This is a genomic window from Mesorhizobium sp. Pch-S (assembly GCF_004136315.1).
Lineage (GTDB): Bacteria > Pseudomonadota > Alphaproteobacteria > Rhizobiales > Rhizobiaceae > Mesorhizobium.
On record NZ_CP029562.1, the window covers coordinates 5009499 to 5235866 of the forward strand.

Sequence of the window (226368 nt, forward strand, 5' to 3'; positions counted from 1 at the left end):
TGATGGCGGCGATGTGATTGTCGTAGCCGTTCCAGGCCATGGCGCCGGCCCAGGCGATCGATCCGGTCGAGAAAACGGCACCGCCATTCTGCGTCTCGAAAAACACCATGTCGGCGCGGATGAGGTCGCACTGGGTTCCCGACCATGTCGGGGTCGGGTCGAGCAAGTCCTCCGGTGTCATCAGGTAGATGTCGGTATGCAGCCGGGACGACGCCAACACCAGCGCGTGCGGTGGCGTGCCGAGGCTGAAATCGGCACGGTCGATCTCGTTGCCGGCGGCGCCACCGCCATTCAGGCCGAAATCGCCGAGGATATCGCCCTTGATGCCGTCAAAGATGAAGGCGGCGCGCGGATCGTGGCTCGACGTGTTGCGCAGATAGGGCGATGACAGATCGAACCCCTGTGCCGTCATGCCGACGCCGAAGACCTGCTGCGGCGCGCGGCCGATGCGACGCCACAGGCCGCCGAGTTCATCGGTGAACTGGTGCCAGTAGTTGCCTGTGCCCGGCTCCCAGCCGCGAATGCCGGATTCCGCGCGCCGGCACTCGATCACGCCCGGCAACGTCTCGCTGTAGGCGATGCGCCAGTAGAAACCATTGCCGCCGAGATAGGCGACGCGCCCGCCCTTGGCCAGGAACCCCTGATAGGCATCCAGCATGCGGGTGCTTGTGTATTCGGGATGGCTGCCGGTGAGCACGGCACGATAGCCGTCGAAAGCCGCGACGCCCTCGCGGTCAAGATCCTCGTCGGTCAGCACGTCGTAAGCGATGCCGCGATCCTCGAGGAAGCCGAGGATGTGTGTGTCCGCGTTGAATTGCCAGATGTTCGAGCCGGAGCCGCCGATGAAACCCTGCACCTTGGGCTGGAAGTCGAGGATGGGGCGCAGCCTCGACGAATAGAAGACGCCAGATCCGTCATTGTGCACTTCATACAGCGACAGGCCGTATTCGGGATGTTGCTGCAGGTGCAGATGATGCCGGTCGAGCTGCAGCAATTGTCCGGCGCCGATCTCGGTCTCCGAGACATCGATGCCGAGGCGATGGTTCGCATAAGCCATGTAGCTGGCGGTCGGCAGCACGAAGACGACATCGTTCCTGTGGTGCCTTGCCCGAACGGCGAGCACGACGAAATATTCGGCCTGTCTGTCCTCGTGCGAAAACAGCCGTACGGCATAGACGCCGCTTTTGAGATCGTGCGGCAAGGTCACCGTGAAGTCGGTCTGCCAGCCGGCGTCGTAGAGATCGTCGTCGTGGAAGTGGACCGCGGCATAGCTGGCGGGGTCTTCTGTCCAGCGATGCAGGCCGCTGTTCCATCGACAGCCTGAAACGGCCCGGTGCGGCAGGTTGAGGAAACGGCCGTCCAGCCGGTGCGGGCCGCGATCCGAGAAACGATCGCCGCGCATGCCGGCGGCGAAATCCCAGTCTGCTGCCGGCGCCGGCGTGGCCGTCCTGCCAAGCATCGCCTCGACGATCGTTTCGTGCTGGTGCGCGCCATCATAGATGCGCGGATTCTCGATCTTGCCATTGAAGAAACAGCCGGGGAAACTTTCTTCCGTGTCGACTGCACCGAAACGGAAGGGCGCCTGCGGCGGCGCGTCATAGTCGCGGGCCGTTACGCTGGACGAGCCGTGATCGTCGACATTCGGAAAGCTCTTTACCGGCGTCTGGCTGACGGCCAGCCGCCCGCTCTGCACATCGTAGCTCGCAACGACGACGTACCAGGTGCGTTCCCGGCAAGGCACCCCGGAAGCGGTCGTGGTTGCGCGGTCGTCGGTTGTCAGCGCCACCGAGGCCATGGCCTTGTCATCAAGGAACAGGCTGCAGCCATTCTGCGCCGTGCCGGTTGCGATGATCGCCTGCCGGCCTCGTCCCGGCAATGTTGGCCATATCAGCGCTGCAAGAGTGAAGGAGCCGGACGGGCAGAGCCTGGTCGTCTTGTCCACCAGGCCATAGGAGCCGGTGCGAATTGCCTGCTTGCGTGCCACAAACGGCCCGCCGAGATCGACTTCGATCAGCTCGTCGCGGTAGCCCGGCCCGTCAGGATTGATGTCGCCCTGGATGATCCGTCTCAACTCGGCATCGTATGCACGCAGGCCGGTCGCGCTGACCTTGATATCGACCGTTTCACCGGGAAAGCAGCTGATCCTGTCCGCATAGGCGGTGATCTTGAGCATGGCTGGGTCCTCAGAAGGGGAGTTCTTTTCCGGTCAACTCGTGCCAGCGGCGGCGAAAGACATCCCGCTCCGCGTCGAGCTGACTGGTGTATTCGACGCCGGAGACGACGCTGACAGGAGCGCCGCGGCGTCCCGGCAGCTGCGCCAGCGCCCAGCGGCGGCAGGGCTCGATCGTGACCAGTACATATTTGCCGTCGAGCGCGCCGCCGCGCATCAGGTTGAGAACACGCTGGAGACCGGGGCTGTGATAGCCGATCGGGCTTTCCATGAATTCGGCGGCATGGGGCAGGTCGTCGTGTCCAAGCGTGTATCGTGTCATCTCAAGTGCCTTATTTCATTGAAAAGTTCATTTTAGATGCGAATCCAGGGCAATGTAGATGCGAAGAGATTCTGGAGTTTTCCTTACGAAATTATTCTTCAAGTGCGTTGGCCTGCTTCGTTTGGCTAGATCCAAAATGCATTATTTGTTGACAAAGCACATTTTGGCTGTTTTGGTCAATCATCGGATTTCGGAGGAGACGAAAAGATGACCGCAGCCAGCCAGTCATGGGAGCAACGCGAGAGCGGGAGCTTCTTCCACACCTTCAGCGACCTGCCTTCCTTGAGCGAGGACGGGCCGGTGGTGGTCGAGAGGGGGGAGGGCGCCTACATCGTCGATACCGGCGGCCGCCGCTATTTCGAGGGCAATTCCGGCCTGTGGAACATGACGCTGGGTTTTTCCGAACGGCGCCTGGCGGACGTTGCAGCCCGCCAGTATGCCGAATTGCCTGGCTACCACACCTTCTTCGGCCGCAACTCCAAGCCGTCGATCGCACTTGCCGAAAGGATGCTGGCGCTGGCGCCGGTGCCGATGAGCCGGGCGTTCTTCACCAATTCAGGCTCGGAAGCCAATGAATCGGTGGTCAAGCTGCTGTGGATGATGTGGGCGTTCGAAGGCCATCCGCGACGCCGCAAGTTCCTGACCCGCAAGAACGCCTATCATGGCGCGACAGTGATGGCCGCGTCGCTGACGGCCAAGGACTACAACAGGGCGTTCGGCTTGCCGCTGCCCGAAATCGTGGTGCTCGATTGCCCGCACGCCTACCGCTACGCCGCGCCTGACGAGAGCGACGACGAGTTCTGCGCGCGCCTGGCGGCCAGTCTTGAAGCCACCATCCAGGCCGAGGATCCGGAAACCATTGCCGGCATGTTTGCCGAGCCGGTGATGGGGGCAGGGGGCGTCATCGTACCGCCGAAGAACTATTTCCGGCACATCCAGCCGGTCCTGCGGCGGCACGGCATTCCGCTGGTTGCGGACGAGGTCATCTGCGGGTTTGGCCGCACCGGCAGCCTGTGGGGAACCCAGGCCGTGGGCATGCAGCCGGACATCATGGTGGCATCGAAGAGCATGTCGGCCGGATATTTTCCGATGGGTGCTGTCATGCTGTCCGAAGACATCGACCGGCGCGCGAAAGCTGCAGCCGAGGCGCTCGAGGAATTTCCGCACGGTTTCACCACCGGAGGGCATCCGGTCGGCTGTGCCGTTTCGCTGGAGGCCATCCGCATCATCACCGAGGAAGGTCTCGTCGACCACGTTCGGGATGTCGGCGCGATTCTTCAGAGCGGCCTGGAGCAGCTTGCCGAACATCCGATGGTCGGCGAGGCGAGGGGTGTCGGGCTGATGGGCGCTCTCGAAATGGTTGCCGACAAGCGAAGCAAGACGCCATTCGCCGGCCATTTGCGCATCGGCGAACGGATCGCCAAGGCGGCGCGCGAGCGTGGTTTCATCATTCGACCGCTCGGCTCTTCCGTTGTGCTGGCGCCGCCCTTCATTTCGACCGCAGCCGAGATCGTGTCGCTGGTGGCTGTGATCGGAGAAATCCTCGATCTGGTTCACGCCTCGGCCCGCAAAGAGGCGGCCTGAGCCACTTCCGTCCAGACCACAGCCCAGTCTGGACGAAGTCCAACGGTGCGCCGCGTCGATCCCTTACGGGGCGGCGCGCCGTTGGAACATAAGGACGACTGACGCAGGGAACGCGTCCAACACAAGACCAGGCCCCGCAAAACGGGCGGGAACAAGCCGAAAACGGCTGAAAACAATGGGAACAAGCCAATGACAGATACAAAACCGACGCTGGAGCGGCGCCTCAGCGCTACATCGGCCGCGATGTTCGGCCTTTCCTACATGTCCCCCATGGTGGTGATTGCGACATTGGGGGCGATCGCGGTCAAAACCGGCGGCGCAGTCGCGCTGGCTTATGTGATCGCCACCGCCGCCATGCTGCTCACGGCCGCCAGCTATGGCTACATGGCGGCGCGCAATCCCAAGGCCGGATCGGCGTACACCTACGCGTCCGGCGTGTTCGGCCCGATGGCCGGCTTTGCTGTCGGCTGGGTGCTTCTGCTCGACTATTTCTTTATCCCGATGGTGATCTGCCTGCTGACGGCCACCGGCCTGTCGACCTTGGCGCCCGGCGTGCCGTTCTGGATCTGGGTGGTTGCGGTCGCGGCGCTGTCGACGCTCGTCAACACGCTGGGCATCAGGCTGACCGATCGCATCAATCTGGCGATCATGGCCGTGCAACTGCTGATGGTCTTGGCGCTGATCTATCTCTGCATCCGCTTCGCCCTCGGCACGCCGCAGATCGGCACACTCGTCTCGACGCGGCCGTTCTTCAACGAGGACACCACCTTGCCTCTGGTGATGGCGGGTGCGGCAGTGGCCTGCTATTCCTTCCTTGGTTTCGACGCAATCTCCACGCTTTCGGAAGAAACCGTCGACCCGCGACGCAACATCCCGCGCGCCATCATGCTGGCCACATTGCTTGGCGGGGCGATCTTCCTGGTCGCCGCCTACCTCATGATGCTGGTGCATCCTTCCCTCGACTATGCGAGCATCGATACAGCGGCGTATGAGATCGTCGGGCAGATCGGCGGCGAGACGTTCAAGACCGTCTTCACCGTCATTGTCACCATCGCCTTCTTCGCTGCCGGTCTGTGCGCCCATGCCAGCGCCTCGCGACTGCTGTATGTGATGGGGCGCGACGCGATCCTGCCGCCCATCGGTTTCGGTTACATCCATCCGTCCTTCAAGACGCCGGTGGTCAACATCGTGCTGGTTGGCGTGGTCATGCTGGGCGCCGCCAGATTCGACATCGCGACATCGACCTCGTTCATCAACTTCGGTGCCTTCACCGCCTTTTTCGCCGTCAATCTCTGCGTCGTGGCCAGCGTGATGCGCTCGGGCGACCAGCCCCGCAACGTCCTCGCCATGCTCCTTGGCCTGGCTGGAGCCGTGTTCTGCGGCTCGCTGTTCTTCAGCCTCGACGGATTGGCTGTCGAACTCGGTCTCGGCTGGCTGGCAGTCGGCTGCCTCTATCTGCTGTTCCGGACACGGGTACTCACCCGCCCGTTGCCACGCATGGTCGTCGACGTCTGAGGGGCGGCTTCACCTTCACCATCCAGAGCGCCCGTCCGCCGAGGGCTGGCACGCCTCGATCCATCCAGGGAGTCTTCGATGACAGACCATACGGAAAGTGTATCGCCAGGCCTTCAATCCGGCGCGATCCGCATCTGGGAGAGCGTCCTTATCTCCATCGCCTCGTCGGCGCCGGGGCAGGCAACCGCGGTGTCGCTCGGCTTGCTCATTCCGGCCACCGCCTATGCGGGCGGGCTGTCGATCATTGCCACCACCACGGCCATGCTGGCAATCGCCTGGTCCTATCACCGTCTCAACATGTGGCAGCAGAACGCCGGCGGCGCCTATGTCTGGGTCGGCCGCGCCGTCAGTCCTTATCTCGGCTACCTGGTCGGCTGCCTGATGCTGGCCGGATACCTGCTCGGCACGGTCAGCGACATCCTGCCGATCGGCCCGGCGATCCTGACGCTGCTCGGTTTTGCCGACGTCTCCAATGCCTGGGGTGAAGTGATCTCAGCGACGGTGCTCGGCGGCATCACGGTCATCTACGCGATCGTCGGCATCCACATGACGGCGCGCTTCCAGACATTCATCTCGCTGGTCGAGCATCTGATCCTGGTAAGCTTCTGCATCATCGGCGTCTATGTCGTGTTCATCATGAAGCGCGCCGGCACGGTGACGCCGACGTGGGAATGGCTGTCGCCGAAGGGAGTGGGCGGCGCCGGCAGCCTGATCGCCGGCATGATCGTCGCCGTCTATCTCTTCACTGGCTGGGACACGTCGATCTACCTCAACGAAGAGACCGAGAGGCCGGAGGTCAATCCAGGCAAGGCCGCCTTGTGGTCGGTGGCGATCCTCGGCGTCTATTACACGGTGCTGGTGGTGACGCTGCAGGGGGCGGCTTCGCTTGCCGACATCAGCGCGCATCAGGACTCGGCGCTGATCTTCATCGCCCACCAGTTGGTCGGCTCGCCGTGGGACAAGGCGATGGCACTCGCCATCGTGCTGTCGATCCTCGGCACCACCCAGGCCTTCCTGGTCGGCGCGGCCCGCATCTCCTTTGCCATGGCCCGCGACCGGCTGCTGCCTGAAGTACTCGGCGAGATCAGCCCGAAATACCGCACGCCGGCCAAGGCAACGATCATCTTCGGTGTTTCGATGATCGTGGTGACCTGGCTCTACGTCTTCCTGTCGTCGGTGGCCGGTGCCTTCGACACTGTCGTCAGCGTCGTCGGCATCATGTTCGCGCTGTTCTACGCAGTGACCGGCTTTACGGTGACCTGGGCGTTCCGTGCCACCGTGACGGCTAGTCCGCGCAACCTGATAAGCCTCGGCCTGATCCCGGTGCTTGGCGGTGGGGTCCTGCTGGCCATCGCGCTGGCCTCCATTCGCCAGCTCGAGCCGCCGGCATTCTGGTCGCTGATCGCGATCGCGCTTGTCAGCTGCGTAATGATGACGGTCGCCCGGTTTGGCAGAGGCGCGGCATTCTTCCAAACCCGGGCAACCGAAGCCGGCCCGCAGACAATCTGACACACCAACTCATCCGCCCTGGAGTCTCGCATATGAACTACGATCTTGCGTCACGCCTCGATCCATCGCCATTCCCCGATCACCCTCGGTCTGAAGGGCATTCGCACTCGCCAGTGGCCGGGCGGCTGACGTTGAAGCAACTCGGCCAGGCGATCAGCGAAGGCGCGATCGACACGGTCATCGTCGCGATGACCGATATGCAGGGCAGGCTGATCGGCAAGCGCCTGACCGGCCGGTTCTTTATGGAGACGGGCGCCGGCAGGCAGCTGTTCTGCGACTACTTCCTGGCCACCGACATGGAGATGACGCTGGTGCCCGGTTATGACAGCGCCTCCTGGCAGAAGGGTTATGGCGATTTTGCCCTTGTGCCGGACCTGGCCACGACACGCGCCATTCCGTGGCTCGAAAAGACGGCGATCGTCCTGGCCGATGTCACAAGCCGCGACGGCGTTACGCTGCATCACTCGCCGCGGCAGATGTTGCGTCGCCAGTTGCAGCGACTGGCCGACATCGGGCTTGCCGCCGATATGGCCGCCGAACTCGAATTCTACCTGTTCAACCAGACCTTCGACGAGGCACGGGCCGGAAAATACCAGGATCTCAAATTCTCCAGCTGGTACCCGGAGGATGGCCATATTTTCCAGACCAGCAAGGACGAGCCCTATATCCGTGCGATCCGCACCCTGATGGAGCAGGCGGATATTCCCGTCGAGGGTTCCAAGGCCGAATGCAGTCCCGGCCAGCAGGAAATCAACCTGCAATATGCCGGGGCGCTGGAAACATGCGACCGCCTCGTCCTCTACAAGAATGGCTGCAAGGAGATCGCCCACCGGATGGGCAAGGCCGTCAGCTTCATGCCGAAGCTGGACGAGAAGCTGTCCGGCAGCTCATGCCATGTCCATATCTCGCTGTGCGACATCGCAAGCGGTGCCTCGGCCTTCCATGATCCGTCCGCTGCCAACGGCATGTCCGCCACGTTCCGGCATTTCCTCGCGGGTGCCATTGCCCATGCGCCGGCAGCGACCTTCTTCTATGCGCCCAACATCAATTCCTACAAACGCTTCACCGAGGGCACGTTCGCGCCGACGCGACTGGCCTGGTCGGTCGACAACCGCACGACCGCTTTCCGCGTGCTCGGGCATGGCGCATCGCTGCGCTTCGAATGCCGGGTCCCGGGCGCCGACGCCAATCCCTATCTTGCTTTCGCGGCGCTGATCGCCAGCGGGCTGGCAGGCATCGAGAACAGGTTGGAACCAGACGTTGAACATGTCGGCGATGCCTATGGTGCGACCGCGGTGCCACGCGTTCCCAGGACCATGGCGGACGCGCTGCGGCATCTGGAAACATCGCAGGCGATGCGCGCCGGTCTGGGCGACGGCGTCGTCGACCACTACCTGCATTCCGGCCGCTGGGAACTCGGCGCGTTCGAGACAACCGTTACCGATTGGGAGCGGATCCGTCTCTTCGAGAGGTGCTGATCGTACAGGCGGGAACGGGCCGTCCGCGCTGTCTAAACCTTGCGAAAGGGCGGCCCAACGACATTTCCGGCGAAAAGCGCGAGCCAGACGATGACCGGTTGAAGCGGCAGGCGCATGGCGTGATAGACCCATTGCCAGAGCGAAGGGTCACCACTCAGCGTATCGTAGGCGTGCTTTATGTTGGCCGGAAAAACGCAGATGGCATAAAGCGACAGGCCTGCACCAGCGTAACGCCTTGCGCGCGGCGCAAGCAGGCCAATCGCACCGGCGATCTCGCAAAGTCCGGTGAGGAATATAACGCGTTCGGGTTCCGGAACCCAGCCGGGCGTTATGCGCAGGAACGGTTGCGGTAAGGCGATGTGAAGCACGCCGGCCGCGCCGAAGAAGATCGCCAGCGCAATGGCGCATCCAAACCGTCGACGCTCAATCCTTGCCGTCATCTGCTATTCGCTCTTCCACCGATCGCGCGATGGCTTGCAGATCCCGCTTGCGGCCGGCAACCCGCTCGATGGCGGCGACGACGAGATCGCCGGCGACGTAGTCCGGCTTGTGGCCGAGATTGCGGACGACGATCAGTTGCGAGCCGCGTATGTCGCGGGCGAGGTGACGCGAGTGGATTTCGGGGGAGACTATTCTGTCGGCATCGCCCGTTATGATGACTGTCGGCGCCTTGATGTCGGGATAATCGCGGCTGGCGGTCTTGGCCCAGTCGCTGAGTGCGGCGATCTCCTGCGCGTTGTGCCGGAAACGGCCCGGGCTGATCGCCTGCAATGCGCGGGTTTTCCTGACATAATCATCGGGACGTGGATTGGGAGCGAACACCGCATCCGCTGCTCCTTCGATCGCGGCGAAACCGAGCGGCGGGACCACCAGTGCGCTGAACACATGGCCGATGACCGGGGTCCGGGCAACATCGTAGTACCAGTCGATGCCCGTCGACCAAGGATAGACGGCCGGCGACAGAAAAACGAGACCGATCACCTTTTCAGGGTGACGAACGGCAAAAGCGGCGGCAATCGCTCCACCGAACGAATGCCCGACGATGATGGCCCTGTCGATTCCGCGTTTTTCCATCAATGTCGAGATCGCGTCGGCCTGGCCATCGGGAAGGATGTTCCGTGCACCACCGGCGTCGGAGGCGCCATGGCCCGGGCGGTCTACGAACAGCAGGGCGGCTCTTCCCTCCAGTCTCTCCCGAAAGGACAGCAGTTGGTCATAAAGGCTGCTGCTGGCGCCATGAATGAATACGATCGGCGGCAGATCCGCCTTCGCACCAGGCTTAAGCAGAACACTGTTCAGCTTGTAGCCGCCGACATCGATCCGCACCGCCTCGACCTCGCTGGCCACCCCGCGATGTGCGGGCATGGCCAGGGACACAGCCAGTCCCATCACCAGCAGCGGTTGCATGAAAGAACGAAAAGCCATTCGTGAGATCCGGTGGGCTTGGCATGGCGGCGGCACAGACAGTGGGCGTTTGGTGACTATACGCCGGAAATGCCCGATCGGATCAAAGCGGCAAGCTGGAGCGGGTAGCGGGAATCGAACCCGCGCGTTCAGCTTGGGAAGCTGACAGGCTACCATTACATCATACCCGCGCGCCGCCTCGTTAGCATGGCCCCGGTACGTCCGGCAATGACAAAGCCGCAACTTGAAGCGGGCGCCGCGAGCGCGTATCTCAACGGGGGAGTTCGAAGGAGAAGAGCCTTTGTCCGCATTGACCCGCTTCCTTGGCGATTCGCCGTTCAAGGTGTTTCTGAAGCTGCTCGTGGTGTCGTTCCTCGTCGGCATCGTCATGAGCGCGTTCGGCTGGTCGCCGTTCGACGTGCTCTATGGTATCCGTGATTTCTTCATCGATCTGTGGAATCTCGGCTTCCGCGCCGTCGACCGTTTCGTCGGCTACATCCTGCTCGGCGCAGCCATCGTCATTCCGGCCTTCATCCTGCTGAGGCTGGCGAGCTATCGCAAATAGCGCACCACGCTGAGACGTCAGAGCATCTGGTAGTCAGGTGGAACACTTGGCGTTACAAAATGCAGCGAAAACAAAAAGTTGGAGCGTTTCCTTGAAAAACGGAAACGCTCCAGGTCAGGCCGTGGCGGTAGCCTCCTCGAACAGGATGGCGTGGCGTTCGACCAGCGTCGGCACGTCGGTCGAATAGCCGCCACCGATGACCCCGCACAGCGGCATGCCGCGAGTACGGACGGTTTCGATCACCAGCCGGTCGCGGGCGCGGATGCCGGCATCGCTCAGCGAAAGCCGGCCGAGCCGGTCCTCGGCATGCACGTCGACGCCGGCATTGTAGAAGACGAGGTCCCAGTGCCGCAGGCTGCATAACCTTGGCAGAATATCGGCCAGCCGTTCCAGATAGGCACCATCCTCCATGCCGTCCGGCAGGCCTATGTCGAGGTCGGAGGCGATCTTGCGCACCGGATAGTTGCGCTCGCCATGCATGGAGAAGGTGAAGACCCGTTCCTCGTCGCGCAGGATATCGGCGGTACCGTCGCCCTGATGTACGTCGAGATCGACCACCAGCACATTGCCGACCAGGCCTTCCTCGAGCAGCGCAAGTGCGGCGACGGCAACGTCGTTGAAGGTGCAGAAGCCGGCGCCCTGCGTTCGTCTGGCGTGATGGCTGCCACCGGCCGCGTTGCAGGCGATGCCGTGTTCGAGCGCCAACCTGGCTGCCAATACCGTTCCAGCCGCCGCGAGCTGCGCGCGCAGCGACACCCGCGGACCGACCGGAAAGCCGATCTCGCGCTCGATGCCGGCTGGCACGGTGCAGTCGATGACCTGGTCGACATAGGTCGTGTCATGCGCAAGCTTCAGCCATCGCGGCGCTGCCGGTTCCGGCTGGTGCAGAGCGTCTGTCAGTCCGCGCGCGATCAACGCCTGCATCAGCAGCGGATACTTGCGCATCGGGAAACGATGGTTGACGGCGAAGCCGGCGTCATAGTCGGGATGATGGGCGATTTGCAGGGGCAAGCGGTCGTACTCGGGGATGACGCCAGGGAGGCAATTCGATTGCCCAGGCTGATTGTCAGTTGCATGGCAGGGTGAAATTGGGCCACATCGGTGCCACGTTCAAGACATCTCCGGGAGAGCAAGCTGGATCAGGCGTCGTCAGCGGTCGCGAGCCGGCCGTTTTCGGTCACCAACCGTTCGGTGCTTGCCATCGCGGTGCCGATGACTCTTGCCTATCTCACCACGCCGTTGCTCGGCCTGGTCGATACGGCGGTCGTCGGCCAGTTCGGCGATGCCGCGCTGCTCGGCGGGCTTGCGGCCGGCGCGCTGGCGTTCGACGTCGTCTTCACGACGTTCAATTTCCTGCGTTCCGGAACCACCGGGCTGGTCGCTCAGGCCTTCGGCCGCGGCGACGCTGCCGAAGAACAGGCCGTTTTCTGGCGCGCGGTGCTGATCGCCATCGTCGCCGGCGTCATCCTGGCGGCGCTCGCGCCGATGGTATCACTGCTCGGCCAGAAGTTCATGGGCGCCGAGGCGCGTGTCAGCGAGGCGATGGACACCTATGTCCGCATCCGCCTGCTGGCGGCCCCCTTTTCGCTCGTCAACTACGCCATCCTCGGCTACGTGCTCGGGCGGGGCGAGGGCAATCTCGGCCTGTTTCTGCAGATCGTGCTCAACGGCATCAACATCGCCTTGTGCATCGTGCTCGGGCTCGAACTCAACTGGGGCGTATCGGGCGTCGCCTGGGCAACGGTGATCGGCGAGTTTTGCGCCATGCTGCTCGGACTGGCGATCGTGCTGAGGCGCTTCGCGCGCAGCGGGCGGCTGCCGGTCAGCCGCATCCTCGACTGGACGGCCTACAGGCACATGATGTCGCTTAACCGCGATATCATGATCCGCTCGTTCTCGCTGCTTGCCGCCTTTGCCTTGTTCACCCGCCAGGGTGCCCAGTTCGGCACGGTGACGCTGGCCGCCAATGCCGTGCTGATGAACTTCTTCCTGATCGCCGGCTATTTCCTGGACGGCTTCGCCACCGCGGCTGAACAACTCGCCGGCCGCGCCATCGGTGCCCGTGCCGAAAGCTCGTTCCGTCGCGCGGTTCGGCTCACATTGTGGTGGGGCTACGGGCTGGCCGGCACGGCGACCCTGGTGCTGCTGTTCGGCGGCGCCGCACTCGTCGGCGTCGTCACCACCTCGGATGCTGTGCGCGACGTTGCCGACATCTATCTGCCCTGGGCCGCCTTCACGGCGATCAGCGGCGTGCTCGCCTTCCAGATGGACGGCGTCTTCATCGGCGCCACCTGGTCACGCGACATGCGCAACATGATGTTATTGTCGTTCGTCGTCTTCCTGGCCGCATTGCTGACGCTGGCGCCGGCCTTCGGCAATCACGGCCTATGGGCTTCGCTGCACGTCTTCCTGCTGGTGCGCGGCTTCAGCCTGTTCGCCATCATGCGGCGGCGGGTGCGGGAAGCGTTCTAGGAGGCAGTAGGCAGTGGCGGTGTCTTCGTCGCAGTGCTGGACTCTGGTGTTCCAGACAGCGTCTCGTCGTGCTCCTCTCGACTGCCGGCTGCCTATTCCCCCAATCCCTTCTTCAGCCACTCATCCAACCGGCTGTCGCGCAGATCGCGAATGGATTTCAGCCCATCCTTTTCCACGGCGCGCAGCATGCCGCTGACGATGCGTCCCGGCAGTGACGGGCCAGCATAGATCATGCCGGTGTAGAGCTGGACGAGGTCGGCGCCGGCGCGGATCTTTTCCAGCGCGGTTTCCGTGGAATCGACACCGCCGACGCCGATGATAGCGCGGTCCGGGCCGAGCAGCCTGCGCATCCGCGCCAGCACCGCCGTCGAGCGTTCGAACAGCGGCTTGCCGGAAAGCCCACCGGTCTCGCCGGCATGGGCAGCACTTTTCAGTGATGGACGTGAAATCGTGGTGTTGGAGACGATGACGCCGTCGACCGCCTTTTCAGTGACCTCGGCGGCGATGTCCTCGAGCTCCACCTCGACCAGGTCGGGTGCGATCTTCAGGAACACCGGTGGCTGTTTCGTAGCTTTGGCGCGCGCCGCCATGACGCGCGACAGCAATTCTCCCAGTTGCTCACGCGCCTGCATGTTGCGCAGGCCAGGCGTGTTGGGCGAGGAGATGTTGACGGTGAGGTAGGAAGCCAGCGGCGCGAAACGCGCGACACCTTTTTCATAGTCGCCGCTACGGTCGCTGCTATCCTTGTTGGCGCCGATGTTGACGCCGACGATGCCGCTCCGGCCCTTGCGCGCCAGCAGGCGTTTCTCGGCGGCGTCATGGCCTTCATTGTTGAAGCCCAGCCGGTTGATCACCGCCTCGTCGCGGGTGAGGCGGAAGATGCGGGGTTTCGGATTGCCTGCCTGCGGCAGCGGCGTCACCGTGCCGACCTCGGCAAAGCCGAAGCCTAGGCCAAGCAGCGCGTCCGGTACCTCGGCATTCTTGTCGTAGCCCGCCGCCATGCCGAGCGGGTTCGGGAAATCGAGGCCGCACAGGCTGACCTCGAGACGGGAATCACGTGGAGCGCGCGCAGCCACCGGCATGCCGCAACGCAGGGCGGTGATCGACAATCCGTGCGCCGTCTCGGGATCGAAGCTGAACAGGACCTGCTGGCCGATGCGGTCGATCAGGCTCATTCGGCCTCCAACGGCGGGAAGACATGGCTGCCGTCAGCACCGAGCGGCAGCGGCTTGACCCAGGCAACCGCATCGAGCGTGAATTCGGCATAGAGATGCGGGAACAACTCGCCGCCGCGCGAAACTTCGTATTTCAGCGCCGATCCTAGCTTCGCCTCGTCGAGCGCCACCAGCACGAGGTCGTCCAGGCCGGCAAAATAGCGGGCCGCGGTTTCCTTGACCTGGGTGCCGGTCGAGAAATGAATATAGCCGTCGGCAAGGTCGACGGGAGCTCCGGTGAAACGGCCGAGGGCTTCGGCTTCCTGCCACAGCGACTGCGGCGCGATCTTGTAGACAAATCGTGACATGGCAGCGCTATAGTCCGATTGTGGCAGCCGGGAAAGAGTGCGAACCGCGCGGTTTCCGCAATTCTGGCGCAAAGCGCGGCCACACTGCGCAAAACGGCTGAAGGAGAACACCATGCGTTTCGAAAGGCTGATCATTCCTGCCGCATTGGCAGGACTGCTGGCGACTCCTGCGCTCGCCGAGGATGCCAGCCGCTACAAGCTGGAAAAGACCAATGACGGTTATGTGCGCATGGACACGCAGACCGGCGCGATGTCGATCTGCAACGAACGCGACGGCCAGCTGGTTTGCCGTGTCGCCGCCGACGAACGCACCGCTTTCCAGGACGACATCGACCGGCTGCAGGGTACGGTCAAGTCGCTGGAGGAGCGAGTGACCAAACTTGAGAATTCGCTGACGGCGCGGCTGGAATCCAAACTGCCGTCCGAAGAGGAATTCAACAAGACGATGGGCTACATGGAGCGTTTCGTGCGTGGCTTCATGGGCATCGTCAAGGACATGGACAAGGAAACCGATCCTGCCAAGCCGAACCTGCAGAAGACGTGATCCGGATCATCCGGACCGGGTCCGTTCATAGAGATGCACCTCCGCGTCGCCACCGTGGTGGCGCTCGCGGAGGCGGAAGCCGTGTTTCTCCAGCAGCCGGATGGATTTCGTGTTGGCTTGGTCGACCGTTGCCAGGACGGTCGCGACGCCGCGTTCATCGGCAAAGCCGACCAGCGCCTGGACGATTTCATCGCCGAATCCACGTCCCCAGTTCGCGGCAGTCAGCCCGTAGATGATCTGCTCGGGGCCGTCTTGCGGACGCGCGTATCCGGCCCAGCCGATCAGCTGTCCGCTCGAACGGGCGATCACCGCACCCGTTCCGTAGCCATGGCGCTTCAGGTTTTCGCCGGACCTGGTCACCCAGAGTTCCGCATCCTCGCGCGACAGCGCTTCGCCGTCGCCGACATAGCGGGCAACATCCGGATCGGAGAAGACAGAAACCAGGGAGGCCGCGTCCGAGGGGACGAAGGGGCGGATCGTCAACCGCGGGGTTTCAACCATTCCGTCCAGGATCATGCTGTTCCTCGGCGTCCAGTCCCGGCCAGCCAGGACTGGCGGCGGCGAGTGGACTATTACGCCGTTTGCGGCAGCGATGTCTGTTGGAAAACTGCCGCCATGGTCTTTGTCGCTTGAAAACGCCGGCCGCGACCGCATAATCCGGTCCGCTTGATCCTGCGGGAGGAGGATCGGAGCTTCATCCTGAATCGAAGTCGGCACTGCAGAATGTGGATGTGCGGAGAGGATGACGCGACGAAGCAAGCAGATGGGACGGAATGCCGGTCGTCTGATCGTATTTCCGTTTCGGGAGCGTGGAGGACCATTTGCCGTCAGGCTACAGCTTCGTCATCGCTGACGATCACCCACTGTTTCGCGGTGCCCTCAAGGCAGCGCTTGCCGGCGTTGGCGACGTCGGCGCCATTCACGAGGCGGGTGACTTCGAAAGCGTCAAGGCGCTGGTCACCGCCAATGAGGATATCGATCTCCTGCTGCTCGACCTGTCGATGCCGGGTGCCAGCGGTCTTTCGGGGCTGGTGGCGTTGCGCGGCATCCATCCGTCGGTGCCGATGGTCGTGGTCTCCGCGCATGACGACCCGGTCACAATCCGCCGTGCATTGGAGCTTGGCGCTTCCGGTTTCATCTCCAAGTCGGCAAGCATGGAGGAAATCCGCGAAGCGGTGAAAGCCGTGCTTGCCGGTGATATCTCTGCACCTGCCGGCATTGATCTCGGCGTCGAACGCGATCCGGAAATCTCAGATCTCATCAAGCGCCTGCAGACGCTGACCCCGCAGCAGACGCGGGTGCTCGGCATGCTGGGCGCGGGTCTTCTCAACAAGCAGATCGCCTATGAGCTCGGTGTCTCCGAAGCCACGATCAAGGCCCATGTCTCGGCGATCCTGCAGAAGCTCGATGTCGACAGCCGCACGCAGGCCGTGATCCAGTTGTCAAAGATCGGCACCGACCCGCTGCAGGGCGGCGGCTGACCGGTCGATCATTCCGCTGCCGGTGCCAATGGCTTCACGCGCGCCATCATGGTGCGCAGCGCTGCCGGTTTGACCGGCTTGTTGATGACTGGAACATCGAGTTCGGCTGCCGCCGTGCGCACTTCGCTGGTGCGGTCCGCCGTCACCAGCACCGCCGGTATGGCGTCGCGATAGTGGCGGCGCAGCCGGACGATGACCTCCAGCCCGGTTTCTCCATCGAGATGGTAGTCGGCGAGGATAAGGTCCGGCTGCGGTGCGCTTTCCGCTCTCGCCTGGAAATCAGTGGAGCCGGAGAAGGTCGTGACCGCACAGCCCCAGCCTTCGATCAACAGCCGCATGCCTTCCAGGATGCGGGCGTCGTTGTCGATGCAGGCGACCGTCAAGCCGGCAAGCGTCGAGCCGGTGCGGGAGATCGTGCGTGGCTTGATCTCCGGCGCTGCCGCCGCAGCTTCCGCCACCGGCAGCACGATCGAGAAACGCGTGCCCTTGCCCTGGTTCGAGAACAGCCTGATCTCGAGGCGCAACACGCGGGCGATACGGTCGACGATGGAAAGGCCGAGGCCGAGGCCCTGCGCCTCGCGCGCGCCTTCGTCCAGCCGGGTGAATTCGCGGAACACCGTGTTCAGCTTGTCGCCGGCGATGCCGATGCCGGTGTCGATCACCTGCACTTCGGCCAGGTCCCCGCGCCGTCGCACGCCGACGAGGATCTGGCCCTTGCGGGTGTATTTGATGGCGTTGGAGACCAGGTTCTGGATCAGCCGGCGCAGCAGGTTGCGGTCGGTGGTCACCGACAGCGACGACGGCACGATGGTCAGCTTCAGCTGCTTTTCGGCTGCGAGCGGCTTGAAGTCGGTGCCGATCTGGCGAAGCAGGCCATCGAGGCGAAACGTCGTCTCTTCCGGCTTCATCGCGCCGGCATCGAGCCGCGAGATGTCGAGCACGGCACCGAGGATGGTTTCGACCGATTCCAGCGAGGATTCGATATTCATCGCCGCTTGCCCCGCGACACCCTTGCCGGCCTTTTCGATCAGCGAGGCGCAATAGAGCCGGGCGGCGTTGAGCGGCTGCAGGATGTCGTGGCCGGCGGCGGCCAGGAAGCGTGTCTTGCCGAGATTGGCTTCCTCGGCGAGCATCTGCGCCTGCGCCAGTTCCTCGTTGACGCGGGTGAGCTCGGCGGTGCGGCTTTTGACACGCTGTTCCAGCGATTCATTGGCGCGCTTCAGCGCAAGGTCGGATTCCACGCGTGCCGAGATGTCGGCATAGGTGGCAACAAGTCCGCCATCCGGCATCGGATTGGAGCGGAGTTCCAGGATGCGGCCGCTGTTCTTCAGCTCCAGTTGCCACGGGCCGGCGAAACCGGCCAGCCGATCGAGTACGGTCAGCCGCGTCTCCTGCGGGATGTCACCGCGATCGGCTAGATGGCGCAGAATCTGGTCGAGCGACACGCCGACCTGGCCCATATCGTCGGGCAGATCGAACAGAGCGCGGTATTGCCGGTTCCAGCAGATCAACCGGAAATCCGGGTCGAACACGGTGATGCCTTGCTCCATCTGGTCGAGCGCGATCTGCAGCAGGTCTCTGTTGTGCTGCAGCGCCTCGGTGGCGTCATCGAGCAGTCGGAAAGCATCCCTGGATTCGCGGTCGTTGCGACGGAACAGAAGCGACAGCACCAGCCGTGCCGAGGACGAGCCGACGGCGCTCGCCAGCAACTGCTCGGAAAAGCGGATGACCTCCATGCTGGCCTGCTCGTTGCCGTGCAGCGAGATGCTGTTGTCGCGTTCGAAACTCTGGAACGACCGCTCGGTGCGTTCGACGCCGAGATAGCGGCCGATCGTGTCCTTGAGGTCGTTTACTGTCGTGGCGGTTCGGAAGCGGCGCAGGCTGGGCATCGGGCTGGCGTCGCGTGGTACGAAAATCGCCGCCTGGATGCGCTCCAGCGGCACCGAGACCCGCGACAGCGAGCCCAGCAGGAAGAACAGTGCGTTGATCGACAGGCTCCACATGACGCCGTGGTTGAGCGGTTCGGCAACCGTGCCGAACAGCGCCTGCGGACGGAGCGCCTCGATACCGAGCAGGCCGTTGACGACGATGAAATTGTCGGGGGCGGCGAGCGAGGGAAACAGCAGCGTGTAAGCCCAGATCGCGATGCCTGCCACCATGCCGAGCGCTGCGCCACGCCCATTGGCGCGACGCCAGATCAGCCCGCCGATCAGCGCCGGCGCGAACTGCGCGATCGCCGCGAACGACATCAGGCCGATCGAGGAGAGGCGGGCGCTGTCGGTCGAGGCGCGGTAGTAGAGGAAGGCGATGAACAGCACGATGAAGATCGAGCCGCGCCGCACATTGAGGATCAGCGTTGACCAGTCCTCGTTTTCCGATGCGCTGTTCTTCAGCACACGGCGCACGAACAGCGGGATGACGAGATCGTTGGAGATCATGATGGCGAGCGCGACGCTCTCCACGATGACCATTGCCGTGGCCGCGGAAAGACCGCCGATGAAGGCGGCCATCGCCAGGCCATCATGGCCGCCGAGCAGCGGCAGCGACAGGACATAGAGATCGCTCGAGGTGCGGTCGCCGACGACGGTCAATCCGGCAAGAGCGATCGGCAGCACGAACAGGTTGATGGCGATGAGGTAGAGCGGGAATACCCAGGTTGCGGTGCGCAGTTCACGCAGGCTGCGGTTCTCCACGATCATCACGTAGAACTGCCGCGGCAGCATCACGATGGCGAAGGCGCTCAGCCCCGTCAGCACCAGCCAGGTGGCAAGCGAGGTGCGGTAGCTCATTGCCTGCTGCACCTGGGCATTGGCGCCGAGCCTGTCGAGCATGTCGCCCGGGCCGCCGAACACCAGGAAGGTGACGAGCAACCCGATGGCCACGAAGGCCGCGAGCTTCACCACCGATTCCACCGCGACCGCAAGCACCAGCCCGTCCTGGTGTTCGGTGGCGTCGGCATGGCGCGTGCCGAACAGCACCGCGAACACCGCCAGCAGCATCGCCACGATGAGCGAGATGTCGGACACGAAGGGATCAAAGGAGGGCGGTGAGCCGGAATAATGCTCGACCATCAGGCTGACCGAGCCGGAGATCGCCTTGAGCTGCAGCGCGATGTAGGGCACGGCGCCGATGGTGGCGATCAGCGTGGCGATCGCCGCCACGGTGAAGCTCTTGCCGTAGCGAGCGCCGAGGAAGTCGGCCACCGAGGTGATCTTCTCGGCCTTGGCCAGCCGCACGATGCGTGACAGCAGCGGGTAGCCGAACATGAACAGGAGCACCGGGCCGATATAGATGCCGAGGAACTCCCAGCCGCGTTCGGACGACAGCCCGACCGAGCCGAAGAAGGTCCACGACGTGCAGTAGATGGCGAGGCTCAGCGCAAAGATCAGCGGCCGTGGCCGGCCGGGGCCGCTCACGGCGGCGCGCCGGTCGCCAATGCTGGCAACCGCGAACAGCAACGTCACATAGGCGAGCGCTATGATGACGATGAACCAGCCCTGCACGCCGTCTCCTTGTATCGTTGTGTCGATGGCGCTTCGAGGCAACCACAGCTTCGCCGGTGTGTCCATTACGACCTTGGGTGCGGACCGTCACGGAGGCGCCTCAACCCTGCGTTTCGTTTTTGCTCGTGCTGCGGTGTGTTTTTGTTATTGTTTCTGCGAATCGGCAGAGAGGCCGGTTGCCGAGGGTCGTGGCGCGGCGCCACGAAAAATGGAGGACAAAATGCTGAAAGAATTTCAGGAGTTCATCTCCAAAGGCAATGTCATGGATCTGGCGGTCGGTGTCATCATCGGCGCCGCCTTCAGCAAGATCGTCGACTCGCTGGTCAACGACATCATCATGCCGATCGTCGGCGCGATCTTCGGCGGCCTCGACTTCAACGACTACTTCTTCGGTCTGTCGTCGTCGGTAACGGCCACGACGCTCGCTGAAGCCAAGAAGCAGGGTGCCGTCTTCGCTTATGGCTCCTTCATTACCGTTGTGCTCAACTTCCTGATCCTCGCCTGGATCATCTTCCTGATGGTCAAGACAGTGAACAACATGCGTCGCCGTCTCGAGAGCGAAAAGCCGGCCCCGGCGCCTGCAGCGCCGCCCGCCGACGTCGCGCTGCTCACCGAGATTCGCGACCTGCTCGCCAAAAAGTAATTTTTCCGTCCTTCTGGACCAAGAACCCGGTCGCTTGCGGCCGGGTTTTGCTGTTTTCGGACCTGGGCAAAAGCGATAGCACTTCAGGCTTAAAGATATGGAACCTGGTATGCATTTGTTCGAGACCTTGCGCGCGGAAGCGCGCGCCGCGCCTGAAAGCGGCATTGTCGCCGTCATGAACCATGGTCGCGCCCGTGACGGCATGATCCCGCTGTGGGCAGGCGAGGGCGATCAGCCGACACCTGCCTTCATCGCCGATGCCGCCAGCCGCGCGCTTGCAGGGGGCGAGACCTTCTACACCTGGCAGAAGGGTATCCCGGAAGTGCGGCAGGCACTCAGCCACTATTATGAGCGTCATTTCGGTAGGAGTTTCGCGCCGGAGGAATTCATCCTCACCGGTTCCGGCATGCATGCCATCCAGCTTGCGCTCGATGCCGTTGCTGGCAAGGGCGACGAGGCGATCTATCTGTCGCCGGCCTGGCCGAACTTCGCTGCCGCCGCCGGTATCAGCGGCGCCGTGCCGGTGCCGGTGGTGCTCGACCTCACCGATAATGGCTGGACCTGCGACGTCGAGAAGATCGCGGCGGCCATCACGCCGCGCACGCGGGCGATCTTCGTCAACACGCCATCGAACCCGACCGGCTGGACCGCCGACCACGACACCCTGCGGGCGATCCTGGAACTGGCGCGGGCGAGGGGCCTCTGGATCATCGCCGACGAGATCTATGCGCTGTTCCACTATGATGGCGGCCGGGCCCCGTCGTTCGTCGACGTCATGCGCGATGACGATCGCATCCTCTTCGTCAACAGCTTCTCGAAGAACTGGTGCATGACCGGCTGGCGCGTCGGCTGGATCAAGACGCATCCCTCGCTGCAGCAGGTATTCGAGAACCTGATCCAGTACTCGACCTCGGGGGTAGCGCAGTTCATGCAGCGCGGCGCGGTCGCGGCCCTCGACCAGGGTGACGCCTTCGTCGTCGGCCAGGTTGCGCATGCACGCCAGGCGCGCGACCTTGTCTGCGATATTCTCGGCCGGACCGGCAAGATACGCTTCGCAGTGCCGCCCGGCGCTTTCTACCTGTTCTTTTCGATCGACGGGCTGAACGATTCCCGCGCCGCCGCCTTCGACATCGTCGACCATGCCAATGTCGGCCTGGCGCCGGGCACGGCCTTCGGAGCCGGCGGCGAGAAATTCCTCAGATTGTGCTTCCTGCGTCGACTGGACCAGCTTGAAGAAGCCGCGACGCGCATCGCGGACTGGACGCAGCGCTTGTAATTTCGCGCAAGATTGTTACGAGCAATATTATTACGTGCCTCTCAGCAGGCGACATTTGCCGCTCCCGACGGAAGGCTTGAGGAAAGTACGCCAGATGACTGCCCAGACGACAGCAAAGCCGCGCATTGAACTGATACCGCATGCCTCGCCGACTTCGCCGGAAGCGCGCGCCGCGCTGATGGCAAATCCCGGCTTTGGCAAGGTGTTCTCCGACCACATGGTCACGATCACCTGGAGCGTCGATCGCGGCTGGCACGATGCACAGGTCCGCGCACGCGCACCATTCGCCATCGACCCGGCGGCGGCTGTGCTGCACTACGCCCAGGAAATCTTCGAAGGCATGAAGGCCTATCGCACTCCGGACGGGCTGGCACTTTTCCGTCCGGAAGAGAATGCGCGCCGCCTCAACCTGTCGGCCGAACGCATGGCGATGCCGTCCATCCCGGAAGACCTGTTCATCGAAGCAGTCGAGACGCTGGTTCGCACCGACGCCGCCTGGGTTCCGGAAGGCGATGGCAGCCTGTATCTGCGCCCCTTCATGTTCGCCAGCGAAGCCTTCCTCGGCGTGCGCCCGGCCACCGAATACATCTTCTGCGTCATCGCTTCGCCGGTCGGCGCCTATTTCAAGGGCGGCTACAAGGCGGTCAGCGTCTGGGTGTCGGATGACTACACACGCGCGGCACCCGGTGGCACCGGTGCCGCAAAATGCGGTGGCAATTATGCCGGCAGCCTGATCGCCCAGGCTGAAGCCACCCGCAACGGCTGCGACCAGGTCGTCTTCCTCGACGCGGCGGAGCGCCGCTGGATCGAGGAGCTTGGCGGCATGAACGTGTTCTTCGTCATGGACGACAAGCGCATCGTGACCCCGCCGCTCGGCACCATCCTGCCCGGCATCACGCGGGCTTCGATCATGAAGCTCGCTGCCGAGGCCGGCTACACGGTCGAGGAGCGCCTCTACGGCTTCGACGAGTGGCAGGCCGATGCCAAGAGCGGCAAGCTGCGCGAGGCGTTCGCCTGCGGCACAGCTGCCGTCATCGCCGGCATCGGCACGGTGAAGTTCCGTGAAGGCTCGTTCTCGATCGGCAACAGCGGCGACGGCGAGGTCACCTCGCAGCTGCGCGCCAAGCTGGTCGGCGTGCAGCGCGGCACCGTCAAGGACGACCACGGCTGGATGCGCAGCATCTGACACCGCTCGACCGCTGCATTGCGGTCCTGTTTCCGGAATTGCCTGAAAAACCAAGTGCCGGGGGGCTGCTGTCAAGCGGAACCACCCCGGGGGGCGTTGCATGCCTTGCTGAAGTGTTGGAACTAACAAGATGTCGTTCATCCCAAGAATCATCGTGGCCCTGGTGGTCGCGCTCATCGTCGGTTTCGGCTTCATGTATTACGACAAGAAGACTGGCGCCGAATGGGTGGTCTCGCCTGAGCAGATCGCTGCCGGCAATGGCTCGGTCGAAACCCGCCCCGGCACGGTCGCGGTGCGTGCGATCCGCAGTGAGATCGCCGACGTGCTGCCCTACAAATGGGCCATCAGCGGTATCCTCGTGGGTGGGCTGGCCTTCTTCATGCTGCGCCGCAGGAACGCCTGATCCGAACCGGGCGACGCGGTCAGGAGCGACGGTTTCTGAAGGAGGAGCAGCGCTCTAGCGCATGACCCCGAAAATCGATTCCGATTTTCGGAAAGGAGGGGTGGCATGCGCCACCCGTCATGCGCCAAATCAATGTGTTAGAGCGACCTTTGCGCGTCCGAAAGGACGCGCGGCGCTCTAGGGCGCCAGCCGCACGGTGATCGCTGCGTTCGGGGCGGACAGCTTCTCCGCGAGACTTCGGGCAGTTGTCGTATCGAAGCCGCTGACCGTGATCTCGCCTTGCAGGATAGGCTCACGAACAACTGGTTCCAGGATCACGGTCTCGCCGACCAGAAGCTGTGTCTTGCGTCCGATCGCTGCGCTGGTGAAATCGCCGAAAGCCTTGGCGCCGTCCGGTGTCAGGACGATGCTCACGACGGTTTCCCCATAGAACGGGTCCTTGGTGGTTTCGGCCTTCGCGATCCTGAGTGAGATCGGGGCAATGGTTTTTGCCGGTTCTGCCGCAGCTTCTTGCTGTGTCGGTGCGCCTGATTTGCCGCTGAACCCTTCCAGGTTCAAGGGCTGCGTTGTGGTCTGTCCCAGTGGGCTGACGCTCTGAGCCGAGACGGTCTTCGCCTCCCATGCCGGTGGCTGAGGCAAGGTCGGCAACTGATCGTCGCGCCAGATATGGGTGACGATTGTGAGCTTCGTGCCGGCACTGTCCACGGTAACGCTGTCCAGGGCTTCCACGGTCGAGCCGTCCTGCAGCGACACGACCAGCGTCAGGTCGCGGGACTTCTGCGGGCTTCGGACCCGCGTCATCTGCTCTTCCGTCAGTTGTTTCGCGCGTTCGCCGAAGCCCGCGATGATCTTTTCGGTCGGCGCCTTCGTCGCCGCCTGGAGGGCCGCCGGATCGAAACTCTGCAGCATGTTGAAGGTGGCAATGCGCCGGGCGCTGTCGGTCGACACCAGCTTCCATGCCGCTGTCGCGGGAACGATCCCGTCTCCGATGCTTTCGTCGCTGTTTGCGCTCCATGCACTGCCGACTTCGAGGGTGGCATCCTGCGACGCCTGACCCAGGCTGAGAGTGATCACTTCCGGGACAAGGACGTCGACGACCTTGAGCGGATTGTCCTTGACCGCTTGGACCATCCGGCTGGCGACGCTGTCGGCTGGTACCGTGGCGCCGCTTGGCCCCGGCGCGGCGACGAGGCTTTCCATCTGGGCGACGATCTGGTCGGCTCCCACCAGTGCCGTTGGATAGCCTGTAAGGTTCGTCTCGAACTCCAGCTGCTGCAGGCCGTAGGCGGCAAGCGAATTCGCATACTGGGGGTTCATCGCATAGGAATCCGCAGCGCTTTGCGCTGCCGGCGGCAGCGCCGCCGAGAGCGCCCAGCGCATCCGCATCCCCTTGTCATCGCGCGAGATCACAGCGGTCTGCTGACGGAAATCCCCACGCATCACCATCGAAGCCGCTTCCGGTTTGTCGAACCACAGCGACATGTCGGTCTCGGTCGTCTTCTCGATGCGATAGGTTGCGACCTTGCCGATTTCCGGCTGGTAGCGGGGAATGGCGATGGTTTCTCCGGCCTGCGCCATGTCGGTGACGATCATGAATGCCAGAGCAAGCGGTATCAGCGGCCACGGGCGTCTGTAGCGGTCGTCAATAGTAAGAACTGTCATCGCGCATTCCATTCAACGCCCCGCTCGCAACCTAGGATATCGATCCCTGGCAAGGAAGGGGCCGATATGGATTAGAGCGTTTCCGTTTCTCACGGAGACGCGGAAACGCTCCAAGTCTTGATTTACGCAATTCCGGACGGAAAACCGCTACACATTTTTCCTGGATTGCTCGGATCTCCGTCGCTGTCATTCCGTTTCCAGTGTGCTGATGCGCACCCTGCCGATGCGACGCTTGTCGAGTGAGATGACTTCGAAGCGCCAGCCGTCCGCCTCGAGCACCTCACCCTCCTTCGGCAGGTAGCCGAGTTCGGTGAGGATGTAGCCGGCGAGCGTGGCGTAGCGGTCTGCATCATCGACCATGTCGTGATCGATGGCGTTGCTGAGCTGGCGGATGTCGATGAAACCGTCTGCCAGCCATGATCCGTCGTCCTGGCGTTGCAGCACGGCTGCCTCCTCGTCCATGTCGGGAAATTCGCCGGCGATGGCTTCCAGGATATCGGTCGGGGTGGCGATGCCTTCGAGCGATCCGTGCTCGTCGACGACCATGGCCATCTGCACTGGCGAGCGCCGCAACTGCTCCATGACGGTGAGCACGTCGGTGGTTTCGTGCACGACCAGCGGTTGCCGGGCCATGCGCGTCCAGTCGATCCGTTCGCCATCGAGCAGGGCGCTGGAAAGGTCCTTGGCCACAGCCACGCCGACAAAATCCTCGACGTTGTCGCGGGCGAGGATGACGCGGCCGTGCGTGAGCCTGCGGATGGTTGCGCGCAAGGTCTCGACATCTTCGTTCAGGTTCAGCCATTCCAGTTCGTTGCGGGGCGACATGATCGAGGAGACCGGGCGCTTGCCAAGGTCGAGCACGCCGCGGATCATCTCCGTCTCTTCGGGCTTGAACAGTTCGTCGCGCCTGGTCTGCTCGGCGATCACGTCGACAATCGTGCCCAGCGGCTGTTCGCCGACACGGCCGCCAAGCAGCCGGAGCACGGCCTCGGAGGTCCGCTCGCGCAGGTCGCCGGTGCTGATGACCTTCTCGCGGTTGCGGCGGCCGAGCTGGTTGGCCGCCTCGATCAGCACCGAAAAGCCGATCGCGGCATAGAGATAGCCCTTCGGAATGTGGAAGCCGAAGCCTTCGACCACCAGGCTGAAGCCGATCATCAGAAGGAAGCCGAGACAGAGGATGACCACGGTCGGGTGCCGCGACACGAACGCCATCAGTGGCCTGGAGGCGGCGATCATGACGGCCATGGCCACGCAGACGGCTGTGATCATCACCCACAGTTCGTCAACCATGCCGACGGCAGTGATGACGCTGTCCAGCGAAAACACCGCGTCGAGCACGACGATCTGGACGATGACTTGCCAGAAGACGGCCTGGACGATCCTGCCTTGTTTTGGCCTGTGGTCACCCTCCAGGCGCTCGTGCAGTTCCAGCGTGCCCTTGGCGATCAGGAAGACGCCGCCGAGAATGAGGATGATGTCACGACCCGAGAAGGAGAACGTCGCGATCGAGAACAGCGGCTGCGTGAGCGTGACGATCCAGGAGATCGAGAACAGCAATGCGATGCGCATCAACAATGCCAGCGTGAGGCCGATCACGCGCGCTTTGTTGCGCTGATGCGCGGGCAGCTTGTCGGCCAGGATTGCGATGAAGATGAGGTTGTCGATGCCGAGCACGATTTCGAGGACGATAAGGGTGATGAGGCCGGTCCAGATGGCTGGATCCGCGAGGAGTTCCATTGTTGGTCCTAAGGGTTGTTGGGTGAACGCAGAAAGCCCCCGGTGGGATCACCGGAGGTCGAAACGAAGCAAAGTGGATGAAGGGATGGACAGAGGCAGCTGATTCCGCATCGCGGAACCAGCTGCCTTCGGTGTCGACCGTCGCTTGTACTGTCGCCGTCGTCGGGCAAGAGTGTGTAACTTCCTGTTACGAATTTCTACGACGCTATCCTAGCAGCAACATATTGACTTCGAAAGCCCGGTCACCCGACGGTGCTGCCGCCCAGGAAACGTGGCGCGCCTGACGGAGATATCAGAAAGAGAAACGTATCTGCAATGAGCAACACCACCCCCATCGCCTCAACGAATCCCGGTTTTACGATGGCGGATTTTCTGAGCACTTACCGCTATTGGGCACTCTTTTTCGCTTCGCTTTTCGTGGCCTTTGGGGCGGAAGGGTTGAACTTCTTCCTGCCCCTGGTTTCGAATCTGGCCGGAGTAAGCTCCGAAAATGTAGGGATATTCTTTCTCGGCACCATCCTCGGTTTGGTCGTCGGCTCCTTCGCGGCATTTATCGTGGCGCTAGGCCACGCGAGGGCGGCGATGATTTTGCCCATCCTCGTCAGCAGCCTTGTCACGGCGGGGGTTCTGGCGATGCCGGCCGTCCTGGGATCGATGGTGCTGCTGTTTCTGTTTGGAGTGGCCGTGGGAACGGTGCGGGCCGTTCTCCCTCTCGCGAGCGCGATCATTATTGTCGGCGGACGACCGGGCAAGCTCGATTTCGCCAGCGTTCTCGTTCTGATGTTGACGACCATACTGGTGTCACACTTTGCCCCACTGGGTTCGGGGATCTTGTCCGTCTTCGATAAGAGCGGGTTGTCGATCGTCTGGGTCTACCTGGGCTGCCTTGTCCTTACAATATTGGTTCTGCTGCCGGCTCGACGCCTCGATTTCGATGGCGCCCCACGCCATCGTCACCAGCCGCTGCCGCCACGCCGGCGATCGCCTGCCATGGTCGCCGCCATCCTGCTGGCACCACCGATCCTGTTCCTGCTGATGGGACTTGCCGCCCGTTTCCTGCAGGTGCCGACATTCGGCAATGCTGGCCCGCTCGCCCTGGTCCTTTCGTTTCTGCTGTTCTGCGCCACGGTGGGGGCGGTCATCTACCTTGCTTACTGGGTTTATCATATCCATGGCGAACTGGCGGGGGCACAGGCTTCGCAACGGCTGCTCACGCCGCGCGCTGCCACGCTGATTGCGATCCTTGCGCCGTTTGGACTGCCAATTCTGCTGGTGACCCTTGGCGATCTTCTCAACGATCGCGCACACGACAAGGGGCAGGGGGCTTCGGTTTCATTGCCCTGGCTGGCGGTGGCGGGCTTCCTTCTGCCGCCGCTTGCCATCGCCCTCGTACAGAATGCCGCAAACAGGAGCTACGCGGGCGGTAACTGAAGCAGTTCATCCCAGCTTCTGGAACCGTTCACCGTTCCGGCGGCAGACTGCTGCGTGCGTTTCCTGGAATGCTCCGGAGCTCAGCCGCCGGACTTCGGCACCAGCAGCGGGATGATGCGCTCGCTCTCGGTGACGGCGGGGCGGCCGGTAGACCCGTAAGGTATGCCGAGCGCATCCCAGGTCTCGACAAGCGCGTCGCGCAAGCCGTCGATCAGAGTGTCGTCATGGAACGGCGTCGGCGTGATGCGCAGCCGCTCGGTGCCGCGCGGCACGGTCGGATAGTTGATCGGCTGGATGTAGATGCCGTGCACGCCGAGCAGCCGGTCGCTCGCCATCTTGCAGAGCTCGGGTTCGCCGACCAGCACCGGCACGATATGCGTGGCAGAATTCATGACCGGCAGGCCGGCGTCGGCCAGCACCCGCTTGGTGCGGTCGGCCTGGCGCTTCTGGCCGTCTCGCTCGACCTGCGAGGCCTTGAGATGACGAATCGAGGTCGTGGTCGCGGCAGCGATGGCAGGTGGCAGCGCAGTGGTGAAGATGAAGCCCGGTGCGTAGGAGCGCACCGCGTCGATGACGGCACGCGGGCCGGTGATGTAGCCGCCGAGCGTGCCAAACGCCTTGGCGAGCGTGCCCTCGATGATGTCGATGCGGTCGACCAGGCCCTCCTGCTCGGTGATGCCGCCGCCATGCGGGCCATACATGCCGACAGCATGAACCTCGTCGATATAGGTCATGGCGTTGTATTTGTCGGCGAGATCGGCGATCGCCTTGATCGGCGCAATGTCGCCGTCCATGGAATAGACGCTCTCGAACACGATCAGCTTGGCGCGTTCACGCCCGGCGCTCTGCAGCAAACTTTCCAGATGTGCCACATCGTTGTGGCGGAAGATCTTCTTCTCGGCACCCGAGCGACGGATGCCTTCTATCATCGAGGCATGGTTGAGTTCGTCGGACAGGATCAGGCAGTTCGGCAGCAGGCGCGCGATGGTCGAGATGCCTGCCTCATTGGAAACGAAGCCCGAGGTGAAGACCAGCCCGGCCTCCTTGCCATGCAGGTCGGCAAGTTCGAGTTCGAGTTCTACCAGCGGGTGGTTGGTGCCGGAAATGTTGCGGGTGCCGCCGGCACCCGTGCCCATGCCGCCTGCAGCGGCCTGCATGGCGGCGATGACATCGGGATGCTGGCCCATGCCGAGATAATCATTCGAGCACCAGACGGTGATTTCCTGGGCGCGGCCATTGGCGCGCCAGATCGCGCGCGGAAACTTGCCCGCGATGCGTTCCAGGTCGGCGAATACCCGATAGCGGCGCTCCGCATGGAGCTGGTCGATCGCTTCCTCGAAGAACCGCTGATAGTTCATCTGTGCTTCCCAATTTGCGCCCGGATCATAGTCATAGGCCCGTTCGGCGTCCATGGACCAGCTTTGGTCAAAATGCCACGCCTTGAACCAAATCTAACGAACACGGTCTGTGAACTATTCCCTTGATGTGGATCAAAGGCCGCTTCGAAAAATTGGCAATGCCGTCACATTGCTTCTTAAGGCTTTCCGGCTAGCGTCTGCAACAATCCAGCAGATGAGACAGTTTGCGGATTTTTGAGGGGAGTGGGCCGTATGGCCGTGTTGGTGACGGGTGGTGCCGGTTATATCGGCAGCCATATGGTCTGGGAACTGCTCGATGCCGGCGAGGAGGAAGTGGTCGTCCTTGACCGGCTGTCCACCGGCTTCGACTGGGCGGTAGCGCCTGAAGCCACGCTCGTGGTCGGCGATGTCGCCGACAAGGACCTCGTCGCCAGGATCATTCGCGAGCACGGGATCGATTCGATCATTCATTTCGCCGGTTCCATCATCGTTCCGGAATCCGTGGCTGATCCGCTGGCCTATTACGAGAACAACACCTCCAAGACCCGATCGTTGATCGAAGCGGCGGTCCGCGGCGGGGTGCAGAACTTCATCTTCTCCTCGACCGCGGCGGTTTATGGCGGCAGCCGGCTGGAACCGGTGACCGAAAACGCTGTCACCATGCCGGAATCGCCCTACGGCCTGTCGAAGTTGATGAGCGAATGGATGTTGCGCGACGCCGCCGCCGCATACGGCCTGCGTTATTCGGCGCTGCGCTATTTCAACGTCGCTGGCGCCGACGCCAAGGGCCGCACCGGACAGGCTTCACCGCGTGCGACGCATCTGATCAAGGTGGCCTCCGAGGTGGTGATCGGCAAGCGACCTTCGCTGGAGGTTTTCGGCAACGACTATCCTACCCCGGATGGAACCTGCCTGCGCGACTATGTCCATGTCAGCGATCTCGTCACGGCGCATCGACTGGCCCTGCAGCGGCTGCGTGCGGGGGCGGGCAATCTCGTCGCCAATTGCGGCTACGGCCACGGCTATTCGGTGCTCGAGGTTATCGAAGCCGTGCGTCGCGTCAGCGGCAAGGATTTTGCCGTCGCCATGGGAGCGCGTCGTCCCGGGGATGCGGCATCCGTCATTGCCAATGCCGACCTTGCCCGGGCTGAGCTGGGCTGGACGCCGCACCGTGACGATCTCGAGTTGATCGTGCGCGATGCGCTCGCGTGGGAGCGCATCCTGGCGACCAAGAACTCCGCCCGCGGCTAACTTCCGTAAACATCTGGACCATCAGGTCGAGGCTCGAAATGCGGGCCGATTGCCGTTATGAGGACCGCCGGCAGGTGGGTGCGTCAGGCAAGCGGTCGCTGGTCGGTTTTTGGGGAGACGGTTTTGAAGATTGTGGTACTGGGCGCCGGCGTTGTCGGCACGGCAGCAGCTTATTACCTGGCCAGGGACGGTCACGAGGTCACCGTGGTGGAGCGCCACGAGACGGCGGCGCGGGGCACCAGCTATTCCAATGCCGGCCTTGTTTCGCCCGGCGATGCGACGGCCTGGGCTTCGCCGGCGGCACTCAAGACCTTCCTGCGGGCGCTCTACAACCATGATCTCGGCATCAAGGTCCGGTTGCGCTTCGATCCTTATTTCTTTGCCTGGAGCCTGCGGTTCCTGCGGCAATGCACGCAGGAACGGCTGCGTGCCAACAGCGAGGTGAAGCTGCGGCTGGCGCTCTATTCGCGCGACTGCATCAACGCGCTGCAGCAATTCACGGGCGTCAACTATGATGAGCGCCGCCGCGGCATCCTCTATTTCTTCCGCACGCAAAAGAGCCTCGAACACGGCACGTCGAACTACGAATTCCTTGCGAAGCATGGCCTGCCGATCGAGATCGTCGACCGTGACCGGCTGGTCGAACTCGAACCGGGCCTTGCCGGTGCCAAGGACAAGATCGCCGGCGGTGTCTATTCGCCGATCGACCAGACCGGAGATTCCCGTCAGTTCGTCGAGAACCTCGCTGCTTTTGCCGCCGAGCGGCTCGGCGTGAAGTTTCTGTTTGGTGCCAATGTCGAAGGACTCGACATTGAAGGCGACACCGTTCGCAATGTGGTGACCTCGCAAGGCTCGGTCTCGGGCGACGCGGTGGTGATCTCGATGGGCCCGGAAAGTGGCCTGCTTGGCCGCCGCTACGGCATCGACCTGCCGATCTATCCGGTCAAGGGCTACACCGCGACGGTGCCATTGGAAGATGAGAGCAAGGGGCCAACCATGGGTGGCGCCGACGAAGATCAGCTGATCGCCTATTCAAGGCTAGGCAACCGGCTGCGCATCGCCTCGACGGCGGAATTCACCGGCTTCGATCGCTCCTATCGTCCGCGCGATTTCGCCGCCATGTTCAGGACCGCGAAAGATCTGTTCCCGGGTGCGTTCGACGAGAACAAGGCCGAGCTGTGGTCGGGTCTGAGGCCGATGATGCCGAACTCGGTTCCGGTCATCGGTCGCGCCAAATACAAGAACCTCTATCTCGACACGGGGCACGGCCATGTCGGCTGGACGATGGCCTGCGGCTCGGGCGCTCTGCTGGCCGATCTTGTGGCTGGCCGCAAGCCGGAGATCGACCCGCAGGGGCTGGTTTACAAGGGTTAAGCCGGGGCAGGACATGCCATCGCGGGCGATGGCGTTGAACCGCTCAACGAAACTGGTTGAGAACCCCTCAACCGCCCGACCTTCACCTCGACTTCCGGGTTTTGCCGGGAAATGATCTGCGTCCGGGCAACGCCCGGTAATGTACAGCGAGGTTGCCTTGTGACGGCGGGGGTGTGATGCGGCGTTTCTGGAAGTCTGTTCTCGCGGTACTGGTGCTGGTGCTCATCGCCGGGCTCGGATTTTTCTTTTTCGTGCTGCCGGGGCGTGTCGAGCAGGCGATGAACGGCGTGATCAATCCGCCGCCCTATGCCGCTTCGGACCGGGCAAAGGCGCTGCATGAGACGCTCACCATCGCCGATCTGCATGCCGATCCGCTGTTGTGGGGGCGCGATCTCCTGTTGCGGGGTACTCGTGGCCAGGTCGACATTCCGCGCCTGGACGAGGGCAACGTCGCCTTGCAGGTCTTTGCCGTGGTCAGCAAGTCGCCGCGCGGCCAGAACATCGAGCACAATGACGGTTCTACCGACAACATCACTTTGCTTGCGATCGGCCAGCGCTGGCCGATTTCCGCGATCTTCAGCCTCAAGCAGCGCGCGCTCTACCAGGCCGCCAGGCTGAACGACATGGCGGCGCGCTCGGACGGCCATTTCGTCGTCATCCGGTCGAAGCGCGACCTGCGCCGTTTCCTCGATCGCCGCAAGGTTGAGTCAGGGCTCGTCGCTGGCCTGCTCGCCATAGAGGGCGCGCAGGTGCTGGAAGGTGATCCGGCCAATGTCGATGCGCTCTTCGACGCCGGTTTCCGTATGATGTCGCCGGCGCATTTCTTCGACAGCGAAATGGGCGGTTCGGCGCATGGCGTCGACAAGGGCGGGCTGACCGACAAGGGGCGCGAGATGGTCCGCCGCATGGAGGAAAAGGGCATGATCCTCGATCTCGCACATGCCTCGTCGGCCACGATCGAAGACGCGCTCGCCATCTCGACGCGTCCCGTCGTCATCTCGCACACTGGCGTGAAAGGGACCTGCGACAACAACCGCAACCTGTCCGACGACCAACTGAAGGCGCTGGCGGCCAAGGGTGGGCTGATCGGCATCGGCTACTGGGAGACTGCAATCTGCGGCAAGGACGCAACCGCCGTCGCCAGGGCGATCAAGCATACCGTCGATGTTGTCGGCATCGATCATGTCGCGCTCGGCTCGGATTTCGACGGCGCCGTCACCATGCCGTTCGACACGACGGGACTTGTCCAGATCACCGACGCGCTGCTGGCAGCCGGATTCAGTGACGAGGACACCGGCAGGGCGATGGGCGGCAACGAAATCCGCTTCCTGCTCGAAAACCTGCCGAACTGAGGCTCGGACGCCCGCTCCGTTTCGTCCTCCGTCGTTCCGGAATGGATCCCCGACACTCTTCAGTCGCTTCGCTCCTTTTGAGGTCGAGGATGACGGAGTTGTGTTTGCATCTTCGCCAATCACCAGTGTGGAGCCAACGCCGACAATTGGCGCTGGCGATACATGAAGTCCGTCATCCTTGACCTCGGAGAGAGTGGAGAGTGTCGGGGATCCAGCCGGAACGCCGACGAATGCGCAGCAGTCCAGACCGGCTTCGTCCTTGCCGCTTGTTGTGCCGATTATTTCCCGCACATGGCGCCTTGCGTCGAAACGGTTTTGAGGCGAGTCATTGGTCCCGTCGTGAATCACCACTCTGGGGCGGGGGTATCTCTGGAGAATGGTCATGCAACCAATCCGCCATGTGCTGATATCCGTCAGCCTTGCTGCAGCGCTTGCCTTCGCGCCGCTTGCGCCCGCCATCGCCGCCTCGCCGGCGCCGGCCAAGGGCGAAAACGGCATGGTCGTCACCGCGCAACGCCTGGCCACCGAAGCCGGCGTCGAGGTGCTGAAGAAGGGCGGTAATGCCGTCGATGCGGCCGTCGCCGTCGGCTATGCGCTCGCCGTCACCTATCCTATCGCCGGCAACATCGGCGGCGGCGGTTTCATGACCATCCGCTTCAAGGATGGCAAGACGACCTTCCTCGATTTCCGCGAGCGGGCGCCGCTCGCCGCCACCAAGACCATGTATCTCGACAAGGACGGCAACCCGATCAAGGGCGCCAGCCTCGATGGCTACCTGGCCGTCGGTGTACCAGGCTCGGTCGCGGGGCTTGAGATGGCACGTGAGAAATACGGCACCTTGCCACGCGCCGACCTGATGGCGGCGGCGATCCGGCTCGCCGGCGATGGTTTCACGCTGGAACAGGGCGATGCGGCCGCGCTCGCTTCCGACGCGGAAAGGCTGGCCAAGGACCCAGCTGCTGCCGCCATTTTCCTGAAGCCGGACGGCAAGCCATTCGGCATTGGCGAGAAGCTGGTCCAGCCGAACCTTGCCGCCACGCTTTCGACCATCTCGGAAAAGGGAGCCGATGCCTTCTACAAGGGCGGTATCGCAGACACCATCGTCGCTGCTTCCAGCGCCAAGGGCGGCATCCTCGCCAAGGCGGATTTCGAACAATACCAGGTTCGCGAACTGGCGCCGATCACCTGCAACTATCGCGGCTACGAGATAATCTCGTCGCCGCCGCCAAGCTCCGGCGGCGTCATCATCTGCGAAATCCTCAACGTGCTCGAAGGCTACCCGATCGACTATCTCGGCGCCGGCTCGGCCGATACGGTGCACCTGATGGCCGAGGCAATGCGCTATGCCTATGTCGACCGCAACTCGGCGCTTGGCGACCCGGACTTCGTGCAGAACCCGGTCGATAAGCTGCTCGACAAAGGCTATGCGGCGGGCATCCGCGCCAAGATCGATCCGTTCCGCGCCGGCGTCTCGAAGGACCTGATGCCGCAGGGCTTCGGCGAGAGCAAGGAAACGACGCATTATTCGATCGTTGACAAGGACGGCAACGCGGTTGCGGTCACCTACACGCTGAACGGCGCTTTCGGCGCTGGCGTCGTGGCCGACGGCACCGGTATCCTGCTCAACAATGAGATGGACGACTTCACCAGAAGCCTGGCGTACCCAATCTCTACGGGCTGGTGCAGGGCGAGGCGAACGCGATACAGCCGAAGAAGACGCCACTGTCCTCGATGAGCCCGACAGTTGTTGCAAAGGACGGCAAGCCGTTCATGGTCATCGGCAGCCCGGGCGGCTCGCGCATCATCACCATTACCTTGCAGGCGATCCTCAACGTCATCGACCACGGCATGAACATCCAGGAAGCGATCGATGCCCCGCGCATCCACCATCAATGGCTGCCGGACACGCTGTATGTCGAACACAACGGCCTGTCGCCAGATACCCAGAAGCTGCTCGCCGGCATGGGCTACAAGCTCGACATCACGGAAGAGGGCAAGACCTGGGGCCAGGCGGCCGGCATCCTGATTGGCGGCCGCAGCCTCGGCGAGATCCGCAAGGGTGGCGGGGCGCGGTACAACGGCGCCATCGACAGCCGTGCGGTTGCAGGAGAAGCGCAGGGTTACTGAGGGGTGCAGCAGTCCCCTTCTCCCCTTGAGGGAGAAGGTGGCCCGGAGGGCCGGATGAGGGGTGCCGGACGGAGTGCAACTTCCCGATTTCAGAACCTATTGTTATATAGGTATAATTCTTTTCGCTCTCGTTTCTTCCAACACCCCTCATCCGTCTCGGCGCTGTGCGCCGATCCACCTTCTCCCACAAGGGGAGAAGGTGTTGGCGGCGCAACCGCAAACAAGAAAGGCGCAGGGGAGGCGATTGCCCCTGCGCCTTGGCCAAACCCAGCTGGGGGCTTATGGGCCCGGCGTCTCGGCCTGCTTTGCAGCAAGCAGTTCTCCGGCAGCACGATCGGCATCGGTTACCGAGGTCAGTGGCCGCAGCTTGCGCGCCAGCCAGCGGTTCAGGTCGTCCATGACGGTGAACATCACCGGCACGAACACCAGTGACAGCAGCGTCGAGGTGATCAGGCCGCCGATCACCGCGATCGCCATCGGTGCACGGAAGCCGGCATCGGCGCCGACACCGATAGCCGCCGGCACCATGCCGGCCACCATGGCGATGGTGGTCATGATGATCGGTCGCGCGCGGGTGGTCCCGGCCTTCATCAATGCCGCGCGCCGGTCGAGGCCCTCGCGTCTGGCTTCGATCGCGTAATCGACAAGCAGGATCGAATTCTTGCCGACGATGCCCATCAGCATCAGGATGCCGATGACCGAGGACAGGTCGAGCGCCGAGCCTGCGATGATCAGCGCCAGCGCCGCCCCGCCCAGCGACAGTGGCAGCGCGATGAGAATTGTCACCGGCTGCAGGAAGTCCTTGAACAGCAGAACCAGCACAGCGACCACCATCAGCACGCCCGCCAGCACCGCGAGCGCGAAGTTGCGGAACATCTCGGCCATGGCTTCGGTGTCGCCATACTCCTTGAGGCTGACGCCTGCCGGCAGCTGCTTGTAGGCCGGCAACTGCTTGATCGCCTCCATGGCGGTACCAAGCGTGGCCTTGTTGTCGAGGTTGGCCTCGATCGCGACCTGGCGCTTGCGGTCGAGGCGCTCGATCTGGCCTTCCTCTGCACCAAAGGTGATGTCGGCCACTGAGGTGAGCGGCACCATCTTGCCGCCGGACGTACCGACACGCAGTTTGCGCAGCGCCTCCAAATCGGCCCGGGCGGAACTGTCCAGCAGCACGCGGATTGGCACCTGGCGGGTGCCGAGGTTGAACTGCGCCGAGGCGGAATCGATTTCGCCCAATGTCGCGATGCGGGCCACGGTTCCCAATGCCATCGACGACACACCAAGGCGTGCTGCCTCGTCGGGGCGAGGTTTCACCACCAGTTCGGGTGCCAGCGGTGGTTCACTCGACAAAACGTTGGCAAGCTGGGGCAGGCCACGCATTTCCATTTCGAGCTTGCGTGCCGCATCGGACAGCACCTGAGCGTCCTCGCCGACCAGGTTGATAGTGACCTCCTTGCCACCACCGTCGGAAAGGAAGGTGAACTGGATATCCGGGGTCATGGCAAAGATCGGCCGCACCGCCATCTCGAAGCCCTTGCGGTCCTCGCTGCGTTCACTGCGCGGCGTCAACCGGATCAGGAAGTTGGCCTGGTTGACGTTTTCGGAGGTGACCAGCACCGTCTCCACTTCCGGCCGGGCCAGAAGCTGCTTGACGATGCCGTCGGTTACACTTTCGGTCTCGGTGAGCCGGGTGCCGGGCGGCAGCGTCACCTTGACCTGCGAAAGGTTGCCGTCGCTGGTCGGCAGGAAGCCTGTCGGCAACATGGTGAGCAGTCCGATCGAGCCTGCAAAGATCATCGCCACGATCGCCAGCGCGGTCTTGCGGTGATCAAGCGTCCAGGCGAGCAGTGTGGTGTAGCCGGCGGAGATCCTGGACGGTTTCACGTCATGGTCGACCTGTTTCGCCGGCTGCATCAGATAGGCGGCCATCAGCGGCGTCAGCAGGCGGGCGACCAGCAGCGAGAACAGCACCGCGATGGCTACCGTCAGGCCGAACTGCTTGAAATACTGCCCGACCGCGCCGCCGATGAAGCTCACTGGCGCGAAGATGGCAACGATGGTCAATGTCGTGGCAACCACCGCAAGGCCGATGGCGTCGGCCGCCTCGATCGAAGCGATATAGGGCCGCTTACCCATATGGATGTGGCGCTCGATGTTCTCGATCTCGACGATGGCATCATCGACGAGGATGCCGATCACCAGTGTCAGCGCAAGCAGGCTGATCGAGTTCAGCGTGAAGCCGAGCAGGTCCATCGCCGCGAAGGTGGGCAGGATGGACAGCGGCATCGCCAGCGCCGAGATCATGGTGGCACGCCAGTTGCGCAGGAACAGGAACACCACAATGACGGTCAGCACCGCGCCTTCCACCAGCGCGGTCGAGGCGGCGTCGTAGCTTTCCATCGTGTATTGCACGGTCGAGATCAGTTCCTTGATCTCGATATCCGGCGAGCGCGCCTGGATTTCGGCGATACGCGCACGGGCGGCGTCGGCAACGGTGGTGTCACTGTAGCCCTTGCCGCGCGAGACGGAGAAGCCGACGGTGGATTCGCCATCCTGTCGTGCGAAGAAGCGGGACTCTGCTGCGCCATCCGTGACGATCGCGATGTCGGCCAGCTTTACCCAGCGCTTGTCCGGCAGCGGCACGGAGAGCTGCGCGAGTTCTTCCACCGTCTTGACGCTGCCGAGTGCGCGGATGGACTGCTCGCGTCCGCCGATGGTGCCACGGCCGCCCGGAATGTTGGCATTGTTGTCACGCAGCGCAGCATTGACCTGGTCGGCGGTCACGCCGAGCGCCAGCATCTTGTCGGGGTCGAGCGAGACGCGGATCTCCCGGTTGACGCCGCCCAGCCGCTGCACCTTCTGCACGCCGCTGACGGCGAGCAATTCGCGGTTGATGGTGTCGTCGACGAACCAGGACAGTTCGACCGGCGTCATGCGCGGCGCCTTCACCGTGTAATAGAGGATGGCGCTGCCATCGACGTCGACGCGCGAGATCACCGGCTCCTGGATCGATTGCGGCAGATCAGAGCGAATCTGCTGGATTGCCTCACGCACGTCGTTGGTGGCGCGGTCTGGATCGACGCCGATCTTGAACTCGACCTCTGTGACCGAGGACCCGGTGGTGACGGTCGACTTGATGTGGTTGACGCCGGCAAGGCCCGATGCGGCACCTTCGATGCGCCTGGTGACCTGCGTTTCCAGTTCCGCCGGGGCGGCACTCGACTGCGTAACCGTCACGGTCACGATCGGGAACGTGACGTTGGGATTGGCGTTGATCGGCAGCCGCATGAAGGCGGCGAGACCCGCGAAGGTCAGCACGATGAACAGGACGATGGTGGGGACCGGCTTGCGGATCGCCCAGGCGGAGATGTTGCTGGTGTGCATGTCTCGTACTCGATGGTCCTTGCGAAGATCGTTTTGATCTTCGGGGCCTGTCACTTCTTCACACTGCCGGCCTGCACCAGGTCTACGACCGTCACGGCGTCGCCTTCGCGCAGGGCCGCGCCTGCCTTGGCGACGATGCGTTCGCCAGGTTCGAGACCGGCACGGATTTCGACCTTGCCGCTCCTGCGCAGTCCGGTCTCGACCGGTCGGCGCTGCACGCGGCCGTCATTGACGACAAAGACCGCGCAATCGTCGGTGCCGCGTCCATAGACCAGTGCGCTGTCGGCGACGACGATGGCCTCTCGCCTGGCGAAGATCACCTCGGCCTTGCCGAAGGCGCCGACAAACAGCGGCTCGCTGGTGTCGAGCGTGATCTGTGCCGATCCCAATCGGGTCTCGCGATCGATCTTCGGCGCAACGATGCGTACCTTGCCGTCGATCTCGCCGGCGCGGCCGGCGAGCCGCACCTTGACTGGCTGACCAATGGCAAGCGCCGGCAGGTCGGCCTCCGGAACTTCGGCGGCGAATTCGACCGCGCCGTCGCGGATAAGGCGGATCAGCGGTTCGGCGCCGGCCTGCGCGCCGGCACGCGCCAAGCGCTCGGAGACCACACCGTCGGCGGGTGCGCGGACGATGGCGCGCTCAAGTTGCCGCTCCGCTTCGGCACGCTGCGCCTGTGCTTCGGCATTCTCAGCCCGCTGTACGGCAACACCCTGTTTGGCCACCGCAACGGCGGACGCGCGGTCCTCATAAGTCTGCTGCGAGATGGTGCGGGTCATTTGCAGCCGCTCGGCACGATCGAGCGCCGATTGGGTCTGCGCGAGCGTTGCTTCCTGCTGCGCAAGGGAAGCCTTGCTGCGTGCCACACGGCCTTCCGATTCGCGCAGCTTGTTTTCCAGCATCGCCGTTTCCAGCCGGACTAGAACCTGGCCGGCCTTGACGTGTTCGCCGACCTCCACCTCGACCGCGGCGATGCGCTGGTCCTGCAGGGCGGTTCCGACGGCGATCTCGTCGCGCGCCACCAGCACGCCGGTGAAGGTCAGGGTCCATTCCGCGGGCTGCCGTTCTGCGATGAAGGTGGAAACGGTGCGCTGCGAAAGATCCGGTTGCGCCGACGCGGCGGCAACTTCGGCAAGCATTGGTCCGGTGCTTGCCGTCAATATGAAAATGGATGCCGCCGCTGCCCGAACGCAATTCCAGGAAAAGTGTGCAGCGGTTTTCCGTCCGGAATTGCGTAGAGAGAAATGAGGGCGTTTCCGCGTTTCCGTGGAGAACGGAAGCGCTCTGGCGAAGCGAGAAACGTAACGCATGAGTACTGTCGCCTATATCTGCGGCGTCCCCCGCCGCGCTTATTTATTAGACTAGTCGATCTAATAAATGACTTTGTAAGGTGTCAAGGCGCTTAAATGTGCTAGATTCTGCGTTGACACGGTACATGGTGCCATTTATTAGACTGAGTAGTCTAGAAATAAAGAGGCGGAATTGAGGCGGAATGCGCAAGGTCGACCCTGAAAAGCATGAAGCGAAGCGCCAGCAGATTTTGCAGGCTGCGGTTGCCTGCTTCGCGCGCAAGGGTTTCCATCGCACGTCGACCGCTGAGATCTGCGCCGAGGCCGGCATGAGCCCCGGCAACCTCTTCTATTATTTCCCGAACAAGCAGGCGATCATCGCTGCCATTGTGGAAGAAGAACGGCGCCAGACCGCCGACTATTTCGAGGGCACCATCCAGTCGGCGGACCTGTTTGCCGAGCTGCTCGACTTCATGGACATCGTGCTCGAGCTCGCTTCCGACCCGACCTATCTCAAGCTGGCGCTGGAGATCGCGGCCGAGGCGATGCGCGACGAGGAGATCGGCAAGCTCGTCACCAAGAACGACAATGAACTGCAGGTGGCGCTGAACACGCTGTTGCGCAACGCTGCTGCTCGCGGCCAGGTCGATCCGACGCTCGACCCCGCTGACAGTGCCCGCTGGATCGCAGCACTCATCGACGGCGTCTTCAGCCGTGTCGCCATCGATCCAGGCTTCAATCCGCTGGAGCAGCGGCCGATGCTGCGGCTCCTCATCACGCGCTTTCTGCGGCCAGGCGCGGTGCCGACAGGCTGAGGTCGGCGATCAAGGCGGCTTCCGGTGCGTGCCAGGGCATCTTGGCAGACATTGGAACCGCAAGTCGCTTTCGGACTTTGGAAAGATACGACGATGCAGATGCAGAAACGCTGGTGGCTGGGCTTTCTCGGCTTCATCGGTATTTACAAGCTTCCGGATGTCATGGCGGCCCTCAACGGCCAGGCCAGCGCATGGGAGTACATCTACCTCTCCTGGTTGATCTGGCTGCTCTATTTCGTGCCCGAGACGGCGCCGAAGCACGATGCCGCTGCACAGGACAAACAATAACCGTTCATCATCATGGCCGACGACCAAAAGGCACTGCGGCTGGCGCGCACCATCTGGCCTTATACCGGGCTCCAGCTTGCCAGCATCACCGTCAATCTCGCCAATGCGATCACCGCCGTGGTCTATCCTTGGCTGGTCTACGATCTCTCGGGCAATGCCAGCTGGATGGGCATCATCGCGGCGCTGACGCTGTTTCCCGCCATCTTCGGCTCGGCCTTTGGCGGCATCATCGCCGAGAAGGTCGGCATCCGCCGCATGGCGCTGGTTTCTGTGGCGATGGGGACTGCTGCTGCCGTCGCCGCGGCCGCAGCCCATGACGCCGGCATGCTCACCATCGGACTGCTGGCAAGCCTTGCCTTGCTGGGCGCTATCCTCGACGGGCCGGGCGGCATCGCTATCGAGGCGCGTGTGCCCGAGATCGCCAGGCTGGCGCGTCTGCCCCTGATCCGGGCCAACGCCATCGACGACCTCGTCGACAACGGCGCGGCGATTGCCGGGCCGGCGATCGCGGCTTTCCTGGTCGCCGTTACCAGCACGACGGTTTTGTTATGGATCATCGCCGTCATCAATCTCGTGGCCGCCGTGCTGGTTGCCCTCAGCGTGCCGCGCTTCCGGCTGCGCCGCATCGCCGGTTCGACAGTCGGCCAGATGAAGGCCGGGCTCGGCTTCATCTTCGGGCAGCCGACGCTGCGCTCCGCGCTGATCCTGGCGGGCATCGGCACCAGCGTCTTCGTTGCCGTCGAAGGCATTGCCCTGCCGGCGATCCTGCGCACGGAAGGCAGGTCGGCGGCATTGCTCGGCATGTTTCTGGCAGCGGCCTCGGCCGGCGCGATCGCTTCCAATGTCGCCCTGGCCTTCGCAAGCCAGGCACCGTCGCTGCGTGGCATCTTCTCGACTGCCTTTGCCGGGCTTGCCGCCGGCGTCGCCTTGCTGCTGTTTGGCCGGTCGGTGCCGATCATGATCGCCTCTGGTGCCATGCTTGGCGTCGCCGCCGGCCCGCTGTCGCCAGTCTTTGCAACCCTGCTGCAATCGAGTGTGCCGAAAGACCTGCGCGCCAATGTCATCGGCATCTCGATGAGCCTGGTGCTGCTCGGTGCACCAGCGGCTGCTCTCGTCACCGGAGTGGCGTTGGATAGCTTCGGTGCGACCGCCGTGCTGGTCGCCTGCTCGGCCTTGCTGTTGTCATGCGCGCTCGCGGCACTCGCCATGTCGGGATTGCGCGGGGTGACGGCCAGCCTTTCCGGCGAGGCGGCGAGGCAAGAGTAGCGCTACGCTTACGCTTGGCGGTTTCGTAAGGGCATTGCCACAAAGTACAATTTCTTTGCCCGATCAGAGCGATATCGTCATCCTCGCTCTATGCGTACGGGGATGATTCATCGTGCGGGGGCGGGCCCGTCTGCAGGCATATGCCTACAAAAGTAGCAGACGGGCTTTCCTTTGTCCGGCGTGCGGACCGGAGACTGTCACCGCTTCCCAGTTTGCCCCGTTATTCGCTAGGTTGCTTCCGTTGGGCGATGTCAGGATCGCCAAGGCGGCCTGGTTCGCGAATGACGACAGGGCTTTCCGCAACGCAGCGAGCCCATGCTGGGAGATGACATGACCATACTTCACACCGGCGGGTGTCGCTGCGGCGCTATCATCTTCGAGGCTTCGGCCGACCCATTCTACACCAGCTACTGCCACTGCACTGACTGCCGAAGGGCAAGCGGCGCGCCCGTCGCAGCCTTCGTCGGTTTCCTGGCCGAGCACGTGACTTTCCGTGGTGAAGCGTCGATCTACGGCAAGTTTCCGATCAGCCGAAGCTTTTGCGCGACTTGCGGGGCGCCCATCGCCTACCGTGATGCGCGCATCGAAGACCAGGTGTTTTTCATGCTGGGCGCGATGGATCACCCGGAACGCTATCCACCGACCGTTCACGGTTATGTCAGCGAACAGCTTCCCTTGGACTTCTGCGGCTGCAGAAGCACACTGCGCCGAGGCCGGGTGATGTGCTGTAGGATGCTCGGCCTTTTGGTTGCGGACCTGCAGCAGCCAACCGGATCCCTTCATTTCTAAGGGACTGCTCAGCCGTCGCTGTTTGATAAGAGCAAGGGGCGACAGGTCGCTACCGAACAGGTGACGCACTGTTCGCAAAACGTTGAATTGCCGGATCAGGTCATATGAACTATTCGGCGACCGCTCGGCGCCGGTCGAGGGGACAGTGCGGCCATCAGGGAAAACCTGGCGGCTTCCGGCGTTGGCGACATCTCGAACCATTCTCTCAAGGGATATTTCCATGACCAAAGTGGCCGTACTTGTCGGCAGCCTGCGCAAGGACTCCTTCAACCGCAAGATCGCCAAGGCGCTTGCTGCGTTGACGCCAGGTCTCGAGTTCGACTTCCTCGATATCGGTGCCGTTTCTCACTACAATCAGGACCTGGACACCAATCCGCCGGCGGACTGGGTTGCATTTCGCAAGCGTATCGCCGATGCCGATGCGGTGTTGTTCGCGACCGCCGAGTACAACCGGTCAGTACCGGGTGTCTTGAAGAACGCCATTGACGTTGCCTCGCGTCCTTACGGCCAGGGCGCGCTGAACGGCAAGCCGGCGGCGATCATCTCCACCTCGATCGGTGCCATCGGCGGCTTCGGCTCCAATCATCACCTGCGCCAGTCGCTGGCCTTCCTGAACATGCCGGTGATGGGTCAGCCGGAAGCCTATATTGGCGGAGCTGCCAACTTGTTCGACGAGGCCGGCAACCTGACCAATCAGGGTACCAAGGATTTCCTCACCGCTTTCGGTAAGGCGTTCGAGCAGCACATCGCCCTGCACGCCAAGAAATAAGCGGTTTCCGATCCAGGAAGGAGAAAGGCCGGGCGAAATGCCTGGCCTTTCTTTTTGGCCCGGCAGCGCTCTGTCGGGCGCGGTATTTGTCAGAACAGGACGATTGATGGTTTTGTCAGCATGAGCCAGAAAATGGCGAGGACACTGGCGAAGGCCGGCCAGCCGAAAGCGAACCAGATTCCGTAGAGTCGGAAATATCTTGCAGGGAGAGGGCTGCCTGTCGCCGCAGACTCCCGGGCGAGATCGCGCAAGCGGATTTGAATGACGACCACCGGCAGCCAGAACAGTCCGGTAACAACATAAAGTGCCAAAGAGAGCGCGATCCAGCCCTCGGAAAGCGGCCAGCCGAGCTGGTGGGCCAGAAGGGCGCCGGTGATCGGCTGCAGGATGACTGCCGTCGCCGTGAAGATCGTATCGGCTATGACGACCGTGCCGGCGACATGGGCAATCAGGTCCGGCCTGAAGCTACGGTGCGCGACGACCATGAAGAATGCGATACCGAGGCCCGTTCCAAACAGCACCGTGGCGCCAAGCACATGGACGAGCCGCAGGAGATCGACCATTGCCTAGCGTTCCTCGATAATGGCGAGCGCGACAACCGCCAGTACGATCTGCGGAATGACTTTCACCAGAACGCCGAGTGGGTCGAGCCAAAGCGAGGGCTCCAGAATGGATGCCGTCGCCAGATAGCACATCGAGAGGCCGATCATGCCAAGCAGGGCAGGCCGAACCGTGCGCCGCGCGGCGGCTGCCAGCCCCAACCCTATATCTGCAAGGCTGGTCGCGAGGGTGAGCAGTATGGCGCCAGCTGACGAAACACCTACTTCTGCCAGGTGCGCGCTGGAGGCCTTGAAAAGGGCAAGTGACATCACGCCCGAGACAATCCAGAACAGCGACAACGTGCCGATGATCAACGGCTTCAGGAGATAGAGCCGGGCGAACCATAGGTCCTGAGCCCCGGCCGGCTGGGTATCGAGGGTCTCGTCGAGTGATCTTGGCGTGAAAGGCAAGTTCACATTGCCGGCGGCGCTGGTTATGCCGCCAGATGCGGAAAGCATCGCCGTCGACCGCAAGGGCGAGCGCCAGCCAAGCCAGCCGAGCCAATCGGCCAGTCGCGACACGGCTGATGCTGCAAACATGGGAACAGGCAGAACGGATGCAGCCGGCAGACCAAGCCATGCCCGATGCCGCGCCACGATCTGTGCCAGCGTGAAGATTTGGGGTGCCGCGACATGCAGATCGCTGCCGGTGGGAATACCGTTCTCCAGTGCGTGGATCACGGCGAGAGTGACGTCGTCCAGCGCCGCCACCTCGATCGGTGAGTTTGCATTCACCAGCGGTGTCACGAGAGGAAAAGCAGCCAATGCTCGCAGCAGCGATGAACCGCCATAACAATTGCGGCCGATGACGAGCGCCGGCCGCAGGATGACGAACGGTACGCCGGACCGTGTCAACGCCTCGTCAGCCAAACGCTTGGTAGCAAGAAACTCTGTTGCTGCAGCGATCCCGTCGGTACGGGCCGAGATCTGAACCATGAGTTTGATGCCGGACGCCACCGACGCTTGATAGAGGGCAAGCATTGCGGTTTCCTGCAATGCCCTTACATCGTCCCGAGCTCCGTCCTGCAAAGCGCCTGCGCAATTGACGACGGCATCCATTTCCTGGAGCAAGGGCAGCCAGGCTTCGACATCGGTCAGGCGAGCGATGTCGACCCTGCGCCAATCGATACCCGGCATGCGTCGTGACGCAACCGCAATGTCACGTCCGATCGCCAGGAGCTCGTGGCCGCGCCGTGCCAGCGCGTGCGCCACGGCCGAGCCTATCAATCCGTTGCCACCCAGAATCAAGACACGCATGTCCGTATGATAGCGGGTCGCTTGGTACGGTACACTCAGGCGGGTTTTCCGCTGGCTGTCCGGCCGACAGGCGCGCCTCGGTCGCCTGTTTCTTCGTCAGTGCCAGATCGGTCAACAGATGCGCGTCCAATTCACGCAGCGCTGCGCGCTGCCGCAACCGCGATGATGGGGACTGGGCTAGATAATGCAGCAGTTCGAGGAAGGCGGCACAGACTGGCATGGCGATCTCGGCTGGTTTGGTTCGCCATAGTCGCCAGATAATGTCTGCAAAGGAATTCTTGCATAGCTGATACAAGGTATTAGAATTTCTTTGTATGCGAGGACTGAATCTCGACCAGTTGCAAACCTTTCTGGACGTTGTCGAGTTGGGCAGCTTCTCGGCCGCGGCTCGAAAACAGGGACTGACGCAACCCGCGATCAGCCTGCAATTGCGGGAACTGGAGAAACGGCTGGGAGTGAGGCTGATCGAGCGCATCAGTCGCAAGGCGCAGCCGACCGCAGCGGGCGTCGAGCTTTCGCTTCATGCCGAGCGTATTGGCGCCGCGGCAGATGCCGCGCTGGACGCGATGGCCGGTCATACCGGTAACCAGCCTCGCCGCGTTCGCATCGGCACCGGTGCTACGGCCAGCATTCATCTCCTGCCACCGGCGTTGAAGGCGCTGCGACAGCGTTTCCCTACAATGGAGATCACGGTCAGCACCGGCAACGCGGCGGCGATTGTCGAGGCTGTGCAGGAAAACCGTATCGACATCGGGCTCGTGACCTTGCCGGTCTCCAGCCGCTCGCTCGACATCAGGCCTCTGGTCGAGGACGAATTCGTCGCTGTTTTTGCTTCGGGTGCACCCATGCCGGTCGAAACGACGCCCGAAATCCTTTCCGCCCTGCAACTCGTGCTGTTCGAGACCGGCGGTAACGCCTACCGTCTTGTCGAAGGCTGGTTCGCGGCGGCCGGTATCCGCATGAAGCCTGCAATGTCACTGGGCAGCGTTGAGGCGATCAAGGAACTGGTAGCGGCAGGGCTCGGCTGCGCTATTCTTCCTCGGCAAGCCATGGACAACGAGCGGGATATCAGGCGCTTCAACGTCAAACAGTTGTCGCCACCGCTTTCGCGCGTGCTTGCCATGGTGCTGCGCACCGACAAGCTGCGCGACCGGGGGCTGCGCGAAACCGTGAAGGCCTTGGAGAGACTGGCAAAGTAGTCTGTGGTGGCAGCTATCTGATCGATGGGGTCTTGCCGTCGACGACAGAATCTCCTTTGTCTCGGCCATGGAACTTTCACCCCAACAGGATGAGGCGCTGAAGGCGGTTGCGCGCTGGCTGAAGGTTGGCCAGCCACAGGTGTTTCGTCTGTTCGGCTACGCGGGTACCGGCAAGACGACGCTGGCGCGTTATTTCGCCGAGCATGTCGATGGCCAGGTGCAGTTCGCCGCCTTCACGGGCAAGGCAGCCCAGGTCTTGCGTTCGAAAGGCGCTGTGAATGCCCGTACCATCCACTCGCTGATCTATCGCCCGCGCGGCGAAGAGGCCGTGGAGGATGAGACGACGGGAAAGACGTCGATCAATCCGACCTTCTCGCTCAACCGCCAGAGCCCGATCGCCAAGGCAGCGCTCGTCATCATCGACGAATGTTCGATGGTGGATGAACAGCTCGGTCGCGATCTGTTGTCCTTCGGTACGCCGGTTCTGGTGCTGGGCGATCCGGCGCAGCTGCCGCCGATATCCGGCGGCGGCTTCTTCACAGAGCATGAACCGGACTATCTGCTCACGGAGATTCATCGCCAGGCACGCGACAACCCGATCATCCGTCTGGCGCTTGATGTGCGGGAAGGACGTGAGTTCATGCGTGGCGACTACGGTGCTGCCCAGGTGATCGGCCGCGAGGAAGTCAACCAGGATCTGGTACTGAAGGCCGACCAGGTGCTGGTCGGACGCAACCAGACGAGGCGGCGCTACAATCAACGACTGCGCGAACTGAAGGGTTTTACTGCGGACTATCCGCAGGCCGGAGACAAGCTGGTCTGCTTGCGCAACGACCCGGCCAAGGGCCTGCTCAACGGCTCGTTGTGGAAGGTGATGACCTCGTCGCGCGAAACGGTGAAGCCAGGCATCAACCTGCTCGTCTCACCGGAAGAAGACGACCCCGACCGCGGCGTTGCCAAGATCAAGCTGCTCAAGGCAGCGTTCGAGAATCCGGAAGAAGAGATTTCCTGGCAGCAGAAAAAACGCTTCGACGATTTCGACTTCGGCTATGCGCTGACCGTGCACAAGGCGCAGGGTTCGCAATGGAACGAGGTCGTGCTGTTCGATGAAAGCTTTGCCTTCAAGGAAACACGCCAGCGCTGGCTCTACACCGCGATCACGCGCGCGGCCGAGCGGCTGACCGTGGTGCGGTAGGCTCTTCCCAGGTCACCAACCCGCCCAATCGCTGAATATTTTGGAGTGCGCCTCTTCTGGCGGGCGCAAAGGAACGCGCAGCGTCGCACGCGATTTGCGGGCCAATACCTAATCCGTTCATATGAAGTGCGGGCGCAGCGCGTTCGCTACAGTCGGCGAGTCTCTTTTGAGGGGAAGAGTATGCTCGACCTGTGCCGGAATGACACTTGGCTGCGAGGAGATGGGGAGGCTGTCGAAGTATCCGGCCTGATCTCGCTGTCGAACCGTCTGTCCACACTGAAGAGCTTGAAGGCGATATTGCTGGCCAGCGCGTTTGCAACAGCCTTACCCTCCTTCGCTGCGGCACAGACAGTCTGGGATGGCTCCAACTCGGCGAACTGGTTTGAGGGCGGCAATTGGAGCACCGGTGCTGTGCCGACAGCGGCTGACGACGCCATGATCGACCTGTCTTCTCCGGGAGCACGGATCTCCGGCGGTAACGCATTTGCAGACACGGTCTATGTGGGGGGATCGGGAACGGGGCACGTTGATATTGCAAGCGGCGGTCGTTTGACGAGCAGGCTGGGCTGGATCGGTATGGAACCGGGCTCTTTGGGTGTTGTCGACATTGCCGGGCAATGGAGCAATGACCAGCTTATTGTCGGCTTCGATGGAGAGGGAGCCGTAAACGTTCTCAACGGCGGTCACATGTCTTCGAAAAGTGCCTTTATCGGCAGCAACGAAGATGCTGTTGGCGTCGTCACCGTTCAGACCTCGCAATGGGCTTCCGGAAACCTCTCGGTTGGCACGGATGGTTACGGCAGTCTTCAGATCGAAAATCGCGGCGTGGTTTTAACGACGGTTGCTTCGATTGGAACGCACACTGGTGGCAAAGGGGGCGCGGTAACACTGACCGGATTGGGATCAGTCTGGGCCCTGAATGGAGAGCTGACCGTCGGCGAAGGCACGAACGGAACACTGACCATCTCCGACGGTGGATTTATCCTGGGCTCGGGTGCTTCGATCGGGCAGCTCGCGTCCGGAACAGGCATCGCAACCGTTACTGGCGCACGCTCGATATGGGACAACAGGAGTGACGACCTTTTTATTGGTGATGCTGGTCATGGCCGGCTCACTGTTTTGGACGGGGCCGGCGTGTCGGGCCGGTCAGGGTTTGTCGGACGCGCTGCCGGTTCAGTTGGATCTGTCTCGGTCAGCGGTACTGGTTCGCGATGGAATATGTCCAGCGTTACCCTTGTTGGAGAGGCTGGGGACGGGAAACTCCTCATAGAGAAGGGCGGCTTGGTAACCAGCGATGATGCCGGTGTGATTGGCTCACTTGGAGTCGGCCGCGGCTCTGTCGTGGTGACAGGTACCGGATCGCAATGGATCAATGGTGGCCCTCTGACTATCGGACGTGACGGCAACGGCAATCTCACCATCGGTGATGGCGGCAAAGTCAGCAATTCGCGAGGTACGGTTGGGGAATACGGAACGGGCGAAGTCTTGATTGCCGGCCCAGATTCGATGTGGACCAGTACGGGGCCGCTAGCTGTTGGTGAATTTGGCAAAGGCACGATCACCGTGGCAGCTGGCGGAACGCTGACCAGCGCCGACACACTCATCGGCAAGCAAAGCGGTGCATTGGGCGCAGTTTCAATCAGTGGCTCGGGCTCGACCTGGGCGGTGTCGTCCGGCGACGATATAGAAATCGGCGTGTCCGGCACCGGCACACTCTCCATCACTGACGGCGGCAAGGTCGGCTCAGGGCTTGTCGGTCGCATCGCGAAGAATGCCGGCTCCATCGGTTCGGTGCTGGTCAGCGGTGCCGGCTCGCTCTGGGGCATGACGGTAATTGCTGTCGGCGACGAAGGCACCGGCACGATGCTGGTCGAGAATGGCGGTAAGGTCACCAGCCAAATCGCTTCGATAGGCGACAGCGGGCCAGGGAAAGGCGTTGCGGTTATACGCGGCGCGGGCTCGACCTGGACGAACACCGGACCCGACCTGTTCCTCGTCGGCTACGAAGCCGATGGCGCGGTGACCGTTACCGCTGCTGGGACGCTGGTCACCGGCGATGCCAAGATCGGCAGCGAAGCCAGCGGTGTTGGCAAGGTATTCGTGACCGGAGCCGGCTCGACCTGGGCGATGACCTTGGCCGACGACGTTGACATCGGCACGTCCGGTAGCGGCTCTCTGGTTGTCGGCGATGGCGGCAAGGTTGCCGGTGGCTTTATCGGTCGCATCGCCAAGAATGCCGGCTCGACGGGTTCCGTGCTGGTGAGTGGCACCAACTCCTTGTGGAGCATGGAGTTGATCGCGGTCGGCGACGAAGGCAACGGCACGCTGATTGTCGAAAATGGCGGTACCGTCGTGAGTGGTTTCGCGTCAATCGGCGACAGCGGACCGGGCAAGGGGCTGGCAATCGTGCGCGGTGCCGGCTCGACCTGGACCAGCCGCGATGTGGCCGATTCGATCTACGTGGCCTACGAAGCCGACGGTACGCTGACAGTGGCTGAGGGCGGCAAGGTCGTTTCCGGCGAAGGTGCCGGCGAAATCAAGATTGCCGTCAAGGGGTCCGCCAGAGGTACGCTCAACATCGGTTCAGGTCTCGGCGAGACGGCCGTCGCGCCTGGAACGATCGCAGCCAAAACGGTCTCGTTCGGGGCCGGCATTGGCGCCATCAATTTCAACCACACCGGGACGGACTATGTTTTTGCGTCGGCGCTGACCGGACGCGGCAACATCGATCTTGTTTCCGGCACCACGGTCCTGACCGGGAACTCGAGCGATTTCCTCGGTACGACGTCGGTAGGCAGCGCGAAGCTTGTCGTGAACGGCCATCTCGGCGGTACGCTCGGCGTCCAGGCGAATGGCTGGCTCGCCGGTTCAGGCACAGTCGGCACTACCAGTCTCGCATCGGCAGCGACGGTCGCTCCCGGCAATTCCATCGGCACATTGTCGGTGGCGGGAGATATCAGCTTTGCCGCCGGCTCGACCTATCAGGTCGAAGTCGGCGACGGCGGGCGCAGCGATTTCATCGATGTAGCCGGTCGTGCCAGCTTGAATGGTGGCAACGTCGCGGTGATCCCGCTTGCCGGTTTTGTCAGCGATTCCCGCTACAAGATCCTGAGCGCTGACGGCGGCGTCTCCGGCATGTTCGGAGGACTGTCGCTCGGTTCGGGTCGCTCAGCTTTCCTCACGCCCTCATTGAGTTACGACGCGAACAATGTGTTCCTGGCGATCGATCAGACGGCTACCTTGGACAGCGCCGGAAGTACGCCGAACCAGATCGCGACGGCCAGGGGGCTCGATTCGCTGGCGGCAGGAAATCCGCTGCTCGAAACTGTCCTGCAACTGGATGCGCCTGGAGCGCGTGCGGCCTTCGACCAGCTTTCGGGTGAATTACATGCGTCGCTCAAGGGCGTGTTGCTGGAAGACAGCCGTCTGCTCCGCGACGCGATGGTGGCGCGGCTGAGAGAGCAGGCTATTGCGGATGATGGGACGGCAGTTCACGGCATAGGGGCGGTTCCGGGTGGCCCGACACTCGGAGGTGTGGTCTTGTGGGGCAGAGCCATGGGCTCATGGGGCAAGAGCCCGGGCGACGGCAACGCCGCAGCACTCGACCATTCGACGGGAGGTCTCCTGCTCGGCGCCGACGCGGAACTGAACGACACCTGGCGCGTCGGTGTTCTTGCAGGATATGGCCGCACGTCATTCGATGCCGATGCGCGTGGCTCGTCGGGTAACAGCGACAATGCCTACCTCGGCATCTATGGCGGCGAAGTGTTTGATCGGTTCGCGGTCCGGACCGGAGCAGCTTACAGCTGGCACGATGTCACAACCCGGCGTCACGCCGCATTTGCCGGCTTCGACCAGAAACTGACCGCCGGCTATGACGGTGGCACAGCGCAGATATTCGGCGAAATCGGCTATCAGCTGCAGGCTGGCGGCATCGCGCTCGAGCCGTTCGCCAATCTCGCCTATGTCAATCTGCACACCGATGCTTTCACGGAGGATGGCGGCACTGGCGCATTGGCCGTCTCAAGCACGACGACAGACGCGACGTCGACGACGCTCGGCGTGCGGGCAGTGACCGATTTTGCCCTTGGCGATGCCCGGGCGACGGCTCGCGGCATGGTAGGCTGGCGGCATGTCTTTGGCGATCGCACACCTGGTGGCGATTTCAGCTTTGCCAGCGGCAACGTCTTTTTCATTGCCGGTGTCCCGCTTGCCCGTGACGCCGCGGTGCTGGAAGCAGGCATTGATATCGCAATTTCTCCCAGCGCGAAATTCGGTGTTCTGTACAGCGGGCAGTTCGGCGGCGGGGCTCGCGATCATGGTATTCGCGCAGACTTCGCCCTGAAGTTCTGACCATCCATGCAAAGCACTCAGGGTTACATGGATGGACGTGTGCCGATGCGTCAGTGCGTTATCTCAAACAGCAGCGCCGTCGCGTCGTCGCTTACCTTGAAGCGCGGGAATTTCTGGCCGTCCGGATCTTCCTCGCGTTCGATCTGTCGCAACTCGGCCATGAGCGTTGTCAGACCGCGTTCGGATGCCGCGCGAATCAACCCGGTGCCCTCATAGCGCGCGTATTTATCGACCAAGGCTGAAAAGCCGTCGGTGCATAGAAGCCCGCGCGCCGGCAAGGCGGGGCTGAGCCGTCGAATTGAAAGATGGGAGGCTGCTTCGGGCGCGCTGCCCAGCGTCCACACCGAACCGCCGGGCTGATTGTGGCGCGCGCGCGATCGACGCAGGGCTTCGCGCACCACCGGCTCGTCTGCCAGCGAACGCCAGGCCGCCAGGCCACCAGCCTGCGCCACGGCTCGACGTGCACCTTCGCTTTCAGCCTTGCTGTAATTGCCATTGGTTTCGAACGCCGTGCCATCCGCGCCGGCCAGGAACAGCCTGCAGTCGCCAAGGCCGTAGACGATCAATTCCCGGCCTTCCACGCGCACCAGTTGAAAGCTCGCGGTCGGCAGAGCCCAGGCCTCCACAATCTCCCCGGAGGGGGCTTCGAGAATTCTCTGCTGGACACGCATGTTCACGTTGCGGACCACATCGGCAATTGAATTGGTCATGCCGATTTCCGCTTCGAAAGCCTGTGCCGCAAAGACAGCAAGCCATGCTGCATCGGACGTGACATCGAGCAGCGGCTTGCCGCCGAGCCCGGTGGCGCCATCGATGACGAAAGCACAAGAGGCGTTGCTGCCAGTGGTGTCCTCGTTGCGGCGGCCCGCGTTGCCGGGATCGGAGAGCGAATCGAGAATGCGCAGTGTTGGCATGGTGATCCCTGAGAGGTCGCCCATGTTGCCCATCCCTTCATGACGTGCAACTGAAAGCGGCAGGCTGGAACAGCCGAAAAGGATGTTGGTTTCGCCAGCGCTGGGCTATAGGTTCTGCCGCCCGCAACCGCCTCAAGGCCGACCATGCCCGCCAAGCTTTCCGTGAACCTCAATGCCATCGCGTTGCTGCGCAACCGTCGTGATCTGCCATGGCCAAGCGTGACGGGGCTCGGTCGCATTGCGCTCGCTGCCGGCGCGCATGGCCTGACCGTCCATCCGCGGCCTGATGAACGTCATACCCGGCATTCCGATTTGCCGGAGCTTCGCGCGCTGATCGACGACGAATTTCCCAAGGCTGAATTCAACATCGAAGGTTACCCGACCGAGGATTTTCTCGACCTTGTGGAAAAGAACCAGCCCGAGCAGGTGACTCTGGTGCCGGACGACCCTGCGCAGGCGACTTCGGATCATGGCTGGAACTTTGTCGGGCAGGCTGATTTTCTCGAACCCATCGTCAGGCGTCTGAAGAAGGGCGGTTTCCGCGTTTCCCTGTTTTCCGACCCTGACCCCGCCGGCGCAGTGGTGGCACGTGATATCGGCGCTGATCGCATCGAACTCTACACCGGCCCTTATGGCGGTTACCATTCTGATTCCGAAAAAGCGGCCAAGGAATTGGAAAGGCTTGGAAAAACGGCGGATGCGGCAATAGCTGCCGGGCTGCAGGTCAATGCCGGGCACGACCTCGTGGTGTCCAACCTGCCACCCCTGGTGAAGCGCATCCCGGCGCTGGCGGAAGTCTCTATCGGACATGGCTTGACAGCGGATGCGCTGGAGTATGGCATGGCGGGCACGATAGGGCGGTTCCTGAAGGCGTGCGGGTGGTAGCGGAAATTTGTTCGAACCCGCGAATGTCAGCGTCATGACGCCGGGGCACTTGATATTGCATTGCGGCAAGCGTAGAGCACCGCGCGCTTGAAACGGAGTGTCACCGATGGCCGCTGCCAACCATGGCGCTGAGGCTGAAGGAACCGAACTGCCCGAGCATTCAGGGGTTGAGCAGCACAGCACCAAGGTGCTGATGCTGGGCGCTCTCGGTGTCGTCTACGGCGATATCGGTACCAGCCCGATCTATGCTTTCCGCGAAGCGCTGGTCGCAGCGTCCGGCAGTGAGTTGTCCAAGCGCGAGGATGTCCTTGGCGTCCTGTCTTTGGTGATCTGGGCGCTGACCATCATCGTCACCATCAAATACATCATGTTCGTGCTGCGCGCCGACAACCGCGGTGAGGGCGGCACGCTGTCGCTGATGGCGCTGGCACGCGCCACTTTCCAGAAACGCTCGGCGATTGTGCTTGGCATCGGCATGGTCGGTGCTTCGCTGTTCTACGGCGATGCCGTCATTACGCCGGCGATCTCGGTGCTGTCGGCTGTCGAAGGCATGAAGGTGGTCACGCCGGCGTTTGATCCCTATGTCGTGCCGCTGACGCTGGTGATCCTGGCGATCCTGTTTTCGGTGCAGCGGTTCGGCACCGGCAGTGTGGCCCTGATCTTCGGTCCGATCACAGCGCTCTGGTTCCTTGCCATCGGTGTCTCGGGCATTGTCCACATCGTCGACGATCCGGAAGTCCTGCTGGCGATCAATCCGTATTACATCGTGCATTTCCTGATCAATTCGCCGGGTGTCGCTTTTGTTACCGTGGGTGCGATCTTCCTGGCCGTGACGGGTGCGGAAGCGCTCTACGCCGACCTCGGTCATTTTGGCCGCAAGCCAATCGTGCTTGCCTGGCTCTGGGTGGTCTTTCCCAGCCTGCTGCTCAACTACGCCGGGCAGGCCGCCTATGTTCTGGCCAGGGGTGGAGAAATTGGCCACCCGTTCTTCGAGATGAACGAAGGCTGGGCGCTGATACCGATGGTCGTGCTTGCGACCGCCGCAACCGTCATCGCCAGCCAGGCAGTGATTTCAGGTGCTTTTTCGCTGACTCGCCAGGCCGTGCAGCTCAACATGCTGCCGCGTCTCGAGATCCAGCATACGTCGGAAAAGCAGTCCGGCCAGATCTACATGCCACGCGTCAATTTCATCCTGGCAATCGTGGTCATGCTGCTGGTTGTCGGCTTCCAGCAGTCGAGTTCGCTGGCCTCTGCCTACGGCATTTCGGTCACCGGCAACATGCTGGTCACTACCGTGCTGCTGTTTGTGATCATGACCCGTATCTGGAAATGGCATGTCGGCCTGGCTGTGGCGCTGACGGCGCTGTTCGCGTTCATCGATGTCGGCTTCTTCGTCTCCAACATCGTCAAGGTGTTCGAAGGCGGCTGGGCTTCGCTTGCGGTCGCCTTCTCCGTGGTGCTGGTCATGTGGACGTGGGTGCGTGGCAGCCGCTACCTGTTTGAAAAGACGCGTCGCAACGAGATCCCGCTCGATTTCCTCGCCGGCAATCTGCTCAAGAAAAAGCCGCAGGTCGTTGCCGGCACCGCCGTGTTCCTGACCAGCGATCCGCTGAGCGCGCCGACGGCGCTCATGCACAGCCTCAAGCACTACAAGGTGCTGCATGAGCAGAACGTCATTCTATCGGTGGTGACGGCGCCGCAGCCGGTCGTGCCCGACAGCGAACGCGTCAAGATGGAGGCCATCAACGAGCTGTTCATGCGGGTGTCGTTGACTTTCGGCTACATGGAACAGCCCAACATCCCGAAGGCGCTGGCCATCTGCCGCAAGCAGGGCTGGAAATTCGATATCATGACGACGTCGTTCTTCCTGTCACGTCGGTCACTGAAGGCTTCGCCGAATTCCGGCATGCCGCTGTGGCAGGACAGGCTGTTCATTGGCCTGGCGCGCACCGCGGCAGATGCGACCGAATACTTCCAGATTCCGACAGGCCGTGTTGTCGAAGTCGGTACGCAGGTGACGATCTAGCGATGATCAGGGTCGCGGCCTCCGGGGCCGCTATCATGAGGCCGCACGTCACCCTTCCGAAGACATCAGGGCGACGCATCACCGCGTTGACAGTGGCTGCCTGAACGACAACTCTCGGCCGGGTTCCACGAGGGTTACCATGCACGCCTTGTTCAAACGCTGTGCGGTTCTGGTTGGCGTTGGGGTCATTACCGCCTTGCCGCCCAGCGCTATCGCCGGTGAAACCGTGGTGACATTGGAAAACGGCATTGTCGGTACGCTCAACCTGCCGGATGGCACCGGCAAGGTGCCTGCGGTGTTGATGCTGCACGGCTTTGCCGGCAGCCGCGACGAGGTTGCCTCCATATACAAGCGCGAGGCCGATACCCTTGCCGCCAAAGGCATCGGCTCGATGCGCATCGATTTCCGTGGCTTCGGCGAAAGCAACGGCAATGCCGAAGACCTGACTGTCGACAGCCAACTGCAGGATGCGCTCAGCGGTCTTGCCTTCCTCAAGGGCAATCAGCGTGTTGATGCGGCGCGGCTGGGCGTGCTCGGGTTCAGCCTCGGCGGCGGCATTGCCATCCTGGCCGCGGACCGAGAGTCTGCCACGGTCAAGTCACTGGTGACCTGGTCATCGGTCGGTGATTTCCACAAGGACATGGTGGGTGACGTCGGCCAAAAGGTTTTCGACAAGGCTGCGAGCAGGGGTGTCGCCGTCATCGATTTCGGCGATCACCAGCTCGTGTTGAAGAAGGATTTCTTCGACAGTCTCGATCGCTTCCCGCTCGCAGCGGCCATTGCCCGTTATCGTGGCGCCTATCTCGCCATCGCTGGCGCTGGCGATTTTTCCGGAGCCTATGTCGAGCCTTTCGTGGCGTCTTCAGCGGCAAATCCCAAGGAGGCCCTGATGCTGCCGGGCGAAGATCATATCTACCATGCGCTCAGCTATTTCAGCAGCGGCGTCGAGCCGGTCATCGCCAAGACCGCCGACTGGTTCTCCAAGACGTTGTAGCCGCGCATGGGTTCTCCTCTCGACATCGCGATCGCTGGTGGCGGTCCGGCAGGGCTCGCCGCGGCGCTCTATCTCCATCGCGCGGGGCACCGCGTCACGATCTTCGAGCGTTTCGAGGCGCCGTCGCCTGTCGGGTCCGGCCTGATCCTGCAGCCGACAGGGCTGACAGTGCTTGCCGATCTCGGCCTGCTCGATGCCATCCTTGCACTGGGCAGCCGCATTGAACGGTTGCATGGTGCCGATGCTGCGAGTGGCAGCACGGTGCTCGACGTGCGCTACAACGCGCGGCCGGGTGGACGCTTCGGCCTCGCCGTGCATCGCGCGGCTCTGTTCGGTGTGCTCTATCGTGCGGTGAGCGATGCCGATATCGGCATCGAGACCGGCGTCGAGCTGGAAACGCTGGAAATTGGCCAGCGGGCCCGCCTTGTCGGAGACAACGGGCGCAGCATCGGTCCTTTCGACCTGATCGTCGATGCTTCCGGTTCACGCTCGAAGTTGCGGCGCCATGCAGCGACGCCCGCGGAGCCGCGTCCGCTTGCCTATGGTGCCTTCTGGGCTTCGCTCGGCTGGCGCGGCGAAGGCTTCGACGAACATGCACTCACCCAGCGCTACGATCGCGCCGCGGTCATGATCGGCGTGTTGCCGATCGGTCGCTCAAGCCCAGGCGGCGAGAAGATGGCGGCTTTCTTCTGGAGCCTCAAGCCGGCTGACGCCGAGATTGTACAGGCGAGAGGGTTGGAGGCATGGAAGGAGCGGGTGCTTTCCCTGTGGCCGGAGTGCGCATCCTACCTCGCGCAGATCGACAATTTCGACCAGCTGACGCTTGCCCGCTATGGCCACCATACCCTGAAGCTTCCAATTGGTCCGCGGTTGGCAGTTATCGGTGACGCCGCGCATTCGACGAGTCCGCAGCTTGGCCAGGGCGCCAACATGGCGTTGCTCGATGCTGCCGCGTTGAACCATGCCCTCAAGACGAGCAGCCACCTCGAGGACGCACTCGCGTTCTATGCCAGCTCACGGCGGTGGCATGTGCGCACCTTCCAGGCGCTTTCCTTGATGTTCACGCCCTTCTACCAGTCGGATTCGGTGTTTCTGCCGTTCATGCGCGACCGGCTGGTCGCCATCGCTGCGCGCATGCCGCCCATGCCGCAATTGCTGGGTTCGATGGTGGCTGGAACGATGGTTGATCCGTTCCGAATGATCGGGCTGACCGAGCAGGATTGGACCAGATTTGGCGTCGGCGCGAGCGCTGCGGCCATCGACGACGCCTAGCATCGCGCCGTGATGGAAAATGGACAGGCTTGCTGTTGTGAAATAGAATGCTGTCAGGCAAAATATTCATGAACTGACTTCACAAAAGCATGGTCTCTTCCCGCATCGACACCAACCGCCTCGGCGAAATGGATGTGTTCGTGCGCGTGGTGGAGTTATGCGGCTTTTCGCCGGCAGCCAGGGCGCTCAGACTCTCGCCCTCCGCCGTCAGCAAGCTGATCGCGCGGCTGGAGACACGTCTCGGTGCCCGCTTGTTCAACCGATCTACCCGCAAGTTGGCGCTGACTGCCGAGGGCAACATTTTCTACGAGCGTTGCGTGCGCATCCTGGCTGACGTCGACAGTGCCGAACGCGAGGCCGCCGCAGGGGCCGCGCCGCGGGGACGCCTGAGGGTCAATTGCAACACTGCCTTCTCGCAATGGATGCTCACTCCGATCGTACCGGAGTTCCTGGCGCGGTATCCCGAGATCGTGCTCGACCTCGTCGTTTCCGACGTGGTGGTGGATCTGCTGCAGGAACACGCCGACGTGGCTATCCGCGTTGGTCCCCTGGCCAATTCCAGCCTGATTGCACGCAAGCTTGGGGAGAGCAAGGCAATCGTGGTGGCTTCGCCGACCTATCTGCAGCGTGCCGGCACGCCGCGGACGCCCGCAGAACTAGCCTATCACAACCTGCTTGGCTTCGGTTTTTCCCGATTGGTAGAAGGCTGGCCATTTCTCGATGAAAACGGGCAGGTGGTGCGCATCGCACCTCAAGGTAATGCGCTGGCCAGCGACGGCGACACCATGAGACGTCTGGCGCTTGCCGGTGTCGGCATTGCCCGTACTGCCCGCTTTCACATGGAAGAAGACCTCGCCGCTGGCCGTCTCGTGCCGTTGCTCGAAGACTATAGCCCCGGTGAAGTCGAGCCGATCCACGCCGTCTATGTCGGACAAGGTGGCGTGCTGCCGGCGCGTGTGCGTGCCTTTCTCGACTTCCTCGCCGAGAAGGTGAGGGTGCGATAGAGATGCCTATGCTTGACACTGCGTTGGCTTAGCCCAGCTTCGACGTCACAAACCGGGCGGAAGTGACCACGCTACCGGCGCTTTGGAACAGGGTCTCTCCCGGCAAGGTCGGCGATGGGGTCCAGGCAGGCACTACCGTCGCACAGCAGCAGCCGTATGTCTGTTCGCGCGCGCAATTTTGTTGGAGCGGGATTGACGGGACTGGTTCCTGTTGTTAAAGCCGAACCGTAACGTACGGTACGGCAACGGTCGGCGATGGAAACGGACACCAGTCAGAGTGGAGCGGAGGCGCAGAATGCGCAACCCGAAGCGCTGACCGATCGCCAGAAAGACGTGCTCGATACCGTTTTGCGGCTTCTCGTCGAGGAGGGCGATAACCTTTCCATGACGACGGTGGCGCGGCGCGCCTCCTGCTCCAAGGAAACGCTCTACAAATGGTTCGGCGATCGCGATGGGTTGCTCACAGCGACCGTGCGCTGGCAGGCGTCGAAAGTGCGGGTTACCCCGGTCGACCAGGGCAATCCCGATCTGATTTCCCTCGTGGAAAGCCTGGAAGGCTATGCACGCGACTGGCTGAAGGTGATCGCCAGCGACACGTCGATCGCGCTGAACCGCGTTGCGGTCAGTCATGCCGGTTCGGGCAAGGATAATCTCGGCGCCATCGTCCTCGAAAACGGCCGCTTTGCGCTCGCCAGGCGTCTGAAGCCTGTGCTCGATGCCGGCAGGCGGGCAGGGCTTCTTGTTTTCGAGGATGCCGAGACCGCTTTTCGTACTTTTTTCGGATTGGTCGCGCGCGACGTGCAGATCCGCCTGTTGCTCGGTGATTGGCCCGGTCTGACCGAAGCCACCATCGAAACCGATGCGGAGCGCGCCACCCAGCAGTTTCTCGCTCTTTACGGGCAAAACCCCGGCCGCAGGGCCACTGACTTCAACGGGAAGGAATAAAAGAAATGCGTGTCTATTACGATCGTGATGCCGATCTGAACCTGATCAAGGGCAAGAAGGTCGCCGTCATCGGCTACGGTTCGCAGGGCCGTGCCCATGCGCTGAACCTCAAGGAGTCCGGCGTCAAGGAAATCGCCATCGGTCTCAAGGCTGGTTCGCCGACCGCCAAGAAGGTCGAGGCTGACGGTCTCAAGGTGCTCACCGTTGCGGAAGCCGCCAAATGGGCAGACCTGATGATGATGGCAACGCCTGACGAGCTGCAGGCCGACATCTACAAGAACGAGATCGCTCCGAACATCCGCGATGGTGCTGCCATCGCTTTCGCACACGGCCTCAACGTGCATTTCGGCCTGATCGAGCCGAAGGCAACCGTTGACGTGCTGATGGTTGCCCCGAAGGGCCCGGGCCACACCGTGCGCGGCGAGTATCAGAAGGGCGGCGGCGTGCCGTGCCTGGTTGCCGTTCATCAGGACCCGTCGGGCAACGCGCTCGACCTCGCGCTGTCCTATGCCTGCGGCGTCGGTGGCGGCCGCTCGGGCATTATCGAGACCAATTTCCGCGAGGAATGCGAGACCGATCTGTTCGGCGAGCAGGTGGTTCTGTGCGGCGGCCTGGTCGAACTGATCCGTGCCGGTTTCGAGACGCTGGTGGAAGCCGGCTACGCGCCGGAAATGGCTTATTTCGAGTGCCTGCACGAAGTGAAGCTGATCGTCGACCTGATCTATGAAGGCGGTATCGCCAACATGAACTACTCGATCTCGAACACCGCGGAGTGGGGTGAGTATGTCTCGGGTCCGCGCATCATCACCGCGGAGACCAAGGCTGAGATGAAGCGCGTGCTGACCGACATCCAGACCGGCAAGTTCACGTCGGAATGGATGCAGGAATATCGTTCCGGTCTCGCCCGCTTCAAGGCAACCCGTCGTCTCAACGACGAGCACCCGATCGAGCAGGTCGGCGAGAAGCTGCGTGGCATGATGCCGTGGATTTCGAAGAACAAGCTGGTCGACAAGGCAAAGAACTGAGCCCCGTCGAACACTTCGGACCGTCGCGGAGCGCAGGATGCTTCGCGACGCCATCCTCAAGTAATGTTCAGTCGCAAAAATCCAGACCGGCGAATCACTTCGCCGGTCTTTTTCATGTGCCATTCCGGCACGGTTTCAACTGGCATGAAGGTCGCTTGTCGTTGGTCGGGAGGGCAACATCCAGAAATGGATGTGCCGGGGTGGCCATGCCCGCAAGTTGCGGGAAGCCAACAGTTCCGTACCGATTCGACCGGTCCCGCGGGGGGCGCCTGGCGGCGGTGCGAGAGCCGGCGCGGCGGGGGGCCGCGCCGGCTCAGTCATCTGTTAGACCTGCGTTTTAGTAGCGGTAAGGCGATACGCATTGCCGGCGTGGTCCGTAATTGGGCTGGAAGGTGTTGTCCCAGGCCCGGTACGAACGGTAACGCGAGTAACACCACTGCACGTGTCCGGATGCGCGCGGCGCACGGTACACAGGGCGCGGGCGATAATAATCGTTGTAGATAAGGCCGGAGCCAAGCAGGCCGAGGCCGAGATAGACCCCCGAATTGTCCCAGCCTCTGCGGTAGTGGCGGCGATAACGCCAACCGTCATCGCGCCAGCCGCGGTCGCCCCGCCAATGGCGGCCGCGCCAGCCATCGTCGCGCCATCCGTCACGACGCCAGCCCCGATCGCCTCGCCACCCGCGATCTCCTCGCCAACCATCGCCGCGCCATCCGCGCCGCCATTCATTGTTCCTTATTCCACCGCCGCCACCGCCACCGGCCCAGCTGTCGCGAACCTTCAGGACATCGGATTGCGTTGGGGGTGTCGGCATCGCTGGTGCCGGCATCGGAACTGAAAAGGCCGGTGCAGAGAGACCGACGAGCAGGCCGAGCGTCACGAGCCCGGTACGAAAGTTGATGAGCCGTTTCATAACACTCTCCAATGAAACACAGGCCCCGCGCCCTTGGATTCCGAGGGAGGACGCGACAATGGGCTTTGATCCATGAACGGGCGATGAATGGAAAGGTTTCATCAACTATTCCAAACAGCTTGTCGCGTCCCGTTATCGAACAGGTTCAGCCTTGTCTTTGGAGCGGCTTGCAGGCAAAGCTCGCATCATGTCGCTGCGCCTCGCCACCTTCAATGTCGAGAACCTGATGAACAGGTTCGATTTTTCGGGCTACCGCAATCAGCTCAACGAGGATCGTACGCTGGCGCTCTTTGATATCCGCAGCGAGGCCGAGTACCGGCAGCTCGAACAGGCGCGGGTGATCGCCCATTCCGACGACACCCGGCAACTCACGGCACTGGCAATCGCCGCGACACGGGCTGACATCATCTGCCTGCAGGAGGTGGACAACATCGAGGCGTTGAAAGCCTTTGAATACGGCTATCTGTTCAAGATGGTGGGTGAGGGCTATCGCCAGAAATACACCACCGACGGCAACGATTCACGCGGCATCGATGTTGCCGTGATGATGCGGACCGAGACCGCGCATGGCCAGCCGATCGATTTCGTACGCATGACTAGCCATGCCTATGTCACCTTCGAGCAATTCGGACTGTTCACGCCGGAGCTTGCAGCGCTCGGCTATGAAGCCAACGAGCGCATTTTCCGGCGTGATTGCCTGGAGATCGACGTCACGGTCGGAGGCGTGCCACTGACGCTCTATCTGGTGCATTTCAAGTCGATGGGGCCGCCGCGCAACGGGCTGGATGGCCGTGCGGCGACGATGCCGCTGCGCAACGCGGAAGCGAAAGCGGTGCGCCGTATCATCGAGCAGCGTTTCGGTGCCGAACATGCCGCTTCCAAGCGCTGGGCGATCTGCGGCGACATGAACGACTATCGCCATCGCGTGCTGATCGGTGGTGATGCCTATGGCGGCTACAATTTCCAGCCGGTGGCGGAAACTGAAACCTGCCTGAACGTTTTCCTGGCTGATGGCTTTGCCGAGAACATCGTCGAGCGACGTCCTGAAATCGATCGCTGGACGCTCTATCATACGCGTGGTCCCCAGGAGCGGCACCTGTGCCAGCTCGACTACATCCTGTTGTCGAAAGGCCTTGCCGCGCGCAATGCAGCCATCCCCGACATCATCCGCAACGGACAGCCCTGGCGTACTCCATTCCCGCCCGGCCAGGAGATCGAGCGTTTTCCACGCATCGGCTGGGACAGGCCAAAGGCTTCCGATCATTGTCCGGTGGCGGTCACGCTGGATCTCGTCTGAGAATGGCTCGCTTCGAAATTCCGCGTGGCGCCATTGTGCCCGTTACCTCGGTGGATGTGCGGCTCGACCCCGCACCGCATCCGTTCGAAATCGAGAACATGGCGCTCGTCGAAGAGAACTGGCGACAGGAGCACGCTGCCAATCCGCGTCTCTACGATGGCACCCTGACGCTTCCGTCGGAGCTGAAGCTCAGCAGTCAGGGTGAACTGGTCGGTCGCTGCCACGTGGCGCGGTTTGCAACAATGCTCTATTGGCGCAAGAACAAGGGAAGTCCCGGCATTGAACATTGTTTTGCGCAGGCCGCGCTGGTGGCAAACGACGGTGCGTTGATTGCGGTGCGCATGGGCCCCCACACCGCCAATGCCGGCCGCGTCTATTTCGCGGCCGGTTCCTTCGAACCCGAAGATTTTGTCGGCGGCCGTGCCGATACTGTGGGCAACATGCATCGTGAGGTGATGGAAGAAACCGGGCTCGACTTGACCCACACGCCGCGTGAGCCGGGCTACCATCTGCATTCGATCAACGGCTCGACCATGCTGTTTCGCCGCTATTATCTCGACGAGGCCGCCGAGGCCGTGGCTGACCGGATACGAGCCTTCGTCGCCTCCGAGATCGAACCGGAGATCGAAGGTCCGGTGATCGTCCGTTCCGCAAGTGATCTGCCCGAAGGAACGCTCAATCATCTCGCCGCCGTAGCACGCTGGCATTTCACCTGAGTTCTGCAACCCGTCAGACAATCCTTGCTACCGGGATGCCGTTGCGTCACTGGTTGGCGTCGGCGATTTTGCCCGGCTGCTTCGGAGGGAGATCATGATCATGCAGACTGTTCAAAGGTGCCTTTTGTCCAGCATGATCGCGCTGGCGGCATTGTCCTACAGTGGTGCAGCGGGCGCACTCGACAGCGGCAGCACCGGCGCCAAGGTGATCGTAAAGCCATTGGCCTCGGCCACGACCACCGCCAGCGGACAACCGATCGTGTTGCCGCAGAAAAATGTGCAGGTCCTGGTCTCGACTTACGAGATCCCGAGTGGCGCGACTTTGCCGGTGCACAAGCATCCGTCGGCCCGCTACGCCTATGTCCAGGGCGGCACCCTGCAGGTGACCAATGTCGAGACTGGCCAAAGCAAGACCTACCAAGCCGGCGATTTTATCATCGAAATGATCGATACCTGGCATCAGGCCGTCAATCTGGGTGCCGATCCGGTCAAGCTGCTGGTCATCGACCAGGTCGAGGAAGGGACCGCGAACACGCTGCTGCGGAAATAGCTTCCGCTATTCGTGCCGCAGCGCTTCGATCGGGTCCAGCCTCGCGCCCCGCAAGGCCGGGAAAAAGCCGAACACCATGCCGATCAAGGCCGAGAAGCCGACTGCGAGCAGGATGACCGCGGGGCTCGGCGAGAACGGGATCGACATCGTCACGGCTGCTAGTCCCGCCAGGGACAGGCCCAGAAGGATGCCGATGATGCCACCGAGCAGGGACAGCACCGTGGCCTCGACCAGGAACTGGATGAGGATGTGACGCTCATGCGCTCCGATGGCGAGCCGGATACCGATCTCGCGCGTGCGTTCGGTGACCGAGACCAGCATGATGTTCATGATGCCGATGCCGCCGACAAGCAGGCTCACCCCGGCGACCGCACCCAGCATGCCGGTCATGGTCGCAGTGGCGCTTGCCATCGTGTCGGCGATCTGAGTCATGTCGCGGATGTCGAAGTCGTTTTCGCCATCCGGCGGCACGCGCCTTGCGTCGCGCAGGATGCCTTCGACGCGCGGTAGAAGCACCGATGTCGGTGTCGCGTCGTCGGCGGAAACATAGATGTTGTCGACGTTGCGGTTGCCGGCGATGCGCCGCTGGAAGGCGTGAAGCGGCATCAACACGACATTGTCCTGGTCTTGGCCAAAACCCGTATAGCCCTTCGACTCGAGCAGGCCGATCACCTGGCAGCTCATCTGGTTGACGCGGATTGCCTCGCCGACCGGATCGCCGGCGCCGAAGAATTGCTGGCGCACCGTCTCACCGATCAGGCACACGCCCGTGCCCGCGCGGGTCTCGGATTCGGAAAACGACCGGCCGGTCAAGATCTTCCAGTCGCGGGCGTCGAGAAAGGCGCTGTCGGTGCCAGTAACGCTGGTAACAAGGCTTTCCGTGCCGAAGACAGCGCGCACCTGCTTCTGCGCAGCCGGCGAAATAGCACGGGCGCCGGACAATTGCCGCGACAGAGCTTCTGCGTCCTTTTCTTCGAGGGGCCGGGCAACGGAATCGGAACTTCTCGGACCATTGAAACGGCCGGAACGCACCACGAGCAGGTTCGAGCCCAGCTTGGAGATGTCGGCCTTGACCTTCTGCGTCGTGCCCGAGCCGATGGTCAGCATGGCGATGACGGCGGCGACGCCAATGACGATGCCGAGCAAGGTGAGGAAAGAGCGCAGGGCATTACGACGGACCGAGCGCAGGGCCAGGCGAATTGTTTCCCAGATCATAGGGTCGCCTCCATTGTCGTCGCGTCGGAGGCCACATGGCCATCGAGGAAACGGATGGTCCTGCCGGCATAGGCAGCGATATCGGACTCGTGCGTCACCATGACGATGGTCAGGCCGAGGTCCTGGTTCAGCCGGGTGAGCAGGTCCATGATCTCGTGGCTGCGGGCCGTGTCGAGGTTGCCGGTCGGTTCATCGGCCACCAGAAGGGTCGGGCGACTGACGATGGCGCGGGCAATCGCCACACGCTGCTGCTGGCCCCCGGACAACTCGGCCGGCGTATGGTGTTCGCGCCCGGTCAGCCCGACTTCGGCCAAGGCCTGCATGGCAAGCTGGCGGCGTTCGTTGTGAGCGACGCCGCGATAGATCAGCGGCAGCTCGACATTCTCGACGGCCGTGGTGCGCGGCAGGAGGTTGTAGCCCTGGAAGACGAAGCCGATATGCAGGTTGCGCAAGGTGGCGCGGCGAGCACGGTCGAGCCTGCCGGCGTCAACTTCCATGAAGCTGTAGGTGCCGGCGGTCGGCGTGTCGAGACAGCCGACGATGTTCATCGCCGTGGATTTTCCGGAACCGGAAGGACCCATGATGGCGACGAATTCGCCGCGCGGAATGGCGAGATCGACGCCGGCCAGGGCGTTTACCCGAGCCTCGCCTTCGCCATAGGTCTTCCAGACCTTGTCGAAGTTTATCAGGGGAGCCCCACGCATGGTCAGCCACGCTGCTGTGCAGCGGTGATGACGAGATCGCCGTCGTCAAGTCCCGACAGAACCTCGGTCAGGTCACCGTTGGTCGAGCCCACGGTGACGTCCACGGGGCGAGGGCGGCCATCCTTCAGGATGAAAAGGCGTCGCGTACCCTCCGGACCGCGATCCTGCTGGCGGTCGCGAGGTCCCGCATTGATGCGGTTGGGGCGGCCGGTGAACATCGAGAGCAGGCTGAACTCGCGGTTGCGCGCATCCGCGGACGGGCGGAAGCGGAATGCCGATGAGGGGACGGTCAGTGCCCCCTTTGACTGCTTGGTCACCACGGAGACGGTGGCCGTCATGCCGGGGCGTAGCAGCAGTTCGCCATTGTCCACCTCGAGGCGGGCCTTGTAGGTGACGACGCCGTCGGTGGTGACGGATGCGTAGGCGATTTCACGGATCTGCGCGTTGAATGGCCGCTCGGGGAAGGCGTCCACGGTGAAACGCGCATTCTGGCCTGGCTGCACGGTGCCGATGTCGGCCTCGTCGATTGCGGCCTGCACTTCCATCTTCTTCAGGTCGGCGGCAATGACGAACAGGACGGGCGCCTGCAGCGAGGAGGCGACGGTCTGGCCGGGATCCCCGAACGGGTAAGCACGATGCCGTCGATCGGTGCATAGATGGTGCTCTTGGCGAGATCGGTCTGCTGGGCCTTCAGGTCGGCGTTGGCGATGGCGAGGCTGGCTTCGGCGCTGTCAAGCGCAGCCTTGGCGCGGTCGCGCGCCGCCTGCGCGGTGTCCAGCGCCTGCTGGGTGGCCATGCCGCGCTTTGTCAGCTCGGAGGTACGGGACAGGCTCTGTTCGCTTTCACGCAGTGTGACCTGTGCCGTTTCGACAGCGGCCGCTGCCGCTTTGGCCGAGGCTGTGGCCCGTTCGATCTGGACTTCCAGCTTGGTGGTGTCGAGCGCAGCCAGCACGTCCCCCTTTTTGACCTGCTGGTTTTCCTCGACGGCAACGGTACGCACGATACCCGAAAGCTCTGAGGAAATGTCGACCTGGGTGAGGGGCTGCAAGGTGCCGGTGGCCGAGACCTGGACAGTCAGATCCGCGCGCGATGCCGCCTGCGTGGTGTAGTCGATGCGGGCAGGCGTGCCTGCATACCAGCGCCAGCCGCCAAGGGCCGCCGCGATGACAAGCAAGGCCAGAACCGCATAAATCCAGCCGCGCCGGCGCTGGCGCCTGGCACCGGCTACATCGAGGTTGAGGGACGCCCTGATGGCGGAAGCTTCCTCCGCCCCTGGCTGCTTGACAGTCTGGTCCACGTTGGACCCCTATGCTGCTCGAAATGTCCCTACTTGCGACACATCAGGTTTTGTACGGGCAATAGCAAATTAATTTTCAGTCATGTTGACTGGCAGTCGAGCGGGAATTCAGCGATGGTGGCACGTAACTATCTGATTTATGACGTTTTTACCGACGAGGGACTGGCAGGCAATCCTCTGGCTGTGGTGCTGGACTGCGAAGGGCTCGACCTTGATGCCATGCAGCGGATCGCCCGTGAGTTCAACCTGTCCGAATCGGTTTTCGTGCTGCCGCCGGAAAACCCAAGGCACCGCGCCCGTATCCGTATTTTCACACCGGACTATGAGATGCCGTTCGCCGGCCACCCTACCGTCGGCAGCGCGGTGGCGCTGACAGAGCTGGCAGGCGGCGAGGAAGACGCCATCTTCGTGCTGGAGGAGAACATCGGGCCGGTGCGCTGCGCCGTCAGCCGTGGCGAGGGTGCCACCTTCGCCGAGTTCGACCTTGCCAAACTGCCGGAACAGCTCAAGCTCACGGCCGAGCCTGAAGCGATCGGTGCGGCGCTGGGGCTGGGACCGCACGAGATCGGTTTCGAGAACCATCGCGTCGCCTTCTTCAGCGCGGGCGTGCCTTACGTCACCATCCCTGTCGCGAACCTGGCGGCCGCGGCCAAGGCGCGTCTCAACAACGACATGTGGGCACAGCTGGCGCCAAAGAAGAGCGAATGGGCATTTGCCAGTCCCTATGTCTACTGCCGGGAGACGGTGAACAAGGAGAGCGCCTTCCACGTGCGCATGATCGTGCCCGGCAATCCGTCCTATGAAGATCCGGCGACCGGCTCGGCGGCGGCGGCCTTCGCCGGTGCAATCATGCAATTCGACCAGCCGGGCGATGGCATGACTCGCTGCTGGATCGAACAGGGCCTGGAGATGGGGCGCCCGTCGCGAATCCGTCTCGAACTCGACGTCGCGGGCGGCAGGCTGGCGTCCGCCCGCATCGGCGGCAAGGCGGTGAAAGTGGGCGAAGGCAAGCTGTTCGTGTGATCCGGCAGGTAAAAACCGGGCTCCGGACAGGTGCGGCAAAAAGAACCGTATCGATTTGTCGGGAAATGAAGCGACAGGGGCTGGACAGGAGGGGGAGCGGCGGCTATATGCCCGCCCAAGCTGGTTTTCACCAGCCCCGTGGGTGATTAGCTCAGTTGGTAGAGCAGCTGACTCTTAATCAGCGGGTCGTAGGTTCGATCCCTACATCACCCACCATTTCAATCACTTAGCATCCATTCTGCCGGTACTGCTTTGCAGGCTGCCCGCAAGCTGGCGGATAACCGCGCCGGTTCTGTTCCGGCACGGATCGTCTTGACGATGTCGTTCGCTGGCTGGAGCATGATCCCGAAAAGGTGCAGACTCTTCGGGTAAGATCATGCGGTAACGCGGGAAGCTGTCGATCAGTCCCGATAGACTTCGACATTGATGAAGTCGGGGTGGACCTCGACCCGGATCATCGGCGTACCGTTCAGAATCGCCTGCCGTGACGCCTTGCTGGCCATCCCCCGGTTCAACATGTTTTCGAGCTTGGCCCGATTGCCCTTGTCGGAGAAAAACGAATCCGTCTCGTCCTCAGGGTCACCCTTTCCGTAGACATACAGATTGGCCCTGTCCTGGCGGATGATCGCGGCGACGCTGGTGAGGCGTTCGCCATTCGAGTTGAAGTGGTCGGCGGCGCTCAACCGGGCGACATAGGATTCAATCGACTGCGCGAAAGCAGCAGACGGCGATACGGCCAGCAAAAGACCAACGGACAAGCCCAGCGATTTCATGATGCCCTCTTTTTCGGAGAGACACTTACGCGGTCCGACGGCAACTGTCATCCGTGTCACGCGTGGCGTGTGGCGTGAGAGGGTGATCGGGCTCGCCTCCCTCCAGACCGACCATGTTGCCTGAGTCTGCCGTGAACTGCTGTCAGGCGACCCCGATCAGTTGGGAAACTATCCATCGCTTCAGGCGCGACAAGTGCGACGATCGTCGTAGGGGCGGCCTGGAAGGTCGATCGTTAGCTCATCGCCCTAACGCCAGGATGCAAGCCGACAATTGTCGACAAGGAGGTCATGGTTTCCAATGCTTCGACCTTCAAGCCGCGCGACTGGAATCGTCGAGACGGAAGTTGCTTCGCCAAGCGAATGTCGTGATCGTCAGGCTGTCAGGATCTTCGCTTCCTTGGCTGCGGCCAGAAACGCCTGTCTGGCGATTTCAGGCTCGCTGCCTCCGCCAAGCACCCTCATGCAGGCCATGCGAGCCATTATGCGCTGCCCCGTCTCTCCGATCGGCCAGTCGTAAAGCAACAGTTCTGCCGCTTCGCGCGTGCTCGTCACCAACCTCCGTCCTGAAGGAAGCCGCACGGTCACCGGGTTTTCAAACGTTCCTGTTTCGCCGTGGTTCATCTACAAGTCTCCAACGAGGCCCCACGACAGACCATACGGCGGAATACCCGTTTTGGTTTCTTCACTTTCGGGTGCGCACGCTCACGTTGCGTGATGGCATGGAGGGCTAAGCTCTCTAAAACCGAACCAAGGCCCTCAAGTAGCAGGGGTAATTTTCGCTACACGCGGTTACTTCCCGCAATAGCGGTCGTTGATGTCGTTGACCGCATAGGCGTCGGGGCCGACGCGGTGATAGGCGCAGGGGCCAGCGGCCGTCGTGAACATCTGTTTGTCGTAGTAGCGCGGGCCGCCGAACAGCATTTCGACAAGGGTACGCCCGGCCGGCACGTAACGCTCCTCGTGATGGACGCGCTGCTTCTTGTGGTGATGCTTCTTCTCGCCGGCGAAGGTTGGCGCGCTGAGGCCAATCGCCAGCACTGCCATCAGGGCGCAGGTTGCGAATTGCTTCATCGCCATCGAAAATCTCCATGTCGTTGGTCAGAAAGCAGCGGCCACGGCGAAAGTTCCCGTGAGCATTGGAGGTTCTCTGAAAAGCAGCGTGTTGGCAATGCCGCGCTGGCTTACAGTGACTCTTTGGAAGCTCGGCAGTCTGTCTTTGGCTATTTTTCCGAGACACCTGCTTCCGCGAAGCTTGCCATGCCTGCGTGGCAGGCCAGCGCTGAACGGACGAGGTTGACGGCGAGGCAGGCGCCGGACCCTTCGCCAAGTCGCATGCCGAGATCGAGCAGTGGTGTCAGGCCAAGCGCCTGCAGCAGGCCGCGGTGGCCGGCTTCCGCCGAGACATGGGCCGCAATGGTGTGGGCGAGGCCTGCTGGATGCAGCTTGGCCAGGGGGGCGGCTGCGGCGGTACAGACGAAGCCGTCGAGCAGCACCGGCACGTTGCGATGCCGCGCAGCAAGCGTCGCGCCGAAGATGGCCGCCAGTTCACGCCCGCCGAGCGCCGCCGCCGCCTTGAGCGGATCTGCAAGCACCGCGGCATGACGGTCAAGTCCGGCCTCGATCGCAACGACCTTGCGTTTCAGGCCGGCATCGTCGACGCCGGTACCGCGGCCGGTCCATTTTTCGGCGCCGCCGCCGAACAGCGCAGCCGAAATCGCCGCTGCCGGGGTGGTGTTGCCGATGCCCATTTCGCCGAGGCAGACCAGATCGAGATCCGTGTCCACGGCATCATAGCCGGCAGAGACGGCAGCGAGGAAAGCCGCTTCATCCATCGCAACTCCTTGGGTGAAGTCGCCGGTGGGGTGGTCGAGGTCGAGCGGGATGACATCGAGTTCCGCACCGGTGGCGCGGGCAAGCTGGTTGATGGCCGCGCCACCGTGGGCGAAGTTGGCCACCATCTGCACGGTGACTTCGGAAGGGTAGGCGGAGACGCCTTGGGCGGTGACGCCATGGTTGCCCGCGAACACCAACACTTTCACCCGGTCGAGCCGGGGCATGTCGCGGCCCTGCCAGCGTGCCAGCCAGGCGGCAATGGCTTCCAGCCGACCCAGGCTGCCCTGCGGCTTCGTCAACGTGTCCTGGCGGCGGGCGACCGCAGCGGCTGCCACCTCGCTGCCGGCTGGCAGGTCGCGGCAGGCGGCGCGCAGTTCATCGAAGGATTTGAAGGACATGACGGATTTGTCTCCGAAACAGAATCAGGTGAGCGCGACGGATGCGGCGATGAGGACGGCTATTTCACAAAGCTGCTGCAAGGCACCGGCGGCGTCGCCGGTATGACCGCCGATCTGGCCGAGGCAGAGCTTGCGGAAACACAGGAAGATCAAGGCGAGCAGGATGGCGGTGGCAAATGCGCCACCAAGGCCCAGCACCAGCAGCGTGATGGCGCCCACGGCTATGCCTGCCTGTGCAGTGCCCAGAGAAACCGTGCCGATGCGGGAAGAGAGACCCTCGGCGGTGGCCGATGGCAGCCAGTGCAGGAAGGCGCCGAGCAGGCCGCGGGAGGCGGCATGGGCGGCGACCAGCGCAAGCAAGGCGGACCAGCCACTGGAAAACTCCGCCAATGCACTCCAGCGGATGAGAATGCTCAAACCGAGCGCGGAGGCGCCATAGGCGCCGATGCGGCTGTCATGCATGATTTCCAGCTTGCGTTCCGGGGTGCGGCCGCCGCCGAAGCCGTCGGCGACATCGGAAAAGCCGTCTTCATGCAAGGAACCGGTGGTCAGCATCATCGCGGCCAGCGCCAGTGCCGCGGCCGGGCCGGAGGCGACGCCGAGGCTCGTTGCCAGCGTCAAGATCGCCGCGCCGACAACCGCCACAACCACACCGGCTATCGGCGCTGCCCAGATCGCGTCAGCCAGCCTGCGGTCGCCGAAATCCAAAACCGGCAACGGCAGGCGCGTGAAGAACACCAGTGACAGCGCGATGTCGGTGGCGATCCTGGCCGAGGCTGAGCCGGTGCTCATGGGTTCACCGCGATGGCGTGAAAAAACGTGCCGCTGACAAGACCGCGCCGCGCACCGGAAGCGCCAAGCGGATTGCCCAGCCCGTCGACAAGCTCGGCCAGCGGTTCATCCGAACCGGCATCCGTCACCTGTGCATAGTGGAATTCATGACCGCGCACGGCCGTTCCAGCTGTCCCAAGGGCGCAATCGCTGTTCAGCCGCGCTTCGCGATAGCCGAGATTCATCTTTCGCCTGGCAAAGGATGTCGAATGACCGAGCAGGCCCAGCATCGGATGGGTGACGCCGTCGGCGTCTTCGATTGCCGTCCCCAGCGTCATGAAGCCACCGCACTCGCCATGAACCGGTTTTGTCGTGGCAAATCGTAACATACCGGCGCGGAATTTTCCGGCGGCAGCGAGCGTGCCGGCATGCAGTTCCGGATAGCCTCCCGGCAGCCAGCAGACATCGCAGCTGGCATCCGGCGCCTCGTCGGCAAGCGGCGAGAAAGGCACGATCTCGGCGCCGGTGTTGCGCCAATGTGCGGCGACGTGCGGATAGACGAAGGTGAAGGCAGCATCCTCGGCCAGCGCGATGCGCTGACCGGGCGGAGGCAGTGCTGCGCTGAAATCGCCGGCAACTGGTTGCAGTGGCGAGGCCAGCGCCATGATCGCATCGAGATTGAGCGAGGTTTCGGCCATGTCGGCCAGTCGGTCGAGATGCGACATCAAACCGGCGTGCTCGCTGGCCTGGACGAGGCCGAGATGGCGTTCGGGCAGGGCCAGGGCTGAGTCGCGCTGGATGGCACCCACCACCGGCAGGCCCATTGCTTCGATGGCATCGGCGCACAGCTTGCGGTGGCGTTCGCTGCCAAGACGATTGAGCACGACACCGGCGATGCGCACATTGGGGTCGTAGCAGGAAAAACCCTTTGCAACGGCGGCTGCCGTTGTCGATTGGCCGGAGACGTCGAGCACCAGCAGCACCGGCAGCCGATAGAGCCGGGCGAGGTCCGCCGCCGAACCGGTGCGTCCATCCGGCGAGGGAATGCCGTCGAACAACCCCATGGCGCTTTCCAGCACCACCAGTTCGGCGTCGCCGGCTGCGCGTGCCGCGAGGCCATTGAGCAGGGAAGGCGGCATCGCCCAGCTGTCCAGATTGACGCCGGGAAGACCGGTGGCGGCGGCATGGAAGCCGGGATCGATATAGTCCGGGCCGGACTTCGCGCCGCGCACGCGCACGCCACGCTTTGCCAGCGCGCGCAGGATGCCGACGGTGACGCTGGTCTTGCCCGAGCCGGAACGCGGTGCACCGACGATGATGGCACTGCCATTCATGGCTTTGCCGCCAATCGCTCGCGCATGGCGACGATGCCGCCGACGACGATCAGCGCCGGCGAAACGATCGCTTCGCGTTCGGCGGCCTCCACCAGCGAGCCGAGGGTGGCGACGACAGTGCGCTCCTGCTTCAGCGTGGCATTTTCGATCAGGGCGGCTGGCGTATCCGGTGCCAGTCCGCCGGCCAGCAGATCGGCAACGGTCGCTTCGATGTGGGTCAGGCCCATATAGATGACGATGGGCTGGCCGGTGCGGGCGAGCGCCTGCCAGTCCGGGCGGTCGTCGGAGACCGCGGCAAAGCCGGTTGCCAGGATGATGGCGCCGTTGATGCCGCGCATGGTCGCTGGAATGCCGGCCGAGGTCAGCCCGCCAAAGGCTGAGGTGACGCCGGGCAGGACACGATAAGGAATGCCGTGTTCGATCAATGCCAGCGTTTCCTCGCCACCACGTCCGAAGACGTAGGGGTGGCCGCCTTTCAGGCGTACCACCTTGCGACCTTCCCTGGCGAGCTTGACCAGAAGGCTATTGATGTCGCCTTGCGGGATGGACAGCCGGCCGCCGCGCTTGCCGACATAGAATTTTTCAGCCTGCCCGGCGACGTCGATGATCTCCTGCGAGACAAGCGCGTCATGCACCAGCGCATCGGCCTGGCTGAGCGCAGAGAGCACTTCCAGCGTCAGCAGGCTGGGGTCGCCCGGGCCGGAGCCGGCCAGCCAGACATGGCCGGGCTCAAGTTGCGGCTTGTGTGCGGTGAGCTTTTCGAGCGTAGCGGAAAGCGTCATAGCCGGTTCCTGAAGCGGCGCTGGTAGTAGGCGTCGTAGAGTGAACTCTCGGTGAAGTCCTCTGCGGCCAGCGAACGCCCGACGAAGATCAGCGCGGTGCGCTCGATCGGATCGGCGGCGAGTATGGCGGCGACGGTCTCCAAAGTCGCCCGGATGACGCGCTCGTCCGGCCAGCTGGCGCGAAAGACGATGGCGACGGGGCAATCGCCGCCATAATGCGGGGTCAGTTCCTTCACCACCTGCTCGATGGCATGAATGGCGAGGTGGATCGCCAGCGTTGCGCCTGTCCGTCCGAAAGCTGACAAGGTTTCGCCGGGCGGCATCTTGGATGCGCGGCCCGAAACGCGGGTCAGCACCAGGCTTTGCGCCACTTCCGGGATGGTCAGCTCACGTTTGAGCGCGGCCGCCGCTGCGGCGAAAGAAGGCACGCCGGGGGTGAGCGTGTAGGCGATGCCGTTGCGTTCGAGCCGGCGGATCTGCTCGGCGACGGCGCTCCACACCGAGAGATCGCCGGAATGCAGCCTCGCCACGTCCTGCCCAGCCTTGTTGGCGGCGACGTATTCGGCCTCGATTTCGTCGAGCGACATCGGCGCAGTATCGACCAGCCGCGTTCCCGGCGCGCAATGCTGGAGCAGTTCCGGCGCCACGATCGAACCGGCATAGAGGCAGACCGGGCAGGACGCGAGCAGCCTTGCGCCGCGCAAGGTGATGAGATCGGCAGCGCCCGGGCCGGCGCCGATGAAATGCACGGTCATGCCGAGGCTCCACTGACAGCGATGGCGCAGGTAACGGCGCCTGTGATGAGGCGCGGACCCAGCAGGCGCGCATCCTTGCCGGCCGCCGCGAGTGCCGCGCTTTCCGAAACGGATGACGAGCCGGCAACGGCGCGGGAAATATCGGAACGGGTGAGAGTGTCGTCGCTCTCATCGGAGCCTTCGACGACGATCACCTCGAGGCCGAGCCGCTCCGCAGCGGCAAAGATCGCGGCCTCGTTCCGCTTGAAACTGGTGGTGGCGAGTGCGGAGAGCGCGGAGCGGTCGAGTTCGTGGCTGTGAAGGGCCGCGTCCAGCGCCGCCAGAACACCGGCGGTATCCACACCTTTGCGACAGCCAATGCCCGCGACGATCATGGCTTGACCCAGCTCCATTGCGTCACCGGCAGTGCGGGTCGCCAGGCCTGCATTGTGCCGACGGGTGCGGCGCGCGAAATGGCGATGCGGGTCAGCGTGCCGCCCAGTTCCGCCTGACGGGCGACCAGCAGCGCCTCCATCTCCAGCGTGACCGCATTGGCGACGCAGCGGCCGCCGGGAGGCAAGGCTTTCAGGGCGGCATCGAACACGCCCGCATCGGTGCCGCCGCCACCGATGAAGATGACATCGGGTGCCGTGAGGCCGGACAGTGCTTTCGGAGCCTCGCCTTCGATCACCGTCAATTCCGGCACGCCGAAAGCAACCGCGTTGTGCCGGATGCGCTCGGCGCGTTCGGCATTGGCCTCGATGGCGAGGGCGCGCAGCGAAGCATGCGACAGCATCCATTCGATGGCGATGGAGCCGGAGCCTGCGCCGATGTCCCACAACACCTCACCCCGGCGTGGCGCCAGCGCGGACAACGTTATGGCGCGCACTTCACGCTTGGTGATCTGACCGTCGGTCTCGAACAGTTCATCCGGGAGACCGGACGCCAAGGGAAGGATGCGCGCCTGAGTTTCCGATTCAATTTCAAGCGCCAATATGTTGAGCGGATTTATGTTTTTGAGATTGAAGGCATCGGCGCGGGAGCCGCGGACGAGTTCGTCCGGACCTCCCAGTGCTTCCAGTGCAGTCAGCCGGGACGGACCGAATCCCAGTTCGGAGAGTAGCGCTGCCAGCCTGGATGGTGCCGCCCCGTCAGAGGTCAGAGCCAGGATCCGCGCGCCGGGTTGCAGCAAAGGCCTGATGAGATCGAGCGGGCGACCATGCAGGGAAATCGTCTCGATGTCCTGCAGTGCCCAGCCAAGTCGTGACGCTGCGAGCGAGAAGGATGAGGGGGCAGGCACCACCACCATGTCGGCGGCGGCCACTTTACGCGCAAGCGTCACCCCAACGCCGTAGAAGAACGGATCCCCGGAAGCCAGCACGCAGACGCGGCGGCCGGCGCGGTCGAGAACCGCGTCCATCTCCGGATCGAAAGGTGTCGGCCACGGGTGCATCTCGCCGGTGGCCAGGGAACCCGCGAGTTCGAAATGACGCTTGCCGCCGAAGACGAACTCGGCCTCGGCGATCAGCCGCTTGGCCTCGTCGCCCAGACCCGCTACACCGTCCTCGCCGATGCCGACGATGGCGAGCCAGGCTGGCAAGGCACGCGTTTCTTTCTCAGCAGGCATGATGTCCCACCGTATTCTCATCCTGGGCGGCACGACCGAGGCGAGGCAACTGGCCAGCCATCTGGCAGCGAGGCCCGATGTCGAATTGACCCTTTCGCTGGCGGGCCGCACGGAGAATCCGCTGGCCCAGCAGGTGCCGACGCGCGTCGGCGGTTTCGGCGGCGCCGAAGGCCTGGCTGGCTATCTGCGGGACACCGGGACAGATCTGCTGATCGACGCGACGCATCCATACGCGGCGCGTATTTCGGCCAACGCCGCCGAAGCCGCGCAACTTGCCGGCGTGCCGATCCTGGCGCTGCGGCGCTCCGGCTGGGAGCGAAGAGAAGGCGACCGCTGGACTGAAGTGGACGATGCTGCCGCTGCCGCCGTCGCGTTGGGCCTGCCCGCCCGGCGTGTCTTTCTGGCGCTCGGGCGCCAGGACGTCGGCGCCTTCGAGAGCGCAGCCCAGCACCATTATCTGCTGCGCAGCGTCGACCCGGTCGAGCCGCCGCTCGGCGTTCCGCATGTCGACTATCTTCTGGCGCGTGGACCGTTTCGCGAGGCGGACGAGCATCGATTGCTGCTCGAACACGGCATCGACGTCGTCGTTTGCAAGAACAGCGGTGGTGAAGCGACCTACGGCAAGATCGCCGCGGCGCGGGCACTCGGCATCGAGGTGGTGATGATCCGCAGGCCCATCCTGCCGACGGTAGCTTCGGCGCCAGGCGTCCCGGAGCTGCTGGTCATGGTCGATCATTCTCTGCGTCCCGTCGCCGAACGCGGCGTGTAGACCAGCGCCGGCTTGCCGTTGCGCTTGATGATACGGGTTTCAGGCGATCCGATAATCACACAGGTTGCCATGTCCGCCATGTCGGCGCGGGCGAAAGCCAGCGAGGCGACTTCGATGCGCTCGTCGGGACGGCCTGCGGCGCGACCGAAGATCACCGGCGTGGTGCCTGGCAAAACAGCGGCGAGCGCCTCGAAGGCGCGCCCGAGCTGCCAGGGACGGGCCTTGCTGATCGGATTGTAGAGCGCGATCACGAAACCCGCGCCGGCCGCGGCGAGCAGCCTGAGTTCGATCAAATCCCATGGCTTCAGATTGTCGGACAGCGAGATGGCGCAGAAATCGTGGCCGAGCGGAGCGCCGGCGCGCGCAGCTACGGCGAGCATCGCGGTAACACCCGGCACGATCTGCAGGTCGATGTCACGCCATTCGGCAGGACCTTCCTCGATCGCCTCGCACACCGCCGCGGCCATAGCGAAGACGCCAGGGTCACCACCGGAGACGACGGCTACAGCATGACCTTCAGCGGCCTTGACGATCGCTTCCTTGGCGCGCGCCAGTTCCTCACGGTTGTCGGAGGCGACCGGGGTCTGATGCGGCTTCAGCTCAAGCCGGTCGACATAGGGCTTGTAGCCATAGAAGAACGTAGCCTCCGCGACCGCGTGGCTGGCTTGCGGCGTGACCTGGTCGGCGTTGCCGGGGCCGAGGCCGATGACATAGAGACGGCCGCTCACAGGCTAACCTCCGGGCGGCCAGACCAACCTGCGACCAGCACCACTGCGAAATAAGGCGCCTTGTCGTCCAGCTTGTCCTGCAATCGCATGGAGACCGAACCGGGCATGGTGCCGCGTTCGACATAAATGGCACGTGCAAGCTTGCCGGTGGTTTCCAGCGCGCGACGGATTTTCGGCAGGTTGCGGCCAACCTTCATGATGACGGCGGCATCGGTGTCGGCCAGCCGCCGGGTCAGTTCGAACTCATTCATCGTGCCGGGCAGCACGGTCAGCACATCGTCGCCCTGCACGATCGGCAGCCCATTGGCCGACCAGCAGCCCGACATCGCCGTCACGCCCGGAATGACTTCGGTCGGGTAGCGATGTGCAAGGCGCACATGCAGGTGCATATAGGAGCCATAGAACAGCGGGTCGCCCTCGGAGAGGATGGCGACGGTGCGGCCCTGGTCGAGATGTTCGGCGACCCGCGTCGCCGACTCTTCGTAAAAGCCGGTGATCGCCGCCTTGTAGTCGTCGCTGTCCTTGTCGATCTCGGTGGTGACCGGGTAGACCAGCGGCAGCTCGATCCAGTCTGGCCGACGATGTGCACCGACAATGGTACGGGCATTGCCGTTGGCGCCGCGCTTGGAAAAATGCGCCACCACATCGGCCGCGGCCAGCGCACGCACGGCCTTGAGCGTCATCAGTTCGGGATCACCGGGGCCGGTGCCGACGCCGATCAGGCGGCCTTTTGCCGACGCGCTCACAGGCCGGGCCTCGCCAGTGAATTCAGCGCGGCAGCGGTCATGGCACTGCCGCCCAGCCGGCCGCGAACGATCGCGAACGGCACGCCGTAGGAATTCTCGGCCAGCGCATCCTTGGATTCGGCCGCGCCGACAAATCCTACCGGCATGCCGATGATCGCGGCCGGCTTCGGCGCGCCGTCGCGTAGTTTCTCAAGGAGGTAGAACAGTGCGGTCGGCGCATTGCCGATCGCCACCACAGCCCCTGCTAGCCGGTCGGTCCACAGATCTATGGCCGCGGCCGAACGCGTGTTGCCGATCGCCTTGGCGATGTCGGCGGTACGGGGATCACGCAGGGTGCAGATCACGTCGTTGCCCGCCGGCAGGCGGGCGCGGGTAACGCCATGCGACACCATTTCGGCGTCGCACAGGATCGGTGCACCTGCCTTGAGCGCGTCACGCGCGGCACTGGCGAAATCGGGCGAGAAGACGAAATGATGTGCCGCCTCGACCTGGCCGCAGGCATGGATCATGCGAATGGCGATATCGGCCTCGGCCTCCGAGAAGCGCGACAGGTCGGCCTCTGCGCGGATGATGGCGAAGGAACGCTCGTAGATGGCGTTGCCGTCATGGATGTAGTCATAGGCGGCCATACTCAATCCGTACCCAATCTCGCGAAGGCGTCGGTGATCGCTGCTTCACCCAGCCGGGCGAGGCAGACGGCCACGGTTTCGTTGCCGTGCCTGGCGCTGCCGGCCAGCGCGGCGACGCGGCCAAGGCCGCGCGCGGCTTCATATCGCGGGCTGTATCGGCGCGGAAGAGCCTTTGCCGTCCCGTCCACGACAAGTCCGGCTCCGTTTTCGCCGCCGACCAGCGTAAGGGCCGCCGTCGCGGGGTGGGCGCAGCCCTTGGCGCAACCGGAAACATGCAAGGTGAAGGAGCCGTCGAGCAGAGCGGCGTGGTTTGATGCCACCGTTTCGGCGATTTCGCGCGTCGCGATCCGGCCGGAGGCGCAGGCAGGCTCGCCCGGGCAAGCCGCGATGTGCAGGCGCGGATCGCCGGCTTCGGTCACGAAGCCGAGCCCACGGGCGGCCTGCTGCAGACCGACACGGTCTTCTTCGTCCAGCCCGAGGAACAGCAGGGTGCGTCGCGGCGCAGGCCGGATTTCGACGGCGCTGCGTGCACGTGCTTCCAGGCAAAGTTTTGCGATCGTTTCGGCGGGCATCGAACCGAAGGGCAGGGCGATGCCGACGGCGTGGGCATCGTTGGTCAAGGCAAGGATTCCAGTGGGAGCAGAATCGCTTCGACGGCTTTGCCGATCTGCTAGTACAGCGCCGTCTGCGGGCAGGACTGTGGCGCTCAACTCGCGTGCGCGGCCTTCCCGCCCGATGGCGGCAATGGCTTGAAGGATCGTCAAAGTCCTATCGCACGCGTCTGTCTCATCCAGCAAAGCCAGCGGCCGTGCGGTGGCCGCAGTGCCGCCAATGGCAAGATGCCATCTTACTTGGCTGCCGTCCCTTGTCGCGACGAGCCGGATGTCGGCCAGGATCGCGTCCAGGCCGATGGCGCCGCCACCGTCGACGACAATGGAGACTTTCGGCCCGAGCCTGCCTGCCAGATCGGTTTTTTCAATCGCCCTGCGCAGGGCTTCCGCGAGTGGGCGCGGATCGGCAATCTCGTGCATGTCCAGCCCGGCCAGCGGGCCGGTTTCGACCGGAACGCCGGTTCGCACGGCGATGCCCAACGCGTTCACCTCCGCGGCCAGCTGGCCGGCCCCTGCAGTGGTCAGGCCGCGGATCTGGATCGAGCCGCGGGCGGTGACTTCCATGATGCCGTTGCCATGCCGCGTGGCGGATTCCGAGAGTCCGATCAGAGCCTTGGGAGAAAGTCCTCCAGCAACCGGATTGAGACGCACCAGAAGCCCGTCGCCGGTCTGCATCGGCGTCGACAAGGCGGGGCAGGCGCCGCGGCGCTGGAGGGCGTTCATTCGGCCGCCTCCGCTCCCTTTGGCACACGACCTTGAGCTTCTGCGATCAGGGCGGCCAGATCGTCGTCGACCGAGTTGCGCAGCGGGTGCCACAGGCCACGCTGCCTGGCCGATCGAAAACGCTCGGCAATCAATTTGGCGGCCTGAGGGTTCTCGGCAAGCAGAAACGCGCGCACCGCCTCGTCGCCGAGATAGGCATCGTGCACGGCGCCGATCAGATCGCCGGCAATGGCCTGGGTGGTCTCTGCGAAGCCGATCAAGCGATCAACCGTCTCGGCGAATTCCGAGGCACCACGCGGTCCGTGCCGCATCTGTCCCTCGATGAAACGGCGGTTGACGGCGCGGGCCCGCACCACGCGCGTGACGGCTTCCGATACCGAGCGTGGTTTCGGCCTTGCAGGATCCGTCGTGTCAAGCACGATGACGTCGGCGCTTGTGCCAAGCGCAGCGACCGCCGCGGAGAAGCCGCCGATGAAAGCGACATCGGCCGAACCTTCGAGGATGTCTCGCCCCGGATCGTCGCCGGTGTGGACAAGCAGATCGGCTTCGGCGATGCGTCCGGCAAAGGCGCCGGGCACTGCCGAGCCTTCGCCGTCGGCTCCGCCATAAGCGTGCGAGGCGGCTTCAAGATAGGCTCGGCCAAGCTCCTCGCGGCGACGCCATTCGCCGCTGGCAAGCATCGCCTCCAGGCCGGCGCCATAGGTGCCTGGCGAGGAGCCGAAGATGCGCGGTTCGACCCGGCCTGCTGCACGCGTTGCCGCCGCGAGCGGGTTCTCGCTGTCGTCCTCGTCTCGCTGGGCGACAGCGCGTGCTGCCGCATCGATCAGGGCAATCTGGGTTGGGAACATGTCGCGAAACAGGCCGGAGATGCGCCAAGTGACGTCGACACGTGGCCGTCCGAGCGTGGCCGGCGGCAACACTTCGATCCCGGTGACGCGACCGGTGGCGGCATCCCATTGCGGCCGGCATCCCATCAACGCCAGGCCCTGCGCGATCTCCTCGCCACCCGTGCGCAGGGACGCGGATCCCCACAGGTCTATGACCAGAGCACGCGGCCAGTCGCCATGGCCCTGCATGTAGCTAACCACGATCTCGTCGGCAGCTGCCTTGCCGAGATCGAAAGCGGTCGGCGTCGGCATGGTGCGCGGGTCGGCAGTGAACAGGTTCCTGCCGGTGGGCAGGACGTCGGTGCGGCCGCGGGCAGGTGCGCCCGCCGGGCCTGCGGCGACATGGCGGCCATCGAGGGCCGCGAGCAGTGCCGCCTTTTCGTTGGTCGCGCTTTGCAGGCGCAAAGGGTCGGCTTCGCCGTCCACGGAGCGGCCATAGACGTGCAGCCCGTCCTTGACCGCAAAATCCTTGAGATCGCAGAGCCAGGCGTCGATGCGGCGCAGCGCTTCATCGGGGGCGTCGGTTTTGGCCACACCGGCCTCCGATGCTAGGCCGGTTTTCGCGGCAGTTTCGACGATCAGCCTGGCCAACCGGTCGCGCCGGCGGCGGTCGAGCCCATCCGCCTGGGCGTATTCATCGACCAGTCGTTCCAGCTCCTGCTGGTGATCATCCAGGCCGGCGTCGGTCAGAGGCGGTGGCAGATGACCGAGTGTAACCGCGGCGATGCGGCGCTTGGCTTGCGCGGCTTCGCCGGGATTGGAGACAATGAACGGATAGATCACCGGCAGCGCGCCGGTGACGATTTCCGGGAAGCAGTTCGGACCGAGGGCAACGGTCTTGCCGGGCAGCCACTCCAGCGTGCCGTGCGCGCCGACATGGATGATCGCATGGACCCCAAGTGATTTCTGAAGCCAGAGTCCAAAGGCGACCAACTCGTGGCGCGGCGGCAGCGTTGGATCGTGATAGTCGGCGCGGCGGTCGGCGGAACGGCCGCGATCCGGTGCCAGAGCCACGGTGACATTGCCGAACGTCGCGGCGCGAAACGGGAAATGGGATCCGCCGGCTTCGCCCCAGGCGTCGGATACGGTCTGGCGCGCATCTGCCGGCAGGTCACTGGAAAGCGCGGCGTAGTCGTTGGCCGCCAGGCGCTGGCCGGCCTCTTCCAGAAGGTCGAGCAGCCGGCGTGGGGATTCAGGAATCTTCTCAACGAAATAGCCGGCATCGTTAAGGTCATGCAGCATGGCGAGCACGGAGGAGGGCACGTCAAGCCCGACGGCATAGCCGGTACGACCCGGAGCGCTCGGATAGTCGGGAACAAGGATGGCAAGACGCCGTTCGGCCGGGGCCGCTCGCTGAAGCCGGATATGCGCGGCGATGCGATCGGCGACACGCTCGACGCGGTCGGGCTCCGGCCTGTTGGCGAAAGCACGGAAGGCGAGCTCGGTATCTGCTCCCAGTTCGGCCTTGAAGGAGATCGCGCCGGCCAGGATGCGGCCATCCAGTTCCGGCAGTACGACATGCATGGCAAGATCGGCCGGTGCCAGGCCGCGCTGGTTGGTCTCCCAGGCGTCGCGGCGCGTCGTGGCGACAATGACCTGGAACACCGGCACGCCGGCACGGTCGAACAGGGTTTCGGCCCCAGGTTCAGCACCGGAAGCAAAGGCGGTGGCGGTGACGATGGCGGCAGGGTTCAGAGTGCTGAACGCCTTTTCGACGAACCCCAGAGCCGCCTGGTCTTTCAGACTGGGCACGAAGATGGGCACGGCCATGACGTCGCGCACTTCAAGCGCTGCGGCCAAGGCATCGATGGGGGCAGCATCGGCCGCGAGCAGCATTGAACGATAAAAGAGGACGGGGACGGCGGGTTTGCTGGTGAACGTCGGAGGAGGCGCGTCGACGACACCGACGCCCGGCTGATAAAACCCCGCCTTGGGCAGTTCGACCGGTTGGGCGACAACCCGGTCGTGGCCGCAAAGCCGAGCCAGCTGATTGACCAGCGCAGACATGTTGGCCGGTCCACCCTGGCGAAAATAGGCAAGCAAGGCGCCAAGCTCTTCGGCAGGCAGAGTGGAGGCTTCCGTGAGGCGCGGATCTTCGTCATGGGATTCGCCGGGCAGCAGCGCCAGCTTGATGCCCCTGGCGCGGGCTGTCGCGGCAAGCTGGTCGCAGCCGTAGCGCCACCAGTCGTAGCCGCCCAGGATTCGTACCAGGATCACCTTGGCGTGCCGTGCGACGCTGTCGATCCACAGATCGACGGACATCGGGTGGCGAAGGTCGCGCAGCGCCGCCAGCCGCATCGAGGGCAGGGTTTCGGCATCCGCCTGCCAGGCGGACGCCAATCCGGCCAGATCGCTGTCGGTGAAAGACAGCGCCACCATCTCCGCCGGCTGCTGGCGCAGATCGACCGGCTCGGCGATATCGTCGAGCGAGGCGGAGGTGGTGGTCAGGATGTGCAAGGTTTATCCTACCAGGATCTTCTCGATGGCCGGGCGGTCGAGACCCTTCAGCCCGATCACGACCAGCCGCGAGCGGCGGTCGTCCTCAGCCGTCCAGGCGCGATCGTAATAGTGGTTCACGCGTGGCCCCACAGCCTGCAGCAGCAGACGCATCGGCTTGGCGTCGACCTCGACGAAACCCTTTACGCGCAGCACGTTTTCCCTGTCCGCGGCCTCCGCGACACGGCGAGCGAGATCCTCCGGATTGGCAACAGCGGGGATTTCGACCACGAAGGTGTCGAAATCGTCATGCTCGTGGTCACCCATGCCATCATGATGGCTCTTGCGGTTTTCAATGTCATCCTCGACGGCGAGGCCGAGGCCGAGCAGTACTGACGGATCGACCTTGCCCTGTGCGGTCGGCACCACCTTGACCGCGCGTGCGATATGTTCGTTCAGCACGGCATTGGCCCGAGCCGCACCGGCCTCGTCCAGCAGATCGTTCTTGGAGAGAATGATCAGGTCGGCGCAGGCGACCTGATCCTCGAACACTTCCTCGACCGGATCGTCGTGGTCGAGTGAGTCGTCTGCGGCACGCTGGGCGGCGAGCGCGTCCATGTCCGAGGCTACGCGTCCTTCGGCAAGTGCCGGGCCGTCGACCACGGCGACGACACCATCCACGGTGACGCGGTTCTTGACCGTCGGCCACTGGAAGGCCTGCACCAGTGGCTTCGGCAGTGCGAGGCCGGAGGTCTCGATCAGGATGTGGTCAACCTTCGGCGTGCGTGCCAGGATCTGGTCGAGCGCCGGTACGAAGTCGTCGGCGACCGTGCAGCAGATGCAGCCATTGGCGAGTTCGACGATGTTTTCCTCAGGGCAGGTGTCGACACCGCAGCCCTTGAGGATCTCGCCGTCGACGCCGACGTCACCGAATTCGTTGACGATGAGGGCCAGCCGCTTGCCTTTGGCGTTTTCGAGGATGTTGCGGATCAGCGTTGTCTTGCCGGCGCCGAGGAAGCCGGTGACGACGGTGCAGGGGACGCGGGAAACGGAAGCGGTCATATCTGGTCCTTCAAAACAGCGAGGGGAGGGATGCGCGCGACGAGGCCGCGCTTCAGGGAGTCAGGGCGGCCTCGCCATGGAATGAGGCCGTCCTGCGATGTCGCGAAAAGTTCTGCTCCGGCGACGAGGTCGGAACCCGATCCGACTGTCAGGTCACCAAAGACATAGCTCCAGCAGTCGTTGCGCAGCAGTGCCGCCGAAAGCCGGCGCTTGCAGTTCCCGAGGCACTCGACTGTTCGCACTTCAATGGAGTGGCGGTCACGAGCTGCGGCGCGGGTGGCTTCGGCCAGCAGAGCGCCGGCACGGGGATGGGCATCAGAGCCGTTCTCATCCCGACAGGACGAGCAGACGATGACGGTAACGGGCGCGGTTTCCACATCCGCTGTCGTCGTCCCGGCCGAGAAATTATCGTCGTGATCCAAATCAGGCTCCTTGCCCGGGACACCCGCCAGGCGTTGGGATTCTGGTCAGACGGCAGGTCTCCTGGCTCGCGGGTCGGTGCCTCGGTGCCGCCTTCCCGGGAAAACCCCAGTGGCTCTCGGCCTTGGCTCGCCGCTCACAGTTGCGGGGACAGCCGCGGACTTGAGGCTTTTGCCCCGCACCGCATTCCCTCTTCGCTCCTCCCCGTGAAGGGAGGAGACCGTCTTTGCCGGATTTAGGCTTGGGCGGGTGGCGCTGTCAACGCGCCGCAACGGCGGATCGCGTCGCAAGCGTGATGGTGGCTTGGGCCACCGAGCCGACGTCAAGCCACTATACAATCCCGTTCTCGCCTTTGAATGTGCAGATTGGCTGCCAGGAAGTCGATGAAAAGACGCGTCTTGGCAAGCGGCAGGCGGGCGGCCGGCCAGACGATGTGGACCGGAACCGCCGGCTGTTCGAACTCCTCCAGAATCACCTCGACTGTGCCGCTGTCGACAAGATCCTGGATCTGCCAGAGCGGCACGCGGCCTATGCCGAGGCCAATGGCGATTGCTGCGTGGCTCGCAGCCGCGTTGTCGAGATGCAGCCGCCCACCGACCTTCACGGTCAATGGCCTGCCGCCTTCCTGGAATTGCCAGGCACCGGCATCGCGATCCGTGTTGCGGAAAACACAGTGATGTTCGGCCAGGTCTCGCGGATGGGAGGGGCGCCCGCGTTTTTCGAAATAGGACGGCGCGCCGAAAACGACCCGGCGCATGATGCCGAGCCGGCGCGCCTTCAAGTCCGAATCCGGCAGTTCGCCGATACGGATGGCGAGGTCCAGCCCTTCCTCGGCAAGGTCGACGAAGCGGTTCGAAAGATTGAGTTCGATCTCCAGCCTGGGGTGCATTTCCATGAAACGCGCGAGGATCGGGACAAGATAGCGATGTCCGAACAGTTCCGGTGCTCCGACCTTGAGCAACCCGGAAGGTTCGGCGCTGCGGTTCCCGGCTTCGATCCTGGCTTCGACAATTTCCAGAAACGCCGGTTTCACCCGGCGGTAGAAGTCATGCCCGGCTTCCGTGGGCTGCGCCTTGTGCGTGGTGCGGCGAACTAGCTCCACGCCGACACTCCTTTCAAGAGTGGCCAGCGAACGACTGACCGCCTGCAGCGAACGGCCGAGATGGCGGGCGGCGGCTGACAGGTTGCCCCGTTCGACGATCGCGAGGAACGCTTCGACGTCATCAAACCGATCCATGCTGGCTCTCCGATTTTCGGGAGACCGTATCACAGATGACCGGCCTACCAACCGGCAAACGAGAGACCGATCTTCACAGGCATATGGTTCCAAAACCTGAGGTAAACCGATGTCTGATCTGAACGGGAAAACCGTGCTCGTGGTGGGCGCTTCCGGCCGTAGCGGTGGCTATGTCGCCGCCGAGCTTGCCCGGCGTGGTTTCATTGTGCGGGCGCTGGTGCGCAACGCAGCGGCTGCACGAGCGGCACGGGGCAACGGCGCATCGGAAATCGTGCATGGCGACCTGCGCGATGCCGGAAGCCTCGACGGCGCGCTCAAGGGAATAGACGGGGTCTACCATGTCGGCCCGCCCTTCGTGGCGGACGAACCAGCACTTGGTATTGCCATGGTTGATGCGGCGAAGCGCGCGGGAGTTGGCAAGTTCGTGTTTTCGTCCGTCATCCACCCAGCCAACGGGCTGGCCAATCATGCCAGCAAACTGCCGGTGGAGGAGGCGTTGCTGCGCTCCAGGTTGGACTACACCATCCTCTACCCGGCAACGTTGTTCCAGAACATCGCCCCGGCCTGGCAGGCCGTGGTCCGCAACGGTGTCTTCGCGGAACCTTTTTCGAACACCGCGCGGCTGGCGCGCGTCGATTACCGCGACGTCGCCGAAGTTGCGGCCAAGGCATTGACTGAGGATCAGCTTGCCTATGGCTCTTTCGAGCTTGCCGCCGATGGGATGCACAATCGCATCGAGATTGCCGCCTTGATGAGTGCCTTGCTTGGGCGGGTGATCGAGCCGGTGGAACTCAGCTTCGAGGCGTGGGCGGCCGTCGCCAAACCGCCTTTCGAAGGCGATGCGCTGGCGCAACTCGCACGCGTATTTGAGTCCTACACGGAATTCGGCTCTGCCGGAAACAGCCTGACCCTGCGTGCCATTCTTGGACGCGAACCCAGTACGCTGCGGCGATATTTCGAAGAGCTCGCGGTCGTCGATCCGCAAGATTTATCGCTGTCGTGATCCGGATCGAGCCGGTGACCAATTCCACGGAAAGGAGCGGGTGGTGCTAGGCCAGCTCCAGGATACGGTCGGCGGTGCTTTCGACCGGTCCTCTGGAATCGATTTCGTGGTCGGAAGACTCCCGAAGCAGCGGCTCGACCGTGGCGATCAGTTCGGCAATCTTGCGCTGTTCCTCTTCGATGTGACCATAACCGTCAGGGGTTCGTGCCGACACCCTTTGCATGGCTGTCTCGACCGGCACGGAGAGCAGGATGACGGTATCGATCAGCGGGAAAAGCTCGTCCATATTCTCGGCACAACCGCTGATGAAGAGGGTCTCTTCGCGCGGTTGGCAAAGCAGTGTGCGAACCTTGTCCAGCTGCCACACCCAATCCTTGCCGTCTCCAGGCGTCAGCGTGTCACCAGGGACGGCATCGATCCAGTGTGACCACTCCGGCGTATCGAGGTCGTAGGCCGCATGGCCACGTCTCGCCAGCTCCAGGATGGTGGCTGACTTGCCGGTCCCGGACATGCCGGTGATCAGGACGCGTTTCATGGAGAGCTCGGATGGCGAACAGATTCACAGGTGAAGTGCGAGATGCTTGCGCATGTAGACCGTGGTGCCTTCCATGTACGGCTCGCGTTCGGTGATGACATAGCCCAGGCGCTCATAGAGCGCGATGTTGGCTTCGAACGCGGCGTTGGTCAGCAGGCGGGTTTCGTTGTGACCCGCCTGGCGAGCCAGCTGTTCTGCATGATCGAGCAGTTTTTTGCCAAGCCCCTTTCCCTGCTGAGCCGGCAACACACAGACGTTCTCGATCCAGAGATGATCGTTTTCCTGGATGGTCTCGATCAGACCAGCGATCTCGGTATCCAGATAGAGCAGGGTGAACTGGTGCTTTTGCAGCGCCTCGTCGTAGTCGGCCTTCATCGGGCTCGGTTCGCGTCCGATGACCGTGATCCACTTCGAGTAGGCCGCGCGCACGACGTCGCGGACCAAGGCCACATCTGTCGCAGTAGCAGTTCGAAATTGCGCGGCGACTTCAAGCGGCATGGGCGGTCTTTCGGTTGGCGTCATGGCAAGCCAAGGATTCGGAGAGATGACGAGAGTGCCATCGCGTGGCCGTTGGTCGCCAGCCGCCAGAAGAAAATTTTGTCTGGCCATGTCGGAATGTGAAACGCTGCTTCGTCTTACAGGCAGCGTTATCGAAAACGCATGAGACAACAAACGGAGAGCCTCATGTTCCGCGCATTGTTAGCAGCCGCAGCTTTTCTTCTCGGCACTCCGGCGTTTGCCGGGTCCGTACCCGTCGGCGATCGTGTCGAGGTCAACGGCATGAAGATGTATTACGAGGTGTCGGGCGAGGGCGAGCCGCTGGTCGTCCTGCATGGCGCCTACATGAACATTCCGTCGATGGGGGAGATCATTCCGACACTGGCCAAGACCCACAAGGTCTATGCACTGGAATTCCAGGGACACGGCCGCACTACAGACGTCGACCGGCCGATCACCTATCCCAATCTCGCCGACGATGTTGCCGGCTTCATGGACAAGGTGGGTCTGAAGAAAGCCGATGTGTTCGGCTATTCGATGGGCGCAGCAGCCGGCCTGCAGCTCGCCATCCGTCATCCTGACAAGGTCAACAAGCTGGTTGCGGCATCGGTCGCCTACGATGCCAAGGGCTGGCAACCCGAATTCACGGCCTTTATTCCTCAGATGAACGTCGAGATGTTCGTCAACATGCCTTTCGCGGCTGAGTACAAGAAGCTCGCCGCCAATCCGGATGGCTTTCCTGCGCTGGTCGGCAAGCTGATCCCGCTGGAGAAGGAGCCGATGGCCTGGGAAGCCGAGGTCAAGGCACTCAAGACCCCGGTGCTGATCATCAGCGGCGATGCCGACGTGGCCACGCTCGAGCATTCGGTTGCGCTGTTCCGGTTGCTTGGTGGCGGCGCCATGGGCGACATGGGCAAGCCGCTTGCCGCCTCGCGCCTCGCAGTCATGCCTGCGACCTCGCACACCGCCGTCATCACCCAGCCCGCACTGCTCTTCGCCTTCACCGAGCCCTTCCTGAAGGGCGAAACACCCAAGGGCATGTTCCAGTAAACGGGACAGAGCCTGACGGAGAAGGAGGCGCTAGCAGCGCCTCCTTTGCGTTTGTCGCGTTTGTCAGGCGGCTCTCGCGATGGCGGCGACAGCGGCGAGCGCTGGACCGAGATCACCAGCAGGCGTTATTTCGGTGCGTTCGAGGCCGAGCCAGGCCTGCATCAGTTTCAGCTCTTCGAACAGCTCGGTCGCGGTTTCCGGCGGCGCGCTCGCTTCAGCATAGGCGGCATGCACGCGCAGCACGCCGGCGGGCCGGTCGGCTTTGAGGTCGACGCGCGCCACGATCTTCTCGTCATAGAGGAAGGGCAGCACATAGTAGCCGTACTGCCGCTTGTCGGCAGGCGTGTAGATCTCGATGCGATAGCGGAAGTCGAACAGGTTCTCGGCGCGGCCGCGCTCGAACACCAGCGGATCGAAGGGCGCGAGCAGGGCACGCGCTTCGACCTTGCGAGGCTGGCGTGCGTCCTTGTGGAGATAAGCGGGTTTGTCCCAGCCTTCGACGCGGACCGGGATCAGTTCACCGTCTTCGACCAGTTCCTCCAGCCGCCCCTTGGTGTCATGCGGCGCGAGCCGGAAGTAGTCGCGCAGACAGGAGTAAGTCGCCACCCCATGTGCCCGCGCCGACAGGCGCAGCAATTCGCGGTGCGCGTCCTCGGGCGAGGGGACAGGCATGTCGCGGACGGCCTGTGGCAGTACCCGTTCCGGCAGATCATAGAGACGCTCGAAGCCACGGCGTGAATGGGTGGTGATGCGCCCGGCCCAGAACAACCACTCGAAGGCGTGCTTGGCGGCGCTCCAGCCCCACCAGCCGCCATTGCCCTTGTGGCCTTCGATTTCGGAAGCGGCGATGGGGCCGCGTGCTTCGACCTCGCGGTAGATCTCCTCGATCATGGACGTGTTCTGGCAGCCCCACTTGGCGAGGCCAAGATACATTTCCTCGCCGCGCCCGGCGCGTTCCATGCGCCAGCGCATCAGGGGATAGGTCTCGACCGGCAGTAGCGAGGCCTCATGCGCCCAGTATTCGAACAGCAGGCGCTTGCGGCCGGGCGCCATCGCCTCGTCGAGCATGGACATCGGGTAGGGGCCAAGACGCGAATAGAGCGGCATGTAGTGCGCCCGCACCACCGCACTGACGGAATCGATCTGCAGAAGGCCAGTGCGCGAAAGCACACGTCCGAGGTGGCGGCGGTCGGGTGTGCCAACTGGTCGCGGGTCGGCGAAGCCCTGTGCTGCAAGTGCGATACGGCGGGCCGTTTTGAGCGAGATCCTGTCTTTCATCCTGACGACATTTTGACTGTTGCGATGAGCCGAGGCTGCCGGCGATTCCACCCATGCTAGCAGGGTTTGGCCGCCGATCCTGTCAGGAGAGAAAAGTGGAGTAAAAAGTGAAGGAAATCAAATGGGAGCTGATCGGACCAGTTTTGCTGGAAGAGGCGTCCACAGTCGCATTTTGAACAAGGTTTGACTTGCTTCGCCGAATGCGCTGCGCTAACCGTCGCCGCATTGCAGCATGGGCCCGTAAATCGGTTCAGCGGTTGAACCCACGTGCTTCCGCCCTAGGGTCTTGTGCTGTATCAGGTGGATAAGCCACCAATGGAAAGTCGCAGCATGAACGCACTCCTCAGTTCGTACCTGCCCATCGTTCTCTTCATCGGTGTGGCGCTCGTCGTAGGCCTTGCCCTTATCGTGGCACCATTCCTGGTCGCGTACCGCAATCCGGACCCGGAAAAGCTGTCGGCCTACGAGTGCGGTTTCAATTCCTTCGACGACGCCCGCATGAAATTCGACATCCGTTTCTACCTGGTGTCGATCTTGTTCATCATCTTCGATCTGGAAGTGGCCTTCCTGTTCCCGTGGGCGGTCTCCTTCGGCCAGATCGGCATGCTCGGCTTCTGGTCCATGATGGTGTTCCTCGGCGTGCTGACCATCGGCTTTGCCTATGAATGGAAAAAAGGAGCGCTGGAATGGGATTGAGCGACAGTTCCGGCACGCTCGTCGCGCCGAAGCCGAAGGGCATTCTCGATCCAAACACCGGCAAGCCGATCGGTTCGGACGATCCCTTCTTTCTGGACATCAACAACGAGCTTGCCGACAAGGGCTTCCTGGTCACTTCGAGCGAGGCCCTGATCACCTGGGCGCGCACCGGCTCGCTGATGTACATGACCTTCGGTCTGGCCTGTTGCGCGGTGGAGATGATCCACAGCGCCATGCCGCGCTATGACAGCGAACGCTTCGGCATCGCTCCGCGCGCTTCACCGCGTCAGTCGGACGTGATGATCGTCGCCGGCACGCTGACCAACAAGATGGCGCCTGCGCTGCGCAAGGTTTACGACCAGATGCCGGAGCCACGCTACGTCATCTCGATGGGTTCCTGCGCCAATGGTGGCGGTTATTACCACTATTCCTATTCGGTGGTTCGCGGCTGCGATCGCGTCGTGCCGGTCGACATCTATGTGCCCGGCTGTCCGCCAACTGCTGAAGCGCTGCTCTACGGGCTGCTTCTTCTGCAGAAGAAGATACGCCGCACTGGCACGATCGAACGGTAAACGATCATGAGTGAAGCTCTCAACAGCCTTGCCGACCATATCAAGGACAAGCTCGGCGCAACGGTGATCGACAGTGTGCTCGCCTATGGCGAGCTGACGGTCCTGGTCGGCGCTGCCGACGTGGTCAAGGCGGCAACCTTCCTGCGTGATGACGCCAGGTGCCAGTTCGTTTCGATCATCGACGTGTCAGGTGCCGACTATCCGTCGCGGGCGCTGCGCTTCGACGTGGTCTATCATCTGTTGTCGCCGAAGCAGAATCTGCGCATCCGTCTCAAAACACATGCCGACGAGGAGACGGTGGTTCCGTCCGTAACCGGTGTCTGGCCGGGTGCCGACTGGTTCGAGCGCGAGACCTATGATCTGTACGGCGTGCTGTTTTCCGGCCATCCGGACCTGCGCCGCATCCTGACGGATTATGGTTTCGACGGCCACCCGCTGCGCAAGGACTTCCCGCTCACTGGCTTCGTCGAGGTGCGTTACGACGACGAAGCCAAGCGCGTGATCTACGAGCCGGTGGAGTTGAAGCAGGAATTCCGCAGTTTTGATTTTCTCTCGCCGTGGGAGGGCACGGAATACGTGCTGCCGGGCGATGAAAAGGCGAAGCAATGACCGGCGGCAAAGCGGCTGGCGGCTCGACCGTGCGCAAGGTGCTGTGGCTGGTTCTGGCCGGCGTCACTGCGTATGTCGTGGCTCAGCTCGTGAAGGCGCTCTAGGCAGCAAGGTCAGTAAATCAAATGGCTGAGACCTCAGTTCGCAACTTCAATATCAACTTCGGCCCGCAGCATCCGGCCGCGCACGGCGTTTTGCGCCTCGTGCTGGAGCTAGATGGCGAGGTGGTCGATCGTGTCGATCCGCATATCGGCCTGCTGCACCGCGGCACGGAGAAGCTGATCGAGCACAAGACCTACCTGCAGGCGGTGCCTTATCTCGACCGGCTCGACTACTGCGCGCCTATGAACCAGGAGCATGCTTTCGCGCTCGCCGCGGAAAAACTGCTCGGGATCGAGGTGCCGAAGCGCGGTCAGTTGATCCGCGTGCTTTATTCCGAGATAGGCCGCATCATGTCGCACATCCTCAATGTGACGACGCAGGCTATGGACGTTGGCGCACTGACCCCGCCGCTGTGGGGGTTCATCGAGCGCGAAAAGCTTATGGTGTTCTACGAGCGGGCTTCCGGTTCGCGCATGCATGCCGCCTATTTCCGTCCCGGTGGCGTGCATCAGGATCTGCCGAAGCAGCTGATCGAAGACATCGGCAGGTGGATCGATCCGTTCCTGAAGTCGATCGACGATCTCGACGCGCTGCTCACCCCCAACCGCATCTTCAAGCAGCGCAATGCCGACATCGGTGTCGTGTCATTGGACGATGCCTGGGCCTGGGGCTTCTCGGGCGTGATGGTGCGTGGTTCGGGCGCGGCCTGGGACCTGCGCAAGTCACAGCCCTATGAATGCTATTCGGAACTGGAATTCGACATCCCGATCGGCAAGAACGGCGACTGTTACGATCGCTATCTCATTCGTATGGAAGAGATGCGCCAATCGGCACGGATCATGCGCCAGTGCGTCGATCTGCTGCTCGGCAAGGAAAGCGCCGGCCCGGTGTCGAACATCGACGGCAAGGTGGTGCCGCCTAAGCGTGGCGAGATGAAGCGTTCGATGGAAGCGCTCATCCATCACTTCAAGCTCTACACCGAAGGTTATCGTGTTCCGCCCGGCGAGGTCTACGCAGCCGTCGAAGCGCCGAAGGGCGAGTTCGGCGTCTTCCTGGTCTCCGACGGCACCAACAAGCCTTATCGCTGCAAGCTGCGCGCGCCTGGTTTCGCGCATCTGCAGGCCATGGATTTCCTGTGCCGCGGCCACATGCTGGCCGACGTCACCGCCATCCTCGGCTCCCTCGACATCGTGTTCGGAGAGGTTGACCGCTAAATGTCAGTCCGTCGTCTCGCAGATGCAAGCGTCCAGCCAGCTTCCTTCGCTTTCAACAAGGCGAATGCGGCGTCGGCCAGGAAGTGGATCGCCAAGTACCCGAAAGGCCGCGAACAGTCGGCCATCATCCCGCTTTTGATGCTGGCGCAGGAGCAGGAAGGCTGGGTCACCAAGGCGGCGATCGAGTCGATCTGCGAAATGCTCGGCATGCCCTATATCCGCGGGCTGGAAGTCGCCACCTTCTATACGCAGTACCAGCTGAAGCCGGTCGGCACCCGCGCTCATGTCCAGGTATGCGGCACCACGCCCTGCATGCTGCGCGGCTCTGAAGAGCTGATGGATGTCTGCCGCTCCAAGATCCATCACGACCAGTTCCACACCAATGCCGACGGCACGCTGTCGTGGGAGGAGGTCGAGTGCCTCGGCGCCTGCGTGAATGCGCCGATGGTCATGATCTTCAAGGACACTTATGAGGATCTGACGCCGCAGCGGCTGGCCGAGATCATTGATGATTTCGAGGCGGGCAAGGGGCATTCCGCGCCGGTCGGTCCGCAGAACGGCCGTTATTTCTCGGCACCGGTCAGTGGTTTCACCTCGCTGGCCGATGAGAAGCAGATCCTCAAGACCACGCGCGACAAGGCGACCAAGGCTGCCGCGCGCACCACCAAGGAAGCACCTGCTGTCGCGGCAGAGCCGGTGAAAGCCGCCGCTGTGGCACCGTCCAATGCTGCCAAGCCGAAGACCGACGCCATCGAAACGAGCCCGGCGGTGAAGACCCCATCCAAGGTCAAGGTCGCGCCGGCTGCCGAAAAGGCTGCAAGCGTCAAGGCGCCGAAGGCAAAGGCTGAAGCCAGGCCGGCTGCATCAAAGGCTGAAACCGCCGCTGCGCCGAAGAAGGCGCCGGCAAAGAAGGAAGCTGCGCCCGCCAAGCCTTCGCTGGAAGACAAGAACCGTCCGAAAGGCATCTCGAAGCCGGCCGCTGTTGACGACCTTCAGTTGATCTCCGGCGTCGGCCCCAAGATCGAAGCCACGCTGCATGAACTCGGTATCTTCACTTACGCCCAGGTGGCGTCGTGGAAGAAAGCCGAGCGCGAGTGGGTGGACGGGTACCTTTCCTTCCATGGCCGCATCGAACGCGAGGACTGGGTCAAGCAGGCCAAGGCGCTCGCCAAGGGTGGCGTCGAGGAATACATCCGCGTGTTCGGCAAGAAACCGGTCTGAGGAAGCATAGACCATGGCTAGCTTTGGCAAGAGAGGGCAGGATACGCAGCGTTCGTCGAACGCCGTGCGCCCGCTTGCCGGCAGCGCGCCCCGGATCTCGCCGCAGAAACCAAGCCCACATGTGATCTATCGAGATGGTGAGACGGAACGTCCGCAGTTCCATGGTTCATTCATCGATTTGCACTGGCCGAAGCTCGGGGCGGGCGCGGCGGCACTGTTCGCATTCGGATATTCCATCTCGTCGGGCAGGACCGATCCCTTCAGCCTCGTGCTTGTAACGGCGCTCGCGGGTGGCATGGTCTATTTCGTGCTCAACAAGTTCCGCAAGTCGGTCGACGACGTCCACACCGCACGTACCGAGATTTTCAGGTCGCCGCGCTTTGCCGTCGGCGCGCTGTTGGGACTTTGTTATTTTGTCTATTCGACGTTCTTTGGTTCCAGCGAGTCGACAGGAAACCAGATCGCCGACGCGGTGGCGAAGTTCCAGGATCCGTTGACCCCTTTTCGTGATGGCTTTCAGCAGCAGGATTTGTCAGCTGTCGCCATGCTCATCCTCAAGGCTGCCGGCATGATGGTTTTCGGCGGCCTGATCGTAAGAACCGTAGCCAGGCGAGTGCTTGGCGAAGAAGAAAGCGGGAGCACCACATAATGCTTCAGGACAAGGACCGCATCTTCACCAATATCTACGGCCGCTTCGACCAGTCGCTGCAAGGCGCCATGGCGCGCGGGCAGTGGGATGGCACCAAGGCGATCATCGACAAGGGCCGTGACTGGATCATCAACGAGATGAAGGCGTCGGGGCTGCGTGGCCGTGGCGGAGCCGGCTTCCCGACAGGCCTCAAATGGTCGTTCATGCCCAAGCAGAGCGACGGCCGTCCGAGCTATCTCGTCGTCAATGCCGACGAATCCGAGCCGGGAACCTGCAAGGATCGCGATATCCTGCGTCATGATCCTCACACGCTGGTTGAGGGTTGCCTGCTGGCCGGCTTCGCCATGGGGGCGGTTGCTGCCTACATCTATGTCCGCGGCGAATTCATCCGTGAGCGTGAGGCGCTGCAGCGGGCCATCGATGAGGCTTACGAAGCCAAGCTGATCGGCAAGGGCAACAAGAACGGCTACGATTTCGACATCTACGTCCATCATGGCGCGGGTGCCTATATCTGCGGCGAAGAGACCGCGCTGCTGGAAAGCCTGGAAGGCAAGAAGGGCCAGCCGCGCCTGAAGCCGCCGTTCCCGGCCAATGTCGGCCTTTATGGCTGCCCGACCACGGTCAACAATGTCGAGTCGATCGCCGTGGCCCCTACCATCCTGCGCCGCGGCGCAGCATGGTTCTCGTCGATCGGCCGCCCGAACAATGTCGGCACCAAGCTGTTCATGCTGGTTGGCCACGTCAACACGCCCTGCACCGTCGAAGAAGCGATGGGCATCACCTTCCGCGAACTCATCGAGAAGCATGGCGGCGGCATCCGCGGTGGCTGGGACAACCTGCTCGCCGTCATCCCTGGCGGTGCGTCCTGCCCGGTCGTCAAGGCCGAGGACATCATCGACTGCCCGATGGATTTCGATGGCCTGCGCGAGAAGAAATCCTCGTTTGGCACGGCTGCCGTCATCGTCATGGACAAGTCGACCGATATCGTGAAGGCGATCGCCAGACTTGCCTATTTCTTCAAGCACGAAAGCTGTGGCCAGTGCACGCCATGCCGTGAAGGCACGGGCTGGATGTGGCGGGTGATGGAACGGCTGGTGCGCGGCGAGGCGCAGAAGCGCGAGATCGACATGCTGCTCGATGTCACGAAGCAGATCGAAGGTCACACGATCTGCGCGCTCGGCGATGCTGCGGCCTGGCCCATCCAGGGTCTGATCCGCAACTTCCGCCCGGAGATCGAGCGCCGCATCGACGAATTCACCCGCAACGCACACCGTGCCGAGCCGGTGCTTGTGGCGGCTGAGTAACATAAGGCAAGAAACGGAAGCCGGGACAAACCCGGGTTTCAAGGAAACGGCTGAAAGCAGGGCATCAGGAACGAAACGGCTTAGGAGTGAGCCAATGTCGATGTTTCCCATACCCGACACAGTGCCTGACAGGAACGAATTCGAGAAAATGACCCAGGATCTGACCAGGATGATGCCGCAGGAGATGGCCAGTGCCGTCAACCTGTTCGCGCATCCGGTTGCCGGTGCCGCCGCATTCTCGGCGCTCGGCTTCGGTCTGGCCAGCCATGCTTTCGGCGTCTGGGTCGGCGCGCTGACCGGTGCCGCCGAGATGTCGCAGCGCCTTATGCAGCCGGTTCTGGACGATTTCCCCGGCTCAGCGAGGAGCTTTGCCGACCGTGACGACGCACCGGTCGCCAAGGCTCCGGCAGTGCGGGCACGCGTTGCAACAAGAAAGCTGATCGCAGAAGCACAGTCCGTGGCCGAAAAGATCGTGGAACCGGTCGTTGAGACGACGGAAGACATTCAGCCCGTCGAGACCGCCGTGGTCGAAGTGCCCGCTGCCGTCGCCGTCACTGCCTTGATGCCGGAAGATTTCCGCAAGCCCGCCAGCATCGACAAACCCGCCGTTCCGGACGACCTCAAGGCAATCGCCGGTGTCGGTCCGAAGCTTGAAAAGGTCCTGAACGATCTCGGTGTCTGGACCTATACGCAGGTCGCTGCCTGGACGCCTGCCGAGGTTGCCTGGGTGGACGACTATCTTGGCTTCAAGGGCCGTGTCGAACGCGACGGCTGGCTGACACAAGCGGCGGCTTTGACCGCCAAGACGAAAAACTGAGCGAAGGAAAGGCGACGGCGATGCAGGTCCACGACACGCGCGATGTGCTCGCCGTTCGCAACGCATACGAAGCGGCCCAGGCCGCCAGGAGCAATTGATGGCAAAGCTCAAGGTCGACGGGAAAGAGATCGAGGTACCCGACCACTACACGCTGCTGCAGGCAGCGGAAGCGGCGGGCGCGGAAGTGCCGCGCTTCTGTTTCCATGAGCGGCTGTCGATTGCCGGCAACTGCCGCATGTGCCTGGTCGAAGTGAAGGGCGGGCCGCCCAAGCCGCAGGCCTCCTGCGCCATGGGTGTGCGCGACCTGCGCCCCGGCCCGAACGGCGAGCCGCCGGAAATGTTGACCAACTCGCCTATGGTCAAGAAGGCGCGTGAAGGCGTGATGGAGTTCCTGCTCATCAACCATCCGCTCGACTGTCCGATCTGCGACCAGGGCGGCGAGTGCGACCTGCAGGATCAGGCGATGGCCTTCGGTGTCGATTCCTCGCGCTTCCACGAGAACAAGCGTGCGGTCGAGGACAAATATATCGGCCCGCTGGTGAAGACGGTGATGAACCGCTGCATCCACTGCACGCGTTGCGTCCGTTTCACAACGGAAGTCGCCGGCATTTCCGAGCTCGGCCTGATCGGTCGCGGCGAGGACGCCGAGATCACCACCTATCTCGAGCAGGCGATGACCTCGGAACTGCAGGGCAACGTCGTTGACCTGTGCCCGGTCGGCGCGCTGACCTCGAAGCCCTTCGCCTTCACGGCGCGTCCGTGGGAATTGACCAAGACGGAATCGATCGATGTCATGGACGCGGTCGGCTCGGCGATCCGGGTCGACAGCCGCGGCCGTGAAGTCATGCGCATTCTGCCGCGCGTCAACGAAGCGGTGAATGAGGAGTGGATCTCCGACAAGACCCGCTACATCTGGGATGGCCTGCGCACGCAGCGCCTCGACCGGCCTTACGTGCGCAAGAACGGCAAGCTGACTCCGGCCACCTGGGCGGAAGCCTTCGAGACTGTGAGGGTGCAGTTGCCAAGGCAGCGCCGGAGAAGATCGGCGCCATCGCCGGCGATCTCGCTGCTGTCGAGGAAATGTATGCGTTGAAGCTTCTGGCACAGTCGCTCGGCTCGGCCAGCATCGACTGCCGCCAGGATGGTGCAGCGCTCGATCCCTCGCTCGGTCGTGCCAGCTACATCTTCAACCCGACCATCGAAGGCATCGAGCAGGCCGACGCAGTATTGATCGTTGGTGCGAATCCGCGTTTTGAGGCTTCGGTGCTCAATGCCCGCATTCGCAAACGCTGGCGCGTCGGCAATCTGCCGGTCGCCGTCGTCGGCGAGGTTGGCGACACCCGCTACGATTATGAGCCGCTCGGTGCCGGCCCTGACACGCTGAAGGACCTCGCCGAAGGCAATGGCAAGTTCTTCCAGACACTGAAGAAGGCCGAACATCCGCTGATCATTGTCGGTCAGGGTGCGCTGTCGCGTTCGGACGGCGCGGCCGTACTCGGCCAGGTCGCCAAACTTGCCCAGGCGGTCGGCGCTGTGAAGGACGGCTGGAACGGCTTCGCGGTCTTGCACACCGCCGCTGCCCGCGTCGGCGGCCTCGACATCGGTTTCGTGCCGGGTGAGGGCGGCAAGGACACTGCCGGCATCCTGAGCGACAGCGAAGTGCTGTTCCTGCTCGGTGCCGACGAACTCGACATGGCCAAGGCTTCCGGCTTCGTCGTCTATATCGGAACGCATGGCGATGCCGGTGCACACCGCGCCGATGTCATCCTGCCAGCCGCAGCCTACACCGAAAAATCAGCCACCTACGTAAACACCGAAGGCCGCGTGCAGCAGACCAACCGTGCCGGTTTCGCTCCCGGCGATGCCCGCGAGGACTGGGCGATCCTGCGGGCGCTTTCGGATGTGCTTGGCAAGAAATTGCCTTTCGATTCGCTGGCGCAGCTGCGGCAGAAGCTCTATGGCGAGCACCCGCATCTTGCCCGCATCGACCAGATCGCGGCAGGCGAGGCTGACGATATCGCCAAGGCGGCCAAGCTCGGCGGACGCCTTGCCAAGGCAGCCTTCACTTCGGCGGTTGAGGACTTCTATTTGACGAACCCGATCGCACGCGCTTCCGCGGTGATGGCCGAATGCTCGGCGCTCGCGAAGAACGGCTTCAGGCAGGCAGCGGAATAAACCATGGACAGCTTCTTTTCCTTCTACGTGCTGCCAGCGCTGATCATACTGCTGAAGTCGTTTGCGCTGATCGTGCCGCTGCTCGTCATCATCGCTTTCCTTCTCTATGCCGACCGCAAGGTCTGGGCGGCTGTCCAGTTGCGGCGCGGCCCGAACGTGGTCGGCCCCTTCGGCCTGCTGCAATCCTTCGCCGATCTCTTGAAGTTCGTGTTCAAGGAGCCGGTGATTCCGTCCGGCGCCAACAAGGGTGTGTTCCTGCTCGCCCCGCTGGTTTCGGCTGTGCTGGCGATTTCGGCCTGGGCCGTCATCCCGGTCAATGCCGGCTGGGCCATCGCCAACATCAATGTCGGCATCCTCTACGTCTTCGCCATCTCCTCGCTGGAGGTCTATGGCGTGATCATGGGCGGCTGGGCCTCGAATTCGAAATATCCATTCCTCGGTGCCCTGCGCTCGGCGGCGCAGATGGTGTCCTATGAAGTGTCGATCGGCTTCGTCATCGTCACCGTGCTGCTCTGCGTCGGTTCGCTGAACCTCAGCGATATCGTGCTGTCGCAGCAGGATGGCCTGGGTACCAAGCTCGGCATGCCCAATACCTTCCTCGACTGGCACTGGCTGAGCCTGTTCCCGATGTTCGTCATCTTCTTCATCTCGGCCCTGGCCGAGACGAACAGGCCGCCCTTCGATCTGGTCGAGGCAGAATCCGAGCTCGTCGCCGGTCACATGGTCGAATATTCGTCGACGCCGTTCCTGCTGTTCTTCCTCGGGGAATATGTTGCGATCGTGCTGATGTGCGCGCTCGCCACAATCCTGTTCCTTGGCGGGTGGCTGCCGCCGTTCGACTTCGCACCCTTCACCTGGGTGCCAGGCGTGATCTGGTTCATACTCAAGGTCTGCCTGATGTTCTTCTTCTTCTCCATAGTGAAGGCATTCGTGCCGCGTTACCGCTATGACCAGCTGATGCGGCTGGGCTGGAAGGTGTTCCTGCCGATCTCGCTGTTCATGGTCGTTGCGACCGCGGCATTCCTCAAGATTACGGGATGGGCATGATGGGTGCTCTCGCTCAAGCCGCCAAGGCGTTGCTGCTGAAAGACTTCGTTGGTGCGTTTTTCCTGTCGATGCGGCAGTTCGTGTCGCCAAAGGAAACGATCAACTACCCATACGAGAAGGGGCCGCTCAGCCCGCGCTTTCGCGGCGAGCATGCGTTGCGCCGTTATCCGAACGGAGAGGAACGCTGCATCGCCTGCAAGCTGTGCGAGGCGATCTGCCCGGCGCAGGCCATCACCATCGAAGCGGGTCCACGCCGTAACGATGGCACGCGCCGCACCGTGCGTTACGACATCGACATGGTGAAGTGCATCTATTGCGGCTTCTGCCAGGAGGCCTGCCCGGTGGACGCGATTGTAGAAGGGCCCAATTTCGAATTCGCGACGGAGACGCGCGAAGAGCTCTACTACGACAAGGAAAAGCTGCTGGCCAACGGCGACCGGTGGGAGCGCGAGATCGCGCGCAACATCTCTCTGGACGCGCCGTACCGGTGAGTTTTGAAAAGTGGACGCGCCGCAACGGCTCGTCTAAGGACAACGCGATTTTGCGGCCGGAGGCGGGGCGAAATCGTAAAGAATTCGGCAGGGCGTCAGCCAGGCCCGACAGGAACCCGGGGGAACCCCAATGTTGAACGGACTAGAGGCGGCCTTCTTCTACCTCTTCGCCTTTATCGCTGTGGCGTCGGCCTTCATGGTCATTTCGTCACGCAATCCCGTGCATTCGGTGCTGTACCTGATCCTGACGTTCTTCAATGCGGCCGGGCTGTTTCTGCTTACCGGCGCCGAATTCCTGGCGATGATCCTGCTCGTCGTCTATGTCGGCGCGGTCATGGTGCTGTTCCTGTTCGTCGTCATGATGCTGGATGTCGACTTCGCTGAACTGAAGAGCGGTGCCTTGCAATATGCGCCGATCGGCGCTCTGGTCGGATTGATCCTGGCGGCCGAGCTCATCATCGTGCTTGGTGGCTACACGTTTGCGCCGCAGCTTGCCACCACGGTTGCGCAGAAGACCCCCGACATCGCCACCCGCACCAATACGGCGGCGCTCGGCGACATCCTCTATACGGACTACCTTTATTACTTCCAGATAGCCGGCCTGGTGCTGCTGGTCGCCATGATCGGCGCCATCGTGCTGACGCTGCGCCACAAGCCGGGCGTCAAGCGGCAGTCGATTGCCGAGCAGGTCGCGCGCACGCCGGCGACGGCCATCGAAATCAAGAAAGTCGAGACGGGGAAGGGCATCTGAGATGACCGTCGGCATCGCACATTACCTCACGCTTTCGGCAATCCTGTTCACGCTCGGCGTGTTCGGCATCTTTCTGAACCGCAAGAACGTCATCGTCATCCTGATGTCGGTGGAACTGATCCTGCTTGCGGTGAACATCAATTTCGTCGCCTTCTCGGCGGCGCTGGGCGATCTCGTCGGCCAGGTCTTCGCGCTGTTCGTGCTGACCGTGGCGGCGGCTGAAGCGGCGATTGGTCTTGCCATCCTGGTCGTCTTCTTCCGCAACCGCGGCTCGATCGCGGTCGAAGACGTGAACATGATGAAGGGTTGAGCGAAGCTATCATGTATCAGGCAATCGTCTTTCTCCCTCTCATCGGCTTCCTGATCGTCGGGTTGTTCGGCAATTCGCTGGGCGCCAAGGCATCGGAATACATCACCTCGGGCTTCCTGGTGATCGCTGCGGCGCTGTCCTGGGTGGCCTTCTTCACGGTCGCGCTGGGCTCAGGTGAAGCGTTCACCGTACCGGTCTTGCGCTGGATCCAGTCGGGGGCGGTCGACGCTTCGTGGGCGCTGCGCATCGACACGCTGACTGCCGTCATGCTGGTTGTGGTCAACACCGTCTCGGCGTTGGTGCATATCTACTCGATCGGCTACATGCACCACGATCCGAACCGGCCGCGTTTCTTTGCCTATCTGTCGCTGTTCACCTTCGCCATGCTGATGCTGGTGACGTCGGACAACCTGATCCAGATGTTCTTCGGATGGGAGGGCGTCGGCCTGGCGTCCTATCTGCTGATCGGTTTCTGGTACAAGAAGCCGTCCGCAAACGCGGCCGCCATCAAGGCGTTCGTCGTCAACCGCGTCGGCGACTTCGGCTTCGCACTGGGCATCTTCGGCGTCTACATGCTGTTCGGCTCGGTCAACCTGTCGACGATCTTCGCCAACGCCGCTTCGTTCGCGCCGGCCGGCCATGACGCCGCCGCTGCAGCGACCGCGCATGGCGAGACCGTTCTGACCTTCCTCGGCTACGCGCTGGACAAGGGCGCAGCCCTGACGGTGGTCTGCCTGCTCCTGTTCATGGGCGCCATGGGCAAGTCGGCGCAGGTGCCGCTGCACACCTGGCTGCCGGACGCCATGGAAGGCCCGACGCCGGTTTCGGCCCTGATCCACGCAGCGACCATGGTCACCGCCGGCGTGTTCATGCTGGCGCGCCTGTCACCGCTGTTCGAGCTCTCGCACACGGCGCTGACCGTGGTAACCTTCATCGGCGCCATCACCGCCTTCTTCGCGGCCACCGTCGGCCTGGTGCAGAACGACATCAAGCGCGTGATCGCCTATTCGACCTGTTCGCAGCTCGGCTACATGTTCGTGGCGCTTGGCGTCGGCGCCTATGGTGCCGCGATCTTCCACCTGTTCACGCATGCCTTCTTCAAGGCTCTGCTGTTCCTGGGTTCGGGCTCGGTCATCCATGCGATGTCGGACGAGCAGGACATGCGCAACATGGGCGGCATCCGCAAACTGATCCCGACCACCTACTGGATGATGGTGATCGGTACGCTGGCGCTCACCGGCGTTGGCATCCCGGCAACGGTCATCGGTACCGCCGGCTTCTTCTCGAAGGACGCCATCATCGAAAGCGCCTTCGTCGGCCACAATTCGGTTGCGATGTTCGCCTTCACCCTGCTGGTCATCGCTGCCTGCTTCACCTCGTTCTACTCCTGGCGCCTGATCTTCATGACCTTCCATGGCAAGCCGCGTGCCAGCCATGAGGTGATGCACCATGTGCATGAATCGCCGCCCGTGATGCTGGTGCCGCTGTTCATCCTGGCGGTCGGTGCGATTGCCGCGGGCTTCCTGTTCCATGATTATTTCATCGGCGAGGCCTATGCCGAATTCTGGAAGGGCTCGCTGTTCACGCTGCCGGACAACCACATCCTGCATGACATGCATGGTGTGCCGATGTGGGTGAAGCTGTCGCCGTTCGTTGCCATGATCGTCGGCTTCCTGGTCTCGTGGAAGTTCTACATCTCGTCGCCGCAGATCCCGGTGGCGCTGGCGCAGCGGCATCGCGGCCTTTATGCCTTCCTGCTCAACAAGTGGTACTTCGATGAGCTGTACGACTTCCTGTTCGTGCGGCCGGCCAAGCGTCTCGGCTACTTCCTGTGGAAGAAGGGCGACGGTGCGGTCATCGATGGTCTGGGACCTGACGGCGTCTCGGCCCGCGTGGTCGATGTCACCAACCGCGTGGTCAAGCTGCAGACCGGCTATCTCTATCACTATGCCTTCGCCATGCTGATCGGCGTGGCGGCACTCGTCACCTGGATGATGCTCTGATGACCGACTGGCCAATTCTCTCCACGGTCACCTTCCTGCCGCTCGTCGGCGCGCTGCTGATCCTGTTCATTCGCGACGACAGCGAAGCAGGACGCCGCAACGTGCGTGCGATCGCACTATGGACGACCATCATCACTTTCCTGGTGTCGCTGCCGATCTGGATCTACTTCGACAATGCCAATCCCGGCTTCCAGTTCGTCGAGAAGACGTCCTGGCTGGACAGCGGCATTTCCTACCATATGGGCGTCGACGGCATCTCGATGCTGTTCGTCATCCTGACGACCTTCCTGATGCCGCTCTGCATCCTCGCATCGTGGAGTTCGGTGGAGAAGCGCGTCAAGGAATACATGATCGCGTTCCTGATCCTGGAAACGCTGATGATCGGCGTGTTCTGCGCGCTCGATATCGTGCTGTTCTACGTCTTCTTCGAAGCCGGCCTGATCCCGATGTTCATCATCATCGGCGTGTGGGGCGGCAAGCGGCGCGTCTACGCCTCGTTCAAGTTCTTCCTCTATACGCTGCTCGGTTCGGTGCTGATGCTGCTGGCCATCATGGCGATGTTCTGGCAGGCCGGCACCACCGACATCCCGACGCTGCTGTCACACGATTTCCCGGCCAACATGCAGACCTGGCTATGGCTGGCCTTCTTCGCATCCTTCGCGGTGAAGATGCCGATGTGGCCGGTGCACACCTGGTTGCCGGATGCGCACGTCGAAGCGCCGACGGCCGGTTCGGTCATCCTGGCCGGCATCCTGCTGAAGATGGGCGGTTATGGCTTCCTGCGTTTCTCGCTGCCGATGTTCCCGCTGGCCTCCGAATTCTTCGCGCCGATGGTGTTCACGCTGTCGGTGGTGGCCATCATCTACACCTCGCTGGTGGCGCTGATGCAGGAGGACATCAAGAAGCTGATCGCCTATTCGTCGGTCGCCCATATGGGCTTCGTCACGATGGGCATCTTCACGATCAACCAGGAAGGCGTTCAAGGCGCGATCTTCCAGATGCTGAGCCACGGCCTGGTGTCGGGCGCATTGTTCCTGTGCGTCGGCGTCATCTACGACCGCCTGCACACCCGCGAGATCGCTGCCTATGGCGGCCTGGTCAACAACATGCCGAAATACGCCACGGTGTTCCTGATCTTCACCATGGCCAATGTCGGTCTGCCGGGCACCAGCGGTTTCGTCGGCGAGTTCCTGACCATGCTCGGCGCCTTCAAGGTCAACACCTGGGTGGCTTTCTTTGCCGCCACCGGCGTCATCCTGTCAGCTGCCTATGCGCTGTGGCTCTATCGCCGCGTCATCTTCGGGGCACTGACCAAGGACAGCCTGAAGGGCATGCTGGACCTGTCGCTGCGCGAGAAGGTGGTGATCTACCCGCTGGTGGTCCTGGTCATCTTCTTCGGCGTCTATCCGGCACCGGTGTTCGACGCCACGGCTGCCTCCGTCAAGTCCCTCGTCACCAACGTCACCGCATCCATCGGCTCCGCGCAGACCGCGGCGGCGCACTGAGTAGAGCATCATGACCTCGGATCTTATCTCCAGCCTTTCGCTCACCACGCCGGAGCTGATCATCGCCATCGGCGCGCTGGTCCTCCTGATGGTTGGCGCCTATTCGCGCGAAGCTTCGAGCGGGGCCATCACCGGGCTTGCGGTGGCGATCCTGATCGTCGCCGGCGGCTGGATGCTGTTCGTCTCCGGAGAGGGCAACGCCTTTGGCAGCGCCTTCGTACAGGACCCGTTTGCCCGCTTCATGAAGCTGCTGTCGCTGATCGGCTCGGCGGTCACGCTGATCATGTCGGTGCGCTTCGCCAAGGCCGAACGTTTCGACAAGTTCGAATATCCGGTGCTGATCCTGCTCTGCACGCTCGGCATGATGCTGATGATCTCGGCCAACGGAATGATCGCGCTCTACCTTGGGCTCGAGCTGCAGTCGCTGGCGATCTATGTGCTCGCCGCCATCAACCGCGACAATGTCCGCTCGACGGAGGCCGGCCTGAAGTACTTCGTGCTCGGCGCGCTGTCGTCCGGCATGCTGCTCTACGGTATCAGCCTGGTCTACGGCTACACCGGCAATGTCTCCTTCGAAGCGATTGCCTCGGCGCTGGGGCAGGGCGAGCGTCAGCTCGGCCTGGTGTTCGGTCTGGTCTTCGTTCTGGCTGGTCTGGCCTTCAAGATTTCCGCCGTGCCGTTCCACATGTGGACGCCCGACGTCTATGAGGGCGCTCCGACACCGATCACGGCTTTCCTGGCAGCAGCGCCGAAGATGGCCGCGATGGCGCTCATCGTGCGCGTCACGATGGGAGCCTTCGAGCCGATCGCCAAGGACTGGCAGCAGATCATCGTCTTCATCTCGATCGCGTCGATGGCGCTTGGTGCTTTCGCCGCCATCGGTCAGACCAACATCAAGCGCCTGATGGCCTATTCCTCCATCGGCCATATGGGTTATGCGCTGGTCGGTCTCGCAGCCAATTCCGAGGCTGGCGTGCGTGGCGTCGTCATCTATATGCTGATCTATCTGGTGATGACGCTGGGCACCTTCGCCTTCATCCTCGCCATGCGCCGCAACAACGAGAATGTCGAAAAGATCAGCGATCTGGCCGGCCTGTCCTCGACCAACCCAGCGATGGCAACCATCCTCACCATCCTGATGTTCTCGCTGGCCGGTATTCCGCCGCTCGCGGGTTTCTGGGGGAAGTGGTACGTTTTCCTCGCGGCGATCAACGCCAATCTCTACGCACTGGCGATCATCGGCGTTCTGGCCTCCGTGGTGGGTGCATTCTATTACCTGCGCATCATCAAGATCATGTGGTTCGATGAGCCTGTCGGCGGCTTCCAGCCCATGGCCGGCGAACTGCGCCTCGTGCTCGGCGTTTCCGGTGCCTTCGTGCTGTTCTACGTGCTGATAGGCGGCCCGATCAGCACCTATGCGCAAGCCGCTGCGAAGACGTTCTTTTGATGGGCTTCACGCTGGCGCCGACTGCGGCTTCCCAAGGCTATCGCCTCGAAGCGCATGACAGCGTCGGCTCCACCAACGCGCTGGCGCTGGACCATGCCCGCGCCGGCGATCCCGGCAAGCTGTGGGTCGTTTCCAGAAAGCAGGAAAGCGGACGCGGGCGTCGAGGCCGTGCCTGGGCGACGCTTGAAGGCAATCTCGCCGCTACGCTGCTCGTGGTTGTCGAAGGTGAATTGCGCACGGCCGCAACACTCGGCTTCGTCGCCGGGTTGTCGCTGGCGGATGCGCTCGATGCGGTCGTGCCCAAAGGACGCGTCGCTGTCGGACTGGACGGTGCGAGTGCCGGTCGTAACCGTTTCGAACTGAAGTGGCCCAACGACGTGCTGGCTTCCGGCGCCAAGCTTTCCGGCATCCTGCTGGAATCGGCGTTGCTGGATGGCGGCCGGTTTGCGGTGGCGATCGGTATCGGCGTCAATGTTGCTACACATCCGGAGGGGCTGCCCTATCCCGCCACATCGCTGAAAGCCCTGGGTGCGACCTGCGATGCCGAGACTCTGTTTCTGGCGCTGTCTGACGCCTGGGCCGAAAATGCACGGCTGTGGGCTGAGGGGCGCGGGCTCGATGCCATCCGCCAGCGGTGGCTGGAGCGAGCGGCAGGGCTTGGGGGCGAGGTCGCGGTCAGAATCGATGGCGATGTCGTGCGCGGCATCTTCGAGACCATTGACGAGGACTGCCGTTTTGTGATCCGCGAAAGCGGAGGACGCATTATAACAGTTGCCGCCGGTGACGTGCATTTTGGCGCAGTGGCTTCGACTGCCGCGCAATAGCTTCCACGACGCGCGTTACGCGCACGATGGAACGAAAGGAGAGACTGGATGGCGAAAGCGGATAACGCCGAACTCGTGTTCGTGCCGCTGGGCGGTGTCGGCGAAATCGGCATGAACTTCGCCCTCTATGGCTACGGCCCCGCCAACAACCGCGAATGGATCGTCATCGATGTCGGTGTCACCTTTCCGGATCCCGCCCATCCGGGCGTCGACCTGATCCTGCCGGACACCCGTTTCATCGAGGACAAGCTTGCCAACCTGCGCGGCATCGTCATCACGCATGCGCATGAGGACCACTATGGCGCGTTGCACGATATCTGGCCGAAGCTGAAGGTGCCGGTGTGGATGACGCCATTCGGTGCGGGCCTGTTGGAAGCAAAGCGTCAAGGCGAGGCGGATGCTCCGAAGATCCCGGTGACGATCTATCGGGCAGGCGAGAAATTCACCGTGGGGCCATTCGAGATCGAGGCGATCCCGGTCGCGCATTCGATTCCGGAGCCGATGTCGCTGGCGATCACCACGCCGGTCGGCACGGTGATCCACACCGGCGACTGGAAGATCGATCCGGCGCCGTCGATCGGTCCAAAGACCGACGAAGCACGTTTCCGTGCCTATGGCGACAAGGGCGTGCTGGCACTGGTCTGCGATTCCACCAATGCGCTGCGGGACGGGGATTCGCCTTCCGAGCAGGAAGTAGGCGCGAGCCTGAAAAAGCTGATCGAGGAGGCGAAGGGCCGCGTTGCCATTTCGACCTTCTCGTCCAATGTCGGACGCGTGGTGGCGATCGCACGCGCGGCACGCGACGCGGGCCGACAGGTGCTGGTGCTTGGCCGCTCGCTGAAGCGCGTCATCGATGTGTCCGGCGAGCTGGGCTACATGGACGGGCTGCCGGAGTTCATCGGCGAGGAGGACTACGGCTTCATCCCGCGTGAGAACCTTGTCATCATCTGCACCGGCAGCCAGGGCGAGCCGCTGGCGGCTCTTGCCAAGCTGTCACGTGACGAGATGAAGTCGGTGGCGCTGACGGCCGGCGATACGGTCATCTTCTCGTCACGCACCATCCCCGGCAACGAGAAGGCGATCCTGGAGATCAAGAATCGCTTGATCGATCTCGGCATGAAGATCATCGAGGACGGCGATGCGCTGGTTCATGTGTCCGGCCATCCGCGCCGCAGCGAACTGAAGCGCATGTATGAGTGGGTGCGGCCTGAAATCGGCGTGCCGGTGCACGGCGAGGCAGCGCATCTGGTGGCGCAGGGGTCGCTGATGTCGATGTCGGGCATCCGTCAGGTCGCGCAGGTGCGCGACGGCGATATGCTGAGGCTCTATCCCGGTGCAGCGGAAGTCGTCGACCAGGTGCCGTATGGCCGCGTCTACAAGGACGGCAAGCTGGTCGGCACCGACGAGGCGATGGGCATCCGCGAGCGGCGCAAGCTGTCCTTTGCCGGCCATGTCGCGGTCAACGTCGTGCTGGACGACAAATATGAACTCGCCGGCGATCCCGACCTCGTTGCCATCGGCGTGGCCGAGGCCGACGCTGCCGGCGAGCTTCTGGAAGACATCATGCTCGACGCTGCCGTCGGTGCGGTCGACTCGATCCCTCGCCAGCGCCGAAAAGACCTCGACCTGGTCCAGGAGTCCGTACGGCGTGCCGTGCGTGCCGCCGCCAACGAGACCTGGGGCAAGAAGCCGCTGGTGACGGTGTTTGTGACAAGGTGAAAAGGGAGTAGGCAATCGGCAGTAGACGGCTGAATCCCGTTTGCTGAACCGCCTTGGGAGCTGGATGCTTGGACGATTGAACCATGTAGCGATTGCAGTGCCGGATCTGGCTGCGGCCAGTGCGGTCTATAGCGATACGCTGGGTGCCAGGGTAACCCCGCCGCAGGCGCTGCCCGAACACGGCGTGACGGTCGTTTTCATCGACCTCGGCAACACCAAGGTAGAGTTGCTCGAACCGCTCGGCGAGAACTCACCGATCGCGGCCTTCCTGGAGAAGAACCCGTCCGGTGGCATGCACCACGTCTGCTACGAGGTGGACGACATCCTTGCTGCCCGCGACCGGCTGAAGGCCGGAGGCGCGCGCGTGCTGGGTGACGGCAATCCGAAGATCGGCGCCCATGGCAAGCCGGTGTTGTTCCTGCATCCGAAGGACTTCGCCGGAACGTTGGTGGAGCTCGAACAGGCATGACCGGAGGTACCATCACCCCGTGGGACTGGATCTCGATGGTCGCAGTCTACTTCGTGGTATGGTGGATCACGCTGTTCGCCATTCTGCCGTTCAGCTTCCGCCGGCAAGATGAAGAAAACGAAGTGGTGCTGGGCACCACGGCCAGTGCGCCCAAGAAACCCCGGTTCCTTTACGTCATCATCTGGACAACGATCTGGGCCTTCATCGTCCTGGGTGCCTATTACGCCGTGACGGTCGGTCTCGGCTGGACCGTCGACGACATTCCGCAAATCCTGCCCAGGTTCGACGAACCGGTTCGGCCGCAAAACTGAATCACCATCGCGCAGCCTGTCTCAGAACAGGAGCGCTTCTCGTTCCGCCCTTGAGCCAGCCATGCCGGCGCGTGCTGCCGCAACCACCGACGCAGACGAAGTCTCGGGCAGACCTGCACCGAATGGCGGTTCAGGAGCGTATTCCAGCGAAAGCTGGATCGTTTCGGCTTCTTCCCTACCGATCAGTTCAGCAATGACCGTCAGACCGAAGTCGATGCCGGAAGTGACGCCGCCTGCCGTGATCAGTGATCCGTCCTTCACGACGCGCGCTTTGGTGGGGATTGCTCCAAAACCGGGGAGAAAGTCGACAGCGTTCCAATGGGTCGTTGCATGACGCCCTGACAGGATACCGGCTCGTCCGAGAAGGAGCGCTCCGGTGCAAACCGATGTCACGAACCGGGCAGCGGCAGCTTTCCCGCGGATGAATGCGAGCGTCTCCTCGTCGCTGAGGAGAGCGTTCACGCCAGCCCCGCCGGGAATGCAAAGAACGTCGAAATCAGGAGCGTCAGCGAAGGTCGTATCCGGTTTCAACCAGAGGCCGGTTGCGGAGCGCAGAGGCTGCAAATCCTTCCAGACGAGATGAACTTCCGCATCCCTTGCCGAAGCGAACACTTCGTAAGGGCCGGTCAGGTCGAGTTGTTGGACTTTGGGAAAGCACAATATGCCGAAGCGAAATGCCATGTGGTTCTCCTTGGAGCTGATCACCGTTCAGGGAACGGCGGTCAGCTTTATCTCGTTGCCCTGAGGCAATTCCGGGCGAAAAAACCGCTACGCTTTCTTTGGAATTGCTCTGGATTGACGATTTGATCGTAGTCCGGGAAAATTGGCGCGTGTGCCAATCATCGCTCGTTTCATGCCAAACTCATCCATCCATCGTGTCGAAATCCTGGCCTTCCCGAACGTCCAAATCCTGGATGTGACCGGACCGGCGCAGGTTTTTGCCACTGCCAATGATCTGACGGGTTCGGCTGCGCCCAAACCCTATGAGATCGTGGTTGTGGCGGAGACGCCGGAAATCACCACAAGTTCCGGTATTGCACTGCGGACCGCCCTGTTATCGGAGGAGGCGCCTTATCCAGCGACTTTGATTGTTGCAGGCGGCTACGGCGTCAATGAAGCGAGTCGTAACGCTGTTCTTGTCGATTGGGTCAAACGACGTTCCCTTGTAGCGAAGCGAACGGCCTCGGTGTGCAGTGGTGCCTTTCTGCTCGCCGAAACCGGACTTCTCGACGGGCGCCGGGCCGTAACGCATTGGCGGCGTTGTGATGAGTTTGCGGCGCGTTTCCCTGCTGTCAGGCTCGACCGCGATCCCATCTTCGTATGCGACGGTGCGGTGTGGACTTCTGCGGGGATCACGGCAGGCATCGACCTGGCTCTCGCGATGGTCGAACACGACCTCGGGCGCCGACTTGCATTGGAGGTCGCACGGCAACTGGTTGTCTTCCTGAAGCGCCCGGGCGGTCAGACCCAGTTCAGCACGGTGCTTGCGTTCCAGGCGACGGACGAAATGTTCGAAAGCCTGCATGTATGGATTGCTGCCAATCTCCATCGCGATCTGTCGCTGGCGTCACTGGCCGATCAAGCAGGCATGAGCCTTCGCTCATTCTCCCGACATTACCGGCAACGCACGGGGTATACACCGGCGCGCGCCGTTGAAACGATCCGGTTCGAGACGGCACGACGGCTCCTGGAGGATGGGCTGAGTGTTGCCCGCACCGTCAGACGGTGTGGTTTCGGCTCCCCGGAGACGATGCGACGCGCGTTCCTGCGCTATCTTGGCATCGGCCCGAACGCCTATCGCGAGCGGTTCCATGGGTAAGAGAGACACAGCGCGCAATGCAAAGGGATGTTGCGTTGCAGCATCGAATTTTGCGCTGATAGTTTTTTGACAGGCGCCTGCTGCGTCAGAAGCCGCGAAATTGACGAAAATGACACCGTGGTGACAGCCGCATGACAGTGTTTTTATTGATGTCGAAGAGAGCGCCGGCAGCCGGTTTTGCTTCGCAGTACGGCGAATGAACTTGAGTAAATCTGGAAAGAAAAGGTGAGGCGTTTTGCCATCAAAAGCACGATGCCGCGTCTGAGCCGGCTTAATGCTTCACCTTATTGGAGAACGGCAATTGATTGATTGCTCAAAAAAAATGCAAGGCACGAAGCCTTGCAATTTAAACGCGTCCGATCTGCTTTCCGTTTCCGGCGGCTGCGAGTTACCGCGCCTAGATCGCATCCTCCCAAGACTTTGACCGCGCAGGAGAACAGGTCTTTAACCCGTCCTCTCGGTTATCTGTGCACACTAGAACAGCGCGCATGAAAATGTCACGTTAAATTTTGCTTCGAAATGGGCATTCTTGTGCTGCATTGCACAATAAAACAGCTTGGCTTGCCTAACAAAGCGACATGCATTACCGGCGCGCACTTGCCACGGACGCGCGGGTTTCCATTCCGCCATGAAATGGCTATGAAGCCCTTGCATTGAAGCCTTCCAGGCGCCGATTCCGGCGCGGCCTTCCTCATTTACGGACCAGCCCATGCGTTTGTCGCGCTATTTCCTGCCCATCCTGAAAGAGAACCCCCGCGAGGCCGAGATTGTCTCGCATCGCCTGATGCTGCGCGCCGGAATGATCCGCCAGCAGGGACAGGGCTCCTTCACGATGCTGCCACTGGGCAAACGCGTGCTCGACAAGGTCTGCGCCATCATCCGGGAAGAACAGAACCGTGCCGGTGCTCTCGAAATACTGATGCCGACCATCCAGTCGGCAGAGCTTTGGCGCGAAAGCGGTCGTTATGATGCTTATGGCAAGGAGATGCTGCGCATCAAGGACCGGCAGGATCGTGAACTGCTCTACGGTCCGACCAATGAGGAGATGGTCACGGAAGTCTTCCGTTCCTACGTCAAATCCTACAAGGATCTGCCGCTCAACCTCTACCATATCCAGTGGAAGTTCCGCGACGAGGTGCGCCCGCGCTTCGGCGTCATGCGCGGCCGCGAGTTCCTGATGAAGGACGCCTACACATTCGACCTCAATTATGAGGGCGCCAAGGCTGCCTACTACCGCATGTTCGTGTCTTACCTGCGCACCTTTACCCGCATGGGCCTGAAGGCGATCCCGATGCGTGCCGATACCGGCCCGATCGGCGGTGATCTTTCACACGAATTCATCATTCTGGCGGAAACCGGCGAGAGCCAGGTGTTCTGTCACAAGGACTTCCTGTCGCTGCCTGTGCCCAGCGAAAACGTTAACTATGAAAACGACGCTGAAATCGCCGGCATCGTGCAGGAATGGACGACGCCTTATGCGGCGACGGACGAAATGCATGACGAAGCCGCCTGGGACAAGATCTCCGATGGCGAGCGTCTCTCCGCGCGCGGTATCGAGGTCGGCCACATCTTCCACTTCGGCGACAAGTACTCGAAGCCGATGGGTGCCAAGGTGCAGGGGCCGGACGGCAAGGAACATAACGTTTCCATGGGTTCATACGGCATTGGCCCGACGCGCCTGATCGCTGCCATCATCGAGGCGAGCCATGATGACGCCGGTATCATCTGGCCGGAGAGCGTAGCGCCGTTCGACATAGCCCTGATCAACATGAAGGTCGGCGATGCCGATTGCGACCGTGCCTGCGACGAGCTCTACGCCGCGCTGACGGCGGCCGGCAAGGATGTGCTCTACGACGACACCGACCAACGGCCCGGCGGCAAGTTCGCCACCGCGGACCTGATCGGCCTGCCCTGGCAGGTCATCGTCGGACCGCGTGGTGTTGCGGCTGGTGAGGTCGAGATCAAGAACCGCAAGAGCGGTGAGCGCGAGACAGTGCCGCAGGCGACCGCTCTCCAGCGCCTGGGTGCTGCTGCATGAGCCAGACGGCGGCAGCCAAGCCGGCAGGCGCCGGACCTTTTTCGGGTTTCGAGCGCATGGTGGCGTGGCGCTATCTGCGTTCGCGCCGCAAGGAAACGGTGATCTCGGTCATCGCCTCGATCTCGTTCCTCGGCATCATGCTGGGTGTCGCGACGCTGATCGTCGTGATGGCGGTGATGAATGGCTTCCGCGCCGAGCTGCTGTCGCGAATCCTCGGTATCAACGGTCATCTGATCGTGACGCCAGTCGATCTACCGCTGGAGGACTATGCCGAGCTTGCCAAGCGCATCAACGGCGTTCCCGGCGTCAAATACGCCATCCCGCTCGTCGAAGGCCAGGTCCTGGCGCAAGGCAATGTCGGCTCGGGTGGAGGCGCACTGGTGCGCGGCATCCGCGGCGAGGACCTGGGCAAGATCACGCTGGTTGCGAACAACATCAAGCAGGGCTCGATCGTCGGTTTCGACACGGCCGGCGGTGTCGCCATCGGCCGTCGCATGGCAGAGAATCTCGGTCTGGTGCTCGGCGATACCATCACGCTGATCTCGCCCGACGGCGATGTCAGCCCGCTGGGCACCACGCCGCGCCTGAAAGGCTATCCGGTGACGGCTATCTTCGAGGTCGGCATGTCAGAGTACGACACCTCGATCGTCTACATGCCGTTCTCCGAAGCGCAGATGTATTTCAATTCGGAAGGCAAGGCGCAGAGCCTCGAGGTCTATCTCGACAATCCTGACAATGTCGAAGCGATCAAGCCCAAGGTGGAAGAGGCGGCGCAGCGGCAGATCTATCTGACCGACTGGCGCCAGCGCAACCAGACCTTCTTCTCGGCGCTGCAGGTCGAGCGCAATGTCATGTTCATGATCCTGACGCTGATCGTGCTGGTGGCGGCGCTGAACATCATCTCCGGCCTCGTCATGCTGGTGAAGGACAAGGGGCACGACATCGCCATATTGCGCACCATGGGGGCGACGCGTGGTGCGGTGCTGCGCATCTTCCTGATGACCGGAGCCGCGATCGGCGTTGTCGGCACCGTCGCCGGCGTGCTGCTGGGCGTTGTCATCTGCCTTAATGTCGAGCGCATCCGCGAGTTCTTCTCGTGGCTGTCTGGCACGGTCCTGTTCAACCCCGAGCTCTATTTCCTCAGCCAGCTGCCGGCCAAAATGGACGGGGGCGAGACGTTCTCGGTCATCGTCATGGCACTTGTCCTCTCCTTCATCGCAACGCTGTTCCCGGCCTGGCGGGCGGCGCGGCTCGATCCAGTCGAAGCGTTGAGGTACGAGTGATGTCCGAGCCGGTACTGGAACTGAAAAGCGTCGAACGGCACTATGTGCAGGGACCACGCAAGCTCACCATCCTGAATGGTGCTGACTTCACCTTGCGGCGCGGCGAGATGGTGGCGATGGTGGCGCCGTCGGGTACCGGCAAGTCGACGCTTCTGCACACCGCAGGTCTGCTCGAACGGCCCGACGGCGGCGATGTCATCCTGTCCGGCCGCGCTTGCGGGCGACTGTCGGATGACGAACGCACGGCGATCCGCCGCAACGACATCGGCTTCGTTTATCAGTTCCATCACTTGCTGCCGGAATTCTCGGCGCTTGAAAACATCATGATGCCGCAGCTGATCCGCGGTCTGTCGAAGCCGGAAGCTTCCAAGCGCGCGGCTCAGTTGCTGGATTACATGCAGATCGGCAAACGCGCGCAGCATCGGCCGGCAGAGCTGTCCGGCGGCGAGCAGCAGCGCGTTGCGATCGCGCGCGCCGTTGCCAATGCACCACTGGTGCTTCTAGCCGATGAGCCGACCGGCAATCTCGACCCGACGACGGCGTCCTATGTCTTCGATGCGCTGGAGGCGTTGGTGAGGCAGTCTGGGTTGGCCGCCATGATCGCCACGCACAACCATGAACTTGCCGCTCGCATGGATCGGCGCGTGACATTGGCCGAAGGCAAGGTCGTACCATTGTAAGGAAGGAACACGTCGTTTCCATGTGCTCCTACGGCATCGATCCGATTCGCCTGATCAGTCTGCGCCTGGATGCCACCGCATGAGCCAGGCTGCGGCAGCCAAGCGGGCAGGCGCCGGACCTTTTTCAGGTTTCGAGCGCATGGTGGCGTGGCGCTATCTGCGTTCGCGCCGCAAGGAAACGGTGATCTCGGTCATCGCCTCGATCTCCTTCGTCGGCATCATGCTGGGTGTTGCCACGCTGATCGTGGTGATGGCGGTGATGAACGGGTTCCGGGCAGAGCTGCTGTCGCGCATCCTCGGCACCAACGGACATCTCATCGTCTCGCCGGTCGATCTGCCGCTGGAGGATTATGCCGAGCTTGCCAAGCGCATCAACGGCGTTCCCGGCGTCAAATACGCCATTCCGCTGGTCGAAGGCCAGGTGTTGGCGAAGGGCAATGTCGGCTCAGGCGGCGGGGCACTGGTGCGCGGCATTCGCGGCGAGGATCTCGACAAGGTCACGCTGGTTGCCAACAACATCAAGCAGGGCTCGATCGCCGGTTTCGACACCGCAGGCGGTGTCGCCATCGGCAGCCGAATGGCCGAGAACCTCGGCCTGGCGCTGGGTGATACCATCACGCTGATCTCGCCTGACGGCGATGTCAGTCCGCTTGGCACCACGCCACGCGTGAAAGGCTATCCAGTGACGGCGATCTTCGAGGTCGGCATGTCACAATACGATGCCTCGATCGTCTACATGCCGTTCTCCGAAGCACAGATGTACTTCAATTCGGAAGGCAAGGCGCAGAGCCTCGAGGTTTATCTCGACAGTCCCGATGATGTCGAAGCGATCAAGCCCAAGGTGGAGGAGGCAGCGCAGCGGCAGGTCTACCTGAGCGACTGGCGCCAGCGCAATGAGACCTTCTTCTCGGCGCTGCAGGTCCAGCGCAACGTCATGTTCATGATCGTGACGATGATCGTGCTGGTTGCGGCGCTGAACATCATCTCCGGTCTGATCATGCTGGTGCAGGACAAGGGGCAGGATATCGCCATCCTGCGCACCATGGGTGCGACGCGTGGCGCTGTCCTGCGCATTTTCCTGATGACAGGTTCCGCGATCGGCGTGGCCGGCACCATTGCCGGCGTGCTGCTCGGCGTTCTGATCTGCTTCAATGTCGAGCGCATCCGCCAGTTCTTCTCCTGGCTGTCTGGCACGGTCCTGTTCAACCCCGAGCTTTATTTCCTCAACCAGTTGCCGGCCAAGATGGAAGCAGGCGAGACGCTCTCCGTCGTCGCCATGGCGCTTGTGCTTTCGTTCCTGGCAACGCTGTTCCCGGCCTGGCGGGCGGCGCGGCTCGATCCCGTCGAGGCGCTGAGGTACGAGTGACGGCCGAGCCTGTCTGCTGGGCGCGTTTCACCACAGGCTCGCCTCCGGCATGGGCCGCCGCGTGACAATGGCCAAGGCAAGCTCGCACCGCTTCGAAGCTGGCTGACACTTCCTTCGCGTCTATCGAACCTTGCGTCCATGACCTTCTGATGAGGAGCAGGCAGGGCGAGCCCTGTGAATTCCCGGCATAAGCGGGCGCTCCTCCAATCCCATCAACCTTTCCTTAACCTTGGCTTCAGGCACCACCCGGAATCGTTCGGTGGTGCTGCTTTGTTCCGTTGACTTTAGAACAAAATTAGAACAAATTACGTACATATTAACAACAGGAGCCAGCCATGACCGACCTGATCCAGGACGTTGCCTCTCTTGTCTGCATGAGCGCTTTCCTCGTCTCGATGGCGATGTGGATCGGCGCGATGTGAGGGAATCGCCACGGCCGCGGGCCGTGGCAAACGCACAAAGGCCGACGCTACGGTTGGCCGCCAGGACAGACCATAGTCCGACCGGATACCGGTATCCGGACTAATCTTTCAGAAACAGCATCGATGAAGTTTCGGCGCGAGGTGTCGTTCGGATACTTGCGATGATCGCACGCGCCCCTTCTTCCTTATGGTTTGCGTGCCGCAATCTCCAAGGAGTGTGGGACAGGGAGGAGGCCAGAACCGGCCCCTCAGCCTGCCTTGCGACGCAACTCGACCTCGGGTGCCTCAGCGGGCCCGAATACGGTTTCGAAACCGGCTTTCAGGGCAATGTCGAGATCTGCCATCGTCACCGGCAAGCCGAGATCGACCAGTGAGGTGATACCATGATCGGTGACACCACAAGGGACGATGCCACCGAAATGCGACAAGTCTGGTTCGACATTGATGGCGATGCCGTGGAACGAGACCCACTTGCGCAGGCGGATGCCGATCGCCGCGATCTTGTCTTCGGCCGGGGCTCCGTCGCGTGATATTGGCCGGTCGGGCCGCACCACCCAGACGCCGACGCGGTCTTCCCGCCGCTCTCCCTTGATGTTGAAGGCGGCGAGAGTTGCGATGATCCACTGTTCGAGTGCAGCCACAAAAGCGCGTACGTCCTCACGCCGGCGTTTGAGATCCAGCATCACATAGGCGACCCGCTGGCCAGGCCCATGATAGGTGTATTCACCGCCTCGGCCGGCTTTGAACACCGGAAAGCGATCCGGGTCGATCAGGTCGCCTGACTGCGCGCTGGTGCCGGCAGTGTAGAGCGGGGGATGTTCGACCAGCCAGATCATCTCGCCTGCGGTGCCCGCGCGAATCGCTTCGGCGCGCGCTTCCATGACGTCGAGCGCGTGTGTGTAGTCGGTGAGACCCGACTCGATACGCCACTCCACCGGCGCGGAGCCGGCAAAGGGCAGGAACGTCGTGGCTATCTGGCTGCGTTCGGTCATGGTGCTCACGGAAAGGCTGATCATCATATGGCGTCAATCCGCGCCGACGTCCAGTTCCGGCGATTGTCCCAGCAATTTGGCTCACTTCCATCTCGGGGAAGAGGCGATCCGCATGGATTTCCAAATGAGGCGGCATTCCCATGGAGCGGCTTCGCCGACGTCACTCAGCTTTCTGGAACGATAGGATAAACCTTTCGTTGGTTCAGGAGATCGCTGCTCAGAGATCTCAGAACCAGGAGGAAGAACCATGACTAAGCTGCTTTGTGCGAGTGCAATGGTGCTTGCGGTTATGACCGGCGCAACTTTGGCCGCCGGGGAAAAGGGAACTTCTGCACTCGATAATCCCGAGAAAATGGCACCTTTCTATACCGACAAGGACATGAAGACGCTGAAATCCGATGCCGACTTCAAAGCGGCCTGGATGGCGTTGACCGATGATGACAGAGCCGGAATGAACAAGGAATGCGGCGACGAGGCTATCGCCAAGGAGCATGACAATTTCTGCAAAATGACCAAGGAGCTCGGCGGAGCCAACTAGGTTCAAACAGGTCTGGACAACGCTTCAGGCCCTTGTTGCAGAAATGCGGCTCAGCGCCGTGGTCGGCTGGTACACCTCTGATCGAGATGGCCAGTCGATCGCCGTTTCCAACGATCTCACCATAAGCCGGAGGCCGCAGAAGGGCTATATTCTCGGAGAGAGAATGGTGCGGTCGAGAAGACTCGAACTTCCACGGGTTGCCCCACAGCGACCTCAACGCTGCGCGTCTACCAATTCCGCCACGACCGCACGTGGTAGGAGCCGGAGTGGACCGGCCCGCGGCGTGTAGCAAATCGTTTCCGGCGAAACAAGGCCATCTCAAGCAATAATCGCACGTTCCGGCAAAGAGTTTTCGCGGGGCGGACCTGGCCGCTTGCAGGAGCCTGGATTGGTACACTTTTCCGGCCGTCATACGGCTTCTATCCGGCAGCGTCTTGTTCTAAACCGGCACTGACCCTTTCCCTTCAAACCGGTCGCGGGGAAATCATGAAAGGTGAGGAGCACAACGAGGCCGAACCGATCCACGCCGAAATCTACGGCGAGGATGGCGTCATTCGTGCGCCCTTCGTTGCCCATATCGGCGCGGCGATAGCCGATCGCGACATCCTCGCCCTCAAGCGGGAAGTGGGGGATCTGCACCAATCGGAAGTCGGCGACCTGCTGGAAGCGCTGCTGCCCGAGCAGCGGAGGGCACTCGTTGACCTTCTGGGTTCCGATTTCGATTTCTCGGCGCTGACCGAGGTCGACGAGGCGATCCGCCTCGACATCGTCGACAACCTGCCCAATGCACAGATCGCGCAGGCGGTGCAGGAGCTCGATTCGGACGACGCCGTCTACATCCTGGAGGATCTCGATCAGGAGGACCAGGACGAGATTCTCTCGCAGTTGCCGTTCACAGAGCGCATCCGGCTCAGGCGCGCGCTCGACTATCCGGAAGAAAGCGCCGGCCGGCGCATGCAGACCGAGTTCGTCGCCGTGCCGCCTTTCTGGACGGTAGGGCAGACCATCGACTACATGCGCGAAGACAAGGATCTGCCAGACCGCTTTTCCGAAATCTTCGTCATCGATGCGACGTTCAAGCTGCTCGGCGCTGTCGGGCTCGACCAGGTCCTGCGCGCCAAGCGCGCAGTGAAGGTCGAAGAGATCATGCACGAGACTCGCCACGCCATTCCCGCGACGATGGACCAGGAGGAGGCGGCGCGCGAGTTCGAACAATACGACCTTCTGTCTGCCGCCGTCGTCGACGAGAACGAACGGCTGGTCGGCGTGCTGACCATCGACGATGTCGTCGACGTCATCCAGCAGGAAGCCGAGGAAGATCTTCTGCGTATGGGTGGTGTCGGCGACGAAGAACTGTCCGACACGGTGGCAGCGACCTCGCGTTCGCGCGTACCATGGCTGTTGGTCAACCTCTGCACCGCTTTCCTTTCGGCATCGGTCATCAGCATGTTCGGTGCCACCATCGAGGAGATGGTGGCACTGGCTGCGCTGATGCCCATCGTCGCTTCGCTTGGCGGCAATGCCGGCACGCAGACCATGACTGTGACTGTGCGAGCGCTCGCGACACGCGATCTCGATATCTACAATGCCGGTCGCGTCATTCGTCGCGAAGTGCTGGTGGGGCTGCTCAACGGTGCCATTATCGCTACCCTGCTCGGGCTGGTCGCCGGCACATGGTTCCAGAATGTGGATCTCGGCCTCGTCATCGCGGCGGCGATGATCGTCAACATGCTGGCGGCATCGCTCGGTGGCATCCTGATCCCACTTTTCCTGGACAAGTTCGGAGCGGACCCCGCGATCTCGTCATCGATTTTCACCACTATGATCACCGACGTGATCGGTTTCCTGGCCTTCCTGAGCTTCGCCAGCTGGTGGCTGCATCTGGGCTGAACGGTACCCCCGGGCGCGGGTGAACTGGCTAGGCTCCGCTGCAAAACTACAGAAACAATTGAGAATTTTTGCCTGCAATTGACTTTTACGTAAATGCCGTGCGAAGCTTCAACGGAACCCGCATGCTGTTCGATTCTCGCATCATTCGTCTGCGAGGAGTGGCACGACGGACAACGGCGTAAGCGCCCGGAGTGACTATGCGGGAATACTACACGATCACCGAACTGACGCGCGAATTCGATATTTCGACGCGCACGCTGCGGTTTTACGAAGATGAAGGGCTGGTCGCTCCCGTGCGGCGCGGGCGCACGCGCCTGTTTCGCCCCTCCGACCGCCATCTCATCCGTCAGATCCTGCGCGGCAAGCGGCTAGGGTTCGCCATCGCCGAGATTCGCGAAATCATCCAGATGTACAAGGAGCCGCCCGGCGAAGTCGGACAGCTCAAGCTGATGATCAAGCGCATCGAGGAAAAGCGCGATTCGCTGCGCCAGAAGCGTCGAGACCTTGAAGAGACGCTGGCTGAACTTGACCAGGCCGAAGAGTCCTGCGTGGAGCGGCTTGTGGAGCTCGGCGTCAGCACCTGAGCCCAGCCGCGTCTCATCCTTTGGTACTCCTCGGAACAGACGCCAAGCTTTTCCGTTGTACTCCCATCAGCGTCTCTGCAATGATCTAAGGGTTGTGCGAGCTGGGGGGCTCGGGATTTGGATATGGACCTCAAGGGGCTCGACCTTGCCCTCGACAAGGTTGTGGAAGCAACGCTCAATCCGTCGCTTTGGCAAGAGGTAGTCGACGGTATCGCTCAGGCGACAGGCTCCCACGGAGTCAACATCATTCCGGTGGCAGAGCGAGCGCCCGGGCTGATCGTATCGACCGAAAGCCTCGGGGGAGCCTTCGAGGACTATTTCAACAATGGCTGGTACGCGAACGAGTGGCGGCTGCGCGGCGTGCCGTTCCTTTTGCGGCAAGGCACGGCCTGTGATCCGGAATACACGTCGCGTGATGATTTCGAAAATCATCCCTATTACCGCTTCCACGCCAAGCACGGTATAGGGCGCTCGTGCATGGTGGCCTTTTCGCGACCTGAGGACATGCTGGTCATGACGCTGCATCGCAAACTTACTGACGACTTCTTCAGCGATGAGGAGGTCGCGGTGCTGCGTGCGATGCGTGATCGTCTTACCATGGCATCGACACTGATGCGCAGCGCCATGCAGCATCGAATCGCCGGCATGATGGACGCTTTCGAGATGGCAGATGTGGCGGCCATCTTCTTCGACCGCTTCGGCAAGGTGACGAGTGCAAACGATACTGCCCGCCGGTTGCTGGGGGCCGAGCTCCAGGTCAGCAAAGGGGAACTGCGCTCGCGTCGTTCCGAGGAGACGAAGCGCATCCGGGAACGGATGCGCTCGGTGCTCACCGAATCGTGGTTGCGTCCCGACGGTGCTGATGGCCCGATCCTGATAGCGCGCGAGGGAAAGCGACCGCTGGCGATGCGTATCCAGCGGCTGGGCGGCAGCCTTCCGGACTTTTTCTCGCCATCCGTCGGAGTTTGCCTTCTGGAGGACCCGGAGCGGCGCAACACGGCCGAGCCGCGACTTTTGCGCCAGACCTTCGGGTTGACACGCACCGAGGCCGAAGTCGCCGCGCTGCTCGGCCAGGGCTTGCGGCTGCGGCAGATTGCCGAACAGAAGTCGATTTCCTATGAAACGGCACGCGCGCATCTGCGCTCGATCTTCGCCAAGACAGGTGCCAGCCGGCAAGCGGACCTCATCGTGCTGGCAGGCAACCTCGGAAGCGTCGGCTAGCCGTCGCCGGCTCCTCGCTGTCGATACAGGCTGAGTTCATTGGCTATTGCCGCCTATCGCGCGGGTTGTCCTGGCGCTCAGTTGAGAGCAGGAAGCAACCACTCCAGCGCCGCCGTTACCGCAGCCCCTGCCGAAAACACGATCAAAGCAAATTTGTAGAACGGTGAGGGTGACGGGTCATACCCTCGGATTTCGTGCCCTGGGTTACTCACAGTGATACTCCCCAACATCACTCAGCGTTCTCAGGTTAGCACCGATGCGTTACCAGAAGGTACAAGTGGCAATCAGCGCGAAATCCAACGCAAACGGGATGCAGCCTGCGTGCCGCCTCTCGCGGTGATCGCCTGGGTTCGCTGAAATGCAGAGCCGCATGACGTGCCATTCGCGCGTCGAAATACACGCGGATCCTCGTGCGCTGGAAAGCCAAATTATGCAGGAAAATCAAACTGGTACGCCCAAGGGGAATCGAACCCCTGTTACCGCCGTGAAAGGGCGGTGTCCTGACCGCTAGACGATGGGCGCAGCCAAGGCCGGCTTATAGTGTCGTTGTGCCCGGCGGGCAACCCGTCAAAATCGGGTTTTTGCATTTTTTTACAACCTTTTCGAAGCAGGCCTGAAAGAGCGAGATTTCCAGGGTTTCCACGGCTCGGTCTGCGTGGCTCAGCAAAGGCCGGATCGCTGGCATGGTTGGCGCGCTGCCTTGCTCGATGCCGCGAGGGGGGAGGCGATTTCCTACGCGACCGCGAATCTGTCCAGGTGGCAGCCCCTGCTGCCAGACGGATAATGCAGCCTCAGTCGCGCTCGCCAAGGCCGTGGGCCTGACGCTGTTCGGCAGATGGTGTGTGATTTCTCCAGATTGCGCAGCCTGAACGATTTGTTGCGAGCGTGTTATCTTCTCGAACGAGAGAGGATGACATGGCGTTCGCGATCAAGGCCGAGATTGCCGATCCGCAGGCGGAACATTTCGCGTTCAGCGAACAGAAGACGATGTATGGCGGCAAAGCCATCGCCGCTGGTGACACCATCTTTCTGTTCGCGAGCGAGAACGAGGGCGGAAATGGCCTCGTCGCGCGCGGCATCGTGCTTTCGGTCGAAGCGGTCGCGAGGCAGCCAGACATCGAGCGCCAGACGCCGCGCGTCAGCATAACCGTCAAGCGTACCGCGCTTGCCAGGCGGCCGCTCGGTCGCAGCGAACTCAGGCATCTGACCGACTGGCAGGATGGCCGGCCAGGAACCGAACTCAATTTCAAGTTCTACCGCCAGGCCACGAACAAGATCGTCGGCCTCTCGGAGAGCGCGGCGGCGTTTCTCAGAAAATTCTTCTAGAAGAGGCAGAGCGTTTCGGTCGAAGCGGAACCGCTTTAGGTCGGCCTAGCCGCGGCGGCGGCAGCGCCAGTTCCAGTCACGCTCGGGACCAACGTCGACATGCACGGATTCGGTGTGGCAATAGGTGCCGACACCGCCGCGTCCCGGGAGCGAGCGCACATAGGTTGCCAGATCCCATTTGCTGACGCCGGCGATCTGGATATCGGCGGCCGCGCAATACATGTGCAGCGAGTTCTTGGCGCCGCGCGCACGCACGTTGCGGGCCTGATCGCGGTAGCCGGAAGTCACGATCAGCTTCTTGCGATAATGTCCTTCGATCTGCTTCAGCACGCGTACCAGCGATGGTTTGAGACAGGCGACATCCACGCTTTCGGTCTGTTTCAGCAGGCCGTTGGGGGCAAGGCGCGCCAAGCCGGCGGCAGAAGCCACCTGATAGGAGCCGCCCTCATCGTCTTCATTCAGGTCGACGTCGCTGTCATCGTAGGTGCCCGAGCGGCGGGTGATTTCGAACAGTGCGGTCTTGCGCACGCCAGGCAGGTTGTTGAAAGCCGACGAACTGTCCACGGAGGCGAGCATCGCCTGCTTCTGACCCGCTTCGGCCGAAGCCAGCGTGATGATCGGCTTGGCTGGCTTGTCTTCCGGAATGATCGCCTGTTTGGCTTCAGCTTGTTCCGTGGGCACGATCGGTTTCGGCTTTTCAGCGACCGGCGCAGCCTTGGCTGGCGAAGAGCCGAACAGCGAGGCGAGGAAGCCTTTCTTTTCGGGTTTGGCCGGTGTTGCCGGCATTTCGCCCGCGGTCACATAGACCGGATGGTTCATTTCCGGCGTCGCCGCGCTGGCCGTTTGTGTTGCCGCGGCAGCCGGATCGATCGCGCGCTGGCTTGTCGCGATGCCTTGCTGCGGCAAGACGGTGGTGGTTCCGGCCGCAACCTGTTGCGCCGCAGCCGCCGTCTCCTGGGGGCTCTGTTCCGGCGCGACGAGCTGCTGTGGCGTGGTGCCGGCGATCGCCTGCGCATCGGCAGGAGCAGTCAGCGGGAATGCCGGCGTGCCGGGCTTTGCGGTGGGCAGGTAGGCGATCTGCTCGGGCAGGGCGGTGTCGCCTTCGGCAGTCATCAGCGTCTGCGGGGTCGTCGTGGCTGCAAGGGCGGGATCGGTGGTGTTTTGCGTGGTCGGTGCGGCGGGATTAGTTCCGGCCTGGGAAGCAGCATAATTCGGATCGGCAACGCCGAGGTCGGGCGCGCCAGTCGAGGTGCAGGAAGCCAGCAGCAACGCGCACAACGCGGCCATGACGGCGCGGCGTTCTCCTTTCGCGAAGCGCGAGCTGTTTGCCCTCAAATCCAAATTCCCCCTCGCTAGCCGATCCGAACCGTCATCTCAGGCGCCGGGGCGCCACCGAATGATCGAGTTTCCGCAATCGGAAACGAGACCTGTGACAAATCCGCAAGCTTCCTTCTGAAATCGTGCGAGCCTGCGTGATTTGCGTCAAAATGATGATTGACGTGACCATTTCGCCCGCTTTGGCGAACAGGTCAACTCACCGCATATTACAGATTGTTACACTCGCACCTTCACGTAGTCGCCGGGAGCGTCACCCAGCGTTTCCATGGTCTTGCCCGGAATTCGAGGGGGCACGCGGGTGCCGTCCTTCGCCTCGATCCAGCGTTGCCAGTGCGGCCACCAGGAGCCTGGGTTCTCGGTGGCAGCGGCGATCCAGTCCTCGAATCGTCCAATCGGCTTGCCGCCGGTCCAATGCTGGTATTTGCCGAGGGCAGGTGGATTGACGACACCGGCGATATGACCGGAGCCTGCCATCACATAATCGACCTCGCCGCCGAAATACTGGCAACCGAGGAAAACCGAACGTGCCGGCGCGATGTGATCTTCCTTGGAGGCCAAATTGTAGACGGGAATTGTGATGTCGGAGAGCGAGACCAAGCGTCCGGCAAGCTCCATCTGGCCGCGCGAAAGGTTGTTCTCGAGGTAGCAATTGCGCAGGTAGAAGGAGTGGTTGGCTGCAGCCATGCGCGTGGAATCGGCGTTCCAGTAAAGCAGGTCGAAGGGAAGGGGCTCCTTGCCGCGCATGTAGTTGTTGACGACATAGGGCCAGATCAGGTCGCCAGAGCGAAGCATGTTGAATGCAGTCGCCATCTTGGTGCCGTCGAGGAAGCCCTTGCCACGCATGGCGATTTCGAGGGCCGCGATCTGCTCTTCATCGACGAAGACCTTGAGATCGCCGGCGTAGGTGAAGTCGACCTGCGTGGTGAAGAAGGTGACAGATTTGACGCGATCGTCGCCTTCCTGCGCCAGGAGAGCAAGCGCCGCAGCCAGCAGAGTGCCGCCGACGCAGTAGCCGATGGCATTGACGCCGCGTTCGCCTGTTGCCTGCTCGACGACGTCCAGGCCGTATTGCAGGCCCTCACGGATGTAGGCTTCCCAGTTCTTGGTGCCGTGGCGTTCATCCGGATTGATCCAGGAGATGACGAAGACGGTGTGGCCCTGTTCCACTGCCCAGCGGATGAAAGATTTCTCCGGATTGAGATCGAGGATATAGAACTTGTTGATCCATGGCGGGCAGATGAGCAATGGCCGTTTCAGCACGGTTTCGGTTGTCGGGCTGTACTGGATGATCTCGGCGACGTCGGAGCGACCCACGACCTTGCCCGGCGTAACCGCGATGTTGCGGCCGATCTCGAATTTTGAATAATCCGCCTGACGCAGTTTCAGGTCGCCTTTGCCGGCGGCGATATCTTCGGCGAACATCTTCATCCCGCGCACCAGGTTTTCGCCGTGCGATGAGACGGTTTCGCGAAACAATTCCGGGTTGGTTAGAATGAAGTTGGACGGCGAGATCGCGTTCGAAACCTGCTTCACATAGAAACCGGCCTTGTGACGCGTATGCTCGTCCAGCCCTTCGGCATGCTCGACCAGGTCAGCCGCCCAGCGCGAGGTGACCAGATAGGCCTGCTTGAGAAAATCGAAGAAAGCGTTCTTGCCCCATTCAGGGTCCTGGAAGCGCTTGTCGCCGCGTTCGGGTTTGACGCCCGTGGCCTCGTCCTCGACGCCACCGATGCGGTGGATGGCGCTGGCCCAGACATTCATGTAGCCCGCGAACAGCCTGGTCTGTGCCTCCAGCGCCCGCTTGGGGTCGGCCAGCCAATATTCGGTGAGCTTGGAGAAGGTCTTGACCATGTCGGCCATAGGCTCGGCAACGCTGTCGCGCACCTCGCCGCGTTCACGCGGCTCTGCCCAGGCCGAGGCGGCTTTGCCCGCCTGCTCAACCACGCGCGCGAGATTGAGCGCGAAACGCTCTGGATCTTTTACCAGATACTGCTCGACGGATGGCGGTTCATGGTCGTCCGTCTTGCCTGCATCGGGTCTGTCGGCCATGGTTTGCGCGGTTCCTCCCTAGGCATTTCTTGACATAGTATCATGCAAGGTCGAATAGGAGCCAAGATGCTTTTGCTCTCCCGTGACGGGAAAGTGAGCTTTAATGGCCATTGCGGGAAAGTAGTATGACAATTCGTTTTGGTCAGCTTCTGGTTGTCAGCGCCGAACGGTTGTCGCTGGCGCTCGTTGTCGCCGGCGGCCTTGCCATGGCTGGCTGCGCGAGTTCGAGCAGTGGACCCTCGATGGCAGTAGAGTCCGGCGGTTCGGTGACCGGCCCGAAAGATACCGGCACGTTCCCCAATCTGAACATCAAGCCGCGGAATGCAGCCACGCAATTCACGGAAGACGAGAAGAACGCCAAGCTCGCGCAACTGGCGGCTGCCAAGTCCAATGTGCAGGCGCATCCCGGTGATCCGGCCGCCGCGGCCGATGCCGCCGAGCTGGACAAGCTCAAGGCCAGTCACGCCAAGAATGCCCTGAAGCAGATCGGGGCCAAGTGTGACCCCGCTCTCGACCCGAATTGCAAATAAGGCTATAGCGCGCCGCCAAAGCGCCTCTCGATCGGAACGAACATGGAAGAGTTTCACAAAGTCCGCCGTCTTCCACCCTACGTCTTCGAGCAGGTCAACCGCCTGAAGGCCAGCGCGCGGTCACGCGGCGCCGACATCATCGATCTCGGCATGGGCAATCCCGATCTTCCGACACCACAGGCCATCGTCGACAAGCTCTGCGAAGTGGTGCGCGATCCACGCACGCATCGCTACTCGTCGTCGCGCGGCATTCCCGGCCTGCGGCGTGCCCAGGCCAATTATTATGCGCGTCGTTTCGGCGTGAAGCTCAATCCCGATACTCAGGTGGTGGCGACGCTCGGCTCCAAGGAAGGCTTCGCCAATATGGCGCAGGCAATCACTGCCCCGGGCGATGTGGTGCTGTGCCCGGATCCGACCTATCCAATCCATGCTTTCGGCTTCATCATGTCGGGCGGGGTTATCCGCTCGCTGCAGGCCGAGCCGAATGACGGTTTCATTCCGGCGCTGGAGCGTGGCGTGCGCCATTCGATCCCGAAGCCGCTGGCATTGATCCTCAACTATCCCTCCAATCCGACGGCCTATGTTGCCACGCTCGACTTCTACAAGGACGTCGTGGCCTTCGCGAAGAAGAACGACATCATCATCCTGTCGGACCTGGCCTATTCGGAGATCTATTTCGACGGCAACCCGCCTCCCTCGGTGCTGCAGGTGCCGGGTGCGATCGACGTCACCGTCGAGTTCACTTCGATGTCGAAGACCTTTTCCATGCCGGGCTGGCGCATGGGCTTCGCCGTTGGCAATGAACGGCTGATCGCTGCACTGACGCGCGTGAAATCCTACCTCGACTACGGTGCGTTCACGCCGATCCAGGTCGCGGCGACAGCCGCGCTCAATGGCGACGGCTCCGACATCGAGGAAGTGCGCGATATCTATCACAAGCGCCGCGACGTGATGGTCGACGCTTTCAGCCGTGCCGGCTGGGAAATCCCGGCGCCGGCGGCGACGATGTTCGCCTGGGCACCGATTCCCGAGCCGTTCAAGCATCTCGGTTCGCTCGAATTCTCCAAGCTTCTGATCGAGCACGCCGATGTTGCGGTGGCGCCGGGCATCGGCTTCGGCGAACATGGCGACGATTATGTGCGCCTGGCTCTGGTCGAGAACGAGCATCGCATCCGGCAGGCGGCCCGCAACATCAAGAAGTTCCTGGCGACCACCGCCAAGCAACCCAACAATGTGGTGCCGCTGGCGGCGCATCGCTGAGCCGCTTGCCACCAATCATCCCGAAAGACCGAGAAAGAGGGGCCGTCCATCATGGCTGAATCCTTGCGTGTTGGAATTGCCGGCCTCGGCACCGTTGGTGCCTCGGTCGTGCGCGTGCTCACCGAAAAGGCCGCCGAACTCACCCGCCAGTGCGGTCGCACCATCACGGTGACCGCTCTCTCGGCACGCAACCGTGACAAGGATCGCGGCGTCGACCTGTCCACGGTGTCCTGGTTCGAAAACCCGGTCGATCTTGCCCGCTCGAACGAGATCGACGTGTTCATCGAGCTGATCGGCGGCGATGAGGGGCCGGCGCGCGACAGCGTCAGGGCCGCGCTCGAGGCCGGCCGCCATGTGGTGACCGCCAACAAGGCGCTGCTTGCCAAGCATGGCGTGGCGCTTGCCGAGATCGCCGAGAAGAAAGGCGTGCTGCTGAACTATGAAGCGGCCGTGGCCGGCGGCATTCCCGTCATCAAAACGATGCGTGAGGCCATGGCCGGCAATTCGGTCAATCGTGTGTTCGGCATCCTGAACGGCACTTGCAACTATATCCTGACCCGCATGGAAGCCGAAGGCCTGTCCTTCGAGGCATGCCTCAAGGATGCCCAGCGTCTTGGTTATGCCGAGGCTGACCCGACCTTCGATATCGAGGGCAACGACACGGCGCACAAGCTTGCCATCCTCACCAGCCTCGCCTTCGGTCACAAGATCGCTGCCGACGACATCTATCTCGAAGGCATTTCGAACATCACCCAGGCCGACATTCGTGCAGCCGCTGAACTCGGCTATCGCATCAAGCTGCTCGGCGTTGCCCAGCGCACCGATAGCGGCATCGAACAGCGTGTGCATCCGACCATGGTGCCGACAGCCTCGGTGATCGCCCAGGTTCATGGTGTCACCAACGCCGTGGCGATCGAGACCGATATACTGGGAGAACTGCTGCTGTCCGGCCCCGGCGCTGGCGGCAATGCCACGGCGTCAGCAGTCGTCGGCGACATCGCCGACATCGCCAAGAGCCGCCCCGGTTTCCAGCACGGCCCTGTGTTTGGTCGTCCGGCCAAGGAACTGAAACCTTACAAGAAGGCGCAGATGCGCAGCCATGCCGGTGGTTATTTCATCCGGCTTACCGTGCATGACCGCGTTGGTGTGTTCGCTTCGGTGGCCAAGCGCATGGCTGACAACGATATCTCACTGGAATCGATCGTTCAGCACGCCGTCGGGCCGGAGGCGGTCGACAAGAAGACCGTCATCCTGGTCACGCATGAAACCACTGAAGCGGCGGTACGCAAGGCGGTCGAAGCGATCACCAAGGATGGTCACCTCACCGACAAGGCACAGGTGATCCGCATCGAACGGGCCGGCTGAGAACGTCTGTCGCCTATCCAACGACATCGGATGAGGCAAAAAGACCTCAGATCCAGCGGCGCACGCGCTTCGCGTAGTCGTGGTACTTCTTGCCGAATTTGCCGGCCAGGGTCTTTTCTTCGCGCCGGATCACCAACCTGCTCGTCACCAATCCTGCTGCAAATGCCAGCAGGATGAGCCAGACGTTGCCGGTGATAAGCCCGATACCGATGACCAGTGTCGCCAGAGACAGATAGATCGGGTTACGGCTGATGCCGAATGGTCCGCTGGTCAACAGATGCGCCGGCATGGCGACCGGGTTCAATGGCGTTCTGGCCCTGTACATCATGCGGATTGCGGTGAACCACAACGCCACCGCGCCCAGCGCAGCCAGCCAACCGAAACCGAACAGGATGTCGCCGAGGACATCACCGAACCAGGGCAGGGGATAAAGAACACCCAGGCCCACCCCGATGATCAATGCGATCAGGAAGACGATGGGCGGCAAAGGAAACGGCAGGCGTGCGGCATCGGTCATTGCGGTTCCCCAGGGCTCATGGCGTCCTCGGTCTGAACCGTGCATGTGCTGGCGAGATCACTGATGCGCGTCCTGGCCGAAGCCGGCTGGTCGCCCTTCATGATGCCTGTCAGCAGGCCGTCCTTCTCGACCGCGGTGAGCATGCAACCACAATAGCGCACACAGAAGGCGGCGTCGCGGCTGTCCTGGCACGATGCCTGGCAGGCATTGGTGAAGCCGAGCTTCGGATCCTGCGCGGGCGCAGGCCAGACCTGCGCGAACAGCCATACACAGCCTATCAGCACCGGCTGGTGGATGAGGTAGAAAGCCAGGCTGTGGCGACCGATGAAGGTGAGTGGGTATTCAAGCGTCTGGCCGAGCGAGACGTTTGCCAGTCGTTCGAACAAGCCGGCTGCCCTGGCGATCTTGGCCAGGCCGATGCCGATCAGCACCGCGCCGAACCAGGGAAACAGCGGCACATAGTCGTTCGAGCGCGGATCGGCCGATGAGAGGCCGACCCACAGAAGTGCCGGATGATCGAAAACAGGCGAGCGCAGATAGAAGGGAGCCGCAATGACCAGCGCGGCGGCAACAAGCGTGAGCAGTGCCGGCACGCGCAGGAACAGCAGGCCGAGCACGCTGGCCAGGGCGATCTGATGCAGGATGCCGAAGAAGATGAAGCCGCCGGGCGTGGCGAGATAAGTCGCCAGGGATATTGCCGCGGCAGCGGCCACCACCATGGCGAAGCGTTTCCAGAAGCCCTGCCAACGGATGCGGTCGCCGTGCGCAAGCACCAGCGAGACGCCGACCAGAAAAAGGAAACTCGACGCAATGCAGCGCGCATAGAGCTTCCAGGGGCCGTGTGCCGTCAATCCGGGGCTCGCATAACCGAAGAATTCGAGGTCCCAGGTGAAGTGGTAGCTGGCCATTGCCAGAAGCGCGATACCGCGCAGGGCATCGATCAGGGTAATGCGCCGGGCGGAAATTGTCTGCTGTTGAAGGTTCATGCGGCGGGATTCGAAGTTGCAGTTGCTCAATGCCTAGCATGGATGTGGGCTAAGCGAGAGTGGTTGGCGGCTCTTCTTCCGGGCGGCCGGGTGTAGCAATGGACTTCCGAAGCGTTGACCAGACTGCCGCCTCCGTCTAGCAATGCAACGATGAATGCTGAAATGATCGCTATCGTGGTAGGAAGGCGCATGGGCAGGATGGTGTAACCATCCGGCGAAAGCACCCATGCGCGGCAAACGGGCTCCTGACGGAGCCTTTTTTATTGCCCTCGGATCGGAGCGGCCACGTCCGATCTGCTGACCACCACAAAACCAAGGAAGCGATCATGACGAAAGATCGTCATCCCCCGGATTCGGGTATGCCGGATGCAGAGACCTCGGGCGGCATTTCGAAATCTCGATTTGTCGTTCTTGTCCTTTTGTCCGCACTCTCGGTGTTGCCGGTCAACATCATTTCGCCGTCACTGCCCAAGATAGCGATGGAGTTCGATGTGGACTTCGAACTGATCAGCCTTGCGGTCGCCGGGTATGCGATTGTGACCGCGCTCGTGGAGCTGGTCTCCGGCGCAATGTCGGACCGCTTCGGGCGCAGACCGGTGGCACTTGTCTCGCTCTCTGTCTTCATTCTGGCCTCGATCGGCTGTGCGTTTGCTCCCGACATTGTTGTTTTCCTCGTGTTCCGCGCGATGCAAGCTTCGATTGCCGCCTGCTTTTGCGTGGCTCTTGTCGCCATCAGGGAAACATCGGACGGGCATGATGGGACGAGCCGGGTGGGCTATGCGGCGATGGCATGGGCCATGGCGCCCATGCTCGGTCCTACCCTGGGAGGGACGCTGGATGAATTCCTGGGGTGGCGAACGATCTTTGTCGTTCTTGCGGCCTTTGGCGCAATTATCCTGTCTTTATCGAAACGAGAATTGAGCGAAACAGCCTCTCCTGTCAGGCGGGGCGGGACCTATCTCGGCGCATATGCACGGCTGCTGAGCTCCGCCGGTTTCTGGGCGTACGTACTCGTAATGGCGCCTTCGTCAGGGATACTCTACATTTTCCTGGCCGGCGCACCTCTGGCGGTTGGTGGATCGAGCGCGACGCTTGGCCTGTTCATGGGGATGGTTCCCGCGGGTTTTATCTGTGGCAGTTTTCTGACCGGCCGTTACGGCTCAAAGGTGCCCCGGGCCACGTTGCTCATCGCTGCTCGCTTGCTGACCTGTGTCGGGCTCCTGTTTGGCCTGCTCCTGTACGGGGTCGATATGACGCATCCGTTGGCCTTCTTCGGCCCATGCATGTTCATTGGCCTTGGCAACGGGCTGACATTGCCCGCTGCCAATATGGGCGTCATGTCCAGCCACAAGGACATGGCGGGCACTGCCGCGGGATTGGCGGCGGCAATGTCGATTGGTGGGGCCGCACTGATCGTTGCTGTTGCCGGGCAGTTCCTCAACCGACCGGCAACTGTCGGTACGATTTTGAGCGCGATGCTGATCGTCGCGGCGATGGCCCTGGCAGCCGCGGTTGTCGTGGCTTTTGTCGATCCCGCCTCGCGAAGAACGAACTGATCGACCCCGCAGGCTTGATGCGTGGGCCTGCCGTTGTGCCAGCCGACGAAAAGTGGTTGGCCGGCTTCGCAATCCGGCGCGAGCACGTCGGTTTCCTGCTACCGGCCCGGCCATTGGCGACGCAAGTTTCCCTTTGCGAGTCGTTAGTTGGGAATTCATGTCCACGCATGTCCGCCATCCGATCTGGCTACCGGCGGTTCCGCCGGCGGATGCGCGCACCTTTGCCTCGCTTTACGCCATCGAATCCGCTGCGCGTGCCACGGTCGCCTCGGTCATCCCGATCCAGGCCTATGAGATCCTGAAGAACGAGCAGACGGTCTCGATCCTCTATACGATCGTGTCGCTGCTGGGTCTTTCGGTTACGTTGTTCATGCCCATGCTGATCCATCGCTTCGCGCGCAGATGGGTCTACACGGCCGGCGCGCTGCTGCTTGGGATCGGCTCGCTGTTCTTCGTCACCCATTCGCTGCCGGGCCAGATTATCGGCATGCTCTGCAGGGTGATGGGCGCAAGCGCGCTGTCGATCACGCTCAACCTCTACATCATGGATCATATCCGCAAGACCGACCTCATGCAGGCAGAGTCGCTGCGCATGGCATGGTCGATGATCGCCTGGACCAGCGGCCCGACGCTCGGTATCTTCCTCTATACGCGTTACGGCATCTACGCCGCGCACGGAGCCGTGGCTGTTTTCGCGCTCTGCCTGCTTGCGCTGTTCTGGTACTACCGGCTTGGCGACAATCCGATGATCGTGCCGGGCAAGAGCCGCCCCATCAATCCGTTCGCCAATATCGGGCGCTTCGTCAGCCAGCCTCGTTTGCGGCTCGCCTGGCTCATCGCGTTCGGCCGTTCCTGCTACTGGACGACGTTCTTTGTGTACGGTCCGCTGTTCATGGTCATCACCGGGCAAGGTGAACTCGCCGGCGGCCTGCTGGTTTCGGCTGGCAACGCTCTCCTCTTTGCTGCCATTTTCTGGGGCAGGGCAGGCAAGCGCTACGGCGCGCGCAACGTAATGACGCTGGCCTTTGTCGGGATGGCGGTGTCGCTGTGGCTTGCCGGCGCCATCGGCGAACTGATTCCGCTAGCCACCGCCGGTCTGCTCCTGGTCGGCGCCTTGTTCACCATCGCGCTCGATGCCATCGGTTCCACGGCGTTCATGCGATCGGTGCGCGCCTATGAGCGGCCACAGATGGCCGCTGTCTACCGCACCTATCTCGATTTCTCGGAGCTGACGCCGCCCCTGGTCTATTCGCTGGTGCTGGCTTTCTTCGGCCTGGGATCGGTTTTTGCCACCCTTGGCTGTCTTGCTGCTGTCTGCGCCGTTGTTACCTGGCTGTATCTGCCGAAATCGATGTAGGACGCCAACCGATCGTCAATGACGCTGATGCGTCTGGCGATGGCGGAATTTGGTTTGCCGGACGCCACGATTCTTTCTATAGTTCCAGCCGTCGTCGGTCCCTTCGGGACCAAGAGGGAATACGGTGGGGAGGGGGAAACCATCCGAAGCCGTGGCTGCCCCCGCAACTGTGAGCGGTAGTCCTCTCCAATGCCACTGAGGTTCGCCTCGGGAAGGTGGGGAAGGGCGCTGATCCGCAAGCCAGGAGACCTGCCGGCGACGGCAATGACGGTAATGCCCTCGGGTGGAGGGCGAAAGGACAGACCATGAATACCGCTTCCGTTTCTCTCGGCGCTTCGACCTCTTCGCAGTCGCGCTTCCTGCAGCTGGCAATGGCTGGCCTGCTCGGCATCTTCGTCATCGGCTTCACCGGCTTCTCGCATATCGAGGCCGTGCACAACGCTGCCCACGACGCCCGCCACTCGATGGCGTTCCCCTGCCACTAACCCAGGGGGAACCCACCATGTCTGTTTTTCGCAACGTCGTGTTCGTCGCGGCGATCGCTGGCCTTTTGGCCGGCATCGTTCTCGCCTGCCTGCAGGCCTACGCCACCGTTCCGCTGATCCTGAAGGCGGAAGTGTATGAACAGGCCGCCGGCGGCCATGAGCATACGGCTGCGCCTGTCGCTCCCGCTGCCGATGCGGGCACCAATGCAATGAGTTCGGCTGCGCCGGCTCCCGCAGCTGCTCCGGCGGAGGAAGAGGAAGGCTGGGCACCCGCCGACGGTGTCGAGCGGTTCTCGTTCAACGTGCTCTCCAATGTCGTCACCGGTATCGGCTTCGCGCTGATCCTTGTTGCCTTCTCGGAATTCGCGGGTGGTATCGGCAATTGGCGCCAGGGCGTGTTCTGGGGACTTGCGGGTTTTGCCGTGTTTACATTGGCGCCAGGCCTCGGGCTGCCGCCCGAACTGCCGGCTATGCCTGCGGCCGATCTTATCCCCAGGCAGGCCTGGTGGATTTCCACCGTCGTCGCGACGGCCATCGGCCTTGCGCTGATCGCTTTTCGCCGGTCCCTGCCGCTCACGGTACTCGCCATCGTGCTGATCGTCGCCCCGCACGTCGTTGGCGCACCGCAGCCGGCAAGCTATGACACGCCGATCCCGGAAGGCCTGCATCACCAGTTCGTGGTGGCGGTCACACTGACCAACCTGGTGTTCTGGGTTGTTCTGGGAGCGGTCGTCGGCGTCGTGCGTGGCCGCTTCACCGGGCAGGCTTCGAGCCTTCGCGACAGCTTTGCCTGATCGCCTGACCTTCATCATCGGCGGTGCGCGCTCCGGCAAGAGCGCGCATGCCGAAAAGCTGGTTACCGCTTTGCCGGCGCCCTGGACCTATATCGCGACCGCACAGGCGTATGACGATGAAATGCGCGAACGCATCGCGCATCATCGTGCTCGACGCGGTGAAGGCTGGGAAACGGCGGATGCACCACTCGACCTTGTCGGATTGCTGGCGCGCCTGCCGGACGGGCGACCGGTGCTGCTCGATTGCCTTACGCTCTGGCTCACCAATCACATGCTGGCCGAGCATGATGTCGAGGCCGAATGCGCCAGACTGACAGCTCTGTTATCGAAACCGCGCGGTCCATGGTTCGTGGTGTCCAATGAAGTCGGCCTTGGCATCGTGCCGGACAATGCGCTGGCGCGTCGCTTCCGTGACGCTGCCGGGCGTCTCAACCAGCAAGTCGCGGCGGTTGCCGACGATGTGGTGCTGACCGTTGCCGGCCTGCCGCTCAGGGTGAAATGACATGATCGACGACAGTGAAGCCGAGCGCCATCGCGCCAAGATGGCCAAGCGCAAGGCGGTGCAGGACGCCGAGGTGGCGCAAAAAACCATCGAGAAAGGCCTGCTCATCGTCAATACCGGTCCCGGCAAGGGCAAGACCACCGCTGCCTTCGGGCTGGCGCTGCGCATGCTGGGTTACGGCCGGCGCGTTGGAGTGGTGCAGTTCATCAAGGGCAAGTGGCACACCGGCGAGAAGGACGCTTTCAAAGCCTTTGGGGATCAGCTGATCTGGTATTCGATGGGCGAGGGCTTCACCTGGGAAACGCAGGATCTGAAGCGGGATGTCGCCGCCGCGGAAGCCGCCTGGATGAAGGTGGAGGAGCTGATAGCCGATCCGTCCATCAGCCTGCTGGTGCTGGACGAGCTCAACATCGCGTTGCGCTACGACTATCTGGATGTCGATCGGGTCGTGGCTGCACTGAAGGAGCGGCGCGAAGACCTGCATGTCGTCGTTACCGGGCGCAATGCCAAGCCGACGCTCACCGAAGCTGCCGATCTCGTCACCGAGATGGGCGCGACGAAGCACCATTTTTCCGCTGGCGTGAAAGCCCAGCAGGGCATCGAGTTTTAAGGCTCACCACATCAGCAGGGCCAGCGCGCCAAACAGCGCGATGAGCAGCATGTCCGCAGTCCAGTAAAGCCTGAGTGCCTGGCGGATGTCGGCGCTGGTAACAGCGGTGCGGCCGCCTTCTCCCATATGGCGGCCTTCCACCAGAACTCCGCCATAAGAACGCGGGCCGGCAAGCGCGAGGCCGAGGGCGCCGGCCATCGCTGCTTCCGGCCAGCCGGCATTGGGCGAGCGGTGATGGCGTGCGTCGCGCCGCATGGCGCGCCACGCTTCGGCCGGATCGGCGCCCTTTATGAAAAGCGCGGCGACTACGATCAGCAAGCCTGTCAGCCGCGAGGCGGGCAGGTTGACGAGATCGTCGAAGCGCGCGGAGGCCCAGCCGAACGCCTCGTGGCGCTCGGTGCGGTGGCCAATCATCGAATCTGCGGTGTTGGCGGCCTTGTAGGCAACGCCGCCGGCCAGTCCGCCGACGCCAAGCCAGAAGGCGGGGGCAACAATGCCATCGGAAAAATTCTCTGCCAGGCTCTCGATGGCAGCCCGTCCGACAGCGGCTTCGTCGAGCTTTTCCGGATCGCGGCCGACGATCATCGACACCGCCTTTCGCCCGGCAGCGAGACCGCCGCTGTCAAGCGCATCAGCGACTGCCTCGACGTGGCTTGCCAGGCTTTTCTGCGACAGCAGCGAGCTTCCCAGCAGCGCGACGGCGACAATGCCGAATGGCAGGGCCAGCAGGGCAGACTCCGCGACCCGGGCGATCGTCGCCGGCACGGCAACGATGAGCAGCAGCGCAAACAGGCCGGCCATGCGACGCGCCGCGTCGCTGTCGGCGGCGCTGTTGAGCCTGCGATCGAGACAGGATATCAGGGCGCCGATCCACGTCACCGGATGACCGATGGCGCGAAACAGCCGGTCCGGATAGCCGAGCCGAGCTTCGATCAAAAGCGACAGAAAGGCGGTCAGGGCGGACATGAGGCTTCCAGGCGAGGCAATTGCGGCAGTTGATCACGGCGGAAGCCTCGGCCGGGCGCGGGCACTGTTTCCTGACGCACCGGAGCCGTTTGTCGATCTCTCGACCGGGATCAATCCGCACTCCTATCCGCTTTTCGATCCGCCCGCCACAGCGTTCACCCGATTGCCGGAAGCTGCCCGGCTTGCCGAATTGCAGGCGGTTGCCGCAACGACCTATGGCGCACCTTCGGCAGCCCATGTCGTCGCAGGCCCGGGCACACAGATCCTGTTGCCGCGCGTCGCCTCACTGGTGAGTGCGGGGCGCGCGCTGGTGCTGTCGCCGACCTATGCCGAGCATGCCCGGGCGGCTGCCATCGCCGGTCATGTCGTTGCCGAAACCACTGATTTCGACGCCCTGGCCGAAGCGGACGTCGCCATCCTGGTGAATCCCAACAATCCGGATGGACGCGTCGTTTCGCGCGAACGGCTGCTCGGGCTCGCCGATGCCATGAAAGCCAAGGGCGGTCTGCTGGTGGTCGACGAGGCGTTCATGGACGTTGGCCCGCGCGATGCAAGTCTTGCTGCCGACGCCGGTCAGGGTGGGTTGGTGGTCCTGCGCTCCTTCGGCAAGTTCTTCGGGCTGGCCGGTGTGCGGCTCGGGTTCGCTTTGACGGACAGGGCAACGGCTGCACAACTGGGCAGTCAACTCGGTCCCTGGGCGGTGGCAGGGCCAACGCTGGAATACGGAATTCGCGCGCTCACTGACATCGCCTGGCAGGAGCGGATGCGGCAGCAATTGAACGCTGATGCCGCACGGCTCGATGCGCTGTTCCTGCGTCAAGGCGTGCCGATCAAGGGTGGAACGTCGTTGTTCCGCTACCTCGATTTCGGCGGTGCTCGACGTCTGTTCAGCGCACTTGGCCGACAGGGCATCCTGCTGCGCCATTTCGTGGAGCGACCGGATACGCTGCGTTCCGGCCTGCCCGGGTCGGAACACGAGTGGCAGCGGCTCGACGCCGCTCTTGCCGGCTGGGCCGCAAAGCACGATGGTTCGCAAAACAGGATACGCGCATGATCATCGTCTGTCCGCTCTCCAAGGTCGAGGCTACGGTCAATCGTGCCGGTGCCGAGCGACTGCTGTCTTTGCTGGCGGCCGGTACGGACATGGTGCGTCCGGCGGCAATCCGGCCGGAAAATCATCTGCATCTCGTCATGCACGACATCGCAGAGGCACAGGAAGGCATGACGCTGCCCGGCGAAGAGCATGTGCGCGCGCTGCTTGGTTTCGCGCAAGGCTGGAATCGGTCGCGGCCGCTGGTGGTCAATTGCTATGCCGGCATCAGCCGCTCGACGGCTTCGGCCTACATCATTGCGGCTGCTCTCGCCCCGGAACGCGACGAGATGGAACTGGCCAGGACATTGCGCTGGCTATCGCCTTCGGCCACGCCAAATCCGCGCCTTGTCGCGGTGGCCGATCACATCCTTGGCCGCGATGGCCGTATGGTGGCTGCCATCGCTTCGATCGGCCGTGGTGCCGACGCCTATGAAGGCGTGCCGTTTGAGCTCGAGATCGAGTAAGGAGCTTCCATCGAGAGTGGAAGCTCCTTACAGCACCCAATCGCTCAACTTGGCAGCACGAACATCCTTCAGCAATGTGATGAACCCATCAGCCTGGTGCTCTGCCGTCAGGCGACCTTTTTCGGCGGTTGCAATCGAAGCGTCCCCCACCACGCCATGGGGGTTGAGGTCACGCGCGATCCAGGCATAGGCATGCGTTCCGGTCTGGCGCAGCAGCGAAAACGCCTTTTCCGCCTTGGCGACATTGGAGACGAAGTTCTCCGCCTTGCCCATGTCGACCAGATCCGGGCGGAAATGCAGCATCAGGGAAGTCTCGACATCGCCGCCGTGGATGCCATGGCGATCTTCAAGTTCGGTATACATGCCGGCAGGTCGGCCGAAACGTTGCCAGCTCGTCTTCACGGCAAGCATGTTTTCGCGCACGCGCAACTCGCGCGTGACGATGCCCATGATCTCCTCGTTGCCGCCATGCGAGTTGACGACGACCAGTTTCTTCACTCCGGCGCGGGCAATGGAAAGGCCAAGTTCGGTCCAGGCCTCGATCAGCGTTGCCGGCGGCAGGGTGAGTGTTCCCGGCGCATGCACATGTTCGTTGGACTTGCCCACCGCCTGCACAGGCAGGATTCGGATGTCGAGGTCGGTGGGAAGCCGCGCGATCATCGTTTCCAGCATGCCGTTCATGATGCTGGTGTCGGTCGACACCGGCAGATGTGGACCATGCTGCTCGATCGCCGCCACCGGCAGAACCGCGATCGTCGTTTCCGGGTCTATCGCAGCATATTCGGTGGTACGGAAATCGCCCCACCACACGCGTCTTTTGGTCGTCACATCAGTCTCCGGATTGTAGGCCGCATTCGAGTTCCCTTATCATAGAGGAAGGGACTGGTTGTTCATCCCGCCGCAATCACCTCAACCTCGACTTTGAATTCCGGCCGCGCGAAGCCGCCGACGATCATCAGCGTGGAGGCCGGCGCAGGGTCGGCAAAGGTGCGGTCCCGCACTGCCATGTAAGGCTTGAGATAGGCACGATCGATGACATAGGCGTTGATGCGCACGACATCCTTCAGGCCGAGCCCTGCCTCGGCCAGAATGGCTGCGATGTTCCTGAAGCACAGTTCCGCCTGTTCCTCGACCCCTTCTGGTATGTGATCGTCCGCGGTGATCGCTACCTGGCCCGCGCACAGGATGAGCCGCTTGCCGGCAGGGACCTCGACGCCATGGCTATAGCGGGCAAAAGGCGTCTTGATCGACTTCGGCATCAAATATCGGAACATCGCGCTCTCCATTCGTGGCGGGGAAACTAGGCCGGGACGCAGTCACGATTCAAGCGCTGCCTGTGCGATGACAGTATTACTTTCACCATGAACTATTCATGGACAGTTGCCCTGAAAGTGGGCACGATGACGCGTGAAGCTGCAGGGCAGGGAACACCCAACACAATGCTCTTCCGGAATTGCGCGGTGGACGTTGTGGCATGGCCTTTGCTTTGTCGGTCGGTATGACGCTGTGTCGCGTGCGAGCGAAGGGGAGAGGAAATCGATGACGAGGATCTTGGCCAAGGCCACCGTGACGGCCGCCGCATTGCTCGGCGGCTGGATGTCGGCTGCGATCGCCAACGAGAAGGTGACGTTCGCCACCAACTGGCTCGCTCAGGCTGAGCATGGCGGCTACTATCAGGCCGTTGCCGACGGCTCCTATGCGGCCTGCGGCCTTGACGTGACCATCCAGCAGGGGGGTCCACAGGGCAGCGGGCGGCCGCTCCTGATGGCCGGCAAGATCGATTTCTACATGGGCGGCAACATGCTGCAGGCATTCGATGCCGTGCATCAAGGCATTCCCTTGCGCGTCGTCGCGGCCACCTTCCAGAAGGAGCCGCAGGTCATCATGGCGCATCCGGGCGAGGGCCTGGACAAGTGGGAGGACCTGCCCAAGGCCGACCAATACATCATCGGCGATGAGGGCGCGCAGAGCTTCTTCCTGTGGATGGTGTCTGAATTCGGCTTCGACGCAGCCAAGCGCGTGCCTTACACCTTCAATCCCGCTGCCTTCATCGCAAACAAGAAGTCGATCCAGCAGGGCTATGTGACCTCCGAGCCGCATGCCGTGGCCAAGGAGGGCGGCTTCCAGCCTAATCTGTTCCTGCTCGCCGACTACGGCTTCAACACCTACGCCACCACGATCGAGGCGATGCAGACCACGATCGACAAGCGGCCGGAGGTGGTTCAGTGCTTCGTCGATGGCTCGGCCAAGGGCTGGTACAACTACCTCTACGGCGACAACAAGGCCGCCAACGAAGCGATCAAGAAGGACAATCCCGACATCAACGACGAGCAGATCGCCTTCTCCATCGAGATGATGAAGAAGTACGGCATCGTCGATTCCGGTGACACCGAGAAGCTTGGCATCGGCGCCATGACCGACGAGCGCATGCAGAGCTTCTACGACAAGATGGTCAAGGCAAAGGTGCTGCCGGCCGGCATCGACATCAAGCAGGGCTACACGCTGCAGTTCGTGAACAAGGGCGTCGGTCTCGATCTGAAGAAGTGAGCGCTATCCCGGCAAACCGCGCGGCTGGCGCAGGCCCATCCTGCTCCCGTTACGGGAGCAGGAGAAACGGACGCTTATCCGCGGAAAGGCACTGATGTTGCAGAAGGTGGCCGACAGGGATGACAGCTGGCAGCGCGGAAGCGCGCCGCTGCTTTCGTTCAAAGGCGTGGGCAAGGTCTTCTCCAATGGCGTGACCGCCTTGGACAATGTCGATCTTGCCATTCGCGAAGGCGATTTCGTCAGTCTGCTCGGTCCTTCGGGCTGCGGCAAGTCGACGGCACTCAGGCTGATTGCCAGGCTTTCCACGCCGACCTCCGGCCATCTGGAATGGCGCAAGGCGCTGGGAGACGACTGCGTGGGCTTCGTTTTCCAGGAGCCGACATTGCTGCCCTGGGCAAGTGTGTTCGACAATGTCTGGCTGCCGCTGCGCCTGCGTGGCGTCTCGCGCCTGAAAGCAACGCCGGCGGTAATGGAGATGCTGGCGCGTGTGCATCTGGAGAATTTTGCCGATGCCGTGCCAAGGGAGCTTTCGGGCGGCATGAAGATGCGTGTTTCCATCGCACGCGCCATGGTCACCAAGCCGCGTGTGCTGCTGATGGACGAACCGTTTGCCGCATTGGACGAGATCACACGCTTCAAGCTGAACAACGACCTGCTGGAACTCTGGCAACAGGAGCGTTTCACCGCCGTCTTTGTCACGCACAGCGTGTTCGAAAGCGTCTTCCTGTCCAGCCGCATCGTCGTGATGGCCGCCAAACCGGGACGCGTGTTCCGCGACATGGCCGTCGATGCACCGTATCCGCGTGACGAGGCGTTCCGCACCTCACCGGCCTATGCGGAACTGTGCCGGCGGACATCGGACGAATTGAGTGCGGCCATGGATGCCAAGGTGGAGGCGCGACCATGACCGCCATCGAGAGCCGGTCGGTCGTTCTCGACCCGGAGGAGGCGCGGCGCGTTCGCCAGCAGCGACTGGAAAAGATCGGCTCCTGGGCACTGCCGCTTGCCATCATGGTGCTGGCGATCTGGTTCTGGGACCGCATCTGCGTGTGGAACGACATTCCGAAGTACATCCTGCCAAGGCCGGGCGTGGTTGTGCAGACCCTTCAGGACGATGCTCCACTGCTGTTTTCCTCGCTGCTGGTTACCCTCAAGATCACGTTCCTCAGCCTGGCGCTCGCCATTCTGGGCGGGGTAGGGCTGGCCGTGTTGTTTGCCCAGTCGAAATGGGTGGAAATGTCGTTCTTTCCTTTCGCGGTCATCCTGCAGGTGACGCCGATCGTGGCGATCTTTCCGCTGATCAACATCTATGTCGACAATCAGACTGCGAAGCTCCTTCTATGTGCCTGGATCGTTGCCTTCTTCCCGATCCTCTCCAACACGACGCTGGGGCTGAATTCCGTCGATCGCAATCTGCGTGACCTGTTCCGGCTGAACGGCGCGACGCGCTGGCAGGAACTGTGGCACCTGCGCCTGCCGGCAGCCATGCCCTACTTCCTGGGTGGTCTGAAGATCGCCGGCGGCCTGTCGCTGATCGGTGCTGTGGTGGCCGAATTCGTCGCCGGCACATCCGGCCAGGCCTCGGGGCTCGCTTCACGCATCATCGAGGCTGGCTATCGGTTGAACGCGCCACGGCTGTTCGCCGCACTTATCCTGATTTCATTGACCGGCATCGTCATCTTTCTCGCGCTGTCCCTGCTGTCGCATCTCATCCTGCGCCGCTGGCACGAGAGCGCGATGAAGCAGGAGGCATGATGGTGGCCGTTTCAGTCAGTTGCCGAGGCTGCGTTCCGTTCACCTTGAGTGACCGGGCCGTGGCGGACGCGGAGGTGCATTGAATATACTGCCGATCCCGTCGTCCGGAGCCTATATATTTGAAAATGCTCGCCTTCATGCCTCGCTGACCGTCGGTTTCGACGGCTTGGCGGACGCCGACGGCTTTGTGAGCGCGGATGTCGCTGTTGACGGCGACCAGATCGTCGCTATCGCGCCACATCGTTTGGGGTCGTCGTCCGCGCCGGGAGCGATCGATCTCAAGGGGCGCATCGTCCTGCCCTGTTTCGTCGATTGCCATACACATCTCGACAAGGGCCATATCTGGCCGCGTAGCCCCAATCCGGACGGTTCTTTTGCCGGCGCCCTGCACGCGACGCATGCGGACAGGACCGCGCACTGGAACGCAGGCGACGTCTCCCGGCGCATGGACTTTGCATTGCGCACGGCGTACGCGCATGGAACCAAGGCCATACGCACGCATCTCGACAGCGCCGCGCCGCAGGATGGCATTTCCTGGCCGGTGTTCGAAACAATGCGGGAAAAATGGCAGGGACGCGTCGACCTGCAGGCCGCTTGCCTCGTCGGCATCGAAGAAACCCGCGATGAGACCTGGTTCGCGGGACTGGCGCGTCGTGTCGCTGCCGCGAGAGGTGTGCTGGGTGCCGTCACCTATATGGTTCCTGACCTCGATGCCTTGCTGGACAGGATGTTTACTCTCGCCATCGAGCATGATCTCGATCTGGATTTTCATGCCGACGAGACCGATGCCGTCGACGCTGTTTCCCTGAAGAAGTTAGCCGAAGCGGCATTGCGCCATCGGTTTGAGGGAAAGATCCTCGTCGGCCACTGCTGTTCCCTGGCACGCCAGCCCGACGACGAGGTGCTGGATACGCTGGACAAGGTGGCGCGGGCAAAGATGGCTGTGGTGTCGCTGCCGATGTGCAATCTCTATCTGCAGGACCGCCGGCATGACGCGACCACGCCGCGCTGGCGTGGCGTAACACTGCTGCATGAGATGAAGGCGCGAGGCATTTCTGTCGCGGTGGCTTCGGACAACACGCGCGATCCGTTCTATGCCTATGGCGATCTCGACATGCTTGAGGTCTACCGTATGGCGACCCGCATCTTGCATCTCGACCATCCGGTAGGCGATTGGCCTCGCGCGGTCGCACAGACCCCGGCGGATGTCATGCGGCTGGCTGATACCGGCGTGTTGCAGCCGGGCGGACCGGCCGATCTGGTCGTTTTCAAGGGACGAAACTGGACCGAATTGTTGTCGCGTCCAGAAGCTGATCGCATCGTTGTTCGTGATGGCAGGCAGATCGATACCAGCCTGCCGGGCTATGCCGAGCTCGATGAACTGGTGGGGGCATGATGGATATCGCTGCGCTGAAACGAGACCTCGAAGGCCTGAAGATCGAGGACAACGAGAAGATCGTCCAGCAGAAGAGCCGCGACTTCTACTGGTACAGCCCGGTGCTCAAGCGCCAGCTGGAGCAGGTTACCGGCGATCTCGTCGTCTCACCGAAATCCGAAGCGGAAGTGGTGCGCATACTCGCAGCCTGTTTTGCACATCGCGTGCCGGTGACCCCACGTGGCACCGGCACCGGCAACTACGGGCAGGCGATGCCGCTTTCCGGCGGTGTGGTGCTCAACCTGGCCGACATGAATGAAATCGTTGCGATTTCTCCCGGCCGCGTGGTGTGTGGGCCCGGTGCCATCCTGGCCGATATCGACAGGGCGACGCGTGCGCATTCGGCGCAGGAACTGCGTCTCCATCCATCCACCTACAACACAGCTTCCGTTGGCGGTTTCATCGCCGGCGGTTCCGGCGGCGTTGGCTCGATCAATTTCGGTGGTCTGCGCGACTTCGGCAACATCATCCGGCTGCGCGTGGTGACCATGGAGGCCGAGCCGAGGGTGCTGGAACTGACCGGCGAGGATCTGCACAAGGTCACTCATGCCTATGGTACCAACGGCATCATCACCGAAGTCGAGATGCCGTTGACGGCGGCCTATGACTGGGTGGACGTGCTGGTCGGTTTCGACAGCTTCATGGGCGCTGCCCGCTACGGCAACTCGCTGGCCTGCCAGGACGGCTTGCTGACCAAGCTGATCACCCCGATTGCTGCTCCCGTGCCGCAGCTTTATTTCAAGCGGCACCAGAAGTTCCTGCGTGATGGACAAAGCATCTGCGCGGTCATGGTCGCCCCGCATTCGCTCGATGCATTCCTTGCCTTCACGCGCCGCGATGGCGGCGAGGTGATCTTCAACGCCGCCAGTTTGACCGACGATGAGAAGAAGGGCTTGCCACCGGCCTTCGAACTGGCGTGGAACCACACGACACTGCGGGCGCTGCGTGTCGATCCGGCAATCACATACCTGCAATCGCTCTATCCGTTTCCCAATCATCTGGCTTTGGTCGAAAAGATCGACACGATGTTTCCCGGCGAGGTGTTCTCGCATCTGGAGTTCGTGCGTCTGGACGGCAACATCACCTGCTTTGGTCTGAATCTGGTGCGTTTCACCACGGAGGAGCGGCTGGACGAGATCGTAAGCCTGTTCGAGGAGAACGGCTGTCCGATCTTCAATCCGCACCGCTACACGCTGGAGGAGGGCGGCATGAAGCAGACGGATTCCGTCCAGCTTGCCTTCAAGCGCGAAGCCGATCCGCAAGGACTGCTCAATCCCGGCAAGATGATCGCCTGGGAAAACCCTGACTACGATTATCGTTCGGGGCGGACATTCCTGTTCAAGGGTCTGGCAAAAGCGAGTTGAGTGCTGCGATGCGTGTCCTGGTTATCTATGCGCATCCGGTCGAAACGAGTTTCAACGCTGCGCTGCATACGATGATCGTTGAGCGTCTCACAGCTGAAGGGCATGAGGTCGACGATTGTGATCTGTACGCCGAGGACTTCGATCCGCGGCTGACACGCGCGGAGCGCATGGCCTATCACGATACGCCGGGCAACATTGAGCCGGTGCGAGGCTACGTCGAACGACTGCGCAAGGCGGAGGGGCTGGTTTTGTGTTTTCCGGTCTGGAATTACGGCTATCCCGCCATCCTGAAAGGGTTCTTCGACCGCGTGTTCCTGCCGGGTGTGTCGTTCCGGCTGGTCGAAGGCAAGGTGCGTCCCACGCTCGACAACATCCGCAAGGTCGTTGCGGTGACCAGCTATGGCGGCTCCCGGCTGCGCGCCTATCTGGTCGGTGATCCGCCACGCAAGCTTGTCCAGCGCCTGTTGCGCGTTTCCGTCAGGCCGGGTGCCCCGGTCTCCTATCTGGCGCACTATTCGATGAATCTGTCGACGCCTCAGTCACGGGATCGCTTCATGGCCAGGGTAGCGCGCAGGATGGATGCGTTCTGATGCGGGTTCTGGTCGTCTATTGCCATCCCGTACCGGAAAGCTTCTGTGCAGCCGTGCGCGACGCCGCACTCGACGCCATAGCAGCCAAGGGTTGCGAAGCGCGGCTGATCGATCTCTATGCCGAGAATTTCGACCCCGTCATGCGAGACGGCGAACGGCGCGAATACAATGAGCGTGCGCCGGCCGACCCCGCGCTGGCGCACCACATTGCTCATCTGAAATGGGCGGAAGCAATCGTCTTCGTCTATCCGACCTGGTGGTATGGGTTGCCGGCGATGCTGAAGGGCTGGCTGGACCGTGTCTGGGCCAAGGACGTCGCCTTCGCGCTCGATTCAGGTGGACGGATCACCCCGCTGATGGGGCACATCCGGAAGATCGCGGTGGTCACGACCTGCGGTGCGCCACGCTGGTGGTCGCATATCGTTGGCCATCCGGGTCGAAAGACGATCCTGCGCGGCATTCGCGCGCTGTGCGCCAAACGCTGCAAGACCCTGTTCGTGGCACACTACCTTATGGATGCCTCGACGCCACAAAGCCGGCAAGCCTTCCTCGGACGAGTGCGGCAGAGGCTGAGCGCGTTTTGAGGATGGCTCTCCTCTCCCAGTAAACGGGGAGAAGGAAGATGCTACATCCGTACCCTTTCAGCCTTTGCATCATACATTGGCTTCAGCGAGGCCTCGGCCCTGAAGCGTTCGCCCGCAATTTCGATCTCGTAGCGGGAGCCTAGGATATCGGCTTCGCTCTGGTCCTTGGCCGGCACATAACCCATGCCGATGGCACCGCCGAGATGGTGGCCGTAGTTGCCCGAGGTGACGGTGCCGACGATGGTGCCATCGCGCACGATCGCTTCGTTGTGGAACAACAGCGGTTCAGGGTCGGTCAGGCGGAACTGTACCAGGCGGCGCTCCAGCCCGGCATCCCTTTTTGCCAGCACAGCGTCGCGACCGATGAAATCGCCTTTCGCCGTCTTCACCGCAAAACCGAGGCCGGCTTCCAGCACATGATCCTCGTCAGTGATGTCGTGGCCGAAATGACGGAAGGCTTTTTCGATGCGGCAGGAATCCAGCGTGTGCAGGCCGCAGAGTTTCAAGCCGATGTTTTTTCCGGCTTCCTCGATCGTCTCGAACACATGCGCTGTCTGGTCGGTCGGCACATAGAGTTCCCAGCCAAGTTCACCGACATAGGTGACACGATGGGCACGGGCGAGGCCCATGCCGATCTCTACTTCCTGAAATGTGCCGAACGGATTGTTTTCGTTCGAGAAATCGTTCGGGCTCACTTTTTGAATCAAGTCGCGCGAACGTGGTCCCATGAGGCACAGCACCGATTCGGATGCGGTGACGTCGGTGATGACGACGAACTCCTCGCGCACATGCTTGCGCATCCAGGCGAGATCACGCTGCAAAGTGGCACCCGGAACAACTGCGAAGAAGGCGGTTTCGGAGAGCCGCGAGACGGTCAGGTCGCTCTCGATGCCGCCGCGCCGGTTGAGCATCTGCGTGTAGACGATCCTGCCAGGCATAACGTCGAGATCGTTGGCGCAGAGCCGTTGCAGGAAGGCGAGGGCATCGCGTCCCTCGATCCGGATCTTGCCAAACGAGGTCATGTCGAACAGGCCGACATTGTTGCGCACCGCCAGATGTTCCTCGCGCTGGTTGTCGAACCAGTTCTGGCGTTTCCATGAATAGCGATATTCGCGTTCCTGTCCGTCCCGGGCGAACCAGTTGGCGCGTTCCCAGCCGGCGACCTCGCCGAAAACCGCGCCGCGCGCCTGCAGATGTTCATGGATGGGCGAACGCCGCACGCCGCGCGACGTCACCACCTGCCGGTAGGGGAAGTGGTCGGCGTAAAGCAGGCCGAGCGTCTCGGAGACACGCTCCTTCAGATAGGCACGGTTCTTCTGGAATGGCTGGGCGCGGCGGATGTCGACTTCCCACAGGTCGAATGGCGCCTCACCGTCGTTGATCCACTGCGCCAGCGCCATGCCGGCGCCGCCCGACGAAACGATGCCGATCGAATTGTAGCCGGCTGCAACCCAGTAGCCGCCGAGTTCCGGCGCTTCGCCGAGATAGTAGCGGTCGTCCGGCGTAAAACTTTCCGGGCCGTTGAAGAAGGTGTGGATGCCGGCGGTGCCCAGCATCGGCATGCGGTTCACGCCCATTTCGAGGATGGGCTCGAAATGTTCGAAATCCTCTGGCAACTGGTCGAAACAGAAGTCTTCGCGAATGCCTTCCATGCCCCAGGGTTTCGCCCTCGGTTCGAAGGCACCAAGCATCATCTTGCCGGCATCCTCCTTGTAGTAGGCGCATTCATCCGGCACGCGCAGCACCGGGAGGCGAGTCAGTCCGGCGATCGGCTCCGTGACGAGGTAAAAATGCTCGCAGGCATGAAGGGGGATGGTGACACCGTTCTGTGCGCCCAGTTCTCGCGCCCACATGCCGGCGCAGTTGATGACGACATCGGTCTCGATCGTGCCCTGGTCTTCGCCCTGGGCCCAGGAGACACCGGATACGCGCCCGTTTCTGGTGTGGACCTTGGTGACCTTGACGTTTTCGGCGATCCGCGCGCCACGCTGGCGTGCGCCTTTCGCCAGAGCCATGGCGATGTTGGCCGGATCGCACTGGCCGTCGAGTGGCAGGTGCACCGCGCCGACCACGTCCGACACGTTGAGATGCGGGTACATCTCCTTGACCTCGCTGGGAGAAATCTCGCGCACGTCGACGTCAAATGCGCGGGCGAGTGACGCCTGCCGGTAGATCTCGTGCTTGCGTTCTTCGGTCAAGGCAACGGTGATGGAGCCGACCTGGCGCATGCCGGTGCCAACGCCGGTTTCTTCCTCGAGCCTGACGTAGAGGTCGGCGGAATATTTCGCCAGCCGTGTCATGTTCTGCGAGGCACGCAACTGCCCGATCAGGCCGGCAGCGTGCCAGGTCGTGCCCGACGTCAGCTGTTTTCGCTCCAGAAGCACGATGTCGGTCCAGCCGAGCTTGGCCAGATGGTAGGCGACCGAGCAGCCGGACACCCCACCGCCGATGATGACGGCTCGGGCTTTGGAGGGCAGGTTAGTCATGCGGCCTCGCGTCGGTAGGTGGAGACGAAGCGGCGCAGCCTTTCGGCCGCTTCGAGAAGGATTGGTTCCGGCTGGCACAGGCTGATGCGGATGTGGCCGGCCGCGGCATCGCCGAAGGAGGAACCCGGCATGACGCCGACATTCTCGCGATCCAGGAAAGCCCAGGCGAACTTCTCGTCATCCGGGTCGACGGCGCTGATGTCGAGCATGGCATACATGCCACCCTCCGAGCCGCGAACGGTCACATTGTTCATGCCGCGCACCGCATCGAGGAAGAGCCTGCGTCGTCCGGCATAGAGCGTGGCGATCTGGTCGACGCCGTAGTCATTGTTCAGTGCCTCGATGGCCGCGTGGCTGACGAAATCGGTCAGGCCGTAGGTGGTGACGAGATTGAGGCTTATCAGCAGCGTGATCAGTTCCTGCGGCCCGGTCAGCCAGCCCAGGCGCCAGCCGGTCATGCCGTGGCTCTTCGACATCGAATTGATGACCAGCGTGCGCTCGTCCATGCCGGGCAGGGCGCGGGGCGACAGATGTTCGCTGTCTCCCAGCGTCCAGTAGACCTCGTCGCTCAGCAGCCACAGATCGTGGCGACGGCAGATATCGGCGATTTCTTCCAGCGACTCTCTCGTGTAGACCGCGCCGGTCGGGTTGTTGGGTGTGTTGATCAGCATGGCCCGCGTGTTCGGCCGCACTGCGGCCTCGATCGCCCTGGCGTCCGGCTGGAAGCCATCGGTGGCGCGGGTTTCGACGACCGTGAAATCGGCGCCGGCGGCGCGGAACGTGCCGGGGTAGGTGGCATAGTAGGGCGCCACGACGATGGCATGGTCGCCCGGGTCGAGCACGCCTTGCACGGCGGCATAAAGCGATGCCTGGCCGCCAGGCGTCGCGATCACCTGTTCCGGGCTCGTCTCGATGCCGGTGCAGCGCGTGGATATCCGCGCCATGGCTTCGCGCAGTGCCGGAATGCCGGGTAGCTGGGTGTAGTGGTGATGGCCGGCTCGCAACGCGGCGATGCCGGCCTCCACAGTCTCGGTGGGGGTATGGAAGTCATGGTCGCCGACCGAGAGCATGATGATGTCTTCGCCGGCCTCCAGGCGTTGCCAGGCGGCGAAGTGCACCTCCCAGCCATCCTTGCCGGAAGGTGTGATGCCGGAAATGCGGGATGAGGGTTTCGGCATGTCAGGCTCCTGCAGTCGCAGAGGTCGTCGAACCGGATCTGGTGAGCACCAGCCTGCTACCCTCGTTGAGCGAGGGTATCAGCGAGCCATATCCGGCGATGGTTGGATGCGGTGTTTCGATCGTATGCTTGTGTGTGGCGGTGATGACCACGACCTTCGTGCCGGCTGCTTCCGCAGCCTGGATGCCTGCCGGTGCGTCCTCGAAGACCAGGCAGTCCTGCGGTTTCAAGCCGAGCCTGTCAGCGGCAAGCAGGAAGCAGTCAGGCGCCGGCTTGCCGTTGGTCACATCTTCTCCGGTGATCATCAGCGGCGGTATCGGCAGGCCCGTGGCTTCCAGCCTGCGGATCGCCAGCCGGCGCGGCGACGAGGTGACGATCGCCCAGCGCCGTGGCGGCAGCGCGTTGAGGAACGCGGCAGCGCCTGGAATGGCCTCGATGCCTTCGACGTCTTCGAACTCCGCCTGGGTCAACGCCTCGACCTCGGCCATGACGTCGACGCCCGGCAGGTTCAGGCGACGGATCGTCTCCACGGCCCGCACGCCATGGATGGTCGGCAGAAATGTCTCGACATCAAGCCCATGCTTTTGCGCCCACGCCGCCCAAACCCGCTCGGCAGCCGCGATCGAGCTGAGAATGGTGCCGTCCATGTCGAACAGGAAGGCGCCGAAGGCGTGGTCAGGGAAGGGAAGGGTCATTATGCGCGCAGCCTTTGATTTTCGGGGTCCCACAAGGGTCTGTCGTCCTGGACCGTCGCCTTGAAGCGTTCACCGAAAATCTCGACTTCGATTTCGGTGCCCGGCACGGCCAGATCGGCGCGCACCATGCCGAGTGCAATGGATTTGTCCACCCTGTAGCCCCAGCCTCCCGATGTGGTTTCGCCGACGATCGCATCCTCATGCCAGAGCGTGGACATGTAAGGTGCGTCGCATGCGCCGGGTGCCTGGATGACCAGCGTCGCAAAGCGTTTCTTCACGCCCTGCTGCCTTTCGTTGAGCAGCGCCGCCTTGCCGCGGAAATCCGGCTTGTCCCATTTCACGAAGCGTTCGAGCCCACCTTGCAGGATGGTGTAATCTGTAGAGAGGTCGCCCTTCCAGGCGCGATACCCCTTTTCGAGGCGCAGGCTGTCGAGAGCGAACATGCCGAACGGTTTCAGGCCGTGCTTCTGCCCGGCAGCCCAGACGGCATCGAAGACGGCGGCAGTATCCTCGACTTTGGTGTGCAATTCCCAGCCGAGTTCGCCGGCAAAGGACACGCGCACCAGCTGCAGCCAGCGACCGGCAATCTGGCAGGCCTGATGCGAGAGCCAGGGTTGGCCCAGATCCGCATCCGTCACATCGGTCAGTATTGCCCGCGAGTTCGGGCCGGACAGGATCTGGCAGGAGAAACTTTCCGTCATGTCCTGCAACGTGATCCCGGTGCCTTCGGGCAAGTGTTTCGACAGCCACTCGAAGTCGTGCAACTGCGCCACCGCAGCAGTGATCAGGAAGAAGAAATCTTCTTCCAGCGCCATGATCGACATCTCGGTGACGATGCGGCCCTTGTCGTCTGCAAAGTAGCCTAGGCCGATGCGGCCAGGCTTCGGCACCACGCCGGTGATGAGGGTGGAAAGCCATTCGCGGGCACCTTCGCCCTTCAATCGGAAACGGCTGAATCCAGGCAGGTCGAGAATGCCGGCGGCATCGCGTACGGCCAGGCATTCCTCGCGAATGCGAGGCTCCCAGGGCCCGGAGCGGGCAAAGGTCTGTGTCGATTGTTCAGAGATGTCGTCGCCGGGCTTCGCGTACCAGGTCGCGCGCTCCCAGCCGTTGTAGGCGCCGAACTGGGCTCCCATGGCCTTGAGGCGTTCATGCAACGGCGAAAGCTTGCGGTCGCGTACCGCAGGCCAGGCATGACGCGGGAAGTGGATGGCATATTCGTGGCCATAGACTTCCATGCCCTTGGCGACGGCATAGTCCTGTGCGGATCCGAACGCGGTGAAGCGGCGCGGATCGCAGGACCACATGTCCCATTCGGTCTGGCCTTGCGTGACCCATTCGGCCAGCACCTTGCCGGCGCCGCCGGCCTGGGCGATGCCGAAGGTGAAGACGCAGGCTTCGAACGCGTTGGGCACGCCTGGCATCGGCCCAAGCAGGGGATTGCCGTCCGGGGCATAGGGTATCGGGCCGTTGATGACCTTGGAAAGGCCGGCGGTGCCGAGAATCGGGACCCGCTCGATGGCATCGTTCAGGTACCATTCAAGCCGCTCGAGATCGTCCGGAAACAGCTGGAACGAAAAGTCGGCGGGCATGGGGTCGCCGGGGGTGGCCCAGTGTGCATGGCAATTGCGCTCATAGGGGCCAAGATTCATGCCGTTCTTTTCCTGGCGCAGGTAATAGGAAGAATCGACATCGCGCAGCAGCGGCAGCTTGTGTCCTGCTTCCTTCGACCAGGCGGCGAGCTCGGGGATTTCGTCGAAGAGGATGTATTGATGGCTCATCACCATCATCGGCACTTCGCGGCCGAACATCCTGCCCACTTCGGCGGCCCGGTAGCCGGCTGCGTTGACGATATATTCGCAACGGATTTCACCCTGCTCGGTGACCACCACCCATTCGTCGCGTTCGCGGCGCACGCCGGTGACCGGACAGAAGCGGATGATCCTGGCGCCGTTGTCACGGGCGCCCTTTGCCAAGGCCTGAGTGAGCTGGGCGGGATCGATGTCGCCGTCATTCGGGTCGTAGAGCGCGCCCTGAAGTTCGTGCGTCTCGATGAAAGGGTAGCGTGCCTTGATCTCGTCGGTGCCGATGACCTCGATCGCCATACCCTGGTAGCGGCCCATGCCTTTGGCGCGCTGGAATTCCTGCATGCGCTCCTTGCTGTGGGCCAGCCGGATCGAACCGGTGACGTGGTAGTTCATCGGGTAGTCGACTTCCGTCGCCAGTCCCCGGTAAAGCTCGGTCGAATAGCGCTGCATGTTCATCAGCGACCAGGATGAGGAGAAGGTCGGCACGTTGCCGGCCGCGTGCCAGGTCGAGCCGGAGGTCAGCTCGTTCTTTTCGAGCAGGATGCAATCGGTCCATCCGGCCTTGGCCAGATGATAGAGGGCCGAAACGCCCACCGCGCCGCCGCCAATGATGACCACACGCGCCGTCGTCGGAATTCCGGCCATTTTTGTCCTCCCCGATCTCCAGGCGGAACGCGATCAAAAAAGATCCGCATTCCACCCTATCTCCTTGTTTTGGCACACGATCTTTGACGAGGCCGAGGTTTCGCCGGCCTCCGATCCAGGATTATGCCGCTAGTAGACAGGCGGCGAGACGACCCAGATCACCACCGCAGGCACCGTTCCCGGGTTCCTCCAGCGGAAAGGCTTGCCGGCGAAACGAAAGCTGTCGCCCTCGCCAAGTGTGTGCCAGGCGCCGTCGATCTCGATCTCGAACGTGCCGGACGTGACGTAGCCGGCTTCTTCGGTCGGTCTTGTGGCGGCCTTCTTCAATTCCGCGCCCGGCGCGAATTCCGAGCGCAGCATCTCGAAACTGCCGCCAAGGTCGGGTGACAGAAGCTCTTCCACCAGTCCCGATTCGCTGGTACCCAGCGCTCGCCGCCGGCCGGCGCGCACCACGACACCTCGCTCGTTTTCCTCCGGCACGTCGTGGCTGAAGAACAGGCTGATCGGGACTTCGAACAAGTCCGCCAGGGCTCGCAGGTCGCCTAGCGACGGCACCGAGAGGCCGCGCTCGACCTGACTGACCCAGCCGACGGAGCGGCCGAGCTTCAAGGCGATTTCGGCCAGCGTCAGGCCTCGCGTCTTGCGCAGCGCGCGAATGTCCGCAGCGAGAAAACGTTCGCCGGTCTGCGCATCCGGTTGGGCAGCAGGTGATGTCACTTTTCAACCGTTCGTGAAAAAATCATTCAGAATTTCATGAGACGCCAACTGCGTGAAAAGATCAAGCGCGATCTTGGGTGGGACTGAAAAATCCATAGAATGGCTGCTTTAGGCTTTCGGCGGGACCAACATGCCGCGGCAGCACAGACAAAATTGCTTGCGGTATTTTAGCGCTTCATGCAAAGGCACCGCGACTGCGCGTTGGGGGACGTGCTCCTTGAAATCCTGCGTTGAAGAGATTGCCATGCTGGCACCGGAAAGCAGAGCCCCGAAGTCGGACGAAACGACGGTGGTGGACGAAGCGATCATTTCGCGCCGCTCCGTGCGCGCCTTCCTGCCCGACTTGGTCGAGGATGCAACGATCCGCGACATTCTCACGGTTGCCTCGCGTGCGCCGTCCGGCACGAACATGCAGCCGTGGAAGGTGTATGTCGTCAAAGGCGAGGTGAAGCAGACGCTGAGCGATGCCATCCTGAATTCTGGCATTCGCGCCGAGAAGGCGGAATGGGACGAATATCGCTACTACCCGGATCAGTTCTTCGAACCTTACCTGACGCGCCGTCGCGCCAACGGATTCGGTCTCTACGGCGCGCTGGGAATTGGCCGGCGCGAAGTTGACAGGATGCGGGCACAGCACGATCGCAACTTCATCTTCTTCGATGCTCCTGTCGGCATGATCTTCACCATTGACCGGCGGCTGAACCAGGGTTCGTGGATCGATTACGGCATGTTCCTGGAGAACATCATGATCGCGGCGCGGGCCAGGGGCCTGCATACCTGCCCGCAAGCAGCTTTTGCACCTTACCACAGGCAGATCCGCCCGGTGCTTGGCATTTCCGAGGAAGAAATCGTCGTGTGCGGCATGGCGCTGGGCCATGAAGACACATCAAAGCCGGAAAGCACCTTCCGTACCGACCGCGCGCCGCTGGAGGAGTGGGTGAGGTTCGTCGAGTGAGGCAGTCGGCAATGGGCAGTAGGCAGTAGTGCCGCCGCAACCTTTTGCCGAACTGTGCCGCCCTCAGATATCCTCTACTGCCTACTGCCTACTGCCTACTGCCTACTGCCTACTCACTACTCACGACCGCATTCCCGCTGACATTCTGGCCATCCTGCGGTGTCAGCCGGCGGTAGGCGAACAGAGCGCAGAGCGTGATCAAGGCTTCGATCACGAACAATATGCGGAAGTCCGCCACGGAAGCGTGGCCTCCAGGCCCTGCCAGGAGCGACAGAACCGCTGCCGCAATGCCGACGCCGATGGCGACGCCCAGCTGCCACAGGATGTAATAGAGGGCGCTGAAACGGGCGAGCTGCTCGGGCTCGATATCGGCATAGGCAAGATTGCCAGTCGAGGCCCATTGCACCGAGCGGAACACCCCGAACATGAAGATGTAGGTCAGCACGATCCACACCGGTGTCGTTGCCTGGATCAGGGCAAAACCGGCGACAAGGGCCGCTACGATGGGCGTGTTGGTGACCAGAACACGGCGGAAGCCGTAGCGTTTCAGCATGGCGGGCATCATAAAGCGCGTGAGCAACGAACCGACCGCTGCCATGAACGTCAGCGATCCCGCGTGAACGGCGCTCATGCCGAAGCCGAGCTGGAACATCAGCGGCAGGATGAAGACGACGGAACTCAAGCCGATCGTGTCAAGGCCGCCCCCGGTCAGGAAAGCGACGCGGAAGGTACGGATGCGCAGCAGCCTGAGATCGAGCACAGGATTGCGTGCCCGCAGCAGATAGAAGATGGCGAAGCCGAGCAGCACGATGGCGAGCGCGACTTGCATGGCAATCAGGCTTCCCGCCATGTCCTTGGCGGCGAGCGAATCCATGCCGAGCACCAGAAGCACCATGCCGACACCGACAAGCGCGAAGCCGGGAAAGTCGAATCGGGTGCGGATCGGTTTCCTGGCTGCCGGAAACAGGGCCGCGGCAAGCAGAAGCGCGGCAAGTGCCAGCGGTACATTGATGAAGAAAATCCACCGCCACGAAATGTAGGTCGTCAGCGCGCCGCCGACGAGCGGGCCGACCAGAGGCCCCGACTGGCCGGCCAGCGAGATGTACATGTTTATCTTCAGGGTGCGATTGCGCGGAAAGCTCTGCAGCACAACGATCTGGCCTAGCGTGCCCATCAGCGCGCCGCCAAAGCCTTGCAGGGCACGGGCACCGACGAGTGTCCACATGTCGTTGGCGATGCCGCACAGCGCCGACGCGACACCGAACACGATGAGCGCGAAACAATAGGCGTTGCGCAGGCCGAAGCGATCGGCAGCCCAGCCGCCCAGCGGCATCATGATGATCAGGCTGGCGACGTAGGCGGTGACCAGCAGGCCAAGCTGGCTTGGCGGGCGCGCCAGCGTCTCTCCGATGCCGGGAAGGGCGGTGACGACCACATTCTGGTCGAGGCTGGTCATGAAGACGCCACAGGCAACGGTGACCGGAATAAGCAGCGAAACGCTGTCCGGTGGCTCGACGCGACCGGCGGTGGTCGCGGAATTCTGTGTATCCATGGGTGACGAAGTCGAAGTGTCGGCCTTTTCAGTCAATCGGCGGCGGCCGAAACCGTCGATTCTATCAGGCAACTATCGAACCGGACCTCGTTTCCCTCTAGCGTCAGGATGGGCTCTTCGTAAGGCCAGTTTCCGGTAACGAGTGGATTTGCTGGTTAGCGTGCCGGCATGTGGGCCATGCATTCGAGCTCGAGCTGAGCACCCAGCGCAAGACCGTTCGCACCGAACGCGGAGCGTGCCGGCAAGCGGTCCGGAGCGAAGTACTCAAGATAGACCCGGTTGAAATCGCCCCATTTCGACATGTCGGCCAGCATGACCGTACATTTGAAGATATCGGCGAAGCCAAGGCCGTTTTCCCGAAGGACGGTGCCGATGTTCTCCATTGTCTGGCGCGTTTCGGCCTCGATGCCTCCCGGCACCAGCTCAAGTCTGCCAGGCAGGTTGCCGAGGGCGCCCGACAGATAGAGGATATCGCCAACGCGCACCGCCTGGCTGAAGGGCAGCTTTGCTGCTTTGGCCGCCGGCGAATTGATGAATTCCATGACGCGGCCTCCTTTGCTCCCGTTCTCAGGCGACCTCGTACCCGACTTCTTCCGCCGCATGCCCGAGTGCTTTCCAGAACGAGCGTGCAAAGGAGCGGAAGACGTAGATGTCGAAACGGTCGCCGCCCGTTCTCTGGATCTGCGCGAAGACGTCATGATGGGTGGTGGAGCGCGCTGCGCCGACAGGAAAAGCGGGCAGGGTGAAGTCGATGGCGAAGAATTTCGCCAGGACCCATTCGGCCTCGGGGCCTTCGATACGGATCGCGGTGCGGCCATGCGACAAATCCGTCACGGTGCCGATTGCCGGTGTGATCGCCTTGGCGAGCGCAGCGGCAACGCCTTCTGCTTCGTCGACAATGGTGAACTTGCCGGGCGCAAAGCCGAACACGGCCTTTTCGCCATCAATGGCACCACCGCCGGCGCCGTCCGGCAAGCCAATGCCGGTTACCTTGCGGATGGCGGCGATGGCCCGCGCTTCCTCACCCGGCCAGGCAGCAACCTGGATGATGGAACCGGGACGTGTTTCGGACAGGATTACGCCGACGCCGTCCTCGAAGCGGCCGTGCGAGCCCGAATGATAGACAGGTTCCAATGGCGAAAGGCGCTCAACCATGCATGCGGCTCCCTTCCGGGTCGAAGAAGTGGTGGCTGACGATTTCGACCGGGCCGAAGCGCTTGCGCAGCGGATCGGACACATAAGCGCGTGTGCCGCGACGGTTCTTGCCGCCCTGGACGAGCGCGAGGGCGATGTATTTGCCGAGTGCCGGCGCATAGCAGCAGGCGGTGATATGGCCGATCGAACCGTGCGGATTGTCCTCGTCGAGTTCCTCGACGATATGCGCGCCACCGTTGAGCGGCCTGTTGTCGAGAGCGACAATGCCGACGAGCTGAAGGCGATCAGCTGCAACAAGACCTTCGCGGTCCATCATGGCCGAGCCGATGAAGGGCTTCTTCTTCGACAGCATCCAGTCGAGGTGCAGGTCACGCGCGGTGGTGCGGCCGTCGATCTCGGCGCCGGTGACGTGACCCTTCTCGATGCGCAGCGTACCGAGCGCCTCCAGCCCGTAAGGCACCAGGCCGAACGGCTTGCCTGCCTCGACCAGGGCTTGCCAGACGTGGGTGCCGTATCCGGCGCCACAGTAGACCTCGTAGGCCATCTCCCCGGAGAAGGACAGCCGGCAGATCATCACCGGAACATCCGCAATCTTGCCATGGACGATGCCCATGAAAGGCAAAGCGGCGTTGTCCACGGTCGTGCCTTCGACGCAGGCGGCGAGGATTTCCCGCGCCTTCGGTCCACCGATCGCGGCACCTGCCCATTCGTCGGTCACGGACGTGACGGTGACCTTCAATTCCGGCCAGATCACATCGAGGAAGTATTCCAGATGCTGCATCACCTTGCCGGCGTTGGCCGTTGTGGTGGTCATCAGGAAATCGTCCTGGCCGAGGCGCCAGGTGGTGCCGTCGTCGAAGGCCAAGCCGTCCTCGCGCAACATCAAGCCGTAGCGCGCCTTGCCGACCGGAAGGCTTGAGAAGACGTTTGTGTAGACGCGGTCGAGCAGCTCCGCGGCGTCCGGACCTTGAATAGCTATCTTGCCGAGCGTCGACACGTCGACGATGCCCGCGGTCTCGCGCACGGCCCTGGCCTCGCGCACATAGGCCTGCTCGACCGTTTCGCCGGCGTGCCCGTAGATCATCGGACGGAACCACAGGCCTGCGGAATACATCGTCGCGCCCTGGGAGAGGTGCCAGTCGTGCATCGGCGTCAGCCGCTCCGGCTTGAGATCGCCATATCGTTCCGCGGCCAGCGAACCGATGGAAACGGCGGTGTAAGGCGGGCGAAAACGGGTCGTGCCCACCTCAGGAATGGGCTTGCCAAGCGCCTCGGCCATGATGGCTAGGCCCGGGACATTCGAGCTCTTGCCCTGGTCCGTCGCCATACCGAGCGTGGTGTAGCGCTTCAGGTGCTCGACCGAAACGAAGCCCTCGCGATGAGCCAGGCGCACGTCATCCGCGGTGACGTCGTGCTGGAAGTCGACGAAACTCTTGCCGTCGGCCTTGATCTCGAACACCGGCGCCGGTTCGGGATTGACCGAGGCCGGCTCGATTTCCGGCTGCTCGATGAGCCGTGCCTTGCCTCCGGACGCTGTGAGGCCGGTTGCGTAGCCGTCGACGATCGCGTCGTCGGTGGCGAGCCGTCCGGTGAAGGCGCCGGCACCGTTCCAGCTCTGCGTCGGCTGCGGCGGCAGGAAGGCCTGCAACTGTTCATTCCATTCGGGTTTCGCACCGGCCTGGCTGGCCAGATGCAACACCGGCGACCATCCACCGGACATCAGCAGGCAATCGGTCTGGATGCCGCGCGGTTCACCGGTCAGTGCCCCGCTGGCGCTATCCAGCCGCTGGATCCTGATGCCGCTCAATGTCCTGCCGCCATCGGTCGCCGATACCGCATGCCCTGCGATCAGTTCCGCGCCAGCTGACGCGGCCAGCGCGCGTGCCTGATCGGAAATGTCGGTGCGGACATCGACGATCGCGGCGATGTTGGCCCCAGCCTTCTTCAGGCTCGCAGCCGCCTGGTAGGCCGTGTCGTTGTTGGTGAAGAGAGTGAGCTTTTCGCCCGGAAGTACGCCATACTGGTTGGTGTAGCGCTGCGCCGCGCTGGCAAGCATGACGCCGGGGCGATCATTGCCTGGGAAAACCAGGGGACGTTCCAAGGCGCCGGTGGCGAGCACGACCGACTTGGCGCGAATGGTCCAATGGCGATGGCGCGGCTCGCCGCGTGCTGCGGTTTCCTTGTGGTCCGCAACGCGCTCCAGGGCAGCCAGCGTGTTGCCGTCGTAGTAGCCCCAGATCGCGGTGCGCGGCAGCAATCGGACATTGTTGCGGCCCTTGAGGCCGTTGACGATTTCACTGGCCCAGTCTGCGGCGCGCGTGCCGTCGATGGTTTCGCCGGACCAGTTGGCAGAGCCGCCGAAACGCGGATCGAGCTCGGCCAGGATGACGCGTGCGCCACCTTCGGCGGCCGCCTTGGCAGCCATCAGGCCTGCAGGGCCTGAACCGACCACCAGCACGTCGCAGAAGGCGTTCATGCGTTCATAGCGGGAATCGTCGGCTGTCGTGCCGGCGCGGCCGAGGCCGGCGGCGCGACGGATGAAATGCTCGCAGAACATCCAGAAACGGGTGCCCTTGAGTGGCCCGATCACCGGCCCCATGAAGGTCTTGTAGTAGAAACCGGCGCCGATGACCTTGCTTCCGAGCTGGTTGACGGCGCCAACATCCCATTTCAGCGACGGAAACCGGTTCTGGCTCTCGGCCCGCAGGCCGTCATAGATCTCGACTGCGGTTGCCGGGATGTTCGGCTCCCGCGCCGTGCCGCGCAGGATGGTAACCAGCGCGTTCGGCTCGTCCACACCGGCGCTCAGCACACCACGCGGCCGATGGTATTTGAAAGAGCGACCCAACAGCGTGACGCCGCTGGCAAGCAAGGCAGAAGCCAGCGTATCGCCGGGATGGCCGGTGAAAGGCACGCCGTCGAAGGTGAAGCGGATGGTCCTCAGCCGATCGATCTGACCACCGGTTTCGTTGCGGCGCGGGCTCATGCCTTGGCTCCGGGCTTGCGCCGCTCGGTTGCGCGATGATGGACGTTTCCGCGCACCGGCACGGTGCTCGAAACGACATGGGTCACTGTGTTGCGCAGCACGCGGATATGGCTGCGGCAGCCGCCGGAGTGCTGCCAGATCTCGTTGTGGTCGCCGGCGGGATTTTGCCGGTCGTAGACATATTCGTTCCAGGCCTGAAGGTCCTGCGAATTGGGGGCTGGGCGCTGGCGATTGCCGTCGCCCTGATAGGTGAATTCGGAGACGTCTCGCGGGCCGCAGTAAGGGCAGGTGAGCAGCATGGTCAGTCCTAATGCAGGCGGGGTGTTGCGCCCTGGCCCTTCTCGTCGATCACCGTGCCACGATGGAACCGGTCGAGCGTGAAGGCGGCGTTCAGTTCGTGAGGTTCATCACGCGCGATGGTGTGGGCAAAGCAGAAGCCCGAGGCGGGTGTCGCCTTGAAGCCGCCGTAGCACCAGCCGCAATTGAGATACATGCCGGGCAACGGCCCGGTCGTGATGATGGGCGAACCATCCATCGACATGTCGCAGACGCCGGCCCAGGAGCGTAGCATGCGCACACTGGCAAGGCTGGGGAACAGCGCCAGCATCTCGGCCATCACCTCTTCCACGATCGGCAGGTTGCCGCGCTGGGCATAAGAATTGTAGCCATCGAGATCACCGCCATAGATCAGGCCGCCCTTGTCGGATTGGCCCATGTAGAAATGGCCCATGCCGAAGGTGACGACGGTGTCCAGAAATGGCTTCAGCGATTCCGAGACGAAGGCCTGCAGCACGTGACTTTCGATCGGCAGCCGGTCGATTCCTGCAAGCTGCATGACGCGGCCGGTGCTGCCGGCAGCAGCGACTGCGACCTTCCTGGCGCGGATTTCGCCGCGGGTTGTGACAACGCCGGTGACGCGATCTCCGTCGCGCAGGAAACCGGTGACTTCGCAGTTTTCGAGAATGTCGACACCGCGCCTGTCGGCACCGCGTGATATCCCCAGGCCACGGCATCGTGGCGGGCGGTGCCGGCACGCGGCTGCATCATGCCGCCGATAATCGGAAAACGCGCGCTGGCCGAAACATCGATCGCCGGCATCAGCCGCTTGATCTCGGCAACCGACATCAGTTCGGCATCGACGCCCTGGTGGCGCATCGAGTTGCCGCGACGGGCATAGTCGTCGAACTGGGCCGGGGTGTGCGCGAGATTGAGCACGCCGCGTTGCGAGAACATGACGTTGTAGTTGAGGTCATGGGAGAGGTTCTCCCACAGCTTCATCGAATGTTCGTAGAAGCGCGTGTTCGGCGGCAGCAGATAGTTGGAGCGCACGGCCGTGGTGTTGCGGCCGACATTACCCGAGCCGAGATAGCCCTTCTCGACCACCGCGACATTGGTGATGCCATGCTCCTTGGCGAGATAATAGGCGGTCGAAAGGCCGTGACCGCCGCCGCCAATGATCACGACGTCATAAGAAGCCTTGGGGTCGGGCTTGCGCCAGGCGGGTTTCCAATCCTTGTTGCCCGACAGCGCATTGCGCAGCAGCGAGAGAGCCGAATATTCCGCCATGCCAACTCCATCCCGAATCCGCATGCGGCTCGGATAGCCCATTTCGGACGGAGACTATAGAGCCAGCCTCGGCGCGAAAGCCAGAATTGCGCCACGGCTTTTCGACTGGCCGACCAGCGTGTTCAGGTGTGAAGCAGCTTGCTCCGCCCCAATGCCGTCTCTATCAAGGGCGAGATTTCGCAGCCTTGAAGGTTGCTTTACGGGTTGCCGATCTATGTTTTTTCGATTTGTCCGTCTTTTGCTGATCCTGGTTCTCACTGCGGCGATGCCAACGCTGGTGCTGGCGCAGGCTGGAATCCCGTTGCTCGATGAAACCGCCGAGCCGGCCGCTCCAGCTCCCCAGCCGACTCAACAGGCGGTGCCGCAACAAGCCGCGCCGAATGGAACCGCTCAACCCGCACAGCCGCCCGTGCAGGCTGCGCCGCCGACTGCCCAGGCCACGCCTGCGCAGACAGCATCATCCGACGAACTCGTTGCCGAACAGCAGAAGGCGCTCAAGGCCCTGGTGGCGAAGACGGACAATTTCGCCAAACAGATCGACGACAATCAGGAAGACGATGGTGCGCTGGTCGACATCAGGACCCAGCTGGAAGAGCTTTCCAGGCAGGCGCTCGGGACCGCGACAGTCTTTCGGCCGCGGCTGACCGAAATCAATGCCCGGCTCGAGCAGCTGGGGCCGCCACCCGCGCAGGGGCAACCAACGGAACCAGACATCGTCGCTACGGAACGCAAGGCGCTGACGACGGAAAAGGCCGAGATCAATGCCGTTATTGCTGGTGCCCAGACGCTCTCGGTCCGTATCGCGAGCACAGGTGACAAGATCTCGACCTTGCGCAGCGAGCTTTTCCGCAAGACGCTGACCAAACGTTATGCGCTGAACGACCTGCTGAGCAGCAAGCTTGCCGTCGATGCCAATACCGAATTCTCCAATCTGTCCGGCGCCGTCAGTTCGTGGTTCTCGTTCGTCCTGAAATTCAAATACCAGGCTGCACTGGCCGCCACGCTCATGGCGTTGGCGGCGGCGTTGGTGCTGCATATCGTGGTGCGGCGCATTTTCGGTCGCATCTTCGAGCCGGACCCGACCGTCGAGGACCCAACCTATCTCAGCCGACTGTCGGCGGCTTTCTGGTCGACCCTGTTGCCGACGCTCGGCCTCGGCGTCTTCCTGAGCCTGGCCTATTTCTTCTTCGATTATTACGGGGTGCTGAGAGGCGATATCGGGATATTCCTGCGCTCGATCATGGGCGTCATCCTGATCGTGTTCTGCGTCCATCGCCTGACCAATGCTGCGCTGTCGCCAGGCATGCCGAAATGGCGGCTGATCCCGGTCGAGTCCGGCCCCGCGCGCTGGCTGGTGTTGCTGTCCACCGCCATGGCGGTCGTGCTTGGTGCCAACGGCTTCCTGTCGGTGGTGAACGAGCAGATGGGCTCGCCGCTGTCGCTTACGGTTGGACGCAGTTTTGTTGCGACCGTCATCGTCGGCCTGATCCTGATCATGATGGGCCTGGTGCGGCCGTTCCGTGCCAAGTCCGGCGAGTGGCGGCCATGGCCAGCCTGGCTGCGGTTCCTTGCCTACGCACTTGGAACCATAATCATTGTCGCGGCCTTGCTCGGCTATATCGGGCTCGCCATTTTCCTGGCGGGCCAGGTCGTCATCACCAGCACGCTGCTGATCACTGCCTATATCGGTTTCCTGTCTGCGCGTGCCATCGGTGCCGAGGGCGGTTTCGCGGAAACGTCCGTGGGGCGCTGGATTGCCGGTCGGACGAGCCTGGAAGAGGGCACGCTTGATCAACTGGGACTGGCGACAAGCATTGCCCTCAACCTGCTGATCGTCGTCGTTTTCCTGCCGATGCTGCTGCTGATGTGGGGCTTCCAGTTCGCCGACATCCAGGCATGGACCTACAGGATTGCGATGGGGGTCACCGTCGGGTCCGTCACCATTTCGCTGTTCGGCATCCTGACGGGCGTGCTCGTCTTCATCCTCGGCTACTTCCTGACGCGCTGGTTCCAGTCCTGGCTTGACGATTCCGTGATGGCGCGCGGCAAGGTCGACACCGGCGTACGCAACTCGATCCGGCTTGTGGTCGGCTATGCCGGCTTTGCGCTGGCCGCGGTCGTCGGCATCTCATCGGCGGGCATCAACCTGTCGAACCTTGCGCTCATCGCCGGTGGTCTTTCCCTCGGTCTCGGTTTCGGCTTGCAGAATGTCGTCTCCAACTTCGTCTCCGGCCTGATCCTGCTTGCCGAGCGGCCGTTCAAGGTTGGGGACTGGATCGTTGCGGGCGACGTCAGCGGGACGGTGAAGAAGATCAGCGTGCGTGCCACGGAGATCGAGACCTTCCAGCGCCAATCGGTGATCCTGCCGAATTCGAACCTCATCAACAGCGCGGTCGGCAACTGGACGCACCGCAACAAGCTCGGCCGTGTCGAGATCAATGTCGGCGTCGCGTATGGCTCGGATGTCCGGCACGTGCACGAAGTCCTGACCGAGATCGCGCGGGGGCATCCGCTGGTGCTGAAGAACCCGGAACCCTTTGTGCAATTCGCCAATTTCGGGCTGAACGCGCTGGAGTTCCAGGTCCGCATTTTCCTGGCCGATATCACGAACGGCGGCTCGGTGCAGAACGATATCCGTTTCGCCATCATGGACGCTTTCGAGAAGGAAGGTATCGAGATCCCGTCGGCGCCACGCCAGCAAATGCCTCATATGAACAAGGAACCCTGGCCGAGCGACGACGACAAGACCGAAGCGTTGCATGCCGAGGAGAAGGCGGCGAAGGAGGAGGCGGAACGCAACCAGCCGAAGGGTCGCCGCAAGCCGCGTCGGCCCGATCCAGGCTAGTGGCGCGGGCCGGCTACCCAATTGCGGCATGAATGAGGCATTCAGTTGCGGTTCAGCTTGTTTGTCCTATAAGCTTGATTGCGAAGGGCGAAAATGCCTCGCGAACGCAACAGAGGCGGTGGAAACACCGGAATAGCAATGTGGAAGATCCTCATCGCCGCCGTCGCTCTCATAGCCGCGAGCGAGGTTGGCCATACGGCCAGCGCGGTCAACAAGGACAATGAAACACGTACGCTGATCGTCACGGAAGGCGGCGGCAAGAGCGAGTTGACGCTTGCGGGCGGCGAGACCGTCGAGTTCTGCGCGAGCGGCTGCTTCGTGACCCTGCCGAATGGCGACCTTGAAGCACTCACCGGTTCGGAGACCGTCGTGATCTCCGGCGGCAACGCGACCGTGAAGTAAGCGCAATCTGCTCGCCGCGAAGAGACAAGGCCGGACATCTGTCCGGCCTTTAACTTATGTAAAATCGCCAGGCTGGGACATGTCTGGTGCCATCTCCGATGCCTGCCGGGCGACCATCAGTTCGGCGCGATGATGTTCAGGCCAAGCGCCTTGTCGAACCTGGGGTGGACAAATGCGTCATAACATTGGTTGAGCTTGAAGCGCCGGTGCTCGGCCAGAGCCGGTTCATAGAGCGTGTAGAGGATCTTGTTGTTCGCTGTTGGCGGACAGGTCGGCAACAAGACGAGATCTGTGTTGGCAACGGCCTGTTCTTCGGCTGAACCAGGCAATGGCACGGTACGGCCGGGATCTGCGCCGATCGTGACGTGCAAGGGCGCGGAGCGTTCCATCAGCCAGGGAAACGGATTGACGAAGTTCAGCGACATGATCGTGCCGAAGCGGACGCCAGTTCTGGTCTCGATGTCCCGGATGGTATCGATCGCCATGTCGACTGTTTTCAAATAGACGATCTGGAACTCGAAATCAGAATAGAAGAGTGGGTTCGGCAACTCGTTGACGTCTGCCAGGTCCTGATAAAGTCCGCTGTGCTCGGAATAGAAACGCAGCATGTTGTCGGAGCGGGCCTGCACCTCCGGCCGCATGTTGAGCGCGCCGAGCGTCTTCAGATTGCCTTCCTGAAGCGGAACGTTCCTGACGGCACCGACATAGGTGCGCGCGGCTCGTTCCACGACGCGTACGACCAGCGGAAGAGCGGCTGCGGCGACCAGTGCGCTGACGGTCAGCGCCAGGCCCGGGCGGTTGGCGATCCTGCCGGTCTTGAGCAGAATTGCCAGCAATATCGGCCAGAGGAAGAAGAAGGCCTGGCTGCCCGTATTCTGTGTTTCGAAGAGGATGCCGGCAAGCATCACCACTGCCAGCCAAAGGCTGTCGCGGCCGAACAGCGAGCTTCTTCCACCCGGTTGGGTGGCAAGCTTGCGCCAATCCGCCCAGACCAGCACTGCCACAAGGGCTGTCGTCGCAAGCACGACACCAAAATTCTGGGAAAGGGTGCGCAGGAGGCGTGGTACGAGCGTGCCGCTGTTCAAGCCGACCAGCACGATGATGTCGTTGACATAGCCGCCGACCAATCCCGACGATATCTCCATGCCGGCAAGGATTGCCATGAAGGCTACCGCGGCGATCAGAGCATCGCGCAGGGCAATGCGTCCGCCAATCAGGGCACAGACACAGATCAGGCCCGCAGCAAGAAAGCCGGTGATCTTCACGAAGAAAAGCGAACCCATGCAAACGGCTATGAGGCCCACAAGCAATCGTCTGTCGCGAACGAAGGTGAAGGCGGCGACCAATACGTAAAGTATCTGGCAAACTTGGCGGTTATAGACGCCGAAACCATCAGAGCCTGGATAGGCATACATGTCGCGCGTGTCGAACGGCAGGAGTGCAAAGATCAGGAACGGAATGAGCAGGGCAAAAGCCGTCAAGCGGGACCGTTTGTCGACGTGCCAGACGAGGGCTGCCATGGCGGGGGCAGTGATGGCGAGAAGCGACCAGTGCGCGAGCAGGACGGGGTGTCCGTTGGGGAAGAGCGTCAGCCAGCCGACAAAGAGGTAGTAGCATAGCGGCCCGACCGGGATGAAAAAGTCACGCACCGGAATCTGGCCATCGTAGATGCGGTTGGCTGCATCATAGTAGATGTAGATGTCCCAATACATCGGCCCGACCGGCAGCCGCAGCGGGACCAGCAGCAGGACGAAGACGAGGAGTAGCGCTGCCGCCAGCAGCACCAAAGGGCTGGCCAATGCCGACAACAAATGCCGGCCGCCGACCTTGGAAGCCTGTTCGAAGGCCTCGCTCACCTTCGGTCTCCGCGGCACTCCAGACGAGAATATCGGATCATGGTTTTCATCTATCAGCAAAACCGAAAGTAAGGGTTAAGTCGACTTGGTCGAGGCGAGCCGGATCGGCTGCCGCCGCGCACGTCGCGCGGCTTTTTTGCAATGTCGCAAACAGGCTGCAATCGCATCGCGGCGGCCTATAGTGTGCGCGCAAGCATCATCTCGGAGTGGCATGCAATGGCAGGGTTCCCGAAAAAGGCGAAGGTCGTCATCATCGGGTTGGGAGGGATCGTCGGCGCGTCGGTGGCGCACCATTTGATCGAGCGCGGCTGGGACGACATCGTCGGCATCGACAAGTCCGGCATTCCGACCGACGTCGGTTCGACCGCGCATGCTTCCGACTTCTGCTACATGACCAGCCACGACTTCCTGTCGTGCTGGACTTCGCTCTACTCCCTCGAATTCTATGACAAGATGGGGCACTACGCCCGTATCGGTGGTCTCGAAGTGGCGCGGGTCGGCGACGATACCCGCATGGATGAGATCAAGCGCAAAGTCGCTTCCGCCAAGGCCTTCGGCACACGTGCGCGGCTGATCGAGCCGGCCGAGATCAAGGAAAAATTCCCGCTCATCGAAGAAAGCCTGGTGCAGGGCGGTCTGTGGGATCCTGACGCCGGCCTCGTCATCCCGCGTTCGCAGACGGTGGCGGGCAAGCTGGTCGACCAGGGCGTCGCAGCTGGCAAGCTGCAGGCCTTCGCCAACACGGCAGCGAAATCCCTGGTCATCGAAAATGGCCGTATCAAGGGCGTGGTCACCGATCGTGGAACGATCGAGGCCGACCATGTGGTTGTTTGCGCCGGTCTGTGGGGCAGGCTGATTGCCGAAATGGCCGGCGAGGACCTGCCGGTGATGCCGGTCGACCATCCGCTGACCTTCTTCGGTCCGTACAATGAATTCGCTGGTACCGGCAAGGAGATCGGCTGGCCGCTGCTGCGCGACCAGGGCAATTCCGCCTATATGCGCGATACCGGTGACCCGAAGACCACAGAAGGCGGTCAGATCGAATGGGGTTACTACGAGGAAAAGAACCCGCGCCTGTGCCATCCGCGCGAGCTGCTCGAAAAGCATGAAGCCCGTCTGTCGCCATCGCAGCGCGATCTGGAAATGGAGCAGATCCTCGAGCCGCTGGAGCGCGCGATCGAGCTGACGCCGATCCTTGGAGAAATTGGCTACAATGAAGGTCATTCCTTCAACGGTCTACTGCAGGTTTCGGCTGCCGGTGGTGCGTCCTGCGGTGAGAGCCAGAAGGTGCGCGGCCTGTGGTATGCCGTCGCGATCTGGGTCAAGGACGGCCCGGGTTACGGCAAGCTGATTGCCGACTGGATGACCGACGGGCGCACCCATGTCGATCATGCTTCGATCGACTACAGCCGCTTCTACCCGCACCAGCTCGAAGAGGGCTTCATCGAGGGCCGTTGCGGCGAAGCCGCGCAGAAGATCTATACGCCGGCCGTCCATCCGCGTGAGCCCTACGCAACGGGGCGCAACGTCAAGCACTCGCCCTTCTATGAGCGCGAGAAGGAACTCGGCGGCTATTTCATGGAACTCGGCGGCTGGGAGCGTGCGCACGGCTATGCCGCCAACGAGCACCTGCTCGAAAAGTACGGCAACCGCGTGCCGGTGCGCGAGAACGAATGGGACAACCGCCATTTCTGGCGCGTGTCGAACGCCGAGCATCTCGCCATGAGTGAGGATTGCGGCATCGTCAACCTGTCGCATTTCTACATGTTCGACGTCGAGGGGCCTGATCATGTCGAGCTGATGGAATGGTTGTGCGCGGCCAAGATCGGCGGCGACAACAACATCGGCAAGGGCATCTACACCCACTTCCTCGACGACGAGGGCATGGTGCGTGCCGACCTCACCGTCATCCGCATGGCCGATCGTTGCCGGGTCATCGACGGAGCCGATGCTGGCCCGCGTGATTTCCATTATGTGAAACGGGTGGCTGAGGACAAAGGCTTCAACGTCACCGTCACCGATGTTGCTGAGAAATTCGTGACCATCGGAATCTGGGGACCAAATGCCCGCCCGACCTTGCAGAAGGTTGTCGAAGATCCGGCCAGCCTGGCCCCGGAGAATTTCCCGTTCGCGGCGATCAAGCCGATCAGGATCGCAGGCAAGGACGTGACGGCGTTCCGCATCTCCTATGTCGGTGAGCAGGGCTGGGAACTGCACATGCGCTACGAGGACGCACTTGCCGTCTGGGATGCGCTGCGCGCCACCGGGGTCATGGCTTTCGGCGTCGAGACCTACGCCAATTCGCGTCGCATGGAAAAGAGCCTGCGTCTGCAGAACGCCGATCTGCTGACGGAATACAATCTCCTGGAAAGCGACCTGCAGCGCCCGAAGGTCAAGGAAGCCGATTTCCGTGGCAAGGCGAGACATCAGGAGCATCGGGCGCGTGCGCACCAGCCCGCAATGCTGTGCACGCTAGTCATGACCGACAACATCGATTCCAACGGTGTCGCCCGTTACCCGGTCGGCGCCATGCCGGTGATGGACCCCGCAACCGGCGAAACGCTGGTCGACGAGCTTGGCCGACGCTCATTCACCACCTCGGTGGCTTATGGCCCGACGATCGGCAAGAACATCGCATTGGCCTATCTGCCGTGGGCCTACGCCAAGGAAGGGCAGAAGCTGCAGGTCGAATATTTCGCCGAGACCTATCCTGTCGAAGTGGTCGGCGTCGGCTACAAGCCACTCTACGATCCGGAGAACCTGAAGCCGCGCAGCTGAAGCTGCCCATCGACTATTCCAGAATCATATCGACCAGCGCCATATAAACCTGATCATCGGCGAGGTGCTGGTTGTAACCGCGTGCGGTGTAAAGACCTAGCAGAGCCAGATAGAGCGTTTTTGCTCCGGCCTGGGCTTTGCCGGGTTCCAGTCCGTTTTCCAGAAGCTCTTTTTCGAGATAGCCGACGCGCGCGGCATCGACGGCGCACAGGCGCATGCCGACATGCGGATCTGTGGCGGCCCATGCTTGCATGGCTGCTTCGGCGCGCGCTGAATCGATGCCGAAAATGGTCTTCGTCAACGCTTGTCTCGCGAGATGGCGCAGGCGCCCTTTCGGCGTTGGCAGCCCAGCGGCGTTGTCAATAAGCTGCTGAGTGAAATCGGCTGCCCAAAAATCCAAAATCGCCGCGAGCAACTGCGCGTGGTCCTTGAAGTGCCAATAGAACGAGCCCTTGCTGACTCCAAGGGTCTTGGCAAGGCGCTCCACTTTCACGGCTTCCACTCCGCCCTCAGCCAGTGCGGCGACCGCCGCCACAAGCCAGTCGTGTCGGCTCAAATCCCCTGTTCTGGTTTTTGCATTGCGGTTTTTGTCGGCCATTCGGTCGTATCCTTGTGTCACTGCGCCGCACCATACGGTGCCGTATGGATGTGCGGGAGTGGGAGTGATACATACGCTTCCGTATGGAAGTGCCGCAAGGCGCGGCGCCGTCAATCGACGGGAGAAAGTCATGGTCAGATGGAGCGCGGTCGCACTGATCGTACTTGCGGTCGTTCACCTGCTGGTGCTGGGGATCGACGTTCCGGCCGAATTGCCGAAGTGGCTTGAGTTCAGTCTTTGGACCTTGGACCATTGGCAGCCATTGCGAGCGCAACCGCTCGATCTTGCGCTGAGTAGTGGCGTGTTCTGGGCGACGGCCGGAAGTTTCGCGGTCCCGCTGTTGATATTGGGTTCTCTCCTGCTGTGGCTTGATCGGCGCGGTGACCCCATACCGGCCTTTGTCGGCTGGACATTGGCGGGGTGGACCGCACTCATGACTCTGCTGATGCCGCCCAGTGGTTTCCCGCTTGGCTTGTTGATCGCGCTCTGCCTCGCGGTTGGCCTCGAACGTCGAAAGACGCAAGCCAAAATCTCGAAAATGTGAGGGGGAAAACGACGGTTCGAATGGGCGGTACCTTTTTGGGAAGCCGAATCTCGCTTACCCTCGGTTCATGTCGGCATCCGCAGCCCGTTTCCTCATTGCCGGCGCCGTTTCGGCGCTGACATTTGGATTGATGCCCGAGGCTGAGGCTGCCGAACAGGTCGATGTCGAACTGGTGCTGGCCGTCGACGTTTCGCTTTCCATGTCGCCTGACGAATTGGAAATCCAGCGACGTGGCTATGCCACGGCGCTCACCGACGAGGCGGTGCTGCGCGCCATTGCCGACGGCATCCATGGCAAGATCGCAATCACCTATGTCGAATGGGCGGGCACCAATTCACAGGTCGTGGTCGTGCCGTGGACGCTGGTTGCCAACCGGGCAGATGCCGAGCATGTGGTGGCGCGACTGACGGCGCGCCCACCCAACAGCGCGCGTCGGACGTCGATCTCGGCGGCGCTTGAATTCGGCGCGGATCTGTTCGCCGAGAGTGGTTTCGACGGAACCAAACGCGTCATCGACATTTCCGGCGACGGACCGAACAACCAGGGCGCTCCCGTGCCGCTCGTGCGGGATGCCGTGATCAAGCAGGGTATCGTCATCAACGGCTTGCCGCTGATGACCAACGGCGGCATGGAGGCGTCCTACGACATCCGCGATCTCGATCAATACTATCGCGATTGCGTGATCGGCGGGCCGGGCGCATTCATGATCCCGGTCAATGGCTGGGAACAGTTTCCCGAGGCGGTCCGCCGCAAACTGGTGCTGGAACTGGCCGGTGCTGCTTCACCGCAATGGGCAGCCGAGGAGGCAGCCCACCCACCCATCGTGCTGGCTGAGGCCGGACCGACGATCGACTGCCTTGCCGGCGAGAAGAAGTGGCGCGACCGCAGCCTGATGTTCGACAGCCGGTGAGATGGCTCTTCCCGTTGTGCGGGGAGAAGGGGAAGGTTCAGGCTGCCAGCAACTGCTTGCGATCGACCCGCTCCTGCTGCGGCGAGCGTGCATAGAGTTCGCGGTAGCATTTCGAGAAGTGCGACGCCGAAACGAAGCCGCAGGCCACGGCGACCTCGACGACCGGCAGCGACGACTGGATCAACAGGTGGCGGGCGCGGTCGAGCCTGATCTCGAGATAGTAGCGGGCAGGGGAGCGCCCCATCTCGGTCCGGAACAGACGCTCGATCTGGCGTCGCGACAGGTCGACGTGGTCGGCAATCTCGATCAGTGACAGCGGTTCAGCAAGGTTGGCTTCCATCAACTCGATGATGGTCAGCACCTTCGAGTTCTGCACGCCGAGGCGCGCCCGCAAAGGCAAGCGCTGGCGGTCGGTCGGGCTTCTGACGCGATCGGTCAACACCTGCTCGCAGACGCGGTTGACAAGGCTTTCGTCGAAATCATCGCCGATCAGCTTCAGCATCATGTCGAGCGCGGCTGTGCCACCGGCGCATGTGTAGATGTTCTGATCGACTTCGAAGAGATCGGCAAAGACATTTGCCTTCGGAAAGGCTTCCTGGAAGCCAGGCAGGTTTTCCCAATGGATGGCGCAGCGTTTGTTGGACAGAAGACCAGCAGCGGCCAGCACATAGGCGCCAGTGCACAGGCCACCGACGGCAACGCCGCGATTATACTCCTCCCGCAGCCAGGCAAAGACCGACTTGTTGTGATATTTCTCGACGTCCATGCCGGTGCAGATGATGGCCATCGATGGGCGATCCGGCCCGGCCATCTTGCGGCGCTCCTCGTCGAGGGAGGTGTTGACTGCACACAGCACGCCGTTCGAGGCGGGCACCGGCTTGCCGTCCGCGCTGGCGAGGCGCCAGCGATATGCCTCGTAGCCAAGCATGCGGTTGGCAATGCGCAGTGGTTCGAGCGCTGTCGCAAATGCGACCATGGTAAAATCAGGAACCAGGAAAAAGACCAGCGATCGTTTGATCGGATGCTTAATAGCGTTCACGAAAATTCTTCCTCCCATGACGCGAACAGAATGTCGCGATCAGCATAGCGTCATCAGGAAAATTATTTTCTGTCAATCGTCTAGAATGGTTCTAAAAGATAAAATTTGCGACATGGGTCGCAAATCGGCTACCAAAAGCGCTTTGGATCCGGCGATGCTGGCTTTGCGCTTCTGGCGATGCCGCAAAAATGCCAGTCTTTCCAAGTTATGTCTGATCGCGCCGCAGCGAGGGTCGTGACTGCGGGCGTTCCAGCGGCGCGCTCGACTTGACATTCTCGTGAATGGAACGAAGCGTTAACCGTGTTAACCGACATACTGCGTCTTTGATCCGCAGCTACCGCTCATAAGCCCGTGTTCGCAAAACTCGCCAAACTCAGTTCCGCAATTCTCCTGGCCGCACTCGCTGCCGGATGTGTTTCGTCCGCGCTCGATGTCGGCGCGAAGGGTATACAGCCTATTGCATCCAAGCTGGTCGCCGAGATGAAGCGCAAGGGAATGACGCCTTCGTCACCCATCCTGGTGCGTATCTTCAAGGAAGAGAGCGAGCTCGAAATCTGGAAACGTGACGGCAGCGGCAAGTATGCGTTGCTCAAGACCTACCCGATGTGCCGTTGGTCGGGCCAGCTCGGACCCAAGAAAAGAATTGGTGATCGGCAGGCGCCTGAAGGGTTCTACCATGTCAGCGCCGACAGGCTGAACCCGAATTCGCAATACTATCTCTCGTTCAACCTGGGTTACCCCAACAGGCTGGAGGCCGCGCTCGGTTATTCGGGCGAGGCCCTGATGGTGCATGGTGCCTGTTCGTCCTCGGGATGTTACGCGCTGACCGATGAGGGCGTGTCCGAGATCTACGCGGTGGCGCGTGAAGCCTTGAAAGGTGGTCAGACGTCCTTCCAGGTTCAGGCCTTTCCGTTCCGCATGACCGCCCAGAAGATGGCGCGCAATCGCAGCAATCCGAACTACGGCTTCTGGACCGATCTGAAGAAAGGCTACGACAGTTTTGAGGTGACGCGTCGTCAACCCAAAGTGGCCTATTGCGACAAGCGTTATGTCTTTGACACCGAGTTTGCCGATGGCGACCCGGTCGACCCGCTTGCGGCATGCCCGCCCGCCATATCCGGCGCCGATGCGCTGGTGGCAGCGCGGACCCAGAGTGATCTTTCGACCGCCGAGACGATGGCGTCGACCATGACCGGCACGACGGTCCACGCCTATGCGGATGGCGGCATGCATCCTACGTTCCGCAAGCTGCTCGCAGCCAGTGGCGACAAGGCCCTGTCGAAAAGGACGTCGCTGACGAAAGTTCCGATCAGCCGGCCGGAAGCGGCGCTGGCGGATCCTTACAGCGTTTCGGAATAACGCTCCGCAGCGATCTGGCGCGTGCCAGCCGGCACCTATAACGAAAACGCCGCCACGGCGAAACCGAAGCGGCGTTGAGCAAAAACGGCAGTCGTGCCGGTAAATTCTGCGCCTTAGGCGACGAAACCGAGACGGGCAGCCGCGACCGCACCGGTCTGGCCAGGCATGGTCTTGGCAAGGCGCTGACGCTCGAGAGCGGTGGTCAGGTTGATTTCGCGGCGGGCGAACAGGCGGGCGAAGAGCTTCATCGTTTTCTCCAATCGGTTGCTTAGACGGGGCGCCTTCGCGTGATGGAGTGGGGCAGCTCGTTTGCTGCGGTGCATATAGGCCCGTCCAAGCGAAAACAAAATCGCAAAAGCGAAGCGTTTCGCACGAAAAAGCGACATCGCTGTTGTCGCGATTTCGGTGAAAAATCGATATTGTGTATTTTTTACAATGTGTTGGTCTGGCTTTGGGTCGCTATGCAACTTGTTCATATGCGTCATGCAGCCATTGCATGGCCGGTTAACGACGGCGACCGACATCGAAAAGCCCGCCGGAGGGGTCGCGGCGGGCTTCAGATGCAATAACGCGCTTTCATTTTGCGCCGGCCCAGCTTCCGACGCCGGGAGCGACCGCTTTTGAACTGACATCCGGCCAGCCGATATCCTTCTGCACCTCGGCGGGAAGGGAATTGATGGCGCGCTCGGTGAGGTAGCGGCTGCGGGCCGCACCGAGTTCGGTGGCGATCCGACCGATGGTCGACAGAATGGTCATGCACTTCTCCTTCCACGGTTGGCTGGAAATTCCGCTGGCGGGCCAGTCGATGCAACTGCTGTTCCAGCAATTGTCAGCAGTGACCGATCAGGCCTTCTCGACGCTGTTGACTATGAACTTTCCGTGATATTCAATCAAACGAAATGGGATGATGCTTTGCATCAGAAAATTTGAAGGTGATGCCATGAATGCGCCACTCAATCATCCGCTTCCCTTGCTCGATCTGGATGTGCTCCGCACTTTTGTGGCGATTGCCGAGACAGGCAGCTTTACCACGGCGGCGACGGCTGTCTTCCGCACGCCGTCGGCGGTTTCGATGCAGATCAAGAAACTCGAGGATGTGCTCGGCCGTTCGGTGTTCGCACGCGATGCACGTTCGGTGGCTTTGACCACCGACGGCGAAATGCTGCTTGGTTATGCGCGGCGGCTGCTCGCCATCAATCGGGAGGCGGTTTCCAAGTTCATCGTGCCGGACATTGTCGGCATCGTGCGACTGGGCTCGCCGGACGATTATGGCGAACGCATCCTGCCGCATGTGCTGAAGCGTTTCGCGAAGTCGCATCCTTCGATAGCCGTCGATGTCACCATCGACCAGTCGATCAACCTGCGGCGGCGCATGGACGACCGCGCGCTTGACCTCACGCTGCTCACCAATTCCTACAAGACCAGCGCGATCGGCGCCGAGGTGCTGCTGACCGAGCCGATCGTCTGGGCCGGCGCAAAGGGGGGCTGCGCGCATCTGCGCGAGCCATTGCCGGTGTCGATCTGGGAGGAGGGCTGCGTGTGGCGCGCCGGCGCTCTGGAAGCGCTTGGCCGCGAGGGGCGCAACTATCGTGTTGCCTACATGAGCGCGCATACAGCTGGTCAGCGGGCGGCAATCCAGGCCGATCTCGCGGTGGCGCCGCTGCCAAAATCCTTCCTCGGCAACGACATGGTCGAACTCGGCCCGAAAGACGGCATGCCGCATATCGGCAATTACAATCTGGCGATGATCGTCACGCCGGATGCCAGTGCTCCGGTCAAGGCGGTTGCCGACCACATCCGCGCGACCTTCGACGTGTTCAGGGAGACAGGACGCTTCTGAGACTGCCGGTTATTCGGCAGCGAGCGGCATCTCCATCCGGAGTTGCTGCCTGCTCAGGAACGCCACGATGCGGTCGCGGGCGCGACGGGCTTCAGGCATGTTGATCAGTGGCCAGACGTGGAACATGCCTTCCTCGTGAACCAGTTCGACGTCGACACCCGCCGCCCGCGCCTTGTCGGCGAAGATCAGATTGTCGGGCGTCAGGAGATCGTGCGAGCCGGTGAGGAGCAGGGTGGGCGGAAGTACCGTCAGGTCGCCATAAAGCGGGCTGATGTGCCAGTCGCTGCGGTCCATGCCGGCGCCATAAAGGCGTACGGCTTCCAGGCCACCGGGAATACCCAGCCACGGATCACGCTGCTCGGCTTCGAACACCTCGGGATTGGCCAGCGACATGTCGAGGCCCGGCGAGATCAGAACGTGGCTGCCGGGCGTCGGCAGGCCTTCCTCCGCCATCATCATGGTCAGCACCACCGCCATGTTGCCGCCGGCTGAATCACCCATGAAGATGATGTCTTCCGCAGCGGTCTCTTCCAGCATTTCGCGATAGACCGAACCGACCATGCCAAACATGTCGTGGAAGTCGTGTTCGGGCGCGATCGGGTAGATCGGCACGGTCATGCCAAAGCCGAGGCGTTCGGCCATCTCGGCAATCAGAGCCCAGTGATAGGTGGTGATTTCAAAGACATAGGCGCCGCCGTGCAGGTAGAGAATCCGCTTGCTGCTGCCGTTCTTCGGCGCGATGTCGTAGACGGGGAAACCGGCAACGCTGCGCGTGGAGACGTCGAAACGCTGCGTCACCATGGGTGGTGGCTGGTGGCACTGTTTCTTGCGCGCATGCTGAATCCAGCGGTGCATGTTCTCCGGGCTGGAGAACGCCTTCTTGCGCGTGTGTTTCAGAACAAAAGAAACGAGTTGGCTACGGATGCTGGCCATGGAACACGACGGACTGATGCTGCGCCGGCTGGCCGGCTATGACTGCCCCAAGAGCCAGAATTTTGGGCTTCGGGGGCGAAAGTCAAGGATGACGTTGCGTCACCGATTGTACCAGCGGTCGATCGGATGCCGGTCGGACGTCAAACCGCAGGCACGTTGTCCTGCTGCAGTACGACGACGCGGGTGCCGTTCTGGACACGCCGGTGCAGGTCGATGATGTCCTGGTTGAGCAGGCGAATGCAGCCTGACGAGATCGAGCGGCCGATGGACCAGTCCTCGTTTGTGCCGTGGATACGGTAGAGCGTGTCGACGCCGTTCTTGAACAGATAAAGCGCGCGGGCACCGAGCGGGTTCGTCGGCCCCGGTTCCATCCCGCCGGCAAGCGGGCCGTACCGTTCCGGCTCACGCGCGATCATGTCCTGCGTCGGGGTCCAGCGTGGCCATTCGCGCTTGTACTGGATCACGCCGCTGCCCTCGAAGGCGAGGCCGGCCTTGCCGACGCCAACGCCGTAGCGCAGCGCCCGTCCTTCGCCGAGCACCAGATAGAGGAAACGCTTCGGCGTATCGATGACGATTGTGCCTGACGGTTCGGGGCCCTGATAGGCGACTTCCTGGCGGTAATATTTCGGATCGATCTTGGTGAGGTCGGGCGCAGGAATGGGGAAGGCATCATCGGCGACGGCAGCATACATGTCGCGATAATATTGCGGCACCTCACGCTTGCCCGGCTTGATCGCTGCGACCTTCTGCGTCGTGGTGCAGCCAGCCGCGACGAACGGGATGGCGAGAACGAATAGACGGCGGCTGATGGAAACGGGCATGATGGAACCTGAGCTTGTTGTGTCTTTTGGACCGGTCGTCGCAGAAAAGTCTGAACGCTTCCAATCACCCAAAATCACGCTTTGGTGAAAGGCGCGGATCGGTTGGGAGTTTTTCAGCGGTTCGAACAGGCGTCGAAACGGCGGTTGCCGACCATGTCCCTGTTGAAGGGGGCGAGAAAAAGGCACTTCGAGCCAGCAGGGGGCGCAGCAGAAGAGCTTTGACCTTCCCCTGTGTCGCGATGGCCACACCGAGCTTGCGCAGCGCCGCCTGAGCAATTCCAGTAAAAACGCGCAGCGGTTTTGCGTTCGCACAAAACGCAAAGACCAGCGCGTTTTCCGCGAAAAAGCAGAAACACCCTAGTTGTGATTGCGCAGATCGAGATGTGCGGAGAGCGCGGGAAAATCCGCGGCGACGATGTCCCAGTGGCTGCTGGCCCTGAGGTCGGTCACCTGCCCGGTGCCGTGCTCCTGTGGGCGCGCCACGAACGCCGTCTTCAGCCCGCACGCGCGCGCTGCTGACAGGTCGTTGTTATGCGCGGCCACCAGCATGACCTGTGCAGGTTCAAGTCTCAACGCTTCGCAGCTTGTGAGATAAGCGCGCGGGTCGGGCTTGTAGGCGCGGGCAATGCCGGCGCCGAGAATGCAGTCCCAGGGCAGGGCGCCATATCTCGCCAGCCGCGTCATCAATGCGATCGAACCATTGGAGCATGGTGCGACGATCCGGTTGGCCTTCAGCCGTATCAGGCCCGGAACGACATCCGGCCACGGCGGCAGCTTTTCCCAGGCGTGGTTGAGCGCTGCGCGCTCTTCCTCGCTGAAATGCCCGGCTATGCCGAAGCCGTCGAGCGTTGTGTCGAGGTTCTCACGGTGGAGCACGTCCAGATCGACATAGGATCGGCGGCCGGAGCGTATTTCCTCCATCCTCGGCTGATAGAGGTCGCGCCAGGCATCCGCGAAAGCGAGGCTGTCGACCTGCAGTCCCTTCGCGGCTGTCGCTGCCGCCACCTCACGGGCGACGCCGGTGCGCCAGTCAACACAAGTGCCGAAAACATCGAAGATGAGGGCTTCAACCGTCATTGCCCAGTCCCATTCCGGCACCTCCACTGTGGTTGCCGGTTTGGTGAGCAACCTATTCGCGATTGCGCCGGGCGGCACGCTCTTCCCGAGAGCGTCGGCGGGGCGCTGCATCCCCGGCCGCATCATCGCTTGCCACCTTGCGCGGCGGCAGTTTGACCTGTTCGGAAAGCTTGGGGAAGGGGTCAACCTTGTTCGGCAAGGCCATGGCGTCGATGAACAGCTGCTGGAAATTCGGCTCGAGCGCGGTTTCGATCTTTTCGATCTTCGCCACCTGCTTTTCGATTTCGCGGCGATGGTCACGGTTGAGCAGCGCCATCAGGGCGCCGGTGCCCGCGGCGTTGCCGACAGCCTTCACCTCTGACAGGTCACAATCGGGGATGAGCCCCAGCACCATGGCGTATTTCGGATCGATGAAGGAGCCGAAAGCGCCGGCGAAACGGATCGTGTCGACGGTTTCGACACCTTGCTTCTCCATCAGCAGCTTCACGCCGGCATAGAGGGCGGCCTTGGCGAGCTGGATGGCGCGTATGTCGTTCTGGGTGACGGTGATGCGCGGCTCGCCCTGGCGTCCTTCACGCAGCAGGTAGGAGAAGGTGCGGCCGTTCTGGATGATGCGCGGGCTTTTCGCCATCAGGGAACCATCGACGACTCCGTCTTCCGAAATGATGCCGGAGAGATACATCTCCGCCACGACCTCGATGATGGCCGAGCCGCAGATGCCGGTGACGCCAGTGGTCCAGGACGCTTCCTCGAAACCTTCCTCATCGGACCACTTGTCGGTGCCGATGACACGGTAGCGCGGCTCCAGCGTTTCCGGGTCGATGCGCACGCGCTCGATGGCGCCGGGCGCCGCGCGCTGGCCGGACGAGATTTCCGCGCCTTCGAAAGCCGGACCCGTTGGCGAGGAGGCGGCAACAACGCGGTTGCGATTGCCGAGCACGATCTCGGCATTGGTACCGACATCGACCAGCAGCATCATGCTGTCCTGACGGTAGGGGCCTTCCGACAATGTCGCGCCGGCCGCATCGGCGCCGACATGGCCGGCAATGCAAGGCAGCGTGTAGAAGCGCGCTCCGCGGTTGACGTCGATGCCGATGTCGTTGGTCCAGCCTTGCACGGCACCGGAGACAGCGAGGGCAAAAGGCGCCTGTCCAAGTTCGGTCGGATCGATGCCCAGGAAAAGATGGTGCATGATCGGATTGGCGACGAAGACGCTATCGAAGATGTCGTGACGGTCGACGCCGCCTTCCTCGCAGACCTTGCCGATCAGCGTGTTCACGGCCTCGCGCACGGCCTTGGTCATGGCCTCGCGGCCATCGGGGTTCATCATAACGTAGGAGACGCGGCTCATCAGATCTTCGCCGAAGCGGATCTGCGGGTTCGACGTACCGGAAGAGGCAACGACACGGCCGGAAAGCAGCGATACCAGATGCATGGCGATCGTGGTGGATCCGATGTCGCAGGCGATGCCGTAGGCTTCGTTCTTGAGGCCTGGATAGAGCGCGATCACCGTTGCACGGGAAAATTCCATGTCCTTATGGATGGCCGCTGTGACCGCCCAGTTCTCCTTGCGCAGGATCTTCTGGACTTCGGGGATGAGATGCGGCGCGACGCGCAGGTCCTTCCAGCCCCAGTCGTTCTGCAGCACGGCCTTGAGGCGCTCCAGGTCACCGGTGGGTTTGTGCATGTCGGGCTGTTCGACCTCGACGTAGCACATCTGCACCGCAGAATTGCGCTCGATGACGCGGTCGGTGGCGGCCTTGCGCACCACCTGGGCGTTGATCACGGTATCCTGCGGCACGTCGATGACGAGATCGCCCTGGATGGTGGCCGAGCAGGACAGACGCCTGCCGTCGGGCAGGCCGCGGACGCGCTCGTAGCGCTCTTCCTTGGGGCCTTTCGGCGAGATGTGGTCGAGCGAGGAAACGATCTTGTGCTTGGCGAAATTGCCTTCCTGCACCTCGATCTGGCAGCGCCCGCAGGTGGCGCGCCCGCCGCAGACCGATTCCACATAGACACCGAGCTGGCGTGCCGCATCAAGCACAGGCGTGCCGATCGGGAAGCGCCCGCGCTTGCCGGACGGCATGAACAGGACCAGAGGGTCGGTGGAGTTGAGAGGGGCGTTCATCGCTTCGACACCACCAATGTTAACGCTGCCTTGGCGAAAGTGCGATAAAGGCAAGGCGTGTGAGAGAGGCACGCTTGCCGATGAAACCCGACTTTTCGCTGGTAGCCCTGCTTCCGTCCGCTCTGTCGGCGATCTCCACCGGCATGCTTGCGGTACGCATCAGCAAAGGAAGCTGGACCAGGCATCCGCATTACCTTGCGGCCGCCATCATCGCTTCGACGGCCACCATTGTTTATCTGTTTCCGTCCCGCCCTGCGGATGCAGCCAGCGTTGCCTCGATGCTGCTTTGCGGCATCGTGGGCGGCTGCGCCGGCGTGTTCGTCTTCAGCCTGGTGCTCGGCAGCACCAGGACCGAGGACTAGAGCGTTTCCGTTTTTCACGGAAACGCGGAAACGCTCTGAGTTTTTGTTTTCGCCGCATTTTTGTAACGCCAAGTGATTCCACTTGGCTACAAAATGCTCTAGGCGCCGAACGCCTGCAGGCGCAGGGAAGGTCACGGCTTAACCGGCTGCTCTTCTGGCTTCGCGGCCGCCGCGGCGACGTCCGCCCGCAGCAGCGTCGCCAGGGGCATTGACGGCCACCGGCGCGGGTGCCGCATGTTCGCCCGGCTTGTAGTCCTTGTAGGTCTTGATCCAGGTCATGCAGTCCTTGTCGGTGCCGTTGAGCACATTGGCTGCACGGACTGCCTCCATTTCCTGCGGACGGACAGGGTTCATGATCGCCGAGGTCATGCCGGCGCCGATCACCATCGGGATGAAGCCGGCGTTGATGCCGTGGCGGTGCGGCAGGCCAAAGGAGATGTTGGAAAGGCCACAGGTCGTGTTCACCTTCAGCTCTTCGCGCAGGCGGCGAAGCAGGGCGAAGACCTGGCGGCCGGCGTCGCCCAGAGCACCGATCGGCATGACCAGCGGATCGACGACGACGTCCTCCGGCTTGATGCCATGATCCATGGCGCGTTCGACGATCTTCTTGGCGACGGCGAAGCGCACGTCCGGGTCCATCGAAATGCCGGTCTCGTCGTTGGAGATGGCAACCACCGGCACATTGTACTTCTTCACCAGCGGCAGGATCGCTTCGAGTTTCTCTTCCTCGCCAGTGACCGAGTTCACCAGCGGGCGACCCTTGGCGACCTTGAGGCCGGCCTCGATCGCTGCGGTGACGGAGGAGTCGATCGACAGTGGCAGGTCGACCAGGCCCTGCACGATCTCCAGCGTCTGAACCAGCAGACCAGGCTCCGTGGCGTTGGGGTCGACGGCGGTCACGCCCGCATTGACATCCAGCATGGTGGCGCCGCAGGCGGCCTGTTCCAGCGCGTCCTTGATGACGGTCTCGAAATTGCCAGCCTGCATCTCGGCGGCCAGCTTCTTGCGACCGGTCGGGTTGATGCGTTCACCGATGACGCAGAAGGGCTGGTCGAAACCGATGACGATTTCGCGAGTCGCCGAGGCGACAATGGTGCGGGTCATTTCAAACTCCCTCCGGATATAAAGACTTCTTTATATCGTTTCTGATGTGGATCAAGCGAATGATGTCAGTCGCGGCTGTTCAATGCGCGGTCTTCACCATGTCGACCTGGGTTTCTGTGACGTCGTCATGCAGGATGTGGCCGAGGCGCTCGGCAACCAGCGCGTCGTCGGGACGGACTTCTCGCTTCCAGGGCCGTCGACCCTTGAGCACGCCGGACTCATCGACGATCTCGGCAACGTATTCTTCCTGGCGATAAGCCATCACGTGGACGCCCGACACGCCGGGAATTTCCTTCACCTCGTTGATGATGTCGATGCAGAGATTCTTGCCTTCCTTCTTCTGGTCTTCGGCGCCTTCGAGGCGCTTGATGATGGCGTCGGGGATATGGATGCCGGGCACGTTGGAGCGAATCCATTTCGCCGTCTTGGCGGAAGCCAATGGGCCGACACCGACCAGGACGAAAACCTTCTCGGTCAGGCCGAGGTCGCTCGCCTTCTGCATGAAGGTTCTGAACATCGGCACATCGAAGCAGTACTGGCTCTGCACGAACTGCGCGCCGGCGGCGATCTTCTTGCCGAGGTGGATAGGGCGGAAATCATAGGGTGGTGCAAACGGATTGATCGCTGCGCCGAGGAAGACCTGCGGCGGTGTCGTCAGCTTGCGGCCCGACAGGAACTTGCCGTTGTCGCGCATGATGCGGACGGTTTCGAGCAGCGACATGGAATCGAGATCGAACACCGGTTTGGCGCCGGGCTGATCACCCGCCTGCACGCCGTCGCCGGTAAGGCAGAGGATATTGGCCACGCCCATGGCCGCACCGCCCAGAACGTCACCCTGGATGGCGATGCGGTTCTTGTCGCGACAGGCGATCTGCATGACCGGGGCATAGCCCATGCGGGTCAGCAACGCGCAGATACCGACCGAGGACATGTGGCAGTTCGCGCCGGACGCATCGACGGCATTGATCGCATCGACCCAGCCGTCGAACACCTTGGCGCGGTTGTAGACGTCTTCCGGATCGGCGCTGTCGGGCGGGTTCAGCTCGGTGGTCACCGCGAATTCACCGCGGCGCAGCACGCGTTCCAGGCGGCCGCGCGAGGAATGGCCGGGCAGGGGCTCCAGCGGCAGATGGATGCCAGCCGGATTTTCGTCGCGCTGGGGCGGACGCGGGCTCATGCGGATGCTCCGGTGTTGGCAGCATCGCGCGCCGCTGCAGCCTGGGCGGTCACACGCAGCCAGGCGGAGGTTTCCCGCAACGACTGGTCGACCGGTTTCTGCACATTCAGGATGGCGTCGCCGTTGACCATGTTGCGCGACCCTTCCCATGCCTTGACCCAGACGCAAGGCATATCGGGTTCGACCTCGCAGTTGCCGTTGGCGCGTACGCCGCCACAAGGACCGTTGCGCAACTGCTTGGGGCAGTTCATCGGGCAGGACATGCCGGTGGAGGAAAGGATGCACTGGCCGCACATGCGGCAGTCGAACATGAAACCCTTCACGCGCTTCTCGACGAATTTGACGGGCGCTTCGACGCGCCCGTAGCCGAGGCCTTTCCAGACCGGATGCAAGAGCAGGAACGCATCGGCGAAGCGCCGGTAGAACCACTCCAGCAGTTTCGAATGGCGGATCGCCCACAGCCGTACCGAATAGGACCTTTGCACACGCCGCTGCGGTGAAACATCCGCAGGCTTGTAGTCGCTCTTTGCTGCCGCCTTGCGGACCAAGGTCGCCTGGGTTACGCCGGCGGAAGCGCCAGCTGCGGCGTTTGCAGAGCCCGTATTCGGTGTCGGCTGGGTTTCAGACATTTTCCTTGCCGCCTGCCTTTGCGAGAGCGACCAGTCGCTCCCGGCTATAGTCCGCGTCGATGGCCGCCGCCGCCTTTTCCACTTCCGCTTCGAGGTCGTCGCCGACCGGAACGGGGTCCGCTTTGCGCCATTCGGCCAGATAGGCGTCGGTTTCAGCCGCGCCCGAGCGCATCGCCGCCATGTCGATCGCTTCGGTGAAGCGCAGCGGCAGTTCGCGCTTGGCGTTCTGCCGGCCCTTTTTCACGATGACCTGGGCGGGAATGTCGCGCCAGTAAACGACGATCAGATCAGCCATTTCTCAGTCTTCCTTCAATGGTTGGAGCATTGCCGGAAGCGGGAATACCCCGCTTCTCATCAGACGACGCGCGCGCCTTCAAAAACGACGCGCTCGAATGTCGCAAAACGATAGAGCGTCGCCGGGTTCAAGGCACCCTTGCACGCGGTTCTATTCGTCGTGCTTGCCGAGATCGTTCACCAGCTTGCGATGGAAGCGCACATAACCGCGTTCCGTCGAGCGCAGGTGCTCTGCGATGATCTCGTGGAATCGTGGCAGCCGATGGAAGGGCACCGCGGGATAGGAGTGATGCTCGGCGTGATAGGGCATGTTCCATGCCACGAAACGCACGATGCCCGTGGTGAAGGTGGTGCGCGTGTTTTCGAGCATGTTGGCGACATGTGGGCAGCGCGTATGCTCCGCAAGCAGATAGGCTCGCAGGAATGGCTGGCCCAGCAGTGCCGGCACGATCCATATCCATAGCAGCGCTGGCGATTGCAGGAGCGCCGAGCCCGCGACGAGCAGCGCATAGATGACAAGGAACCAGCGCGCCTCGGTGATCACCTTGGCGCGGCCCTTTTCCGGTACGAAGGAATCCTTGTTGCCACCGAGAGCGTTGACGGCGACGACCTTGGCCATGCCGCTCCAATATGGCCAGCCGGACAGGTAGCGCAGATATTGCGCAATCGTCTCGGGTTTCGGGCTCATCAGCTCGGGATCGTTGTCGGGATCGTGGGTGTAGCGATGATGGGCAAAGTGGAAATAGCGAAACCAGGCCGGCGGCAGCAGGATGAGGAAGCCGGAAGTGACAGCAACGAGACGGTTCAGGCGTTCGGTGCGAAATGCCGTCTCATGGATCGTTTCGTGCAGCAGCGTGAACAGAAAGACGATGAGGATGCCGAGCGGCAGCATCAACAGTGGCCAGAGAGGCACCTCGAGCAGGATGAGTGCGGCGAGCAACACGATCGATCCGCCGTGGAGGGCGAGCCGCCACAATCCGGGCGCATCCTGTTTATCGGTCAGCTCACGTCGATCGTCCACCGAGAGGGACGCGATGATCTGCCGGTGGTCGAGCTCTGACATGCGAGAACCTTAATACCGGCATGCCGTCACGTAAACGGAAGGTGGCTTCTGGCCTACCAGATGCCGCGGCGTATCCCGGTCCACACATAGAACCAGAGCGTCGGATGGAACCAGATCTGTGATGGCAGGCCGGGATCGAAGGGTTCGATGCGGCCGGCCATAACCTTTTCAATCACGTCAACACAGGCGTCACGCGAAATTGCTGCCTGGCGAAGCGGATAGGATGAGATGGTATCGCCGCGACCGGGCATGCCGCGCGTGTGGCGCAGGACCGCGCCCGTATCGACACCGGCATCGACGACGTGAACGGTCGTGCCAAAATTCTCGGCGTCGTTGTTCACCAGCGCCCAATAGGCCCCGTTCATGCCGCGATACTTCGGATTGACGCCGGCATGGTAGTTGATGACGGGGCAGGGTATCGCGGCGAGGGTGTCGCGGGTCAGCACACGGCATCCCGCAAGCAGCACGACACCTGGTTTGATGTCTGCTATCGCCTCGATCGTCTCCGGCGCGTTGGCCGAGGGCACATGCACAATGTCCTGGTCCGGCTTCGGCTCGGTCTTGAGGTTGTACTCGGCGACAATCTCCTCGGCATGCGCAGTGCCGAACCGTTTGCCGAGGCGCACCAGCACCATCGTGCCTATCTGGCCAAGAACGGAAATCCAGCCTTGACGCCTGGCGCGGCGCTTGAGCAACGACCACTTGGAAACCGGCGTTTCAAGGATAACGGTGACGCTGGTGAAATGGTCGGCTATGGCGTTGACGATTGCCCAGATGTGGCCGCCGCCTTCGGTGACGACGACGATGGGTGCCGTGTCTGCAGCCTCGTTCATCCTTGGAAGTCCAGCCTCTTAGAACCTGGTCGGGTGCGGTAGTTGCACAGGTCGCAAGTTCAGTCCCCAGTCAATATTCTCGGCCGAGCCGGTTAATCCTTTATCTCAGCACCCGCTCATGGACTACAGCCGATCAGCGCTTGAATTCGATGATGTCGAGTTTTGATTCATAGTAGGGCGCCGGAAATTCGATGCGCCAGGCATTCGGTCCTGTGCGGAAGGCATAGCCGACCTGGTCGGTTTTCGGGCCAGCACCGTAACGTTGTGTCTTTTCGCCGGCGACGAAGCCTGAGCCCAGATAGATCGAGCGCTTCTCGCCGTCGTCGTAGAATCGGCCCTTGGTGCGCTGGGAACCGCTGGTCTTTTCCAGCATCCAGCCGGAACCATCATCCGTGACGCGGCACTTGAACCAGCCATAGATGACGAGCGGGCCAAGGCCGCCCGCCTTGATCGTACGGCATTGCCAGTTGCCGGTAAGATCCTTGTCCGAAAAGGCGACCAGTGGGCGGGCGAGCACCGCATCGAGGTCCTTTACCTCGCTCGGCTGTCCGGCCTTGGCCTCGGCCAATGCTGCCTTGCGGGTCTCGTCATATTTGGTAAGTCGCGCCTTGTCCGCCGGAGTGATCAACTTCTGCACAACGCCGTCCGCATGGGCATTTCCAGCGAACAGGACGGCAGCAGCCGTGAATAGCAAGGCGCGCAGATGCATGTCGTGTCCCCTGTGTCTCGACGACGGCGTTATAGCCCGCGAGGGCAGCAGAAAACCAGTCCAACTATCGGGGAATGTTATCTAACGAGCGATCGGTAGGTCTGGTCAGTGTTCGGCGGCCGCGAGAAGTGCAGGCGCGAGATCGCCATAGCCGGTGAAGCGGTACTCATAGTCGAGTCCCAGATAGTCGGCCGCCCATTTCGCCTTTTCCTGCAGGGCCTTGTCCTCGGTCTGCGCCAGGTAGACGATCTTGGTGTAGTTTCCGAACACCATTTCTTTCAGTTCGGGATGCTTGTCGAGCTTCAGGGGCTCGATCACGAAAGCTTCGAACTGCCGCGTGATCAGATCGGTCAGGTAGAAGGCGGTGAACTCGTCTTCCGTGACTTTCGCGAATGCCTCGTTGCCGCTGAAGAAGGCATAACAGTGCGGTCCGCCGATGCGTTCGACGCGTTCTTCTTCGCAGATCCTGTCGAGTTCGCCGCGCGTGCCGCATTCGGCATAGCCAATGAAGATACGGCTGTAGCCTTCCGCTCGCGCCCTGGTGATCGCCTCGCGCATCGCCGGGGCAATCCTTTCGGGATAGACGTGCCAGATTGCCGGCAGACAGATCAGATCGACATGATCGAGATGGTTGGTCCTGCACACCGCCAGCACCTCTCGGGCGATGGCGCCGCAAGCAATGACCCGTACGCGCTCGGGGAGAGGGGCGGTCGACGGGACTTCGCCATTCACCATCACCACCGCATCGGCGAGTGCTGTCGGGTCGAGCTTCTGTTCTGTTGCCATGTGGATCACTCCAACATCGCTGCCTTGCATCGGATGGAACCGGTTCATGCCTTTGGCGTTGATGATTGTTGCATCACCATAAGGGAGACACTGTCCATGAAACTGTCACGCGTCGCACCGCTCGCCGTCATTGCCGTGGCGCTCGTACTTTCCGGCTGTGCCAACACGGTCCGTGGCGTCGGCAAAGACGTCAAAGGCACTGCCCGCGCCGTCGAGGACACGGTCAAAAACTGACCGGCTCCCCACAATTGGTAACGACATGGCCGCGTCGCAAGACGCGGCCTTTCTGCAATCAGGCAGAAGCGCGAACGTTGTGCTTGCGCTTCATGAAGTCCTTGGCGGTTTCCACCGCCACAGCGGCGTCGCGGCAATAGGCGTCGGCGCCGACGGCCTTGCCGAATTCCTCGTTGAGCGGCGCGCCGCCAACCAGCACGACATAGTCGTCGCGAATGCCCTTTTCCTTCATCGTGTCGATGACGACCTTCATGTAGGGCATGGTGGTGGTGAGCAGCGCCGACATGCCGATGATGTCGGGCTGATGTTCCTCGATCGCCTCGAGATACTTCTCGACCGGATTGTTGATGCCGAGGTCGACGACGTCGAAACCAGCGCCTTCCATCATCATGCCGACAAGGTTCTTGCCGATGTCGTGGATGTCACCCTTGACGGTGCCGATGACCATCTTGCCCTGCTTGGGCGCGCCGGTGGCGGCAAGCAGCGGACGCAGGATGAACATGCCTGCCTTCATCGCATTGGCGGAAAGCAGCACTTCCGGCACGAACAGGATGCCGTCGCGGAAGTCCTCGCCGACGATGCGCATGCCTTCGACAAGCGCCTCGGTGAGGACTGTGTAAGGTGCCCAGCCACGCTCCAGAAGGATGTTCGTGCCTTCTTCGATCTCTTCCTTCAGGCCGTCATAAAGATCGTCGTGCATCTGCTGCACGAGTTCCTCGTCGGAGAGTTCGGAAAGGATGATCTCGTCGTCGGACATTTTTGATCCATCTCCCTGCGGTCGTGCGATCTGTCGCAACGCACCAATCGTCGCTTCAATACCTACCGTGCAGCGACGCGCATCCATAGCTGATTTGCGACTTTCCGCAAAAGGAAAGCGACCGGGAATCTGTTGTTCTTCTTGTCGATTTTGCGACAGACCTTGGCGCTCGCTGGCCGTTTCGGATAGGGTGCATGGCTACGATCCGGGAAGCAGCCGTCGCGAGGCGGTCGAACGGATTTCAAGGAAGAACAATCATGAGCGAGAACGCGGCAGTCGATCAAGAAGCGGCGGGCGGCAGGCGAGGGCGCGGTGACCGCGGCGGCGCCGCGGCGCGACGTGCTGCGCGCACCGGTGGCGGACCTGGTCAGCAGCTCACCTATATCCGGCGCCAGATCAAGGTCTACGAAGTGCTGGACGAGGAAGGCCTGGCGCTGATCGAAAAGAACGCCGACACGGTGCTCGAAGAGACCGGTATCGAATTCCGCGATGACGCGGAGGCGCTTCAGTTGTGGAAGCAGGCCGGCGCCGATGTAAAAGGCGAACGTGTTCGCTTCCCGCGCGGACTCTGCCGCTCGCTGCTCAAGACCGCGCCGAAGCAATATATCCAGCATGCGCGCAATTCGGAGCGCTCGGTGCAGATCGGCGGGAATGCCACCGTTTTCGCACCGGTCTACGGGCCGCCCTTCGTGCGCGACCTCGACGGCAACCGTCGTTATGCGACGATCGAGGATTTCCGCAACTTCGTGAAGCTCGCCTATATGGCCCCGTCGATCCACCATTCGGGCGGTACGGTGTGCGAGCCGGTCGACGTGCCGGTGAACAAGCGCCACCTCGACATGATCTATTCGCACATCAAATATTCGGACAAGCCGTTCATGGGCTCCGTGACCGCGCCGGAACGCGCGGAAGACACGGTTGCGATGGCCAAGCTGGTGTTCGGCGACGACTTTGTCGAGAACAACACGGTGCTGACCTCGCTGATCAATGCCAATTCGCCGATGGTCTTCGACGAGACGATGCTCGGCGCGCTGAAGGTTTACGCACGTCACAACCAGGCCTGCATCGTCACCCCGTTCATTCTGGCCGGCGCGATGAGCCCGGTGACCGTCGCCGGCACGCTGACGCAGGTTCTGGCCGAGGTGCTGGCCGGTGCTTCCTTCACCCAGCTGATCCGGCCTGGCGCCCCGGTTCTGTTCGGCACGTTCGCGTCGTCGATCTCGATGCAGTCGGGTGCGCCGACTTTCGGAACGCCGGAACCGTCGCTGGTTTCCTATGGAGCAGCTCAGCTTGCGCGCCGGCTTGGCCTGCCGTTCCGCACCGGCGGTTCGCTATGTGCTTCCAAGATCCCGGATGCGCAGGCAGCCTATGAAAGTGCCAACACGCTGAATTCGACCATCCTTGCCGGCACCAACTTCGTGCTGCACTCGGCGGGCTGGCTCGAGGGCGGGCTGGCCTCCTGCTATGAGAAGTTCATGATGGATATCGACCAGCTCGGCATGCAGCAGAAATTTGCCGAGGGCGTCGACCTGTCGGAGAACGGCCAGGCGATGGATGCCATCCGCCAGGTCGGTCCAGGCAGCCACTATCTCGGTTGCGACCATACCCAGGCCAATTTCCAGACCGCGTTCTATCGGTCTTCGATCGCGGACAACAATTCCTACGAGCAGTGGTTGGCCGAGGGCGAGAAAACTGCGCCGCAACGCGCCAACGAACTCGCCCGGCGTTGGCTGGAAAGCTACGAGGCGCCGGATCTCGATCAGGGCATCGATGAGGCGCTGCAGGCCTTCATCACCAAGAAGAAGGAGTCGATGCCCGACGCCTTCACTTGAAAGGAGCCCGATTCAGGCCGGGCTAAAGTGGCCAGCATCATTCACAAGGAGGTCTGGCGGAGCGCGTTTTCCGATCCGGGCAAGAAATGATGTTGGTCGGTTGTCAATGAAGGACGGGTCGCCATGAGCAACCGTCGTCAGGCCAAAAATCGACAGCTGCAGACGATTTCGAACCAACTCGCCGCGCATGGGCTGACCCTGCGCGGCGGTTTTGCGTTTGGTGATGAAGAGGCGGCGCCGTTAAGTCGGGAAGGCCGGCCGGCGAAGTCCGCTCTTCTGGTCGGGCAGGCTGGTGCGGCGCCCTGGCCGCACTTCATGAAATGGCGACAAAGGCAGCCGCGGGATCTGCCAAACCCGCTCGACACATGGTCACGGCAGATCATCGATGAGGTCGCCGCCCATTTAGGAGCGTCGGCGGTCTATCCGTCCGACAAACCCTACCAGCCATTCCAGCAATGGGCGATGCGGGCGGAGGGATTGAAGCCGTCGCCGCTCGGCATTCTCATGCATCCCGAATATGGCCTGTGGCACGCCTATCGTGGGGCATTGCTGTTTGCCGACGGGATTCCGATTCAAGGCGTTCGCAATCCGATTCATCTTTGCGACCTATGTGTCGGAAAACCTTGCCTGAAATCCTGTCCGGTCGGAGCCCATTCCGAGGAGGGTTTTGCCTATGAGGCCTGTCTCGGGCATGTTCGGAGCGCCGATGGCGGGCCGTGCCGGAGCGGCGGTTGCCTGGACCGAAACGCCTGCCCCTATGGGGTAGACTATCGCTATCCCGCCGAGGTGCAGGCCTTTCATATGGCGAGCTTTGCCGATCTTTAGTCGCTAGACTGAGCGGCAGGCTCCCGAAATCCGGCGCCAGGCCGATCTGGTCCAATCGTTTCGGTTGGCCGGTGGTTGACCTCGATCTGGTATGTGGATACTCATCAAGTCATCCGATGACTTGATGAGTATCCACATGCAACCTGCCAGTCGCACCAATCTGACGGACAGCGCCGCTGAAAGCCTGCGCGCGGAAATCCTCGGCGGCCGCTGGTCGGTCGGAACCCGCATACCCAATGAAGCTACCTTGTCCGGCCAGCTTTCGGTCAGCCGGGGTACGGTACGGGAAGCCGTCCGCGCCCTGGTTTCGCAGGGCCTCCTCGAAACACGGCAGGGATCCGGAACCTATGTGCGCTCGGCTGTCGACCCGACCGCGGCGTTGGTGCGGGTCAGGCGGGCCTGTCTGCGCGATCAATGGGAGGCGCGTACCGCGCTCGATGTGGAGGCCGCACGGCTGGCGGCCCTCCGGCATGCACCTGCGGATATAGAAAGGCTCAACCGCCTGCTCGCGGAGCGCGGCACGGTCGCCGATGGAGGCCAGCACAACTTCGTCTGCCGCGACCTTGCTTTCCACAAGGCGATAGTTGCGATGTCGGGCAACCGCGCGATGGTGGAGCTCTACGACTTCTTCACCGCGGCGATTGCTGAAACCATCCAGGCAACGCTGGGGGGCGATCTGCCGGAGCCGGACGCTCCAATGCATGCGGAGATCGTCGACGCGATTGCCTCGGGCGATCCGGACCGAGCCGGAAACGCCGTTCGCGCTTTCATGGCGCCCGTCCTTTCACAACTCGACCGGCATCTCGCGCAATGAACCAGACCTTTCGTCAAAACGATACGCAGGTTGCTGCGATGAATGGGATCGACGATCAGCTTGTCGATGCCGAGGCCGACAGCCTGCCGCCGCCGCAAGCTCCGGTGCTTGCAAGTCAGGCGGCGCGCGTGCTGCTTGGCGCCAGCCTCGTGCTGATCGCCTTCAACCTGCGTCCGCTGTTTTCTAGCCTCTCGGTGCTGCTGCCGGAGATGATGCAGGCGACGGGGCTGTCCAGTGCCGGCGCTTCGCTGCTGACGACGTTGCCGGTGGTGTGTCTCGGCATCTTTGCCCCTTTTGCGCCCAGGCTGGCACAGCGCTACGGCGCCGAGCGCACGCTGCTCGGTGTGATGGCGTTGCTTGCGCTGGGTACGGCGCTGCGCGGCTTCGGGTCCGTGCCGATCCTGTTTGCCGCCACCTTTGTCGCGGGCGCTGCCATTGCGGTCGGCAATGTGCTGCTGCCCGGCCTGGTCAAGCGCGACTTCCCCGACAGCATGGCCTTGATGACGGGTCTCTACACCATGGCTTTATGCGCCGGCGCGGCTGCCGCATCAGGGCTGACGCTGCCGATAGAACACTACGTTGCGGGTTCCTGGTCGACCGCTCTTGCTGTCTGGGCGGTGCCGGCTTTCGCCGTGCTGTTGTTGTGGACACCGCAGGCATTCGCCAGTCGCCATCGTGCAAGCCATAGCGGTTTCCGTGTCACGGGGCTTTGGCGCGACCGCCTGGCTTGGCAGGTTACGCTGTTCATGGGCCTGCAGTCGGCACTGGCCTACAGCATCTTCGGCTGGCTGGCCCCGATCCTGCGCGAGCGCGGTTTCGACGCAACTGCGGCGGGCGCGATCGTCTCGGTGTCGGTGATGGCGCAGGTCGTCGCGTGCCTGGCGGTGCCGCCGATCGCGGTTCGCTGCCGCAACCAGAGCCTCGTCAATGTCGTTCTCGTCACCGTCGCAGTCATCGCACTGCTGGGTATCCTGTTTGCTCCGACGTCGATGACGCTGCCGCTGGCCATCGTGCAGGGGCTGGGGCAGGGCGGCCTGATCGCTGCCGCCATGACGATGATCGTCCTGCGCTCACCTGACCCGCACGTGGCGTCGCATCTTTCCGGCATGGCGCAGGGTGTCGGTTATGTGCTGGCCGCGATCGGCCCGCTGCTGGTGGGATTGATCCATGGCTGGACAGGCAGTTTCGCCGCTTCCGCGATCCTTTTCACGGCTCTCGGCCTCGGGGTTGCCGTGATGGGGTTCGGAGCAGGCCGAGCGCTGCTGGTCGGCGCGCGCACGGTGCGCCTCGAGGGGTGAACAATCCGGGTTGCCTGTCGCAATACCTGCGCTATCTATCCGCTCCTGTTCCGGACATGGAGACTGATGGTGGCATCAGCCAGCAAGCGCGACATCACGATCAAGACGCACGACGGCGTGGCGCGGGCTTCCGTGTTCCGAAACGGGCAGGTGAAAGCCGGCGTCATCCTCTACATGGACGCCTTCGGTCCACGTCCCGCGCTCCATGACATGGCAACGAGACTCGCAGGGCACGGCTATGCCGTGCTGTTGCCGGATCTGTTCTACCGCAACACGCCCTATGGCCCGTTTGACGCCAAGACCGGTTTTGTCGAGGAAAAGAGCAAGGCCGCACTGACGCACTGGTTGGGGGCACGACCCAGGAGATGACCGCACGCGACAGCGGCGCATTCATTGCGGCGCTTGAAGCCGAAGGCGTGCGGGGTCCCATTGGAGCGGTCGGCTACTGCATGGGCGGTGGGCGAGCCCTCAATGCGGCGGCAGCTCATCCTGACAAGATCGCCGCAGCCGCCAGTTTCCATGGCGGCCGGCTTGGAACGGACGCGCCCGACAGCCCCGCTTCGAATGCATCCAAAATCAAGGCGCGTGTCTATGTCGGCTCGGCCGGCGTCGACGGCAGCTTTCCGCCGGAGCAGTCGGCCCGACTGGCGCAGGCTTTGCGGCAAGCGGAAGTCGACCACGTCATCGAGAATTATGTCGGCATGCAGCACGGCTGGTGCGTGCCCGACCACAGCGTCTACGACGTCGTCGGTGCCGAACGCCATTGGAAGCGGCTGATCAACTTCTTCGGCGAGACGTTGCGCTGATCGATCGGCGAAGCCGCCATTTTGAACGCACCTGGAAAAAATCTTCCCATCCGCCCAAGGATTGGCCAATAGGCGTCGTCCAACAGGCAATGATGGCGATGATGCTGGACGACGAGGCATCCGACAGCGAGCTGATCGGACAAGCCCAGGAGGGAGACAGGGACGCGTTCGGCCGGCTGGTCGGGCGTCACTATGACTTTGTCTACCGCGTCGCCTATCGCTGGAGCGGCCGCAAGGCCGATGCCGAGGATGTCGCCCAGGACGTGTGCGTGCGGCTCGGTCGCGCGATCCGCGACTATCGCGGCGGCGGCGCCTTCACCACCTGGCTCTATGCCATGACCCTGAACGCCGCGCGTGACCTTGCCCGCAAGAGCGCGAGAGAGAGCGCAAAAGTGGAAGCGTATGGTGGCCATGCGCTGATCGTCGGACAGGCGCAGGTCGCCGAAGAGGACGATCCGGTCGATGCACTCTGGGCGGCTGTGCGCCTCCTTCCCGACAAGCAGCGCGAGGCCGTCCTGCTGGTCTATGGCGAAGGGCTCAACCACGCGGCAGCAGCCGAAACGATGGCAATCTCGGAGGCGACGGTCTCGTGGCACATCCATGAAGCGAAGAAACGGCTGAAAATTCTGATGCGTTCAGCCGGGGAAGTTTGACCATGGTCGATGACAACGAACTGATCAAGTTGCGCGATGCAGCACTGCCGGGCCCAAGTGCCGAGGCGCGCGCACGTGCGTTTTCTGCCGCCATGATGGCCTTTCACGAAAAAGATGAGGTGGCAGCCCAAGGAATGGCGGCAAGGCCGCGTCTCACTTCCCGAGCACTCACGCTCTGGAGAGAGATCATGCAGAAGAAGCTCATCGCCGCACCGACCATTGCCGGCCTCGTCGCGCTGCCGATCGCCGGCTACACGGCATTTCATCTGATGCAGGATGGCGGTCCGGCGCTCGATGCAGGCGGTTCCGTCACCGAAACGCTCGCCGACAAGCCGTCGCCGGCAAAACCGGACGCGCAGGCGCAGCCGCCAGTGGTTGCTGTGCCCTCGACAGAGGACATCAAGCAAGAGGTTGCTCCCTTTGCCTCTGCAGCAAAATCCGAGGCTGCTGCACCTGCCGGCAATGTGCAGGCTGCTCCGCGCAAAGAGCTTGCGCGGATGAAAAGCGCCGAAATGAAGCTCGCCGCGCCGCCGGCTGAAAGCGAAGCTGCCAATTCGGTGGCACGCAGCCCGGCGAGCACGACACTTATGGCCGAGCCGACAATCGCACCCGCACCGATGCCTGCCGACACCCTGCAGCCAGCTGAGAAAAATCGCGACCGCATCCAGGATTTCAAGTCCAATCCGGTGCGCTCGGCAAAGGAGGATCCGGTCTCGACCTTCTCCATCGATGTCGATACCGCATCCTATTCCTTCGTGCGCCGCTCATTGAAGGACGGAGTGTTGCCGCAGCCCGACACGGTGCGTGTCGAGGAGATGGTCAATTACTTCCCCTATGACTGGAAGGGCCCGAACGCGGCAGAAACGCCGTTCAACGCCACCGTCAGTGTCATGCCGGCGCCATGGAATGCCGAACACAAACTGATGCACGTCGCCATCAAGGGCTACGACATGCAGCCTGCGGTGCAGCCAAAGGCCAATCTGGTCTTTCTGATCGATGTCTCCGGTTCAATGGACGAGCCGGACAAGCTGCCGTTGCTGAAGTCTGCTTTCCGCCTGCTGGTCAACAAGCTCAAGGCCGACGATACGGTTTCCATCGTCACCTATGCGGGCAATGCCGGGACCGTGCTCGAACCAACCCAAGCGGGCGAGAAGGACAAGATCCTGCGGGCCATCGACAATCTGGCGCCGGGTGGTTCGACGGCCGGTGAAGCTGGCATCCGCGAAGCCTACCGGCTGGCGCAGAAATCCTTCGTCAAGGGCGGCATCAACCGGGTCATGCTTGCCACCGACGGCGATTTCAATGTCGGCCAGACCGATGATGACGATCTCAAGCAGCTGATCGAGAAGCAGCGTGAGACCGGTGTTTTCCTTTCGGTTTTCGGTTTCGGCCGTGGCAATCTCAATGACCAGATGATGCAGACCATCGCCCAGAACGGCAATGGCACCGCTGCCTATATCGACACGCTGGCCGAAGCCGAAAAGGTGCTGGTGGAAGGCGCATCCTCGACGCTGTTCCCGATTGCCAAGGATGTGAAGATCCAGGTCGAGTTCAATCCGGCCAAAGTCTCGGAGTACCGGCTGATCGGCTACGAGACGCGGGCACTCAACCGTGAGGACTTCAACAACGACCGTGTCGACGCAGGCGAGATCGGTTCAGGCCACTCGGTGACGGCGATCTATGAACTGACGCCGAAAGGCACCACGCAGCAGGTCGATGATCTGCGCTACGGCGCAGCAACGACCAGCAATGGCGGGGTTTCCAATGCGGAGGAATATGCCTTCGTGAAGATCCGCTATAAATTGCCGGACGCAGACACGTCGAGGCTGATCACCACCCCGGTGACCGGGGCCAACGAAGTGCCGTCCTTCGATGCGGCCGGCGCCGACCAGCGTTTCTCGGTAGCCGTCGCGGCTTTCGGGCAGAAATTGCGCAACGAGGATGCGACCGCCAAATTCGGCTACGACCGCATCCAGGAGATCGCCAACGCGGCCCGCGGTGCTGATCCGTTCGGCTACCGGGCGGAATTCCTGTCCCTGGTGCGGCTGGCCGCGGCGATGAATTGATTGTTTCTGGGCCAGGGGGAGAAGGCATTGCCTGAGCTGTCGACGAGGGTTGCGGGCTTTTCCGCAACCCTCGTTGCATTCGGTCTCAGACCGGCATGACCAGTCCTTATTCGTCGATCGTTAAAATGCCGAATAGTTTCGATACCGCACTGCAATGTAACGTCAGGTAAGGAGCTTTCGGGGACGCTCTTTAAGGGTTTGGACGTGCGCATAGACGGGATTTCGACTTCGGTTCAGGTGGCGACGGCACAGGTTGCCGAACCGGGCAGGGTATCGCAAACGACGATCAGCAGAGATGTGGAGACCGCGCGCAAGACGGCGCTGTCTGCCCTGACCAACGAGCGCTTTCGCGCGGCGCTGGAAAAACTCAGTGATCCGCGTGCACTGGAAACGATCGCACTGATGCGCAATGACGGGCCGTCAACCGATTTCGGCTCGGCGCAGGCACGCTACGCCGACAACAGCAACTAGAGCAGTTTACAATAACTGGAGCAGGTTTTTCCGCCCGGAATTTGTCTGAAACACAGCGTCGGAGCGTTTCCGGGAAAGACGGAAACGCTCCGGGAGCGACCGGTCAGGCCCGCGAACGGCGACGCTCGCGGCGGCCTTCAGCGGTCTCGTTGGCGTTGGCACTGGCCGCCTTGTTGCGCAGTGGCCCGATGCGCTCGACGATGGTTTCAACGGTCGGGCGCACGTCCTTCTTGTGCACATCCAGAGCTTTGCGCATCGCTGCCAGGTGAGCGAAGGAGGTGCCGCAGCAGCCACCGACGATCCTGGCGCCGGCATCGACGGCCAGGCGCACATAGTCGGACATCAGTTCCGGCGTGCCGGAATAATGGATTTCCGTGCCGCGGAATTCCGGGATGCCGCAATTGCCCTTGACGATGACCGTAGCGTCAGGCTTCGCCTCGGTCATGTCGAGCAGAGACGCCAGAATGTCGGACGCACCGACACCGCAATTGGCACCAACGCCGAGCGGGGCTTCGGCAAGGCCGTCGGCGACCGCGTGGATATCCTTCGGCAGCAGCCCCATCATGGTGCGGCCGGCGGTGTCGAAGGAGCCGGTATAGGTATAGGGCAGGCCGACATGGATGGCGGCTTCGGCAGCTGCGCGAATTTCATCGGGCGCCGACATGGTCTCGATCCAGGCGACTTCGGCACCGCCGGCCTTCAGGCCTTCAATCTGCTCGGCAAAGGCTTCGACGGCATCTTCGTAGCTGAGGGCGCCGAGCGGGATGAGAAGCTCGCCGGTCGGACCGACGGAGCCGGCGACGATGACCTTGCGGCCGGCGTTGTCGGCAACCGCACGGGCGATTTCGGCGGCTTTCTTGTTCAGCGCGAAGACACGATCCTGCGCATGGTGCAGCTTCAGCCGGTGACGAGTGCCGCCGAAGGAATTGGTGAGGATGATGTCGGCGCCTGCGTCGACGAAGCCCTGGTGCAGTTTCGTTATGGTCTCGGGCGCGGTCTCATTGAGGATTTCCGGCGCTTCGCCAGCCGGCAGGCCCATGGCGAACAGATTGGTGCCGGTGGCGCCATCGGCCAGTAGCACACCCTTTTCTGCGAGCAGGGCATCGATCGGATTGATGGTCGTCATGGCGCGCGCTTTCAAACTTGAGTTTGAATAAGGATATAAAGAAGTCTTTATGTCCAGTCAATGGAAGGGCGCTTTGCCTTCCGTCACTCAGGGAAGGCAGAGCGCGTCGTTGGTGGCGTGAAATCACGCGGCTGGCAACAGCTCGACCTCGATTTCGGTGCAGGCATCACCATTGGTCGGGTGGTGGTCGACCGAGCAGGCCGTGACGACGATCAGGAGATCGTGTTCGGCGCGGAGCGTTACCGACCCGCCTGGCGGGTTGATTGAAGCATCGACCAGCAGCGTGCCGTCCGCCGTCGGCAGCGAATTCTGGAAGAAGTCGACCGGGTCCGGGGTGAAGGGAAGCACGATGCCCTCGGCTGCGAGTGCCTTGTGCAGATTGTCCTGGCAACTCGGATGCTCGTTGAAGCCGGCACGGCGGTAAAGTGCCGCGTTGCAGGCCGGAAAGAGCATGTCGTGCGGGCCGGGGGAATCGTTGGCCACCAGCATCAGCAATGGTTCGCCCGTGGTGCCGTAGAAGTGTTCGCCGACGGCGGGAAACAGCCGCTCGATGATATCGCGGGTATTCGACGTGCTCAGCCAGTCCAGCGTATCTCCCGTCACAAAAGCCCACAGGTCGGCAACCTGCTGGCCCCTGGGATCGATGATGCGGATGAATTCCCCCTTCCTGATGCGGAAGGCGCGGCCGGACTGTGGAGGCACGACGATATGGCGACCCAACGATAGCTCCTGTTCTGATGATCGAGGCCTGAGCATGATCCCGAAAAGTTGCAGACTTTTCGAACAAGATCATGCGAGGAGCGCAGAATTGCCGTCAGGTGCGCGAAACGGCAAGAGGCAGGTCGGCCAGGCGCTGGGCGAAGGCGGCGGCCTCGTGCGCGTTGATCTCGGCCGCGCGGATCAGATTGTCGAAATGACCGGTCAATGTGCGGATCGGCTGGGTGGCGTTGAGCACCAGATACATGTCGCCGACATAGATCGCTGCGCGGTAAGGTCCGAAGATCGTGTAGGGGATCGAATAGCGCATCCGCCCGTCATAGAGGTAGAGGCGGAAGGTCGGGTAGAGATCATCCAGCAGGGCAGCCATGTGCAGCAGCTGCTCGCGGCGTTCTTCGGCCGGGAAGGCATCCCAGACGCCCAGGCCGCGCGCGAAGATTTCAAGTGTGTGGCGCGGCATGCAGACTTCCATATCCGTCTCCGGCCGCCGGCTGTAGTCGATGCGATATTGCGTTTCACCCGCCTGCGCCTGCCGGCTCTTGTTGGAAATTCCGGCTTCATAGTCCACCAGTGCTTCGGTACGCAGCAGGTCGGGGATGCCAGCCGGTACGTAGCGGATCTTGGTGCCCGCGGCTTCGGCGTGCCATTTCGCGATCAGCGTGCGCTCGAAGCCTCCCGAGGCTTCTTCGATCTCCAGGCTTTCGCGGATTTCGCCGGTTACGCCTTCGTCCTGGGAAAGCCCGAGCAGCCAGTCGAGCGACACCTTGAACTCGGCGGCTATGTTGAGAAGCGTTTCGGCGCGCGGCAGGCGCACCGATGCACCTGAAAGCAACTGCGACAGTGCCGATCGATCGATGCCAACGGCAGAAGCGAAGGCCGACTGGTTGAGGTCGGACCGTGTCAAGAGCATTTTGAGCCGCTCCCGGAACACGGTGGAAAGGTCTCGCTTGTCCATTGCGTCGTTCCTCCAAAAGCTAGCAAAAAGTTCTACACGTTGGTGTCATTTACGCAAAAAGGCGTAAATGAATCTCTTGGTTTGTTTACTAAACGCATCATATGCTTGCAAAGGTGCGCAATCGCAACATTTTGTGCGCTTTGTCGCGTTGAGACAGCGCATGACTGCTGACACAATGTTGTCAGGAATCGCAAACCGGTTCCGACGACTGAAAGGCAGTGGTCGATAGCATGGCAAGCAAGCGCAAGACGACGAGCAGCAAACCGACGGTGGAATGGCCGACCGTTTTTCTCGCCATCGGCTGTTATGGAACCTGGCTCGTCGCCGGCTTTCTGATCTGGCCATCCTATCCGCTGCTCGCCCTTGGTTTGCTCACGCTGATGGTTGCGCTGCAGTCGTCGCTGATCCATGAAGTTTTGCATGGCCACCCAACCCGCAATGGCTTGGTCAACGAGGCCTTCGTCTTTCTGCCGATAGGGCTGATATGGCCGTTCCGCCGTTTCAAGACGCTGCATCTGCGCCATCACGCCGATGAACGTTTGACCGATCCGCTCGACGATCCGGAGAGCTACTACAAAGCGTTGTGGCATCACGAAGAGCTGCCTGCAGTGGTGAAGCTGTTGCTCAGGTTGAACAACACCATGGTTGGCCGCTTTTTCCTCGGCCCCTGGATGTCGATGGTCGGCTTCTTCATCGATGACACCAGGCAGATGCTGGCCGGCGACAAGGCTATCCGCAAGGCCTGGCTTCTGCATGCCATCGGGCTTGCAGTGGTGCTGGCGGTCATCCAGTTCGGCTTCGGCATGCCGCTGTGGCTCTATATCCTGGTGCCGATGTGGTTCGGACAGTCGCTGATTGCGATCCGTACCTATGCCGAACACCAGTGGTCGGAACATCCGGAAGGTCGCACCGTGATCGTGGAGCGGTCGCCACTCTCCTTCCTGTTTCTCAACAACAATCTGCATTTCGTGCATCACAGCAAGCCGACTGTCGCCTGGTACAAGCTGCCGAAGCTCTTCCGGGATGATCGCGAGAAGTGGTTGAAAGCCAACAACGGTTATTCCTACCCGAACTACTTCGCCTTGCTGAAGGCCTATGCCTTCAGGGCCAAGGAGCCGATCGTGCACCCTGTGCTGCGACGGGTGCCGGAAAAGGGCCGGGCTTTCGCGCCACGCGTGCGGGCTCACAATGTCAACGGCCTCGGCACTGCGCCAGTTCCTGCCGAGCCGTCGAAGGAGTGAAGCGCTCTTTCACGGAGGCTTCGCATCACAGCTTGAAACCGAGAACCAGCAGCGGCCATATCATCAACATGAGCGAATTCGTTGTGGCCCTGCCGATGTATGATTGGTCCGAGGCGCGTGCCGAGGTCGACGCCCAGTGGGCGCGGATCAGCGCTGCCTTGCGGCGCGCCGGCATCGATGCCCCCGAAACGGTGGCGCGGCGCAACGCTGATCTGCCGGCCGTTTCCGGAGGCATTCGCGACGCGTCGGGACATGTGCTTGTTCCGGACCCCGCAACTCTGCCCCCCGACGATCTGGATTTTCAGGCCGTATGGCTACATCCGGCGCTGCTGTTCGCGCAGACCTGCTGGGGGCCGATGGAACTTGGCCTGGAACGTCACGTGACGGTGGTCGGCCAGCCGAACTACGACGGCATCGAAGGCGGGCAGGGTGGGGCCTACTCCAGTGCGATCGTGATGCGAGCGCCGGGAAAACACGTCGCCGCACCCGGTGATGGCCACGCCGTGATCCCGCTGGACCTGATCCGCGGCAAGCGTTTTGCCTTCAATGGCCTGGATTCGATGTCGGGCATCATCGCCATCACTCGCGACCTGCAGTCGATGGGCGAAAACCTCGATATCTTTGCCGAACGCCACGAAAGTGGCGGTCACCGCAATTCCATCGTGGCGGTCGCCGAAGGCCGCGCCGATGTCGCGGCAATCGATTGCCAGAGCTGGGCCCTGGCGCAGCGTTTCGAACCGAAGGCGAAGGACGTTGTCGTCGTCGGCTGGACGGCGCGCCGCAAGGGATTGCCCTTCATCACGTCACGAACCACATCACCGGCACAGCTGACGACGTTGCGCGCAGCTCTTGCGAGCGAAGCCGAACTGGTTGCCGGCTGAGCAGGTGTCAGCCGGCGGGCGGTTTCCCGATTGCATCGAGATCCTTCGCCCTATTTTGCCGGTATCCCTTTCTGCCATTCAGTCCATTCGCCGATGACGGCATCGGCGAATTTCGAGCCGACCCGGTAGGCATTGACGGTCGCCGGACCGAAACCGCCTGAATTGGCGCTGAGCGATTCGATGGCTGTCTTGCCTTCGGGCTCGCGATCGAAGTTCGATGCCGTACGCAGAAGTGCGATGCGGTCGAACTGCAGCAGGCCGGCATCGGCACCGCGCTGCAGGGCGGTCAGGGAGGCGTTGTCTTCCATCTGGGTCGTACAATAGTTGCCGGCGCCATCAGTCAGCAGCGATACCCACTTGCCCATGCTCTCCGCCGTCTTCGAACCGTGCCAGTAGGTATCGGTCGAGAGCGTATCGCAGATGCTGACCGCCGGCGCCGCGTTGCCGGGCGCAGTCTTGTATGCCGCCCTGTAGGCCTTGGCCTCGTCGCTGTCGGCAAGCTCGACGGTGCTGGTCAGGACTAGTGCCTTTTCCGCCAGGTTCTCGTTCAGCTTGTAGACCTCCGTGCCCGAGCCCCATTTCGGCTTCTCGCCCGGCTTCTGGGCGCCGAGCCCGATGACGCCATCTGGCCAGTCGGCTGGGATCTGGCGCGGATCGATCTCATGGCGAAGACCAGCATCGACGGCAAAGCGTGCCCAATGCGCCGAACCGAGTGTTCCGTCGCTCGGATCGACGCCGGCAATGCCTGCGATCAAGATGTAGCTCTGCCTGAGGTCGAACAGGCCGCTGTAGACCACCGCCGAAACCGAGCTTGCAGCGTTGGCGTAGCCCATTGCCGTCGTCATCACGCAGAGGCCCTCTGCATCGCAGGTAACCTCCGGATATTCTTTCGACAGTCCCGGAACCTTGACCTTGGTATCGAGCTTGCGTGCCTCGAGCCATGGTTTGGCCTCGCCGCCGAACATGGTGATGACCATGACTTTCGGTGCGATGGGGGCAGCGTTGGCCGCAGGCGCGGCCGAGACGAGACTGGCGGCGAATGCCGCACTGAGAATGCCGAAGCGGAAAGGAGAAGGCATGGGCTTGATCCGGGATTGAGAGCGACATGCCACTATCCGTGGCGTCGTCGTTCTCAGCCATGCCAAGGCTGGTGCTTTCCACACCAAAATGAAGGACCAGCGCTCACCCGGCCAACAGGCGTTCGTCGAGGGGATATACCGACAGTTTCTGGTGGCCTGTCTCGGTGATGAGGATCTGCTCCTCGAGCTTGACGCCTTCATGTCCGCCCAGGCGGCCGATGTAGCTTTCCACACACAGCACCATGCCGGGTTCAATCACCCCGTCGGGCGTATCTTCCGTCCAATCGGAAATATGGGGTAGCGTCGGATATTCGTCGGCAAGACCGACGCCATGATAGAGCACGCCGTAGCGCGTCGGGAAACAGTCCGGCGGTGGTACTGTCGAGCGCTCGACAAGTTCCCTGAACGAGATGCCCGGTCGCATCAGTTCGGTATTGCCGACGATCTGGTCCGCGGCGATACGGTAGAGATCGCGCTGCTCGTTGCTGGGACGGCCGCCGCCGCACAGCCAGGTGCGCGAAAGGTCGGCACAGAACCCGTAGGGGCCGATGAGATCCGTGTCGAAGGCGACGAGATCGCCTGCCTCGATGATGCGTGAAGAGCATTCCTGGAACCAGGGATTGGTGCGCGGACCGGAAGAAAGCAGCCGCGTCTCGATCCATTCGCCACCGCGTGCGACGTTGCCGCGATGCAGTTCCGCCCACAATTCGTTCTCCGAGATGCCGGGCTTCAACGCAGTCTGCATCTCGCCCATGGCTGCCTCGCAGGCGACGATGGCGCGGCGCATGGCCAGGATTTCGTCGGGCGATTTGATGAGGCGAGCGTTTTCCATAACTGCTTCGCCATTGCCGACGGCGATGCCGAGGCGCGCAAGTTCTTCGACCCCTTCATGATCGAGATGATCGACGGCGATGCGATTGTTACCGCCGCCATGCTCTCGTAGCAGATCGGCGATGCCGGCCGCCCAGCGGCGCACCTTCATGTCGGTGAGTTCACCACCGTAGAGATACATCCAGGATATGGCCGGCCGCACCTCGTCGACGATACCCGAATGGTCGGACAGGTGCTCGCAGGAGAAATAGTCGAACAGGACAACCGGCCCTTCCGTCGCCACGAAGCAGTGCCGCGTCGGGTTGTGCGCGACCCAGAGCTGCATGTTGGTGCTGTCTGTGGCATAGCGGATGTTGACCGGATCATAGAGCAGGGCGCCGGCATAACCGCGACGCCTCAGCTCGGCGCGGATGCGCTCAAGACGATACTTCCGCATCGCAGGCAGATCGGGAGCCGGGATGCCGGCTGCTGCCCACTCACGCTCGGCGGTTTCGCCGTAGCCCAGAACATGCTGGTTGAGCGAGGCTGCCTTGTCGCGTGATGCGGCGCGGAGTTCGTCTATGGAGCCGGGCTGCGGAGTGCCGCCCGGCTCGAAAGGCATGATCTTGCGATGGCGGCCGAAATTCCCTGAAGTGTGGCTGGCCGTAGACATCGATCATCCCCGCATCTTTTCGCCGCTCGGATCGAAGGGCGGTTCGATGTTGATGCGAGCAGGGCGGCGGTGGCCGAGGATCTCGATCTCGAACATGCCGACGCTTTCGTCCTCGGCCAGTGCGGCCGGAACGTAACCCTGCGCCATCGACTTCTGCACATAGTGTGCGTAGCCACCCGACGTAATCCAGCCGACAACGCGCCATTCACCATCGACGATGCCGCGCACGCCTGAGGCGCCTTGCGCGGCAGTCGAACCGCGCACTTCCTTGCCGAATTCGTCAAAACGCGGCGCACCGTAGCCGTGCGGCTTCTCGACCGTGCCGTAGTCGGTGGGAACCCTGGCCCAGATCGGCTCGTCGCCCATCACATCGGCATCGGCTGCATCCACGAGAAAGGAGACGCGACGCAGCTTGGAACCCTTGCCGTTGGCCAGTTCAGCCTGTTCGCCCGCTGCGGGTTCGCGGCCGATGAAGTCGTTCTTCTCCATCTTGATGAAGCGGTCCATCGCTCCTTCGAACGGGCCGTAGATCGGCCTGAGCTCACGGAACCATGTCGGGAAGTTCTTCTCCAGGCGCATGGCAAGCAGTGCGCGCATGCCGAAGTCGACGATGCCAAATTCCGCCCCAGCTTCCTTGATGGCGGCATAAACAAGCCGCTGATAGGCTGGCTGCATCCAGATTTCATAACCGAGATCACCGGTATAGGTGATGCGGTTGACCAGGCATGGCGCACCGCCAACGGCCATCTCGCGGAAATCCATGAACCGGAAGGCCTTGGACGACACGTCGATGTCGGTCAGTTTTTGCAGCAGCTCCTGGCTTTTCGGTCCGGCAATGGAGAGACCGACAAGGGTCTGGTCGAAGCGGTGGATGCGAACCGAGCCGTCCTTCGGCAGATGCTTCTCGAACCAGCGCATGTGATACTTCTGCGCCGCAGACGAACCCCAGATCATGAACTTGTCGTCACCGGTCTTGGCGATGGTGAAGTCACCGATCAGCTTGCCGAATTCGTTCAGCATCGGCGTCAACACGATGCGGCCCTTTTTCGGCATGCGGTTGGTCATCAGGCGATTCAGGAAATCCTCGGAAGCCGTTCCGCTGACTTCATATTTCGCGAAATTGGCGATTTCGGTGACGCCGACGCGCTCGCGTACGGCACGCACTTCATTGCCGATATGTTCGAAGTCGTTGGAGCGGTGGAAAGAGACGACGTCCTTTGGCTCCGTTCCCTTCGGCGCGAACCAGAGCGGTGTCTCCAGGCCCCAGCTGTCACCCATGACGGCATTGTTGGCCACCATCGTGTCGTAGAGCGGGGTGGTCTGAGCCGGGCGAGCCGCCGGCAGCTCTTCGTTCGGGAAGCGGATCGAGAATCGGCGCGAGTAGTTTTCGCGCACCTTGGCATTTGTGTAGCGCAGGCTCGCCCATTCGCCGAAGCGGGCTACATCCATGCCCCAGACGTCGAAACCGGGATCGCCGTTCACCATCCAGTTGGACAGGGCAAGGCCGACGCCGCCCCCCTGGCTGAAGCCGGCCATAACCGCGCAGGCACACCAGAAGTTGGTCAGGCCTTGTACGGGACCTACCAGCGGGTTGCCGTCGGGCGCGAAGGTGAAGGGGCCATTGATGATTTGCTTGATGCCGGCATTGGCGATGCCCGGGAAGTGCTTGAAGCCGATTTCCAGCGAGGGCGTGATGCGGTCGATGTCGGGCTGCAGCAGCTCGTGCCCGAAGTCCCAGGGCGTGTTCACCGGCGACCACGGCTTGCAGGCCTTTTCATAGGTGCCGAGCAGGATGCCGTTGCGCTCCTGGCGTGTGTAGATCTCACCCTTGAAGTCGAGCACGCCGACCATCTCGCGGCCGGTCGACTTGTTGAATTCCTCGACCTCTTTCATGGGTTCTGTCAGCAGATACATGTGCTCCATGGCCAGCAGTGGCAGCTCGACGCCGACCATGCGGCCGACTTCGCGAGCCCACAGGCCACCGCAGTTGACGACGTGCTCCGCCTTCACCGTGCCTTGCTCGGTGATGACGTTCCAGGTGCCGTCGACTTCCTGGGTCAATTCGATGACGCGGTTGCGCAGCACGATTTCGGCGCCCAGTTTCTTGGCTGCCTTGGCATAGGCGTGCGTGGTGCCGGACGGATCGAGATGGCCTTCGACGGGATCCCACATGGCGCCGACGAAATTCGTCTCGTCCATCAGCGGGAACATTGCCTTGGCTTCCGAAGGGGTGATCAGCTCGGTGTCCATGCCGAGATAGCGGCCCTTGGCGTGGGCGAGCCTCAGGAAGTCCATCCGCTCCGGCGTGTCGGCCATCATGATGCCGCCCGTCAGGTGCAGCGAACAGGACTGTCCGGAAAGCTCCTCCAGCTCCTTGTAGAGCTGCACGGTGTAGGCCTGCAGCTTGGCGACGTTGGGATCGCCATTCAGCGTGTGGAAACCGCCGGCGGCGTGCCAGGACGAGCCGGACGTGAGCTCCGAGCGCTCGATCAACATGACATCGGTCCAGCCGGCTTTTGCCAGGTGGTAGAGGACCGAACAGCCAACGACGCCGCCGCCGATCACAACCGCTTTAACGTGGGATTTCATGGAGTTATTTCTCGATCTGGATTGTTTGATTCATGTTGCGGGGCAGCCTGACCCGCTGATTAAGAGTCAGCGGCTCGCCCGCTCAAAAATCAGTCGGGGCGCCGCCCTCGGCGATGCGCCGGTCGACAAAGGCGTTGAGTTCCTCGCGAATGGCCGGATCCATGTAAGGCTCCTCATAGCTCGCCAGGCGCTCCTTCCAGACGCGGTTGGCTTTCTCCATGGCGGTTGGGGAGCCTGCCTCGGCCCAGGTCTCGAAATTGCGCCAGTCGGAAAGGATCGGCGAATAGAAGGCGGTCTTGTACCGAGACTGGGTATGCGGCGTGCCGAAGAAATGGCCGCCGGGACCGACGTCGCGGATGGCATCGACGGCAAGCGCGTCCTCGGACAGTTCGAGCGGCGTCAGGAATTCCGCCACCATCTGCAGGAGGTCGATGTCGAGGATCATCTTTTCGTAGGAGCAGCGCAGGCCGCCTTCCAGCCAACCGGCGCCGTGCATCATGAAATTGCCGCCACCCTGGACGACGCCCCACAACGAGAACACGCTTTCATAGGCAGCCTGTGCATCCACCGTGTTGGCGGCACAGGTGTTGGAGGTGCGGTAGGGCAGGTTGTAGCGGCGCGCCAGCTGGCCGCCGACCACCTGCGCCTTCATGTATTCCGGCGTGCCGAAGGCAGGTGCGCCGGACTTCATATCGACATTGGAGGTGAACCCGCCATAACCCACCGGCGCGCCTTTGCGGACCATCTGGGTGAAGGCGATGCCGGCAAGCGCTTCGGCATTCTGCAGGACCAGCGCGCCGGCGATCGTAACGGGTGCCATGGCGCCTGAAAGGGTGAACGGCGTCACGACGACGATCTGGCCCATGGACGACATCTGGATGATGCCTTCCATCATCGGGACATCGAGCTTCAGCGGCGAGTTGGTGTTGATGATGGTGTAGAGCGACGGCTCTTCCATCATCTGCTCGCGCGAGATGCCGCGTGCGATGCGGGCGATCTCGATGCCGTCGACATTGCGTTCCTTGCCGAGGGAATAGGCATGGAAGGCCTTGTCGGTCAGGATCGCGAGGTCGCGGATGCATTCGAGATGCCGGACCGACGGGTGGATGTCGATCGGCTCGACCGGATAGCCGCCGGTCATCTGCAAGATGTTGTGCATCTGCGCGAGCTTGAGGAAATTGCGATAGTCGCGCTGGTTGCCCGGCCGGCGACCGCTGTCGAGATCGGAACAGTTGGGCGCCGAGGCCATCTGCGCGAAGATCGTGTTGTTCCCGCCGAAGCGCAGATTGTGTGCCGGATTGCGGGCATGAATGGTGAATTCGCTGGGCGCATGGGAGATCAGCTCGAGGATCATGTCCGCATCGAAACGGACGCGGAACTCGCCTTCGCGCACATCGGCGCCGTGCGCTTTCATGATGCGTCGGGCTTCATCGTGCAGCACGTCGACGCCGATTTCCTTGAGCACGCGCAACGAGGCGAGGTGGATCGATTCCAGCTCGTCGTCGGAGATCAGCCTGGTCGGCGCGAAAGGAATCTTGAGCTGCCGGAAGGCTGGCTGATCGAAGGCGGCGGCGCCAGCGGCGCGCTTGCCGGCGCGTCCGCCACGACGGGCGCGATCGGTGGCCAGGGCCGGTTCGGCGGGGTGCAGCGCGGCGGTCATGGTAATCCTCATGCGATTTTATCGCCGCATAATGGACCGCCGGCCGATCCGCCATTGCGGAGGCGGCGACCACTAGAGCAAGCAAAGCGACATGACATCTGTCCTGTCAGCAGTGTTTGGCGGACGGTCGAAAATCAGCGCAAGCCAATGTGAACGGCGTTACAGTCGCGCCATGAGAACGGTCTAGAGTGCCCGCGCGCCGGAATCTTTCGGACGGATTGCGTGGTCTCGGCCTCGCTTCATGCTTTTCCGGTGCCAGCCTGGGGAGGATGTCATGGCCGATGTGGTACGGGTGCGGGCGGCGACCAACAACGAGGTCGCATTCATCGCCTGGGATGTCGACGGCATGATTCCGGGCTGCCTCGGTTTCGAGCTCGTACGGCTCTATCCCGACACGGGGGAAGAGCGCTGCCTGGCTTCCTGGGTGCCATTCAAGGGACAACGCAACAAGGACTGGATTCCTCAGGATACCGGCGTATGGCCGGTGCAGAAGACCTTCTGGCGTGACCTCACGGTGCGTCGGCGGCGTGACAGCCTGACCATGCGGCCCGATGGCGAAATGATCGCCTATCGCGTGCGTCCCGTGGGCGCCATGAAGGCCGGGCTGGACCCGGTGCCTGTTCGCCCCCCCGAGGTCGATGGAAGGCGCACCTATACCGGCGCGCAGCGGCCGCTCGGCTATCTGGGGCAGGGGGCAGTCAGCCCGACGATCTTCCTTGGTTCGATGTTCGGCAAGGCGCGCGTCGCCTTCACCAATGGCGTATTGTCGACGCAATGGATGTCGCGCGCGCTGGCTGAGGCAGGCATCAAGGTCGGCCAGCGCGATAAGATCCGGGAAGAGCTGCAGGACCGCAACAGCAAGATCCGCGCCTATCTCCACGGCGATGTGCCCGACGTCTTGACCAGCCTGATGGCGCGGGCAAAGGCCGAAGGCGGATCGGTGCGGCTGGCACTCTATGAACTTGGCGACGATGCGCTGCGCAATGCCATCATCGCGGCCAAGGACAATGTCGAGGTGATCCTGTCGAATTCCGGCAAGGATACGCAGACCAAGAAATGGGATTTCGGCAATGCACCCTATCGCAAGTCACTGCGCGATGCTGGCGTGACGGTGACCGACCGGCTCTTCAACAACAACCATATCGGCCACAACAAGTTCGCGGTCTATCGCGACAGGCATGGTGTGCCGCAGGCTGTGATGACTGGCTCGACCAACTGGACGACGACCGGCATCTGCGGCCAGTCCAACAATGCATTCATTCGTGATGATCCGGAAATGGCGAGCATTTTCAACGATTACTGGGAGCGGATGAAGGCCGACGTGTTTCCAGCGCCGCAGCGCGAGGATGCACCGGGTCACGCCATCCAGACGCAGGGCGCGACATTTCGCAAAGACAATCACATCGCCAATCCGCTGAACGGCCAAAGTGCACCCGTCGACGGCATGACAATATGGTTCTCGCCGAACGATCCGGACCGCAACAAGAAGACGTTGTCGGTTCGGCCGGTCGATCTGGAAGATGTGTTCAACCGCATCCGGGCGGCCCGGAAGGCCGTGCTGTTCCTGGTGTTCAATCCCTCGCGCCGTGGCGACAATTCGATCGTTGCCGAAGCCGTTGCCGCCGCCAGGGCAAATCGTGACCTGATCGTGCAGGGTGCAATCAGCGATCAGGCAGCGATGCCGAACTACGTGCCGTCGACGCGGGACCCGGTCACGCGCAAATCCAACAATGACGGCAAGTCGCCGTTCGTATTCCCCGAGAAGGTATGGGAGATGCCGAATGTTTCCATCGTACGCGCCGCGAACCTGACCGGAGCCTCTATCGCGACGGATTTCCAAGCCGAAGTGCTGACGATCGGCCATGCCATCGTCCACGACAAGATCGTCATCATCGACCCGATGGAAGACAACGCCACGGTGATCACGGGCAGCCACAACCTCGGCTACAAGGCTTCCTACGAAAACGACGAGAACCTCGTCATCGTCGAGGGAGACAAGACGTTCGCGGCCGCCTACGCGGTACATTGTCTGGACGTGTTCGATCATTACAAGTTCCGCGCCTGGCGGCGCACGCTGGGCAAAGGACCGTCGGCCGACGATGGTCTGCGCATCGACGACAGCTGGCTGAAGCCATACGCTCAGGGCAGGAAGGGAGCACTGGCGCGCTATTTCCCGTGATGCGTCATGGCCAAAGACAACTCCCGGGGTGGAGCAAGCGATCTTGCCTATGCGGCCCTTTCCACCGTTGTGATGAACGGCTAGCACCCGGACACCGTTGACCCCGAAGATGGGCGCGGTCGGGAGGGATGATGGCCGCTGCAGAGCGCTGCGAGAATGAGTTGACGACCAATTGGGCTGCGATCGCGGGCGTGATCGCGACCGTGTCGGTCTTCGCCATCGCGCAGGGCCTCACCTATCCACTGCTGTCTTTCATCCTGCAGCGGCAAGGCGTGTCGCCGGCGATGATCGGCCTTTCCGCGGCCATGACGCCGATCGGCTTCATCGTATCCTCACCATTGATCCCGTCATTGACACGGCGGTTCGGGGCCGGGCGCACGGCGCTGACCTGTGCCGCTCTCTCGGCGCTGGCACTGGCGCTCGTCGGCCTGACCTACAATGTCTACGCCTGGTTTCCGCTGCGCTTCATGATCGGTGTCGTCACCAATCCGCTCTATGTGCTGAGCGAAGTGTGGATGATCGCGCTGGCGCCGCCGGCGAGGCGAGGGCGCATCATGGGCGTCTATTCCACGCTGATCTCCGCAGGTTTTGCCACAGGGCCATTGTGTCTGCTGCTGGTCGGCACCGAGGGTTGGGCGCCGTTTCTGGTGGGCATCGTTGCCTTCGTCCTCTGCGGCAGTTGTCTTGCGCTGGTCCTGCCCAAGTTGCCCAGGGTCGACCAGACCGGTCACCACGTTTCGGTTTTGGGCTTCATGCCATTGGCCGTGCTCCTGCTTGTGGCGGTGGTCGTGGCTGCAGGATTCGAGCAGGCGGTGTTGGCGCTTCTGCCGGTCTACGGCACGCATTTCGGCATCGCCGAGGCGCGCATGTCGGCGTTGCTGACTGCGATGATCGCCGGCAACATCGCCATGCAGGTGCCGCTCGGCCTGCTGGCAGAGCGGCTTTCGGCGCAGGCCGTGCGGCTGGGCTGCGTCGTGGCAACGTTGGCGGGTTGCGCACTGTTGCCAATGATGATCACCACGCCATTGATCTGGCCGTTCCTGTTCGTTCTTGGTGCGGTATCCTACGGCATCTACACAATGACCATCATCGAACTCGGCGAGCGTTTCACGGGCCAGGCCCTCATTGCCGGCAACGCTGCCTTTTCGCTGATGTGGGGCGTTGGTGGCATCGTCATGCCGCCGCTTGCCGGTGGCGCCATGTCCCTGTTCGGCGCAGCCGGTTTGCCGGCGACATTGGGGGTGATCTGCCTTGTTCTCATGGTCGCCAGTGTGGTGGCCATGCGTGGTGGGTTGAACAGCCGTCACAGGGTCGGCTAGAGTATGCTCATGCGCGCTGTAGTGGCCCATCCTCGCAAGCTCGATATCGCCGTGACGCCTTCGCCGCGCACGCGCCATACCGAGCTTTTGCGACTGTGCGCCCGCATCGGTTATTCGCCGCCTTCCGCCCTTTGAGAATCCGTCTCCGGTTGTTGCCGGGTTGATTCAAAAGGAAAGGCCAACTCAATGACTTATCAGAATTTTTCGCTGAAGCAGCTTCAGCAGATCGATGCCGAGCATCATCTGCACCCCTTTACCGACCACAAGGAACTGCGTGGTGCCGGTTCGCGTATCATCACCCACGCCAAGGGGCCATTCATCTATGATTCCGAAGGCGTCGAAATTCTCGACGGCATGGCCGGCCTCTGGTGCGTCAATGTCGGCTACGGTCGCGACGAACTGGCCGATGCCGCCTACGCCCAGATGAAGGAGTTGCCTTACTACAATTCCTTCTTCAAGTGCTCGACACCGTCGCCGGTGCTGCTCTCCAAGCGGCTGGCCGAGATCGCTCCAAAGGGCGTGAGCCAGGTCTTCTACGGCTCGTCGGGCTCGGAAGCCAACGACACGGCGCTTCGGCTGGTGCGTCATTTCTGGACGCTGGAAGGCAAGCCGGAAAAGAACCGCATCATTTCGCGCAAGAATGCCTACCATGGTTCGACCGTGGCCGGTACTTCGCTCGGCGGCATGGAAGGCATGCACAGCCAACTCGGCGGTGCGGTGCCAAACATCGTCCACGTGATGATGCCCTATGCCTACGAACTGGCGCTGCCCGGCGAGAGCGATCATGATTTCGGCCTGCGTGCCGCCAAGGCGGTCGAAGACGCGATCCTCGAGGCAGGGGCTGAAAATGTCGCGGCCTTCATTGGCGAGCCGATCATGGGCGCCGGTGGCGTCAAGATCCCGCCGGCAAGCTATTGGCCGGAAGTCCAGCGCATCTGCCGCAAGCACGACGTACTGCTGATGCTGGACGAAGTGATCACCGGTTATGGTCGTACGGGTGAATGGTTTGCCGCCGACTACTACGGCATCCAGCCGGACACCATCACCACCGCCAAGGCACTGACCTCCGGCTATCAGCCGCTGTCGGCGCTGCTGGTCGGCGATCGTGTCGCCACGACGCTGATCGAGAAGGGTGGCGAGTTCTACCATGGCTATACCTATTCCGGTCATCCGGTAGCCTGCGCTGTGGCGATCGCCAACCTGGACATCATCGCCAAGGAGGGGCTGGTCGAACGGGTGAAGAATGAGACAGGGCCTTATTTTGCCAAGGCCCTGCAGGAACGCATTGCCGGCCATGATCTGGTTGGCGAGGTCCGTTCGATCGGTCTGATGGGCGGCATTGAAATCGTCAGGGACAAGGCAACCAAGGAACGGTACTCGCCGGCTGGAAGCGCAGCTGTCACCGTTCGCGACCACGCCATTGCCAACGGCCTGATGCTGCGCGCTACGGGTGATACGATGATCCTGTCGCCGCCGCTGATCTGGACGCGCGACACGATCGACATGTGCTGCGAACGTCTTGGCAAGGCGCTCGATCTGGCCAAGGAAGATCTGCGCAAGGCATAGTCGGAGTTGACAGTTTGTCGCAGGAAGCCGGCGGAACGATCCGCCGGCTTTTGCATTCGCCATTTCAGGCAAGTCCCATCAACCTGGATCATCCCGTGAAAAGCAATTCTCGAAAGAGAGCCCGCCAGCCAGCGGGCACCAAGGCCGTTGCCGACCTGATGCTTGCCCCTGCCGTCGTGATGCTGCGGCTGCCGGTGATGGCTGCGGAAGCGAGCGGCCTGGGTTGGCGCGACGAAAGCGTGCGCGCGATTTCCGAGAAGGTGGCCGCCGTCGCCGAGGGCGTAGCGGCCGCGCAATTGTCTATGATCGACTCGTGGAGCCGCTTCTGGCCCGAAGTGATGACCGGCCAGGCGCCGTCGATGCTGAATGGTGTCGCGCTGGAGCGGTCGGTGAATGCCGCACTCAGACCGGCAAGTCAGCGCGTGAAGGCAAATTTCAAGCGATTGGCGAGATGATCACGCGGCTTCCAGATGTGGGTTTGTCTCGCGCGGGACCCACGGCTTCCCAACGGCAAAAACCGCGCCCTCGGGGAACGCGGCTTTGCCAGATACGCATGGCGTTTCGCTACTAAGAACCTGCGAAACTAACGGCTCCGGTACGCGAGACCTGATCCGGAGCGCGGGGCAGAGCGTTTCGTCCGCCTTGAGTTCCGTTCTACAGGCACATCGTTACCGCGTGGTTAGCGAGAGCTTAAGCAAATCTAAATTTGCCGATTTTTTGAGACGTATTTTAAGAAAATTGAGCAGATAGAATGGCTTATCCGTTCGACCCGCGCAGAAAATTGATGATGCCGGAAAAATCGACACCGCCACCGCCCTGTGCGTTGAAGAGTGCATAAAGCTGTGCGGCCTCGGCTCCCAGCGGGGTCGCGGCACCTGCAGCCTGAGCGGCTTCCTGGCTGAGCTTCAGGTCTTTCAGCATCAGGGCTGCCGCAAATCCTGGTTTGTAGTCGCGATTCGCCGGAGACGCAGGAACCGGGCCAGGCACAGGGCAATAGGTGGTCAGCGACCAGCACTGTCCGGATGATGTCGACGCGACATCGAAAAGCGCCTGGTGTGACAGACCGAGCTTTTCACCCAGCACAAAGGCTTCGGCCACGCCGATCATCGAGATGCCGAGGATCATGTTGTTGCAGATCTTGGCAGCCTGGCCCGCGCCGTCCTCGCCGCAATGGACGATACGACCAGCCATCGGCTGCAAGATCGGCTCGGCGCGGTCGAAAGCCTCCTTCGAACCGCCAGCCATGAAAGTCAGGGTGCCCGCGGCAGCACCGCCGGTGCCGCCCGAAACCGGTGCGTCGATGGAGAGAAGCCCGTTTTCGCGGGCAATCGCGTGCGCCTTGCGTGCGGACTCCACATCGATGGTGGAGGAATCGATGAACAGCGCACCCTTCGGCGCCCAGGGCGCGATTTCGCCATAGACGGACAGCACATGCCTGCCGGCCGGCAGCATGGTGATGACGACGTCGGCTTCCTTGACCGCGCTCTGGCCATCCTCGGCGATGGTCAGACCATGCTCCTTCGCCAGTGCGAGATTTTCCGGAACGAGATCGAAGCCGATGACCTTGTGGCCGGCCTTGACGAGATTGGCGGCCATGGGATTGCCCATGTTGCCGAGGCCGATGAAGGCGATGGTGGTCATTGGGGAGTTCCTCCGGAATTGTGGGCAGGCAGTCGGCAGTAGGCAATCGGCAGTCGGGAAGAAAAAGCGGGTCACGTTGGCTCGAGGCAACAACAATCGCACTATTACCGACTGCCGATTGCCTACTGCCTCCCAATTAAATGCCGCGCCACGATCACGCGCATGATCTCGTTGGTGCCTTCGAGGATCTGGTGGACACGCAGGTCGCGCACCAGCTTCTCGACGCCGTAGTCCTGCAGATAGCCATAGCCACCGAACAGCTGCAGCGCCTGGTTGGCGACCTCGAAACCGGTGTCGGTGACGAAGCGCTTGGCCATGGCCGACCATTTCGAGGCATCGTGCGCCTTGGCGTCCAGTTTGGAGGCCGCCGCATAGAGGAAGATGCGCGCGGCCTGCAGTTCCGTCTCCATGTCGGCCAGCCGGAACTGCAGGGCCTGGAACTGGTTGATGGCGGAGCCGAAGGCCTTGCGTTCGCCGGTATAGGTCAATGCCTTGTCGAGCGCCGACTGCGCGCCGCCGAGCGAGCACGCGGCGATGTTCAGCCGGCCGCCATCGAGACCGGCCATGGCGATCTTGAAACCCATGCCTTCGTCGGACAGCAGGTTTTCCGCAGGAACCTTGCAATCCTCGAAGATCACGGTGCGGGTTGACTGCATGTGCCAGCCCATCTTGTGCTCATTGGCGCCGAAAGAAAGGCCCGGGGCGTCCTTGGGTACGATCAGCGTCGAGATGCCCTTGGGGCCATCCTCGCCTGTGCGCACCATGGCGACATAGACGTCGGAATCGCCTGCACCCGAAATGAATTGCTTGGTGCCGTTGACGACATAGTCGGAACCATTGCCGCCGGAACGGCTCGCCCTGGTCTTCAAGGCCGCGGCATCGGACCCCGAGCCCGGCTCGGTCAGGCAATAGCTGGCCAGCCATTCCATCGACGTCAGTTTCGGCAGGAAGCGCTGGCGCTGTTCGTCATTGCCGAAGCGGTCGATCATCGACGCCGCCATGTTATGGATCGAGATGAAGGAGGAGAAGGCGGGGCAGGCCCGCGACAGCGCTTCGAAGATCAGCACGGCATCGAGCCGGCCGAGAGCCGAGCCGCCGACGTCGTCGCGAACATAAATGCCGCCGAGGCCGAGCGGTCCGGTTTCGCGGATTACGTCGGCCGGAAAATGCTTGGCCCGATCCCATTCGAGCGCGTTCGGGGCGACACGCTCGTCGGCAAAGGCTTCCGCCATGGTCTGAATGGCGCGCTGGTCTTCGTTGAGTTCGAACTGACCGCTGGCCGCCGTCGTGACGGTATCCATGGCGTCCTCCCGGATATGTCGTTTTTGGCTATGCGTGGACTGCAATCTAGACCAATGATGCGCCCGCGCAACCCGACCTTAGGGATCAATCCAGCGAAGAGGCGAGGCAAAGCGGCTGTGCATATATACGAGAGCGGAGCGTGTGGTGACGACGAATTTTGAAGAGCTGCTGCAGGCGTTCCACGCCTTTCTGCAGCTTGAAGATGCTTCCATTGCGCACGACGCGGCAACTACCATCGACTGGTCGATGCCCTTGCGCCCGCTCGAACCGAAGACGGTGCCGTGCATCGGCCATCTCGATCGCATCCGCGAAATCGCGCCGGATATGGCTCAGCCGCTGGTGCGCCTGCTGGCAGACAACCGACAGCTGCTCCGCTGGGGCCAGACCTACACAAGAGAGGATTTCGGCCCCGATTTTCTCGACAACTACGGTTGGCTGGAGGTCTTCGGCACGCGCGGTCATTTTGCCAATGACAATGCAGCCGGCGGTTTCCTGATCCTTGGGCCAGAGCTCGTCTATCCGGACCATCATCATGAGGCCGAGGAGATCTATATCCCATTGACCGGCGGCACCGGCTGGCGCAAAGGCGAGGGAGACTTCCTGGTGCGCGGTGCCGGCGAGATCATCCATCATCCTTCCGACATCAATCACGCCATGAAAACCGGAGTCGAGCCGCTTCTTGCGCTCTATCTCTGGCGCGGCGGTCCATTGGCCGCGAAGTCGACCATTACCGGCGGAGTGGCGTGATCATGGCGCGCGCGATCATGCTTCAGGGCACGGGCTCGGATGTCGGCAAGACGGTGCTGGTCGCCGGGCTCTGCCGCGCGGCGCAGAAGCGTGGGCTGAAGGTGCGTCCCTTCAAACCGCAGAACATGTCGAACAATGCGGCGGTGGCCGAGATCCCAGGTGAAGCCAGCGGCGGCGAAATCGGACGAGGACAGTGGCTGCAGGCTCTGGCTTGCGGCGCTGCACCCACCGTGCACATGAACCCTGTGCTGCTGAAACCGCAGACCGACATCGGTTCGCAGGTGATCGTTCAGGGCAGGATGTTCGGGGAGGCGCGCGCGAGGGACTACCAGACGATGAAGGGCCGCCTGCTGGAGGCGGTGCTCGACTCCTGGGAGAAGGTGAACGAGGACGCCGATCTCGTCATAGTGGAAGGCGCCGGTTCGCCTGCGGAAATCAACCTGAGGCCCCGTGACATCGCCAATATGGGTTTCGCCACACGCGCCAATGTGCCGGTGGTGCTCGTCGGCGACATCGACAGGGGCGGGGTGATCGCCTCGGTGGCGGGCACACATCTGATCCTGCCGGAGGAAGACAGGCGCATGATCGCCGGCTACCTCATCAACAAATTTCGCGGCGATGTCACGCTGTTCGATGATGGTATCAAGGCTATCGAAGGCTTCACGGGTTGGCGTTGCTTCGGCGTAGTGCCCTGGCTGAAGGCGGCGTCGCGATTGCCGTCTGAAGATTCGGTGGTGCTCGAACGGCTGGCGGCAGGCGAGAAGCGCGCACTGAAGGTCGCCGTGCCGATGTTGTCGCGCATTGCCAATTTTGACGACCTTGACCCGTTGAAGGCCGAACCGCAGGTCGAAGTGGTGTTCGTGCCACCTGGAAAGCCGCTGCCGGTCGATGCCGGGCTCGTCGTCATCCCCGGTTCAAAGTCGACCATCGGCGATCTCCTGCATCTGCGCGAACAAGGCTGGCATCGCGACCTTGCCGCGCATATCAGGCGCGGCGGTCATGTTGTGGGTATCTGCGGAGGGTTCCAGATGCTCGGTCGTGTCGTTCGCGATCCGCAAGGTATCGAGGGCAGCGTGCACGAAACCGAGGGGTTGGGCCTGCTCGATGTCGAGACCGTGATGGAGCCGGAAAAGACCGTGCGCACCAGCAATGCGCGTTCTGCGGTGTTCGACCTGCCGCTGGAAGGCTATGAAATCCATCTCGGTCGCACCACCGGGCCGGATTGCCGGCGCCCGGCAACGATCATCAACAACGCCCCGGACGGCGCCGTTTCCGCCGATGGCAAGGTGTTAGGCACCTATCTGCACGGGCTGTTCGGCGCGGATGCCTTCCGCGCTCGCTTTCTGGAAAGCCTCGGGATCGCCGGTGGCGGCATCGACTACAGGGCAAATGTCGAAGCGGCACTGGACGACATCGCAGCTGCGCTGGAGACACATCTCGACTGCGATGCGCTGTTCTCCCTGGCGCGGTAGAGCCCCTCGAGTTGAAGGCGGCATGGCGGATTTCGCGCCGGGCAAGTGAGTTACCCGGCGCGAAATCCGGGCGCGCCACGCCCTTTCAGGGAACAGATGCCGACGTATCAGTTCGGCTTGTCGTTGCTTTTTGGCCAGTAGGTGCCGAGCGACCAGACATTGCCCTCCGGATCGCGGCAGATGAATTCGCGGCTGCCATAGCCGCGATCCGTCAGGCCTTCCAGGATCTCGGCGCCTGCTGCTTCGGCGCGCAGGAAAGCGGCGTCTGCGTCATCGACGGCTATGTAGATGGAACGCCCGTTGGGGCCAGGTTCGCCGACGATCTCGCCGAAGCGATCGCAGCGCGAGGAACCGAGCATGATCATGGCCGAACCGAGCGCGAGTTCGGCATGCTGGATGATCTCGCCTTCGCCATAGCGGGCATGGACAGTGAAACCAAAGGCCTTGTCCAGCCAGTCGATCATGGCGGGCGCGTCGCGAAAGCGCATGACGGGGTAGAGGCGAGGCGGTTCGACGAACATTGCATTCTCCTGTCAGGTTGGTCGATGAGCCATCCTGGCAAGGACGCAACGGAGCGTCTTGAACAAATGTTACCTGGCTTGAGGTCGGGCCTCGGTGAGCTGTGGATCAGGCCGAAAGCGTGCTCGGAGTCGTGCCTGCGAAGTCGCGGAATTCGCGTGCCAGATGCGCCTGGTCTGCATAACCGCAGTCAGCGGCTATGCCTGCCCAGTTGCCGTCGCCCCGGCGCGACAGTTCGAGGGCACGGTTGAAACGCACCATGCGCGCCAGTGTCTTGGGCGTCATGCCAGTGGCGTCGCGGAAGCGGTCAGCGAGGTGCTTGCGGCTCCAGTCAAGCTCACTGGCGATCGCGCCGATGCGGGCCTGACCGCCGTTTTCCAGGACCTGCTCCACCGCCCACGCGACTTGCGGCCCCTGTATCGGTGCGGCAGCCAATCTGCGGATGATGAAGGCTTCAACCAGGTCGAAGCGACGGCCCCAGTCGGGTTCGTTGCCGAGCATTTCGCGCAACGCATGACCGTCCGGCCCCAGGACGTCGTCCAACGGCACCATGCGGTCTGTCAGCTCACTGAGCGGCATCCGAAAGAAAGAACGCGCGCCAGCAAGCGTGAAATTCACCTGCAGGCAGCAACAGTGGCCGAACGAATCGATCAGTACAGGCCCGGCATAAAGGCCGGCGGCGAAACTGTCGTAACGGTCGTGTTCGTCCGGTGTGCGGCCGAGCGCGATCGCAAAAGGCGCTTCGAAATTGATGACCAGCGGCACTGCAAGCGGGGCATACTCGACTTGACGATAGTGTCCGCCGGCCGTTTCACGATAGCCGCAGATATCGGTGACGACAGACTGTAGCGCTGGTGCCGGAGACCGGCGCAGCACGACAAACTTCTGCGGAAACGCTTCTTCGTCCGTGGACCTGGTTTCGGCAGCCATCGCCATCTCCTGAGCACAGAAGCATAGCGGTTGCCCGCCGAAACCGAAAGAACCGCTCGTCTGCTCCTGTCAGGCGCCGCGCAGCAGGCAGGCAACCGCCAGGATCACGTAGGCGAGTGTCA

General features: G+C 62.4%; 205 protein-coding genes, 4 tRNA genes, 4 pseudogenes and 2 riboswitches (2 of these 215 running past the window's edge). Of the genes and pseudogenes, 116 read left to right on the forward strand and 97 right to left on the reverse strand.

Annotated elements, in window-relative coordinates:
• On the reverse strand, window positions 1–2173 hold the 5' portion of the coding sequence (locus C1M53_RS23410) for a N,N-dimethylformamidase beta subunit family domain-containing protein (protein WP_129414420.1). 47 nt of this gene lie to the left of the window's left edge; 2173 of the gene's 2220 nt are visible here — the first part of the coding sequence; its start codon is at window positions 2171–2173; its stop codon lies off the left edge, out of view.
• A gap of 10 nt (window positions 2174–2183) precedes the next feature.
• Window positions 2184–2492: a hypothetical protein gene (locus C1M53_RS23415; RefSeq protein WP_129414421.1), complete on the reverse strand. Its 309-nt coding sequence runs from the start codon at window positions 2490–2492 to the stop codon at window positions 2184–2186.
• A gap of 207 nt (window positions 2493–2699) precedes the next feature.
• On the opposite strand from C1M53_RS23415, the gene C1M53_RS23420 reads away from it, so the two are divergent.
• The 4 genes from C1M53_RS23420 to C1M53_RS23435 all read left to right on the forward strand — a co-directional run bounded on the left by C1M53_RS23420 (window position 2700) and on the right by C1M53_RS23435 (window position 8578).
• Entirely contained in the window at window positions 2700–4076 is a 1377-nt protein-coding gene (locus C1M53_RS23420) for an aminotransferase (RefSeq protein WP_129414422.1), read from the forward strand.
• 189 nt (window positions 4077–4265) lie between these two features.
• Window positions 4266–5591: an APC family permease gene (locus C1M53_RS23425; protein ID WP_129414423.1), complete on the forward strand. Its 1326-nt coding sequence runs from the start codon at window positions 4266–4268 to the stop codon at window positions 5589–5591.
• 78 nt (window positions 5592–5669) lie between these two features.
• Entirely contained in the window at window positions 5670–7100 is a 1431-nt protein-coding gene (locus C1M53_RS23430; RefSeq protein WP_129414424.1) for an APC family permease, read from the forward strand.
• A gap of 32 nt (window positions 7101–7132) precedes the next feature.
• Window positions 7133–8578, forward strand: a complete 1446-nt coding sequence (locus C1M53_RS23435) for a glutamine synthetase family protein (protein WP_129414425.1) — start codon at window positions 7133–7135, stop codon at window positions 8576–8578.
• Between the two features lie 32 nt (window positions 8579–8610).
• On the opposite strand, the gene C1M53_RS23440 is transcribed toward C1M53_RS23435, so the two are convergent.
• From C1M53_RS23440 to C1M53_RS23450, 3 genes are all read right to left on the reverse strand, one after another.
• On the reverse strand, window positions 8611–9018 hold the full coding sequence (locus tag C1M53_RS23440; RefSeq protein ID WP_129414426.1) for a DoxX family protein: 408 nt from the start codon (window positions 9016–9018) through the stop codon (window positions 8611–8613).
• Window positions 9002–9943 carry an alpha/beta hydrolase gene (locus C1M53_RS23445; RefSeq protein WP_245488648.1) on the reverse strand — a complete coding sequence of 314 codons (942 nt, stop codon included), beginning with the start codon at window positions 9941–9943 and terminating at the stop codon, window positions 9002–9004. The genes C1M53_RS23440 and C1M53_RS23445 overlap by 17 nt, the downstream gene beginning before the upstream one ends.
• Before the next feature lie 156 nt (window positions 9944–10099).
• Window positions 10100–10173 (reverse strand) — tRNA-Gly (locus C1M53_RS23450).
• 110 nt (window positions 10174–10283) lie between these two features.
• On the opposite strand from C1M53_RS23450, the gene C1M53_RS23455 reads away from it, so the two are divergent.
• Window positions 10284–10547 (forward strand): DUF6460 domain-containing protein, encoded by a 264-nt coding sequence (locus C1M53_RS23455; protein WP_129414427.1) that lies wholly within the window; start codon window positions 10284–10286, stop codon window positions 10545–10547.
• A 114-nt stretch (window positions 10548–10661) separates the two neighbouring features.
• Here the strand turns inward: C1M53_RS23455 and C1M53_RS23460 are convergent, their stop codons facing one another.
• Window positions 10662–11558 carry a histone deacetylase gene (locus tag C1M53_RS23460; protein WP_129414428.1) on the reverse strand — a complete coding sequence of 299 codons (897 nt, stop codon included), beginning with the start codon at window positions 11556–11558 and terminating at the stop codon, window positions 10662–10664.
• Window positions 11559–11681: 123 nt separating this feature from the next.
• Between C1M53_RS23460 and C1M53_RS23465 the strand changes: the two genes are divergently transcribed.
• Window positions 11682–13019, forward strand: coding sequence for an MATE family efflux transporter (locus tag C1M53_RS23465; protein WP_165358356.1), 1338 nt, complete (start codon window positions 11682–11684; stop codon window positions 13017–13019).
• A 92-nt stretch (window positions 13020–13111) separates the two neighbouring features.
• Here C1M53_RS23465 and C1M53_RS23470 read toward each other — a convergent pair whose 3' ends face one another.
• On the reverse strand, window positions 13112–14194 hold the full coding sequence (locus C1M53_RS23470) for a quinone-dependent dihydroorotate dehydrogenase (protein ID WP_129414429.1): 1083 nt from the start codon (window positions 14192–14194) through the stop codon (window positions 13112–13114).
• Window positions 14191–14541 (reverse strand): DUF952 domain-containing protein, encoded by a 351-nt coding sequence (locus C1M53_RS23475; protein ID WP_129414430.1) that lies wholly within the window; start codon window positions 14539–14541, stop codon window positions 14191–14193. The genes C1M53_RS23470 and C1M53_RS23475 overlap by 4 nt, the downstream gene beginning before the upstream one ends.
• 112 nt (window positions 14542–14653) lie before the next feature.
• Here C1M53_RS23475 and C1M53_RS23480 point away from each other — a divergent pair, with 112 nt between their 5' ends.
• Window positions 14654–15085, forward strand: coding sequence for a hypothetical protein (locus C1M53_RS23480; protein WP_129414431.1), 432 nt, complete (start codon window positions 14654–14656; stop codon window positions 15083–15085).
• A gap of 6 nt (window positions 15086–15091) precedes the next feature.
• On the opposite strand, the gene C1M53_RS23485 is transcribed toward C1M53_RS23480, so the two are convergent.
• On the reverse strand, window positions 15092–15601 hold the full coding sequence (locus tag C1M53_RS23485) for a GNAT family N-acetyltransferase (protein ID WP_165358223.1): 510 nt from the start codon (window positions 15599–15601) through the stop codon (window positions 15092–15094).
• Between the two features lie 305 nt (window positions 15602–15906).
• On the opposite strand from C1M53_RS23485, the gene C1M53_RS23490 reads away from it, so the two are divergent.
• On the forward strand, window positions 15907–16566 hold the full coding sequence (locus C1M53_RS23490) for a response regulator transcription factor (RefSeq protein WP_129414433.1): 660 nt from the start codon (window positions 15907–15909) through the stop codon (window positions 16564–16566).
• 8 nt (window positions 16567–16574) lie between these two features.
• Here C1M53_RS23490 and C1M53_RS23495 read toward each other — a convergent pair whose 3' ends face one another.
• The gene (locus C1M53_RS23495; protein ID WP_165358224.1) at window positions 16575–20069 is read right to left on the reverse strand and encodes a PAS domain-containing hybrid sensor histidine kinase/response regulator; all 3495 of its coding nucleotides are present in this window, start codon (window positions 20067–20069) and stop codon (window positions 16575–16577) included.
• A 220-nt stretch (window positions 20070–20289) separates the two neighbouring features.
• On the opposite strand from C1M53_RS23495, the gene mscL reads away from it, so the two are divergent.
• The 4 genes from mscL (at window position 20290) to C1M53_RS23515 (ending at window position 23577) form a co-directional block, all read left to right on the forward strand.
• Window positions 20290–20712 carry a large conductance mechanosensitive channel protein MscL gene (mscL, locus tag C1M53_RS23500; protein WP_129414435.1) on the forward strand — a complete coding sequence of 141 codons (423 nt, stop codon included), beginning with the start codon at window positions 20290–20292 and terminating at the stop codon, window positions 20710–20712.
• A gap of 109 nt (window positions 20713–20821) precedes the next feature.
• A complete protein-coding gene (locus C1M53_RS23505) occupies window positions 20822–21988 on the forward strand; it encodes a pyridoxal phosphate-dependent aminotransferase (RefSeq protein ID WP_129414436.1) in 1167 nt (388 codons plus the stop codon).
• Between the two features lie 94 nt (window positions 21989–22082).
• Window positions 22083–23174, forward strand: coding sequence for a branched-chain amino acid aminotransferase (locus C1M53_RS23510; RefSeq protein ID WP_101935159.1), 1092 nt, complete (start codon window positions 22083–22085; stop codon window positions 23172–23174).
• 130 nt (window positions 23175–23304) lie between these two features.
• Window positions 23305–23577, forward strand: coding sequence for a hypothetical protein (locus tag C1M53_RS23515; RefSeq protein ID WP_129414437.1), 273 nt, complete (start codon window positions 23305–23307; stop codon window positions 23575–23577).
• Window positions 23578–23754: 177 nt separating this feature from the next.
• Here C1M53_RS23515 and C1M53_RS31770 read toward each other — a convergent pair whose 3' ends face one another.
• Window positions 23755–25239 (reverse strand): hypothetical protein, encoded by a 1485-nt coding sequence (locus C1M53_RS31770; RefSeq protein WP_165358225.1) that lies wholly within the window; start codon window positions 25237–25239, stop codon window positions 23755–23757.
• A gap of 186 nt (window positions 25240–25425) precedes the next feature.
• Window positions 25426–26976 carry a TerC family protein gene (locus C1M53_RS23525; protein ID WP_129414438.1) on the reverse strand — a complete coding sequence of 517 codons (1551 nt, stop codon included), beginning with the start codon at window positions 26974–26976 and terminating at the stop codon, window positions 25426–25428.
• A gap of 315 nt (window positions 26977–27291) precedes the next feature.
• On the opposite strand from C1M53_RS23525, the gene C1M53_RS23530 reads away from it, so the two are divergent.
• On the forward strand, window positions 27292–28407 hold the full coding sequence (locus C1M53_RS23530; protein WP_129414439.1) for an MFS transporter: 1116 nt from the start codon (window positions 27292–27294) through the stop codon (window positions 28405–28407).
• 80 nt (window positions 28408–28487) lie between these two features.
• On the opposite strand, the gene hemA is transcribed toward C1M53_RS23530, so the two are convergent.
• Window positions 28488–29765: a 5-aminolevulinate synthase gene (gene hemA, locus C1M53_RS23535; protein WP_129416333.1), complete on the reverse strand. Its 1278-nt coding sequence runs from the start codon at window positions 29763–29765 to the stop codon at window positions 28488–28490.
• 252 nt (window positions 29766–30017) lie between these two features.
• Between hemA and galE the strand changes: the two genes are divergently transcribed.
• From galE to ggt, 4 genes and pseudogenes are all read left to right on the forward strand, one after another.
• Window positions 30018–31016, forward strand: coding sequence for a UDP-glucose 4-epimerase GalE (gene galE / locus C1M53_RS23540; RefSeq protein ID WP_129414440.1), 999 nt, complete (start codon window positions 30018–30020; stop codon window positions 31014–31016).
• Between the two features lie 123 nt (window positions 31017–31139).
• A complete protein-coding gene (locus tag C1M53_RS23545) occupies window positions 31140–32390 on the forward strand; it encodes a D-amino acid dehydrogenase (RefSeq protein WP_129414441.1) in 1251 nt (416 codons plus the stop codon).
• A gap of 176 nt (window positions 32391–32566) precedes the next feature.
• Entirely contained in the window at window positions 32567–33742 is a 1176-nt protein-coding gene (locus C1M53_RS23550) for a membrane dipeptidase (protein ID WP_129414442.1), read from the forward strand.
• A gap of 382 nt (window positions 33743–34124) precedes the next feature.
• A pseudogene (gene ggt / locus C1M53_RS23555) lies at window positions 34125–35869 on the forward strand (gamma-glutamyltransferase).
• Between the two features lie 279 nt (window positions 35870–36148).
• Here the strand turns inward: ggt and C1M53_RS23560 are convergent.
• Both C1M53_RS23560 and C1M53_RS23565 read right to left on the reverse strand, forming a co-directional pair.
• A complete protein-coding gene (locus tag C1M53_RS23560) occupies window positions 36149–39250 on the reverse strand; it encodes an efflux RND transporter permease subunit (protein WP_129414443.1) in 3102 nt (1033 codons plus the stop codon).
• A 50-nt stretch (window positions 39251–39300) separates the two neighbouring features.
• Window positions 39301–40389, reverse strand: a complete 1089-nt coding sequence (locus C1M53_RS23565; protein WP_165358226.1) for an efflux RND transporter periplasmic adaptor subunit — start codon at window positions 40387–40389, stop codon at window positions 39301–39303.
• Window positions 40390–40742: 353 nt separating this feature from the next.
• Between C1M53_RS23565 and C1M53_RS23570 the strand changes: the two genes are divergently transcribed.
• The 5 genes from C1M53_RS23570 (at window position 40743) to C1M53_RS23590 (ending at window position 44466) form a co-directional block, all read left to right on the forward strand.
• Window positions 40743–41354 (forward strand): TetR/AcrR family transcriptional regulator, encoded by a 612-nt coding sequence (locus C1M53_RS23570; RefSeq protein ID WP_129414445.1) that lies wholly within the window; start codon window positions 40743–40745, stop codon window positions 41352–41354.
• A gap of 93 nt (window positions 41355–41447) precedes the next feature.
• A complete protein-coding gene (locus tag C1M53_RS23575) occupies window positions 41448–41642 on the forward strand; it encodes a hypothetical protein (protein WP_129414446.1) in 195 nt (64 codons plus the stop codon).
• 12 nt (window positions 41643–41654) lie between these two features.
• Window positions 41655–42908 carry an MFS transporter gene (locus C1M53_RS23580; protein ID WP_129414447.1) on the forward strand — a complete coding sequence of 418 codons (1254 nt, stop codon included), beginning with the start codon at window positions 41655–41657 and terminating at the stop codon, window positions 42906–42908.
• Window positions 42909–43238: 330 nt separating this feature from the next.
• Entirely contained in the window at window positions 43239–43697 is a 459-nt protein-coding gene (locus tag C1M53_RS23585; RefSeq protein ID WP_129414448.1) for a GFA family protein, read from the forward strand.
• A 220-nt stretch (window positions 43698–43917) separates the two neighbouring features.
• Entirely contained in the window at window positions 43918–44466 is a 549-nt protein-coding gene (locus tag C1M53_RS23590; protein ID WP_165358227.1) for an NAD(P)H-dependent oxidoreductase, read from the forward strand.
• A gap of 89 nt (window positions 44467–44555) precedes the next feature.
• On the opposite strand, the gene C1M53_RS23595 is transcribed toward C1M53_RS23590, so the two are convergent.
• On the reverse strand, window positions 44556–45029 hold the full coding sequence (locus C1M53_RS23595) for a DUF2269 domain-containing protein (RefSeq protein WP_129414449.1): 474 nt from the start codon (window positions 45027–45029) through the stop codon (window positions 44556–44558).
• 3 nt (window positions 45030–45032) lie between these two features.
• Window positions 45033–46322 (reverse strand): SDR family oxidoreductase, encoded by a 1290-nt coding sequence (locus C1M53_RS23600; protein ID WP_129414450.1) that lies wholly within the window; start codon window positions 46320–46322, stop codon window positions 45033–45035.
• Window positions 46323–46636: 314 nt separating this feature from the next.
• On the opposite strand from C1M53_RS23600, the gene C1M53_RS23605 reads away from it, so the two are divergent.
• The 3 genes from C1M53_RS23605 (at window position 46637) to C1M53_RS23615 (ending at window position 53069) form a co-directional block, all read left to right on the forward strand.
• Window positions 46637–47521, forward strand: a complete 885-nt coding sequence (locus C1M53_RS23605) for a LysR family transcriptional regulator (protein WP_129414451.1) — start codon at window positions 46637–46639, stop codon at window positions 47519–47521.
• Window positions 47522–47588: 67 nt separating this feature from the next.
• Complete coding sequence (locus C1M53_RS23610; protein WP_129414452.1) at window positions 47589–48716, forward strand: ATP-dependent RecD-like DNA helicase; 1128 nt, start codon at window positions 47589–47591, stop codon at window positions 48714–48716.
• A 180-nt stretch (window positions 48717–48896) separates the two neighbouring features.
• A complete protein-coding gene (locus tag C1M53_RS23615; RefSeq protein WP_129414453.1) occupies window positions 48897–53069 on the forward strand; it encodes an autotransporter domain-containing protein in 4173 nt (1390 codons plus the stop codon).
• 50 nt (window positions 53070–53119) lie between these two features.
• Here the strand turns inward: C1M53_RS23615 and C1M53_RS23620 are convergent, their stop codons facing one another.
• Complete coding sequence (locus C1M53_RS23620; protein WP_245488256.1) at window positions 53120–54007, reverse strand: hypothetical protein; 888 nt, start codon at window positions 54005–54007, stop codon at window positions 53120–53122.
• 120 nt (window positions 54008–54127) lie between these two features.
• Between C1M53_RS23620 and C1M53_RS23625 the strand changes: the two genes are divergently transcribed.
• From C1M53_RS23625 to ilvC, 7 genes are all read left to right on the forward strand, one after another.
• Window positions 54128–54868, forward strand: coding sequence for a pyridoxine 5'-phosphate synthase (locus C1M53_RS23625; RefSeq protein ID WP_129414454.1), 741 nt, complete (start codon window positions 54128–54130; stop codon window positions 54866–54868).
• Window positions 54869–54974: 106 nt separating this feature from the next.
• Window positions 54975–56894: a potassium transporter Kup gene (locus tag C1M53_RS23630; RefSeq protein WP_129414455.1), complete on the forward strand. Its 1920-nt coding sequence runs from the start codon at window positions 54975–54977 to the stop codon at window positions 56892–56894.
• Between the two features lie 139 nt (window positions 56895–57033).
• Window positions 57034–57888, forward strand: a complete 855-nt coding sequence (locus tag C1M53_RS23635) for an alpha/beta hydrolase (protein ID WP_129414456.1) — start codon at window positions 57034–57036, stop codon at window positions 57886–57888.
• Between the two features lie 6 nt (window positions 57889–57894).
• Window positions 57895–59160 carry an NAD(P)/FAD-dependent oxidoreductase gene (locus C1M53_RS23640; protein WP_129414457.1) on the forward strand — a complete coding sequence of 422 codons (1266 nt, stop codon included), beginning with the start codon at window positions 57895–57897 and terminating at the stop codon, window positions 59158–59160.
• Between the two features lie 89 nt (window positions 59161–59249).
• Window positions 59250–60164 carry a LysR family transcriptional regulator gene (locus tag C1M53_RS23645; RefSeq protein ID WP_129414458.1) on the forward strand — a complete coding sequence of 305 codons (915 nt, stop codon included), beginning with the start codon at window positions 59250–59252 and terminating at the stop codon, window positions 60162–60164.
• A 255-nt stretch (window positions 60165–60419) separates the two neighbouring features.
• Window positions 60420–61109, forward strand: coding sequence for a TetR/AcrR family transcriptional regulator C-terminal domain-containing protein (locus tag C1M53_RS23650; protein ID WP_129414459.1), 690 nt, complete (start codon window positions 60420–60422; stop codon window positions 61107–61109).
• A 5-nt stretch (window positions 61110–61114) separates the two neighbouring features.
• Window positions 61115–62134, forward strand: coding sequence for a ketol-acid reductoisomerase (ilvC, locus tag C1M53_RS23655; RefSeq protein WP_129414460.1), 1020 nt, complete (start codon window positions 61115–61117; stop codon window positions 62132–62134).
• Between the two features lie 337 nt (window positions 62135–62471).
• Here the strand turns inward: ilvC and C1M53_RS23660 are convergent, their stop codons facing one another.
• Window positions 62472–63047 (reverse strand): BA14K family protein, encoded by a 576-nt coding sequence (locus C1M53_RS23660; protein ID WP_129414461.1) that lies wholly within the window; start codon window positions 63045–63047, stop codon window positions 62472–62474.
• Window positions 63048–63234: 187 nt separating this feature from the next.
• Here C1M53_RS23660 and C1M53_RS23665 point away from each other — a divergent pair, with 187 nt between their 5' ends.
• The 3 genes from C1M53_RS23665 (at window position 63235) to C1M53_RS23675 (ending at window position 65610) form a co-directional block, all read left to right on the forward strand.
• Window positions 63235–64344, forward strand: coding sequence for an endonuclease/exonuclease/phosphatase family protein (locus tag C1M53_RS23665; protein ID WP_129414462.1), 1110 nt, complete (start codon window positions 63235–63237; stop codon window positions 64342–64344).
• A 2-nt stretch (window positions 64345–64346) separates the two neighbouring features.
• Complete coding sequence (locus tag C1M53_RS23670; RefSeq protein WP_129414463.1) at window positions 64347–65060, forward strand: NUDIX hydrolase; 714 nt, start codon at window positions 64347–64349, stop codon at window positions 65058–65060.
• Window positions 65061–65154: 94 nt separating this feature from the next.
• Window positions 65155–65610 (forward strand): cupin domain-containing protein, encoded by a 456-nt coding sequence (locus tag C1M53_RS23675; RefSeq protein ID WP_129414464.1) that lies wholly within the window; start codon window positions 65155–65157, stop codon window positions 65608–65610.
• 6 nt (window positions 65611–65616) lie between these two features.
• Here C1M53_RS23675 and C1M53_RS23680 read toward each other — a convergent pair whose 3' ends face one another.
• The 4 genes from C1M53_RS23680 to C1M53_RS32225 are packed head-to-tail and all read right to left on the reverse strand — an operon-like array spanning window position 65617 to window position 68826.
• Window positions 65617–66825: an ABC transporter permease gene (locus C1M53_RS23680; RefSeq protein WP_129414465.1), complete on the reverse strand. Its 1209-nt coding sequence runs from the start codon at window positions 66823–66825 to the stop codon at window positions 65617–65619.
• The gene (locus C1M53_RS23685) at window positions 66822–67529 is read right to left on the reverse strand and encodes an ABC transporter ATP-binding protein (protein ID WP_129414466.1); all 708 of its coding nucleotides are present in this window, start codon (window positions 67527–67529) and stop codon (window positions 66822–66824) included. Before C1M53_RS23685 ends, C1M53_RS23680 begins: the two co-directional genes overlap by 4 nt.
• Window positions 67530–67531: 2 nt before the next feature.
• Window positions 67532–68068, reverse strand: coding sequence for an efflux RND transporter periplasmic adaptor subunit (locus tag C1M53_RS32220; RefSeq protein WP_245488257.1), 537 nt, complete (start codon window positions 68066–68068; stop codon window positions 67532–67534).
• Window positions 68069–68079: 11 nt separating this feature from the next.
• A complete protein-coding gene (locus C1M53_RS32225; protein WP_245488258.1) occupies window positions 68080–68826 on the reverse strand; it encodes an efflux RND transporter periplasmic adaptor subunit in 747 nt (248 codons plus the stop codon).
• 114 nt (window positions 68827–68940) lie between these two features.
• Between C1M53_RS32225 and C1M53_RS23695 the strand changes: the two genes are divergently transcribed.
• Window positions 68941–69849, forward strand: coding sequence for a PhzF family phenazine biosynthesis protein (locus C1M53_RS23695; RefSeq protein ID WP_129414467.1), 909 nt, complete (start codon window positions 68941–68943; stop codon window positions 69847–69849).
• A 140-nt stretch (window positions 69850–69989) separates the two neighbouring features.
• A tRNA-Lys gene (locus tag C1M53_RS23700) sits at window positions 69990–70065 on the forward strand.
• A 185-nt stretch (window positions 70066–70250) separates the two neighbouring features.
• Here C1M53_RS23700 and C1M53_RS23705 read toward each other — a convergent pair.
• The 10 genes from C1M53_RS23705 to cbiE form a co-directional block, all read right to left on the reverse strand.
• Entirely contained in the window at window positions 70251–70622 is a 372-nt protein-coding gene (locus tag C1M53_RS23705; protein ID WP_129414468.1) for a hypothetical protein, read from the reverse strand.
• 372 nt (window positions 70623–70994) lie between these two features.
• Complete coding sequence (locus C1M53_RS23710) at window positions 70995–71243, reverse strand: DUF982 domain-containing protein (protein ID WP_129414469.1); 249 nt, start codon at window positions 71241–71243, stop codon at window positions 70995–70997.
• 168 nt (window positions 71244–71411) lie between these two features.
• Entirely contained in the window at window positions 71412–71699 is a 288-nt protein-coding gene (locus C1M53_RS23715; RefSeq protein ID WP_129414470.1) for a hypothetical protein, read from the reverse strand.
• Between the two features lie 143 nt (window positions 71700–71842).
• Complete coding sequence (gene cobT, locus C1M53_RS23720) at window positions 71843–72853, reverse strand: nicotinate-nucleotide--dimethylbenzimidazole phosphoribosyltransferase (protein WP_129414471.1); 1011 nt, start codon at window positions 72851–72853, stop codon at window positions 71843–71845.
• A 24-nt stretch (window positions 72854–72877) separates the two neighbouring features.
• Window positions 72878–73645, reverse strand: coding sequence for an adenosylcobinamide-GDP ribazoletransferase (locus tag C1M53_RS23725; protein ID WP_129414472.1), 768 nt, complete (start codon window positions 73643–73645; stop codon window positions 72878–72880).
• Window positions 73642–74958 carry a cobyrinate a,c-diamide synthase gene (locus tag C1M53_RS23730; RefSeq protein WP_129414473.1) on the reverse strand — a complete coding sequence of 439 codons (1317 nt, stop codon included), beginning with the start codon at window positions 74956–74958 and terminating at the stop codon, window positions 73642–73644. The genes C1M53_RS23725 and C1M53_RS23730 overlap by 4 nt, the downstream gene beginning before the upstream one ends.
• Window positions 74955–75740, reverse strand: coding sequence for a uroporphyrinogen-III C-methyltransferase (cobA, locus tag C1M53_RS23735; protein ID WP_129414474.1), 786 nt, complete (start codon window positions 75738–75740; stop codon window positions 74955–74957). Before cobA ends, C1M53_RS23730 begins: the two co-directional genes overlap by 4 nt.
• Window positions 75737–76495, reverse strand: coding sequence for a precorrin-4 C(11)-methyltransferase (gene cobM / locus C1M53_RS23740; protein WP_129414475.1), 759 nt, complete (start codon window positions 76493–76495; stop codon window positions 75737–75739). The genes cobA and cobM overlap by 4 nt, the downstream gene beginning before the upstream one ends.
• Complete coding sequence (locus tag C1M53_RS23745) at window positions 76492–76869, reverse strand: cobalamin biosynthesis protein (protein ID WP_129416336.1); 378 nt, start codon at window positions 76867–76869, stop codon at window positions 76492–76494. The genes cobM and C1M53_RS23745 overlap by 4 nt, the downstream gene beginning before the upstream one ends.
• On the reverse strand, window positions 76866–78101 hold the full coding sequence (gene cbiE, locus C1M53_RS23750) for a precorrin-6y C5,15-methyltransferase (decarboxylating) subunit CbiE (RefSeq protein ID WP_129414476.1): 1236 nt from the start codon (window positions 78099–78101) through the stop codon (window positions 76866–76868). Before cbiE ends, C1M53_RS23745 begins: the two co-directional genes overlap by 4 nt.
• Window position 78102: 1 nt before the next feature.
• Between cbiE and C1M53_RS23755 the strand changes: the two genes are divergently transcribed.
• On the forward strand, window positions 78103–78870 hold the full coding sequence (locus tag C1M53_RS23755; protein WP_129416337.1) for a cobalt-precorrin-6A reductase: 768 nt from the start codon (window positions 78103–78105) through the stop codon (window positions 78868–78870).
• Here C1M53_RS23755 and C1M53_RS23760 read toward each other — a convergent pair.
• The 8 genes from C1M53_RS23760 to C1M53_RS23795 form a co-directional block, all read right to left on the reverse strand.
• The gene (locus tag C1M53_RS23760) at window positions 78834–79598 is read right to left on the reverse strand and encodes a precorrin-3B C(17)-methyltransferase (RefSeq protein ID WP_129414477.1); all 765 of its coding nucleotides are present in this window, start codon (window positions 79596–79598) and stop codon (window positions 78834–78836) included. The two genes, C1M53_RS23755 and C1M53_RS23760, sit on opposite strands and share 37 nt — an antisense overlap.
• Window positions 79595–80344: a precorrin-2 C(20)-methyltransferase gene (locus C1M53_RS23765; RefSeq protein WP_129414478.1), complete on the reverse strand. Its 750-nt coding sequence runs from the start codon at window positions 80342–80344 to the stop codon at window positions 79595–79597. The genes C1M53_RS23760 and C1M53_RS23765 overlap by 4 nt, the downstream gene beginning before the upstream one ends.
• On the reverse strand, window positions 80341–80973 hold the full coding sequence (locus C1M53_RS23770) for a precorrin-8X methylmutase (protein ID WP_129414479.1): 633 nt from the start codon (window positions 80971–80973) through the stop codon (window positions 80341–80343). Before C1M53_RS23770 ends, C1M53_RS23765 begins: the two co-directional genes overlap by 4 nt.
• Window positions 80974–80975: 2 nt before the next feature.
• A complete protein-coding gene (gene cobG / locus C1M53_RS23775) occupies window positions 80976–82307 on the reverse strand; it encodes a precorrin-3B synthase (RefSeq protein WP_129414480.1) in 1332 nt (443 codons plus the stop codon).
• Window positions 82304–85651 (reverse strand): cobaltochelatase subunit CobN, encoded by a 3348-nt coding sequence (gene cobN, locus C1M53_RS23780; protein ID WP_129414481.1) that lies wholly within the window; start codon window positions 85649–85651, stop codon window positions 82304–82306. The genes cobG and cobN overlap by 4 nt, the downstream gene beginning before the upstream one ends.
• A gap of 3 nt (window positions 85652–85654) precedes the next feature.
• Window positions 85655–86692: a cobalamin biosynthesis protein CobW gene (cobW, locus tag C1M53_RS23785; protein ID WP_129414482.1), complete on the reverse strand. Its 1038-nt coding sequence runs from the start codon at window positions 86690–86692 to the stop codon at window positions 85655–85657.
• The gene (locus C1M53_RS23790; RefSeq protein WP_129414483.1) at window positions 86689–87114 is read right to left on the reverse strand and encodes a DUF1636 family protein; all 426 of its coding nucleotides are present in this window, start codon (window positions 87112–87114) and stop codon (window positions 86689–86691) included. The genes cobW and C1M53_RS23790 overlap by 4 nt, the downstream gene beginning before the upstream one ends.
• 33 nt (window positions 87115–87147) lie before the next feature.
• A riboswitch (cobalamin riboswitch) is annotated at window positions 87148–87352 on the reverse strand.
• 82 nt (window positions 87353–87434) lie between these two features.
• Window positions 87435–88349 carry a LysR family transcriptional regulator gene (locus C1M53_RS23795; protein WP_129414484.1) on the reverse strand — a complete coding sequence of 305 codons (915 nt, stop codon included), beginning with the start codon at window positions 88347–88349 and terminating at the stop codon, window positions 87435–87437.
• A 109-nt stretch (window positions 88350–88458) separates the two neighbouring features.
• On the opposite strand from C1M53_RS23795, the gene C1M53_RS23800 reads away from it, so the two are divergent.
• The gene (locus C1M53_RS23800; protein WP_129414485.1) at window positions 88459–89352 is read left to right on the forward strand and encodes an NmrA family NAD(P)-binding protein; all 894 of its coding nucleotides are present in this window, start codon (window positions 88459–88461) and stop codon (window positions 89350–89352) included.
• A 46-nt stretch (window positions 89353–89398) separates the two neighbouring features.
• Here C1M53_RS23800 and C1M53_RS23805 read toward each other — a convergent pair whose 3' ends face one another.
• Both C1M53_RS23805 and C1M53_RS23810 read right to left on the reverse strand, forming a co-directional pair.
• Window positions 89399–89887: a shikimate kinase gene (locus C1M53_RS23805; protein ID WP_129414486.1), complete on the reverse strand. Its 489-nt coding sequence runs from the start codon at window positions 89885–89887 to the stop codon at window positions 89399–89401.
• A gap of 24 nt (window positions 89888–89911) precedes the next feature.
• Window positions 89912–90385 (reverse strand): GNAT family N-acetyltransferase, encoded by a 474-nt coding sequence (locus tag C1M53_RS23810; RefSeq protein ID WP_129414487.1) that lies wholly within the window; start codon window positions 90383–90385, stop codon window positions 89912–89914.
• A gap of 186 nt (window positions 90386–90571) precedes the next feature.
• Here C1M53_RS23810 and C1M53_RS23815 point away from each other — a divergent pair, with 186 nt between their 5' ends.
• A complete protein-coding gene (locus C1M53_RS23815; protein ID WP_129414488.1) occupies window positions 90572–91435 on the forward strand; it encodes an alpha/beta hydrolase in 864 nt (287 codons plus the stop codon).
• Between the two features lie 63 nt (window positions 91436–91498).
• Here C1M53_RS23815 and C1M53_RS23820 read toward each other — a convergent pair whose 3' ends face one another.
• Window positions 91499–92713, reverse strand: coding sequence for a winged helix-turn-helix domain-containing protein (locus C1M53_RS23820; protein WP_129414489.1), 1215 nt, complete (start codon window positions 92711–92713; stop codon window positions 91499–91501).
• 330 nt (window positions 92714–93043) lie between these two features.
• On the opposite strand from C1M53_RS23820, the gene C1M53_RS23825 reads away from it, so the two are divergent.
• The 20 genes and pseudogenes from C1M53_RS23825 to C1M53_RS23920 all read left to right on the forward strand — a co-directional run bounded on the left by C1M53_RS23825 (window position 93044) and on the right by C1M53_RS23920 (window position 112949).
• The gene (locus C1M53_RS23825; RefSeq protein ID WP_129414490.1) at window positions 93044–93409 is read left to right on the forward strand and encodes an NADH-quinone oxidoreductase subunit A; all 366 of its coding nucleotides are present in this window, start codon (window positions 93044–93046) and stop codon (window positions 93407–93409) included.
• Entirely contained in the window at window positions 93400–93981 is a 582-nt protein-coding gene (locus C1M53_RS23830) for an NADH-quinone oxidoreductase subunit B (protein ID WP_129414491.1), read from the forward strand. The genes C1M53_RS23825 and C1M53_RS23830 overlap by 10 nt, the downstream gene beginning before the upstream one ends.
• A 6-nt stretch (window positions 93982–93987) precedes the next feature.
• Window positions 93988–94590, forward strand: a complete 603-nt coding sequence (locus C1M53_RS23835) for an NADH-quinone oxidoreductase subunit C (protein WP_129414492.1) — start codon at window positions 93988–93990, stop codon at window positions 94588–94590.
• A 125-nt stretch (window positions 94591–94715) separates the two neighbouring features.
• Window positions 94716–95906, forward strand: coding sequence for an NADH-quinone oxidoreductase subunit D (locus tag C1M53_RS23840; RefSeq protein WP_129414493.1), 1191 nt, complete (start codon window positions 94716–94718; stop codon window positions 95904–95906).
• Complete coding sequence (locus C1M53_RS23845) at window positions 95907–97127, forward strand: NADH-quinone oxidoreductase subunit E (protein ID WP_129414494.1); 1221 nt, start codon at window positions 95907–95909, stop codon at window positions 97125–97127.
• A gap of 64 nt (window positions 97128–97191) precedes the next feature.
• Complete coding sequence (locus tag C1M53_RS23850) at window positions 97192–97776, forward strand: hypothetical protein (RefSeq protein WP_129414495.1); 585 nt, start codon at window positions 97192–97194, stop codon at window positions 97774–97776.
• Window positions 97776–99080, forward strand: coding sequence for an NADH-quinone oxidoreductase subunit NuoF (gene nuoF, locus C1M53_RS23855; protein ID WP_129414496.1), 1305 nt, complete (start codon window positions 97776–97778; stop codon window positions 99078–99080). Before C1M53_RS23850 ends, nuoF begins: the two co-directional genes overlap by 1 nt.
• 94 nt (window positions 99081–99174) lie before the next feature.
• On the forward strand, window positions 99175–99897 hold the full coding sequence (locus C1M53_RS23860) for an NADH-ubiquinone dehydrogenase (RefSeq protein WP_129414497.1): 723 nt from the start codon (window positions 99175–99177) through the stop codon (window positions 99895–99897).
• 97 nt (window positions 99898–99994) lie between these two features.
• Window positions 99995–102072, forward strand: a pseudogene (nuoG, locus tag C1M53_RS23865) (NADH-quinone oxidoreductase subunit NuoG).
• A 3-nt stretch (window positions 102073–102075) separates the two neighbouring features.
• The gene (gene nuoH, locus C1M53_RS23870; protein WP_129414498.1) at window positions 102076–103119 is read left to right on the forward strand and encodes an NADH-quinone oxidoreductase subunit NuoH; all 1044 of its coding nucleotides are present in this window, start codon (window positions 102076–102078) and stop codon (window positions 103117–103119) included.
• Complete coding sequence (gene nuoI, locus C1M53_RS23875) at window positions 103119–103610, forward strand: NADH-quinone oxidoreductase subunit NuoI (RefSeq protein WP_129416338.1); 492 nt, start codon at window positions 103119–103121, stop codon at window positions 103608–103610. Before nuoH ends, nuoI begins: the two co-directional genes overlap by 1 nt.
• Window positions 103611–103740: 130 nt before the next feature.
• Window positions 103741–104361, forward strand: coding sequence for an NADH-quinone oxidoreductase subunit J (locus tag C1M53_RS23880; RefSeq protein WP_129414499.1), 621 nt, complete (start codon window positions 103741–103743; stop codon window positions 104359–104361).
• 1 nt (window position 104362) lies between these two features.
• The gene (gene nuoK, locus C1M53_RS23885) at window positions 104363–104671 is read left to right on the forward strand and encodes an NADH-quinone oxidoreductase subunit NuoK (protein WP_054308100.1); all 309 of its coding nucleotides are present in this window, start codon (window positions 104363–104365) and stop codon (window positions 104669–104671) included.
• Between the two features lie 11 nt (window positions 104672–104682).
• Window positions 104683–106674, forward strand: a complete 1992-nt coding sequence (gene nuoL, locus C1M53_RS23890; RefSeq protein ID WP_129416339.1) for an NADH-quinone oxidoreductase subunit L — start codon at window positions 104683–104685, stop codon at window positions 106672–106674.
• Window positions 106674–108179: an NADH-quinone oxidoreductase subunit M gene (locus C1M53_RS23895; RefSeq protein WP_129414500.1), complete on the forward strand. Its 1506-nt coding sequence runs from the start codon at window positions 106674–106676 to the stop codon at window positions 108177–108179. Before nuoL ends, C1M53_RS23895 begins: the two co-directional genes overlap by 1 nt.
• 10 nt (window positions 108180–108189) lie before the next feature.
• Entirely contained in the window at window positions 108190–109626 is a 1437-nt protein-coding gene (gene nuoN, locus C1M53_RS23900; RefSeq protein WP_129414501.1) for an NADH-quinone oxidoreductase subunit NuoN, read from the forward strand.
• Window positions 109626–110450, forward strand: a complete 825-nt coding sequence (locus C1M53_RS23905; RefSeq protein WP_129414502.1) for a biotin--[acetyl-CoA-carboxylase] ligase — start codon at window positions 109626–109628, stop codon at window positions 110448–110450. The genes nuoN and C1M53_RS23905 overlap by 1 nt, the downstream gene beginning before the upstream one ends.
• Window positions 110451–110498: 48 nt before the next feature.
• Entirely contained in the window at window positions 110499–112169 is a 1671-nt protein-coding gene (locus C1M53_RS23910) for a ribonuclease J (RefSeq protein WP_129414503.1), read from the forward strand.
• Window positions 112170–112233: 64 nt separating this feature from the next.
• The gene (gene mce / locus C1M53_RS23915; protein WP_129414504.1) at window positions 112234–112638 is read left to right on the forward strand and encodes a methylmalonyl-CoA epimerase; all 405 of its coding nucleotides are present in this window, start codon (window positions 112234–112236) and stop codon (window positions 112636–112638) included.
• Window positions 112635–112949: a DUF1467 family protein gene (locus tag C1M53_RS23920; RefSeq protein ID WP_129414505.1), complete on the forward strand. Its 315-nt coding sequence runs from the start codon at window positions 112635–112637 to the stop codon at window positions 112947–112949. The genes mce and C1M53_RS23920 overlap by 4 nt, the downstream gene beginning before the upstream one ends.
• Before the next feature lie 21 nt (window positions 112950–112970).
• Here the strand turns inward: C1M53_RS23920 and C1M53_RS23925 are convergent, their stop codons facing one another.
• Entirely contained in the window at window positions 112971–113630 is a 660-nt protein-coding gene (locus tag C1M53_RS23925; RefSeq protein ID WP_129414506.1) for a DJ-1/PfpI family protein, read from the reverse strand.
• Between the two features lie 172 nt (window positions 113631–113802).
• On the opposite strand from C1M53_RS23925, the gene C1M53_RS23930 reads away from it, so the two are divergent.
• Window positions 113803–114768, forward strand: coding sequence for a GlxA family transcriptional regulator (locus tag C1M53_RS23930; protein ID WP_129416340.1), 966 nt, complete (start codon window positions 113803–113805; stop codon window positions 114766–114768).
• 474 nt (window positions 114769–115242) lie between these two features.
• Here C1M53_RS23930 and C1M53_RS23935 read toward each other — a convergent pair whose 3' ends face one another.
• Window positions 115243–115479, reverse strand: coding sequence for a hypothetical protein (locus C1M53_RS23935; RefSeq protein ID WP_129414507.1), 237 nt, complete (start codon window positions 115477–115479; stop codon window positions 115243–115245).
• Between C1M53_RS23935 and proS the strand changes: the two genes are divergently transcribed.
• The 4 genes from proS to C1M53_RS23955 all read left to right on the forward strand — a co-directional run bounded on the left by proS (window position 115478) and on the right by C1M53_RS23955 (window position 120135).
• The gene (gene proS / locus C1M53_RS23940; RefSeq protein WP_129414508.1) at window positions 115478–116806 is read left to right on the forward strand and encodes a proline--tRNA ligase; all 1329 of its coding nucleotides are present in this window, start codon (window positions 115478–115480) and stop codon (window positions 116804–116806) included. The genes C1M53_RS23935 and proS overlap by 2 nt on opposite strands.
• The gene (locus tag C1M53_RS23945; protein WP_129414509.1) at window positions 116803–118089 is read left to right on the forward strand and encodes a lipoprotein-releasing ABC transporter permease subunit; all 1287 of its coding nucleotides are present in this window, start codon (window positions 116803–116805) and stop codon (window positions 118087–118089) included. Before proS ends, C1M53_RS23945 begins: the two co-directional genes overlap by 4 nt.
• Complete coding sequence (locus tag C1M53_RS23950; RefSeq protein WP_207213037.1) at window positions 118086–118769, forward strand: ABC transporter ATP-binding protein; 684 nt, start codon at window positions 118086–118088, stop codon at window positions 118767–118769. Before C1M53_RS23945 ends, C1M53_RS23950 begins: the two co-directional genes overlap by 4 nt.
• A 79-nt stretch (window positions 118770–118848) precedes the next feature.
• Window positions 118849–120135, forward strand: coding sequence for a lipoprotein-releasing ABC transporter permease subunit (locus C1M53_RS23955; RefSeq protein ID WP_129414511.1), 1287 nt, complete (start codon window positions 118849–118851; stop codon window positions 120133–120135).
• Window positions 120136–120805: 670 nt separating this feature from the next.
• On the opposite strand, the gene lipB is transcribed toward C1M53_RS23955, so the two are convergent.
• Complete coding sequence (gene lipB / locus C1M53_RS23960; RefSeq protein ID WP_129416341.1) at window positions 120806–121549, reverse strand: lipoyl(octanoyl) transferase LipB; 744 nt, start codon at window positions 121547–121549, stop codon at window positions 120806–120808.
• Window positions 121550–121796: 247 nt separating this feature from the next.
• Here lipB and C1M53_RS23965 point away from each other — a divergent pair, with 247 nt between their 5' ends.
• The gene (locus tag C1M53_RS23965; protein ID WP_129414512.1) at window positions 121797–122087 is read left to right on the forward strand and encodes a hypothetical protein; all 291 of its coding nucleotides are present in this window, start codon (window positions 121797–121799) and stop codon (window positions 122085–122087) included.
• A 164-nt stretch (window positions 122088–122251) separates the two neighbouring features.
• On the opposite strand, the gene C1M53_RS23970 is transcribed toward C1M53_RS23965, so the two are convergent.
• Window positions 122252–122336, reverse strand: a tRNA-Leu gene (locus tag C1M53_RS23970).
• Window positions 122337–122573: 237 nt separating this feature from the next.
• On the opposite strand from C1M53_RS23970, the gene mgtE reads away from it, so the two are divergent.
• The 3 genes from mgtE to C1M53_RS23985 all read left to right on the forward strand — a co-directional run bounded on the left by mgtE (window position 122574) and on the right by C1M53_RS23985 (window position 125782).
• Window positions 122574–123977: a magnesium transporter gene (gene mgtE / locus C1M53_RS23975; RefSeq protein WP_129414513.1), complete on the forward strand. Its 1404-nt coding sequence runs from the start codon at window positions 122574–122576 to the stop codon at window positions 123975–123977.
• A 197-nt stretch (window positions 123978–124174) separates the two neighbouring features.
• The gene (locus C1M53_RS23980) at window positions 124175–124561 is read left to right on the forward strand and encodes a MerR family DNA-binding transcriptional regulator (protein WP_054308087.1); all 387 of its coding nucleotides are present in this window, start codon (window positions 124175–124177) and stop codon (window positions 124559–124561) included.
• A gap of 123 nt (window positions 124562–124684) precedes the next feature.
• Window positions 124685–125782, forward strand: coding sequence for a helix-turn-helix transcriptional regulator (locus C1M53_RS23985; RefSeq protein WP_129414514.1), 1098 nt, complete (start codon window positions 124685–124687; stop codon window positions 125780–125782).
• 447 nt (window positions 125783–126229) lie between these two features.
• Here C1M53_RS23985 and C1M53_RS23990 read toward each other — a convergent pair.
• Window positions 126230–126304: transfer RNA gene (locus tag C1M53_RS23990), tRNA-Glu, on the reverse strand.
• 393 nt (window positions 126305–126697) lie between these two features.
• Here C1M53_RS23990 and C1M53_RS24000 point away from each other — a divergent pair.
• Window positions 126698–127108 (forward strand): hypothetical protein, encoded by a 411-nt coding sequence (locus C1M53_RS24000; protein ID WP_129414515.1) that lies wholly within the window; start codon window positions 126698–126700, stop codon window positions 127106–127108.
• Window positions 127109–127153: 45 nt separating this feature from the next.
• Here C1M53_RS24000 and C1M53_RS24005 read toward each other — a convergent pair whose 3' ends face one another.
• Window positions 127154–128395 carry a YcbK family protein gene (locus tag C1M53_RS24005; protein ID WP_129414516.1) on the reverse strand — a complete coding sequence of 414 codons (1242 nt, stop codon included), beginning with the start codon at window positions 128393–128395 and terminating at the stop codon, window positions 127154–127156.
• A 267-nt stretch (window positions 128396–128662) separates the two neighbouring features.
• Complete coding sequence (gene phaC / locus C1M53_RS24010; protein WP_129414517.1) at window positions 128663–130495, reverse strand: class I poly(R)-hydroxyalkanoic acid synthase; 1833 nt, start codon at window positions 130493–130495, stop codon at window positions 128663–128665.
• Between the two features lie 125 nt (window positions 130496–130620).
• Here phaC and C1M53_RS24015 point away from each other — a divergent pair, with 125 nt between their 5' ends.
• The 3 genes from C1M53_RS24015 to C1M53_RS24025 are packed head-to-tail and all read left to right on the forward strand — an operon-like array spanning window position 130621 to window position 133650.
• Complete coding sequence (locus C1M53_RS24015) at window positions 130621–131025, forward strand: hypothetical protein (RefSeq protein ID WP_129414518.1); 405 nt, start codon at window positions 130621–130623, stop codon at window positions 131023–131025.
• 42 nt (window positions 131026–131067) lie between these two features.
• Window positions 131068–132285 carry an LL-diaminopimelate aminotransferase gene (locus tag C1M53_RS24020; protein WP_129414519.1) on the forward strand — a complete coding sequence of 406 codons (1218 nt, stop codon included), beginning with the start codon at window positions 131068–131070 and terminating at the stop codon, window positions 132283–132285.
• A 51-nt stretch (window positions 132286–132336) separates the two neighbouring features.
• On the forward strand, window positions 132337–133650 hold the full coding sequence (locus tag C1M53_RS24025) for a homoserine dehydrogenase (RefSeq protein ID WP_129414520.1): 1314 nt from the start codon (window positions 132337–132339) through the stop codon (window positions 133648–133650).
• Between the two features lie 46 nt (window positions 133651–133696).
• Here C1M53_RS24025 and C1M53_RS24030 read toward each other — a convergent pair whose 3' ends face one another.
• Together C1M53_RS24030 and C1M53_RS24035 are read right to left on the reverse strand one after the other, a co-directional pair.
• A complete protein-coding gene (locus C1M53_RS24030; protein WP_129414521.1) occupies window positions 133697–134167 on the reverse strand; it encodes an isoprenylcysteine carboxylmethyltransferase family protein in 471 nt (156 codons plus the stop codon).
• Complete coding sequence (locus C1M53_RS24035) at window positions 134164–135153, reverse strand: DUF1624 domain-containing protein (protein ID WP_129414522.1); 990 nt, start codon at window positions 135151–135153, stop codon at window positions 134164–134166. The genes C1M53_RS24030 and C1M53_RS24035 overlap by 4 nt, the downstream gene beginning before the upstream one ends.
• 326 nt (window positions 135154–135479) lie before the next feature.
• Between C1M53_RS24035 and C1M53_RS24040 the strand changes: the two genes are divergently transcribed.
• The 6 genes from C1M53_RS24040 to cobO all read left to right on the forward strand — a co-directional run bounded on the left by C1M53_RS24040 (window position 135480) and on the right by cobO (window position 140457).
• Window positions 135480–136709, forward strand: a complete 1230-nt coding sequence (locus tag C1M53_RS24040; RefSeq protein ID WP_129414523.1) for an MFS transporter — start codon at window positions 135480–135482, stop codon at window positions 136707–136709.
• Window positions 136710–136866: 157 nt separating this feature from the next.
• The gene (locus C1M53_RS24045) at window positions 136867–138066 is read left to right on the forward strand and encodes an MFS transporter (RefSeq protein ID WP_129414524.1); all 1200 of its coding nucleotides are present in this window, start codon (window positions 136867–136869) and stop codon (window positions 138064–138066) included.
• A gap of 78 nt (window positions 138067–138144) precedes the next feature.
• A riboswitch (cobalamin riboswitch) is annotated at window positions 138145–138338 on the forward strand.
• A gap of 33 nt (window positions 138339–138371) precedes the next feature.
• Window positions 138372–138551: a CbtB-domain containing protein gene (locus C1M53_RS24050; protein WP_129414525.1), complete on the forward strand. Its 180-nt coding sequence runs from the start codon at window positions 138372–138374 to the stop codon at window positions 138549–138551.
• Between the two features lie 17 nt (window positions 138552–138568).
• On the forward strand, window positions 138569–139345 hold the full coding sequence (locus C1M53_RS24055; protein ID WP_129414526.1) for a CbtA family protein: 777 nt from the start codon (window positions 138569–138571) through the stop codon (window positions 139343–139345).
• Complete coding sequence (cobU, locus tag C1M53_RS24060) at window positions 139338–139847, forward strand: bifunctional adenosylcobinamide kinase/adenosylcobinamide-phosphate guanylyltransferase (protein ID WP_129414527.1); 510 nt, start codon at window positions 139338–139340, stop codon at window positions 139845–139847. The genes C1M53_RS24055 and cobU overlap by 8 nt, the downstream gene beginning before the upstream one ends.
• A 1-nt stretch (window position 139848) precedes the next feature.
• Window positions 139849–140457, forward strand: coding sequence for a cob(I)yrinic acid a,c-diamide adenosyltransferase (gene cobO / locus C1M53_RS24065; protein ID WP_129414528.1), 609 nt, complete (start codon window positions 139849–139851; stop codon window positions 140455–140457).
• Window positions 140458–140460: 3 nt separating this feature from the next.
• On the opposite strand, the gene cbiB is transcribed toward cobO, so the two are convergent.
• The gene (cbiB, locus tag C1M53_RS24070) at window positions 140461–141423 is read right to left on the reverse strand and encodes an adenosylcobinamide-phosphate synthase CbiB (RefSeq protein ID WP_129414529.1); all 963 of its coding nucleotides are present in this window, start codon (window positions 141421–141423) and stop codon (window positions 140461–140463) included.
• On the opposite strand from cbiB, the gene cobD reads away from it, so the two are divergent.
• Both cobD and C1M53_RS24080 read left to right on the forward strand, forming a co-directional pair.
• The gene (cobD, locus tag C1M53_RS24075) at window positions 141422–142477 is read left to right on the forward strand and encodes a threonine-phosphate decarboxylase CobD (protein WP_129414530.1); all 1056 of its coding nucleotides are present in this window, start codon (window positions 141422–141424) and stop codon (window positions 142475–142477) included. The two genes, cbiB and cobD, sit on opposite strands and share 2 nt — an antisense overlap.
• Window positions 142474–142980 (forward strand): tyrosine phosphatase family protein, encoded by a 507-nt coding sequence (locus tag C1M53_RS24080; RefSeq protein WP_129414531.1) that lies wholly within the window; start codon window positions 142474–142476, stop codon window positions 142978–142980. Before cobD ends, C1M53_RS24080 begins: the two co-directional genes overlap by 4 nt.
• A gap of 27 nt (window positions 142981–143007) precedes the next feature.
• Here C1M53_RS24080 and C1M53_RS24085 read toward each other — a convergent pair whose 3' ends face one another.
• Complete coding sequence (locus C1M53_RS24085) at window positions 143008–143808, reverse strand: creatininase family protein (protein ID WP_129414532.1); 801 nt, start codon at window positions 143806–143808, stop codon at window positions 143008–143010.
• Between the two features lie 62 nt (window positions 143809–143870).
• Window positions 143871–144254, reverse strand: coding sequence for a RidA family protein (locus tag C1M53_RS24090; protein ID WP_129414533.1), 384 nt, complete (start codon window positions 144252–144254; stop codon window positions 143871–143873).
• A gap of 322 nt (window positions 144255–144576) precedes the next feature.
• Between C1M53_RS24090 and C1M53_RS24095 the strand changes: the two genes are divergently transcribed.
• The 7 genes from C1M53_RS24095 (at window position 144577) to C1M53_RS24125 (ending at window position 151255) form a co-directional block, all read left to right on the forward strand.
• Window positions 144577–145527, forward strand: coding sequence for an ABC transporter substrate-binding protein (locus tag C1M53_RS24095; protein WP_129416342.1), 951 nt, complete (start codon window positions 144577–144579; stop codon window positions 145525–145527).
• A gap of 94 nt (window positions 145528–145621) precedes the next feature.
• The gene (locus C1M53_RS24100) at window positions 145622–146434 is read left to right on the forward strand and encodes an ABC transporter ATP-binding protein (RefSeq protein WP_129414534.1); all 813 of its coding nucleotides are present in this window, start codon (window positions 145622–145624) and stop codon (window positions 146432–146434) included.
• The gene (locus C1M53_RS24105) at window positions 146431–147282 is read left to right on the forward strand and encodes an ABC transporter permease (protein ID WP_129414535.1); all 852 of its coding nucleotides are present in this window, start codon (window positions 146431–146433) and stop codon (window positions 147280–147282) included. The genes C1M53_RS24100 and C1M53_RS24105 overlap by 4 nt, the downstream gene beginning before the upstream one ends.
• A gap of 79 nt (window positions 147283–147361) precedes the next feature.
• Window positions 147362–148678, forward strand: coding sequence for a cytosine deaminase (locus C1M53_RS24110; RefSeq protein WP_245488260.1), 1317 nt, complete (start codon window positions 147362–147364; stop codon window positions 148676–148678).
• Complete coding sequence (locus C1M53_RS24115; RefSeq protein WP_129416344.1) at window positions 148678–150081, forward strand: FAD-binding oxidoreductase; 1404 nt, start codon at window positions 148678–148680, stop codon at window positions 150079–150081. Before C1M53_RS24110 ends, C1M53_RS24115 begins: the two co-directional genes overlap by 1 nt.
• A gap of 8 nt (window positions 150082–150089) precedes the next feature.
• Window positions 150090–150671: an NAD(P)H-dependent oxidoreductase gene (locus C1M53_RS24120; protein WP_129414536.1), complete on the forward strand. Its 582-nt coding sequence runs from the start codon at window positions 150090–150092 to the stop codon at window positions 150669–150671.
• Window positions 150671–151255, forward strand: coding sequence for an NAD(P)H-dependent oxidoreductase (locus tag C1M53_RS24125; RefSeq protein WP_129414537.1), 585 nt, complete (start codon window positions 150671–150673; stop codon window positions 151253–151255). The genes C1M53_RS24120 and C1M53_RS24125 overlap by 1 nt, the downstream gene beginning before the upstream one ends.
• 41 nt (window positions 151256–151296) lie before the next feature.
• Here the strand turns inward: C1M53_RS24125 and C1M53_RS24130 are convergent, their stop codons facing one another.
• From C1M53_RS24130 to C1M53_RS24150, 5 genes are all read right to left on the reverse strand, one after another.
• Entirely contained in the window at window positions 151297–153741 is a 2445-nt protein-coding gene (locus tag C1M53_RS24130) for an FAD-dependent oxidoreductase (protein WP_129414538.1), read from the reverse strand.
• Window positions 153738–154919: a pyridoxal phosphate-dependent aminotransferase gene (locus C1M53_RS24135; RefSeq protein WP_129414539.1), complete on the reverse strand. Its 1182-nt coding sequence runs from the start codon at window positions 154917–154919 to the stop codon at window positions 153738–153740. The genes C1M53_RS24130 and C1M53_RS24135 overlap by 4 nt, the downstream gene beginning before the upstream one ends.
• A gap of 1 nt (window position 154920) precedes the next feature.
• Window positions 154921–155613, reverse strand: a complete 693-nt coding sequence (locus C1M53_RS24140) for an HAD family hydrolase (protein ID WP_129414540.1) — start codon at window positions 155611–155613, stop codon at window positions 154921–154923.
• Window positions 155613–158066 (reverse strand): FAD-dependent oxidoreductase, encoded by a 2454-nt coding sequence (locus C1M53_RS24145; RefSeq protein ID WP_129414541.1) that lies wholly within the window; start codon window positions 158064–158066, stop codon window positions 155613–155615. Before C1M53_RS24145 ends, C1M53_RS24140 begins: the two co-directional genes overlap by 1 nt.
• A gap of 129 nt (window positions 158067–158195) precedes the next feature.
• Window positions 158196–158783 carry an XRE family transcriptional regulator gene (locus C1M53_RS24150; RefSeq protein WP_129414542.1) on the reverse strand — a complete coding sequence of 196 codons (588 nt, stop codon included), beginning with the start codon at window positions 158781–158783 and terminating at the stop codon, window positions 158196–158198.
• Window positions 158784–159027: 244 nt separating this feature from the next.
• On the opposite strand from C1M53_RS24150, the gene C1M53_RS24155 reads away from it, so the two are divergent.
• Window positions 159028–159738 carry a nitroreductase gene (locus C1M53_RS24155; RefSeq protein WP_165358228.1) on the forward strand — a complete coding sequence of 237 codons (711 nt, stop codon included), beginning with the start codon at window positions 159028–159030 and terminating at the stop codon, window positions 159736–159738.
• A gap of 109 nt (window positions 159739–159847) precedes the next feature.
• Here C1M53_RS24155 and C1M53_RS24160 read toward each other — a convergent pair whose 3' ends face one another.
• From C1M53_RS24160 to C1M53_RS24185, 6 genes and pseudogenes are all read right to left on the reverse strand, one after another.
• Complete coding sequence (locus C1M53_RS24160; RefSeq protein ID WP_129414544.1) at window positions 159848–161290, reverse strand: MFS transporter; 1443 nt, start codon at window positions 161288–161290, stop codon at window positions 159848–159850.
• Between the two features lie 155 nt (window positions 161291–161445).
• Window positions 161446–161832 (reverse strand): Rid family hydrolase, encoded by a 387-nt coding sequence (locus tag C1M53_RS24165; RefSeq protein ID WP_129414545.1) that lies wholly within the window; start codon window positions 161830–161832, stop codon window positions 161446–161448.
• A 25-nt stretch (window positions 161833–161857) separates the two neighbouring features.
• Window positions 161858–162445, reverse strand: coding sequence for a sarcosine oxidase subunit gamma (locus C1M53_RS24170; RefSeq protein WP_129414546.1), 588 nt, complete (start codon window positions 162443–162445; stop codon window positions 161858–161860).
• Window positions 162438–165431, reverse strand: a complete 2994-nt coding sequence (locus tag C1M53_RS24175; protein WP_129414547.1) for a sarcosine oxidase subunit alpha family protein — start codon at window positions 165429–165431, stop codon at window positions 162438–162440. Before C1M53_RS24175 ends, C1M53_RS24170 begins: the two co-directional genes overlap by 8 nt.
• Window positions 165428–165730: a sarcosine oxidase subunit delta family protein gene (locus tag C1M53_RS24180; protein WP_129414548.1), complete on the reverse strand. Its 303-nt coding sequence runs from the start codon at window positions 165728–165730 to the stop codon at window positions 165428–165430. Before C1M53_RS24180 ends, C1M53_RS24175 begins: the two co-directional genes overlap by 4 nt.
• An 8-nt stretch (window positions 165731–165738) precedes the next feature.
• A pseudogene (locus C1M53_RS24185) lies at window positions 165739–166997 on the reverse strand (sarcosine oxidase subunit beta family protein).
• Between the two features lie 214 nt (window positions 166998–167211).
• On the opposite strand from C1M53_RS24185, the gene C1M53_RS24190 reads away from it, so the two are divergent.
• On the forward strand, window positions 167212–169842 hold the full coding sequence (locus C1M53_RS24190) for a mechanosensitive ion channel family protein (RefSeq protein WP_245488262.1): 2631 nt from the start codon (window positions 167212–167214) through the stop codon (window positions 169840–169842).
• 138 nt (window positions 169843–169980) lie between these two features.
• Window positions 169981–170244, forward strand: coding sequence for a hypothetical protein (locus C1M53_RS24195; protein WP_129414549.1), 264 nt, complete (start codon window positions 169981–169983; stop codon window positions 170242–170244).
• Between the two features lie 116 nt (window positions 170245–170360).
• On the opposite strand, the gene C1M53_RS24200 is transcribed toward C1M53_RS24195, so the two are convergent.
• Window positions 170361–172100 (reverse strand): hypothetical protein, encoded by a 1740-nt coding sequence (locus C1M53_RS24200; RefSeq protein WP_245488264.1) that lies wholly within the window; start codon window positions 172098–172100, stop codon window positions 170361–170363.
• Between the two features lie 216 nt (window positions 172101–172316).
• Here C1M53_RS24200 and C1M53_RS24205 point away from each other — a divergent pair, with 216 nt between their 5' ends.
• Window positions 172317–174878: an FAD-dependent oxidoreductase gene (locus tag C1M53_RS24205; protein WP_129414550.1), complete on the forward strand. Its 2562-nt coding sequence runs from the start codon at window positions 172317–172319 to the stop codon at window positions 174876–174878.
• 13 nt (window positions 174879–174891) lie between these two features.
• Here the strand turns inward: C1M53_RS24205 and C1M53_RS24210 are convergent, their stop codons facing one another.
• Window positions 174892–175476, reverse strand: coding sequence for a TetR/AcrR family transcriptional regulator (locus C1M53_RS24210; RefSeq protein ID WP_129414551.1), 585 nt, complete (start codon window positions 175474–175476; stop codon window positions 174892–174894).
• 130 nt (window positions 175477–175606) lie between these two features.
• Between C1M53_RS24210 and C1M53_RS24215 the strand changes: the two genes are divergently transcribed.
• Window positions 175607–176020, forward strand: coding sequence for a DUF6463 family protein (locus C1M53_RS24215; protein WP_129414552.1), 414 nt, complete (start codon window positions 175607–175609; stop codon window positions 176018–176020).
• 67 nt (window positions 176021–176087) lie between these two features.
• Window positions 176088–176930: a DUF1194 domain-containing protein gene (locus C1M53_RS24220; protein WP_129414553.1), complete on the forward strand. Its 843-nt coding sequence runs from the start codon at window positions 176088–176090 to the stop codon at window positions 176928–176930.
• A 37-nt stretch (window positions 176931–176967) separates the two neighbouring features.
• Here C1M53_RS24220 and C1M53_RS24225 read toward each other — a convergent pair whose 3' ends face one another.
• A complete protein-coding gene (locus C1M53_RS24225) occupies window positions 176968–177975 on the reverse strand; it encodes a GlxA family transcriptional regulator (RefSeq protein ID WP_348630058.1) in 1008 nt (335 codons plus the stop codon).
• Between the two features lie 345 nt (window positions 177976–178320).
• Here C1M53_RS24225 and C1M53_RS24230 point away from each other — a divergent pair, with 345 nt between their 5' ends.
• Window positions 178321–179328: a murein L,D-transpeptidase family protein gene (locus C1M53_RS24230; RefSeq protein ID WP_129414555.1), complete on the forward strand. Its 1008-nt coding sequence runs from the start codon at window positions 178321–178323 to the stop codon at window positions 179326–179328.
• Between the two features lie 113 nt (window positions 179329–179441).
• Here the strand turns inward: C1M53_RS24230 and C1M53_RS32385 are convergent, their stop codons facing one another.
• The gene (locus C1M53_RS32385; RefSeq protein ID WP_129414556.1) at window positions 179442–179576 is read right to left on the reverse strand and encodes a hypothetical protein; all 135 of its coding nucleotides are present in this window, start codon (window positions 179574–179576) and stop codon (window positions 179442–179444) included.
• Window positions 179577–179904: 328 nt separating this feature from the next.
• On the reverse strand, window positions 179905–180084 hold the full coding sequence (locus C1M53_RS24240) for a hypothetical protein (protein WP_129414557.1): 180 nt from the start codon (window positions 180082–180084) through the stop codon (window positions 179905–179907).
• Between C1M53_RS24240 and C1M53_RS32390 the strand changes: the two genes are divergently transcribed.
• Together C1M53_RS32390 and C1M53_RS24245 are read left to right on the forward strand one after the other, a co-directional pair.
• On the forward strand, window positions 180083–180211 hold the full coding sequence (locus C1M53_RS32390) for a hypothetical protein (protein ID WP_281040905.1): 129 nt from the start codon (window positions 180083–180085) through the stop codon (window positions 180209–180211). The two genes, C1M53_RS24240 and C1M53_RS32390, sit on opposite strands and share 2 nt — an antisense overlap.
• A gap of 57 nt (window positions 180212–180268) precedes the next feature.
• A complete protein-coding gene (locus tag C1M53_RS24245; RefSeq protein WP_129414558.1) occupies window positions 180269–181168 on the forward strand; it encodes a LysR substrate-binding domain-containing protein in 900 nt (299 codons plus the stop codon).
• A 9-nt stretch (window positions 181169–181177) separates the two neighbouring features.
• On the opposite strand, the gene C1M53_RS24250 is transcribed toward C1M53_RS24245, so the two are convergent.
• The 4 genes from C1M53_RS24250 to C1M53_RS24265 form a co-directional block, all read right to left on the reverse strand.
• Window positions 181178–182101 carry an alpha/beta hydrolase gene (locus C1M53_RS24250; protein WP_129414559.1) on the reverse strand — a complete coding sequence of 308 codons (924 nt, stop codon included), beginning with the start codon at window positions 182099–182101 and terminating at the stop codon, window positions 181178–181180.
• A gap of 140 nt (window positions 182102–182241) precedes the next feature.
• On the reverse strand, window positions 182242–182922 hold the full coding sequence (locus C1M53_RS24255) for a L,D-transpeptidase (RefSeq protein ID WP_129414560.1): 681 nt from the start codon (window positions 182920–182922) through the stop codon (window positions 182242–182244).
• A gap of 357 nt (window positions 182923–183279) precedes the next feature.
• Window positions 183280–183999, reverse strand: a complete 720-nt coding sequence (locus C1M53_RS24260) for a haloacid dehalogenase type II (RefSeq protein ID WP_129414561.1) — start codon at window positions 183997–183999, stop codon at window positions 183280–183282.
• Between the two features lie 52 nt (window positions 184000–184051).
• The gene (locus C1M53_RS24265) at window positions 184052–186127 is read right to left on the reverse strand and encodes an ASKHA domain-containing protein (RefSeq protein WP_129414562.1); all 2076 of its coding nucleotides are present in this window, start codon (window positions 186125–186127) and stop codon (window positions 184052–184054) included.
• An 80-nt stretch (window positions 186128–186207) separates the two neighbouring features.
• Between C1M53_RS24265 and C1M53_RS24270 the strand changes: the two genes are divergently transcribed.
• Window positions 186208–186489 (forward strand): hypothetical protein, encoded by a 282-nt coding sequence (locus C1M53_RS24270; RefSeq protein WP_165358230.1) that lies wholly within the window; start codon window positions 186208–186210, stop codon window positions 186487–186489.
• Window positions 186490–186627: 138 nt separating this feature from the next.
• Here C1M53_RS24270 and C1M53_RS24275 read toward each other — a convergent pair whose 3' ends face one another.
• From C1M53_RS24275 to C1M53_RS24310, 8 genes are all read right to left on the reverse strand, one after another.
• Complete coding sequence (locus C1M53_RS24275) at window positions 186628–187593, reverse strand: methyltetrahydrofolate cobalamin methyltransferase (RefSeq protein ID WP_129414564.1); 966 nt, start codon at window positions 187591–187593, stop codon at window positions 186628–186630.
• 79 nt (window positions 187594–187672) lie between these two features.
• Window positions 187673–188770, reverse strand: a complete 1098-nt coding sequence (locus C1M53_RS24280) for a methylenetetrahydrofolate reductase (protein ID WP_129414565.1) — start codon at window positions 188768–188770, stop codon at window positions 187673–187675.
• Complete coding sequence (locus C1M53_RS24285) at window positions 188767–189399, reverse strand: methylenetetrahydrofolate reductase C-terminal domain-containing protein (protein ID WP_165358231.1); 633 nt, start codon at window positions 189397–189399, stop codon at window positions 188767–188769. Before C1M53_RS24285 ends, C1M53_RS24280 begins: the two co-directional genes overlap by 4 nt.
• Window positions 189392–189694, reverse strand: a complete 303-nt coding sequence (locus tag C1M53_RS24290; RefSeq protein WP_129414566.1) for a virulence factor — start codon at window positions 189692–189694, stop codon at window positions 189392–189394. The genes C1M53_RS24285 and C1M53_RS24290 overlap by 8 nt, the downstream gene beginning before the upstream one ends.
• 150 nt (window positions 189695–189844) lie before the next feature.
• Window positions 189845–190756 (reverse strand): fatty acid desaturase, encoded by a 912-nt coding sequence (locus C1M53_RS24295; protein WP_129414567.1) that lies wholly within the window; start codon window positions 190754–190756, stop codon window positions 189845–189847.
• Window positions 190757–190809: 53 nt separating this feature from the next.
• Window positions 190810–191589 (reverse strand): formyl transferase, encoded by a 780-nt coding sequence (locus tag C1M53_RS24300; protein ID WP_129414568.1) that lies wholly within the window; start codon window positions 191587–191589, stop codon window positions 190810–190812.
• 133 nt (window positions 191590–191722) lie between these two features.
• The gene (locus C1M53_RS24305) at window positions 191723–192298 is read right to left on the reverse strand and encodes a DUF4893 domain-containing protein (protein ID WP_129414569.1); all 576 of its coding nucleotides are present in this window, start codon (window positions 192296–192298) and stop codon (window positions 191723–191725) included.
• A 105-nt stretch (window positions 192299–192403) separates the two neighbouring features.
• On the reverse strand, window positions 192404–193033 hold the full coding sequence (locus C1M53_RS24310) for a DUF1638 domain-containing protein (protein ID WP_129416348.1): 630 nt from the start codon (window positions 193031–193033) through the stop codon (window positions 192404–192406).
• Between the two features lie 147 nt (window positions 193034–193180).
• Between C1M53_RS24310 and C1M53_RS24315 the strand changes: the two genes are divergently transcribed.
• Window positions 193181–193318, forward strand: coding sequence for an entericidin A/B family lipoprotein (locus C1M53_RS24315; RefSeq protein WP_129414570.1), 138 nt, complete (start codon window positions 193181–193183; stop codon window positions 193316–193318).
• A 58-nt stretch (window positions 193319–193376) separates the two neighbouring features.
• On the opposite strand, the gene C1M53_RS24320 is transcribed toward C1M53_RS24315, so the two are convergent.
• Window positions 193377–194075 (reverse strand): B12-binding domain-containing protein, encoded by a 699-nt coding sequence (locus tag C1M53_RS24320; protein ID WP_129414571.1) that lies wholly within the window; start codon window positions 194073–194075, stop codon window positions 193377–193379.
• Window positions 194076–194332: 257 nt separating this feature from the next.
• Between C1M53_RS24320 and C1M53_RS24325 the strand changes: the two genes are divergently transcribed.
• The 8 genes and pseudogenes from C1M53_RS24325 (at window position 194333) to C1M53_RS24360 (ending at window position 202840) form a co-directional block, all read left to right on the forward strand.
• Complete coding sequence (locus C1M53_RS24325; RefSeq protein WP_129414572.1) at window positions 194333–195907, forward strand: trimethylamine methyltransferase family protein; 1575 nt, start codon at window positions 194333–194335, stop codon at window positions 195905–195907.
• 123 nt (window positions 195908–196030) lie between these two features.
• Window positions 196031–196732 carry a 4Fe-4S dicluster domain-containing protein gene (locus C1M53_RS24330; RefSeq protein ID WP_129414573.1) on the forward strand — a complete coding sequence of 234 codons (702 nt, stop codon included), beginning with the start codon at window positions 196031–196033 and terminating at the stop codon, window positions 196730–196732.
• Window positions 196733–196868: 136 nt separating this feature from the next.
• Window positions 196869–197546 carry a FadR/GntR family transcriptional regulator gene (locus C1M53_RS24335; protein WP_129414574.1) on the forward strand — a complete coding sequence of 226 codons (678 nt, stop codon included), beginning with the start codon at window positions 196869–196871 and terminating at the stop codon, window positions 197544–197546.
• The gene (locus tag C1M53_RS24340; RefSeq protein WP_129414575.1) at window positions 197543–198844 is read left to right on the forward strand and encodes an MFS transporter; all 1302 of its coding nucleotides are present in this window, start codon (window positions 197543–197545) and stop codon (window positions 198842–198844) included. Before C1M53_RS24335 ends, C1M53_RS24340 begins: the two co-directional genes overlap by 4 nt.
• A 66-nt stretch (window positions 198845–198910) precedes the next feature.
• A pseudogene (locus tag C1M53_RS24345) lies at window positions 198911–199650 on the forward strand (dienelactone hydrolase family protein).
• Window positions 199651–199742: 92 nt separating this feature from the next.
• The gene (locus tag C1M53_RS24350) at window positions 199743–200303 is read left to right on the forward strand and encodes an RNA polymerase sigma factor (protein ID WP_129416349.1); all 561 of its coding nucleotides are present in this window, start codon (window positions 199743–199745) and stop codon (window positions 200301–200303) included.
• Window positions 200304–200305: 2 nt separating this feature from the next.
• Window positions 200306–202369 (forward strand): VWA domain-containing protein, encoded by a 2064-nt coding sequence (locus C1M53_RS24355; RefSeq protein WP_129414576.1) that lies wholly within the window; start codon window positions 200306–200308, stop codon window positions 202367–202369.
• Window positions 202370–202573: 204 nt separating this feature from the next.
• Entirely contained in the window at window positions 202574–202840 is a 267-nt protein-coding gene (locus C1M53_RS24360; RefSeq protein WP_129414577.1) for a hypothetical protein, read from the forward strand.
• A 103-nt stretch (window positions 202841–202943) separates the two neighbouring features.
• Here the strand turns inward: C1M53_RS24360 and bmt are convergent, their stop codons facing one another.
• From bmt to C1M53_RS24375, 3 genes are all read right to left on the reverse strand, one after another.
• Complete coding sequence (gene bmt, locus C1M53_RS24365; RefSeq protein WP_165358232.1) at window positions 202944–203966, reverse strand: betaine--homocysteine S-methyltransferase; 1023 nt, start codon at window positions 203964–203966, stop codon at window positions 202944–202946.
• A 123-nt stretch (window positions 203967–204089) separates the two neighbouring features.
• Window positions 204090–204686: an urea carboxylase-associated family protein gene (locus tag C1M53_RS24370; RefSeq protein ID WP_245488266.1), complete on the reverse strand. Its 597-nt coding sequence runs from the start codon at window positions 204684–204686 to the stop codon at window positions 204090–204092.
• 94 nt (window positions 204687–204780) lie between these two features.
• Entirely contained in the window at window positions 204781–205638 is an 858-nt protein-coding gene (locus tag C1M53_RS24375) for a helix-turn-helix transcriptional regulator (protein ID WP_129414580.1), read from the reverse strand.
• A gap of 230 nt (window positions 205639–205868) precedes the next feature.
• Between C1M53_RS24375 and C1M53_RS24380 the strand changes: the two genes are divergently transcribed.
• A complete protein-coding gene (locus tag C1M53_RS24380) occupies window positions 205869–206879 on the forward strand; it encodes a fatty acid desaturase (protein WP_129414581.1) in 1011 nt (336 codons plus the stop codon).
• Between the two features lie 68 nt (window positions 206880–206947).
• Complete coding sequence (locus C1M53_RS24385; protein WP_129414582.1) at window positions 206948–207760, forward strand: PhnD/SsuA/transferrin family substrate-binding protein; 813 nt, start codon at window positions 206948–206950, stop codon at window positions 207758–207760.
• Between the two features lie 50 nt (window positions 207761–207810).
• Here C1M53_RS24385 and C1M53_RS24390 read toward each other — a convergent pair whose 3' ends face one another.
• From C1M53_RS24390 to C1M53_RS24405, 4 genes are all read right to left on the reverse strand, one after another.
• On the reverse strand, window positions 207811–208839 hold the full coding sequence (locus tag C1M53_RS24390) for a purine nucleoside permease (protein ID WP_129414583.1): 1029 nt from the start codon (window positions 208837–208839) through the stop codon (window positions 207811–207813).
• Between the two features lie 103 nt (window positions 208840–208942).
• Window positions 208943–210322 (reverse strand): Xaa-Pro peptidase family protein, encoded by a 1380-nt coding sequence (locus C1M53_RS24395; RefSeq protein ID WP_129414584.1) that lies wholly within the window; start codon window positions 210320–210322, stop codon window positions 208943–208945.
• 3 nt (window positions 210323–210325) lie between these two features.
• Entirely contained in the window at window positions 210326–212911 is a 2586-nt protein-coding gene (locus C1M53_RS24400) for an FAD-dependent oxidoreductase (RefSeq protein WP_129414585.1), read from the reverse strand.
• Between the two features lie 82 nt (window positions 212912–212993).
• Entirely contained in the window at window positions 212994–214571 is a 1578-nt protein-coding gene (locus C1M53_RS24405) for a trimethylamine methyltransferase family protein (protein WP_129414586.1), read from the reverse strand.
• A 274-nt stretch (window positions 214572–214845) separates the two neighbouring features.
• Between C1M53_RS24405 and C1M53_RS24410 the strand changes: the two genes are divergently transcribed.
• The 5 genes from C1M53_RS24410 (at window position 214846) to C1M53_RS24425 (ending at window position 220090) form a co-directional block, all read left to right on the forward strand.
• Window positions 214846–216750 carry a phospholipase D-like domain-containing protein gene (locus C1M53_RS24410; protein ID WP_129414587.1) on the forward strand — a complete coding sequence of 635 codons (1905 nt, stop codon included), beginning with the start codon at window positions 214846–214848 and terminating at the stop codon, window positions 216748–216750.
• 128 nt (window positions 216751–216878) lie between these two features.
• A complete protein-coding gene (locus C1M53_RS24415; protein WP_245488268.1) occupies window positions 216879–218069 on the forward strand; it encodes an MFS transporter in 1191 nt (396 codons plus the stop codon).
• Window positions 218070–218078: 9 nt separating this feature from the next.
• Complete coding sequence (locus C1M53_RS31935; RefSeq protein ID WP_207213038.1) at window positions 218079–218204, forward strand: capsid protein; 126 nt, start codon at window positions 218079–218081, stop codon at window positions 218202–218204.
• Window positions 218205–218255: 51 nt separating this feature from the next.
• Complete coding sequence (locus C1M53_RS24420) at window positions 218256–219635, forward strand: aspartate aminotransferase family protein (protein ID WP_129414588.1); 1380 nt, start codon at window positions 218256–218258, stop codon at window positions 219633–219635.
• Between the two features lie 95 nt (window positions 219636–219730).
• Entirely contained in the window at window positions 219731–220090 is a 360-nt protein-coding gene (locus tag C1M53_RS24425; protein WP_245488270.1) for a hypothetical protein, read from the forward strand.
• Window positions 220091–220391: 301 nt separating this feature from the next.
• Here C1M53_RS24425 and mmsB read toward each other — a convergent pair whose 3' ends face one another.
• Both mmsB and C1M53_RS24435 read right to left on the reverse strand, forming a co-directional pair.
• A complete protein-coding gene (gene mmsB / locus C1M53_RS24430; protein WP_129414589.1) occupies window positions 220392–221276 on the reverse strand; it encodes a 3-hydroxyisobutyrate dehydrogenase in 885 nt (294 codons plus the stop codon).
• A gap of 122 nt (window positions 221277–221398) precedes the next feature.
• Complete coding sequence (locus C1M53_RS24435; RefSeq protein WP_129414590.1) at window positions 221399–222577, reverse strand: isobutyryl-CoA dehydrogenase; 1179 nt, start codon at window positions 222575–222577, stop codon at window positions 221399–221401.
• Window positions 222578–222722: 145 nt separating this feature from the next.
• Between C1M53_RS24435 and C1M53_RS24440 the strand changes: the two genes are divergently transcribed.
• Window positions 222723–223325: a dimethylsulfonioproprionate lyase family protein gene (locus C1M53_RS24440; RefSeq protein WP_129414591.1), complete on the forward strand. Its 603-nt coding sequence runs from the start codon at window positions 222723–222725 to the stop codon at window positions 223323–223325.
• A 2-nt stretch (window positions 223326–223327) separates the two neighbouring features.
• Entirely contained in the window at window positions 223328–224797 is a 1470-nt protein-coding gene (locus C1M53_RS24445) for a cobyric acid synthase (RefSeq protein WP_129414592.1), read from the forward strand.
• 107 nt (window positions 224798–224904) lie between these two features.
• Here the strand turns inward: C1M53_RS24445 and C1M53_RS24450 are convergent, their stop codons facing one another.
• The 3 genes from C1M53_RS24450 to C1M53_RS31775 all read right to left on the reverse strand — a co-directional run.
• Window positions 224905–225318, reverse strand: a complete 414-nt coding sequence (locus tag C1M53_RS24450; RefSeq protein ID WP_129414593.1) for a VOC family protein — start codon at window positions 225316–225318, stop codon at window positions 224905–224907.
• 106 nt (window positions 225319–225424) lie between these two features.
• Window positions 225425–226246 (reverse strand): AraC family transcriptional regulator, encoded by an 822-nt coding sequence (locus tag C1M53_RS24455; RefSeq protein WP_245488272.1) that lies wholly within the window; start codon window positions 226244–226246, stop codon window positions 225425–225427.
• Window positions 226247–226315: 69 nt separating this feature from the next.
• On the reverse strand, window positions 226316–226368 hold the 3' portion of the coding sequence (locus tag C1M53_RS31775) for a hypothetical protein (RefSeq protein ID WP_162839650.1). 118 nt of this gene lie beyond the right edge of the window; 53 of the gene's 171 nt are visible here — the last part of the coding sequence; its start codon lies off the right edge, out of view — the gene reads right to left on this strand; the stop codon is at window positions 226316–226318.

What these genes read in the sequence shown, in the direction of transcription:
- C1M53_RS23415 (WP_129414421.1), bottom strand. Translation starts at nt 2,492, where the DNA reads ATGACACGATACACGCTTGGACACGACGACCTGCCCCATGCCGCCGAA.
- C1M53_RS23420 (WP_129414422.1), top strand. Translation starts at nt 2,700, where the DNA reads ATGACCGCAGCCAGCCAGTCATGGGAGCAACGCGAGAGCGGGAGCTTC.
- C1M53_RS23425 (WP_129414423.1), top strand. Translation starts at nt 4,266, where the DNA reads ATGACAGATACAAAACCGACGCTGGAGCGGCGCCTCAGCGCTACATCG.
- C1M53_RS23430 (WP_129414424.1), top strand. Translation starts at nt 5,670, where the DNA reads ATGACAGACCATACGGAAAGTGTATCGCCAGGCCTTCAATCCGGCGCG.
- C1M53_RS23435 (WP_129414425.1), top strand. Translation starts at nt 7,133, where the DNA reads ATGAACTACGATCTTGCGTCACGCCTCGATCCATCGCCATTCCCCGAT.
- C1M53_RS23440 (WP_129414426.1), bottom strand. Translation starts at nt 9,018, where the DNA reads ATGACGGCAAGGATTGAGCGTCGACGGTTTGGATGCGCCATTGCGCTG.
- C1M53_RS23445 (WP_245488648.1), bottom strand. Translation starts at nt 9,943, where the DNA reads ATGCCCGCACATCGCGGGGTGGCCAGCGAGGTCGAGGCGGTGCGGATC.
- C1M53_RS23470 (WP_129414429.1), bottom strand. Translation starts at nt 14,194, where the DNA reads ATGAGCCTGATCGACCGCATCGGCCAGCAGGTCCTGTTCAGCTTCGAT.
- C1M53_RS23475 (WP_129414430.1), bottom strand. Translation starts at nt 14,541, where the DNA reads ATGTCACGATTTGTCTACAAGATCGCGCCGCAGTCGCTGTGGCAGGAA.
- C1M53_RS23480 (WP_129414431.1), top strand. Translation starts at nt 14,654, where the DNA reads ATGCGTTTCGAAAGGCTGATCATTCCTGCCGCATTGGCAGGACTGCTG.
- C1M53_RS23485 (WP_165358223.1), bottom strand. Translation starts at nt 15,601, where the DNA reads ATGATCCTGGACGGAATGGTTGAAACCCCGCGGTTGACGATCCGCCCC.
- mscL (WP_129414435.1), top strand. Translation starts at nt 20,290, where the DNA reads ATGCTGAAAGAATTTCAGGAGTTCATCTCCAAAGGCAATGTCATGGAT.
- C1M53_RS23505 (WP_129414436.1), top strand. Translation starts at nt 20,822, where the DNA reads ATGCATTTGTTCGAGACCTTGCGCGCGGAAGCGCGCGCCGCGCCTGAA.
- C1M53_RS23510 (WP_101935159.1), top strand. Translation starts at nt 22,083, where the DNA reads ATGACTGCCCAGACGACAGCAAAGCCGCGCATTGAACTGATACCGCAT.
- C1M53_RS23515 (WP_129414437.1), top strand. Translation starts at nt 23,305, where the DNA reads ATGTCGTTCATCCCAAGAATCATCGTGGCCCTGGTGGTCGCGCTCATC.
- C1M53_RS31770 (WP_165358225.1), bottom strand. Translation starts at nt 25,239, where the DNA reads ATGACAGTTCTTACTATTGACGACCGCTACAGACGCCCGTGGCCGCTG.
- C1M53_RS23525 (WP_129414438.1), bottom strand. Translation starts at nt 26,976, where the DNA reads ATGGAACTCCTCGCGGATCCAGCCATCTGGACCGGCCTCATCACCCTT.
- C1M53_RS23530 (WP_129414439.1), top strand. Translation starts at nt 27,292, where the DNA reads ATGAGCAACACCACCCCCATCGCCTCAACGAATCCCGGTTTTACGATG.
- hemA (WP_129416333.1), bottom strand. Translation starts at nt 29,765, where the DNA reads ATGAACTATCAGCGGTTCTTCGAGGAAGCGATCGACCAGCTCCATGCG.
- galE (WP_129414440.1), top strand. Translation starts at nt 30,018, where the DNA reads ATGGCCGTGTTGGTGACGGGTGGTGCCGGTTATATCGGCAGCCATATG.
- C1M53_RS23550 (WP_129414442.1), top strand. Translation starts at nt 32,567, where the DNA reads ATGCGGCGTTTCTGGAAGTCTGTTCTCGCGGTACTGGTGCTGGTGCTC.
- C1M53_RS23560 (WP_129414443.1), bottom strand. Translation starts at nt 39,250, where the DNA reads ATGCACACCAGCAACATCTCCGCCTGGGCGATCCGCAAGCCGGTCCCC.
- C1M53_RS23565 (WP_165358226.1), bottom strand. Translation starts at nt 40,389, where the DNA reads ATGCTTGCCGAAGTTGCCGCCGCGTCGGCGCAACCGGATCTTTCGCAG.
- C1M53_RS23570 (WP_129414445.1), top strand. Translation starts at nt 40,743, where the DNA reads ATGCGCAAGGTCGACCCTGAAAAGCATGAAGCGAAGCGCCAGCAGATT.
- C1M53_RS23575 (WP_129414446.1), top strand. Translation starts at nt 41,448, where the DNA reads ATGCAGATGCAGAAACGCTGGTGGCTGGGCTTTCTCGGCTTCATCGGT.
- C1M53_RS23580 (WP_129414447.1), top strand. Translation starts at nt 41,655, where the DNA reads ATGGCCGACGACCAAAAGGCACTGCGGCTGGCGCGCACCATCTGGCCT.
- C1M53_RS23585 (WP_129414448.1), top strand. Translation starts at nt 43,239, where the DNA reads ATGACCATACTTCACACCGGCGGGTGTCGCTGCGGCGCTATCATCTTC.
- C1M53_RS23590 (WP_165358227.1), top strand. Translation starts at nt 43,918, where the DNA reads ATGACCAAAGTGGCCGTACTTGTCGGCAGCCTGCGCAAGGACTCCTTC.
- C1M53_RS23595 (WP_129414449.1), bottom strand. Translation starts at nt 45,029, where the DNA reads ATGGTCGATCTCCTGCGGCTCGTCCATGTGCTTGGCGCCACGGTGCTG.
- C1M53_RS23600 (WP_129414450.1), bottom strand. Translation starts at nt 46,322, where the DNA reads ATGCGTGTCTTGATTCTGGGTGGCAACGGATTGATAGGCTCGGCCGTG.
- C1M53_RS23605 (WP_129414451.1), top strand. Translation starts at nt 46,637, where the DNA reads ATGCGAGGACTGAATCTCGACCAGTTGCAAACCTTTCTGGACGTTGTC.
- C1M53_RS23610 (WP_129414452.1), top strand. Translation starts at nt 47,589, where the DNA reads ATGGAACTTTCACCCCAACAGGATGAGGCGCTGAAGGCGGTTGCGCGC.
- C1M53_RS23615 (WP_129414453.1), top strand. Translation starts at nt 48,897, where the DNA reads ATGCTCGACCTGTGCCGGAATGACACTTGGCTGCGAGGAGATGGGGAG.
- C1M53_RS23620 (WP_245488256.1), bottom strand. Translation starts at nt 54,007, where the DNA reads ATGGGCGACCTCTCAGGGATCACCATGCCAACACTGCGCATTCTCGAT.
- C1M53_RS23625 (WP_129414454.1), top strand. Translation starts at nt 54,128, where the DNA reads ATGCCCGCCAAGCTTTCCGTGAACCTCAATGCCATCGCGTTGCTGCGC.
- C1M53_RS23630 (WP_129414455.1), top strand. Translation starts at nt 54,975, where the DNA reads ATGGCCGCTGCCAACCATGGCGCTGAGGCTGAAGGAACCGAACTGCCC.
- C1M53_RS23635 (WP_129414456.1), top strand. Translation starts at nt 57,034, where the DNA reads ATGCACGCCTTGTTCAAACGCTGTGCGGTTCTGGTTGGCGTTGGGGTC.
- C1M53_RS23640 (WP_129414457.1), top strand. Translation starts at nt 57,895, where the DNA reads ATGGGTTCTCCTCTCGACATCGCGATCGCTGGTGGCGGTCCGGCAGGG.
- C1M53_RS23645 (WP_129414458.1), top strand. Translation starts at nt 59,250, where the DNA reads ATGGTCTCTTCCCGCATCGACACCAACCGCCTCGGCGAAATGGATGTG.
- C1M53_RS23650 (WP_129414459.1), top strand. Translation starts at nt 60,420, where the DNA reads ATGGAAACGGACACCAGTCAGAGTGGAGCGGAGGCGCAGAATGCGCAA.
- ilvC (WP_129414460.1), top strand. Translation starts at nt 61,115, where the DNA reads ATGCGTGTCTATTACGATCGTGATGCCGATCTGAACCTGATCAAGGGC.
- C1M53_RS23660 (WP_129414461.1), bottom strand. Translation starts at nt 63,047, where the DNA reads ATGAAACGGCTCATCAACTTTCGTACCGGGCTCGTGACGCTCGGCCTG.
- C1M53_RS23665 (WP_129414462.1), top strand. Translation starts at nt 63,235, where the DNA reads ATGTCGCTGCGCCTCGCCACCTTCAATGTCGAGAACCTGATGAACAGG.
- C1M53_RS23670 (WP_129414463.1), top strand. Translation starts at nt 64,347, where the DNA reads ATGGCTCGCTTCGAAATTCCGCGTGGCGCCATTGTGCCCGTTACCTCG.
- C1M53_RS23675 (WP_129414464.1), top strand. Translation starts at nt 65,155, where the DNA reads ATGATCATGCAGACTGTTCAAAGGTGCCTTTTGTCCAGCATGATCGCG.
- C1M53_RS23680 (WP_129414465.1), bottom strand. Translation starts at nt 66,825, where the DNA reads ATGATCTGGGAAACAATTCGCCTGGCCCTGCGCTCGGTCCGTCGTAAT.
- C1M53_RS23685 (WP_129414466.1), bottom strand. Translation starts at nt 67,529, where the DNA reads ATGCGTGGGGCTCCCCTGATAAACTTCGACAAGGTCTGGAAGACCTAT.
- C1M53_RS23695 (WP_129414467.1), top strand. Translation starts at nt 68,941, where the DNA reads ATGGTGGCACGTAACTATCTGATTTATGACGTTTTTACCGACGAGGGA.
- C1M53_RS23705 (WP_129414468.1), bottom strand. Translation starts at nt 70,622, where the DNA reads ATGAAATCGCTGGGCTTGTCCGTTGGTCTTTTGCTGGCCGTATCGCCG.
- C1M53_RS23710 (WP_129414469.1), bottom strand. Translation starts at nt 71,243, where the DNA reads ATGAACCACGGCGAAACAGGAACGTTTGAAAACCCGGTGACCGTGCGG.
- C1M53_RS23715 (WP_129414470.1), bottom strand. Translation starts at nt 71,699, where the DNA reads ATGGCGATGAAGCAATTCGCAACCTGCGCCCTGATGGCAGTGCTGGCG.
- cobT (WP_129414471.1), bottom strand. Translation starts at nt 72,853, where the DNA reads ATGTCCTTCAAATCCTTCGATGAACTGCGCGCCGCCTGCCGCGACCTG.
- C1M53_RS23725 (WP_129414472.1), bottom strand. Translation starts at nt 73,645, where the DNA reads ATGAGCACCGGCTCAGCCTCGGCCAGGATCGCCACCGACATCGCGCTG.
- C1M53_RS23730 (WP_129414473.1), bottom strand. Translation starts at nt 74,958, where the DNA reads ATGAATGGCAGTGCCATCATCGTCGGTGCACCGCGTTCCGGCTCGGGC.
- cobA (WP_129414474.1), bottom strand. Translation starts at nt 75,740, where the DNA reads ATGACGCTTTCCGCTACGCTCGAAAAGCTCACCGCACACAAGCCGCAA.
- cobM (WP_129414475.1), bottom strand. Translation starts at nt 76,495, where the DNA reads ATGACCGTGCATTTCATCGGCGCCGGCCCGGGCGCTGCCGATCTCATC.
- C1M53_RS23745 (WP_129416336.1), bottom strand. Translation starts at nt 76,869, where the DNA reads ATGATCGTCGCGGGCATTGGCTGTCGCAAAGGTGTGGATACCGCCGGT.
- cbiE (WP_129414476.1), bottom strand. Translation starts at nt 78,101, where the DNA reads ATGCCTGCTGAGAAAGAAACGCGTGCCTTGCCAGCCTGGCTCGCCATC.
- C1M53_RS23755 (WP_129416337.1), top strand. Translation starts at nt 78,103, where the DNA reads ATGTCCCACCGTATTCTCATCCTGGGCGGCACGACCGAGGCGAGGCAA.
- C1M53_RS23770 (WP_129414479.1), bottom strand. Translation starts at nt 80,973, where the DNA reads ATGGCCGCCTATGACTACATCCATGACGGCAACGCCATCTACGAGCGT.
- cobG (WP_129414480.1), bottom strand. Translation starts at nt 82,307, where the DNA reads ATGAACGCCCTCCAGCGCCGCGGCGCCTGCCCCGCCTTGTCGACGCCG.
- cobW (WP_129414482.1), bottom strand. Translation starts at nt 86,692, where the DNA reads ATGACCGCTTCCGTTTCCCGCGTCCCCTGCACCGTCGTCACCGGCTTC.
- C1M53_RS23795 (WP_129414484.1), bottom strand. Translation starts at nt 88,349, where the DNA reads ATGGATCGGTTTGATGACGTCGAAGCGTTCCTCGCGATCGTCGAACGG.
- C1M53_RS23800 (WP_129414485.1), top strand. Translation starts at nt 88,459, where the DNA reads ATGTCTGATCTGAACGGGAAAACCGTGCTCGTGGTGGGCGCTTCCGGC.
- C1M53_RS23805 (WP_129414486.1), bottom strand. Translation starts at nt 89,887, where the DNA reads ATGAAACGCGTCCTGATCACCGGCATGTCCGGGACCGGCAAGTCAGCC.
- C1M53_RS23810 (WP_129414487.1), bottom strand. Translation starts at nt 90,385, where the DNA reads ATGCCGCTTGAAGTCGCCGCGCAATTTCGAACTGCTACTGCGACAGAT.
- C1M53_RS23815 (WP_129414488.1), top strand. Translation starts at nt 90,572, where the DNA reads ATGTTCCGCGCATTGTTAGCAGCCGCAGCTTTTCTTCTCGGCACTCCG.
- C1M53_RS23820 (WP_129414489.1), bottom strand. Translation starts at nt 92,713, where the DNA reads ATGAAAGACAGGATCTCGCTCAAAACGGCCCGCCGTATCGCACTTGCA.
- C1M53_RS23825 (WP_129414490.1), top strand. Translation starts at nt 93,044, where the DNA reads ATGAACGCACTCCTCAGTTCGTACCTGCCCATCGTTCTCTTCATCGGT.
- C1M53_RS23830 (WP_129414491.1), top strand. Translation starts at nt 93,400, where the DNA reads ATGGGATTGAGCGACAGTTCCGGCACGCTCGTCGCGCCGAAGCCGAAG.
- C1M53_RS23835 (WP_129414492.1), top strand. Translation starts at nt 93,988, where the DNA reads ATGAGTGAAGCTCTCAACAGCCTTGCCGACCATATCAAGGACAAGCTC.
- C1M53_RS23840 (WP_129414493.1), top strand. Translation starts at nt 94,716, where the DNA reads ATGGCTGAGACCTCAGTTCGCAACTTCAATATCAACTTCGGCCCGCAG.
- C1M53_RS23845 (WP_129414494.1), top strand. Translation starts at nt 95,907, where the DNA reads ATGTCAGTCCGTCGTCTCGCAGATGCAAGCGTCCAGCCAGCTTCCTTC.
- nuoF (WP_129414496.1), top strand. Translation starts at nt 97,776, where the DNA reads ATGCTTCAGGACAAGGACCGCATCTTCACCAATATCTACGGCCGCTTC.
- C1M53_RS23860 (WP_129414497.1), top strand. Translation starts at nt 99,175, where the DNA reads ATGTCGATGTTTCCCATACCCGACACAGTGCCTGACAGGAACGAATTC.
- nuoH (WP_129414498.1), top strand. Translation starts at nt 102,076, where the DNA reads ATGGACAGCTTCTTTTCCTTCTACGTGCTGCCAGCGCTGATCATACTG.
- nuoI (WP_129416338.1), top strand. Translation starts at nt 103,119, where the DNA reads ATGGGTGCTCTCGCTCAAGCCGCCAAGGCGTTGCTGCTGAAAGACTTC.
- C1M53_RS23880 (WP_129414499.1), top strand. Translation starts at nt 103,741, where the DNA reads ATGTTGAACGGACTAGAGGCGGCCTTCTTCTACCTCTTCGCCTTTATC.
- nuoK (WP_054308100.1), top strand. Translation starts at nt 104,363, where the DNA reads ATGACCGTCGGCATCGCACATTACCTCACGCTTTCGGCAATCCTGTTC.
- nuoL (WP_129416339.1), top strand. Translation starts at nt 104,683, where the DNA reads ATGTATCAGGCAATCGTCTTTCTCCCTCTCATCGGCTTCCTGATCGTC.
- C1M53_RS23895 (WP_129414500.1), top strand. Translation starts at nt 106,674, where the DNA reads ATGACCGACTGGCCAATTCTCTCCACGGTCACCTTCCTGCCGCTCGTC.
- nuoN (WP_129414501.1), top strand. Translation starts at nt 108,190, where the DNA reads ATGACCTCGGATCTTATCTCCAGCCTTTCGCTCACCACGCCGGAGCTG.
- C1M53_RS23905 (WP_129414502.1), top strand. Translation starts at nt 109,626, where the DNA reads ATGGGCTTCACGCTGGCGCCGACTGCGGCTTCCCAAGGCTATCGCCTC.
- C1M53_RS23910 (WP_129414503.1), top strand. Translation starts at nt 110,499, where the DNA reads ATGGCGAAAGCGGATAACGCCGAACTCGTGTTCGTGCCGCTGGGCGGT.
- mce (WP_129414504.1), top strand. Translation starts at nt 112,234, where the DNA reads ATGCTTGGACGATTGAACCATGTAGCGATTGCAGTGCCGGATCTGGCT.
- C1M53_RS23920 (WP_129414505.1), top strand. Translation starts at nt 112,635, where the DNA reads ATGACCGGAGGTACCATCACCCCGTGGGACTGGATCTCGATGGTCGCA.
- C1M53_RS23925 (WP_129414506.1), bottom strand. Translation starts at nt 113,630, where the DNA reads ATGGCATTTCGCTTCGGCATATTGTGCTTTCCCAAAGTCCAACAACTC.
- C1M53_RS23930 (WP_129416340.1), top strand. Translation starts at nt 113,803, where the DNA reads ATGCCAAACTCATCCATCCATCGTGTCGAAATCCTGGCCTTCCCGAAC.
- proS (WP_129414508.1), top strand. Translation starts at nt 115,478, where the DNA reads ATGCGTTTGTCGCGCTATTTCCTGCCCATCCTGAAAGAGAACCCCCGC.
- C1M53_RS23935 (WP_129414507.1), bottom strand. Translation starts at nt 115,479, where the DNA reads ATGGGCTGGTCCGTAAATGAGGAAGGCCGCGCCGGAATCGGCGCCTGG.
- C1M53_RS23945 (WP_129414509.1), top strand. Translation starts at nt 116,803, where the DNA reads ATGAGCCAGACGGCGGCAGCCAAGCCGGCAGGCGCCGGACCTTTTTCG.
- C1M53_RS23955 (WP_129414511.1), top strand. Translation starts at nt 118,849, where the DNA reads ATGAGCCAGGCTGCGGCAGCCAAGCGGGCAGGCGCCGGACCTTTTTCA.
- lipB (WP_129416341.1), bottom strand. Translation starts at nt 121,549, where the DNA reads ATGACCGAACGCAGCCAGATAGCCACGACGTTCCTGCCCTTTGCCGGC.
- C1M53_RS23965 (WP_129414512.1), top strand. Translation starts at nt 121,797, where the DNA reads ATGACTAAGCTGCTTTGTGCGAGTGCAATGGTGCTTGCGGTTATGACC.
- mgtE (WP_129414513.1), top strand. Translation starts at nt 122,574, where the DNA reads ATGAAAGGTGAGGAGCACAACGAGGCCGAACCGATCCACGCCGAAATC.
- C1M53_RS23980 (WP_054308087.1), top strand. Translation starts at nt 124,175, where the DNA reads ATGCGGGAATACTACACGATCACCGAACTGACGCGCGAATTCGATATT.
- C1M53_RS23985 (WP_129414514.1), top strand. Translation starts at nt 124,685, where the DNA reads ATGGACCTCAAGGGGCTCGACCTTGCCCTCGACAAGGTTGTGGAAGCA.
- C1M53_RS24000 (WP_129414515.1), top strand. Translation starts at nt 126,698, where the DNA reads ATGGCGTTCGCGATCAAGGCCGAGATTGCCGATCCGCAGGCGGAACAT.
- C1M53_RS24005 (WP_129414516.1), bottom strand. Translation starts at nt 128,395, where the DNA reads ATGGCCGCGTTGTGCGCGTTGCTGCTGGCTTCCTGCACCTCGACTGGC.
- phaC (WP_129414517.1), bottom strand. Translation starts at nt 130,495, where the DNA reads ATGGCCGACAGACCCGATGCAGGCAAGACGGACGACCATGAACCGCCA.
- C1M53_RS24015 (WP_129414518.1), top strand. Translation starts at nt 130,621, where the DNA reads ATGACAATTCGTTTTGGTCAGCTTCTGGTTGTCAGCGCCGAACGGTTG.
- C1M53_RS24020 (WP_129414519.1), top strand. Translation starts at nt 131,068, where the DNA reads ATGGAAGAGTTTCACAAAGTCCGCCGTCTTCCACCCTACGTCTTCGAG.
- C1M53_RS24025 (WP_129414520.1), top strand. Translation starts at nt 132,337, where the DNA reads ATGGCTGAATCCTTGCGTGTTGGAATTGCCGGCCTCGGCACCGTTGGT.
- C1M53_RS24030 (WP_129414521.1), bottom strand. Translation starts at nt 134,167, where the DNA reads ATGACCGATGCCGCACGCCTGCCGTTTCCTTTGCCGCCCATCGTCTTC.
- C1M53_RS24035 (WP_129414522.1), bottom strand. Translation starts at nt 135,153, where the DNA reads ATGAACCTTCAACAGCAGACAATTTCCGCCCGGCGCATTACCCTGATC.
- C1M53_RS24040 (WP_129414523.1), top strand. Translation starts at nt 135,480, where the DNA reads ATGACGAAAGATCGTCATCCCCCGGATTCGGGTATGCCGGATGCAGAG.
- C1M53_RS24045 (WP_129414524.1), top strand. Translation starts at nt 136,867, where the DNA reads ATGTCCACGCATGTCCGCCATCCGATCTGGCTACCGGCGGTTCCGCCG.
- C1M53_RS24050 (WP_129414525.1), top strand. Translation starts at nt 138,372, where the DNA reads ATGAATACCGCTTCCGTTTCTCTCGGCGCTTCGACCTCTTCGCAGTCG.
- C1M53_RS24055 (WP_129414526.1), top strand. Translation starts at nt 138,569, where the DNA reads ATGTCTGTTTTTCGCAACGTCGTGTTCGTCGCGGCGATCGCTGGCCTT.
- cobO (WP_129414528.1), top strand. Translation starts at nt 139,849, where the DNA reads ATGATCGACGACAGTGAAGCCGAGCGCCATCGCGCCAAGATGGCCAAG.
- cobD (WP_129414530.1), top strand. Translation starts at nt 141,422, where the DNA reads ATGAGGCTTCCAGGCGAGGCAATTGCGGCAGTTGATCACGGCGGAAGC.
- cbiB (WP_129414529.1), bottom strand. Translation starts at nt 141,423, where the DNA reads ATGTCCGCCCTGACCGCCTTTCTGTCGCTTTTGATCGAAGCTCGGCTC.
- C1M53_RS24080 (WP_129414531.1), top strand. Translation starts at nt 142,474, where the DNA reads ATGATCATCGTCTGTCCGCTCTCCAAGGTCGAGGCTACGGTCAATCGT.
- C1M53_RS24090 (WP_129414533.1), bottom strand. Translation starts at nt 144,254, where the DNA reads ATGTTCCGATATTTGATGCCGAAGTCGATCAAGACGCCTTTTGCCCGC.
- C1M53_RS24095 (WP_129416342.1), top strand. Translation starts at nt 144,577, where the DNA reads ATGTCGGCTGCGATCGCCAACGAGAAGGTGACGTTCGCCACCAACTGG.
- C1M53_RS24100 (WP_129414534.1), top strand. Translation starts at nt 145,622, where the DNA reads ATGTTGCAGAAGGTGGCCGACAGGGATGACAGCTGGCAGCGCGGAAGC.
- C1M53_RS24105 (WP_129414535.1), top strand. Translation starts at nt 146,431, where the DNA reads ATGACCGCCATCGAGAGCCGGTCGGTCGTTCTCGACCCGGAGGAGGCG.
- C1M53_RS24115 (WP_129416344.1), top strand. Translation starts at nt 148,678, where the DNA reads ATGGATATCGCTGCGCTGAAACGAGACCTCGAAGGCCTGAAGATCGAG.
- C1M53_RS24120 (WP_129414536.1), top strand. Translation starts at nt 150,090, where the DNA reads ATGCGTGTCCTGGTTATCTATGCGCATCCGGTCGAAACGAGTTTCAAC.
- C1M53_RS24125 (WP_129414537.1), top strand. Translation starts at nt 150,671, where the DNA reads ATGCGGGTTCTGGTCGTCTATTGCCATCCCGTACCGGAAAGCTTCTGT.
- C1M53_RS24130 (WP_129414538.1), bottom strand. Translation starts at nt 153,741, where the DNA reads ATGACTAACCTGCCCTCCAAAGCCCGAGCCGTCATCATCGGCGGTGGG.
- C1M53_RS24135 (WP_129414539.1), bottom strand. Translation starts at nt 154,919, where the DNA reads ATGCCGAAACCCTCATCCCGCATTTCCGGCATCACACCTTCCGGCAAG.
- C1M53_RS24140 (WP_129414540.1), bottom strand. Translation starts at nt 155,613, where the DNA reads ATGACCCTTCCCTTCCCTGACCACGCCTTCGGCGCCTTCCTGTTCGAC.
- C1M53_RS24145 (WP_129414541.1), bottom strand. Translation starts at nt 158,066, where the DNA reads ATGGCCGGAATTCCGACGACGGCGCGTGTGGTCATCATTGGCGGCGGC.
- C1M53_RS24155 (WP_165358228.1), top strand. Translation starts at nt 159,028, where the DNA reads ATGCTGGCACCGGAAAGCAGAGCCCCGAAGTCGGACGAAACGACGGTG.
- C1M53_RS24160 (WP_129414544.1), bottom strand. Translation starts at nt 161,290, where the DNA reads ATGGATACACAGAATTCCGCGACCACCGCCGGTCGCGTCGAGCCACCG.
- C1M53_RS24165 (WP_129414545.1), bottom strand. Translation starts at nt 161,832, where the DNA reads ATGGAATTCATCAATTCGCCGGCGGCCAAAGCAGCAAAGCTGCCCTTC.
- C1M53_RS24170 (WP_129414546.1), bottom strand. Translation starts at nt 162,445, where the DNA reads ATGGTTGAGCGCCTTTCGCCATTGGAACCTGTCTATCATTCGGGCTCG.
- C1M53_RS24175 (WP_129414547.1), bottom strand. Translation starts at nt 165,431, where the DNA reads ATGAGCCCGCGCCGCAACGAAACCGGTGGTCAGATCGATCGGCTGAGG.
- C1M53_RS24180 (WP_129414548.1), bottom strand. Translation starts at nt 165,730, where the DNA reads ATGCTGCTCACCTGCCCTTACTGCGGCCCGCGAGACGTCTCCGAATTC.
- C1M53_RS24190 (WP_245488262.1), top strand. Translation starts at nt 167,212, where the DNA reads ATGTTTTTTCGATTTGTCCGTCTTTTGCTGATCCTGGTTCTCACTGCG.
- C1M53_RS24195 (WP_129414549.1), top strand. Translation starts at nt 169,981, where the DNA reads ATGTGGAAGATCCTCATCGCCGCCGTCGCTCTCATAGCCGCGAGCGAG.
- C1M53_RS24205 (WP_129414550.1), top strand. Translation starts at nt 172,317, where the DNA reads ATGGCAGGGTTCCCGAAAAAGGCGAAGGTCGTCATCATCGGGTTGGGA.
- C1M53_RS24210 (WP_129414551.1), bottom strand. Translation starts at nt 175,476, where the DNA reads ATGGCCGACAAAAACCGCAATGCAAAAACCAGAACAGGGGATTTGAGC.
- C1M53_RS24215 (WP_129414552.1), top strand. Translation starts at nt 175,607, where the DNA reads ATGGTCAGATGGAGCGCGGTCGCACTGATCGTACTTGCGGTCGTTCAC.
- C1M53_RS24220 (WP_129414553.1), top strand. Translation starts at nt 176,088, where the DNA reads ATGTCGGCATCCGCAGCCCGTTTCCTCATTGCCGGCGCCGTTTCGGCG.
- C1M53_RS32385 (WP_129414556.1), bottom strand. Translation starts at nt 179,576, where the DNA reads ATGAAGCTCTTCGCCCGCCTGTTCGCCCGCCGCGAAATCAACCTGACC.
- C1M53_RS32390 (WP_281040905.1), top strand. Translation starts at nt 180,083, where the DNA reads ATGCACTTCTCCTTCCACGGTTGGCTGGAAATTCCGCTGGCGGGCCAG.
- C1M53_RS24240 (WP_129414557.1), bottom strand. Translation starts at nt 180,084, where the DNA reads ATGACCATTCTGTCGACCATCGGTCGGATCGCCACCGAACTCGGTGCG.
- C1M53_RS24245 (WP_129414558.1), top strand. Translation starts at nt 180,269, where the DNA reads ATGAATGCGCCACTCAATCATCCGCTTCCCTTGCTCGATCTGGATGTG.
- C1M53_RS24250 (WP_129414559.1), bottom strand. Translation starts at nt 182,101, where the DNA reads ATGGCCAGCATCCGTAGCCAACTCGTTTCTTTTGTTCTGAAACACACG.
- C1M53_RS24255 (WP_129414560.1), bottom strand. Translation starts at nt 182,922, where the DNA reads ATGCCCGTTTCCATCAGCCGCCGTCTATTCGTTCTCGCCATCCCGTTC.
- C1M53_RS24260 (WP_129414561.1), bottom strand. Translation starts at nt 183,999, where the DNA reads ATGACGGTTGAAGCCCTCATCTTCGATGTTTTCGGCACTTGTGTTGAC.
- C1M53_RS24265 (WP_129414562.1), bottom strand. Translation starts at nt 186,127, where the DNA reads ATGAACGCCCCTCTCAACTCCACCGACCCTCTGGTCCTGTTCATGCCG.
- C1M53_RS24270 (WP_165358230.1), top strand. Translation starts at nt 186,208, where the DNA reads ATGAAACCCGACTTTTCGCTGGTAGCCCTGCTTCCGTCCGCTCTGTCG.
- C1M53_RS24275 (WP_129414564.1), bottom strand. Translation starts at nt 187,593, where the DNA reads ATGACCCGCACCATTGTCGCCTCGGCGACTCGCGAAATCGTCATCGGT.
- C1M53_RS24280 (WP_129414565.1), bottom strand. Translation starts at nt 188,770, where the DNA reads ATGAGCCCGCGTCCGCCCCAGCGCGACGAAAATCCGGCTGGCATCCAT.
- C1M53_RS24285 (WP_165358231.1), bottom strand. Translation starts at nt 189,399, where the DNA reads ATGTCTGAAACCCAGCCGACACCGAATACGGGCTCTGCAAACGCCGCA.
- C1M53_RS24290 (WP_129414566.1), bottom strand. Translation starts at nt 189,694, where the DNA reads ATGGCTGATCTGATCGTCGTTTACTGGCGCGACATTCCCGCCCAGGTC.
- C1M53_RS24295 (WP_129414567.1), bottom strand. Translation starts at nt 190,756, where the DNA reads ATGTCAGAGCTCGACCACCGGCAGATCATCGCGTCCCTCTCGGTGGAC.
- C1M53_RS24300 (WP_129414568.1), bottom strand. Translation starts at nt 191,589, where the DNA reads ATGAACGAGGCTGCAGACACGGCACCCATCGTCGTCGTCACCGAAGGC.
- C1M53_RS24305 (WP_129414569.1), bottom strand. Translation starts at nt 192,298, where the DNA reads ATGCATCTGCGCGCCTTGCTATTCACGGCTGCTGCCGTCCTGTTCGCT.
- C1M53_RS24310 (WP_129416348.1), bottom strand. Translation starts at nt 193,033, where the DNA reads ATGGTGAATGGCGAAGTCCCGTCGACCGCCCCTCTCCCCGAGCGCGTA.
- C1M53_RS24315 (WP_129414570.1), top strand. Translation starts at nt 193,181, where the DNA reads ATGAAACTGTCACGCGTCGCACCGCTCGCCGTCATTGCCGTGGCGCTC.
- C1M53_RS24320 (WP_129414571.1), bottom strand. Translation starts at nt 194,075, where the DNA reads ATGTCCGACGACGAGATCATCCTTTCCGAACTCTCCGACGAGGAACTC.
- C1M53_RS24325 (WP_129414572.1), top strand. Translation starts at nt 194,333, where the DNA reads ATGAGCGAGAACGCGGCAGTCGATCAAGAAGCGGCGGGCGGCAGGCGA.
- C1M53_RS24330 (WP_129414573.1), top strand. Translation starts at nt 196,031, where the DNA reads ATGAGCAACCGTCGTCAGGCCAAAAATCGACAGCTGCAGACGATTTCG.
- C1M53_RS24335 (WP_129414574.1), top strand. Translation starts at nt 196,869, where the DNA reads ATGCAACCTGCCAGTCGCACCAATCTGACGGACAGCGCCGCTGAAAGC.
- C1M53_RS24340 (WP_129414575.1), top strand. Translation starts at nt 197,543, where the DNA reads ATGAACCAGACCTTTCGTCAAAACGATACGCAGGTTGCTGCGATGAAT.
- C1M53_RS24350 (WP_129416349.1), top strand. Translation starts at nt 199,743, where the DNA reads ATGGCGATGATGCTGGACGACGAGGCATCCGACAGCGAGCTGATCGGA.
- C1M53_RS24355 (WP_129414576.1), top strand. Translation starts at nt 200,306, where the DNA reads ATGGTCGATGACAACGAACTGATCAAGTTGCGCGATGCAGCACTGCCG.
- bmt (WP_165358232.1), bottom strand. Translation starts at nt 203,966, where the DNA reads ATGACGACCATCAATCCGATCGATGCCCTGCTCGCAGAAAAGGGTGTG.
- C1M53_RS24375 (WP_129414580.1), bottom strand. Translation starts at nt 205,638, where the DNA reads ATGGACAAGCGAGACCTTTCCACCGTGTTCCGGGAGCGGCTCAAAATG.
- C1M53_RS24380 (WP_129414581.1), top strand. Translation starts at nt 205,869, where the DNA reads ATGGCAAGCAAGCGCAAGACGACGAGCAGCAAACCGACGGTGGAATGG.
- C1M53_RS24385 (WP_129414582.1), top strand. Translation starts at nt 206,948, where the DNA reads ATGAGCGAATTCGTTGTGGCCCTGCCGATGTATGATTGGTCCGAGGCG.
- C1M53_RS24390 (WP_129414583.1), bottom strand. Translation starts at nt 208,839, where the DNA reads ATGCCTTCTCCTTTCCGCTTCGGCATTCTCAGTGCGGCATTCGCCGCC.
- C1M53_RS24395 (WP_129414584.1), bottom strand. Translation starts at nt 210,322, where the DNA reads ATGTCTACGGCCAGCCACACTTCAGGGAATTTCGGCCGCCATCGCAAG.
- C1M53_RS24400 (WP_129414585.1), bottom strand. Translation starts at nt 212,911, where the DNA reads ATGAAATCCCACGTTAAAGCGGTTGTGATCGGCGGCGGCGTCGTTGGC.
- C1M53_RS24405 (WP_129414586.1), bottom strand. Translation starts at nt 214,571, where the DNA reads ATGACCGCCGCGCTGCACCCCGCCGAACCGGCCCTGGCCACCGATCGC.
- C1M53_RS24410 (WP_129414587.1), top strand. Translation starts at nt 214,846, where the DNA reads ATGGCCGATGTGGTACGGGTGCGGGCGGCGACCAACAACGAGGTCGCA.
- C1M53_RS24415 (WP_245488268.1), top strand. Translation starts at nt 216,879, where the DNA reads ATGATGGCCGCTGCAGAGCGCTGCGAGAATGAGTTGACGACCAATTGG.
- C1M53_RS31935 (WP_207213038.1), top strand. Translation starts at nt 218,079, where the DNA reads ATGCGCGCTGTAGTGGCCCATCCTCGCAAGCTCGATATCGCCGTGACG.
- C1M53_RS24420 (WP_129414588.1), top strand. Translation starts at nt 218,256, where the DNA reads ATGACTTATCAGAATTTTTCGCTGAAGCAGCTTCAGCAGATCGATGCC.
- mmsB (WP_129414589.1), bottom strand. Translation starts at nt 221,276, where the DNA reads ATGACCACCATCGCCTTCATCGGCCTCGGCAACATGGGCAATCCCATG.
- C1M53_RS24435 (WP_129414590.1), bottom strand. Translation starts at nt 222,577, where the DNA reads ATGGATACCGTCACGACGGCGGCCAGCGGTCAGTTCGAACTCAACGAA.
- C1M53_RS24445 (WP_129414592.1), top strand. Translation starts at nt 223,328, where the DNA reads ATGGCGCGCGCGATCATGCTTCAGGGCACGGGCTCGGATGTCGGCAAG.
- C1M53_RS24450 (WP_129414593.1), bottom strand. Translation starts at nt 225,318, where the DNA reads ATGTTCGTCGAACCGCCTCGCCTCTACCCCGTCATGCGCTTTCGCGAC.
- C1M53_RS24455 (WP_245488272.1), bottom strand. Translation starts at nt 226,246, where the DNA reads ATGGCTGCCGAAACCAGGTCCACGGACGAAGAAGCGTTTCCGCAGAAG.